The 230,686-nt window shown below is 58.4% G+C and carries 174 protein-coding genes, 6 tRNA genes and 1 riboswitch (2 of these 181 running past the window's edge); of the genes, 89 read left to right on the top strand and 91 right to left on the bottom strand.

Annotation, left to right across the window (positions count from 1 at the left end; translation table 11 throughout):
- Nucleotides 1-304, top strand: partial view of a four-helix bundle copper-binding protein gene (locus JAO77_RS13190; RefSeq protein ID WP_198990834.1) — the 3' portion only. Its footprint begins 32 nt before the window's first position; the window shows 304 of its 336 coding nt (coding positions 33-336); its start codon lies off the left edge, out of view; the stop codon is at nucleotides 302-304.
- A 70-nt stretch (nucleotides 305-374) separates the two neighbouring features.
- Here the strand turns inward: JAO77_RS13190 and JAO77_RS13195 are convergent, their stop codons facing one another.
- Together JAO77_RS13195 and JAO77_RS13200 are read right to left on the bottom strand one after the other, a co-directional pair.
- Entirely contained in the window at nucleotides 375-947 is a 573-nt protein-coding gene (locus JAO77_RS13195) for a helix-turn-helix domain-containing protein (protein ID WP_144846555.1), read from the bottom strand.
- Nucleotides 948-956: 9 nt separating this feature from the next.
- A complete protein-coding gene (locus JAO77_RS13200) occupies nucleotides 957-1,304 on the bottom strand; it encodes a hypothetical protein (RefSeq protein ID WP_198990835.1) in 348 nt (115 codons plus the stop codon).
- 193 nt (nucleotides 1,305-1,497) lie between these two features.
- Between JAO77_RS13200 and JAO77_RS13205 the strand changes: the two genes are divergently transcribed.
- Entirely contained in the window at nucleotides 1,498-1,764 is a 267-nt protein-coding gene (locus JAO77_RS13205; RefSeq protein ID WP_198990836.1) for a hypothetical protein, read from the top strand.
- A gap of 166 nt (nucleotides 1,765-1,930) precedes the next feature.
- On the opposite strand, the gene JAO77_RS13210 is transcribed toward JAO77_RS13205, so the two are convergent.
- A complete protein-coding gene (locus tag JAO77_RS13210; protein ID WP_198990837.1) occupies nucleotides 1,931-2,977 on the bottom strand; it encodes a YncE family protein in 1,047 nt (348 codons plus the stop codon).
- 50 nt (nucleotides 2,978-3,027) lie between these two features.
- Nucleotides 3,028-5,046, bottom strand: coding sequence for a TonB-dependent receptor (locus JAO77_RS13215; protein ID WP_198990838.1), 2,019 nt, complete (start codon nucleotides 5,044-5,046; stop codon nucleotides 3,028-3,030).
- 163 nt (nucleotides 5,047-5,209) lie between these two features.
- Nucleotides 5,210-5,430, bottom strand: a riboswitch (cobalamin riboswitch).
- Between the two features lie 153 nt (nucleotides 5,431-5,583).
- On the opposite strand from JAO77_RS13215, the gene JAO77_RS13220 reads away from it, so the two are divergent.
- Nucleotides 5,584-6,186 (top strand): DNA-3-methyladenine glycosylase, encoded by a 603-nt coding sequence (locus JAO77_RS13220; protein ID WP_198990839.1) that lies wholly within the window; start codon nucleotides 5,584-5,586, stop codon nucleotides 6,184-6,186.
- A 124-nt stretch (nucleotides 6,187-6,310) separates the two neighbouring features.
- On the opposite strand, the gene JAO77_RS13225 is transcribed toward JAO77_RS13220, so the two are convergent.
- Entirely contained in the window at nucleotides 6,311-7,312 is a 1,002-nt protein-coding gene (locus JAO77_RS13225) for a cation diffusion facilitator family transporter (protein WP_198990840.1), read from the bottom strand.
- A 220-nt stretch (nucleotides 7,313-7,532) separates the two neighbouring features.
- On the opposite strand from JAO77_RS13225, the gene JAO77_RS13230 reads away from it, so the two are divergent.
- The 4 genes from JAO77_RS13230 to JAO77_RS13245 all read left to right on the top strand — a co-directional run bounded on the left by JAO77_RS13230 (nucleotide 7,533) and on the right by JAO77_RS13245 (nucleotide 16,371).
- Nucleotides 7,533-8,909 (top strand): Nramp family divalent metal transporter, encoded by a 1,377-nt coding sequence (locus tag JAO77_RS13230; protein ID WP_370550199.1) that lies wholly within the window; start codon nucleotides 7,533-7,535, stop codon nucleotides 8,907-8,909.
- 152 nt (nucleotides 8,910-9,061) lie between these two features.
- Nucleotides 9,062-11,512, top strand: coding sequence for a TonB-dependent receptor (locus JAO77_RS13235; RefSeq protein ID WP_198990841.1), 2,451 nt, complete (start codon nucleotides 9,062-9,064; stop codon nucleotides 11,510-11,512).
- A 344-nt stretch (nucleotides 11,513-11,856) separates the two neighbouring features.
- Entirely contained in the window at nucleotides 11,857-15,057 is a 3,201-nt protein-coding gene (locus JAO77_RS13240) for a SusC/RagA family TonB-linked outer membrane protein (protein ID WP_198990842.1), read from the top strand.
- A 21-nt stretch (nucleotides 15,058-15,078) separates the two neighbouring features.
- Nucleotides 15,079-16,371, top strand: coding sequence for a RagB/SusD family nutrient uptake outer membrane protein (locus tag JAO77_RS13245; protein ID WP_198990843.1), 1,293 nt, complete (start codon nucleotides 15,079-15,081; stop codon nucleotides 16,369-16,371).
- Nucleotides 16,372-16,480: 109 nt separating this feature from the next.
- On the opposite strand, the gene JAO77_RS13250 is transcribed toward JAO77_RS13245, so the two are convergent.
- Nucleotides 16,481-17,185, bottom strand: coding sequence for a zinc-ribbon domain-containing protein (locus JAO77_RS13250; RefSeq protein WP_198990844.1), 705 nt, complete (start codon nucleotides 17,183-17,185; stop codon nucleotides 16,481-16,483).
- 122 nt (nucleotides 17,186-17,307) lie between these two features.
- Here JAO77_RS13250 and JAO77_RS13255 point away from each other — a divergent pair, with 122 nt between their 5' ends.
- Nucleotides 17,308-19,524 (top strand): B12-binding domain-containing radical SAM protein, encoded by a 2,217-nt coding sequence (locus tag JAO77_RS13255; protein ID WP_198990845.1) that lies wholly within the window; start codon nucleotides 17,308-17,310, stop codon nucleotides 19,522-19,524.
- Here JAO77_RS13255 and JAO77_RS13260 read toward each other — a convergent pair.
- The 3 genes from JAO77_RS13260 to JAO77_RS13270 are packed head-to-tail and all read right to left on the bottom strand — an operon-like array spanning nucleotide 19,521 to nucleotide 21,388.
- Nucleotides 19,521-20,537 (bottom strand): alpha/beta hydrolase, encoded by a 1,017-nt coding sequence (locus tag JAO77_RS13260; protein WP_198990846.1) that lies wholly within the window; start codon nucleotides 20,535-20,537, stop codon nucleotides 19,521-19,523. The genes JAO77_RS13255 and JAO77_RS13260 overlap by 4 nt on opposite strands.
- A gap of 14 nt (nucleotides 20,538-20,551) precedes the next feature.
- Nucleotides 20,552-21,100, bottom strand: a complete 549-nt coding sequence (locus tag JAO77_RS13265; RefSeq protein WP_198990847.1) for a GNAT family N-acetyltransferase — start codon at nucleotides 21,098-21,100, stop codon at nucleotides 20,552-20,554.
- Nucleotides 21,101-21,145: 45 nt separating this feature from the next.
- On the bottom strand, nucleotides 21,146-21,388 hold the full coding sequence (locus JAO77_RS13270) for a hypothetical protein (protein ID WP_198990848.1): 243 nt from the start codon (nucleotides 21,386-21,388) through the stop codon (nucleotides 21,146-21,148).
- A gap of 100 nt (nucleotides 21,389-21,488) precedes the next feature.
- Between JAO77_RS13270 and JAO77_RS13275 the strand changes: the two genes are divergently transcribed.
- Nucleotides 21,489-21,561, top strand: a tRNA-Gly gene (locus tag JAO77_RS13275).
- A gap of 105 nt (nucleotides 21,562-21,666) precedes the next feature.
- Here JAO77_RS13275 and JAO77_RS13280 read toward each other — a convergent pair.
- The 4 genes from JAO77_RS13280 to JAO77_RS13295 form a co-directional block, all read right to left on the bottom strand.
- Nucleotides 21,667-22,917: a 5-(carboxyamino)imidazole ribonucleotide synthase gene (locus JAO77_RS13280; protein WP_198990849.1), complete on the bottom strand. Its 1,251-nt coding sequence runs from the start codon at nucleotides 22,915-22,917 to the stop codon at nucleotides 21,667-21,669.
- Nucleotides 22,914-23,441 (bottom strand): 5-(carboxyamino)imidazole ribonucleotide mutase, encoded by a 528-nt coding sequence (purE, locus tag JAO77_RS13285; RefSeq protein WP_198990850.1) that lies wholly within the window; start codon nucleotides 23,439-23,441, stop codon nucleotides 22,914-22,916. Before purE ends, JAO77_RS13280 begins: the two co-directional genes overlap by 4 nt.
- Before the next feature lie 125 nt (nucleotides 23,442-23,566).
- A complete protein-coding gene (locus tag JAO77_RS13290; RefSeq protein ID WP_198990851.1) occupies nucleotides 23,567-24,844 on the bottom strand; it encodes a dihydroorotase in 1,278 nt (425 codons plus the stop codon).
- Between the two features lie 68 nt (nucleotides 24,845-24,912).
- Entirely contained in the window at nucleotides 24,913-25,893 is a 981-nt protein-coding gene (locus JAO77_RS13295) for an aspartate carbamoyltransferase catalytic subunit (protein WP_198990852.1), read from the bottom strand.
- 820 nt (nucleotides 25,894-26,713) lie between these two features.
- Here JAO77_RS13295 and JAO77_RS13300 point away from each other — a divergent pair.
- Nucleotides 26,714-27,277, top strand: a complete 564-nt coding sequence (locus JAO77_RS13300) for an STAS/SEC14 domain-containing protein (RefSeq protein WP_198990853.1) — start codon at nucleotides 26,714-26,716, stop codon at nucleotides 27,275-27,277.
- A gap of 179 nt (nucleotides 27,278-27,456) precedes the next feature.
- On the opposite strand, the gene JAO77_RS13305 is transcribed toward JAO77_RS13300, so the two are convergent.
- Both JAO77_RS13305 and JAO77_RS13310 read right to left on the bottom strand, forming a co-directional pair.
- Nucleotides 27,457-27,765, bottom strand: coding sequence for a hypothetical protein (locus JAO77_RS13305; protein ID WP_198990854.1), 309 nt, complete (start codon nucleotides 27,763-27,765; stop codon nucleotides 27,457-27,459).
- Nucleotides 27,766-28,184: 419 nt separating this feature from the next.
- Nucleotides 28,185-28,257, bottom strand: a tRNA-Lys gene (locus JAO77_RS13310).
- 288 nt (nucleotides 28,258-28,545) lie between these two features.
- On the opposite strand from JAO77_RS13310, the gene JAO77_RS13315 reads away from it, so the two are divergent.
- From JAO77_RS13315 to JAO77_RS13335, 5 genes are all read left to right on the top strand, one after another.
- Nucleotides 28,546-28,875, top strand: coding sequence for a Dabb family protein (locus tag JAO77_RS13315; RefSeq protein WP_235998405.1), 330 nt, complete (start codon nucleotides 28,546-28,548; stop codon nucleotides 28,873-28,875).
- Nucleotides 28,876-29,103: 228 nt separating this feature from the next.
- The gene (locus tag JAO77_RS13320) at nucleotides 29,104-29,928 is read left to right on the top strand and encodes an alpha/beta hydrolase (RefSeq protein WP_370550201.1); all 825 of its coding nucleotides are present in this window, start codon (nucleotides 29,104-29,106) and stop codon (nucleotides 29,926-29,928) included.
- A 186-nt stretch (nucleotides 29,929-30,114) separates the two neighbouring features.
- Entirely contained in the window at nucleotides 30,115-31,344 is a 1,230-nt protein-coding gene (locus JAO77_RS13325) for an MFS transporter (RefSeq protein WP_198990856.1), read from the top strand.
- Between the two features lie 303 nt (nucleotides 31,345-31,647).
- Complete coding sequence (locus tag JAO77_RS13330) at nucleotides 31,648-32,970, top strand: family 1 glycosylhydrolase (protein WP_198990857.1); 1,323 nt, start codon at nucleotides 31,648-31,650, stop codon at nucleotides 32,968-32,970.
- A gap of 121 nt (nucleotides 32,971-33,091) precedes the next feature.
- A complete protein-coding gene (locus JAO77_RS13335; protein ID WP_198990858.1) occupies nucleotides 33,092-35,041 on the top strand; it encodes a glycoside hydrolase family 97 protein in 1,950 nt (649 codons plus the stop codon).
- 78 nt (nucleotides 35,042-35,119) lie between these two features.
- On the opposite strand, the gene JAO77_RS13340 is transcribed toward JAO77_RS13335, so the two are convergent.
- The 15 genes from JAO77_RS13340 to JAO77_RS13410 all read right to left on the bottom strand — a co-directional run bounded on the left by JAO77_RS13340 (nucleotide 35,120) and on the right by JAO77_RS13410 (nucleotide 61,969).
- Entirely contained in the window at nucleotides 35,120-36,076 is a 957-nt protein-coding gene (locus JAO77_RS13340) for a glycoside hydrolase family 43 protein (protein WP_198990859.1), read from the bottom strand.
- Between the two features lie 60 nt (nucleotides 36,077-36,136).
- Nucleotides 36,137-38,065: an alpha/beta hydrolase-fold protein gene (locus JAO77_RS13345; protein WP_198990860.1), complete on the bottom strand. Its 1,929-nt coding sequence runs from the start codon at nucleotides 38,063-38,065 to the stop codon at nucleotides 36,137-36,139.
- Between the two features lie 87 nt (nucleotides 38,066-38,152).
- The gene (locus JAO77_RS13350; protein WP_370550202.1) at nucleotides 38,153-39,781 is read right to left on the bottom strand and encodes a glycoside hydrolase family 43 protein; all 1,629 of its coding nucleotides are present in this window, start codon (nucleotides 39,779-39,781) and stop codon (nucleotides 38,153-38,155) included.
- 56 nt (nucleotides 39,782-39,837) lie between these two features.
- Entirely contained in the window at nucleotides 39,838-41,925 is a 2,088-nt protein-coding gene (locus tag JAO77_RS13355; RefSeq protein WP_198990862.1) for an alpha-glucuronidase, read from the bottom strand.
- Nucleotides 41,926-41,935: 10 nt separating this feature from the next.
- Nucleotides 41,936-44,518, bottom strand: a complete 2,583-nt coding sequence (locus JAO77_RS13360; RefSeq protein WP_198990863.1) for a glycoside hydrolase family 31 protein — start codon at nucleotides 44,516-44,518, stop codon at nucleotides 41,936-41,938.
- 199 nt (nucleotides 44,519-44,717) lie between these two features.
- Complete coding sequence (locus JAO77_RS13365) at nucleotides 44,718-46,064, bottom strand: family 43 glycosylhydrolase (protein WP_198990864.1); 1,347 nt, start codon at nucleotides 46,062-46,064, stop codon at nucleotides 44,718-44,720.
- Nucleotides 46,065-46,148: 84 nt separating this feature from the next.
- A complete protein-coding gene (locus JAO77_RS13370; protein ID WP_198990865.1) occupies nucleotides 46,149-47,741 on the bottom strand; it encodes a glycoside hydrolase family 43 protein in 1,593 nt (530 codons plus the stop codon).
- A 26-nt stretch (nucleotides 47,742-47,767) separates the two neighbouring features.
- On the bottom strand, nucleotides 47,768-49,063 hold the full coding sequence (locus JAO77_RS13375) for a family 8 glycosyl hydrolase (RefSeq protein WP_198990866.1): 1,296 nt from the start codon (nucleotides 49,061-49,063) through the stop codon (nucleotides 47,768-47,770).
- Nucleotides 49,064-49,253: 190 nt separating this feature from the next.
- Nucleotides 49,254-50,561: a glycoside hydrolase family 43 protein gene (locus tag JAO77_RS13380; RefSeq protein WP_198990867.1), complete on the bottom strand. Its 1,308-nt coding sequence runs from the start codon at nucleotides 50,559-50,561 to the stop codon at nucleotides 49,254-49,256.
- 68 nt (nucleotides 50,562-50,629) lie between these two features.
- Nucleotides 50,630-52,558 carry a glycoside hydrolase family 97 protein gene (locus tag JAO77_RS13385; protein WP_198990868.1) on the bottom strand — a complete coding sequence of 643 codons (1,929 nt, stop codon included), beginning with the start codon at nucleotides 52,556-52,558 and terminating at the stop codon, nucleotides 50,630-50,632.
- 32 nt (nucleotides 52,559-52,590) lie between these two features.
- The gene (locus JAO77_RS13390) at nucleotides 52,591-54,225 is read right to left on the bottom strand and encodes a glycoside hydrolase family 43 protein (RefSeq protein ID WP_235998407.1); all 1,635 of its coding nucleotides are present in this window, start codon (nucleotides 54,223-54,225) and stop codon (nucleotides 52,591-52,593) included.
- 543 nt (nucleotides 54,226-54,768) lie between these two features.
- Nucleotides 54,769-56,382 (bottom strand): RagB/SusD family nutrient uptake outer membrane protein, encoded by a 1,614-nt coding sequence (locus JAO77_RS13395; RefSeq protein ID WP_198990870.1) that lies wholly within the window; start codon nucleotides 56,380-56,382, stop codon nucleotides 54,769-54,771.
- A gap of 24 nt (nucleotides 56,383-56,406) precedes the next feature.
- Nucleotides 56,407-59,841 (bottom strand): TonB-dependent receptor, encoded by a 3,435-nt coding sequence (locus JAO77_RS13400; protein ID WP_198990871.1) that lies wholly within the window; start codon nucleotides 59,839-59,841, stop codon nucleotides 56,407-56,409.
- Between the two features lie 149 nt (nucleotides 59,842-59,990).
- Nucleotides 59,991-61,085: a FecR family protein gene (locus JAO77_RS13405; RefSeq protein WP_198990872.1), complete on the bottom strand. Its 1,095-nt coding sequence runs from the start codon at nucleotides 61,083-61,085 to the stop codon at nucleotides 59,991-59,993.
- A 287-nt stretch (nucleotides 61,086-61,372) separates the two neighbouring features.
- Nucleotides 61,373-61,969, bottom strand: coding sequence for an RNA polymerase sigma factor (locus tag JAO77_RS13410; RefSeq protein ID WP_198990873.1), 597 nt, complete (start codon nucleotides 61,967-61,969; stop codon nucleotides 61,373-61,375).
- 457 nt (nucleotides 61,970-62,426) lie between these two features.
- Here JAO77_RS13410 and JAO77_RS13415 point away from each other — a divergent pair, with 457 nt between their 5' ends.
- The gene (locus JAO77_RS13415) at nucleotides 62,427-63,152 is read left to right on the top strand and encodes an NADPH-dependent F420 reductase (protein WP_198990874.1); all 726 of its coding nucleotides are present in this window, start codon (nucleotides 62,427-62,429) and stop codon (nucleotides 63,150-63,152) included.
- A gap of 191 nt (nucleotides 63,153-63,343) precedes the next feature.
- Here JAO77_RS13415 and JAO77_RS13420 read toward each other — a convergent pair whose 3' ends face one another.
- The 3 genes from JAO77_RS13420 to JAO77_RS13430 all read right to left on the bottom strand — a co-directional run bounded on the left by JAO77_RS13420 (nucleotide 63,344) and on the right by JAO77_RS13430 (nucleotide 66,094).
- Nucleotides 63,344-64,513 carry a DUF5694 domain-containing protein gene (locus tag JAO77_RS13420; RefSeq protein ID WP_198990875.1) on the bottom strand — a complete coding sequence of 390 codons (1,170 nt, stop codon included), beginning with the start codon at nucleotides 64,511-64,513 and terminating at the stop codon, nucleotides 63,344-63,346.
- Nucleotides 64,514-64,681: 168 nt separating this feature from the next.
- Nucleotides 64,682-65,584: a dihydrodipicolinate synthase family protein gene (locus tag JAO77_RS13425; RefSeq protein ID WP_198990876.1), complete on the bottom strand. Its 903-nt coding sequence runs from the start codon at nucleotides 65,582-65,584 to the stop codon at nucleotides 64,682-64,684.
- A gap of 27 nt (nucleotides 65,585-65,611) precedes the next feature.
- The gene (locus JAO77_RS13430; RefSeq protein WP_198990877.1) at nucleotides 65,612-66,094 is read right to left on the bottom strand and encodes a cupin domain-containing protein; all 483 of its coding nucleotides are present in this window, start codon (nucleotides 66,092-66,094) and stop codon (nucleotides 65,612-65,614) included.
- Nucleotides 66,095-66,250: 156 nt separating this feature from the next.
- Between JAO77_RS13430 and pdxR the strand changes: the two genes are divergently transcribed.
- From pdxR to JAO77_RS13445, 3 genes are read left to right on the top strand one after another with little or no spacing between them, the layout of a single operon-like run.
- Nucleotides 66,251-67,726 carry a MocR-like pyridoxine biosynthesis transcription factor PdxR gene (gene pdxR, locus JAO77_RS13435; RefSeq protein ID WP_198990878.1) on the top strand — a complete coding sequence of 492 codons (1,476 nt, stop codon included), beginning with the start codon at nucleotides 66,251-66,253 and terminating at the stop codon, nucleotides 67,724-67,726.
- A gap of 59 nt (nucleotides 67,727-67,785) precedes the next feature.
- On the top strand, nucleotides 67,786-68,337 hold the full coding sequence (locus JAO77_RS13440) for a TetR/AcrR family transcriptional regulator (protein WP_198990879.1): 552 nt from the start codon (nucleotides 67,786-67,788) through the stop codon (nucleotides 68,335-68,337).
- Nucleotides 68,338-68,388: 51 nt separating this feature from the next.
- Entirely contained in the window at nucleotides 68,389-69,369 is a 981-nt protein-coding gene (locus tag JAO77_RS13445; protein ID WP_198990880.1) for an alpha/beta fold hydrolase, read from the top strand.
- 94 nt (nucleotides 69,370-69,463) lie between these two features.
- Here the strand turns inward: JAO77_RS13445 and JAO77_RS13450 are convergent, their stop codons facing one another.
- The 5 genes from JAO77_RS13450 to JAO77_RS13470 all read right to left on the bottom strand — a co-directional run bounded on the left by JAO77_RS13450 (nucleotide 69,464) and on the right by JAO77_RS13470 (nucleotide 71,729).
- The gene (locus JAO77_RS13450) at nucleotides 69,464-70,090 is read right to left on the bottom strand and encodes a MarR family winged helix-turn-helix transcriptional regulator (RefSeq protein WP_198990881.1); all 627 of its coding nucleotides are present in this window, start codon (nucleotides 70,088-70,090) and stop codon (nucleotides 69,464-69,466) included.
- Nucleotides 70,080-70,367 carry a hypothetical protein gene (locus JAO77_RS13455; RefSeq protein ID WP_198990882.1) on the bottom strand — a complete coding sequence of 96 codons (288 nt, stop codon included), beginning with the start codon at nucleotides 70,365-70,367 and terminating at the stop codon, nucleotides 70,080-70,082. The genes JAO77_RS13450 and JAO77_RS13455 overlap by 11 nt, the downstream gene beginning before the upstream one ends.
- 25 nt (nucleotides 70,368-70,392) lie before the next feature.
- On the bottom strand, nucleotides 70,393-70,656 hold the full coding sequence (locus JAO77_RS13460; RefSeq protein ID WP_198990883.1) for a DUF2024 family protein: 264 nt from the start codon (nucleotides 70,654-70,656) through the stop codon (nucleotides 70,393-70,395).
- A gap of 73 nt (nucleotides 70,657-70,729) precedes the next feature.
- On the bottom strand, nucleotides 70,730-70,984 hold the full coding sequence (locus tag JAO77_RS13465; protein ID WP_198990884.1) for a hexameric tyrosine-coordinated heme protein: 255 nt from the start codon (nucleotides 70,982-70,984) through the stop codon (nucleotides 70,730-70,732).
- 10 nt (nucleotides 70,985-70,994) lie between these two features.
- Nucleotides 70,995-71,729 (bottom strand): hypothetical protein, encoded by a 735-nt coding sequence (locus JAO77_RS13470; protein ID WP_198990885.1) that lies wholly within the window; start codon nucleotides 71,727-71,729, stop codon nucleotides 70,995-70,997.
- 203 nt (nucleotides 71,730-71,932) lie between these two features.
- Between JAO77_RS13470 and JAO77_RS13475 the strand changes: the two genes are divergently transcribed.
- From JAO77_RS13475 to JAO77_RS13500, 6 genes are all read left to right on the top strand, one after another.
- Nucleotides 71,933-72,373, top strand: coding sequence for an RrF2 family transcriptional regulator (locus JAO77_RS13475; protein WP_198990886.1), 441 nt, complete (start codon nucleotides 71,933-71,935; stop codon nucleotides 72,371-72,373).
- A 51-nt stretch (nucleotides 72,374-72,424) separates the two neighbouring features.
- Complete coding sequence (gene hmpA, locus JAO77_RS13480; RefSeq protein WP_198990887.1) at nucleotides 72,425-73,627, top strand: NO-inducible flavohemoprotein; 1,203 nt, start codon at nucleotides 72,425-72,427, stop codon at nucleotides 73,625-73,627.
- A 282-nt stretch (nucleotides 73,628-73,909) separates the two neighbouring features.
- Nucleotides 73,910-74,509 (top strand): RNA polymerase sigma-70 factor, encoded by a 600-nt coding sequence (locus JAO77_RS13485; protein WP_198990888.1) that lies wholly within the window; start codon nucleotides 73,910-73,912, stop codon nucleotides 74,507-74,509.
- Nucleotides 74,510-74,632: 123 nt separating this feature from the next.
- A complete protein-coding gene (locus JAO77_RS13490) occupies nucleotides 74,633-75,655 on the top strand; it encodes a FecR family protein (RefSeq protein WP_198990889.1) in 1,023 nt (340 codons plus the stop codon).
- Between the two features lie 153 nt (nucleotides 75,656-75,808).
- Entirely contained in the window at nucleotides 75,809-79,072 is a 3,264-nt protein-coding gene (locus JAO77_RS13495; protein WP_235998409.1) for a SusC/RagA family TonB-linked outer membrane protein, read from the top strand.
- A 16-nt stretch (nucleotides 79,073-79,088) separates the two neighbouring features.
- Nucleotides 79,089-80,795, top strand: coding sequence for a RagB/SusD family nutrient uptake outer membrane protein (locus JAO77_RS13500; RefSeq protein WP_198990890.1), 1,707 nt, complete (start codon nucleotides 79,089-79,091; stop codon nucleotides 80,793-80,795).
- 469 nt (nucleotides 80,796-81,264) lie between these two features.
- On the opposite strand, the gene JAO77_RS13505 is transcribed toward JAO77_RS13500, so the two are convergent.
- The 3 genes from JAO77_RS13505 to JAO77_RS13515 all read right to left on the bottom strand — a co-directional run bounded on the left by JAO77_RS13505 (nucleotide 81,265) and on the right by JAO77_RS13515 (nucleotide 85,937).
- A complete protein-coding gene (locus tag JAO77_RS13505; RefSeq protein ID WP_198990891.1) occupies nucleotides 81,265-83,460 on the bottom strand; it encodes a GH92 family glycosyl hydrolase in 2,196 nt (731 codons plus the stop codon).
- A gap of 119 nt (nucleotides 83,461-83,579) precedes the next feature.
- A complete protein-coding gene (locus JAO77_RS13510; protein ID WP_198990892.1) occupies nucleotides 83,580-85,037 on the bottom strand; it encodes a T9SS type A sorting domain-containing protein in 1,458 nt (485 codons plus the stop codon).
- A 60-nt stretch (nucleotides 85,038-85,097) separates the two neighbouring features.
- Complete coding sequence (locus JAO77_RS13515) at nucleotides 85,098-85,937, bottom strand: N-acetylglucosamine kinase (RefSeq protein ID WP_198990893.1); 840 nt, start codon at nucleotides 85,935-85,937, stop codon at nucleotides 85,098-85,100.
- 317 nt (nucleotides 85,938-86,254) lie between these two features.
- Here JAO77_RS13515 and JAO77_RS13520 point away from each other — a divergent pair, with 317 nt between their 5' ends.
- From JAO77_RS13520 to JAO77_RS13565, 10 genes are all read left to right on the top strand, one after another.
- On the top strand, nucleotides 86,255-88,024 hold the full coding sequence (locus JAO77_RS13520; protein WP_213019387.1) for a class I mannose-6-phosphate isomerase: 1,770 nt from the start codon (nucleotides 86,255-86,257) through the stop codon (nucleotides 88,022-88,024).
- A gap of 69 nt (nucleotides 88,025-88,093) precedes the next feature.
- Nucleotides 88,094-88,894 (top strand): DeoR/GlpR family DNA-binding transcription regulator, encoded by an 801-nt coding sequence (locus JAO77_RS13525; protein ID WP_198990894.1) that lies wholly within the window; start codon nucleotides 88,094-88,096, stop codon nucleotides 88,892-88,894.
- Nucleotides 88,895-89,061: 167 nt separating this feature from the next.
- Entirely contained in the window at nucleotides 89,062-90,447 is a 1,386-nt protein-coding gene (locus JAO77_RS13530; protein ID WP_198990895.1) for a sugar porter family MFS transporter, read from the top strand.
- 112 nt (nucleotides 90,448-90,559) lie between these two features.
- Complete coding sequence (locus JAO77_RS13535) at nucleotides 90,560-91,150, top strand: RNA polymerase sigma factor (RefSeq protein ID WP_198990896.1); 591 nt, start codon at nucleotides 90,560-90,562, stop codon at nucleotides 91,148-91,150.
- 201 nt (nucleotides 91,151-91,351) lie between these two features.
- A complete protein-coding gene (locus JAO77_RS13540) occupies nucleotides 91,352-92,404 on the top strand; it encodes a FecR family protein (protein ID WP_198990897.1) in 1,053 nt (350 codons plus the stop codon).
- A 54-nt stretch (nucleotides 92,405-92,458) separates the two neighbouring features.
- Nucleotides 92,459-95,923, top strand: coding sequence for a SusC/RagA family TonB-linked outer membrane protein (locus tag JAO77_RS13545; protein WP_198990898.1), 3,465 nt, complete (start codon nucleotides 92,459-92,461; stop codon nucleotides 95,921-95,923).
- 17 nt (nucleotides 95,924-95,940) lie between these two features.
- Complete coding sequence (locus JAO77_RS13550; protein WP_198990899.1) at nucleotides 95,941-97,557, top strand: RagB/SusD family nutrient uptake outer membrane protein; 1,617 nt, start codon at nucleotides 95,941-95,943, stop codon at nucleotides 97,555-97,557.
- A 42-nt stretch (nucleotides 97,558-97,599) separates the two neighbouring features.
- Complete coding sequence (locus JAO77_RS13555; protein WP_198990900.1) at nucleotides 97,600-98,736, top strand: SusE domain-containing protein; 1,137 nt, start codon at nucleotides 97,600-97,602, stop codon at nucleotides 98,734-98,736.
- A gap of 41 nt (nucleotides 98,737-98,777) precedes the next feature.
- Complete coding sequence (locus JAO77_RS13560) at nucleotides 98,778-99,932, top strand: glycoside hydrolase family 76 protein (RefSeq protein WP_198990901.1); 1,155 nt, start codon at nucleotides 98,778-98,780, stop codon at nucleotides 99,930-99,932.
- Nucleotides 99,933-100,061: 129 nt separating this feature from the next.
- Nucleotides 100,062-102,455 (top strand): GH92 family glycosyl hydrolase, encoded by a 2,394-nt coding sequence (locus tag JAO77_RS13565; protein WP_198990902.1) that lies wholly within the window; start codon nucleotides 100,062-100,064, stop codon nucleotides 102,453-102,455.
- 115 nt (nucleotides 102,456-102,570) lie between these two features.
- Here the strand turns inward: JAO77_RS13565 and JAO77_RS13570 are convergent, their stop codons facing one another.
- From JAO77_RS13570 to JAO77_RS13590, 5 genes are all read right to left on the bottom strand, one after another.
- Nucleotides 102,571-103,206, bottom strand: a complete 636-nt coding sequence (locus tag JAO77_RS13570) for a gluconate 2-dehydrogenase subunit 3 family protein (protein WP_198990903.1) — start codon at nucleotides 103,204-103,206, stop codon at nucleotides 102,571-102,573.
- A gap of 16 nt (nucleotides 103,207-103,222) precedes the next feature.
- Nucleotides 103,223-104,968, bottom strand: a complete 1,746-nt coding sequence (locus JAO77_RS13575) for a GMC family oxidoreductase (protein WP_198990904.1) — start codon at nucleotides 104,966-104,968, stop codon at nucleotides 103,223-103,225.
- Nucleotides 104,969-104,984: 16 nt separating this feature from the next.
- Complete coding sequence (locus tag JAO77_RS13580) at nucleotides 104,985-105,671, bottom strand: 3-keto-disaccharide hydrolase (RefSeq protein WP_198990905.1); 687 nt, start codon at nucleotides 105,669-105,671, stop codon at nucleotides 104,985-104,987.
- A gap of 379 nt (nucleotides 105,672-106,050) precedes the next feature.
- Nucleotides 106,051-107,025, bottom strand: coding sequence for a PorP/SprF family type IX secretion system membrane protein (locus JAO77_RS13585; protein WP_198990906.1), 975 nt, complete (start codon nucleotides 107,023-107,025; stop codon nucleotides 106,051-106,053).
- A gap of 76 nt (nucleotides 107,026-107,101) precedes the next feature.
- Nucleotides 107,102-112,015, bottom strand: a complete 4,914-nt coding sequence (locus JAO77_RS13590; RefSeq protein WP_198990907.1) for a DUF8696 domain-containing protein — start codon at nucleotides 112,013-112,015, stop codon at nucleotides 107,102-107,104.
- A gap of 960 nt (nucleotides 112,016-112,975) precedes the next feature.
- Between JAO77_RS13590 and JAO77_RS13595 the strand changes: the two genes are divergently transcribed.
- Nucleotides 112,976-113,743: a creatininase family protein gene (locus JAO77_RS13595; RefSeq protein WP_198990908.1), complete on the top strand. Its 768-nt coding sequence runs from the start codon at nucleotides 112,976-112,978 to the stop codon at nucleotides 113,741-113,743.
- 98 nt (nucleotides 113,744-113,841) lie between these two features.
- On the opposite strand, the gene JAO77_RS13600 is transcribed toward JAO77_RS13595, so the two are convergent.
- Nucleotides 113,842-115,074, bottom strand: a complete 1,233-nt coding sequence (locus tag JAO77_RS13600; protein WP_198990909.1) for an NADP-dependent isocitrate dehydrogenase — start codon at nucleotides 115,072-115,074, stop codon at nucleotides 113,842-113,844.
- Nucleotides 115,075-115,608: 534 nt separating this feature from the next.
- Between JAO77_RS13600 and JAO77_RS13605 the strand changes: the two genes are divergently transcribed.
- From JAO77_RS13605 to JAO77_RS13620, 4 genes are all read left to right on the top strand, one after another.
- Nucleotides 115,609-118,269, top strand: coding sequence for a glycoside hydrolase family 3 C-terminal domain-containing protein (locus JAO77_RS13605; protein WP_198990910.1), 2,661 nt, complete (start codon nucleotides 115,609-115,611; stop codon nucleotides 118,267-118,269).
- A 36-nt stretch (nucleotides 118,270-118,305) separates the two neighbouring features.
- Entirely contained in the window at nucleotides 118,306-118,581 is a 276-nt protein-coding gene (locus JAO77_RS13610; RefSeq protein ID WP_198990911.1) for a hypothetical protein, read from the top strand.
- 80 nt (nucleotides 118,582-118,661) lie between these two features.
- Nucleotides 118,662-119,102 carry a hypothetical protein gene (locus tag JAO77_RS13615; RefSeq protein ID WP_198990912.1) on the top strand — a complete coding sequence of 147 codons (441 nt, stop codon included), beginning with the start codon at nucleotides 118,662-118,664 and terminating at the stop codon, nucleotides 119,100-119,102.
- Between the two features lie 160 nt (nucleotides 119,103-119,262).
- Nucleotides 119,263-121,470 (top strand): amylo-alpha-1,6-glucosidase, encoded by a 2,208-nt coding sequence (locus tag JAO77_RS13620; RefSeq protein ID WP_198990913.1) that lies wholly within the window; start codon nucleotides 119,263-119,265, stop codon nucleotides 121,468-121,470.
- Nucleotides 121,471-121,628: 158 nt separating this feature from the next.
- On the opposite strand, the gene JAO77_RS13625 is transcribed toward JAO77_RS13620, so the two are convergent.
- A complete protein-coding gene (locus tag JAO77_RS13625; RefSeq protein ID WP_198990914.1) occupies nucleotides 121,629-124,559 on the bottom strand; it encodes a glycoside hydrolase family 2 TIM barrel-domain containing protein in 2,931 nt (976 codons plus the stop codon).
- Between the two features lie 354 nt (nucleotides 124,560-124,913).
- Between JAO77_RS13625 and JAO77_RS13630 the strand changes: the two genes are divergently transcribed.
- Nucleotides 124,914-127,403 (top strand): TonB-dependent receptor, encoded by a 2,490-nt coding sequence (locus JAO77_RS13630; protein ID WP_198990915.1) that lies wholly within the window; start codon nucleotides 124,914-124,916, stop codon nucleotides 127,401-127,403.
- Nucleotides 127,404-127,454: 51 nt separating this feature from the next.
- Nucleotides 127,455-128,426: an ABC transporter ATP-binding protein gene (locus JAO77_RS13635; RefSeq protein ID WP_198990916.1), complete on the top strand. Its 972-nt coding sequence runs from the start codon at nucleotides 127,455-127,457 to the stop codon at nucleotides 128,424-128,426.
- A gap of 100 nt (nucleotides 128,427-128,526) precedes the next feature.
- On the opposite strand, the gene JAO77_RS13640 is transcribed toward JAO77_RS13635, so the two are convergent.
- From JAO77_RS13640 to JAO77_RS13665, 6 genes are all read right to left on the bottom strand, one after another.
- The gene (locus tag JAO77_RS13640; RefSeq protein WP_198990917.1) at nucleotides 128,527-128,847 is read right to left on the bottom strand and encodes a hypothetical protein; all 321 of its coding nucleotides are present in this window, start codon (nucleotides 128,845-128,847) and stop codon (nucleotides 128,527-128,529) included.
- 265 nt (nucleotides 128,848-129,112) lie between these two features.
- Nucleotides 129,113-131,158, bottom strand: coding sequence for an excinuclease ABC subunit UvrB (uvrB, locus tag JAO77_RS13645; protein WP_198990918.1), 2,046 nt, complete (start codon nucleotides 131,156-131,158; stop codon nucleotides 129,113-129,115).
- A gap of 93 nt (nucleotides 131,159-131,251) precedes the next feature.
- The gene (locus JAO77_RS13650) at nucleotides 131,252-131,662 is read right to left on the bottom strand and encodes a hypothetical protein (RefSeq protein ID WP_198990919.1); all 411 of its coding nucleotides are present in this window, start codon (nucleotides 131,660-131,662) and stop codon (nucleotides 131,252-131,254) included.
- A 49-nt stretch (nucleotides 131,663-131,711) separates the two neighbouring features.
- Entirely contained in the window at nucleotides 131,712-131,903 is a 192-nt protein-coding gene (locus tag JAO77_RS13655; RefSeq protein ID WP_198990920.1) for a hypothetical protein, read from the bottom strand.
- Nucleotides 131,904-131,966: 63 nt separating this feature from the next.
- Nucleotides 131,967-133,601, bottom strand: a complete 1,635-nt coding sequence (locus tag JAO77_RS13660) for a hypothetical protein (protein WP_198990921.1) — start codon at nucleotides 133,599-133,601, stop codon at nucleotides 131,967-131,969.
- Nucleotides 133,602-133,615: 14 nt separating this feature from the next.
- Nucleotides 133,616-134,254 carry an RNA polymerase sigma factor gene (locus JAO77_RS13665; RefSeq protein ID WP_198990922.1) on the bottom strand — a complete coding sequence of 213 codons (639 nt, stop codon included), beginning with the start codon at nucleotides 134,252-134,254 and terminating at the stop codon, nucleotides 133,616-133,618.
- A gap of 358 nt (nucleotides 134,255-134,612) precedes the next feature.
- On the opposite strand from JAO77_RS13665, the gene wrbA reads away from it, so the two are divergent.
- Nucleotides 134,613-135,227 carry an NAD(P)H:quinone oxidoreductase gene (gene wrbA, locus JAO77_RS13670; RefSeq protein ID WP_198990923.1) on the top strand — a complete coding sequence of 205 codons (615 nt, stop codon included), beginning with the start codon at nucleotides 134,613-134,615 and terminating at the stop codon, nucleotides 135,225-135,227.
- 84 nt (nucleotides 135,228-135,311) lie between these two features.
- On the opposite strand, the gene JAO77_RS13675 is transcribed toward wrbA, so the two are convergent.
- Nucleotides 135,312-136,052 (bottom strand): shikimate dehydrogenase family protein, encoded by a 741-nt coding sequence (locus JAO77_RS13675; RefSeq protein WP_198990924.1) that lies wholly within the window; start codon nucleotides 136,050-136,052, stop codon nucleotides 135,312-135,314.
- A 42-nt stretch (nucleotides 136,053-136,094) separates the two neighbouring features.
- Nucleotides 136,095-136,754, bottom strand: coding sequence for a DedA family protein (locus tag JAO77_RS13680; RefSeq protein ID WP_198990925.1), 660 nt, complete (start codon nucleotides 136,752-136,754; stop codon nucleotides 136,095-136,097).
- 1,516 nt (nucleotides 136,755-138,270) lie between these two features.
- Here JAO77_RS13680 and JAO77_RS13685 point away from each other — a divergent pair.
- Complete coding sequence (locus tag JAO77_RS13685; protein WP_198990926.1) at nucleotides 138,271-140,277, top strand: T9SS type A sorting domain-containing protein; 2,007 nt, start codon at nucleotides 138,271-138,273, stop codon at nucleotides 140,275-140,277.
- Between the two features lie 86 nt (nucleotides 140,278-140,363).
- Here the strand turns inward: JAO77_RS13685 and JAO77_RS13690 are convergent, their stop codons facing one another.
- From JAO77_RS13690 to JAO77_RS13715, 6 genes are all read right to left on the bottom strand, one after another.
- A complete protein-coding gene (locus tag JAO77_RS13690; protein WP_198990927.1) occupies nucleotides 140,364-141,194 on the bottom strand; it encodes a phosphosulfolactate synthase in 831 nt (276 codons plus the stop codon).
- A 160-nt stretch (nucleotides 141,195-141,354) separates the two neighbouring features.
- Nucleotides 141,355-142,752 (bottom strand): tetratricopeptide repeat protein, encoded by a 1,398-nt coding sequence (locus JAO77_RS13695; protein WP_198990928.1) that lies wholly within the window; start codon nucleotides 142,750-142,752, stop codon nucleotides 141,355-141,357.
- 153 nt (nucleotides 142,753-142,905) lie between these two features.
- Nucleotides 142,906-143,928 (bottom strand): NAD-dependent epimerase/dehydratase family protein, encoded by a 1,023-nt coding sequence (locus JAO77_RS13700; protein ID WP_198990929.1) that lies wholly within the window; start codon nucleotides 143,926-143,928, stop codon nucleotides 142,906-142,908.
- A 31-nt stretch (nucleotides 143,929-143,959) separates the two neighbouring features.
- Complete coding sequence (locus JAO77_RS13705) at nucleotides 143,960-144,646, bottom strand: tyrosine-protein phosphatase (RefSeq protein WP_235998410.1); 687 nt, start codon at nucleotides 144,644-144,646, stop codon at nucleotides 143,960-143,962.
- A 110-nt stretch (nucleotides 144,647-144,756) separates the two neighbouring features.
- A complete protein-coding gene (locus tag JAO77_RS13710; protein WP_198990930.1) occupies nucleotides 144,757-147,267 on the bottom strand; it encodes a polysaccharide biosynthesis tyrosine autokinase in 2,511 nt (836 codons plus the stop codon).
- Nucleotides 147,268-147,318: 51 nt separating this feature from the next.
- A complete protein-coding gene (locus JAO77_RS13715; protein WP_235998411.1) occupies nucleotides 147,319-148,254 on the bottom strand; it encodes a polysaccharide biosynthesis/export family protein in 936 nt (311 codons plus the stop codon).
- 246 nt (nucleotides 148,255-148,500) lie between these two features.
- On the opposite strand from JAO77_RS13715, the gene JAO77_RS13720 reads away from it, so the two are divergent.
- From JAO77_RS13720 to hpf, 4 genes are all read left to right on the top strand, one after another.
- Nucleotides 148,501-149,649, top strand: a complete 1,149-nt coding sequence (locus JAO77_RS13720; protein WP_198990931.1) for an acyl-CoA dehydrogenase family protein — start codon at nucleotides 148,501-148,503, stop codon at nucleotides 149,647-149,649.
- Between the two features lie 144 nt (nucleotides 149,650-149,793).
- Complete coding sequence (gene rpsU / locus JAO77_RS13725) at nucleotides 149,794-149,988, top strand: 30S ribosomal protein S21 (RefSeq protein ID WP_144846743.1); 195 nt, start codon at nucleotides 149,794-149,796, stop codon at nucleotides 149,986-149,988.
- Between the two features lie 125 nt (nucleotides 149,989-150,113).
- Nucleotides 150,114-151,001: a tyrosine-type recombinase/integrase gene (locus JAO77_RS13730; RefSeq protein WP_370550207.1), complete on the top strand. Its 888-nt coding sequence runs from the start codon at nucleotides 150,114-150,116 to the stop codon at nucleotides 150,999-151,001.
- Nucleotides 151,002-151,033: 32 nt separating this feature from the next.
- Complete coding sequence (hpf, locus tag JAO77_RS13735; protein WP_144846749.1) at nucleotides 151,034-151,336, top strand: ribosome hibernation-promoting factor, HPF/YfiA family; 303 nt, start codon at nucleotides 151,034-151,036, stop codon at nucleotides 151,334-151,336.
- A gap of 99 nt (nucleotides 151,337-151,435) precedes the next feature.
- Here the strand turns inward: hpf and metK are convergent, their stop codons facing one another.
- The 3 genes from metK to JAO77_RS13750 form a co-directional block, all read right to left on the bottom strand.
- The gene (metK, locus tag JAO77_RS13740; protein WP_198990932.1) at nucleotides 151,436-152,698 is read right to left on the bottom strand and encodes a methionine adenosyltransferase; all 1,263 of its coding nucleotides are present in this window, start codon (nucleotides 152,696-152,698) and stop codon (nucleotides 151,436-151,438) included.
- Between the two features lie 142 nt (nucleotides 152,699-152,840).
- Nucleotides 152,841-154,046: a class I SAM-dependent methyltransferase gene (locus JAO77_RS13745; RefSeq protein ID WP_198990933.1), complete on the bottom strand. Its 1,206-nt coding sequence runs from the start codon at nucleotides 154,044-154,046 to the stop codon at nucleotides 152,841-152,843.
- 48 nt (nucleotides 154,047-154,094) lie between these two features.
- Complete coding sequence (locus JAO77_RS13750; RefSeq protein ID WP_198990934.1) at nucleotides 154,095-154,700, bottom strand: hypothetical protein; 606 nt, start codon at nucleotides 154,698-154,700, stop codon at nucleotides 154,095-154,097.
- Nucleotides 154,701-154,934: 234 nt separating this feature from the next.
- Between JAO77_RS13750 and ahcY the strand changes: the two genes are divergently transcribed.
- A complete protein-coding gene (gene ahcY / locus JAO77_RS13755) occupies nucleotides 154,935-156,254 on the top strand; it encodes an adenosylhomocysteinase (protein WP_198990935.1) in 1,320 nt (439 codons plus the stop codon).
- A 165-nt stretch (nucleotides 156,255-156,419) separates the two neighbouring features.
- Here ahcY and JAO77_RS13760 read toward each other — a convergent pair whose 3' ends face one another.
- Nucleotides 156,420-157,475: an LLM class flavin-dependent oxidoreductase gene (locus JAO77_RS13760; RefSeq protein ID WP_198990936.1), complete on the bottom strand. Its 1,056-nt coding sequence runs from the start codon at nucleotides 157,473-157,475 to the stop codon at nucleotides 156,420-156,422.
- A gap of 275 nt (nucleotides 157,476-157,750) precedes the next feature.
- Between JAO77_RS13760 and JAO77_RS13765 the strand changes: the two genes are divergently transcribed.
- Nucleotides 157,751-158,053, top strand: a complete 303-nt coding sequence (locus JAO77_RS13765) for a globin family protein (protein ID WP_198990937.1) — start codon at nucleotides 157,751-157,753, stop codon at nucleotides 158,051-158,053.
- 178 nt (nucleotides 158,054-158,231) lie between these two features.
- Here the strand turns inward: JAO77_RS13765 and JAO77_RS13770 are convergent, their stop codons facing one another.
- Nucleotides 158,232-159,101, bottom strand: a complete 870-nt coding sequence (locus JAO77_RS13770) for an SDR family NAD(P)-dependent oxidoreductase (RefSeq protein ID WP_198990938.1) — start codon at nucleotides 159,099-159,101, stop codon at nucleotides 158,232-158,234.
- 123 nt (nucleotides 159,102-159,224) lie between these two features.
- Between JAO77_RS13770 and JAO77_RS13775 the strand changes: the two genes are divergently transcribed.
- From JAO77_RS13775 to nadD, 6 genes are all read left to right on the top strand, one after another.
- Nucleotides 159,225-159,992, top strand: coding sequence for a glycosyltransferase family 2 protein (locus tag JAO77_RS13775; RefSeq protein WP_198990939.1), 768 nt, complete (start codon nucleotides 159,225-159,227; stop codon nucleotides 159,990-159,992).
- Nucleotides 159,989-161,029: a glycosyltransferase family 9 protein gene (locus JAO77_RS13780; RefSeq protein ID WP_198990940.1), complete on the top strand. Its 1,041-nt coding sequence runs from the start codon at nucleotides 159,989-159,991 to the stop codon at nucleotides 161,027-161,029. Before JAO77_RS13775 ends, JAO77_RS13780 begins: the two co-directional genes overlap by 4 nt.
- Nucleotides 161,030-161,344: 315 nt before the next feature.
- Nucleotides 161,345-161,995 carry a sigma-70 family RNA polymerase sigma factor gene (locus tag JAO77_RS13785; protein ID WP_198990941.1) on the top strand — a complete coding sequence of 217 codons (651 nt, stop codon included), beginning with the start codon at nucleotides 161,345-161,347 and terminating at the stop codon, nucleotides 161,993-161,995.
- A 45-nt stretch (nucleotides 161,996-162,040) separates the two neighbouring features.
- Entirely contained in the window at nucleotides 162,041-162,337 is a 297-nt protein-coding gene (locus JAO77_RS13790) for a hypothetical protein (RefSeq protein ID WP_198990942.1), read from the top strand.
- A 12-nt stretch (nucleotides 162,338-162,349) separates the two neighbouring features.
- Nucleotides 162,350-162,940 (top strand): guanylate kinase, encoded by a 591-nt coding sequence (gene gmk, locus JAO77_RS13795; RefSeq protein ID WP_198990943.1) that lies wholly within the window; start codon nucleotides 162,350-162,352, stop codon nucleotides 162,938-162,940.
- Nucleotides 162,937-163,530 (top strand): nicotinate (nicotinamide) nucleotide adenylyltransferase, encoded by a 594-nt coding sequence (nadD, locus tag JAO77_RS13800; RefSeq protein WP_198990944.1) that lies wholly within the window; start codon nucleotides 162,937-162,939, stop codon nucleotides 163,528-163,530. Before gmk ends, nadD begins: the two co-directional genes overlap by 4 nt.
- Before the next feature lie 53 nt (nucleotides 163,531-163,583).
- Here nadD and frr read toward each other — a convergent pair whose 3' ends face one another.
- From frr to JAO77_RS13815, 3 genes are all read right to left on the bottom strand, one after another.
- The gene (gene frr / locus JAO77_RS13805) at nucleotides 163,584-164,147 is read right to left on the bottom strand and encodes a ribosome recycling factor (RefSeq protein ID WP_198990945.1); all 564 of its coding nucleotides are present in this window, start codon (nucleotides 164,145-164,147) and stop codon (nucleotides 163,584-163,586) included.
- Nucleotides 164,148-164,238: 91 nt separating this feature from the next.
- On the bottom strand, nucleotides 164,239-164,964 hold the full coding sequence (gene pyrH, locus JAO77_RS13810) for a UMP kinase (RefSeq protein WP_198990946.1): 726 nt from the start codon (nucleotides 164,962-164,964) through the stop codon (nucleotides 164,239-164,241).
- A gap of 99 nt (nucleotides 164,965-165,063) precedes the next feature.
- Complete coding sequence (locus JAO77_RS13815) at nucleotides 165,064-165,567, bottom strand: acyl-CoA carboxylase biotin carboxyl carrier protein subunit (RefSeq protein ID WP_198990947.1); 504 nt, start codon at nucleotides 165,565-165,567, stop codon at nucleotides 165,064-165,066.
- A 97-nt stretch (nucleotides 165,568-165,664) separates the two neighbouring features.
- Between JAO77_RS13815 and JAO77_RS13820 the strand changes: the two genes are divergently transcribed.
- The 33 genes from JAO77_RS13820 to rpsN all read left to right on the top strand — a co-directional run bounded on the left by JAO77_RS13820 (nucleotide 165,665) and on the right by rpsN (nucleotide 193,549).
- Nucleotides 165,665-168,247, top strand: a complete 2,583-nt coding sequence (locus tag JAO77_RS13820; protein WP_198990948.1) for a M1 family metallopeptidase — start codon at nucleotides 165,665-165,667, stop codon at nucleotides 168,245-168,247.
- Nucleotides 168,248-168,397: 150 nt separating this feature from the next.
- Nucleotides 168,398-168,477: transfer RNA gene (locus tag JAO77_RS13825), tRNA-Tyr, on the top strand.
- 24 nt (nucleotides 168,478-168,501) lie between these two features.
- Nucleotides 168,502-168,574 (top strand) — tRNA-Gly (locus JAO77_RS13830).
- A 97-nt stretch (nucleotides 168,575-168,671) separates the two neighbouring features.
- Nucleotides 168,672-168,743, top strand: a tRNA-Thr gene (locus JAO77_RS13835).
- A gap of 173 nt (nucleotides 168,744-168,916) precedes the next feature.
- On the top strand, nucleotides 168,917-170,104 hold the full coding sequence (gene tuf, locus JAO77_RS13840; RefSeq protein WP_144846808.1) for an elongation factor Tu: 1,188 nt from the start codon (nucleotides 168,917-168,919) through the stop codon (nucleotides 170,102-170,104).
- A gap of 126 nt (nucleotides 170,105-170,230) precedes the next feature.
- Nucleotides 170,231-170,304 (top strand) — tRNA-Trp (locus JAO77_RS13845).
- Nucleotides 170,305-170,359: 55 nt separating this feature from the next.
- A complete protein-coding gene (secE, locus tag JAO77_RS13850) occupies nucleotides 170,360-170,557 on the top strand; it encodes a preprotein translocase subunit SecE (protein WP_144846811.1) in 198 nt (65 codons plus the stop codon).
- 12 nt (nucleotides 170,558-170,569) lie between these two features.
- Nucleotides 170,570-171,127, top strand: coding sequence for a transcription termination/antitermination protein NusG (gene nusG, locus JAO77_RS13855; protein ID WP_198990949.1), 558 nt, complete (start codon nucleotides 170,570-170,572; stop codon nucleotides 171,125-171,127).
- 132 nt (nucleotides 171,128-171,259) lie between these two features.
- On the top strand, nucleotides 171,260-171,703 hold the full coding sequence (rplK, locus tag JAO77_RS13860) for a 50S ribosomal protein L11 (protein ID WP_169532975.1): 444 nt from the start codon (nucleotides 171,260-171,262) through the stop codon (nucleotides 171,701-171,703).
- Between the two features lie 20 nt (nucleotides 171,704-171,723).
- Nucleotides 171,724-172,422 (top strand): 50S ribosomal protein L1, encoded by a 699-nt coding sequence (gene rplA, locus JAO77_RS13865; protein WP_198990950.1) that lies wholly within the window; start codon nucleotides 171,724-171,726, stop codon nucleotides 172,420-172,422.
- 15 nt (nucleotides 172,423-172,437) lie between these two features.
- The gene (gene rplJ, locus JAO77_RS13870; RefSeq protein WP_198990951.1) at nucleotides 172,438-172,992 is read left to right on the top strand and encodes a 50S ribosomal protein L10; all 555 of its coding nucleotides are present in this window, start codon (nucleotides 172,438-172,440) and stop codon (nucleotides 172,990-172,992) included.
- Nucleotides 172,993-173,054: 62 nt separating this feature from the next.
- The gene (gene rplL, locus JAO77_RS13875; RefSeq protein WP_198990952.1) at nucleotides 173,055-173,435 is read left to right on the top strand and encodes a 50S ribosomal protein L7/L12; all 381 of its coding nucleotides are present in this window, start codon (nucleotides 173,055-173,057) and stop codon (nucleotides 173,433-173,435) included.
- 420 nt (nucleotides 173,436-173,855) lie between these two features.
- On the top strand, nucleotides 173,856-177,722 hold the full coding sequence (gene rpoB / locus JAO77_RS13880; RefSeq protein ID WP_198991098.1) for a DNA-directed RNA polymerase subunit beta: 3,867 nt from the start codon (nucleotides 173,856-173,858) through the stop codon (nucleotides 177,720-177,722).
- Between the two features lie 298 nt (nucleotides 177,723-178,020).
- On the top strand, nucleotides 178,021-182,376 hold the full coding sequence (gene rpoC / locus JAO77_RS13885) for a DNA-directed RNA polymerase subunit beta' (RefSeq protein ID WP_198990953.1): 4,356 nt from the start codon (nucleotides 178,021-178,023) through the stop codon (nucleotides 182,374-182,376).
- Between the two features lie 319 nt (nucleotides 182,377-182,695).
- Nucleotides 182,696-183,022, top strand: a complete 327-nt coding sequence (locus tag JAO77_RS13890) for a DUF3467 domain-containing protein (RefSeq protein WP_144846832.1) — start codon at nucleotides 182,696-182,698, stop codon at nucleotides 183,020-183,022.
- Nucleotides 183,023-183,153: 131 nt separating this feature from the next.
- Nucleotides 183,154-183,582, top strand: coding sequence for a 30S ribosomal protein S12 (gene rpsL, locus JAO77_RS13895; RefSeq protein WP_198990954.1), 429 nt, complete (start codon nucleotides 183,154-183,156; stop codon nucleotides 183,580-183,582).
- Between the two features lie 95 nt (nucleotides 183,583-183,677).
- Nucleotides 183,678-184,145 carry a 30S ribosomal protein S7 gene (rpsG, locus tag JAO77_RS13900; RefSeq protein WP_144846837.1) on the top strand — a complete coding sequence of 156 codons (468 nt, stop codon included), beginning with the start codon at nucleotides 183,678-183,680 and terminating at the stop codon, nucleotides 184,143-184,145.
- A 110-nt stretch (nucleotides 184,146-184,255) separates the two neighbouring features.
- A complete protein-coding gene (gene fusA, locus JAO77_RS13905) occupies nucleotides 184,256-186,397 on the top strand; it encodes an elongation factor G (RefSeq protein WP_198990955.1) in 2,142 nt (713 codons plus the stop codon).
- A 46-nt stretch (nucleotides 186,398-186,443) separates the two neighbouring features.
- Nucleotides 186,444-186,749 carry a 30S ribosomal protein S10 gene (gene rpsJ / locus JAO77_RS13910; RefSeq protein ID WP_144846844.1) on the top strand — a complete coding sequence of 102 codons (306 nt, stop codon included), beginning with the start codon at nucleotides 186,444-186,446 and terminating at the stop codon, nucleotides 186,747-186,749.
- A gap of 232 nt (nucleotides 186,750-186,981) precedes the next feature.
- Nucleotides 186,982-187,602 carry a 50S ribosomal protein L3 gene (rplC, locus tag JAO77_RS13915; protein WP_198990956.1) on the top strand — a complete coding sequence of 207 codons (621 nt, stop codon included), beginning with the start codon at nucleotides 186,982-186,984 and terminating at the stop codon, nucleotides 187,600-187,602.
- A 19-nt stretch (nucleotides 187,603-187,621) separates the two neighbouring features.
- Nucleotides 187,622-188,269 (top strand): 50S ribosomal protein L4, encoded by a 648-nt coding sequence (gene rplD, locus JAO77_RS13920; RefSeq protein ID WP_198990957.1) that lies wholly within the window; start codon nucleotides 187,622-187,624, stop codon nucleotides 188,267-188,269.
- Nucleotides 188,269-188,556, top strand: a complete 288-nt coding sequence (gene rplW / locus JAO77_RS13925) for a 50S ribosomal protein L23 (RefSeq protein WP_198990958.1) — start codon at nucleotides 188,269-188,271, stop codon at nucleotides 188,554-188,556. Before rplD ends, rplW begins: the two co-directional genes overlap by 1 nt.
- 33 nt (nucleotides 188,557-188,589) lie before the next feature.
- Nucleotides 188,590-189,417 (top strand): 50S ribosomal protein L2, encoded by an 828-nt coding sequence (rplB, locus tag JAO77_RS13930; protein WP_198990959.1) that lies wholly within the window; start codon nucleotides 188,590-188,592, stop codon nucleotides 189,415-189,417.
- A gap of 3 nt (nucleotides 189,418-189,420) precedes the next feature.
- On the top strand, nucleotides 189,421-189,699 hold the full coding sequence (gene rpsS / locus JAO77_RS13935; RefSeq protein ID WP_198990960.1) for a 30S ribosomal protein S19: 279 nt from the start codon (nucleotides 189,421-189,423) through the stop codon (nucleotides 189,697-189,699).
- A 1-nt stretch (nucleotide 189,700) separates the two neighbouring features.
- Nucleotides 189,701-190,138, top strand: a complete 438-nt coding sequence (gene rplV / locus JAO77_RS13940; RefSeq protein WP_198990961.1) for a 50S ribosomal protein L22 — start codon at nucleotides 189,701-189,703, stop codon at nucleotides 190,136-190,138.
- Nucleotides 190,139-190,144: 6 nt separating this feature from the next.
- Nucleotides 190,145-191,026: a 30S ribosomal protein S3 gene (rpsC, locus tag JAO77_RS13945; RefSeq protein ID WP_198990962.1), complete on the top strand. Its 882-nt coding sequence runs from the start codon at nucleotides 190,145-190,147 to the stop codon at nucleotides 191,024-191,026.
- A 94-nt stretch (nucleotides 191,027-191,120) separates the two neighbouring features.
- Nucleotides 191,121-191,549: a 50S ribosomal protein L16 gene (rplP, locus tag JAO77_RS13950; RefSeq protein WP_144846865.1), complete on the top strand. Its 429-nt coding sequence runs from the start codon at nucleotides 191,121-191,123 to the stop codon at nucleotides 191,547-191,549.
- A 4-nt stretch (nucleotides 191,550-191,553) separates the two neighbouring features.
- Nucleotides 191,554-191,763, top strand: coding sequence for a 50S ribosomal protein L29 (rpmC, locus tag JAO77_RS13955; RefSeq protein WP_198990963.1), 210 nt, complete (start codon nucleotides 191,554-191,556; stop codon nucleotides 191,761-191,763).
- 2 nt (nucleotides 191,764-191,765) lie between these two features.
- A complete protein-coding gene (gene rpsQ, locus JAO77_RS13960; RefSeq protein ID WP_198990964.1) occupies nucleotides 191,766-192,065 on the top strand; it encodes a 30S ribosomal protein S17 in 300 nt (99 codons plus the stop codon).
- A 9-nt stretch (nucleotides 192,066-192,074) separates the two neighbouring features.
- A complete protein-coding gene (gene rplN / locus JAO77_RS13965; RefSeq protein WP_068340463.1) occupies nucleotides 192,075-192,443 on the top strand; it encodes a 50S ribosomal protein L14 in 369 nt (122 codons plus the stop codon).
- A 3-nt stretch (nucleotides 192,444-192,446) separates the two neighbouring features.
- Nucleotides 192,447-192,710, top strand: coding sequence for a 50S ribosomal protein L24 (rplX, locus tag JAO77_RS13970; RefSeq protein WP_144846875.1), 264 nt, complete (start codon nucleotides 192,447-192,449; stop codon nucleotides 192,708-192,710).
- Nucleotides 192,711-192,722: 12 nt separating this feature from the next.
- On the top strand, nucleotides 192,723-193,280 hold the full coding sequence (gene rplE, locus JAO77_RS13975; RefSeq protein WP_198990965.1) for a 50S ribosomal protein L5: 558 nt from the start codon (nucleotides 192,723-192,725) through the stop codon (nucleotides 193,278-193,280).
- Entirely contained in the window at nucleotides 193,280-193,549 is a 270-nt protein-coding gene (rpsN, locus tag JAO77_RS13980) for a 30S ribosomal protein S14 (protein WP_144846881.1), read from the top strand. The genes rplE and rpsN overlap by 1 nt, the downstream gene beginning before the upstream one ends.
- 632 nt (nucleotides 193,550-194,181) lie before the next feature.
- Here rpsN and JAO77_RS13985 read toward each other — a convergent pair.
- The 21 genes from JAO77_RS13985 to JAO77_RS14085 all read right to left on the bottom strand — a co-directional run.
- Nucleotides 194,182-195,255 carry an MraY family glycosyltransferase gene (locus JAO77_RS13985; RefSeq protein ID WP_198990966.1) on the bottom strand — a complete coding sequence of 358 codons (1,074 nt, stop codon included), beginning with the start codon at nucleotides 195,253-195,255 and terminating at the stop codon, nucleotides 194,182-194,184.
- A 62-nt stretch (nucleotides 195,256-195,317) separates the two neighbouring features.
- The gene (locus JAO77_RS13990; protein ID WP_198990967.1) at nucleotides 195,318-200,708 is read right to left on the bottom strand and encodes a T9SS type A sorting domain-containing protein; all 5,391 of its coding nucleotides are present in this window, start codon (nucleotides 200,706-200,708) and stop codon (nucleotides 195,318-195,320) included.
- 305 nt (nucleotides 200,709-201,013) lie between these two features.
- Nucleotides 201,014-201,181: a hypothetical protein gene (locus tag JAO77_RS13995; RefSeq protein WP_198990968.1), complete on the bottom strand. Its 168-nt coding sequence runs from the start codon at nucleotides 201,179-201,181 to the stop codon at nucleotides 201,014-201,016.
- Between the two features lie 235 nt (nucleotides 201,182-201,416).
- Nucleotides 201,417-205,031 carry a PAS domain S-box protein gene (locus tag JAO77_RS14000; protein WP_198990969.1) on the bottom strand — a complete coding sequence of 1,205 codons (3,615 nt, stop codon included), beginning with the start codon at nucleotides 205,029-205,031 and terminating at the stop codon, nucleotides 201,417-201,419.
- 29 nt (nucleotides 205,032-205,060) lie between these two features.
- Nucleotides 205,061-206,407 (bottom strand): sigma-54-dependent transcriptional regulator, encoded by a 1,347-nt coding sequence (locus JAO77_RS14005; protein ID WP_198990970.1) that lies wholly within the window; start codon nucleotides 206,405-206,407, stop codon nucleotides 205,061-205,063.
- Between the two features lie 529 nt (nucleotides 206,408-206,936).
- On the bottom strand, nucleotides 206,937-208,166 hold the full coding sequence (locus tag JAO77_RS14010) for a DUF1972 domain-containing protein (RefSeq protein WP_198990971.1): 1,230 nt from the start codon (nucleotides 208,164-208,166) through the stop codon (nucleotides 206,937-206,939).
- Between the two features lie 57 nt (nucleotides 208,167-208,223).
- Nucleotides 208,224-209,390: a glycosyltransferase family 4 protein gene (locus tag JAO77_RS14015; RefSeq protein ID WP_198990972.1), complete on the bottom strand. Its 1,167-nt coding sequence runs from the start codon at nucleotides 209,388-209,390 to the stop codon at nucleotides 208,224-208,226.
- 85 nt (nucleotides 209,391-209,475) lie between these two features.
- Nucleotides 209,476-210,720: a glycosyltransferase family 4 protein gene (locus tag JAO77_RS14020; RefSeq protein WP_198990973.1), complete on the bottom strand. Its 1,245-nt coding sequence runs from the start codon at nucleotides 210,718-210,720 to the stop codon at nucleotides 209,476-209,478.
- A 2-nt stretch (nucleotides 210,721-210,722) separates the two neighbouring features.
- Complete coding sequence (locus JAO77_RS14025) at nucleotides 210,723-211,460, bottom strand: acyltransferase (RefSeq protein WP_198990974.1); 738 nt, start codon at nucleotides 211,458-211,460, stop codon at nucleotides 210,723-210,725.
- Nucleotides 211,461-211,516: 56 nt separating this feature from the next.
- Nucleotides 211,517-213,982, bottom strand: coding sequence for a nucleoside/nucleotide kinase family protein (locus tag JAO77_RS14030; RefSeq protein WP_198990975.1), 2,466 nt, complete (start codon nucleotides 213,980-213,982; stop codon nucleotides 211,517-211,519).
- A 387-nt stretch (nucleotides 213,983-214,369) separates the two neighbouring features.
- Nucleotides 214,370-215,554 (bottom strand): acyltransferase family protein, encoded by a 1,185-nt coding sequence (locus JAO77_RS14035; protein WP_198990976.1) that lies wholly within the window; start codon nucleotides 215,552-215,554, stop codon nucleotides 214,370-214,372.
- Between the two features lie 117 nt (nucleotides 215,555-215,671).
- On the bottom strand, nucleotides 215,672-216,970 hold the full coding sequence (locus tag JAO77_RS14040; RefSeq protein WP_198990977.1) for an O-antigen ligase family protein: 1,299 nt from the start codon (nucleotides 216,968-216,970) through the stop codon (nucleotides 215,672-215,674).
- A gap of 136 nt (nucleotides 216,971-217,106) precedes the next feature.
- A complete protein-coding gene (locus JAO77_RS14045; protein WP_198990978.1) occupies nucleotides 217,107-218,234 on the bottom strand; it encodes a glycosyltransferase family 4 protein in 1,128 nt (375 codons plus the stop codon).
- A gap of 31 nt (nucleotides 218,235-218,265) precedes the next feature.
- Nucleotides 218,266-219,528, bottom strand: coding sequence for an MATE family efflux transporter (locus JAO77_RS14050; protein WP_198990979.1), 1,263 nt, complete (start codon nucleotides 219,526-219,528; stop codon nucleotides 218,266-218,268).
- Nucleotides 219,525-221,675, bottom strand: coding sequence for a GumC family protein (locus tag JAO77_RS14055; RefSeq protein WP_198990980.1), 2,151 nt, complete (start codon nucleotides 221,673-221,675; stop codon nucleotides 219,525-219,527). Before JAO77_RS14055 ends, JAO77_RS14050 begins: the two co-directional genes overlap by 4 nt.
- Before the next feature lie 10 nt (nucleotides 221,676-221,685).
- Nucleotides 221,686-222,438, bottom strand: coding sequence for a polysaccharide biosynthesis/export family protein (locus JAO77_RS14060; RefSeq protein ID WP_198990981.1), 753 nt, complete (start codon nucleotides 222,436-222,438; stop codon nucleotides 221,686-221,688).
- Nucleotides 222,439-222,491: 53 nt separating this feature from the next.
- Entirely contained in the window at nucleotides 222,492-222,926 is a 435-nt protein-coding gene (locus JAO77_RS14065) for a response regulator (RefSeq protein ID WP_198990982.1), read from the bottom strand.
- Nucleotides 222,927-223,403: 477 nt separating this feature from the next.
- The gene (locus tag JAO77_RS14070; RefSeq protein ID WP_198990983.1) at nucleotides 223,404-224,516 is read right to left on the bottom strand and encodes an efflux RND transporter periplasmic adaptor subunit; all 1,113 of its coding nucleotides are present in this window, start codon (nucleotides 224,514-224,516) and stop codon (nucleotides 223,404-223,406) included.
- Nucleotides 224,517-224,564: 48 nt separating this feature from the next.
- Nucleotides 224,565-227,801: an efflux RND transporter permease subunit gene (locus JAO77_RS14075; protein ID WP_198990984.1), complete on the bottom strand. Its 3,237-nt coding sequence runs from the start codon at nucleotides 227,799-227,801 to the stop codon at nucleotides 224,565-224,567.
- A gap of 141 nt (nucleotides 227,802-227,942) precedes the next feature.
- Entirely contained in the window at nucleotides 227,943-229,340 is a 1,398-nt protein-coding gene (locus JAO77_RS14080) for a TolC family protein (protein WP_198990985.1), read from the bottom strand.
- A 58-nt stretch (nucleotides 229,341-229,398) separates the two neighbouring features.
- Nucleotides 229,399-230,686, bottom strand: the 3' portion of a protein-coding gene (locus JAO77_RS14085) for a sensor histidine kinase (RefSeq protein WP_198990986.1). The gene runs 101 nt beyond the window's last position; 1,288 of the gene's 1,389 nt are visible here — the last part of the coding sequence; the start codon falls outside the window, past its right edge; its stop codon occupies nucleotides 229,399-229,401.

Consider the following 230,686-nt stretch of genomic DNA (forward strand, 5'->3'; position numbering starts at 1 on the left):
GCTCGACGCCCTAGGTCGCTGCATTGCCGCCTGCGAATACTGCGCCGACGCCTGCCTCAGCGAAGACCACGTGCAGATGATGGTGCCCTGCATCCGCACCGACCGCGACTGCGCCGACATCTGTCGACTCACCTCGGCCTTCATTGCGCGCAATTCGCCCCACGCCCAGCACATTATCAAAGAGTGCATCGAAATTTGCCAGAAGTGCGCCGATGAGTGCGGTAAGCACCAGCACGACCACTGCCAGCAGTGCGCCCAGGCCTGCCGCGAGTGCGTAGAGGCCTGCAAAGCCTACGCTGCCTAGTATAGTATTAGCACTAAAAAAGGCCCATGCTGCGAGCAGCATGGGCCTTTTTTAGTAAGCAACCAGAGGACTACCCTAGGGCATCCAGCGAGAGGCGGTCTGGCTGCAGCATGCGGCGAAACTCGCTAACGGAGCGGCCGGTAACCTGGCGGAACTGGTTGCTGAGGTGCTGGCCCGAGCTGTAGCGCAGCTGGTCGGCTATCTGCACCAGCGTCATTTCGCCGTAGCTCAGCATTTCCTTCACGCGCTCTATCTTCATGCGAATGAGATACTTCTCGATGGTCAGGTTGGCCGTGCGCGAGAATACTTTGCTCAGGTGCGAGTAGGTCGTGGCGAAGCGGTCAGCAAGGAAGGCCGACGTGGTGAGTGGGGCCGGGGCCGTGCGCAGGTGCTCCAGGTATTCTTGCAGCACGGTTTTAATCTGCTCGGTAAGCTGCTCGGCGCGGTCGAGCAGCACATCGAAGCCGGCTTCGCGCAGCAGCGGGGCCACGGCTTTGGGGTCAACGGGCGTGCTCGGCGAGAGGCGCGCCTGGCCCAGGGTTACAGCGGTGGGCTCGTAGCCGGCCTTCACCAGCAGATTCTGAACCGCCTCGACGCAGCGCGGGCAAACCATGTTTTTGATATGCAGCAGATTGGTTTTCACGGGGTAGAATTACGTTGTTGAAGTTGAAGAGCGGCGAGCCGTGGGTTTGGGAGCGGCTGGGCGGGCCGGGCGCCGCACCGGCAGCGCGTCCTGGCCCTGCCAGCTAGGCCCAAACCAGTGCGTGGTAGCCCAGGTGATAAACGGCACCACTGCCAAAAAAGTCACGGCAAGCAGCCAGAACCATACGAAAAACGTGGAAAAAAGGCGGCCAAAGAAGTGGTCGCCGATGCCGAAAAGATACAGCACCAGCGCCAAACTCAGCGCTAAGCTGCTGCCTGCCAGCACGCCTACGCGCCGCCAGCGGTAGGCGGCCACACGCTGGCGTAGGCGCAGAAACAGAGAAGCAGAGCGAGCCATCGGCGCAAATTTACCGTATGGGCGGCAAGTGTGGCGAGTAGCCCCGCCTGGCGCTCAAAACCCGACGCGTCGTTTTTCGGTACTGCCACATAACCACAGCGCTGGGGCTGCCTGTTCTGGCGCGCCGGACTACTGCCGATACTGCTCACCTAGGCCGCGCTCGCGGGCGGCCACTTACTTTCTTCTTTCCCCCATGAACCGCACCCTACGCCTCCTGGCCCTGGCCGCCGCCCTCCCCCTCGCCCTGAGCGCCTGCAACAGCGGCGGTGACGCCGGCGACACCAACGTCGAAAAAGGCTCGGCTAAAAAAGGCCCCACCGCACCCAAAGAAGGTACCAGCAATGGCGATTCGCTGGCCGCCGGCATACCGCGTGATACTACCAACCGCCCCACCGGCAAGGAACTCTACAAAGCCGCTGACCGTGCCAAAGACCGCAACCACGACGGCCTCGCCGACTAATCGCAGCTAAGTAGCCTGAAGACTGGTTCTTGAAATAAGTTTTCTATAGTAACCGGGCTATTTTCTAAGGCTAGCTACCAAAAAAGGCCTGCCCCACGCAAGTGAGGCAGGCCTTTTTTGGTAAAGAGGAAGTTTGTTTTTTAACTCAGAAAGAACAGATTGGCTATTAATAGAAGGCAAAGCCATTGGGACCCACGCGCACCGTTACCGAGTCGAGGGCCTTGCCGCCGGCGGCGGGATAGTGCAGGAAGTAGCCATTAGTGGTAAAGCCCGTCGAAACGGCTCCGTAGATAGAGTTGTCTCGTGGGTCGATGGCAAAGCCATTGAAGTTGCGGCGCATGAAAACGGTGGTGGGCAGTGCCGTATCAGTCGTAGCCATCTTGTACTCGGCGCCGTTGTAGCTGTAGTAGAGCTGCTTTTTATCGGGGCTGATGCGCAGCTGGCGCGGGCCACTGCTGGCGAAGGGCAGCGTGAGCTGGGCGGTAGTGCTGCCGGGCGCAAAGCGCACCAGCGCGGCAGGCGGCGTGCTGGTAGTGCCGTAGGGCTGCGAGCACAGCACCCACAGGTTGTTGGCCTGGTCGGCCACTACATTTTGCGGGCCAGCCGTTACCGTCACGGTCGAGGTCACCTTGTTAGTGCTCGCGTCGATTACCGACACGGTATTATCGTAGCTGTTAGGCACGTAGATGTTGCCGTTAAGCACCGTTAGCTGCTCGGGGCAGCGACCCACCGTGATGCTGTCGATAACGGTGTTGTTCGTGAGGTCGAGCACCATCACTTTGCCGGGGGCATAATTGGTGTAGGGCCCGCGCCACGACGTGACATAGCCCCGCGTAGCCGAGGCAGCTGCAAAGTAGCGCGGCTGCCGGATGTTGCGAATAGTGGCCACCGAGCCAAAGTCGGGCACGCTCACCACCTCTACTTTATTAGAAGCGTTGACGCAGATATAACCGCGGTTGTTTACCACGCCCATGTCCTGCACCACGTCGCCGAGGCTGGCGCTTTTATTCACGCTGCCAAAGGCGTCGATAAGCGTGGTTTTGCTGGCCACGCCGTAGGCGCTCACCGTGCCGCTGCCTTGGCCAAATTGCCCTTCGCTGAGGATATACACGCCAGGGGCGCTCGGCACCAGGGGGCCAAATTCGTTGTCAGGGTTGTTGCAGCTTGCCAGCGCGGCAGCCCCCACTAAGAGGGTAGCTAAATACTTAGTCATAAAGAAAACGTAGCCGATGAAGCGGCGGGTAAAATAGATAAAGTTGAAAATCAGTGGTAAGCGAAGCGTAGGCTAACGGTGTAGGCCCTGGGTGGCGCCGGCCGGGCCGGGTAGCTGTCGTAGCGGCGGTTGAGCAGGTTGGTGCTCTGGAGCAGCAGCGTGAGACTGGTGCGGCCCGGCAGCGCCACGGTGCGGCCCAGCGTGGCACTTAGCAGCCCAACGGCCGGCAAAAAGCTGCTGGCCGAGGCATCGGTGTACACGTAGCTCATGAAGGTGTAGGTAGCGCTGCCCAGCCAGCCCCGCCACCCGTGGTCGGTAGTGAAATTAGCGCGGTGCAGCGGCACAAATGCCAGCTGCACGCCCACGGGGTCGGTATCGACGGCCACACCTTGGGTTTTCTGGGTTTGGGTGTAGCTATAGGCCAGGCGCGCCGCCGCTCGGTAGCGGCCTAGGTGCCCGCGTAGGGCAGTGCTGCCCTCAAGGCCTTGGCTACGCACCTGGCGCAGGTTGCGCGGCGAGTAGCTGCCACCCGCGCCCAAGGGCAGCCACTGCACCCAGTTATCAACCAATTGGTAGAAGGCCGTGAGCTCACTTTCGAGTACCAAGCGGGCGCCCGGCGCTAGGCGGTGGCGCAGCCCGGCCTCGTAGCCGTGGCCCGATTCGGCCAGTAAATCGGGGTTACCGCCCGGCCGCCAGTAGCGCTCATTGAGGGTGGGGGCGCGGTAAGTGCGCGCCACGCTGGCCCTAAGGGTAAGACCCGGCCGGTCGGCGGCTGCCAGCGAGTCAGGCGCCTGGGGCCGATATAGGTCCCACTCGGCACCTAGGGTGGGGGTGAGGGGCGCCAGCCCGGCGGGCAGCGCCGCCTGCCGCACATTGGCCGAGAGGCGCAGGCCGGGACGCGGGTCGTAGCGTAGCAGGCCGAAGGCCGCGGCGCGGTTTTCGGTGATGGCGTCGGGGCCGTAACCATCGACCACAGCCGCGAAGTGCTGGCCTTCGACGCCCAGGCGCAGGCTGGCGCGCTGGCCCAGCGGCGCGGTGTACTCGGCTTGGCTCTGGGTGGTGCGCACTCGCGAGTTACTGATGGCGCCTTGGTCGGAATAGTTGATAATGTCTTCAAACCACGCACCGCGCACCTGCCACTGCCCACCGCGCGGGGTAACTTGGCGGTAGCCCAGCACCAGACGGCGGCTCTGGTCGATTTCGCGGGCATTAGAGCCGGCCACACCCGTACCCTGCTGGATTTCGCGGTCGGCGTCGGTCAGCCATACCGAGGCCGTGAGCTCGCCAGCCGTGCCCACGCGCCAGGCCAAGTCGGGGCTAATGCTCCACTGGTGGCGCAGGGCGGCGTTGCGCATGGTGTAGCGCACCAAGCCGCTAGGCTCGCGCACTAGGTAGGGGTAGTCGTTTTGGGCCTGGCGGTAGCTGGCAGCCACGCGCACGGCCACGGCCGCGGTGGTGGCGCGGGCCTCTAGGCTGCCGCCGCGCAGCCCAAAGCTGCCTAGGTCGCCCTGCACGCTGCCGCGCAGGCCGGGCCGCCAATCGGGCTCGGTGCGCAGCACCAGGGCGCCGCCTACGGCCCCGCTGCCATAAAGCGCGGCGGCTGGCCCCAACTGCACCGACAGCTGGGTGTTGCCGCTAATGGGCAGCAGCGCTAGGTCATTTTGCCCTAGGGTAGGCAAGGCGATATTAAGGCCGTTCCAGAGTACGGCGGTGTGCTGCGCCGAGGTGCCGCGCAGCGACAGCGTGGCCAGCTGCCCCGGCCCGTAGTTCTTGATGTACAGCCCCAGGCGTGCGCCCAGCATATCAGCCGCCGTGCCGCCGCGGTACTGCGCCAGCGCCGCCGAATCCACTTCGAGCCGCTGGCTGCCCACCGCAAAGCGCTCGGGCCGCACGGCGCGCACCTGCGCCTCGGGCAGCCGGTGACGCCGGCCCACGAGCGTATCGGGGCGGGCTGCTCGGGCTTGGCCGTGACTAGGCAGGCTGACCAGCAGCCCTATAGCCAGGGCGCAGCCGAGCGGCCCGCGATGAGCGCGGGAAAAGGCACCTAGCAACGGATTAAAAACTAACACGAACTAAATTTTCAAGCGAAAATTCAGTTCAAAACCTCGTCGCAAACCGGCCGCTGAAATGGCCAGCTACGCTGAAGCTGAGGCCGGAAGCGACATCTTAACCAAGCCTAAGGCCCGGCGAAGACGTGCGTTTCCGTTCTCCGCCCGTCCGCCGCGAGCGCTGAACCTGGTAAGTGCCCTGGCAGGTCTCCTGGCTTGCGCTGCCGGGTGGGCGGCCTTCCCGCGGCGCTGGCTGCCTAGGTGGCAGCCAGCGCTAGCAGTGGCATGGGGTGCCCACCCCGATGTAGCGCGTACAGTTGCGGGGACAGCTCCGGCTTCGAACCGGATTCCCTTTTCAACCTCGCTCCGCAAAAGAGTCTGGTCACCATAGCACTACAAATGTACGATGCGTGAACTGTCTGCTAGCACGCGCGTAACGAAGTAAGCGCGGCAATTCTTCCTTCAAATCAGCCTTGTTGTAGTTGCTGTCCTAGCGACTAAAGAAAGATTATCGCGCTTTCCTTCGTTGCGTTCGCAACGGTAACGCCATTATTCCCTTTGAAACTTCCCGCATCCTTTTTCCAGCGCCCCGACGTGCTCGCCATTGCCCGCGAGCTGCTGGGCAAGCACGTGTTTACGCGTATCAATGGCGAGCTCACCGGCGGCCGTATCGTCGAAACCGAAGCCTACCGCCACCTAGGTGACCCCAGCATTACGCTGCACTTGCAGCGCAAGGCCAAGCAGGCGCGGGGCCTGTACCAGCCGGGTGGCACGGCCTACCTCTACACCGTGTATCGGGTGCACACACTCTTCAACATCACCACCCACGACGCCGAGCACCCCGACGCGGTGCTCATTCGGGCCATCGAGCCGCTCGAAGGCATCGACGTGATGCTGCGCCGCCGCGGCCTGGCGGCTGTGGCCCGCAACCTTACGGCCGGCCCCGGTGTGCTCAGTCAAGCCCTAGGTCTCACGCCGGCCCTCAACGGCGAGGTAGTGACCGGACCGCATATCTGGTTTGAAGACGCGGGCGAGATGGTGCAGGATGAGCAAGTAATCGCCAGCTCCCGCGTGGGCCTGGAGTACGCAGGCGCCGAAGCCGTGGCGCTCCCTTGGCGCTTTCGCCTGAAGGATAGCAAATGGACTAGCCCGGCCAAGTAAGCTATAGCTAGCGTTTGTCATTGCGAGCGCAGCGCGGCAATCTTTCCTTCACGCTCGGAGAGCATCACAACGAAGAAAGAAAGATTGCCGCGCTGCGCTCGCAATGACAGCTCATTGCTCACTGTTAATTGCTCATTGTCAAGTGGTGGCGCTCGTCTTTCACGGCGTTGTGGATGTCCCACACTACTTCGTGCTCGAAGGCGTGGCGGCGCACGGGGCAATCGGGCATATGGCACAGTGAGCAGGCCGCGTACGAGCAAGGGTCGGCGTGCACAAACATCTCGATTTCAACCGCCGCGAAGCGCGCCCGAATCAGCTCCTCTACCTCGTGGATTTCGGTGTGCACTTTTTCGAGCGAAAAGTAGTAGGGCATCTGCATGTGGCAGTCGATGTGCAAGTTGGCACCGTAGCGCTGCACGCGCAGGTTATGCACATCTATCCAGCAGGGGCGACGCAAGCGCTGCAATTCGGCGATGACCTCGGCCACGGTGGCCAGGTCGCTCTCGTCCATGAGGCCGCCCACGGCGCTACGCAGCATTTGGTAGCCATTAAACAAGATGAAGGCCCCTAGGCCGAGCGCCGCACCCGCATCGAAGCGTAGCACGCCCGTGAAATGCACTAGCACCAGCGCAGCCGACGACACCAAGCTCGTGAGCGCGTCGATGTACAGGTGCTGCCCGTCGCCCACCAGGGCCACTGACTGCACCTTGCGCCCGGCCCGCACCAGCCACAGCCCTAGGCCAAAGTTGACCACCGAGGTGCTTGCTAGCAGCGCCACGCCCCAATCGGGCCGCGCCACCGGGTGCGGGTGGATGAAGCTGAGCGTGGCGCTGTACAAGATGAAAGCGCCCGCAATGAAAATCAGCGCGCCCTCGAAGCCCACCGATAGGTACTCGATTTTGCCATGGCCATAGGGGTGGTTTTCGTCCTTGGGCAGGTCGGCGAGGTAGAGGCTATACAGTGCAAAGCCGCTCGTGAACACGTTGATAATGCTCTCCAGCGCATCCGTCAGCACCACTTGCGAGTGGGTGAGGCGATAGGCGTAGAACTTGGTGAGCACCAACCCTATGCTGACGACGAGCGAAAGCAGGCCTAGGCGGCGCTTGAGGCCAGGCGAAGCAGCCATGAAGAAAAAATTTGTGAAAAAGGCCCGCAAAGGTCGGCACGAAACGGAGCCAGCCGGTGCGGCCGTACAAGCCCCAACCACGGCGGCCCCGTGCAGGTGCCCCGGGGGGCACCTAGGCAGAAACCTTTTACGCGTTTTTATAGTATTTAGGTTAGTTTAAAATAATTTTTAGGCTAATCTAAAAATTCCATTACATTTGCTCTAATTCATTAAGTACTACGTGTTGTTACCTTCTACCTCCACCGTCGATAACCCAGCTACCCCCGGGCCCGAGCCGGGCTGGCGCCATGCCCGCCGGGGCACCTCGCTTAGCGAAGTACACGCCAGTATTCCGGTGCCGGGGGCGGGCGCTACGTTCTGGCAGCGCTTCCGGGCCTACTGGGGGCCGGGCCTGCTGGTAGCTGTGGGCTACATGGACCCCGGCAACTGGGCCACCGACCTGGCCGGCGGCGCCCGCTTTGGCTACACGCTGCTGAGCGTGGTGCTCATCTCAAATCTGTTTGCGATGCTCTTGCAGCACCTGGCAGCCAAACTCGGTATTGTGACTGGCCGCGACCTGGCTCAGGCCTGCCGTGACAATTACTCCAAGCCCGTGGCCGTCGGTCTCTGGGTGCTGTGCGAGGTGGCCATCGCGGCCTGCGACCTGGCCGAAGTTATCGGCTCGGCCATCGCGCTTAACCTGCTCTTCGGGCTGCCCCTGCCTTGGGGCGTCGCCATCACCACCCTCGACGTGCTGCTGGTGCTACTGATGCAAAACAAAGGCTTCAAGCTCATTGAAAGCCTAGTGGCAGGTCTTATCTTCTTGATATTCGCCTGTTTCCTCTACGAAATCATCGCCTCGAAGCCCGACTGGCTGGGCCTAGCCAAAGGCCTGGTGCCGCAGCCCGAAGTCGTGACCAACCCGGGCATGCTCTACGTAGCCATCGGCATCCTAGGGGCCACTGTGATGCCCCATAACCTATACCTGCACAGCAGCATCGTGCAGGTGCGCCAGATAGTGCCCACTGAGGCCGGCAAGCGCTCGGCTATCAAGTTTGCTACCATCGACTCGACAGTGGCCTTGTTCTTGGCCTTTTTTATCAACGCCGCCATTCTGGTCACGGCCGCGGCGGCTTTCCATGGCAAGGGCTACGAAGACGTGGCCGACATTGCTGATGCGCACAAGCTGCTCACGCCAGTGCTGGGGGCAGGGGCGGCCAGCGCCATTTTTGCTATCGCACTACTGGCCTCGGGCCAAAGCTCGACGCTCACCGGCACCCTAGCTGGCCAGATTGTGATGGAGGGTTTCCTCAACCTGCGCCTCAAGCCCTGGGTGCGGCGCCTTATCACGCGGTTGGTAGCTGTGGTGCCGGCGATGATAGTGGCTGTGCTCTACGGCGAAAAAGGTACTGGCCAACTCTTGGTATTCAGCCAAGTAGTGTTGTCACTGCAATTGTCATTTGCAGTGGTGCCACTGGTACTTTTCACCAATGACAAGCTCAAGATGGGCGTGTTTGTAAACCGCCCCTGGGTGCGCGTGGTGTCCTGGGTAGTAGCCAGTCTCATCATCGCGCTCAACGTGTTTTTGCTCTGGCAAACGGTGGCGGGCAACGAGTAGCACGGGGGGGTACGCCCACCTGCTCGCCCGGCCAACGAGGTGCTTTTAGTAGCCCTGTTTTCGACGACGATTCCTCCTTTTTCAAGCGGCTGAAAAGCTGGCTCAGGGCCGCGCCTTATCCCTAAGTGTGGGCTTTTACTACCGGGTATGTTATGAAGCAACTTCTCCTCTGCCTGCTACTTACACCCTTTTTGGCCCAGGCTCAAGGCCTGCGCGGTCACGTACAAGACGCCGCCGGGCAGCCTGTGCCTTTCGCCAGCGTGGCCGTGCCAGCCTTGCACCAGGGCACTACCGCCGATGCGGCGGGCGACTTTACGCTGCCAGACCTGCCGGCCGGGCCGCAGCAGCTCGAAATCAGCGCCGTGGGCTACACTCCGGCTCGTCCAGCCGTGACGCTACCGCTTGCCCAGCCGCTCTTGGTGCGGCTGGCCGCCAGCGAAAAAGCCTTGAGCGAAGTAGTGGTGACGGGCGTAGGGCGGGCCACCGAAATTCGGCGCTCGCCGGTACCCATTGCGGCGCTGAGCCAGAAGGAGATTCGCCTGAATGCCAGTACCAACGTCATTGATGCGGCCGTGCGGGGCGTACCGGGGCTAAGCGCCGTCACGACCGGACCCAATGTGAGTAAGCCTTTTATCCGGGGCCTCGGGTACAACCGGGTGCTGACCCTCTTCAATGGTCTGCGCCAGGAAGGCCAGCAGTGGGGCGACGAGCATGGCATCGAGGTCGATGCCTACGGCGTGGATAGGATAGAGGTAGTGAAGGGCCCGGCCAGCCTGCTCTATGGCTCCGACGCCGTGGCCGGCGTGGTAAACCTGCTGCCCGCGCTACCTAGTGGCCCGGCCGGCGAGCTGCACGGCGAGGCCCTCACAGAATACCAGTCGGTGAATGGCCTGTTGGGCGCGTCCTTAGGTCTGAATTATCAGAAAAACGGTTTCCAGACGAGCTTCCGCGCTAGCCAACGCCTGGCCCGCGACTACCGCAATGCCGTGGATGGGCGCGTGTACAACACCGGCTTTCGCGAGCTAACGCTAACTGGCATGGTGGGTGTGCAAAAGCGCTGGGGCGGCGCCCACCTCTGGCTAACCACCTATGACAACCACCAGGAAATACCCGATGGCAGCCGCGACTCGCTGAGCCGCGCCTTCACCCGACAGGTGTTCGAGTCGGACGCCGACGACATCCGTAACCGCCCCGTAGTGAGCGGCGACGAGCTGCGTAGCTACCGCATCGGCGACTTGCGCCAGCACATTCGGCACTACCGCGCCTTTGCCAGCGGCGAGGTGAAGCTGGGCGCCGGCGAGCTGCGCCTGCTGCTGGGCGTGCAGCAAAACCACCGCCAAGAGTTCAACCACCCCACTGCGCCCGACCAGCCGGGCCTCGACCTACGCCTGACCACCACCAGCTACGAGGCGCGCTACTTGCTGCCCACCTGGCGCGGCCTGGAGCTAACCGTGGGTGCTAATGGCATGAGTCAGGTAAACACCCACTTGCAAGCCACCGACTTTCCCATTCCGGCCTACCGCTTGTTCGATATCGGCGGCTTCGGCGTAGCCAAAAAGACCCTGGGTAAGCTGGAGCTGACCGGTGGCCTGCGCTACGATACTCGCAGCGTGCGTTGGGATGATTTTTATGTGGCACCCAACCTAGGAACGGGTTTTGAGGGTGCCGGCAGCGCAACCACGCCCGGCGCGGCCCTGCAGTTTCCAACGTTTCGCAATTCGTACCGGGGACTTTCGGCCAGCCTGGGTGGTAGCTACGCCCTAGGGAGCCACTTAGTGCTGCGCGCTAACATAGCGCGGGGCTACCGGGCGCCCAACATCCCCGAAATTGGTTCCAACGGCCTCGACCCCGGTGCGCACATCGTGTACCTGGGCAACCGTGGATTTCAGCCCGAGTTCTCGTTGCAGGAGGACCTGGGCGTGCTGTGGCAGTCGAAAAATTGGGAAGCCAGCGCCGAAGTTTTCCACAACTACGTGGATAACTTCATCTACCAGGCGCGTCTTTTTGATGCCCAGGGCCAGCCCGTGGAAGTGGTACCTGGCAACGCAACCTACCAGTATCAGCAGGCGGCCGCTCGCCTTTATGGCGGCGAAATTAGCTTCAACCTACACCCCACTGCCCTGCCCTGGCTGAGCTGGCGTACGGGTGCCGCCCTAGTAGTGGGCCTCAATGACAACCCCGCGCTGCGCGAGCGGGTAGGCGATGCCGCCCGCTACCTGCCCCTGATGCCGCCTGCCCAGGCCCGCACCGAACTGCGCCTCACCGCGCCTACCCGGCCTGGTGCCCGCCTCGCGGCCAGCTACCTGCGCCTGACCCTGGACGGCACCGCCCGCCAAAACCGCTACTATGCCGTAGATGGCGCCGAAACCGCCACCGCCGGCTACGTGCTGCTGGGCGTGGGCCTAGGTACTACCTGGCGCACCAAGGCCGGGCGCGAGGCGCTACGGCTATTTGCGCAGGTTGATAATCTATTTGATACGGCCTACCAGTCGCACTTGAGCCGACTCAAGTATTTCGAGTACTACGCGGCCTCTCCCAGCGGCCGGCTCGGCATTTTTAACCCCGGTCGCAACGTGGGCGTGAAGGTGGTGGTGCCGTTTTGAGCACATGGGTGAGGTAGCTAGGGCTTGTCAGACCGAGGCGCTGCTTCAGTAGCCTAGTACATGTACCGTCCCCTCACGTCTGTCATGCTGAGCTTGCGAAGCATCTTTTCACGTTGAAATAACTAATCCTAGCGTGAGAAGATGCTTCGCAAGCTCAGTATGACAGACGTGGACAGACGTGGTTTTGTTTGTTGGATATATGTAGGTTCATGCAAGGACTTGTAGAGTATACGAGGCATCTGGCGTAGGCTAAAGGGGCTATGAAAAGCAGCGAATTAAGGAAAAATGAAAATATTTCTTATCATTGACGCGGTAGAATATTTTCCTCTTTTTCCTTCTCTTCTATGCCCAAACTATACTCTTCTGGCCGATGCTGGCCGCAGGGGGTGTTCCTTCTGCTTTGCTTGGTATTGTTACATACGGCTGCCTGGGCGCAGTCTGCTGCGGGGCAGCGCTTTACGCTGCAAGGCCGCGTCACGGATGCCACGGGGCAAGGCCTGCCCGGCGCCACGGTGTTGCTGAAAGGTACTGGCCTAGGCGCCGCTTCGGGTGGCGATGGCGCGTACTCCATTACAGGTACCCGGCCGGCCGGTGCCTACACCCTCACGGTGTCGCTGGTGGGCTATAAGACGGAGGCGCGGCCCATTACCCTAGGTAGTGCCGAAACGGTGACCACCGACGTAACCCTGGCCGAAAGCCGCCAGGACCTCGACGAGGTAGTGGTAGTGGGCTCGACCGTGACCACCAGCCGCCGCGAGCTGGGCAACGCCATCAGCACCATTAATGGCAATGACTTGACGCAAAGTGGCTCGGGCGGCGTGCTCAACTCTTTGCAGGGCAAGGTGCCCGGTGCCCAAATCACACAGAACTCGGGCGACCCGGCGGGCTCTATTTCGGTGCGCCTGCGCGGGGTGCACTCGCTATCGGGCTCTTCCGACCCACTCTACGTTATCGACGGCGTCATTGTCAGCAATGCCAGCACCAACGTGTCGCAGCTGGCCCTCACCAATGACATCGGGCAGGCCAATGCCGGGCAGAACCGCCTGGCTGACCTCAACCCGAATGACATCGCCAGCATCAACGTCATCAATGGCGCGGCGGCCGCAGCGCAGTACGGCTCGCGGGCTTCCAATGGCGTGGTGCTCATCACGACCAAGCGCGGGCAGGCGGGGGCACCTAGGGTGTCTTTTTCGGGCAGCTTTCAGCTAAACGAGCTGCGCCACATGGTGCCGGTGAACACCTACGGTCGGCAGTTTGGCTACGCGGGGCTGCGGCTCTACACCATCGGGGTGCCAGCGGTGGCCGCCAACCCCGGCGTGACGACCACGGGTATCACTCGCGCCAACGTCACGACCCAGCTCGCTACCAACCAAGTAGACGTGACGCGCTACAACTACTTCGACCAGATTTTCCGCACAGGCTACGGCACCGATGATGCCGTGTCGGTGGCCGGCGGCTCGGAGCGCACGCAGTACTATTTCTCCCTAGGGTACCTCAAAAACCAGGGCATTATCAAAGGCACCGACTTCACGCGCTACAACCTGCGGGCGCGCATCGACCAGCGCCTCACCGACTGGGCCAAGGTGTCGGCGGGCATCAGCTACATCAATAGCTTTTCGAATGAGAAGGCCAACGGCAACGTCTTCTACAGCCCGATTAACTCCATTAACATCACCAACAACATCTACGACATCACGCAGCGCGACGCGGCCGGCAACCTGCTGGCCGTGGAGCCCACCCGCGTCAACCCGCTCTCGACCATCGAGGACATGAAATTCACGCAGGGCGTGAACCGCACCGTGAGCGACGTGCAGGTAAACCTGACGCCCGTGAAGGGCCTGAGCGTGGACTATGTGCTGGGCGTGGATGCTTTCTCGCAAGTAGGACAAGGTTATATCCGTCCCTATCCCTATCAAGCCACGGCAGGTCTGCCGGCCGCGCGCTACCCCTTGGGCTACGCTTCAAACGCCAACAATGTGTCTATTCAGCTGAACTCCGACTTGAACGTGGGCTATGAGCGTTACCTGACTGAAAAATTGAAAATCAGTTTGTTGGCTGGGTATAGTTATCAATATAGTCGGCAAGAGCTTACAACTACGCAGGGTCAGAACTTGGCGCCTTTTATCACTACTGTAAATGGAGCATCCAGTACGACAGTAACCTCTGGCTACAATGTCAACCAATTAGACCTAACTGGAATATATGCTCAGGCTACTGTTGGCTACCAAAATCTGGTTTTCCTGACCGGCGCAATTCGTCGCGACCGCTCTACCGTTTTTGCTGAATCGCAAACCAACCAGTATTATCCTAAGGTCAGTGCTTCGCTGGTAGTCTCTGACCTTGGCATTTGGAAGAACGCCAGTATATCTAAGGCATTCAGTACATTCAAACTTCGCACTAGCTATGGCGAAGCTGGTAATCTAGCTGGCAATGACCCATACTCTCGGTTTTACCAGTTTCAGCCAGTGGGTTTCTTGGGACGAAATACCATTGTACCGAGTACCCGACTAGGTAATCTAGGTCTCCGGCCTGAACGAAATAATGAATGGGAGGGAGGCGCTGACCTAGGCTTTTTCAGCGACCGGCTAGGTCTAGGTGTCACAGTCTATCATCAAAAAATCACTGACCTGCTTGTAGTACGCAACTTAGCTTCTTCGACGGGTGGAGCTACTGTACCTGCCAACGTGGGCTCGATGGAAAACCGTGGCCTCGAAGTGGTGCTGAGCGCCACGCCCGTGAAAATCACCGATTTTACCTGGGACCTGACCCTCATTTACAACCGCAACCGTAACAAGGTGCTCGACCTGCCAGGCTCGAACGGCGCCACGCAGGCTATCTCGATTGACAACGCGGCTGGCGCGCCGGTATACCTGCTCAACGGCCAGCCGGCGGGTGTGTTCTACGGCTCGACCTACGCCCGCAACCCCGATGGCTCGCTGCTGCTCACGCCCCAAGGCTTCCCGCAAGATGAGCGCACCAGCGGCCAGGCCGTGGGCTCGACCACCTTCACGCCGGCCCGCGAGGCCAACGGCCAGCCCAGCTACGCCGCCGGTACCGCCGTGGCCAACGCCGTCATCGGCAATCCTAACCCCAACTGGACGGGCTCGTTCAACACCAATTTTGCCTACAAAAAATTGTCGTTGCACCTGCTGCTCGATGCCGTGCGCGGCGTGAGCGTGTTCAACGCTGACAAGCGCACCCGGCAGGGTGTGGGCCTCGGCGACCTGGCCGAGCAAGAACTGCGCGGCGACCTGCCCCGCGGCTACATCTTCGCCATCTACAACACCCAGCAGTTTCGCGTCGATGACGGCTCCTACGTGAAGCTGCGCGAGGTGGCCCTGAACTACGCGCTGCCCACATTCAGCAAGTATATCAGCGGGTTAAGCATTGCCCTGGTGGGCCGCAACCTCTATTCGTGGGATAACTACAACGGCTTCGACCCCGAAACCAGCGCTGGCGGCTCGTCCGATTTGCTGCGTGCCATCGACTTTGGCAACGTGCCGATTCCGCGCACTTACCAACTCAAGCTTTCGGCTACGTTTTAGCGCATATAGCAGATAATCATTATGAAAAAGCTATTTTTTCTGGCTGCCCTGCTCTCGCTCGGCGCCTGCAATAAGGAATACACCAATCCCAGCTCGGCCAACCAGACGCAGGTTGTCACCTCGTCCGATGGCCTCATCACGCTCTGCAATGGCTTGCAGTACCGCTACAGCACGGGCGGTCTGTTGAGCGTGCTCTACAACGCCGCCGCCCTAGGTGGCCTCAGCACCCGCGAGCTGAACGTACTTAACGTGGGCAACATCGAGGAATACAACGTGAGCCTAGGGGCTGGCAACGTGAACAATAGCAACGGCGTGGTGCGCAACGTCTGGACCCAGTGCCAACTGGTGCGTTCCAACGCCGACCTGGTTCTGGCTAACGCTGGCAATGCGCCCGACGCCGGCACTCGCAGCGGCATCGTGGCCTACGCCAGCATCTTCCGGGCCCTGGCCCTAGGTACGCTGGCCGAGTTTTTTGAGCAAGCGCCCCTCATGACGGGCGACAACGCGCCCTTTGTGCCCCGCGCCCAGCTGTTAACTTCCGCCGTGACGCAGCTCGAAGCGGCCGCTGCGCAGCTTACTACTACGCCCGTTTCGGCCGATTTCACTAGCAAAATCGTGCCCGGCCTCGACCTGGCCAACACCTTGCAGGCGCTCATTGCGCGCTACAGCCTGGAGGCTGGCAACTACGATAAGGCCCTTACGGCGGCTGCTAAGGTCGATTTGACGAAGAAATCGGTGTTCAACTTCGATGACAACACCCGCAACCCGATTTTCGAAGTGGCCTTCGGCAACCGCAACGTGTTTGAGCCCACCGATGCCAACCTAGGGCTCACCGGTGCGCTCGCCCCGACAGCCGGCGACCAGCGGCTAGCCTTCCTAGTGCGCGCCAACCCTGCGCCAACCCAAAACCGTGGCCTGGCTTTCTATACGGCGAACAATGCGCCCATTCCGGTGTATTTGCCGGGCGAAATGTTGCTGATTCAGGCCGAAGCCTACGCCCGCAAAAACGACCTGACCAATGCCGTTAGCTTCCTCAACCGCGTGCTCACCAAAACGCCCGCCCAGGATATTTACGGCCTAGGTGCGGCCCTACCCGCCTACAGCGGCGCGCTCACCCAGGATGCCGTGCTGCTCGAAATCCTGCGCAACCGCAATATCGAGCTGGCTTTCCAGGGCTTCCGCTTGGCCAACAGCCGCCGCTTTAGCCGGCCCGGCCCCGGCACTACGGGCGCCGAGCGCAACCGCACCTTCTATCCTTACCCTCGCACCGAGCGCGAGAATAATTCTTCTACCCCTGCCGACCCAGCGATATAAGGTATTAGCTATGGTCACCTTTGGAGACTAAGGGCGGCTATTGAATAAAAAAGAGCATGCAGGGCTTAGCCCTGCATGCTCTTTTGACTTTATGAGTGCAAATGGCTAATTACTTGCGCACTACTGTCAAGAGCTTGGTCTTGTTCATTGCCGCTACATTGGCGCGGGGCATGGGTACCAAGAAGTTATTAAGCTGGCTCATCATCGAGTCTTGGTGCGCGCTAACAGCCTCTAGGCTAGTGGGCCGGTAGGTGCTGGTTTGCAGATAGAGCGTGTCAGGCGCGATGCGAGCCACGCGCATCAGGTTGTAGTGTTTGTCTGGGTTGCGCATGGCGTAGATGTCGGCCACTCTTGGCGCTGCCAGCAGCGGCTCATTGGCGGCAGGGTCGGCGGCTACTAAGGCTTCTTCCATAGCCGAGGCGGTCGGGGCCGCTCCCACTACATTGGTCAGTTGCTTGGCGGTGGGGTGCTTTTTGCCACCTAGGGCGCCTACCGCCATCAAGCCCACAAAAAGCACCCCAACTACGGCCAGCGCCAGGTAATTTGTGACCGGGATGCGGGCCTGCTGCTGTGCCTCTAGCGCTGGCTCGCGGTAGGTGGGTGGCATCTGCTTGGCTTCAAATACTTGCTGGCAATGGCCGCATTTGCTCACGCTATTTTTGCCCATCGGCAACACCGGAATCCAGAACAAGTGCAGGTAGCGCGAGTAAACGGTGATGAACACGGAGTTGCGCGTGCCGCAGTTGACGCACGAAACGCCTGCTAGCTCGAAGCTGCTGATGATGGAGGTGCCAGTGCCGAAAAAGAAAATCATGAGAATGAGGAAGTAAGAAGTGCTCCCAAAGAAACACGCAAATCGGAACTGCCCCGCGCCTGAGCGCCCTTGTCTTCGCAAAAGGGCTGAACCTCTGCGCCCGCCCGTAGGTTTGTAGTCCCGTGTCTACCGCTTCGCCCCGCCTTCTGCTGCTCACGCCGCCGCTTACCCAGCTCAATACACCCTACCCGGCCACGGCCTACATCAAAGGCTTCTTGAAGGGTAGAGGCTACGAGGTGCGGCAGGCCGACCTCAGCATTGGCTTGGTGCTCAAGCTCTTTTCGAAAGAAGGCCTAGGGCGGATGTTCGACGAAATCGAGGCCGGCGGCTACGACCTCAGCGACAATGTCAAGCGCATGCTGCGCCTGCGCCGCCGCTATGAGGCCACCATCGGCCCGGCCATTCGGTTTTTGCAGAATAAGGACCTGACGCTGGCGCCGCGCATCTGCCACGGACGGTTTTTGCCCGAAGCCAGCCGCTTCGACAATGTGGCCGACCTTGAAACAGCCTTTGGCACGATGGGCCTCACCGACCAGGCTCGCCACTTGGCCACACTATATCTGGAAGACCTAGCCGACTTGGTGAAGGAAACCGTGGGCCCGCAGTTTGGCCTGTCGCGCTACGCCGAGAGCCTGGCTATGTCGGCCACGCACTTCGACCCCCTGCACGACGCCCTGCAAAGCGCGCCTAACCTAGTCGATACCATGCTGCTAGAGCTGCTCGACGAGCTGCTGGCTGAGGTGCAGCCCGATATCGTGGGCTTCACGGTGCCCTTTCCTGGCAACCTCTACGCGGCCCTGCGCCTGGCGCAGCGCATCAAGCAAGTGCGCCCCGCCACCGCCACTGTGATGGGCGGCGGCTACCCCAATACCGAGCTGCGCGGGCTGAAAGAACCGCGTTTTTTCGATTACATCGATTACCTGACGCTGGATGACGGCGAAGGCCCCTGGCTGCGGCTCTTTGCCTATTTGCAGGGCCAACTGCCGCAAAGCGAGTTGCAGCGCACCTTCCTGCGCAATGAGGCTGGCGAGGTCGAGTACCTCAACTATCCGCACCCCGACATTCCGCACCCCGAGGTAGGCACGCCCGACTACTCCGACCTGCACCTAGGCGATTATTTATCGGTAATTGAGGTGCTGAACCCCATGCACCGCCTCTGGAGCGATGGCCGCTGGAACAAGCTCACCGTGGCCCACGGCTGCTACTGGAAGCGCTGCTCGTTCTGCGACGTCACGCTTGATTATATCGGCCGCTACGAGGCCGCGCCCGCCACGTTACTGGTTGATAGAATCGAGCAGATAGTAGCCCAGACCGGCCAAACGGGCTTTCACTTTGTAGACGAAGCCGCGCCGCCGCTGGCCCTGCGCGACTTGGCCATCGAGCTGCTCAAGCGCCGCGTCAGCATCAGTTGGTGGGGTAATATTCGGTTCGAAAAGACCTTTACGCCCGACCTGTGCCGGCTGCTGGCCGCCTCGGGCTGTATTGCCATCAGCGGCGGGCTCGAGGTAGCGTCCGACCGCCTGCTGGCGCTCATGGAGAAGGGCGTAACCATCGCCCAGGTGGCGCGCGTCACGCAAGGCTTCACGGCGGCGGGGGTGCTCGTGCACGCCTACCTCATGTACGGCTTCCCGACCCAAACCGCCCAGGAAACCGTGGATGCCTTGGAGGTTGTGCGGCAGCTTTTCGAAACGGGTATTGTGCAGAGCGGCTACTGGCACCGCTTCTCGATGACAGCCCACTCGCCCGTGGGGAAAAATCCCGCCAAGTACCAGGTGGCCGCCGTAGGCCCCGAGCCCGGCCCCTTTGCCTGGAACGACCTCTGGCACGATGACCCCCTAGGTGCCAACCACGAGCAGTTCGGCCCCGGCCTCGCCAAAAGCCTCTACAATTACATGCACGGCGTGGCCCTGCGCGAGCCGCTCAGCTTCTGGTTCGATTTCAAAACGCCGCGCCCTACGGTGCCCCGCCAGCTCATTCAGCAGGCCCTAGGTGAGCCCGATAAGCCCGACGCCGCCCAGCCCAACCGCCGCCTCTTCTGGCTCGGCAACGCGCCCGAACTGAGTTTCCGCACGAGCGGCGGCAATGGTCCTAAAGACAAAAAAACGACCCGCGCCATCCTCACCTGCTACGAGCAAGCCGAGGACTTTGAAGTGAAAACCACCGAGCTTATCGGCCCCTGGCTGCACCAGCTGCTCACGCGCCTCAGCACCGACTACGACACCAAAGTATTGCTCAAAGAAGCTGGCGCCAGCTTTCCCACCGGGGCCGGCTCTTGGGAAAACTTTCTGCAAAGCCCCGCCTGGCAGTTGCTGCGCGAAAAGGGCCTGCTATTGATTTAACGGGGTGGTTGTAGCTCCCGTAGCCAACCCACCACGGCTTCTACTAGCCCCGCGCCCTGGCCGCGCAGCACCCGGGCGCGCGGGTTGGCAAGAGCAGTGCGCAAGCCCGCTGCCGTGCGGACGGTAGAGGCATCGGTAGCTTCATAAATTCCCAGCACGCGCTCGGTGCGCGCCAGCGTGCGCCACACCGGACGCGTGGCGGCAGTAGGGGAAGGGGCCCCCTGCACCAGCACAAAAGCTGGCCTAGGGCTACCTAGGGCGGGCTCGGCCAGCATAGCCGCTAGCAGCGGGGCGCGCCTGCCGGCCGCCCAGGCGCCTACCCGCGCCGTATCGACGCCCGGCGTGCGGCGCAGGTAAGCAAGGGCGGCCGTGAGGTGCGGCGGCGCCAGAGTATCGGCGGCGGGCAGCAGCAGTACGGTATAGCCTTCGCGGGCCAGTGCATCGGCCCAGGCGGGGGCGCCAGGGGCTGTGTCGGGGGTAGGAAATACGGCCAGGGCCACGCCAGGCAGCGTTTCGTCGGCGGGGCTAAAGAGCAGCGCTTGACCGCTAGGTCCTGCTACTTCATCGCGCCGCACCCGGTACACGGCCGGCTCGGCCGGCCCTCGCCGCAGTAGCAGCACCGGGTAGCTAACCGAATCGACGGCCAGCGCCCCGCGCCAGAAGTTTCCTTGCTGCGTCAGCGTCAAGGTTTCGTCCGTCCGCCCGGGCCGCACCAGCCTAAGCGTGTTTTGCGCAAAATCCAGCGTGTCGGCTACGAAGCTGAGGCTCGGAGCGGTGGGTACTACCAGCTCGGCATCGTAGTGGCCAGGGCGCGGGTGGCGCACCTCCAGCGCAGCCCGCAGCGCGGGTTGGCCGGGCACGTCTAGCGTGCCGGCAAAGTGGCCGGTGGGTGGGTGAGCCGCTCCCGCCTGCCCGCTAGCCGCCTCAGGCTGGGCTTGGCAGCTAGCCAACCCAGCCAGCAGCCCAAGCAGGGCGCCGAAGCGAACGCGTATGGTGTAAGCAAAAACCTGCACGGCCAAATATACGCCTAGGTGCGTCCCGCCAAGCCCTTGCGCAGAATGAGGTCGCGCTGTATGTCCGTGCCCAGCTTGAAGGCTTGCTCGCCAACTTCCCGAAAGCCAAATCGCTGGTAAAAGGCCTTGGCGCGCTCATTACGCTCCCACACTCCCAAGACAATAGCCGTGCAATGCTCGGCCTGCGCTAGGTCCAATACCCGGCGCATCAGCGCGGCCCCTAGGCCGGTGCCAATCCAGTCCTCAACCACATAGAGCTGCTTCACCTCAAGGCGGCCCTGCGCTGATTCTTCGGTCCCAAGGCCTAGGGTCGAGTCGCGCCAGAGCTTGGCAAAGCCTACCAGCTCGCCCTGCATCTCGGCCTGCAAAAACGTGCACTGCGGCTGCTGAAGCTCACCAAGCTGGATATCGGGGCCGTACGCCTCGGCCAGAAAGGCGGCCATATCTTCGGGCGTATTATCGGCGGCGAAGGTTTCGCTAAACGTTTGGCGACCTAGTTCTGCTAGGCGGGTAGCCGTGGCTAGGTTGGCCTTGGCAATAGAGATGCGGAGGGGAGAAGACATACTAGGGGCAAAGGTCGGGCGCACCACCTAAACCAGCGCCACCACCTAGCCCGCCTGCCCTACGCGCCAGCCCACGTAGCTAGTAACCACCCCCGCCCCTATACCCAGCACCACGCCCAGCAGGGGCTGAAACTCTAGCAAGCCTAGGGCGCGCCAATTAAATAGCAAGACGTACAGCTTAAGTAACTGCCCGAGCACTAGCAAGATGCCCGCTGCAATAAGCAAACCGGCCACCATGCGGCGCGAAAAAGGCGTGAGAACGGTGCGGGACGGGTGACGACGAGGCATACGTGACAAAGTAAACGCCAAGGCCAGGCTCGATGTTCCGGGCTTTTTCAACTACTTGCTATTTAGCCAAACGGCCGTACCTTTGCCAGTACCAACCCCCGCGAGAGTAGCTCAGTTGGTAGAGCATCAGCTTCCCAAGCTGAGGGTCGCGAGTTCGAACCTCGTTTCTCGCTCAAAGTAAAACAGCCATTCAGACGCAAGTCTGAGTGGCTGTTTTCTTTTCGGAAAATATGTGCCTTTATGTAGTAGGCCGTTGCGCTAAGGCTAGGCGATGGGCCCTAAATAGTATCCAGCCTTGGCAAGCGGAGCAGACCGGCGGCGCGACGCGCTACGGTTTTGACACTGGTACTATCTGGGCCGGTGATGGTCAAGTGGCCCATTTTGCGGCCGGCGCGCGCTTCTGCCTTGCCGTATAGGTGCAGGTGGGTGCCCGGCAAGCTAAGTACGGCCTGCCAGTCTGGCGCCTGCGGTTGGGCATCGGCATCAAACCACACGTCGCCCAGCAGATTGAGCATGATGGCGGGCGAATGCTGGCGTGGCTGCGGCAAGGGCAGGCCCGCCATGGTATGCACCTGCAGGTCAAACTGCGACGCGTCGCAGGCGTCTATTGTGTAGTGGCCGCTGTTGTGCGGGCGCGGCGCCATCTCATTGACTACCAAGCCGCCGTGCTCGCTGCCATCGTCTACCACAAAAAACTCGACGCACAGCACGCCCACGTAGCCTAGGTGCTGCGCAATGGAAATGGCTGCCTCGCGGGCCCTTGCGGCCAGGGCCGGGGGCACTGCGCCTTCGTAGGCGTGGGTCACGGCCAGAATGCCCGCTACGTGCACGTTGCGCTGCGGGGCGAAGCTGACGACTTGGCCATCCCAGCCGCGCGCCACCAGCACCGAGCACTCGGCGGTAAGTGGCAGCATCTTTTCCAGCACGCAGGCCACGCCGCCTAGGTCGGCCCAGGCGGCGGCCAGCTCGTCGGCAGTCTTCACGCGAACCTGGCCTTTGCCGTCATAGCCTAGGCGCGCGGTTTTCAGAATGCCGGGCAGCAAATCCGTCCGCTCGGCCAGCACAACCTGTAGCTGAGCCGCCGTCTCAACCACCGCATAGGGCGCGCAGGTCACGCCCGACACGTCGGCGCAGGCCGCGAAATGAGCTTTTTCCTCGATGCGGTCTTGGGCGATGCCCACCACGGCCGCGCCGGGCGCTACGGACCGGGTCTGCGCCAGCGTCTGTAGGGCCTGGGCGGGCACGTTTTCAAACTCGGTGGTGATGGCCTGGCACAGGTGGGCCAGCTGCGCCAGGCCGGCCGGGTCATCATAATTGGTTTGGATATGGTGGTGGCTCACCAGACCGGCCGGGCTTTGCGCGTCGGGCTCCAGCACGGCCGTGAAGTACCCTAGGCGCTGGGCAGCGTGCACAAACATGCGGCCCAGCTGGCCGCCCCCCAGCACCCCTAGGGTAGCCCGCTGGCCCGCGGCGTCTACGCTGCCAGGAAAAATCGGGAGCAGGGCGGCTACGTGCGTATCGGCGCTCATACGGGCAGGGTCATGGCGCGGGCGGCCTCGGTTTGGTCGGCGCGAAACTGCTGCAGCTTGGTCGCTAGGTCTGGGTTGTGCAGGGCTAGCAGGCTAATCGCGAACAGCGCGGCGTTGGCCGCCCCAGCCGTACCGATCGCAAACGTGGCCACCGGTATTCCTTTAGGCATCTGCACGATGCTGTGCAGCGAGTCTACGCCCTGCAAATGGCGGCTGGCCACCGGCACCCCCAGTACGGGCACTGTGGTTTTGGCGGCCAGCATGCCTGGCAGGTGGGCGGCCCCGCCTGCGCCAGCAATGATGGCCTGCAAGCCACGTGGGCCGGCCTGCTCGGCGTAGGCAAATAGGTCGTCGGGCATGCGGTGGGCCGATACCACGCGCGCTTCGTGGGCCACGCCAAACTGCGTGAGAAGTTGCACGGCGTGCTGCATGGTGTCCCAGTCGCTGTTAGAGCCCATAACTACGCCAATCAGCGGCCTAGGACTGGAAGTATCGGGGGTATTGGAAGTAGGGAGGGTACTCATCAAAAATTAGTTGTGTCAGGCGGCGCTTGTTGACGCATAGCTACTGCACTGCTGAGCGGTTTGGAAGCAGCAGCGATGCGCCAACAAGCGCGGCCCGACGGTCTTATTCGGCCAGGCGTTGCTTACTAGCGCTCCAGCAAAATTTCCGTGCCCAAAATTACCAGGTCTACCCGGCCCTTCAGCGTTTGGTCGATGAAGGGCGTGTTCTGGGACTTTGATTTCATGAAATCGCGCGTGAACGTTGTTTCCGCCTCGGTATCGAACAGGACGCAGTTGGCGGGCTGGCCAACTTCGATACTGGCCACCGGCAGGTCCATCAGGCGGCGAGGCTCGGCCGAGTAGCGCTTCACCACCAGGTCCCACCCAAACTTGCCGGGCTCAACGAAGAAGTGGTGCAGCGACACAAGGGCCGTATCGAGGCCGGTGATGCCGTTGGGCGCGCTAATGAAATCCTGGGCTTTTTCGAACGGCGTGTGGGGCGCGTGGTCGGTTGCAATGAGGTCAAACACGCCTTCCTTGAGCCCTTCTAGCAGCGCATCGCAGTCGGCCTGCGTGCGCAGCGGCGGGTTCATCTTGTAGTTGGTGTCGTAGTCGCCGATGTGCTCGTCGGTGAACAGCAGATGGTGCGGGGCCACTTCGGCCGTCACCTTCACGTCGCCGCGGGCTTTCCACCCGCGAATGGTTTCCATCCCCAGCTTGCTCGACACGTGCTGAATGTGCACGTGTGCGCCCGCCGCCCGGGCCAGCCGGATGTCGCGGTCAATAATGATTTCTTCGGCGCAGGCCGGCGAGCCCTTGATGCCCAGCCGGTAGCTCATCACGCCTTCGTTGAGGGCGCGCGGGCCGGCCAGCTCCGGCACTTCGCAGTGGCTGGCAAAAAACATCCCGAACTCGGTGGCGTACTGCATGGCCCGCAGCAGCACGGCCGGGTCGTTGGTGGTGTCGCCGTCGTCGGTGAGCATTTTCACCCCTAGGCCGCGCATGCCCTCGATTTCGGCTAGTTCCTTGCCCTCGCGGTTCTTCGTAACGCAGCCCGAGGTGTACACCGGAATGCGCGAGCGGTCCTTGGCATTTTCCAGCACGGTGGCTACGGTGGTAGCCGAGTCGAGGGCCGGGCGGGTGTTGGGCATCATCACCACGCCGGTCACGCCGCCGTTGATGGCCGCCTCGCTACCGGTGGTGATTGTTTCCTTGTTTTCGAAGCCGGGAGCGCGGAAGTGCACGTGGGCATCGAACATACCGGGCATCAGCACCCGGCCGCGCGCGTCGATAACGCGGGTGCCCTCGGGCACAGCCAGCTTGGTACCAATATCCTGGATTTTTCCTTCGACAATCAGGACATCGCCCTCGCGCAGCACGGGTGAGTTTTCGGAGGCGATGCGGGCATTTTGTAGGAGGAGCATGAAGTGATAAGTTCTGTAAACCGCTAGGGTTATGGGAAATATAAGTGAAATAGTAGGGCTGCCTGGCCCTAGGACAGCGCGGCCACCGCGCTAGCTCGCGGCTGGGCGGCATACGGCTCCTGCTTCGGGAAGTCTCCGCCCGGCGTGAGCCAATCGAGCACGGCCATGCGAACGGAAATGCCGTTTTCGACCTGGTTGGTAATCAGGCTGCGCTCGTAGTCCATCACGGCGTCGCACAGCTCAACACCCCGGTTCACGGGGCCAGGGTGCATGATGTAAAGGCCTTGGTCGCGGATTTCGGCTAGCCGGGCCGTGGTGATGCCGTACACGCGGTGGTACTCGCGCACGCTGGGGAAAAACTGCACGTCCTGGCGCTCTAGCTGCACCCGGAGCAGGTACACCACATCGGGTGCCCAGGCCATAGCCGCCTCGTAGTCGGTAAAGCGGCGAATGCTTTCCGGGATATACTTGGGCACCAGCGAGCCCGGCCCTAGGTACGCCACTTCGATGCCCAGCTTTTGCAGCAAGGTGCTGGTCGAGCGCGCCACACGCGAGTGCAGAATATCGCCGATGATGAGGACTTTTTTGCCCCTAGGGTCAGGAAACTTCTCCCGGATAGTGAAGGCGTCGAGCAGCGCCTGGGTGGGGTGCTCGTGCGCCCCGTCGCCGGCGTTGATGACCGACGCTGTGGTTTGGCGGGCTATCATGCCGGGCAGGCCGGGGTGGCTGTGGCGCACCACAATGTAGTCGGTGCGCATGGCCTGAAGCGTCTCGATGGTTTCGCGCACCGACTCGCCTTTGGTGATAGACGAGTGGGCCACGTCGAAGTTCGTGACCTCGGCCGAGAGGCGCTTGGCCGCCACCTCGAAGGAGGAGTGCGTGCGCGTGCTGGCCTCGTAGAACAGCATGAGCACGGACTTGCCCTCGAGGGCGGGGATTTTTTTCACCGAGTGGGTGAACAGCTTTTTAAACGACGAGGATTGGTCGAGCAAAAACTCGATTTCCTCGCGGCGAAGGGAGGCGATGTCGAGCAGGTCTTTACGTGCCATACCGATAGATGAGGAAAGATGAGATTAACTAGCTAACGCGAATGATACAAGGTCTTATCTGCTACTACTCAGGCCAAGGAAGCCGGCTGCTGGTGGCGCTGGTGGTGCTGGCCGCCGCGCCCCAGAGATAGGCAGGTAATGCCAGGCGGCCCGCGACGACCTCGGCGGGCATAAAAAAACCGTTTCGGAATCCGAAACGGTAGCGGGGTAGCACTCAGAAGAAACAACGGAAATGCCAAAGGCAAAATCAGGAAACCCAATGCTAGCGAAGACCTTCCGGTCCACGCGCGGCTCCTTGCTGAGCAGGGTGCCACGCTTCATCGACAAGGTGTTCGGGTGAAGCATGGTGCAAAGCTACGGTATTGTTACGTATCCTTTAAGCATGCTGGGTAAGAATTTTCGTTGAGGTAAGCGCACGTATTACCGCGCGCAACGACACAAAAACGTTTGGGACTAAAGCATTAGCCAGGGGCATTTCGAGCGAGCCGAAAACCTAAATGGTGGTTGGAAGCCAGGTAGCAAAGCTCGGCCGGTGGCTTGGGGTAGCCAGATGCCTTCAGCCAGCCCGCAGGTAGGGAAGGCACCTAGGAAGCAAGTGCGAGCGAGTGGGGCGCACAGAGCACGGTAAGTGGTTGGCAGCGGTGGTGTATAAAGCGCACGGGCTTGCTCAAAATTGCGTGCTGCCAGCACTTAGCCTCCCCGTAAGCGAGCTAACCAGGGTATGTGATTTATCTAATAATTAGTTGTTTGGAGAAATAGGTAATACCTTGTACACTAGTTAATATGCCTTCTTTTTATTTTACCTCGCTATCTAATTTTTATGCAATTAGAATTGTTGCGGAGCAGTGCCTGTTTAGCCATCTATCACGACTTGTCGCGTGACTGGCTCTTGCTGGAGTGGGCCGGTGAGCTTACGCTTACGGCAGTGCAAGACGCCTGCATTGCCGTGGTAGAGTGCTACATGCGCCGCACCTATCTGCGGGTATTGATTAGCAATTCGCAGGTCACGGGCGTTGGGGAGGGGGTGGCCAGCTGGCTGGGAGTAGAGTTTATCCCCTACATGGCCGTGGTAGGGGTGACGCAAATAGCCTGGATTAGTGCACCGACGCTGCTAGGCCGCCATCTAGCCCAAACGGTGGCCAAACACATACCTAGCCTAGCGCTAACGCTGTTTAACACGCGGGAGGAAGCAACTGCCTGGCTACAGCAGCCGCTCGCTGCTTTCGCAGAGAGCATGCTCTTTTCGCCCTGGCAAACGCCGGCCCAAGTTCGGCTGGCGCAGGGCGTAGAAGTACTGCGGCAAGAAGCCCAGCTGATTCGGCAAGAAGTGCAATACCTGCATCAGAAGGTGGCAAAGAGACAAACAAAATCTGTCCAGGCTTAGGCTAATGGGCCGACCTATTGGCAGAAGGCGCGTGTGCTGCGGCTTGGCCCCCAGCCCCAGCCTAAGTTGGCTGGCAGGGTGCAAAAAAAGCCCCGCGCCAAGGAGGCGCAGGGCGTTAGAATGACTGCCGGGCTCGGCGCTTTTTACAAGCGGCCCGGCATTCGGCTGGGTTAAAAGCGCTATTTTTTGGTCTTCGGAGCTTTGCCGGTGCTCGTGTTGCCCGATTGGGTAGCGCTAACTGGCTTGCCAGTCGCATCCACCGGGTTGTTGGAAGTGCCGGTGGAGTAGCTGCCGGCGGTGCTGGACCGGTTGGGCGCCATATTGCCAGAGTTGGCCTGGCTGCTTTTGCTGGGCGAGGCGCCTGCCTTGGCAGCCGTACCGGCCATGCGGCCACCTGCGGGCGCAGTGCCGGCTGGGGTGGTTTGTGCCTGTGCTGCAGAGCCAACCACACCAGCAACGGCTAGCGCTAATAAAAGCTTAGTAATCATGATGGTTAACTGGGGAAAAATCAGAGGTAAAGGATGCAGCCCTCATACGAAGAGCGGCAGCAAGAGTTTACCCGGTTGGCGCCCGATTTCAAGGTTGGCTAGCCTAGCGGCAAGCAGCCAACGGCTTAAGCAACAGAGCTGACGAGTTAGCTACCTAGGTGGCGAGGCGCACTCGGTTGGTAGGCCGCTACAAGCCATCATTCCCCCTATGCGGGGCAGTAGTGCCCCTGTGTAGTAGCCTAGGTGCGAAAAGCCGAGACCGCATGGCCCCAGACCCAGCAGCCCCCGTGGGCGCGAGGCGCCCGAAGGACTTACTAGAACCCGCAAAGTGCAGAAAGGGGAGGGAGCCGATGCTTCCGGCGCTGGCTGCCGCAGTAAGGCAGACCGGCCAGCAGGTAAAATGGCCTAAGGCCCAAAAGTGGCTCCGCTGGGATTCGAACCCAGGACCCGTACATTAAAAGTGTACTGCTCTACCAGCTGAGCTACAGAACCGTCATTTATCTCCCAGTATGCAGGAGTAGAATGGGGGTGCAAAAGTACGGCTGCGCGCTTAAAATCCTACGCGCTATAACAGATATTTTTGCGCCACACGCGCAATCTTCTGTTTTACAGTATCTATTGTTTAGAAATGATTTTAGGTGAGCGGTAGTGAGTGCGGTATGTGCGACGCCGGCCCTAGCCAATTGCTAAGTGCCCGCGATGACAGCACCAAATAAGCTGCATCTTTACCGGGCCTTGCCGGCTGAGGCCGGGCCGATAGTACCTTCTATTCCTACGCTCATGCCCGCGTCCGCTTTCATTCATCACGTCTTGTTTTATATGCCGGCCACGGCTAGCGCCGCCGACCAGGCCACGCTGTTAGAAGGATTGCAGCAACTGCAGCGCATTTCGGCCATTAAGCTTTCGCACATTGGTACGCCGGCCGAAACCAACCGCGCCGTTATCGACCGTACCTACACCTATTCGTGGCTGTGCGTGTTCGAGAGTGCCGCCGCCGAGCAGGAATATCAGGAGCACCCAATTCACGACACGTTTCGGCAGGAATATGCCCGCTACTGGGAAAAAGTCGTGATTTATGATGCCGTGGGGCCAGTGGTGCCTGCGTTGTAAGCCCCAAGACTTAGCTCCTAGGTGGTGCGTAATTGGTAAATGCAGCTGTGCCGCCTGCAAGGGAGCCCGCGCTTGTGCAAGTCTCCATAGCTGAGGAAGGCGGGCGCATAAGCGTGCTCGTGCGCCGAGGGCAGGGCCTTTTGCGCGACCTAGGTATGCCTCTCCACCCGCCCTTCCTCTTACTTCGCCACGCTTCTTTTGCTACGTCTACCTACTTCCTTGTGCGCCGTGCTCCAGGTCATCCTACTTGGGATACTGGCTGGCTCCGCGGCCCGCGCTCAGACTGCGCCCGCGCCTCTCACCATAGGCCAAACGTTTACCTTGCCCTCCAAAATATTGAAGGAGAGCCGCCGCATCAACGTGTACATACCGCTGGGCTATGCCGACTCGGCCAAGGCCAGGCTTCCGGTCTTGTACATGCTTGATGGCGGCCTAGGGGAAGATTTTCTGCACGTGGCGGGCCTGGTGCAAGTGCTCACGGGCAATGGCACTATGCGACCCTTTATACTCGTAGGCGTCGAAAACACCGCCCGTCGGCGCGACTTGACCGGGCCTACTACCAGCGCGGAGGACAAGCAAATTGCCCCGCAGGTGGGGGGCTCCGCGGCTTTTCGCCAGTTTCTGCGCACCGAGCTTATGCCTGTAGTGCAGCAGCGCTACCACCCTAGCACCGAGAAGGCCCTTATGGGCGAGTCGCTAGCGGGCTTGTTTGTAGTAGAGACCTTGTTGCTGGAGCCCGATTTAGTTGATACGTATGTGGCATTTGACCCTAGCTTGTGGTGGAATAAGGGGTGGCTGGTAGACCAAGCCCAGGCGCGCTTGCGCACCTACGCGGGGCCAGCCAAAACCCTGTATGTAGCTTCTAGCAGCGATGACGCTAAAATTCCAGAATCGCGCCGCCTGGAGCCCGCGCTAAAGGCCGCCGCGCCTCGTAGCTTGCGCTGGTACTACACGCCCATGCCCCAGGAAACCCACGCGACCATCTACCACCCGGCAGCTTTGCAGGCGCTGCGGCTGGTGTTTGCTCCTGCGCAGGGGCGGGGCGGCAACTAGCGGGCTGCGATTTGTTAAAAGCGCAGCTATTATTTTGATAGAGCCAGCGCCTGCCATTGCAGGCAGCAGGCAGTCATTTTGCTAGTAGTAAGCCCAGCGCTAACTGCCTAGGACTTAAGCCCGACCATATCTAAGCTGCTCGGTCTGCGTTGAGCCTCACACCCCAACCAACACATGGGCCCCGCTATGGAAGCAAAAACGCGCAGTTTGAAGGGCCTCGATTGGGTGAGCCTATTAATGGCCGACGTAAAGGACGGCGTGGGAGTGTACCTATCGGTATTCTTACTCACTGTGCGGCACTGGTCGCCTGACAAGATTGGGCTCGTCATTGCCGGGCCCAGCATCATTGGCATCTTGGTGCAGGGGCCGGCGGGCGCCTTCATCGACCGCACCCGGCACAAGCGCTGGCTGCTAGTGTGGGCCTCGCTCATTATTGCGCTGTGCTGCCTGGTGGTGGTGCTGACCAGTGGCTTTTACCCGGTGCTGTTCTCGCAGCTCGGGGTGGGGTTCACGCAATCGATGTACGCGCCGTGCGTGGCGGCCATCACGCTGGGTATAGTGGGGCAGGCAGCGCTGGCGCAGCGCATCGGGCGCAACGAGAGTTTTAACCACCTAGGGAACATGGTGGCCGCCATTATTGCGGGGCTGCTGGGGCGCTACGTTTCCTACGAAGCCATCTTTTACTTCTCCATTGTGCAATGCTTGCTGCTGGTGGTGGCGGTGCTAGTGGTGCGCGAGCGCGACATCGACCACGACGTAGCTCGCGGCGCCGCGGCAGACGAGGGGCAGCCGGCCAGCGTAGCGGGAATGAAAGGGCTACTGGCCAATCGCAGCATTTTATTTTTTACTGTCGCCATTGCGCTGTTTCACTTCGTTAATGCCCCGCTGCTGCCACTACTGGGGCAAAAAATGGGCTTGGCCGACCAAAAAAACTCGTCGCTGTATTTGTCGGCCGCCATCATCATTGCGCAGGGCGTGATGGTATTTGTGGCAAAATACGCGGGCAAGGCCTCCGAAAACGGCCGCAAAAAAGTGCTGCTGGTCGCCTTTGTGCTGCTGCCAGTACGAGCGCTGCTTTTCGCCTTTATTAATAATCCCTACGCCCTGACCGCCATTCAGCTGCTCGATGGCATTGGGGCTGGCTTGCTGGGGGTGGTCACCATTCTGATGATAGCAGACCTTAGCAGTGGCACCGGCCGGTTTAACCTGCTGCAGGGCGTGGTGTACGCGGCCATTGGGCTGGCTGCGGCGCTCAGCAGCATCGGGGCGGGCTACGTGGTCAAGCAATTTGGCTACGGCGTAGGCTTTAGTGCGCTGGCCGGGGCGGGGGTGCTGGCCACCATATTCTACTGGGCGCTAGTGCCCGAAACCAAGGACATCGAGCTAGGTGAGCTAGCGGCCCCAGCAGGCACCTAGGGCAGGGGAGAGCCGCCTCTGCCGACAGTCGCAGCGCAGGCAGGCCCCTAGGTCCGCGTGCGACTGGTGTAGGGCCAAAGGCTGCCCGTACCTTCAGTGACCAAATAAATTGCGAACTGTCGAGCCGAAACGCTTAGTGTTAAGACTGGCCCAACTAGCTCGGCACACGGTGGGGCTTGTGGCCGCTAAGGAGCTTACTTAGCGTAGGTAATTGGTAACTTGAAAGTTACTAGCAGGGTATAGATGCTACATCTATAGCTAGCCTGGCGGTCCTTGCCGGCCCTAGGGTGGCAAGCAGCCGGTATGAAACAAGCAACAACAGTCGAGGTATGGGGAGGAGTGGAGTGCACGTGCCGCCGCGTAGGAGATAATTATTCTGACCAGCTGGTGCGCAATGGTCACCGCGAGCGGCTCGACGACCTCGACCGCTTTGCCGACCTGGGGCTGCGCACCCTGCGCTACCCCGTGTTGTGGGAGCACGTAGCCCCCGAAAGCCTCGACAACCCCGATTGGACTTGGCCCGATGAGCGGCTGGCGCGCCTGCAGGAGCTCGGCATCACGCCCATTGTAGGGCTGGTGCACCACGGCAGCGGCCCGCGCTACACCTCACTCGCCCAGCCCAACTTTGCCACGGGCCTGGCCCGCTACGCCCGCATGGTGGCCGAGCGCTATCCTTGGGTAATGGACTACACCCCCGTAAACGAGCCGCTCACCACGGCCCGCTTTAGTGGGCTCTATGGCTTGTGGTACCCGCACGGGCGCGAGGATACCACGTTTGTGCGCTTGCTCATCAACCAGTTGTACGCCACCTGGCTGGCCATGCGCGCCATTCGCGAAGTGAACCCGGCCGCCCGCCTCGTGCAAACCGAGGACCTAGGGCAGGCTCATGGCACTCCCGCCCTGGCCCAGCAAGTAACGTTTGAAAACCACCGACGCTGGCTGACGTTCGATATCCTGACCGGGCGGCTCACGCCTAGCCACCCGCTGTGGAGCTACCTGCGCACAAACGGCATAGCCGAGGCCGAGCTGCAAGTATTTATTGATAACCCGCTGCCGCCCGACCTGCTAGGCATCAACCACTACGCCACCAGCGAGCGCTACTTGGATGAGCGGTTAAACCTGTTTCCGGGCGAGCACGCTCTGCGGGGTCTCCACCACGCAGCTTACGCCGATTTGCAGGCCTTGCGGGTAGAAGGCGCGCCCGTGTCTGGCCCCGAAGCCCTACTACGCGCCACCTGGGACCGCTACCACCTGCCGATAGCCATTACGGAAGCCCACCTAGGCTGCACACGCGAGGAGCAAATGCGGTGGCTGTACCAACTGTGGCAGGTGGCCAACCGCGTGCGCGCCAGCGGCGTCGACTTGCGCGCCCTCACGGTGTGGTCGCTGCTCGGCGCGTTCGACTGGGACAACCTGCTCACGCAAGACGGAGCTTCGTACGAGGCCGGCGTGTATGACGTGCGTGGGGCGCAGCCCCGGCCCACTGCCCTGCACGCGTTAGTGGAAGGCCTGGCCAAGCGGGGCGACTACGCCCACCCCGTGCTCACGGACCCCGGGTGGTGGCAGCGCACCATTCGCTTTGATTGGTCAGTCAAAGCGAAAGACGACGCCTACTGCCGAGCCTAACACAACTCGCTCGGCAAGAGAATATGCGCAGGAGTGGTAATACCCTAGGGTACTGCTAGTAACGAAGCAGCGCAAACGTGCTACCTTGCTGGCCTACTGGGTATTTCACTAAGCTGGCCTCATGCACAAAAGACTCTGTTTCACGCTTTCATTTTTGTTTGTCGCGGCGCGTTTGCTAGGTGCGCCCATCACGTTGCTGTCGCCCGATAAGCGTGTCAACGTCTCCGTTAATCTGCAAGGGCGGATAAGCTACTCGGTGTCGGTGAGCGGCACGCCGGTGCTGCAAGACTCGTATGTGCAGCTCAACCTCGCGGGCCAGCATCTAGGCGAGCGCCCGCAATTGCGCAAGAAGTCTATCAAGGCAGTGAGCACTACGTCGCAGCCGGTGGTGCCCCTCGCCAATAGTACCGTCAGTAATGCCTACAATCTGCTGACACTGGATTTTAAAAATGATTTCAGCGTAGAGTTTCGGGCTTATAATGACGGGGTGGCCTACCGCTTCGTTACTAATAAAAAGGATTCGGTGGAGGTGAGCAGCGAGGACGTGCACTTGCACTTCGCCAGCCCGGTCGAGACGTCCTACTTAGAGACGGGCAGCTTCAAAACTGCCTACGAAATCCTATACAAGCGCCAGCCGCTGGAGGCTGTGAACCGGGACAAAATGAGCGTGCTGCCGATGCTGTTCGCCACTCCCAAGTACAAGGCGCTGTTTTCGGAAGCGGACCTCTACGACTACCCGGGCCTGTTTGTGAAGGCTGTGGATGGGCAGACGGTCACTGCCACGTTTCCGAAGGCCCCGCTGAAGTTTGGTCCCGACGGCGACCGCAGCGTGAAGATTGTGACCGAGGCGCCCTACCTCGTCAAAACGGCAGGCAAGCGCACGTTTCCGTGGCGCTTTCTGGTCATCACGGAGCAAGATGCGCAGCTAGCGGCCAACCAGATGGTGTACAAGCTCAGCACACCCAATCAGCTGAAAGACACCCAGTGGATTAAGCCCGGCCAGGTAACCTGGGAGTGGTGGCACAACGCCTACGTGTACGGGGTCGATTTTAAATCGGGCTACAACCAAGACACCTATAAGTACTACATCGACTTTGCTTCCAAGTCCGGCATTCCCTACATCCTTATGGATGAGGGCTGGGCCAAAACGACGCTCAACCCATTTGAGCCCAACCCGACTATCAACTTGCAGGAATTGATTGCCTACGCCAAGACCAAGAATGTCAAGATTTTGCTGTGGTTTACTTGGCTGGCTATCGAGAACAACCCCACGGTGTATGAAACCCTGGAGAAATGGGGGATAGCGGGCATGAAAATCGACTTCATGGACCGTAGCGACCAGTGGATGGTGAATTACTACACCCGCGTGGCCAAGCGGGCGGCCGAGCACCACTTGCTGGTCGATTTTCACGGCGCCTTCAAGCCCGCCGGGCTAGAAGTGGCCTACCCCAACGTGCTGTCGTACGAAGGCGTGATAGGCATGGAGCAGAACATCGGCGGCGGCCTGGCCACGCCGAAGAATAACCTGTACCTGCCGTTTTTGCGCAATGCGGTGGGTCCCATGGACTACACGCCCGGCGCCATGCGCTCGGCCCACCCCAAAGACTACCGCGGCAACTGGGTGAACACCATGAGCATCGGCACCCGCGGCCACCAGCTGGCCATGTACATCGTGTTTACCAGCGGCTTGCAGATGCTCGCCGACAACCCCTTCAACTACCTGCGCGAGCCCGAAACCACCTCCTTCATTACCTCCGTGCCCGTGACCTGGGATGAAACGCGCGTGCTGGAAGCGGCCGTGGGCGACTATATCGTGACGGCCCGGCGCAAGGGCACTACCTGGTACCTAGGCGGTATGACGGCTGAAAAAGCCCACGAGCTAACGCTGCCGACCGACTTCCTGACCAAGGGCGCCCGCTACCAGCTCACGTTGATTAAGGATGGTGTGAATGCCGACGTGCAGGCTATGGACTTCAAGCGCGTCGTTCAGCCCATGCAGCCCGGCCAACCTATTACCCTAACGATGGTGCCCGATGGCGGCTTCGCCGCTCGCATCGAGCTCTTGCCTTAACAGTTTGCCGACCTAGGCGCACGGCAAGCCCGTAAACCAAAAGAGGACGACCTAGGTCGTCCTCTTTTGGTTTGGTAGCTACTTAACTGGTGCTACGCCCTGCGTAGTCTGCACTATTTTCTGGATGGTGCCATCCTTGTTGTAGTGCAGGTCATCGACGCAGATAGAGCGGCGGTAGCTGCCGCCGGTGGGCAAGGAGCCGTTGTGGTAGAAAAAGTAGCTCTTGCCTTTGTAGTCGATGATGCCGGGGTGCGTGGTGAAGCTGTTGGGCACGTTTTCCTGAATGATGCCGCGGTAGGTCCAGGGACCGGTGGCGCTGGGGGCCGTGCAGTACTCTATCATTTCGGGCTTGGTGCCGGCACTGGCGTACACGAGGTAGTAGAGCTTTTTGCGCTTGTACACCCAGGGTCCTTCAATGTAGTTCTTGATATTCAGCACCGTGATGGGGCCAGCCAGCTCCGTCAGGTTGTCCTTGAGCTTCACCCAGCGGCAGCTTAAGTTGCCCCAGTACAGGTAGGCCTGCTTGTCATCGTCGATGAACACGGTGGGGTCGATGTCGTCCCAGGCGTGCGGCTTGTCCTTAGTCATCTCATTTACGATGAGGGCCTTGCCAATGGCGTCCTTGAACGGCCCCGTGGGGCGGTCCGACACGGCCACGCCGATGGCCGCGCCGCCTTGGCTGTTGTCGTCCTTCTTGTGAAAGGTGGACACAAACCAGTAGAACTTGCCCTTGTGGTACACGCACTGCGCTGCGTAGGCATCGCCGGTGGCCCAAGCGAAGGTGCGGGGCGAGAGGCGAGTGCCGTAGTCTTTCCAGTGCACCATGTCGGTGGTGGAATAGATGCGCCAATCGGGCATCTTATAGTTGGTTTCTTGCACCGAAGCTGTGTCGTGGCCGGTGTACAAAAACAGCGTGTCGCGGTACACCAGCGGCGCCGGGTCGGCCGTGAACACGTCTTTGATAATCGGGTTTTGCGCTCGGAGCGCGGTGCTAGCCACGCAGGCCAGCAGGAACGTGAGGAGAAGGTTTTTCATGGCATTACTAGCAGGAGAGGAAGCACCCGGCCCTAGGTTCGGCCGGGGCCTTTGAGTTGCCTAAAACAGCTTTTGGGCGAACATGTACAAATCGTGGCGCCACACGGGCCAGGTGTGGCCGCCGGGATATTCGCTGTAGGCGTACTTGATACCTAGCTCGTCCATCTTGGCGCGCATCACTTTGTTGTTGGCGTAGGCAATGTCCTCCTGCCCACCCATCGAAAGCCACAGCTGCTTGAGGTTGGTGTTGATGGTGCTGGCGTTGGCTTTCATGTAAGCATACTGCGGGTCAGACAAGGCCGCGTTATTGGCGAAGAAGCCCGAGCTAAATACCCCTAGGTAGGCAAACTGGTCGGTATTCTTCATGCCCGCATATAGCGTTTGTAGGCCGCCCATCGAGAGGCCAGCTAGGGCTCGGTTTTGGGCGCCAGGCGCTACGCGGTAGTTGCTTTCTACCGCGGGCATTACGTTTTGCTTGAGCTCGTCTTCGAAGCGCTTCAGTGTCTGCTCGCCGAAGCCGGCTATACCACCAGGGCCACCCATGTTGCCGTCCATCATCACGATGAGCATGGGCTTGGCCTTTTTGTCGGCAATTAGGTTGTCCAGAATGATGTCGGTTTTGCCTTGCTTAGCCCAGCCGGTTTCGTCTTCGCCGCCGCCGTGCAGCAGGTACAGCACGGGGTATTTGGCGGACGTGTTAGCGTCGTAGCCCGGCGGGGTGTACACAAAAAACCGCCGCCACGAATTGGTGACCTTAGAGAAGAACCGCCGCTCGCGCACTTCGCCGTGGGGCACGTCGCGCAGGGCGTAGAAGCCGGTGCCGCGGCCCGGAATCTCGATGCCGCTGGCCATGCGCCCCATGCCGTAGAAGGTGTCGCTGGCGGGGTCGGCGATGGGCAGGCCGTCGAGAATGAGCGAGTAGTAATGCAGGCCGCGGCTCAAGGTGTCGGTGGTGGTGGTCCAGGTGCCGGTGCTGTCCTTCACCATGTCGTATTTGCGACCTAGGTCGAGCTGCGCCTTCTGCACGCCGGGCGCTTTGAGGCGGAATACGGCGCGGTTATCGGGCAGAATTTGCGGGTATTTGGCGTTGCGCACGTTGGTGGCGGCCGGCGCTCCTAGCACGGTGTAGGTGGGCAACGCCGCCACATCCACGGGCTTAAATAGCTGCTGCGAGAACATGTAGAGCCCGTTTTTCCAAACCTTGAAGTCATGCCCGCCGGCCTCTAGGTAGTACACGTGCGGCACGTTGTGCTCGTAGAGGTAGTCGTGCGTGCGCTGGCTGATGGGCAGCAGTCCATCGGCGTCGCCACACGAAATCCAGAGCAGCTTGAGCAGCTTCTTGGCCTTGGCGGGGTCGGGCACCAGTTGCTCGGGCATCTTGGTATTCGGGGCCGATGAGAAGCCACCTACCCAGGCAAACTTATCGAGGTTACCTAGCCCAAAATCCAGCGACTGGCCGCCGCCCATCGACAGCCCGGCAATAGCCCGGTCCTCGCGATTCTTGAGAGCCGGGTAGTTCTTTTCGATGTAGGGAATGAGGTCGGTCAGCAGGTCCTTTTCGAAGTTGGCAAACGCAGCCACCTTATCCGGCCCGTAGATATTGCCGATGGGCCGGTCATCTTTCATGGCTCGGCCGTTAGGCATCACCACCAGCATGGGCTTGAGCTTGCCCGCCGCGTACAGATTATCCAGAATCACCTGCGGGCGCCCGCCTTTCAGCCATTCCTTCTCGTCGCCGCCGATGCCGTGCAGCAGGTACAGTACCGGGTACTTCTTCTTTTTGGAATAGCCGGGCGGCGTGTACACCAGCGCTTTGCGCACCGTGCCCACCGTTTTGGAGGTATAGCTGATGCTGTCGATGCGGCCGGTGGCAATGCCCGCGGCGGGCTGGTCGAAGCCCCTAGGGGCCTCCATGCTAGTTTTTTGGGCCAAGGCGCTACTGGCACTCAGCAGGGCGACGCTCGCCAGTAGAGGAAACAATACTCTCATAGTGGTGGGAAAAAGTGCGCCGCCCTACGGGCAGCAGAAGGTTAAAAAACAAAACACTCCTAGTAGTCAGCCATCCGGTGGCGCCTGTTATTTCGGGTTAGCTGTGGTATAAACTGCCAGGCCAAAGTCGTAGCCGGGCTTGTCGTTCAGACGCAGCGGCAATCGGTTGAAGTAAGCCCCCCCGGCCGGGTAGGCCTCCTGCCGACTCGCGCGCCAGAAAAGCGGCGCCGACTTTTCCAGGCCCTGCAGCTCGAAGGCGTAGGTGTGGCCGGCCTGCAACGCCACTTGGTTGGTCCCAGTGAAATCGAATTGCAACAGCCCCGCGGGCTGCGGCGTGTAGGCAATAGCGAGGCCCTGGCCACCCCCTAATAGATTGGTGCCGGGGGTATAGGTTGGGCTTTCCTGCGTGCCTAGGTCGTAGAGCGCCAGGGTGACGGACTGCTTGGTATCGGTGCCGAGCCCGTCGCCCCCAAACAAGTCGATGCGCGTGAGCTTGCCGTCGGCCAGCATCCGGAAGGTCTGCCCCAAGCTGGTGCCACCCTTGTCGTGGTTGAAGCTGATGTTGTCGAGGGCCGTGTTGGCCGGGTCGGCCATGGTGCTCAGCAGGGGCGCGCCGGGCCACTGCGCGGGGCGCGGCAACAGGTTTTGCACGACGCTGACGCCGGGGGCCGTAGTAGTTGGGGCGCTGGCGGGCGGCGCGGGGCGGCTGGCGCTAGGTTTGGGTGGCCCGCTCACGCCGGCCACGGTTTGGGCGATAGGCTGAATAGTGCCATCGGGGTTGTAGTATAGGTATTCGACGCACACGCTGCGCCGGCCTAGGGCCCCGCTTTCGCCGGTGGGCAGGGTCAGCGTCGCGTTGTGGTAGAAGAAGTACCACTGCTTTTTGAACTCGACAATGCCCGGGTGAATGGTGTAGCTGTTTTTGGCCTGGTCGGTAAGGATGCCGCGGTAGGTCCACGGGCCGGTGACCTTGGGGGCCGTGGCGTAGCACATCTTCTCCGACATGCCCTGGTGCGCGAAGGCGGCATAGGTGAGGTAGTACAGGTTGCCGCGCTTGTGCAGCCACGGGCCCTCGGTGTAGTTGGGCACCTCGATGCGCTGGATGGGGCCGTCGAGTTCCGTCATGTTGGGCTTGAGCTTGGCTAGGTAGCAGTTGGGGTTGCCCCAAGCCAGCCACGCCGTGCCGTCGTCATCCACGAATACGGTGGGGTCGATGTCGTCCCAGCCGTTGGGGCCGGGCGTGGTTTTGTCCGAGATGAGCGCCGAGCCGCGGGCATCCACGAAGGGGCCCGTGGGGCTATCCGACACGGCCACCCCGATGGCTTTGGCGTTGGCCGGGGCGCCCTCTTGCACCGCCGCGTAGAAGTAAAACTTGCCGTTGCGGGCCACTACCTGCGAGGCCCAGGCATCCCTCGTGGCCCACTTGAAGTCGCGCACGTTCATAATGGGGCCGTGCGCGGTCCAGTTTTTCATGTCAGTGGTGGAGTAGCACCGCCAGTCGTTCATGTTGAACATCTGGCCCTCCTTCGCCTCATCGTGGCCCACGTAGAGGTACAGCTTGTCCTTGTACACCAGTGGGGCCGGGTCGGCGGTAAATACGTCGCGGATAATCGGGTTTTCGCCCGGCTTAGCGGCCGCCTGGCCGTAGCTGCAAGGGGTGAAGGCGGCTTGCCCAAGCGCAACAAACAGGGCAGCAGACAAGAATTGCTTAGGCACAGAAATAAAGTAAAAAGTGGGGTAGACGGCTCGCCGCTGGGCAACAAGTGGAAGCATTAGGGCCGTGGCTGCGGCCTAGGTCGCACTGCATCGTTAGCAATCACTCCTTCCAGGGTGTGCATTGGCGGCTCGACGGTAGCCGGAATGGGCAGGTGGCTAAACTGCTGGAAGTAGAGCAGGCAAGCGTCTTTCCAGAGCACGGCGTTGCCGCTTTGGGCGCGCAGCTTGTTTTGCACCGCCGCAAAGCGCTCGGCATCCACGTAGGGCTGGGCTTTATCCCACACCTGCTGAAACTGGCGTACTTGCTGCACGCCGTGGTCGTAGTGCAGGGCTAGCTCGTCCCAGAGCGTGCGGCCGCTTTTCATCTTGAAGTCCCAGGGCAAGTGGTGAAACCAGAGCAGGTACTCGTCGGGGCAGGTAGCGGGGTTATTAAACCTGGCGGCCAGCGGCTCGTGGTATTGGCTCACGGCGTTGCTGCCAGTGTTGGTGCGGTTGAAGCCTACCCCCTGCGCATCGGCCTGGTGGTAGTAGGGCGGCGTCCAGTCGGCGCGCATTTTGGGCGGTGCCCACCAGGGGCCGGGGCCGTAGTGGTCGTGGGTAGCCGACATGATGTGGTGCAAACCTAGGGGCATGGAGTAGTTCACGACGGCTTCCCGGCTGTCCAGCATCAGTTGCTTTACCGGCGCCAGAAAGTTGGTATTCCAGTCTGAAGCGCTAGCCGTGGTAGCGCTGGCCGTCGAGCTGGTAGCTCCGGTAAAGGTTTGCTTGAGCCACTCGTCAGCAATCTGGGCGCTTTTCAGCTGGTTGTTCCAGGCCAGGCGGCCGAAGGCGTACCAATTGGCCTGGCCGAAGTCCTGGCCGGTCCAGTTCCGGTCTAGGCCTGTGTTGGCAACGCCGGCCATGGCCGTGTGCTTTTGTGGGTACACGCTGCCATCGGTGACGCGGGCCACGGTGCTGCCAGGGCCTGCTTGGTAGGTGTCACTGCCTAGGCATTCCTCCCACATGGTCGAGAGAAAGGCCAAGTCGACGGAGTGGCCTAGGTACTCTTGCGTAATCTGGAACTCAGGCATCACAGAAGTCTTTTTCAGCGCCCCGAAAAGCGGACTGAACGGCTCGCGGGGTTGAAAATCAACCGGCCCGTTTTTCACCTGCACGATGATGTTGTCGCGGAATTTGCCGTCCAGCGGCACAAATTCGTTGTAGGCTTGCTTGGCGCGGTCCTTATCGTTGGGGCTGTACACGAAGGCCCGCCACATCACGAGGCCACCGTAGGGTTTTACCGCATCAGCCAGCATGTTGGCGCCGTCGGCGTGGGTGCGGCCGTAGTCCTGCGGACCGGGCTGGCCCTCGCTGCTGGCTTTCACCAGGAAGCCGCCGAAATCGGGAATCTGCTGGTAAATCTCCTTTGCTTTGGTCTGCCACCACTTCTTCACGGCTGGGTCCAGCGGGTCGGCAGTTTTGAGGCCACCCAGCAGCACCGGCGACGAAAACTTCACCGCCAAAAAGGTCTTCACGCCATACGGCCGCAGCACATCGGCAATAGCTTTCGTGCGGCCTAGGTACTCAGCCGAGAGGATGAGCGGCGAGGCATTCACGTTGTTGATAACGGCCCCGTTGAGACCCACCGACGCGTTGGCGCGGGCGTATTGCTGCCACAGCGCTTTGTCCTTGGCCGTGACCACAAACGAGCTGTCTTTGCGCCAGAAAATGGAGTGCCCGGCATAGCCGCGCTCCACCGAGCCGTCGGGGTTGTCCCAGTGGTTGAGCAGGCGGTACTTGTAGGAAGGATTGAACACCTTGTCGGCCACCGGCTGGCCGGTTTGTTGGCGGCGCAGCAATTCAAAAACGCCGTAGAGCAGGCCCGCTTCGGTCGTGGCGCGCACGCTGGTCGGGCCCAGGCGAAAGCCATCGTGCTTGATGGCGTTGTCCTTCTTTAGCGTGAGCGTTACGGTAGCCCCGGCCGTGCCCTGCCAGCCGCGCTCCAGCTCTTGCTTGGCCATGGCGAGCAGGGCCGAGTTTTTGGCCGCCACTACCACCGTGACCGGCGCCGCTTGGTGCGGACGTAGCCACAGCTGGTGGCCGTCTTCGGCGCGCAGCCCTAGGGTAGTGCCTAGCAGCCAAAGACTAAAAAGAAGCTTTTTCATGATACGGAACTTATTGCTTGATGGTGAGCGGCTTACCTAGGTAGGCCACTTGCTTGCTGGGCTTGCCAAAGGCCTCTCCCAGCCCGGTGGTTTCGCTCACCCACACGATGTTGAAGACGCGCCGCTTCAGCGCGCCGGGGTAGGCGCCCAGTTGCGGGCCGATGGTCAGGGTGCGGCGCTTTTCATCCCACGCAAAAGGAATGGCAGTGTACTGGCCCTGCTCGTAGCGGTAGCTGTCGCCCTCGTCTTCGTAGAGCGTAAACCGGCCGTCGGCGCCGGCGTACACCCTGATTTCTAGCGTGTCAGCCGTTTTTTGCCCGGTGTATTGCAGGCGTTTGCCTAGGGGCACAATGGCGCCGGCTTTCACAAAAACCGGGGTCGTGGCCATAGGCGCCGGGGCCGTGATGGTTTGTCCGCCCGCGTGGCGCTGGCCGGTCCAGAAGTTGTACCACGCCCCACCCTGGGGCAGGTACACGGGCCACTCGGTGCGGCCCGGCGCCGTGACGGGCGCCACCAAAAACGCCGGCCCAAACAGGTACTCCCCGGCCTGCTTGCGGGCAGTGGTATCGGTCCGAAAATCCATGACCAAGGGCCGCATCAGCGTCGAGCCCTGCACGTGCACTTGCCAGGCCGCCGAGTAGAGGTAGGGTAGCAGGCGGTAGCGCACGTCCAGCAGCTGCCGGATATTGGCCTCCACCACGGGGCCGTTTTTCCAGGGCTCGGTCTCAGTTTGGTAGCCGTGCACCCGGAAAATGGGCGTGAAGGCACCCCATTGGTACCAACGCATCAGCAGCTCGTTGTACTGCGGGTCGTTGTACTGCCCGGCGCCCGGCCGGAAAAACCCGCCGATGTCGGTAGTCCAGTACGGCAGGCCGGTGATACTGAAGCCTAGCCCCGCCGGAATTTGGCGGCGAAACGTGTCCCAGGTGCCCCCAATATCGCCCGACCAGCTGATGGTGCCGTAGCGCTGCTGCCCCAAAAAAGCCGAGCGCGTGAGGATGCACACGCGCTTGTCCTGGGTGGCGGCGCGCTGCCCCTCGTACACGGCTTGGTTCACAAAAAGCGGGTACGTGAGCCGGTAAAAATCGCCCGGCCCCAGGGCGAGCTGCTTGCCGTGCAGGGCATCGTTTTCGGGCTCCGTGGCGTCGAGCCACCACGAATCGACCCCGTACCGGAACAGGTGCTGGTTGATAGCCGCCCAGTGCGCCTTGCGAGCGGCGGGGTTCGTGAGGTCGAGCCAGGGACTATTCGGGATGTAGAAGTTATTGGCGACGTGGCTTTTGCCGATGTCCGATTCCTTGTTCAGGTTCTCCCACACCGAAATATTGAAGCGGGTGTGCTGGGCGTGCAGGTTCTGCATCAGGGCGGCCGGGTCGGGGTAATGGGCTTCGTCGAATTGCATGACGCCCCACCCGTATTTGCCCCAGTACTGCCAATCCTGCACAATCACATCTATGGGGATATTGCGCCGCCGAAACTCTTGCACCGTTTCCTCTAGGTGCGCGCTGGAAGTGTACCGCTCGCGGCACTGCCAAAAGCCGTAGGCCCATTGCGGCAGCAGCGGCACCTGGCCCGACAAGTTGCGGTAGGTGCGAATAACTTCGTCGGCCTGCGGCCCATAAAACACCACGTAATCGAGCAGCTTGGCATTGGGCGAGCGAAACGTGGTAAGCCCATTTACCCGCTTGTAGGTGACGCGGGGGGTGTTATTGGCCTTGCAAATGACCTGCACGGTGTGCGCCCCCGCCTTCAGCGCCACTTGGGCGCTGGCCGTGGGTGGCAGCCAAAAATTACGTTGGTCGAGGCACGCTACCCCGTCGATGGCCACGTAGTGCCGGTTGCCCATCGCGCCCAGGTCGAGCATCAGCGAATAGGTACCGGTCGCGGGCAGCGTAAACGTGCCGGTGTAAGTGGCCTGGTCCTGCGCTACTTTTTGGGTGCCATTGGCGGTGGTGGCATCCACTGCGGTGCCTGTGGCGGCTGTTTCGGGCTGCTTTTCGAGGGCGATGGGCGCATCGGCTGGGTTGAAGTCGGTGAGCCCGTATTGATGCCACAGCAGGCCGTAGCCCTTGCTAGAATACAGAAAAGGCAGCGCAATCTGGGTGTTCACCTGCGTGAGCTGCCGGGTCACGCCGCGCAGGTTGAAGTGCCCATCCTGAAACTGCCCCAGGCCCAGCAGCAGCTCATCCGGGCTGGTTTGGAACTGCTGCTGCGCCACCACGTTGGCTTCGCCCAGCACGGGCTCGGCCGGTAGCAGGCGGGTAGTAGGCTGCTCGCGTAGAAACACCTGGCCGGCGTTGTTCAGGTAAGAAATTGAGCCGGTGGCCTTGTCCACGCGCACCCGCACTTGCTTGGTAGCTAGCTCCACCGCCGTGCCCGTTTCCGTGGTTTTGAAAGCGGGCGCTCGGAGCTGGCTCGTCAACACCAATTCGGGCGGCGCAGGCAGCGCTCCTTGCGCGTACTGCACCCGAATGGCGTTTTCGGCCAGCGGCCGCAACACCAGCTGCCCTTTGGCCAAGGCAATCGTGACCCGGTCGGCGCTCGGCTTGTAGCTCCGAAAGCTTTGGCCAAACCCCACAATCGGCCAGCTCACGAGCACTAGCAAGCAAGCGGGCTTTATTCGGAGCAAGGCGAAGCAGCGGTGGAGCATGTTGGCTTTTTAAGTAGAATGAGTGACCTAGGTCCGCTTTGGTGGGCAAGAACACTACTTGCTTAAATGACGGGGCTCCCAGGGCTGCCGAGCCTAGGAGCTTCGCAGCATAAGTAGAAGCTAGCTTCTAGGTCCGACTTGCTTACTCGAACTTGACCCAGTCAATCTCGACGGGCGTGTTCGTTTTAGATGAAACGACCAGCGTGTGCGTGCCGGGCTTGAAGGCGGACAAGGGCGCTTTTATTTCTCGCCACTGGCTGCCCTTGGGCACAGTGACTTGGGCCAGCACCGGGCCGGTAGCTCCGTCTGCCCGCAGCTGCACCGTAGCGCCGGCCGCCGCCATCGTGCGCAGCGTCACCGTCTTGAGAGCCTGTTTGCCAAAGGCTACGCCGTTGTATTGCACCCAGCCCTGGTTGTTGGCAAATATGGTTTTCCAGCCCTGAAACTTGTTGGCAGTATCTAGGAAGGCGATGTTCGCACCACTGCTGCTCAAGCGGCTGTAGCGGTCCAGTTGAATTTTCTGCTTGGCATCGGTTAGGCCCACACCGCGCAGAGTGGGCGTCACTTTCCGAATGGCGCCGTCGGGCTCAAAGAATAGGCTATCGATGCGAACCGAGCGGTTTTTGTCGAAAGCGGGCGACAGGTCGTTGTGGTGATAGAACAAGTACCATTGGTTCTTAAGCTCCAGCAGGGAGTGGTGATTGGTCCAGCAGCCCGTCGGCGATTCGTCCATAATCACGCCCTTCACCGTGAAAGGACCTAGGGGGCTGGTGCTGGTAGCGTATTCGAGGCGCTCAGTCTTGTTCTCGACGTGCGGATAAGTCAGGTAATAAATTCCTTTGCGCTTAAACAAGTACGGACCTTCCTTCAGTCCCTTAGTCGGCAGCTCGCCCAGCGTAACGGGCTCTGAGGCTAGCTCCAACATGTTTTCCTTCAGCTTCGCCCCGTAGATATTGCCCTGCGACCAGTACAGGTACGCCTGCCCATCCTGGTCGATAAACACGTTGGGGTCGATGCCACGCACGCCCTTGATGGGCAGCGGCTGCGGCACAAACGGCCCGGTGGGCTTGTCGGCCACGGCCACCCCCACGGTGAAGCCTTTGCTCACGGTCGTGTCCTTGGGGGTGGTTGGGAAGTAGAAATAATACTTGCCGTTGCGCGCGATGCAGTCAGGCGCCCACATGCTGTAGCTATCGGGCTTCACCCAAGGCACCTTATTCTGCGTCACAATCACGCCGTGGTCGGTCCAGTCGGTGAGGTTGGCCGACGAGAATACGTGGTAGTCCTCCATCACAAACCAGCCCGCCCGCCCGCGGCCGGGAGCAGCCCGAATGTCGTGCGAGGGGTACACGTACACCCGCCCATCGAATGCGCGCGCCGTTGGGTCGGCCGTGAATTGGTTAGTGATAATTGGGTTCTGCGCCTGGGCGGCGTTGCCTAGCAGGCAGGTCAGACTGGCTAGAATGTAGGATAGTTTGTGCCTCAGCATGGGTGGGTAGAAGTTGTGGATAGGTTTCGAAGTCAAAAAGGCTGTCATGCAGCGCATTCTGCGCTGCATAACCTAGAGAGCAGGTTACTTGGCCCCAGTACTCTTGTCCGTAATGCGGAAATAATCGAAATCAGCGTAGCCACCAGGATTCTTGGTGGCGTAGTTGAATAACCCGAACCGGTAGCCCATGAAGTGCGGCAGCGTGTAAGCCATTTTGAGCGGGCCACCAATGTCTTTCCACGTTTTGCCATCGAGGCTGTAGTAGAACGTGGCCACGTCTTTGCGGTCCGTAAAGTCACATTCGGCCTTGAAATACACGGTGTTCTGTGCCAAGGGCAGGCGCTGTAGCTCCACCGGTTTCTCCGATTCGGCACTGACCATGACGATAGATTTGGCGCCGTTGCGATTGTCTACGCCCACCAGGCCGTAGCGCTTTTGCAACAGAGCTAGGCCAGCAAAATCACCGTCTTTGAGGTGCGATACATCCAAGGCCGTAGTGCCCGCGCAGATGGGCCCGATGGTGCGCTGGGTGAGGGTATTGCGGGCCAGCAGGAAGGTAGTATCCACGCGGCCGGTTTTGAGGCGCAGATAGCCGGGGCGGTCAGTGAGCGACCACAGCGAGTTTTCCGGGTTGTGGTTCCACTGCCACACCAGCGGCAGGGCGGGCTCGCCCTTGCGCCGGGCAAATTCATCCGAGGCTACTATGCCCGGAATCAGGCCTTTGCTGGCGGGCAAGGCTAGCGTAGTGGGAACCTTGCCGGCCGGGCTACCCAGTACGGGCCAGCCATCGGTCCAGGTCACGGGCACCAAGTACGGGATGCGACCCACAGCCCCGTTGTCGCGGAAGAGGTAGGAAAACCAGCGCCCATCGGGCGTGTCGATGAGGCCGCCCTGGGCCACCCCTAGGTCTTGCAGCGCCACCCGGCCTTCATAGGGGCCCGTGAGCTTGTCGGCCCTGTGCACCACCACCGTGCGCATGCCGCCCTTAGGCCAGGTAATGTTAAAGAGGTAGTATTTGCCCTTGATTTTGAACAACTGCGAGCCTTCGGCGGGCAGGCCGAGGTTGGGGCCGGCCGGGGTGCTGGCGTTTTCTATCAGCACCTGCTCCGTGGCGCCGGGCTTCACGCCGGAGGCGTCAGCTGTCAGCTCAACTAGCCGCAGCTTGCCGGCGCCGTATATCAGGTACACGCGGCCATCGTCGTCGAAAAACAGGGAATGGTCGTGGTAACTCGGCTTAAACGATACGGCTTTCCAAGGGCCTTTCTCAATGTTCTTGGTAGAATAGACATAAGTTTTTCCGGTCGTTTGGGCGAAGGTCGAAACGTAGTAGGTGCCCTTATTGAAGCGCAGGCTACTTGCCCACGAGCCGCGGCCGTAAGTGCTTTTGCCGTTGCGCAGCGCTAGCTCGTCCTGGCCACCTAGGGTATCGGAGGCGTAGCTCACGAGGTGCCAGTTCACGAGGTCCTTCGACTTCATAATGGGCACGCCCGGCGTCATGTGCATGGTCGTGCTGCTCATGTAGTACGTGTCTCCCACCCGTAGCATCGAGAGGTCGGGCACGTCAGCGTAGATAATGGGGTTTTGCGCCTGCTTTACCTGCGCGAGTAGCGGCGAAGCAACGGCCGATGCGAGGACTATTCCGAAAAATAAAGTGCTGCGCTGTAGGAAGTGTGACATGGGTGGGAGATTGCCGAGCTGCGGTGTTAGTGATGGGTCGTGGGTTTGATAGCCTGGTATTTGCCACTCAAGTGCATCAAGCTGAACAGGTACAACAGACCGTCGTAGTAAGGGTCGAAGTAGCCATCTTCGTAGGGTGCTAGTTTGGCGTTCCAGAGCGCATGCACAAACCCTAGGTCCCGGTCTTGGTGCATGAGTGAGGCCGACGCGCTGGTAGCTACCAGCCCCAGCGAATGCCGCAGTTTCTTGACGTCGCCGGCTTGCAGAATGAAGTCGGGCCGCGAGCCGTCCACGTTGAACTGGTCTTCGAATGTATTCAGCCCTTTGCCACGCAGAAAGCCTTGGAAGCGCCGGGCGTACTGCTCCTGCCAGGCTTTGTCTTTGCCAAACCACACGTAGTCCATGGCAATATTCATGGGCACTCGCCACGAGTCGTAGCGGAAGGCCGGTGGCGCCCACTTGGTAGCGTGCGGCTTGCCGCTAAACCCGGTGTAGTCGTAGTTGAGGCCGGTAGGGGCAGCGCACGCCCGGTGTAGAAACACCCGCGACGTATCGGCGCAGGCCCGGTAAAACTGCTCGTGCCCGTCCTTGGCATAGGTGGCCCACACCTCCAGAAAAGCCGGCAGGTGGTACGACGGGTCGGTCCAGTTGTACATATCCCCGACTGGCACAAAGGTTATCTGCTTGTGCTGGGTGTTGAAGAGGTTGCGCACACCGCCCGTGCCGTCTTTTTTCCACGAGGCATCTAGGATGCGGCGGGCCTCCTTGTAGTAGTCAATGCCGGTAGCGTTGCCCCAGCGGTTGGCCGCAAACAGCAGGCTCGTAACGAAATACAGCTCCCCATCCGAAGCGGGGCCCTCCGAATTTAGCTTCATCGTGGTGGTGCTGAAACTCCAGGCGAAGTAGCCTTCCAGCGGCCCGGTTTGGTGCTGCAAGTTCTTCTTCGACCAGCGCCAGAGGCGGTCAAACACCTCCTTCTTGTTGAGCTGCACGGCCACCATCATCCCGTACGACATGCCTTCAGTGCGGGCGTCGTGGTTTTTCACGTCCGACACGTAGGCCATCGAGTCGCCTACCTCGAAGTACACCTTATTAGGTCCTTCAAATACATCGTGGTAGGCTTGCGCTACTTTCTGGTCGATGGCGGCTTGGCTGTAGCCCGCCTCCCGCAGCAAGCTAGGGTACTTGCCCGTGTAAAAGGCCCCTGACGCTGGCTGCTTAGCCGGGCGTTGAGCCACTGCCGTGGTAGCCCCTAGGCCTAGCAAGCTAACTAGGCCGAGCAGCCGGCCCGTCCGGAAAAGCGAAGTAAGGTGGGAATTCATGTGGAGAAGGATAGCTAAGAAGGAATAGAGGTTGAAGCGCAAGACACCAGCCGCGGCCAGCTAGCCGCGTTCCTGATAATGAGTTGCGCACCACTGAAAGAAGTGGGAATAGGAGCGCGAAGGCCGGATAGGTTGTTGACAGCCTTTCATGAGTGCTTGCAGTACTCGCTGGCGGCTACCTCAGCCTTATCTATTGATTAAACTGCCACCAGTCGAACAAGAGTTGGTTGTTACCGGCGGCTTTGAAGACGAAGTACACGTCGTGGATGCCACTCTTCCGGCTGACTTTGCATGACTGCACCATCCAGCTTCCTAGGTTACCAGTGTTCTTCACTTTCAGTGTTCCCAGCAAAGCACCCGTGGGGCTGTCCAGATGTAGTTCAATGGCTGAGTTGGAGGATGTACTTGCTACCGAAGCCATGAACTCTTTCGCTCCCTTTCCAAAATCAACGCCTTTGACTTTGATGTAATCGCCATTATCAATAGCGGTTACGTACATGCCGTTAGGCCCTTTGCTGGTTTTCAGACCCTGGCTCAAGGCAATGGTTTCTGCCTCGGTGCGCTTGTAGGGGTTCAAGACTGCCACGCGGTCTACGCCCTCTTCCGACCAAAACGGTAACTGCTGAATGGTGCCGTCCGGGTTGTATGTCAGCTTGGCCACGCACACGGAGCGCCGCTCGGTGTGCGTCGGCGACAGGGCTTTGGAAATAGCGTAGTTAAAGCCGAACAGGTAGGAGTTGCCCTTGTAGTCGATGATGCCCGGGTGGTTGCCGTTCGACCGACGGTCGTGGTCCATGAGCGTGCCGGTGTAGTTCCAGGGGCCCGTGGGGCTGGTACTCATGCTGTAGCCGATGCCCTCGGGGCAGCAGGTGGAAGCATACGCCACGTAGTACTTGTCTTTGCGCTTGTAAAACCACGGGCCCTCCTGGTAATCCTTTGGCTTGGTGGGCGACTTGACAATGCCGCCCGAATAGGAAATCATATCCTCGTTGAGCTTGACGTAGTACAGGTTCGGATTGCCCCAGTACAAGTAGGCCTGGCCATCGTCGTCAATGTAGACGGTGGGGTCGATATCGTCAGGACCATTCTGAATCAAGGGCTTACCCAACGGGTCGGTGAAGGGGCCGTAGGGACTATCCGACACCAGCACGCCGATACCCTTGACGTGAATGGGGCAATAGAGGTAAAACTTACCGTTGCGCGCGATGCACTGCGCCGCCCACGCTCCGTTTTGCGGCGACCAGTTAAAGCTTTTGGTGGAGGCGACCGCGCCGTGGTCGGTCCAGTTTACCATGTCGGTGGAGGTGTACAGCAGCCAATTGTACATCTTAAACCCCTTGGCATCGTCCTCATCGTGACCGGTATAAAGGAACACGGTGTCCTGGTACACCATCGGCGCCGGGTCGGCCGTGAACTTGGTTTGGATGATAGGATTCTGGGCTTGCAACGTGGTGCAGGCGGCCAAGGTCAGAAGAGCGGCCCAAAATAGGTGCTTCATAACAAGCAAGTTTTCAAGTAGGAACAAAAAGCGGACCGCTGGCCACGGGGCTAAGCCAAACAGAGGACCTAGGGCTGCACCACGAAGCCGCCCCGTGCGGGCAGCGTCACGCTGACGGTGTTGCCCGCCACGGCCCGCGTGCTGAAGCTGCGGTTGGTGTCGCCGTCGGTAATGAGCATGCCGCTTTTCAGGCCCAGCTTCCCTAGGTCTACCTGGATGGTTTTGGGCGCGTCGGTGGCATTGATGCCAGCCACGTACCACCCGCCGCTAGGCGCTTGGCGGGCCAGCACCGCGTACTCGCCGGGGAAGCCGTCGAGCAGCTTCACATCAGCCCAGCGGGGCGGCAGCTTTTTCATGAACTCCTGCACGTAGGTGGGCTGCGCGGCCATGCCCTCGGGCACCTCGGCGTAGTGCTGAATGCCCGATTGAAAGAGCACCGACAAGGCCAACTCGAAGGCATTGGACGTGCGGCGCTGTTTGCCCCGAATCTCCGAGAAGGCCACGGGCGTAAAATCCATCGGGCCCACGGCGTTGCGGGCGAAGGGCAGCGTGGCACAGTGGGTTGGCTCCTGGTCGGTGTTGCGCTGGTCGAAGGTCAAGAACTCGAAGCCCTTCACGGCTTCCATCGTCATCAGGTTGGGGTAGGTGCGGTTCCAGCCCCTAGGTAGGGTAGCGCCATGAAAATTCACCAATAGGCCGGCTTGGGTGGCATCTACCAAAATGTCCTGGTAGTAATTCATAAAAGACTGCCCATCGCCCCCGAAGAAGTCGATTTTTACACCCGCCACACCCATCTGCTTGATGCGAGCAAACTCCTTGCGCCGGCTTTCGGCTTCGAAGAGCACGTTGGTAGGCGTTTGCGGGGCCTGGTTCCAATGGCCGTTCGAGTTGTACCATACCAGCAGGCCCACGTTTTTGGAGCGCGCATACTGGGCTAGCTCCTGCGTTTTGTCGTAGCCGATTTGCTTGTCCCAGAGCGCATCGACCAAGCAGTAGCGCCAGCCCATGTTAGCGGCATAGTCGATGAAGCGGCGCTGCACGTCGTAGGTGGTGTTTTGGTCGCCCATCAGCACCCACGACCACGACGACTTGCCGGGCGCCTCAGTGAGCACGGGCGTTTTAGCAGGCGCACTCAGGTCGGTCGTCAGCGTCGATTCTACGATAGGTGCCAACGAATTGCCAACCACCACCACGCGCCAAGGTGTGCTCCACGGTAGGCGGCTTTCGGGCAGCAGGGCCGCGTCGGGTGTGGTTTTTTCGGGCGGCTGCGGGAAGGCAATGCCGTACTCGGCATCGGGCGACTCGTGGGCTAGGTGGGTGCCGGCGTAGGTGCGACCCATGCCGGCCTCAGTCAGCAGTACCCAGTGCCCATTGGTTTGAAACAAAGCCGGGAACGACCACCCTTGCCCGATGGTCGAGGGCGTGCCGGCTGCGATGCCGCGCTGGTAATTCTCCTCGTACGAGGGCTGCGTATTGGCAAAGCCAGTTTGGGCTTTAGCGTGCGGGTGCAGCCAGCCCTTGGCCCCGGCCGGCAGGTGAAACGTAGTGCCCTCCGCCGTGATGCGCTGCACCTCCTGGCTCGGGCCTTCCAGCACGTACTGAAACGCTACCCCATCATTCGACACCTGAAACACCACGCTGAGCTGCGGCGCCCCGGCCTTGCCCGCAAAGTGCAGCACGCGCCGGTTGGCCCGGTAGCGGCAGTTGGCGCGCTTGTCGGTGGCGAGTTGGTAGTCGTCGGCTACGGCGGTTTGCTTATCGGCTTTGGTGAGTTTGAGGCCCTGCGTGAGGTCAGCACTCGCGAGGCGCAGGCCTAGGTGCGAGGGCCGCAGCAGCTCGGCCTGGCGGTAGCGCACGGTGTAGGTGGGCTGGCCTTGGGCCGTGACATCTACGGTCACTAGCACGGCCCCATCGGGGCTGCTGATGCGAATGGGCTGGGCAGCCTGGGCGGCGGCCAGGGGTAGCGCCAGCAGGCAAAGAATTGGGAATAAGCGCATAAAAGGAGAGTGGATGTGTGGCAGACCGCAGATTATTTCTTGTACATGGGGTCGTGCCCTTCGTATTTCAGCCACTTAAAGGAGGCCGTGTTAGTGGTGGGCTGCCCGGCCGAGGTGCCGTACATGCCGTAGAGGCAGCCAATGAAGCCGCCCGCCACTTGCGTGCTCAGGAAGCGCGCATCTACCTTGTCTTTCAGAAGCGTGTAGTTTTTGCCATCCTCCGAGAAGCGGAAGCTGTAGGTGTCGCCGTCGGCGTTGATGCGCAGCTGCACCTTGCTGGCCGCCGCTTTCAGCGGTGCTTTTGCCAGCAGCTCGGTATTCTTGGTGTCGGCTGTGCTCTTGAGCAGCTGCACCACGGGCTTGCCATTCTCAACCGATTTGCAGAGAAAATAGAAGTGCTTCTCGTCCTGAAACACCACTAGGCCCGCCGTTTCGTTGGCCGCCTTGGCCGAGAAGGTTAGCTCGGTTTCGGCGCTGCCATACATGTGCTGCTGCCGCTTGCCGATGAAGGCCGGGTTACCAGTTTCGGCTACCGTTTCGAGCTTCAGCTTCAGGGTGAGCCCCTTGGCTTTGCTCAGCGAAAAATTAGTGCTGTCCACCGTGCGCATGAACAAAAGCGCTGGGTCGAGCTGCTTCTCGAAGGTGAGCGTGTAAGCAAAATTGCCGCTCTGTGGCAGGGCGCCGGGCTGCTTCACCTCGGGGAAGTTGGCCTTATAAGCATACTGCACGCCGTTGGGGCCCGGCACCGTTACCGGCCACTCGTCTTTCCATTCCACTGGTACGATAAACGTTTCGCGGCCCGTGTTGTAGAAATTGCCTTCGTAGGGCCGCACGGCCAGGAAAATGGCGTAGGTCTTGCCATCGGGCCCCTCCACAAACTGCGCGTGCCCCGCCGAAGTAATGGGGTCCTTGCGGTCGCGAGGCAGTTCGCGCTGCGACAGGATAGGGTTCTTCTCGTAGGGCACGAACGGGCCTAGGGGTTCCTTGCTGCGGAATACTACCTCGGTGTGATTTACCGACGTCCCGCCCTCAGCTGCGTAGAGATAGTACCAGTCGCCACGCTTCATTAGGTGCGGGCCTTCTATCCAGACGGGCTTCTTGCTGATGTCTACGCCGCCATTCACCACAATTTTGGCTTCGCCCACCGTTTGCAGCGTCTGCGGGTTCAGCTCGATAATCTTGATGGAGCGGTGGCCGTCGTAGAGCGGCGTACCGGGCGGGTCGCTGTTATAGATAACGTAGGCCTTGTCGCCCTCGAAGTACAGCGAAGGGTCAATGCCCCGCACCTGAGGCAAGAAAGTTGGGTTGCTCCAGGGCCCGGCGGGGTTTTTGGCCGTCACCACGAAGTTGCCCTTGTGGTCAATCTGCGTGCACGTGACGTAGTAGGTACCATTGTGGTACTCAATGGCCGGCGCGAATAGCCCGCGGGTCATCCGGTCGCCCATAAAGGTCATTTGAGAAGGCCGGTCTATCACGTTCCCAATCTGCTTCCAGTTTTTCAGGTCGCGGCTGTGCAGCACCGGGATGCCGGGGAAGTAGGAAAACGTGGAGTTGACCAGGTAGTAGTCTTTGCCGACTTTGGTAATGCTCGGGTCGGGGTAGAAACCCGTCATGATGGGGTTCACTAACTCAATCGATTGTGCAAGCAGTGCCGATGTTGGCAGCATACCGAGGAGGAAGGCGGCAAAAAGTTGTTTTGTGTTCATTGGGGGTGATTAAGTGCTTCTATTTCGGCGCAGAAAAGAGGCGGCTGCTTGTCCATTATCAGGTGCCACACCAGGTGCCGGGGCTAAGCTACAGTTTCTTTTTCAGCGCAACTTTACCGATAGGTATTGCCCCTGGTAGCAGTCGCCTAGGTTAAGCAGAGCGGCTCATAGGCAGACAAGCTCATTTTCTACTTGCTGGCGCCCCTAGGCGCGCGCCGCACGGCACGCGCACGGGCAATACTTACCTCATTTTTTTGCGCTCAGGCCACCTCGGCAGCCAGTTGCGGCCCGCAAGTAGCGGGTAGGGGAGGCGAGGCTGAAGTACAAACCCCCGCTGCAAAATGGCCCTAGGTAGCGTGTCCAGGGCCATTTTACAGCGGGGGCTTGCGGCAACAAGAGAACAGGAAAAGGTAATGTTTAGCGGCTGCTAAATGGCGCGGGCCATCGCAGCCTAAGTCTGCATTCGCGCCAGCTCATCAGCAGCCAGCGCGAAAAAGTCGTTGCTTAGTAGCCAGGGTTCTGCGGCAGCTTCCAGCTCTGGGCGTCGTTGAGCGAAATCGGCAGCAGCGGCATCGGGTTTACCGAGGTTTCGGTGGCTACGTGCGACGCCGCCCGGGCCCGTACATCGGCCGGCAAAACGTTTAGGTAGCGGCCCGTGCGAACCAAGTCCCAGAAGCGCAGCGACTCCTCGGCAAACTCTACCCGGCGCTCGTGCCAGATGGCGTTGAGCAGCGCAGTGCCCGATAGGCCGGGCGCGAGGTCGGGTAGGGTATTAGCCGGGGCATTGGTGGGGTCGTAAGTGAGAGTGCCCAGCTTGGTGCCGGGCGGGCGGGTCGACACGCGGGCGCGGGCGCGCACCTGATTCACCAATGCGATGGCCTCAGTGGGCCGGCTGAGCTGGGCGGCGGCTTCGGCTTTCATCAGCAAGATGTCGGCGTAGCGCAGCTTACGAATGTTTTGCGGGCCTGACTCAGGCGCGTTGGGGGCGATGATGGCCGCCTTGCGGTTGAAGTAGCCCGTGGCATTTTGCGTGATATCGACGGGATTGAGAATACCCAGCACGATGTCGTTGTTCTTGATAATCGTGACTTCCTTGCGCGGGTCGTTGGCCTCAAACTCATCCACTAGGTTCTGCGTGGGGTTGTTAAACCCGTAGCCAAACGTCTTGCGGTTGTTTTGGAAAATGTTGTTGGTCGTGCCTATCGAGATGGGGCCATAACCGTTGTTGTCCGACCCAAACTGAATCTCGAACAGCGACTCGCTGCTGTTCTCGCCAATGTCCTGGTGAATGGCCGCGTAGTTGGGGTACAGGCTGTACTGGTTGGAGCTGATGATGGTGCTTGTAATGTCATACACCTCCTGCCACGTATGGTTGTTGCCATTCACAGTGCCCAGCTGGTACAGGATGGCGCGGGCCAGGTAGCCAGTGGCGGCGCCCTTGGTGGCCCGGCCTAGGTCGGCCTGGGGGTAGGCGTTCTTCTCGGGCAGCAAGGCGGCGGCGGCCTTCAAATCTTTCTCGATGAAAGCGTAGGTCTGGGCGATGGTGGCGCGGGTCACGTTGGGCGCCTCGGTGGGCGTCACGGTTTTCTCAAACAGCGGCACGCCCCCAAAGGCCTTCACGAGGTTGAAGTAGAAATACGCCCGCAGAAACAAGGCTTCCCCCTTCAGGCGCGATTTCAGCGCCGCGTCGATGGTGCCCGCGTCGATGTTGTTAATCACCGTATTAGCCCGCGCGATACCCGTGAAGCTGTGCACCCACAGCGTGGTAACGGTCTGGTTGGAGGGCGGAATATTCCAGGTTTTGAGCTCGATGAGCGGGCCAAAGTCGCTGGCCGAGCTGCCCCCTTTTTCGGAGTCATCGGTCATGAGGTCCCCAAACATCCATTCGTAGGTCTGAGCCACGTATTGGCCGGCGGGGTCGCCCCACTTGGGGCCCTGGTCCCAGGCGGCCACGTCATAGGTGGCGTTGATGGCCTGCACGGCGTTGGTGGGGTCTTTGAACAGGTTGTCCTGGGTGGTGGTACCTAGGGGCTGCTTATCCAGAAAGTCTTTGCAGCCCGGAGTAAGGGCCGAAGTAAATAGCAGGCCGAGCAAAGCGGCGGTGCGGGTGGATTTCATATAGAGTAGGTGGGAAAGAGCGAATTAGAACTGCACGTTGAAGCCCAAGCGGTAGGTGCGGGCCTGCGGATAGTTGCCGTAGTCCACGCCGTATGACAGTGGGTTGTTGTAGTTGGCCACGGTCGAGATTTCGGGGTCGTAGCCGGTGTACTTGGTGAGGGTGAACACATTATCAACCGAGGCAAACACGCGGGCGCCTTTTACCTGCACCTTGCCGAGCAAGGCCTGGGGCAGCGTGTAGCCGATTTCCATGTTGCGGGCGCGCAGGTAGCTGGCGTTCTCCACGTAGCGGCTGCTGAAGCGGTCGTTGCCATTGGTGTCGGTCGCGGTCACGCGGGGCTGGTTGCTGTTGGGGTTGCTGGGCGTCCAGCGGTCCAAGCGGTTCGCGTAGAAGTTGCTCCATACCCCTACAAAGTCGGCTGATTTCGACAGGTTGAAGGCCCCGCCGTTGATGACTTCGGCGCCCTGCACCCCGTAGAGCAGCATGCGGAAATCGAAGCCCCCGTAGTTCAGGTTCAGCGAGGCGCCGTAGGTGAAGCTGGGCGTGCCGCTGCCTAGGTAGGTGTTGTCAGAAGCCGTAATCTGGCCATCGCCATTGGTATCCTGGTAGCGTACGTCGCCGGGCTTGGCACCGGGCTGCACCAGCGTCCGCACCCCAGCGGCATTTGTATAGGTATACGCGTCAATCTCGGCCTGATTGTGAAACACGCCCTGGGCCTGCAAGCCGTAGTAGAACGCGATTTCGCGGCCCACGTCGGTAAGGGTGGTGTTGCCAATTTGCGGCAGCACGTTGCCGGCCGCAATGGCGTTGCCGCCCCCTAGGCTGGTTACGACGTTGTTGATTTTTGTGAAGTTAATACCCACGTTGTACTGCAATTTGCCAACGGCATTTCGGTAGTTCAGGGCTAGCTCCAGGCCGCGGTTGCGCAGGGCGCCTACGTTGGCGCTGGCCGGGGCCTGGCCTACGTAGTCGGGCACCGGCAGCAGGGCAATCATGTCCTGGGTGCGGCGCTCGAAGTAGTCGGCTGTAAAGGTCAGCTTGTTATTGAAAAACTCAGCATCCACGCCCACATCGGTCGTGACGGCCGTTTCCCACTTCAAATCTGGGTTGTTAATCTGGGTGATGGCTAGGCCGGGCGCGGGCGTGCCGTTGAAGACATAAATCTGATTGTTGTTCGCCACCGAGGCGTAGCCGTAGTTCGGCGCGGCGTTTTGGTTGCCCACTTGCCCGTAGCTAGCCCGCAGCTTCAGCACCGATACGGCGGCTACATCCTTGAGGAAATTCTCGTTGGAGATGTTCCAGGCGGCGCCTACTGAGGGGAATGTGCCCGTGCGCACCGGCCCGAGAAACTTGGACGTCTGGTCGAAGCGCAGGGTACCCGTGAGGAGGTAGCGGTCGCGGAAGTTGTAGTTGGCCCGGCCGAAGTACGAGAGCAAGCCGCCGTCGTACTGCGAGCTGCGCACCACGTTACCGGTGCTGCGCGAAGCCGACGCGTATTGCAGTGAGGCATCGAGCGGCACGTTGTAGGCCGTGATAGAAATGCCGTTGCCGTAGCCGCGCTGCGCCTCCTGCCCTAGGGTAAAGGAGAGGTTGCTGTTATCGGCAAAGGTCTTGTTGTAGTTGAAGTAGTTCGACCACACCCAGCTTACGTTTTCGCTGCGCGTCTCAACAAGCGCGCTCTGCGCCCGCTGGTCGAATGGCCCGATGTAGTACTGCGGCTGATACTGTTTGGGGTGGTTGTTAAAGTAGTTGATGCCGAACGTAGAGCGGAACGACAGCCCCTTAAACAGCGATACGTCGAGGTAGCTGCTGCTGAACAGGTTATTATTCTGAATCTTGTTGTATTTCTGCTCGTCGACCAGGCGCGCCACGTTCAGCGTATTGCGCGTAATAACGTCCTCCGTATAAGCACCGTTGGGCCCGAAGGGGTTGAGGATGGGATTGATTTGCAGGGCGTATTGCAGCACGGTGTACGGCTGCGAGCCGCCTTGGCCATCGCCGCTGCCCGTCTGGTTGTTGTTGGTAAACGTGGCTGCCACGCCTGCCTTAATGTGCTTGGTGAGCACCACGTCGTCATTTACCCGAATCACGAACTTCCGAAAGCCCGAATTCTTAATAATACCGTTTTGCTGGAAGTAGCTGCCGCTCACGAGGTAGCGGTTTTGCTCGGTGCCGCCCGAGGCCGACAAGCTATAGTTGGTAATGAGTCCCTTCTGCGTCACCAAATTCTGGTAATTGGTGCCTTCGGCGTTGGTGGCGATGGCGTTTTGCAGCTGCGGGCCGTAATCGGGCAGCTGTTTGCCGTCGTTGGTGTACGCCTCCCTAACGAGCGTCGCGTACTGGGCGGCGGTGGTAAGGGGCAGCTCGCGCCGGATTTGCTGAAAGCCCGTGTAGCCAGTTAGGTTAAACTGCGTGGCGCCCGCCTTGCCGTGCTTGGTAGTGATGAGCACCACGCCGTTGGCCCCGCGCGAACCGTAAATGGCCGTGGCCGACGCGTCTTTCAGAATCTCAGTCGATTCAATATCAGCGGGTAGCAAAAAGCCGATATCGCTGGTTTGCACGCCGTCTACCACGTACAGCGGGTCGCTGTTGTTGATGGTGCCCACGCCCCGCACCCGGATGCGCGTGCCCGAGCCCGGCTGCCCGCTGTTGGAGGTTACTTCTACGCCCGACACGCGGCCTTGCAAGGCCTGCACGGGGTCGGAAGTGGCTACCTGCGTCAGCTGCGCGCTACTTACCGAGGCCACGGCGCCGGTCAGGTCGCTTTTGCGGGCCGTGCCGTAGCCAATTACGACTACGTCGTTGAGGTCCTGCGTATTCTCGGCCAGCGTCACGGTGATGTTGTTGGCCGCGCCGGTCACCGGCAACTCTTGCCGCGTGTAGCCCACGAAGCTGAACACCAGTACGCTGTTTTCGGGCGCCTGAATGCTAAAGCTGCCGTCGGGACCGGTGCTCGTGCCCGTGGTCGTGCCCTTCACGAGCACCGTCACGCCGGGCAAACCTGCACCTTTGGCATCAACTACTTTACCGGTAACGGGTACCGCCTCCGGCGCCAGGCTAGAACTACCGGAATCGTTTGCGGAAGTAGTCTTTGCCGGAAGCCGGAGTACGATGCGGTCATGGTTTATCTCGTATTCAATCTTGGAAGGCGCAAAAATCTCGTCGAGCACCGTGGCCAGCGGCTGGTTTTGCGCCCGCACCGACACCTTGCGGTCGGCCCCCACAAGCTGCTGGCTATACACGAAACGGATGTTAGCTTGCTTAGCCAATTGGCCTAGAATGGCCTTTATTGATTGACCTTCTACCTGCACCGTCACGGTGCGCTCTAGCACGGTTTGGGTAGTGGCATGTACATGGGCGAGGGCCGGGCTGGTTTGCAAGCAGGCTACTACGGCCGGCAGTAGCAGGCCTCGGAGTATAGGCCGCAAGGGTGGGGAAAACGGTACCTGGTTTTTCATGGGGTAGGGTGGGGAAATAAAGAAAAAGAGAAGCCGTTCAGCATTTTTGCAAATGCAGTTAGGTTGTTGGTGGCTAGTGGTTTTGCGTGTGGAAGAAGCTTGGTTCTTCGGCAGGGCCTAGGCGTTAGCTAGCCCCTGCTATGCGGCGCTTAGCTGCGCGGCGGCCCCGGGTCGGCTTGGCAACCCGTACTGTGAATAGTGATTTGAGTATCAGCAAGCGTGTAGTAGGCACCTAGGGACTTGCAGAGCAAGCCTAATTTTTCAAATAGTGGCTCGTCGTAGAACGTGATACTAACCGTGCAGCCCGCCAGCTTCTGCTTATCGTAGTGAATAGGCACACCGTAGGCTTTTTCTAGTGCCGCGAGCACTTCCGTCACGGGCCGCTCCTCAAACTCGAAAGCTTGGGGCACCAGCACGGCAGGCTTGTCGACCAGCTCTTTTTTCAGCTGGTGGCTAGCCATCGCATATACGGCCTGCTGGTTGGGTAGTAGTACCACGCCAGCCTTGGCCGGGTGCGTGGGGGTAGCATCGAGCTGGGCGGTTTGGCGGGGCTGCACGGCCACTTTCCCTTCGCGCACAGCCACTAGCGCCTGCGCGCTACCGGGGTAGGCTTTCACGTCGAAGCTCGTACCTAGCACCGTGGTTACGACCTGGTTAGTAAACACTAGGAAAGGTCGCGCCGGGTTCTTGTGCACCTGAAAGAAAGCTTCGCCCTCTAGGTACACCTCGCGCCGGGCGCCGGCGAGCGCCGTGGTGTAGCGCAGCGTACTGCCCGGCTGCAGCGTAACGCGGCTGTCATCGGGCAGCTGCACTACCTGCGCCTGTGAGGTAGTGTTGTGGTGGCTCGTCCAGCCGCGCGCCGAAGTGGTGGCGGTGGGCGCCTGGGTAGCCTGCCAGTGCTGGGCCGCGGGCAGCAGCCCACCCAGCCCGAGCAGGAGAAGCCCGATGCTCGCAGCCCAGCGCACTTGGGGCTGCTGCCAAATGCTGGCGGGCAAGCGGCGCACGCGGGGAGCGGGCTTCGGCGGGGCCGGGTCGAGCTGCAGCCGCTGCCAGATGGCGGCTTCAACGGCTTGCTGCTGCTGGCTAGGTAGCGGGCGGGCGTCCGCGGCCTGGCCTTGTAGCTGGTCGTACCACTGGGCTACGCGCGCCTGCTCGGCAGGCGTGCAGCGGCCATCGAGGTAGCGTTGGAGCAATACGTAAAATTCGGCTTCCGTCACGAGCGGCGAGAGAGTAGGGGGCTTCATCTAACAAGTCAGCTAACTTGCTTTTACCCCTAATGCCATGATTAACTTTTTTTGTAAAAGGTTAGCGCATTGAATTGCTAATATCAGTAAATCAAACGATTGAAGTCTTTGTGGAAATCAAAAAAATCTTGTTTGGTCATGCAGAGCGCAGCGAAGCATCTCGCGTAGTGCAGTAATCGATGACGCTAGTAGATGTCAGCACGCGAGATGCTTCGCTGCGCTCTGCATGACGGACGTACTTATTGCTGACTTCCTCAACGGCTACAATTGCCTGAATAAGCGCAGCCTCAAAAATGCCAGAGCGTGACTGCCAGCAGCACCAAGAAATCGCGCAGATAATTGCGCAGCAGCTTCAGCGACTTCGTGAGGTGGTACTCTACCGTCTTTTCCGACAGATTAACCCGACCTGAGATTTCGGCAACCGAATACTGCTCTAGCCGGCTAAGCTGAAATATTTCGCGCGTTTTGGTAGGTAGCCTGCGAATGCTGGCCAGCAGCGCCGCGCTCAGCTCGTTGTGAGCTAGCGCGTCTTCGGTAGTCGTGTCGGCCTCGGAGGCGCCCAGGCGGCAGTACAGCTCGTAGCCGGCCCGCACCTGCTGCCCCTTGATGTAGTTGATGATGCGGTAGCGCAACGCCGCAAACAGGTACTGCTCCAGCTTCTCTATCTGGTGGCTAGCGCGCCGGTTCCAAAGATTTTCGAACAGGTCTTGTACCAATTCTTCCGCGATTTCGCGGTTCTTGAGCTTGCGATAAGCCAGCTCAAATAATCGGTAGCAGTAGCGCCGATAGATTTCGGCGAAGCTTCCCTCATCATCGGCGCACAGAGCGGCCAGCAGGTCTGCATCTGATAAAGAGGCATACCTACCGAAAGAAGAGGCTAACATGAATAGGGAATATGGTGGGAATAAAAGCTAATGTACAAATCAACGTCAAATTATTGCTTAATAACTGGTCAACTTGCTGCTACCCTGTATGCAGTGAATAGCTCAAGGATGGGCGCCTGGCATACGCGTTGTGCTATTATTATGAGAATCCCACTTGGCCTAGGTTATTCTGTTGCGCTCGCCGCAGGCTAGGTAGGCCCTAGGTTGTAGGCCTTGCGTTGCATGCCGCCCGGGCCCGCCTAGGTCCATTAATTGATTGAGTTGCGCCCGGCGTGCGAAGTAGAAGGGGATGGGCACGCTGGCTGGTTGCGGGACTATTGGTGCGGCCATTTAGTAATCGGAACAATACGCCTAGGTGGTGCGGAAGAGCGAAAAACAATTTGCGGGCTAGGTGGGTCTTGAGCAACGCAGCGGCGCGAAGCTGTCGCGCCGCCATCACGCATTAATTTTCTTACCTATGAAAATTGGAATCATTGGGGCCGGCCACATCGGCAGCGCGCTGGCCGTGCGCCTCGTTAGCCTAGGCCACTCGGTGCGCATTGCTAACTCGCGCGGCCCCGAAACCCTAGGCGACGTAGCCCAGAAAACCGGCGCTACCCCCGCCACGGCGCAGGAAGCCGCCCACTTCGGCGATATCGTCGTCGTGACCATCCCGCTGATAAACGTCCCCGACCTGCCCAAAGACTTGTTCGAAGGCGTAGCTGCCGACGTACCCGTCATTGACACCAGCAACTACTACCCCTTGCTGCGCGATGGTCATCTGGCCGAGTTAGAGCACGGCGACCTCACCGAAAGCGAGTGGGTGCAGCAGCACCTAGGCCGCCCGGTGGTGAAGGTGTTCAACAACATCTTTGCCGACCACCTCGAGAAATCAGGCAAGCCTGCCGGTACGCCCGGCCGCATTGGGCTGCCCGTGGCCGGCGACGATGCCGCCGCCAAGCAAAAAGTGATGGCCTTAGTTGAAGAGTTGGGCTTTGATGCCTTAGACGGAGGCAGCCTGCACGAGTCGTGGCGCCAGCAGCCCGGCTCGCCGGTGTATTGCAACGACCTACCCGCCGCCGAAGTGCAGCAGCACCTGGCTAGCCTCGGCAGCACCCGCACCGAAGAGCAGCACGCACAGTTCTTGGCCAACCACGCCCAGCAAGAAAAGCAAATGGAAGCCCAAGGCATCAAGCTGAAATAGTAGCCAAAGGCACTTAGTTGACACAAAAAAGCCGCGGTAACTGCCGCGGCTTTTTTGTGTCAACTAAGTGCCTAGTACACTTTGGGTAGCAGAACAATAGACTGCTGCCGAGTGCCAGCCTGTAGCTTTTTGCTTACTCAGTTAGCTTACCCTAGGTCGAGAAATAGAAGGGCAGGCTATGCATGTGCTTCTTAGTTGGGGCAGCTGCTTGGCTGCGACGCCAGTAGGTCGCTTGCCGATACTAGCTCAATATCGGTGAAGGTGCGTAGGTACGCCTCTACAAACGGCTTGTGCGCGGCCCCAACAATAAAGAGCGCCCGGCCGCCGGCCAGCGGAGCCGTAGCCTCGCGAATGGCAACGGCCATGCGCAGGTTTTGCGCTTCCCAGGCGGCTACGCGCTGGCGGCCCACTGCCCCCATTTGCTTGCTGCGCAGCAGCGATAGCCATTGCGCATCGGCATCAAGCTGGCCGAAGTGGGGCGAGTTTTTCCACCTCAGCACCGGCATTACCTGGCTAGCGGCCGAGAGCTTAAACCGCTCTTCGGGCACTGCCTGAAACGCCGGCGTGTGGTGATTGAACAGCTCTTTTAGTTGCGGCTCCGCTTCGACGGCTGTCCGAAACGCCTCATCACTGGGGCCGGCTACGTCGCTGGCGTGGTCGCCGGCCCCCACCACTCGCTCTAGCCCAATATCGGCCGCCAAGCGCGCCGCCACGGACGTTAGCTCGCTGCGCAATCCGGCAAACCGGTCGAGTCGCTTGGCCAGCGCCGCCGATACGCCATTGCCGGCCACCCGCTCGGCCGGTGCCAGCCGCAGCCACTGCACGGTGGCCGAAAACGGCTCGGCGGCGGCTACAAACAGGCTGGCCAACTGCCGCCGTTGCGGGGGTGTTAGGCTGCCGTGGGAGGCTAGGGCGTTGGCCTGCACCAAGGCTTGCGCGGCCGTTAAGTGCAGCTCAGTCTGGGCGGTCTTCGCCATTTCTAGGGTCGGCCCCGCGTAGCGGCCTGCAGTGCCGTGGTAGGCGGCATAGGCGTCGAGCGCCATCACCTGCTCGCCCGGCAGAGCCTCGGTCAGAATAACATCGGGCTTGTACGTGCGCAGGCGGCACAGCAGCGGCTCCAGCCATGCCACCTGAAAGCTATCCGAAGCAGTATCCAAATGACCCATGCCTAGGACTAACACCTGCGTAGGCGCCCCAGCCAGCTGCGTTTTGGCTTGCGCTGGGTTGAAGGGCTGAGCTGCGCCCTGGGCAGACGGCCCTAGGTGCGGCTGCACCGCACAGGCCGAGAGCAACACTAGCGCCAAGCTACACAGGCTAGCAAAGCGCCCGGTGCGCCGTAATAGCCGATGGGCGACAGCCACAGGAAAAGTTGAAAGGGAGAGCATATAGTAAAGAAATACTAGGGGTAGCGAAGCGCCAGCCAAGGAGAGTATTCGCCCTGGCGCGCATTCGTTACAGCGAAACGGCCAACAAGTGCCGTGACTTTGAAAGCCACGGCACTTGTTGGCCGTTTCTGCGCCTAGGTCTGCCTAGCCCACCGTGGCGGGTAGCTGCACCCGCGCTAGCAGTCGCGCTAGCTCTTGCCGCTCCCCGGCTGCCAGGGGCTGAAGCGGGGCACGCAATTCACCAGCCACTTGGCTTCGTAGCTCTAACCCTGCCTTAATAGCGCGGGGCAGCCCTTTCGCCACAATGAATTGCAACAGCTCAAACTGCTGATAGAAAAGCTGCTGGGCTTCGGCCAGGTCCTGACGCTGTACAGCTTCATAAAGCCCTAGGTTCAATTCCGGAATGAGGTTGGGAGCGGCTGTACACCAGCCCGTGGCACCGGCGGCAAAAGCTGCTAAGGCCAGCGGATTAGAGCCGTTGTAGAAGGCAACGTCCTCGCCCAGCAACTGGCGCAGGGCCTGCATGCGCTGCACGTCGCCGGTGCTTTCCTTTATCATGGTCACGTTCGGAATTTCGAGCAAGCGCTTGAGCAGAGCGGGCGACATGTCCAGGCCACCCGTAGCGGGGTTGTTGTAGGCCATGATGGGCACCGAGATGGCGCTGGCCACCCGGTCGAAATGCTGGAAAATCTCGTCGTCGGTGAGTTTCCAATAGCTCATCGGGATGACCATGACCGCGGTCGCGCCAGCTTGCTCAGCGAAGCGGGCGTGGCGCACTACGCCGGCCGTGGTGAGGTGCGAAACGCCGACCAGCACCGGCAGGCGGCCGCCTACTTGCTGCAAGGTCGCCTCGGTTATGGCGTCGCGTTCCTCGTCGGTGAGGTAGGGGAGCACGCCGGTGCTGCCGAGCGGGGCAATGCCGTGCGCGCCGCTGGCTACGAGGCGCTCCACTAGATGGCGGTAGGTAGGCAAGTCTACCGCATTATCAGCAGTGAAGGGAGTAATGGGGTAGGCAATGATGCCGCGAAAGGGGACGCTCGGATTCATCGAAGAAATCGTTTTAAAGGCGAGGGTTTACAGGTCGCGGCCGCGCTCTTCGCGTAGGGCTACCCCTAGGTTCTGCAGCAGGGGCGCGTTTTCGCAGGCTATGTAGCGGGCACCCGTTGTTGCACTGCGGTTGCCGTGGTTGTGCCAGGCCCAAATGGGGATGTAGATAGCGTCGCCGGCTTTCCACTCCACGAGGCGGTCCTCAATCTGAGTATAGCCCTCGCCTTCGATGACGTAAATCACCGTTTCATAAGTGTGGCGGTGCTGATTGGTAATTTGGCCCGGCAGCAGCCCCCCGATGGTCATGCTCAGGGCCACGGTGGGCAGGTCCACGAAAAAGACGGGGTGCTTGCGCTCAGTCGAGAACTGGTCGTGGGCACCAGCTTGCTCTACATTGGCGTGGTGTAGCTTTTCGGGCATCCGGACTTCGGGCCGGGCGTAGGTGCGGTGAAAGTCGGCAGACTGAAACTTGTCCGTAGGCTTGGTTGGGTTGCTAATGATAGTGTCCATAAGGAGAGTTGAAAAAGGGTGAAGCCACTGTGCAGCGCTGATAAGCTCCTGTTTGTAGTCCCGGGTCAGGGTGAGTACCGGCGTGCGACTCTGCAAAAGTGTTTGTAGTTTGGTCCCGTTAATTCATCCAGTTTATCTAAACAAACGGGTCCAGTTATGCTACGTGCCTGGGATACCAATTTCCATCCAACCTTCGCGGCGGGCCGGGCCGTGTACCTGCAAATCAGCGAGCTGATTGCCACCGAAATCCGCCGCGGCCGGCTGCAACCCGGGACGGCCTTGCCCGGCACTCGGGAGCTAGCTAAGCAGCTAGGCGTGAACCGCAAAACGGCGGTGCTAGCCTACGAGGAGCTACTGGCCCAGGGCTGGCTGGAGTCGCAAACCACCCGCGGCACCTTCGTGTCAAGCCGGCTGCCCGAGAGCAGTCCGACAGCCTTTGCCCAGGCAGCGAGTGGCCCGGTAGCAGCACCTGGCTTTGCCTGGCAAGACCCATTTGATTTAGAGCAGCCGCCTTTGGCACTACCCGGCGCCTTGGTGTTCAATGACGGGACGCCCGACGCCCGGCTGGCGCCCGTGGCCACGCTGGCCAGTGCCTACCGCCGCGTAATGCAGGGCCGCGGCCGCCGCAACCAGCTGGGCTACGACAGCCCCCTAGGTAGCCTACCCCTACGCGAAGCCCTATCGCGCATGCTCAACCAAGACCGGGGGTTGAGTACCATGCCAGCCAGCATCTGCCTGACGCGCGGCACCCAAATGGCTCTGTACCTCACGGCCAGCCTGCTCATCCAGCCCGGCGATGTGGTGGCAGTGGAAAACCCTGGCTACCCGCCAGCCTGGCAAACCTTCCGGCTCCTAGGTGCCGAACTAGCCCCGGTGCCGGTGGACGAAGAAGGCTTGTGCGTAGATGAGCTGGAAGCGCTATGTCAGCGCCAGCAGGTGCGGGCCCTGTACCTGACGCCCCACCACCAATTCCCGACCACTGTGACGCTGAAAGCCGCGCGGCGGGTGCAACTGCTGGCGCTGGCCGCCCGCTATGGCGTGGCCATTATTGAAGACGACTATGACCACGACTTTCATTTCCACTACCAGCCCATGCTGCCGCTGGCCTCAGCCGACCCGCACGGCGTGGTCATCTACATCAGCTCGCTCTCCAAATTAATTGCCCCAGCCTTACGCATCGGCTATGTCACCGGGCCCGCGGCCTTCATCACGGCCCTAGGCCGGCTGCGGGCGCTGATTGACCGCCAAGGCGACACCGTGCTGGAACAAGCCGTAGCCGACCTAATTGACGAGGGCGAAATCAAGCGGCATACGCGCCGGGCTCACGCCGAGTACCACGCCCGCCGCGATGCGCTGGCCGATGCGCTACGCCAGTTGCCAGGCAACTACATGGATTTTGTGCTGCCTGCAGGTGGTATGGCCTTGTGGGTGAATTTCCGAGAAGACGTAGACTTAGAACAGGTTACTGCAGAACTGGCGCGCCGCAAAGTGGTAGTTACGCCCGGCAGCCGCTACTACCTCGAAGGACCGGCTGCCAACGCCGTGCGCATGGGTTATGCCGCGCTCACGCCTGCCGAACTGACTTATGGCGTAGAGCAGCTAGGGGCCGTACTAGGTCAGTACCAAAGCTGACTGTGCGATTAAAATGAATATGTCTCACAAGTGAGACTTTTCGCTATCTTTGTCGCCTGATGCCGCCTACCCAACAAGTCATTATCGATGCTGCTATCCGCGTGTTCAACGAGGATTACTCTGCCCCGTTGGAGCAAGTAGCGGCGCAAGCTGGCGTCACGCGGCGGACGCTGCATCGTTATTTCAAGGGCCGCGAGGAGCTGCTAGCTTGCTGTGAGCTAGACATGCAGCGTACCTGCCGGCTCGCGTTGACCCAGGCCTTGGATAGCTCGACGGACCCGCTCAAACAGCTGGAAAGTATGCTCTACGCCGTCGTCGACTGTGGGGCTAAGTACTCCTTTTTCCACAAGCTGCACACCCAGCCCCAGCACAGGGGCGTTCCGCATGCGGGCGAGGCCGACTACGATGTGCTGCACGGGCGCTACCGCCGCATCGTGGAGCAGTTGCAGGCGCAGGGCATCATCAGCCCCCACATTACGGCCGAGTGGGTCAAGATGCTCATGAGTGGTATCGTCTCCGCTACCATTAATGCCGATTCGTTTGGGGCAGTGGATGCAACGCACGTGAAGCGGTTTGCCTGGTTTTCCTTCAGCAAAGGCATCGGGCTATGACTCTTTTTATTTACTGCATACTGTCTCAAATATGAGACATGACTTCCTTCTATGAGCGCACTCTCCACCCGTACCATTCAAGCCAATGGCCTGGCTATGCAATTTACCGAGCAGGGTGAAGGTCCGTTGGTTATTCTCTGCCACGGCTTTCCAGAAACTAGTCACGCCTGGCGCCACCAGTTGCCGGCCCTCGCGGCAGCGGGCTTTCACGCCGTGGCGCCCGATATGCGCGGGTATGGCGGCACTGCTCGCCCGGAGGACAGCGACCAATACAACCTCTTGCAGCTTGTTGGGGACTTGGTTGGCTTGCTGGATGCCTTAGGCGCGGAGCAAGCCGTGGTGGTGGGCAACGATTGGGGCGCTACTGTGGCCTGGCACGCCGCCTTGCTGCGGCCTGACCGCTTCCGGGCCGTGGTGGCCCTGAGCGTGCCGATAATGGACCAGCCGCCGGTGGCCCCGACGAGCATTTTTCCCCAGACCGACGAGGCGCTGCACTATACACTTTATTTCCAGCAGCCCGGCGTGGCCGAAGCGGAGTTCGAGTTGCAGGTGCGCCAGACACTGCGCAAAATACTGTTTGCAGCATCGGGAGATGCCGGTGCCCGGCAGCTGGGCGACGGTACGCCCAACCCCTTCGGCATGGTGTCGCGGCAGCAAGGCCTGCTGGCACCGTTACCCGACCCCACCACGCTGCCCGTCTGGCTCACCGAAGCCGACCTAGACGTGTACACGGCGGATTTTGCGGCTAGCGGCTTTGCGGGTGGTCTGAATTACTACCGAAACTTAGACCGTAATAGGGAGCTACTGGCACCCTTCTGCGGGCTACGGGTAGAAGTACCGGCCCTATTTCTCATCGGTCAGCGCGACGTTGGGTTGAGCATTCCGGGGATGCGTGAGCTGATTGCCGACATGCCCCACCTGGCACCCCAGTTGCGGCCCGTAGTCGAGGTGCCGAACGCTGGTCACTGGCTCCAGCAAGAACGCCCCGACGAGGTAAATGCTGCCCTGCTAACTTTCCTAGGTGGCCTATAGCTTAGTACCACCTAGTGTGCTTCGGTAGCTCTCTAAGACCGGGTTTCGGCTGAACTACTTCACAGCACTAGCCCCGCAACGCAAAAACGCCGCGCTAAAAAAGCGCGGCGTCATGCTCCGGGCAATCAATGCGGAGCTGGGGGCCTTCGAGGGGGATGTTGAGCAGGTGGCAGAAGTGCTGGCCAGGTCGGCGCCCGTAGTGCCGGCAGGAAAAGCACATGCGCTGCACCGGAATGGTGCCGGCCTGCTGCAATTGGTGCAGCATCGTCAGCAAGCTCAAATACAGACCTAGCTTTTGCCGGGCGGGTAGGCCGGCCACGGGTGGGGTGAGTGGCGCGGCAAAGCGGCTGCTCTGGTCGGCCAACTGCTCGCCGGCGGGGGTGAGCCGGAGCGAGTGGCTCCGCAAATCGGTTAGGTCAGTGTGCCGGCTGACCAGCGCTTTTTGGGCGAGCGTTTTCACTGCGTCGCTGATGGTGGCGCGACTTACTTGGTATTCGCGGGCTAGGTTACTCACCGTGCCCTGGCCCGGCGCGTGAAAGCGCAGAAACACCACCACTTGCAACTGCAGTGGGCTCAGCCCGCTGTGGGTGGCTTCCTGCCAAAGCAAGTGACGAAACACGCCGCTCAGCCGTTCGAGCGAGGCCACAATCTTGTGGTCGAGGTCCGGCGGGTGGTTTTGCCGGTTGGGGTCGAACGGGCTGGCGGCGGAATCAGCAGTCACAGGTGAAATCGTGGTAGTGGCGAAAGGGCGGCGCAAAGGTGCCGTTCACGTTCACCACCCGGTCGAGGCGGATACGCTCGCCGGTGTCAATAACCAGGTATTCGGCGAGGCCCGCCGCGTCCCGCTCACTAACCAGGTTTTTGAGCAAGCCCGTGACGGTGGTGAACTCCCAAAGGTCCGTGAAATATTGCAGGTGCGTGTACGTGCGCAGCGTAATAGTGGCTTCCAGCAAATCGTGAAAACCACAATCAATGGGTTTATAGGCAGATGGGGCCATGATAGGGGTAGGGAAAGTGGGGCGCCTATTGGCACCCCTGCATTTCAATAATGTAATACCCTTGGGCATTGATAACGTCCACCACCTCCTGGGTAGGTTCCTCGATGTGGCAAAACCGGCATTCCTTAGCCGCTAGGGGCTGGCCCTCCTGGCCTTTCGTGGCGAGGTACTGGCGGCCAAACTGGTAGACCTGCTCCTTGCTGGCCGCCTCATCCGACACTAGAATGTCAAAGTGCATAACCGAACCGTCTTTCTTCGAGACGTAGGTGTCATAAACGGCAACTTCCATGATTGTAAAGAGTTAAAAGCGAGAAAATAATTAGGCCGGAAAGCTGGCTAAAGTTTGTTTGAAAAAGGAGAGGTTAGCGGGTTTCGGGCCGGTCGCGCCAGTAGTTGTTGGCGGCAGCAATGGTTGCAAATTCGGCGGCCACCGTCTGGCCGATGCTAATGAGCATCATTGGGTTATCGGCGTAGATAGCGCGTTGCTGACGGCGCTTTTCGTCGTCGGGCTGCGTGAGCTTGATGATAAGGCGGGCAAGCTTGACGGCGAGCTGGCGGCCTTCTTCCGGGGTAGCCGTGAGCAGGCTGTTGCCGGGGACGAGTTGCAAGTCGGACATGGCGTGAAGGTTAGTTGGTGGTGGCCACCGAGTAGGGTAGCGAGAGATTACCAGATAGCACCCCGTACACCTGGTACACGCCGAGCATAGGGCGCTTTTTGTCGGAGACGTTGACTTCCATGTAGCAAGTCACGAGGTCAAATTTGAAGTCGCGTCGGTGGTTGATGCGGTCGAGCGGCACCACCACGCGGCCGGTGTTGCCCTGCATTGTGACGGTGAAGCCGGGCGAATCCATGTACATATGCATGCCAGGCGCGCTGGTGGGCGGCAGTTTGGGCGCGGCGCCCATGTGGTCAAATTCCTTGACCGAGAAACCGCCCGCCACGCGGCTGTCCTTGATGAGCACCACCCAGTGGGCGTGCCACACCAGGCCGTCGTTGGTGTAGTTGCCGTCGCCGTTCTCATCCCACAGCGGGGTGTCCTCAAAGTCGGGGTGCGAGGTCAGGGCCATGGCCACGATGCCGTCGGTGGCACCCATGCCAATGTCGGTGGACTTGAGCGTGGTCGGGAAGACGTAGCCGAGCACTGGCGCGCCATCCGTTTTACCAGCGGGCTTGGGCTGGGTTTTGCCGGCGCTGCCCGCCACCTGAAACTCGAAGACCAGCGTTTCCAGCTCGTGCAAATACTTGATGGCGGCCTTCTTCGGCGTGTAGTCAGCATTCTGGTAAGCCGCGCCCAAGGACTGCGCGAAACTGCTGTCCATCAAGGCGATAAGCAGTGCTAGGGTAAGCAAGGGCTTTTTCATAGGAAGCATAAGTTGTGGTTGGAGTACGAGGCAAAAGTAGTTGGCACTCCTAACCATTTATGCACGTTTTGGCAGTGGACCAGGCAGCATATAAATACTGGTCCAGGAGGTAACAGCCAGCCGTAAGGCGCCAGAAAAATTATACAGGATAAATTTGTCCGGTATTAATTCATGCCCTAGCTTTGCCAGCAAAACCACCAAGTATGTTCTCCAAGGCGTGTGAGTATGGGATTCGGGCCTCGATTTATATCGGGCAGCAATCGGCCAGCGGCCGCCGCGTGGGCCTGAAGGACATTGCGGCCGAAATAGGCTCGCCAGAAGCATTCACCGCCAAGGTATTGCAACAACTGGTGCGCGCGCAGCTGGTCACCTCTGTGAAAGGCCCCGCCGGTGGCTTCGAGCTCACGCCCGAGCAGCTGCGCACCGTCACGCTCCGCGAGATAGTGGTGGCTATCGACGGCGGTGCCATGCTGCAAGGCTGCGCCCTAGGGCTGCCGCAGTGCTCGGCCAAGCAGCCCTGCCCTATGCACTACCAGTTTCTGCCCATTCGCGACCAACTCAATGAGCTGCTGCGCACCCACACCATCGGGGAACTGGCCAGCAAGGTGCACGAGGGCCTCGGTTTTTTAAAGCAATTCAGTTGACCCCTTTTTTTACTTGCATACCGGACAAATTTGTCCTTTAATTTTCATCCTATGACTCCCGAGCAAAAAGCCCTCGTCACGGCCACCGTCGGCACCCTCCGTGCGCACGGCGTGGCGCTGACCACCCACTTTTACCGCCGCATGTTCGAGCACAACCCCGAGTTGAAGAACGTCTTTAACATGGGCAACCAGCAAACCGGCAAGCAGCAAACCGCGCTGGCCATGGCCGTGCTGGCCTACGCCGAAAACATCGAAGACCCCTCGGTGCTGGTACACGCGGTAACCAAAATAGGCCACAAGCACGTCAGCCTCGACATCCGGCCCGAGCACTACGCCATCGTGGGCCGGCACCTGATAGCCTCTATCGGCGAAGTGCTGGGCGAGGCTGCCACGCCCGAGTTGCTCGATGCCTGGACTGTGGCATACGACCAGTTGGCCGCCCTGATGAGTGGCCTAGAAAGCGGCTTGTACCAAAAAGCCGTAAGCCAGGAGGGCGGCTGGACGAGCTGGCGGCCTTTCACCGTGCGGCAGAAGGTGGTCGAGTCCACGGAAATTACCTCCTTCTACCTGTACCCCGCCGATGGGGGTAGGGTCGCTGACTTCCTGCCTGGTCAGTACGTGAGCGTGCGCCTGTTCCTGCCTGAGCTGAACCTGTTCCAGCCTCGCCAGTACAGTCTCTCCAGCGCCCCGAATGGCGAGTATTACCGCATCTCGGTGAAGAAGGAAGTCGGTAGCCAACACCCCAATGGCATGATTAGTAACCGCCTCCACGACTTCGTGCACGAGGGCGATATCATCGAGCTAGCCGCTCCGGCCGGCGACTTCACCCTGGCAACAACCAAGCAAACTCCTGTAGTGCTGGTGAGCGGCGGCGTAGGCCAAACGCCGCTGCTGAGCATGCTCGACTATCTTATCCTGACCAATAGCCCCCGCCAGGTGGTGTGGGTACACGGCAGCCGCAATGCTGAAGTACACGCCTTTCGAGGGGCAGTAGCCGACCTAGCAACAGGCTGTAAGAACGTCGAGCAGCACATTTTCTACGACACCTTAGCTCTTGACCTGGAAGCTACCAACTACTACGCCGGCATTGTGGACCTGCAGAAGCTAGGTGGCATACTGTTGCCTGAGGCTGACTACTACGTGTGTGGCCCGGCACCTTTCATTCGCAAGCAGGTGCAGGATTTGGCGGCCCTAGGTGTGCTGCGCGCGGCCATTCACTTCGAAGAGTTTGGGCCGGCTACGCTGAGCGTGTAAGCAGTAGGATAGGGTGAGGGGGGAGTGATGCACCTGAAGCTTTCATGAAGCCCCTAGGTAGCTGGCCGGGCCGCAGGTGCACCGAGGCAAGACTAACGCTTTGCAAGTAACTTGATGGTAACTACAGCTGGTTTGAAGATTTGTGAATGAATGACATAGCATAAGGTAGTTGGCCTGTTCTGCTTTACTTACCGTGCTGTTTTTTTGGTATTACTATTTCATTGCAAAACAGTATATTTACTGTGCTCTTCCTTGGTGTTTCCACTTGTATTACTTACCCTTGTGAGTTCTTCGTCTCCGCGGTCGTATACCTCCTGGACCGATGCTGCTTTACTAGACGCAGTGGCCCAAGACGATTGGAGGGCTTTTGCCGAGCTGTATGAGCGGTATTGGTACCGGGTGTTTGCGCTGGCTTATCGCAAACTAAAATCGCGGGAGATAGCCGAAGAGCTGGTTCAGGAACTGTTTGCCACACTCTGGCACAAGCGGGGCCAGCAGGCAATTGCGCAGCCAGCAGAATACTTGCTGGTAGCTATCAACCACCGCGTGCTTACCTACATTCGGGCGCACCGCGTGCGGGAGCACTACGCCGACTATTGCCGCAACCTCGTAACCGAAGCCACGCACGAAACCGAAGACAACCTGGCGGTGGCCGACCTATCGGCCGCTTTGCTGCGGGGGGTAGAGCTGCTGCCCGAGAAGTCGCGGGAGGTATTTCGGATGAGCCGTCTAGAGCACCAATCGGTAGAGGAGATTGCGGCCCGCCTCGACGTAACGCCCAAAGCCGTGGAGTATCACTTGACCAAGTCGCTGAAGCGGATGCGGGCGTACTTGCGCGAGTTCTTGGTCGCCTTGCTGCCACTACTATTTTTTGTGCGGTAAACTATAGTGCGACAGTAGTATACGGTTGTAGAATGACTGTCGACAAAAAAAGTTTGACTATTTTTTTAGGGGTGCGTCAGGGGTAGGAGTCTTTCCTTTTACACTCCCACCCCTGCCACTGTCATGACCGAATCTGAATTTGAGGCGATGCACCAGCGCTACCTCGACGGCACCAGTCGGCCGGGCGAGCGCGAGCTGATGGAGCAGTGGAGCCGGCAGCTCGGGGCGTCAGAAAACCTGACCCTGCCCGAGTCCGAGCGTGAGCAGGTGCGGGTGGCAATGTGGCGCCGCATTGAGGTGCTGGCGCACGGTGATGGTGGCGCTACCGGCCGCGTGCTTCGGCACCCGGCCTCCTTTTGGCGCACACCCATCATGCGCTGGGCCGCCGCGGTGTTGCTGTTTCTGGGTGCGGCACTCGCCGTGCTACTGCCGCGCCGCCAGGTGCCCATTGCCGCGCCAAGCTGGGTGCAGCAGCACAACACTGGTAAGCAGCCTGAAATACTTACCCTGGCCGACAACAGCCGCGTCACGTTGTACCCGGGCAGCAGCCTGCAGTACCGGCCCGGCCTAGCCGGCGCGCGTCGTGAGATTAAGCTTCGGGGTGAGGCGTTTTTTCAAGTGACAAAGAATCCGGCCCGGCCATTCTTGGTGTATACCGAGCAGCTCGTGACAACGGTTCTTGGCACCAGCTTTCGGGTAAAAGCCTACCTAGGGCGCCCCAACGAGGTGGCCGTGCAGGAAGGCCGCGTGGCCGTGCAACTGCGCCGCGGTGCTGACCTAGGCGCTACGCCGGCGCAGCCGGCTGCCGGGGGCATATTGCTGCTACCCAACCAGCAGGTGGCTTATTCGGCCCTGGCGCCGCGCTCGCTGCAGAAGAAACTCGTTGCCAACCCCATTGTACTGGCTCCGCAGGCTTTTACCTTCGAAAAGCAGCCCGTTATCAGTGTGTTGCAGGCGTTGGAAAAAGCCTACGGGGTCACTATCCTCTACGATAAAAACAAGCTAGCGGGCTGCACCATCACGGTCACGTTCTACCAAGAGTCGCTCTACGAAAAGCTCGATGTGCTGAGCCAGGCCCTCGGGGCCAGCTACGCTACTATCGACGATGCCCAAATTCGATTTCGCAGCAACGGCTGCGCTTTGTAAACCCTGCGGGTAGTGCGAGGCGGTGCGCTGCAAGGCCCGCTCCTGCGGCCACCGGGCTATCCTCAATACCCTTGGCAAGTTGCCTAATCCTTTTAGCAAGCAGTAGTCTAAACAATTAGTTTCTTTATTTCCCACCCCAATCGTTTGCAGTGCATGAAAAGTAGCTTACCTATTTCGAGGCGCTTTGGCTACCCCCTGCGGGTATTAGCGCTTCAGTCTGTTTTGGCCCTGCCGCTGACTGCTACCGCCATTGCGCGGCCAGCCATGGCCCAACAAGCGGTGCTAGAGCGGCGCGTCACGCTTCAGGCCGAATCTCAAACCATTGAGTCGGTGCTGAACCAACTCGGCAAGCAGCTGCGTGTGCATTTCGTGTACAGCCCGCAGCTCATTGGCTCCGACCGGCGCGTGACGCTGCGCGTCACGGACGAGCCGCTGCAGCAGGTGCTAGACGAGCTGCTAGCGCCGCGCAAGTCGCACTTTGAAGTGCGCAAAGACCGCGTAATCCTTAGCCAGCCGCAGCTCGGCAGCAGCGCCGCCAACATCCCCGTGTCGGGCCGCGTGACGCAGGGCAAAGGCGAGGGGCTGCCCGGAGTTACCATCATCGTGAAGGGCACCACGCAGGGCGCCACTACCGATGGCGACGGCCGGTTTTCAATAAGCGTGCCCGAAGGCAGCGTGCTGCAGTTCAGCTCCGTTGGCTTTAGCCCGCAGGAAGTAACGGTGCGCGAGGCTACTACTACCCTGGCCATCACCCTGCAGGAAAACAGCCAATCGCTCGACAACGTGGTGGTAGTAGGCTACGGCACGCTCGACAAGAAAGAGGTGACCAGCGCCATCACCCACATCGACAGCCGCGACCTGCTCACGGTGGGTGCCATCAACCCCCTTACAGCACTGCAAGGCAAAGTGGCCGGCCTGACTATTGCCAATGGCTCGGCCGCCGACCCCAACTCGCAGCCTAGCATTCAGTTGCGGGGGGTGTCGTCGCGCAGCGCCGGCCTAGGGCCGCTCATCGTAATCAACGGCGTGCCGGGCGGTAACCTAGAGAACATCAACCAGAACGACATCGAGTCGATTGACGTGCTGAAGGGCGGGGCTGCCTCCGCTATCTACGGCACGCGCGGCAGCAACGGCGTAATCGTAGTAACCACCAAGAAGGGCACAAAAGACAATCGGGTAGACTACAACACCTACGCCACGTTTGACTACGCCACACTGCAGCCCAAGGTGCTTTCGGCTGACGAGTTTCTGACTCAGAAGCGCGGCACGGACTTCGGTGCTAAAACGAATTGGCTAAACGAAATCTCGCGTAGCTACGCCTTTGCACAAAAGCATACCCTCACGGCTTCGGGCGGGTCGGAAAACAGCAACTATCGGGCTACGTTTGACTACCGCGATGCCAAAGGCATTGACGTGCGCTCGGGCCGGCAGGAGTATGGCGCGCGTATCTCGCTGAACCACAATTCGGCCAACAAGCTCTACTCCATCGGGCTCAACTTTGCGCCGCGCTACATCAACGCCCGCAACGCTGACTACGCCAGCTTTGAGCAAGCGCTCACGCTGAACCCTACTATTCCGGTGCTGAACACCACCAACCCGAACCTTTACTACGATATTCGGTCGGGCTTTGATGGGCCGTTTAACCCCGCCGAGCGCCTACGCACGGAGCTAAATGGCACCGAAGGTAAAATCCTGAACTTCGATGCCACCTTCAAGCTCAACCTGCTGCCCAACCTGAACACGCAGGTTACCTACGGGCAGTTTACTAGCGACTACTTCGACTTCGCGTTCCGGCCGTCGACCTCCACGTTTGCCGCTAAGAACGAGGGGAGTATGAACTCGGCCAGCCGCAACTACAACCGCAGCGACCAGCGCAGTCTGGAGTGGATAGGCAACTACTCGCTCACTAAGAACGACCATGCTTTGCAGGTCCTAGGGGGGTATTCGTACCAGTATTTCGTGTCAGAAGGCAACGGTATTTATAACCGTAATTTTCCGTCCGACGCCTTTACGTACAACAACATCGGCACCGGCCTCTACGGGCAAGTGGCCGGGCGCACCGATGGCAGCAGCTACAAAAACGATTCGAGGCTGATTGCCTTCTTTGGGCGCGTCAACTATTCCTTTAAGGACCGCTACTTGCTGTCGGCCAGCTTGCGCCACGAGGGCTCTTCAAAATTTGGTACCGATAACAAGTGGGGCGATTTCCCGGCCGTGTCGGTGGGCTGGCGCATCAGCCAGGAGGCTTTCCTAACCAATCAGAAGTGGATAAACGACCTGAAGCTGCGGGCTGACTATGGTGTAACCGGTAACCAGGACTTCGGCAACTACTTGTCGCAGAACCTCTATGGGGGCTTCGGCTACTACCTGCTAGGTGGCACATACTACCAGGTGTACGGGCCCACCCAAAACCTCAACGCCGACCTACGCTGGGAGCAAGCTCAGAGCTTCAACGTGGGGGTAGACTTTGCCCTGTTTAATAACAAGCTGACTGGTAGCGTTAACTACTACGCTCGCCGCAACAAAAACCTGCTCGGCAGCTACGCCGTGCCCATTCCGCCCAACACGCAAGGCAGCACGTTTGCCAACGTTGGCACCCTGGATAATACGGGTGTGGAGGTGCAGTTGAATGCGCCCATCGTTAGCCGGCCTGACTTTCAGTGGTCGGTGTCCTTCGCTGGCGCTACCAACGGTAACAAGTTCGTTTCGTTCTCCAACGACACTTACCAGGGTCAAACGTTTATCGACGTAGTGGGCCTGCCCTCGCCGGGCTCGCCGGGCAATGCCCAGCGCCTGCAGGAAGGCCAGCGTATCGGTACGTTCTACATGTTGAAATCAGCGGGGGTTGATGACCAGGGCCGCCTGCTGGTGTACGCCCAAGACGGCAGCGTTATTGTGGGCAACAAGGCTACCCTAGCCGACCGGCAGGTGGTGGGCAATGGCCTGCCCAAGTACACGCTCAGCCTAGGTAACACCTTTACCTATAAAAACTTCGATGCGGCCATCTTCATCCGGAGCGTGCTCGGCTTTGATGCCTATAATACCCGTGCCTTCTACCTAGGCACGCCAGCTACGCAGTCTAATGCCAACGTGCTGACTTCGGCCTATGGTGATAGCAAGTATGCTAGGCTCACTGACCCCACGACTACCAACGTGCTCTCGGACTACTTCTTGGAGAAGGGCGACTTCGTGAAGCTCGACAACGTGAGCCTAGGGTACACTTTCCAGTTCACGTCGAAGTATGCGCGCTCGCTACGCCTGTATGCCGCGGCTAAGAACATCGTGACCATCACGAGCTACACCGGCGGCGACCCCGACATCCTGCCCATCAACGGGCTGTACCCGGGCATCAATAGCAACCGCCAATACTATCCTTCTACCACGCAGGTCCTGTTTGGCCTTCAGCTAGGCCTGTAATCCCACCCCCGCAGCCATGACTTTTTCTAAAACATACGCCCGCCTGTCGGCGGCTCTGGTGCTGGCCGGGTTGAGCAGCTGCACCGACCTAAACGAAACGCTCTACGACCGCATTACGCCCGACAACTTCCTGCGCACCAAGGACGACGTGTACCGGGACTTCCTGCGCACCTTCGAGCACGGCTACAATACCATACAGGATAACCCCTATCAGCTACAGGAGCTGAGCGCCGACCAGCTGATGACCCCCAACCGCGAGGGTGACTGGTTTGACGGTGGGCAGTATGCCCGGGCGCACTACCACACCTGGACGGTGCAGGAGGGCTACATCAACGGCACGTGGAACTTGCTTTACCAGGGCATTACGTTGGATACCAACTCGCTGGAAGATATTCAGGCGCTTGACCCAACCCGGTTTAACATGACCGTGGCCGAGCAAAACCAGCTCATTGGCGAGCTGCGTGTGATGCGCGCCTGGTACTACTTGCGCCTGCTCGACTTGTTTCGCAACGTGCAGATTATCACCAAGGTGAAGGGGGAAGTAAAGGGGCCCAACCAGTCGACGCCCCAGGAAACATATGCCTTCATTGAAAAGGAGCTGAAAGAGTCGCTGCCGACGCTGCTGGCCAAGGGCGACCAGGGCACGGCGCAGTTTCAGGGGCGCTGGACCAAGGCGGGCGCTGCCGCGCTGCTGGCCCGCCTCTACCTGAACGCCAACGTTTACATCGGGCAAGACCACTACAACGACTGCGCCGCGGTGTGCCAGGATATTGTAGACGGTAAGTACGGCACCTACGCCGTCGAAAGTCGCTGGGACGCGCCCTTCGACTGGAACAATGACCAGTCGTCAGAGACCATTTTTGCGTTCCCGGGTTCGTTTGGCCGTTCGCACTGGCAGTATGAGGGCGGGATGTACTTCTGGGGGCTGCCTTACAACGTGCCCGTCAACTACTTCGGGTTCACCGATTTTGGCAGCGGTAACCCACGCTATGCCTTGCAGCCGGGCCGCGACGTAGACAACAGGGTCTACACCTTTGCGCAGGGCAAGCCGCTTATCAATTTTCAGAAGTACGCCGACGACGTGCGCTTGAAAAACTATAAAAACCTAGGCAACAGCACCCGCGAGGGCATGTTTTTGCAGGGCTACCTAAAGGATATCAACGGCCGCGATACCATTAAGAGCACCCGTGGCTATACGCTGTATCTGCGCGACCAAGTGGGCCTGTTTAAAGGTACTAAGCCCACGCAGGTGCTAGCCAACAAGACGTCGGACATGAATAATGCCGACCAGAACTCGGGTATTCCACTGGTGAAGTATCCCTTCTATCCATCATCTGACCCGAATAAGATTGAGGCAGACTACGCCGAAATCCGCTTTGCGGAAATAGTGTATATGCTGGCTGAGTGCAAGTTCCGGGCCGGCGACCGCGCCACGGCTGCGCAGCTGCTCAACACGGTGCGGAAGCGCAACTACCCCACGGGCTCAACCAGCTTGTATGCCGCTGGCGGCGCTACCCTCACCGAGCAAGAGCTGCTTGACGAGTGGGGCCGCGAGTTCATCGGCGAAGGCCGCCGCCGCATCGACCTCATCCGCTTCGGTAAATTCAACACGGCCATTTGGTGGGATAAAACGGCAGATGCCGACGACCACACCAAGATTTACCCTATTCCGCTGAATGCGATGAACACCTCGCCACAGCTCAAGCAAAATCCTGGCTATTAAAATATAGTAGCTAGTACACGGCTAAGAAAGCAAGCTTATAACAGTAGTGCCGGACGTGGCCCTCATTACCTGCATGGGTAGTGAGGGTTACGTCCGGCACTACTGTTTAGGCCTGGTCAGCGGAAAACGTATTTGCTAGTACCTAGGTGGCTGTGAGTGCTACGAAAGTGTGTAGGTGGCACCTAGGGCCCTATGCGCAACTCTTGCTTTGTAAGTAAGCTGCTTAAGAAAAGAGGAGGTCTTCCAAACCGTCATGTTGAACGTAGTAAAGCCTCTCTATCACTTCATCGCTAGCGCATCCATTGCTGCACCAGCAAGATGCTTCCTTCGTCAGCATGACATTGTAGAAGGCTCGATGGCGCGCAACTGTGTTCTATGCCATCGGTACTGCGATGATAACTCAAGCGCTAAACAAGACGAAGCCGCAGCCCACCTAGGTGGGCTGCGGCTTCGTCTTGTTCTAGGTTGCTTACTTTGCTACAACCTCTACTTGACCGCCGGTATTGAATAGCTGGTGGGGTACGAAGTATCCCGGATTTGAAGTCCCGTTTACCCGGATATTACTCAGATTGCGGCTGGCGCCAGATTTTTTTACAGTTAGCACTTTGCCGTTGGGCATGGTCCAGCGCACCTCATCGAAGAGGGGCAGCGTGACGATGTAGCGCGCATCGGCCGCCGATAAGGGGTAGAGGCCGGTAGCGCCGAAAACGTACCAGGCCGACATTTCGCCTGCATCGTCCATGCCCGAGAAGGCGAGGCCTTTTTCGCCGGTGTTGTAAAACTTGGCCATGATTTCATCGAGACGCTGCTGCGACTTTTCGGGCTTGCCCACGAAGTAGTAGGAGAACGGCGTTTCGTGGTCGGGCTGGTTGCCGTGGCAGTACTGGCCGATAAATCCTGATACGTTGCGGGCAATGTAGCTCGGGTTCCAGGGCACCGTGAACAAGGAATCTAGCTTGGCCTCGAAGGGCCGCGGGCCGCCGTAGAGGTCTACCAAGCCCGGCATGTCGTGGGGCGCGAAGAAGGAAACCTGCCAGGCGTTGGCTTCGCGGTACATGTACTCGTAGTAAGGGTACTGGGGGTTGAAGTGCTGCACCCACTGGCCATCGGCCCGGCGGCCACGCATAAACTTGGTGCCGGGGTCAAACACGTTGCGATAGTTTTTGGAGCGCGCCATCAGCGTCCGGTACTGCGCGGTGTCCTTCAAGATTTTGGCGAGCTGGGCCACGGCGTAGTCGTCGAAGGCATATTCCAGCGTCTTCGACACGCCAGCGCTACCCTTGGTTTCTACATTCGGGGTAGCGACCTCATCGGTGGCGATGTAGCCTTTCTGAATGTATTCCTTGATGTGGGGCCGGGTGCCGCCTTCCACGTTGGCATTACGCAGTAGCAAGCGGTACACGTCTTTTACATCGAAGTTGGTGACGCCGCGCTGGTACGCCCCCGCCACGAACGACGCCGCGTGGTCGCCGTGAAAGAAGGTCGGGATGAAGCCAGTCTTATTGCCAATGTCCTGCATCGACTTGATGATGTCGGCGGTCACGCCCGGCGCGAGCATGCTCATCAGCACGTCTTTGTTGCGGTAGGTGTCCCAGAGCGATGGGGTGGTGTAGTACTGGAAGTCGGCCTTAACCACCTTGCCCTTCACGTCGGTGTACTCGCCGTTGACGTCGCTGCGCAGAGCGGGCCACAAAAACGAGCGGTAGAGGCAGGTGTAGAACATGGTTTGCTGCTGCGCCGTGCCGCCCTTCACGCTCACGCGGGTGAGCAGCTGGTTCCAGGTGTTGGTGGCCGCGCGCCGCACTTCGTCAAACGAACGGGTGCCCAGTTCCTGCGCCAGGTTTTGCTGCGCGTTTTGGATGCTCACAAACGAAACACCAATGCGCAGCTCCACGGGCTTGCGGTCGCCGTTGGCCAGGCGCAGCACGGCCAGGCCTTCTTTGTTGCCCTTGTTCTTGATGCTTACTTCTTGAATATCCGAGTTGAGCTGGGCGTAGAAATAAGCGGTTTGCTCACCGGTTTTCTGGAAGCCCTGCACGGCCCTAGGTCCTACTTTCTCGAGGTTCCAGTCGTTTACGTTCTCGTTCGAGCGGCCCAGCTTGAACACGAGGCTGCGGTCTTGCGGCTGGTCGTAGTAGTACTGGTGCAAGCCGCAACGCAAAGTCGAGGTCAGCTGCACTCGCACTTTGTAGTCCCGTAGCGTGACGCCGTAGTAGCCCGGCGCCGCCGTTTCGGTAGCGTGCGAGAAGTGAGAAGAATAGCGGCCGTTGGCATCAGGCGCGCCTACTACGGGCAGTACGGGCAGGTGGCACAGGTTCCAGTGCCCCTTGTTAGTATGGGCAAAGGCCTGCATCACCGAGTCTTCGTACTGGTAGCCCGAGCCGGTGTTAAACTCCGTGATGGGGCTCAGCTGCACTAGGGCATTGGGCAGGGAACTGCCCGGAAACGCCAGCCCGGCCCACACGCCGTGCCAGTCGGGCGGGGCCACGTAACCCACCAGCTTAGGGTCGGTGAAGGCCGCCGTGCCGATGAGGGGATTCACGTACTGGGCAGGTCCCTTACTCGCAGTACCCACGCCACCGCCCGACGATGGCACCGTTTTGGCGCAGGAAGCGAGGCCTAGGGCCGCAGACAGAAACAAATAGCGTAGGCTGGTAAACGTCATGTTACGCAAGAGATAAGCGTGGAAAAGGAGTGCCGCGCGGCTTCACGGCGTTAGAGTCGGCTGCTGTTAGCGCTGGGTTGCAGGGGAAAGGAAGCGAGCTGCACGTTGCCAGAGCAGCCCTAATCGGCCTGCTTCACAAAGCGCTTGGTTAGGCGTTGCCCGTCGGCCAGCCAAGACACGGTATAGACGCCGGGCACCAGCGCCGACACATCGAGCGTGGCGGCCGGCGCGTGGGTCGTGAGCACCGTTTGCCCTAGGGCGTTCAAGACCGTGACGTTGCTCGCTATAGGTTTGCGGTTGGCTTGCAGCGTGAGGCGGCCCTTTACCGGGTTAGGAAACAAGTCAGTGGCTTTGGCGGCTGCGGGGCCGGTAGTGGCCAGCGGGGTACTGGTGGCCTGCGCCACGCGCAGAATAGCCGCCGCCGCGCAGGCTTGGCCCATCATCTGCACATTGGCCGGGAAGATGTAGCGGCGGTCGAGGTTCCAGGTGCCGTCGGTGTCGCTGTACGTGCCGGGGTAGTAACCAAGCTGGTCGCGGCCGTAGTCGATGAGGTAGTCTACGATGCTGCGAGCCGCATCGAGCCACTTGGCGTTGCGGTCTACTTCATAAAAGTCAACCAGCATCTCGACCATGTCGCTGCCACCCCAAAACGAGATTTCGCTCACGCCCTTACCCGGCGTGTACCACTGCCGGAGGCAGGCGTTGGCCATAAGGGTGGCGTCGTCGAGGTAGCGGCTGTCGCCGGTGCGCTGGTAGAGGCGCAGGGCCAGCTGAATGTCGGGCGTGGTTTGATAGGCCCGGTAGCCCGCGCCATTCTCGCCGTTGCCGCTCAGGCTCCAGACGCCGTTGTTATTGAAGCTGTACTGATTAATCAGGTTGGTGCCAGCGTCGCGCAGCCGGTGGCTTGGGTCGTTGATGAGTTCGTAGTAGTGCTTGGCGATGTCGAGGTATTTGGGGTCGGAGTTGTTTTTTGCCAGCAAGGCGCAGTGCAGCGCGGGCAAGATGGTGGCCTGCGAGTAAAACTTACCCCGGCCCAGCTCCGCTTCTTTTTGCGGCACGCCCCAACTGGCATCGCGGGCGCTGAGGCAGTAGTTGAGGCCGATGAGTGAGCGGTCGTAGATGCCAGTTTCGGTTGGCAGCACCTGCTGGTAAGCGTCTATCAGGGCCAGCCCCACGATGGCGTTGTCGTCGTAGAGCGGGTCGGCGCCGCGCACGATGTCGGAGGCATACTTGCCGTTTTGCAAGTATTGGTCGAGGGCGTAGGCATACGACTTAAGCCGCTCGGTGTACTTGGCCGGGTTGGCTAGGGCGCCGTAGCGTAGGGCCCGCAACATGTGCGAGGCCGGCCACACGTAGCTCACGCCGCCGCGCTCCACAACAACGTTTTCGTTACCGTCTAGCTGCTCCACGTAAAGCTGCTTGCTGGCGTTGTAGAACTTGGTATTGAGCTTGTCGAGAATGGCCTCACCGGCTACTTGGTACTTATTCTGGCCAAAGGCGGCCGAGGCCGTCAATAAGCAGCTAGCTACCAGTAAGGCGAGCCGCGGCCCCCTAGCTATGAGTGTAGAAAAGCGCATCGCAACTTGCCAGATAGGGGGTGGGAAAAAGTAGGGGAGGAGCGCCGTAAAGGCCAGTGCCTAGGCCAGGTGATAGGATACTAAGTCATCGATAGGAGCACTGATGATTTTGCCCACCGCCATGCCGTGCGCAGCAGCCACCTGGGTTAGTGTCTCACGGAAGTTATAGCCCACTGACCCCACGCAATTGAAGGTATGCGACTGGTAGGTAGGGTATTTCTTGATGATATTCCGGAAAAAAGCATCGAATGCCTCAGTCACCAGGTGCTGGCAATAGCTCGCTTGGTTATGGTCGTTGGCAAACTTGGCGAAGCTGGCAATGAAGCGGTTCGGAAACGGCTGGTTATACAGCCGGTCCAAAATATCGTCGCGCTCTAGGCCGTAGGTAGTGCGAAACTCGGCCGCCAAGTCGGCGGGCATATCGCCACGCAGGTAGTCGCGCAGCAGCGCCTTGCCGATGAAGGCCCCGCTGCCCTCGTCGCCCAAAAAGTACCCTAGGGAGTCCACGTTGTGCGTTACGCGCTCGCCATCATATACGCACGAATTGGTGCCCGTGCCCAGGATGGCCGCAAACCCTGGCTGCCGGCCCAGCAGCGCCCGCGCCGCCGCCAGCAGGTCGTGGCCCACAAATACGCGTGCCTGCCCAAACACTGCCTGCATGGCATCGGCCACCGTGGCCACCTGCTGCGCCGATACCACGCTGGCCCCGTAGTAATACACCTCCGTGATAGCTGCTGCATCTAGCGTGGCTGGTAGGCTTTGGTGCAGCGAGGCAGTGATACCCGCCGTGCTGATAAACTCCGGGTTGTAGCCCTCCGTGTGGAAAAAGGAGCGGGCACCGTGGGTATCAACCAGGCACCAAGTAGTCTTGGTAGAGCCGCCGTCTGCTATCAGTATCATGGGTGGGGTAGGAAAGAGGCTGGCGCCGAGTAGTTTGGAATAGCTCGGCTGTTTCAGGACTTGTAGCTAAAAGCTTTTGGCAAATTAAACAAAGAATCTTGCTACAATAAAAATTATTTTGCTCGTTTTGGTATCAAACGAACATTTTTGTTGTCAATATTTGCAGTAGAAAGCGCGGCCTTGCTGCGACGGGCATGTGAAATCACTCTTCTCAACCTTATCCAAGACAGGCTTTCTGGCCTAGGTCGGCTTACAGGCCGCCAGTTGGATTACGGTACCGTCCCGCGCCTTTTTATACATTTTCACCTATCAGTACCATGCGTTCATCCAACTACGACAAGTTTCCCTTCGTGCCGGTAGCGGCGCAAGCCGACGCTTGCCAAGTGGGGTGGGCCGCTATCGTGGGAGTGTTGCAAGCGGCGCTGGCCGCCCGGCCCGCTGCGCCTGGCCAGCCGACGGTGCTGGCCGTAGAGTGCTACCCCGGCACCGACCTAGGGCAGCTGCGGCAAGCGCTAACGCAGGCCCTGCAGCCGGCCCGGTGCCTAGTAGCCGACAACCTCTACCGCGCCCCCGCCGACATCGACGCCATGGTAGCCGGCCCGCTCACCGACGACCCGGTTTTTGGCCGACTCAATGGGCTGACGATTGATGATTTTTTCGACATAGAAAAGCTGCAGGCCGCGCAAGCCGAGCTGGCTGCGGCGGCCGGCGAGCTAGTGCTGGTGCTAGGCACCGGGGCCACCTTGGTGTGCCCCGATGCCACAGTAGTAGTCTACGCCGACCTAGCCCGCTGGGAAATTCAACTTCGGCAGCGGCGCGACGAAATCGGTAACCTAGGCAGCAATAACATAGCCGAAAAGGCTAGCCTCAAGTATAAGCGGGCCTTCTTTGTAGACTGGCGGGCGGCCGACCGCCTGAAGAAACAGGTGTTGCCCCGCACCGATTTTCTGCTCGATACCAACGACCCCACCGCACCCAAGCTCATCAGCGGGGCCGACCTGCGGGCCGGGTTGGCAGCTGCCGTGCAGCGGCCGTTCCGGGTAGTGCCGTTTTTTGACCCCGGCGTGTGGGGCGGGCAGTGGATGCGCGAAAAGTTTGACCTGCCCGACGGCCCGGCCAACTACGCCTGGGGCTTCGACTGCGTGCCCGAAGAAAACTCGCTGCTGCTGGGCTTTGGCGAAGCGCGGGTAGAAATCCCGAGCATCAATCTCGTTTTCCTGCACCCACGCGAGCTGCTGGGCGAGGCTGTGCACGGGCGCTTCGGCACCGAGTTTCCCATTCGCTTCGACTTTCTCGATACCGTGGGTGGCGGCAACCTTTCGCTGCAAGTGCACCCGCTCACGGAGTACGCTTTCGACAAGTTTGGCCTGGCCTACACCCAGGATGAAAGCTACTACATGCTCGATGCTGAGCCCGGCGCGAGCGTGTACCTAGGGCTGAAGGAAAACGTGGATTTCCCAGCGATGGTGTCCGACTTGCAGCGCGCCCAAGCCGACAGTACGGCGCCCTTCCCCGCAGCCAAGTATGTAAATGATTTTCCGGCCCGCAAGCACGACCACTTTCTGATTCCGGCGGGTACTATTCACTGCTCGGGGGCCCAGGCAATGGTACTGGAAATTTCGGCCACGCCCTACATCTTCACCTTCAAACTCTGGGACTGGGACCGCCTCGGCCTCGACGGCCGGCCTAGGCCTATTCACCTTGCCCACGGCGCGGCCAACATTCAACCTGACCGCACCACGGCCTGGGTAGAGCAGCACCTGGTAAACCAAGTGCAGCCCGTAGCCAGCGGTGACGGCTGGCGCGAAGAGCGCACCGGCCTGCACGAGCGCGAGTTCATTGAAACGCGCCGCCACTGGTTTACGGGGCTGGTGCCGCACCACACCAACGGGGGCGTGCAGGTGCTCAATTTGGTGCAGGGCGCTGAGGCCATCGTCGAGAGCCCCAGCGGGGCCTTCGAGCCCTACGTGGTGCACTACGCTGAGACGTTTATCGTGCCCGCGGGGGTAGGGGCCTACACCATTCGGCCACACGGCCCGGCCCTAGGTACCGAGTGTGCTACCATGAAAGCCTACGTGCGGACCTAGGCACAGCGGAAGGCCATTACATAATGGCCAACTTTGCTTTTTCAATCACTTAGCAAAACGTTACTCCCTGTGTCTGACTTATTGATTCCTGATAACGCTGCAGCTGTCCGCGCCCAAACCATCGTTGAAAAGCTGCTACACACCGGCACTGTGGCCGTGGATGAGCTAGCCGCGCAGTTTGGCGTGTCGGTGGCTACCGTGCGGCGCGACCTGATGGAGCTGGAGCAGCGCGGCCGCCTGCGGCGCACGCACGGCGGCGCCGTGCCCCGCGAGCCCCTGCTCTACGAGCCCTTCCGCTACGACTCCAGCTTTCACGAGCAGATAGACCGCAACCTGGCCGAGAAGCGCCGCATTGGGCTGGCCGCGGCGGCGCTCATTCAGCCGGGCGAAATCATTTCGCTCACGGCGGGCACCACCACCACGCAAGTCACGCGCAGCCTGCGGCCGGGTGCAAATGTTACGGTCGTGACCAACACCGTGAACGTGGCCATGGAGCTGAGCCACCGCGACGACGTGCGCGTGTTCGTGACCGGCGGCTTCCTCACGGGCGGCTGGTTTTCGCTGGTGGGTCCCGCTACTACGCAGGCCCTGAGCCAGTTCTTTGTCGATAAAGTCTTTCTGGGTGTCAATGGCATCGATGCCCAAAAGGGCCTGACGTCGCTGCACCCAGAAGAAGCCGCCGTGATACAAGTGATGGTGCGCCAGGCCAAGCAGCGCATCGTGGTGGCCGACCACACCAAGCTCGGCACGGTCGCTTCGTCGCTCATCTGCCCCATTGCCGAGGTGCATCAGCTCATCACCGACACCGGCGCAATGGAGGAGCAAGTAGCTCCTTTCCGCGCGCTGGGCATCGAGGTGCTGCTTGTCTGAGACCCGCAACCTAGGGCGGTTCAAGTAGCCCTAGGCAACGGCGAATAGTAGTTGCGCAGGCTTGGTAGGCCGCAATGCCGCACACCCCGCCGCGGATTACCAAGTCCGCGCAACTGTCATTCCTGCAACACCCTTTTCCTGACTCTCCACTCTTTTCCCACCCTGCTATGCACACACAAGCTGTCCCCAACTTCCCTCTTCGCGAAGCGGCTACCGGGCCACCGGCCCCAGGCGGCAGTGCCGCCTACGTGTACCTGATTGCGGCCGTAGCAGCGCTGGGTGGGCTGCTGTTTGGCTTCGACACGGCCATTATTAACGGCGCCTTGGTCTTTTTGAAAAAAGACTTTGGCCTGACCGACTCGCAAACCGAGCTAGCAGCCAGCAGTATCTTGTTTGGGGCGGTAGCGGGCGCGGCCATTGCCGGCTGGCTGACTGACCGCTACGGGCGGCGGCGCCTACTGTTTGGGGCGGCAGCACTCTTTACGGTGTCGGCGCTGGCGGCAGCGGTGCCGCGCACGCTCACCGAGTTTGTGCTGGCGCGGCTGGCGGGTGGCTTGGCCATTGGAGTAGCCTCGCTGCTGGTGCCGCTTTACATCGCCGAGATTGCCCCGGCCCGCATGCGGGGGAGTTTGGTGACCCTCAATCAGCTGGCTATTGTGTCGGGTATTTTGCTGGCTTACGTGGCCAGCTACTACCTAGCCGACCTAGGGCTAGCGTCGTGGCGTTGGATGTTTGCGGCCGCCGCCGTGCCCTCGCTGCTGTTCATGGTCACGCTGCTATTGGTGCCAGAAAGCCCCCGCTGGCTGCTGGGCCAGGGCCGCGATGCCGAGGCCCTAGGTACCCTCACGCGCCTCAACGGCGCCGCGGCGGCCACTACCGAGGCCGAAGAAATTCAGGCTGCCCTGGCCGCCGAGCAAGGCGAAGAAGCTAGTCTGAGCCAGCCGCGCCTGCGCAAGCCCTTGCGCATTGCGGTAGTCCTGGCGGTGTTGCAGCAAGTCACGGGCATCAACACCATTCTCTACTACGGCTCCATCATTTTCACCGAGCACAGCGGGCAGAGCGCCTCGTCGGCCATCGGGGCCAATGCCCTTATAGGAGGTATCAACTTCGCGGGCACCATCGTGGCGCTGTTCATCATTGACCGGGTGGGGCGCAAGCCATTGCTACTTTTTGCGTCGGGCGGCATGGCGCTGGCGCTGGGTGCGCTGGTAGTGGGGCTGCAGCTGCATGCGCCGGCCACGTGGCTGCTGGGGCTCATTATGCTCTACGTGGCCTGCTTTGCGGTGGGGCTGGGGCCGGGCGTGTGGGTTGTGATTACCGAGATTTTCCCCAATGCCGTGCGGGGGCGGGCGGCCTCGCTGGCCACGGTGGCTCTGTGGGCAGCCTGCACCCTTATTTCCTTTACCTTCTTGTCATTGGTGAAAGCCGCAGGTCTGGCGGGTGCGTTCGGGCTCTACGCGGTACTTTCGGCGTTCACCTTCGTCTTTGTCTGGCGCGGCGTGCCCGAAACCAAAGGCCGGACGCTGGAAGAGATTGAACGAGGATGGCAGTAGATGGGTTGGGGCCCAGTAAACGGCTCGGCTGCTTAACTTGCTAATACGTTTAAGCGATGGCTGAATTCTTCGCTCTCCGGCCACCTGTATCCTTCTTAACCCACTCACTTATATGCTATTGCTTGATGCTTCGCTGTGGAATGAATTTCTGGCGGGCAGTAAGCAAGCGTTCGAGCGCATTTTCCTGACGCATTACGACGAGCTGTTCCGCTACGGCGTGCGCCTAACTGGTGAAGAAGAAGTTGTTAAAGACTGCATCCAAAACCTGTTTCAGCGGCTGTGGCAGCGCCGCAAGGTGCTGGGGCCCGTCGAAGAAATCAGGCCCTATTTATTCACGGCGCTGCGCCACCATGTCACCGACGAGGCACGCGCCCAGAAGCGCCGCACCGCCCTGCAAAGCGGCTACCTAGGGGAAGCCCCGGTGCAACACTCACCCGAAGAGTTTTTGATAGCCCAGCAGCTTACTACCGAGCAGCAGACCCAGTTGCTGGGGGCGCTGCAGCAGCTCAGCAACCGGCACCGCGAGGCCTTGTCCCTCAAGTTTTTTGAAGGCTTCAGCTACGACCGCATTGCCGAGATTATGGACCTTAACCAGCAGTCGGTACGCAATCTGGTGCACCAAGCCATCAAGCGGATGCGCCAAGTACTGCCGCACCCCTTGCTCCTGCTTTTGCACGGGCTGCTGCTGAATTGCTGGCTTTGAGGCTGAAGTCAGCACACCACATCTGTCATGCTGCGCGCTGTATGACGAAAAAGAGATTTTTTGAAACCTTTTTACGCATGATAAAACACTGTAAAATAGGGTATTGAAAAATATTTTAAAAAAATTTCACGTTTACTAGAGTACAAAATCGGCCTTCGTTCGTGGTCAGGAAAAATCAGGTCACTTTTGCCCTGCTCGCCTATGGATTTTACGACTTACTTGGTTAATGATTTCGTAGCAGACGAGTCGTTTCAGGCATTTGTGGCTGATGCTGATTCGGACGCCGGGCGCACGTGGCAGGCGTGGCTGGCTGCGCACCCCGGCCACCAAGCCGATGCCGACCACGCCCGTGCCCTGGTACAAGCCCTAGGTCCCGGCTCGCTCTACCCAGTGCCAGCCGAGCTTAAGCACCAAGAGTTGCTGCGTTTGCGGCAGTCGCTCTACGCGCCCCGCACGCAGCCCTGGCTGAGCTGGCAGCGGCGCACCCGGCTGTTGGTTGGCACTTCGGCGGCCGCCATTTTGCTGGCAGTGGCTGGCTGGTGGCAGTGGTCGGGCACTACCGGCCCCACCACGCAGTACGTGGCCGCCCCCAACCAGCAGCGTACCCTTACCTTGCCCGATGGCTCGGTGGTGGTGCTGAATGGCAACGCCAAGCTGACCACTGCCGCCCAGTGGACCGCCACCACGCCCCGCGAAGTGTGGCTGACGGGCGAAGCCTACTTCCAAGTGACGCACCTGGCCGCCCCGGCGGTGCACGACATTGCCAGCGCCCCGGCCAAGGCCAAGTTTGTGGTGCACGCGGGTGGGCTCGATATCGCTGTCCTAGGTACCCAGTTTAACGTGAATAGCCAGCCCACCGGCACCAAGGTGGTGCTGAATTCGGGCAAAGTAGCCGTAGACCGCCACGCCTGGTTTACCCGCGAAAACCTGCTGATGCAGCCCGGCGACCTCGTTGAAACTTCTACTGCTGCGCCGAGCCTGGCTAAGCGCCGCGTGCAGCCTGCCCTGTACTCGGCTTGGACGCAAGGCCACCTGCAGCTGCAGCAAACCTCGGTGCGTGACATCGTGCAGCTGCTGCGCGACGACTACGGCTGGCAAGTGCAGGTGGCTGACTCAGCCCTGCTCAACCAGACGCTGACGGGCCTGCTGCCCGCCAACAACCCCGACCTGCTCTTGCCGGCGCTCGCTAAGACGCTGGGCGTCGATGTGACGCGCACCGGCAATGTGGTGCGTTTTCAGCCCCTGGCCCAGTAGGGCTAGAGGCTACTCTCTTCTGCTTGCTTTATCTCCATTTTTCCCACCCATCACATGGCAAACTTTACCCGCTACGTGCGTTTGGCCCTGTTGCTAGGCGCCGTGCCCGGCGCCAGCCGGGCGCAAGGGTCGTTGGCTTTCGCCAGCCAAAATCCGCGCTCGCCGGTAGCTTCGGCTCGCGCTTCGGCCTCGGCCCAAGTATCGCTGGAAGCCTTTATCCAGGAGCTGCAAAGCACTTACAAAGTCAATTTTCTTTACCGCAACCAGCTCATAACTGGCCGGTACCTGGCCAAGGCCCACCCAGCTTTTAAATCGCTGCCCGAAGCCCTGCGCTACGTGACCCAGCAGAGCGGCCTGGAGTTTGAGCGCCTCAAGGACGGTCTGTACGTTATCGTGCCAAAGCCTACCGCCCAGAATACTACGCAGCCAGAGGTGCCGCAGGAGGTACCCCCGCTGCTGGCTTCAACTGGGTCGGCCATCACTAGTACCCTGGCCGACGTGCCCGTGGCTGGCCGCGTTACCGACAGCAAAGGGGTGGGACTGCCGGGCGTGACGGTGGTGGTGAAGGGCACCACCCAGGGCGCCAGCACCGACACCGAGGGCAGGTTTAGCCTGCAAGCGCCGGAAAACAGCGTGCTGGTATTCAGCTTTGTGGGCTATACCCGCCAGGAAGTACCCATCACCGGCGCCACCAGCAACCTGGCCGTGTCGTTGGCCGACGAGGCGCAGGCGCTGACGGACGTGGTAGTAGTGGGCTACGGCACCCAGCAGCGCGCCAACGTGACGGGCGCCATCAATACCGTGAGCGGTGCCACGCTCGAAAACCGCCCCGTTACCAACGTGGCGCAGGCGCTGCAAGGCTCGTCGCCTAACCTCACCATTCAGCAGAACAGCGCCGAGCCGGGTGCGGGCCTCAACATCAACATCCGGGGTGTAGGCACCCTAGGCAATGCCTCGCCGCTGATTATCGTGGACGGCATTGCGGGCTCGCTCAACGCCATCAATCCCAATGACATCGAGAGCGTGACAGTGCTGAAGGATGCGGCTTCGGCCGCCATCTACGGCTCGCGCGCTGCCAACGGCGTACTGCTGGTAACCACCAAGCAGGGCGCGCTCAACCAGAAGCCGGTTATCAGCTACAACACGGTGCTGGGTTTCCAAGCGCCTAACTTCCAGCGCCGGCCGGTTACGGGCCTCCAGTTCATGGAGCTCAAGAACGAGGCGCTCGTGAATTCGGGGCAGGCGCCGCAGTTCTCGCCCCAGCAGATGCGCGACTTCGCCGCGCACGGCGACTACGACTGGCAGCTCAACCAAGTGTTGAAGGAGCAGGCCTTCCAGCAAAACCACAACCTGAGCGTGAGCGGCAGTTCGGGCAAAACCCGCTACCTCGTTTCCCTAGGGTACGTAGACCAGAATAGTCTGTTCTACGGTGATAACTACGGGTTTAAGCGCCTAAACGGCCGCCTCAACCTGACGACGCAAGTCACGGACCGGCTCAAGCTGGGCGCCATCGTGTCGTATGCCCATGTGGGTACCCGCGAGCACGCTTTCGGTACCGAGTGGATTATCAGTGGTGCGGCCCGCATCCCGGTTATCTACCCCGTGCAGGATGAGCAGGGCAACTACGTAACAGCGGCCACGGCCAGCGACAACTCGGTGAACCGCCTGCTCAACGGCGGCCTGCGCACCAACTCCAACGACAACGTATTCGGCAACCTCAACGCCGAGTTTGAAATTATCAAGGGCCTGAAGCTGCGCGGCTTGGTGGGCGGCGACCTATGGAGCTACCAGAACGACGAGTTTCGGCGCAGCCTGATGTACGTGACGCCCGACGGCTCGCCCACGGCGGGCGGCGATGGCAACAACGCGGTGCAAAACCGCAACCAGCGCACGCTACTCACCAACTACCAAGCCACCCTCAACTACGACCGCACCTTTGCGGAGAAGCACAGCGTGCAGGCGCTAGTGGGCTACTCGACTGAGCACTTCACCGATGACCGCCGCGGCATCCTAGTCACCAACATACCGGGCAACCAGTTTGGGGTCATTAATAATGGTACTACTTACGGCGGCATTACCGACCCTAGCGGCGGCTACCACGCCAACGGCACCTACGGCAACCAAGAGCAGTGGGCGCTAAACTCGGTATTCGGACGCTTGAACTACTCGTTTGCCGGCAAGTACTTGGTAGAGGGCAGCTTCCGCTACGACGGCTCGTCGCGCTTTGCCAGCAACCAGCGCTGGGGCTTCTTCCCGTCGGGCTCGGTGGGCTGGCGCCCGCTGGAAGAGAACTTCCTAGAGTTCCTCAAATCGACGCTTAGTGACCTGAAGGTGCGCGGCTCCCTAGGTCAGCTGGGCAACCAGAACATTGGCCTATACCGCTACCTGAGCACTGTAAGCCTGGCGCCGGGTACGTACTCGTTCGGCGGTACGCCGGTGTCGGGGTCGTATTTCAGCACCTCTAACTCGGCCATCACCTGGGAAACGGCCACCATGGGTAACGTGGGCCTCGACGTAGGCTTCTTCCAGAATGCGCTGTCGTTCAGCGTTGATTACTTCGATAAGCGCACCAGCAACATCCTCATCGACCTGCCGGTGGCGGGGGCCTTCGGTGCTGGCGCACCTACCCAGAATGCCGCCAAAGTGCGCAACCGGGGCTGGGAAGTAACGGCCACGTACCGCATGCGCACCGAGCGCGGCTTCAACCAGAGCCTGAGCCTGAACGCAGCGGACAGCCGCAACACCGTCCTTGACACCAGGGGCGTCGAAACCATTCGGGGTGGCGATGCGACCAACATCATCCGCGAGGGCTGGCCTATTAACTCGTACTTCGGCTACCGCACGGCCGGCCTCTACCAAACTCTGGAAGAAGCAAACGCTGGCCCCCAGCCCGCCTTCATAGCGCCCGGTACGCTGCGGCCCGGCGACATCCGCTACGTAGACCGCAATGGCGATGGCATTATCAACCAGGACGACCGCTTTATCCTGGGCAACCCGTTTCCTAGGTACACCTTCGGGGCCACGTACACGGCCGACTACAAGGGCTTCGACCTGCTGGTGTTTGTGCAGGGCGTGGGCAAGCGCAGCCTCTACATCCGGGGCGAGGGCGTGGAAGCTTTCCACAACAACTGGGAAAACGTGTACCAGCAGCACCTTGACCGCTGGACGCCCACCAACCCTAATGCTGACTACCCGCGCCTGACCATCGGCACGGCCTCGACCAACAACAACCAGGGCTCGGACTACTGGCTGCAAAACGGCGCCTACGCCCGCCTCAAAAACGTGCAGTTTGGCTATACCCTGCCGGCCGCACTCACCAAGAAAGCCTACATCCAGCGGTTGCGCATTTTCGCGTCGGGCCAGGATTTGTTCACCATCAGCCACTTGAAGAAAATCGGGTTTGACCCCGAAATCTCGGAGTTCAGCGAGAGCGTGGGCACTGGCGGAGGTGTGGGCAGCAGCGGCCGCGTGTACCCAGCAGTGCGCGTCATGACCCTAGGCGTTGATATTTCCTTCTAATCTCTATCCCACCCATCATGCTGATTAATCGCCACCTCCGCCACACGCTACTGCTTGGGCTAGGGCTAGGCTTGGGGCTCGCGTCGTGCCAAAAGCTCGACCTGCCGCCCACCGACCGCCCCACCGATGCCACGTTTTGGCAGCAGCCGTCTGACGCGGCCAACGTGCTGACCACGGCCTACGAAAACCTCTACAATTCGGAGTATTTCTTCTTCAACGAAACGCTCTCCGACAACGCTTATAACAAGAGCGACGTCAACGGCTCGAACTCGCGCAACATTGCGGAGGGCGCCTACGGCACCAACCAAGCGCGCGTTACCAACGAGTGGGGCTACCACTACGCGGGCATCCGTAAGTGCAACCAGCTGCTGGCCAACATCGACAAGATTTCGGACCTTGATGCCGGCCTCAAGGCCCGCTACATTGCCGAGGCCCGCGCCCTGCGCGCCTATCAGTACTTCCAACTGCTGACTTGGTACGGCGACGTGCCCCTCATAACCACCGAAATCAACGTGAGCGACGCGGCGGGCTTGGCCCGTACGTCGCGCGCCGAGGTGCTCGATTTTGTACTGAAAGAGCTGGACGCTGCGGCAGCCGACCTGCCCATCAACACCGCCTACGCCGCCACCGACCGCGGCCGCTTTACCAAGGGCGGGGCGCTGGCCGTGAAGGCGCGAGTACTGCTCTATGAAGGCCGCTGGGCCGACGTAACGGCCGTAACCGAGCAGCTCCTAGGTGGCCAAGTAGGCAGCTACAGCCTGTTTTCGAGCTACGCCGGCGTGTTTTCGCCCAACAACGAGGGCAACAGCGAGGTGATGCTCGACTTGCAGTACCTGTTTCCGTCGCGCACCTACTCCGAGCAGCGCTTCTTTATTCCGCGCACCGAGGGCAAGCTCATCTGTGCCATTGCGCCTACGCAGGAGCTGGTGGATAGCTACGTGATGGCCAACGGCAAAGCCATCGGCGAAGCCGGCTCGGGCTACAACGAGGCCACGCCTTACGTGGGCCGCGACCCGCGCTTTGCCGCTACGCTGGTATACGATGGCTACCGCTGGCAGCGCCCCGATGGGTCGAGCATCCTCATCCGCACGGTGCCGGGCACCGGCGACAACTCGGTGGACCGCGCCGACGCTAGCCCCACCGGCTACTACTCGGCCAAGTACTTTGACCCCACCGCCGACGCCAACCTCAACTCGGGCCTGAACCTGATACTGGTGCGCTACGCCGACGTGCTGCTCATGCACGCCGAAGCTAAGAATGAGCTAGGCCTGCTCACGGCCTCGGAATGGGACCGCACCATTGGAGCGCTGCGCCGCCGGGCCGGCTTTACTGACCCCGCCGCGCTCACCTTCCCTGGGGGCGATAAGGCTAGCCTGCAAACGGTGGTGCGCCGCGAGCGCCGCACCGAGCTGGCCATGGAAGGCACGCGCATCTTCGACCTGCGCCGCTGGAAAACTGCCCAAACCGCCCTCACGGGCTATGCCCACGGCATCAAGGCCGGCGACCCCAACGTGGACAACGGCTACCTGCGCGTAGACCAGCGCACGTTTGACCCCGCCAAGCACTACCTCTGGCCCGTGCCCCAGCGCGAGCGCGACATCAACCCCAACCTCACGCAAAACCCCGGCTGGTAGTCCTGGCCCTCCCACTCAGCATATCTCCTCGCCTCTCTTACCATGAAAAAGTTTTCCCACCCACTGCTACTGTTCGTAGCTCTCCTAGGTCTGCTTGCTGGTTGCAAGAAAGACGAAAAGGCCCTGGACGACACCATCACGCCGGTGTCGAACTACATTTCGCCCGCCGATAACAGCTTCTTCCGCCTCGACCCGCCTTCCAACGCGGCCGTGACCTTTGAGTGGAGCCAGGCCCGCGCCGCCGATGGCACGCTGGTGCTCTACGAAGTGCTGTTTGACAAAGATGGCGGCGACTTCTCGAAGCCGGTTTATAGCACTGTATCGGGCACCAATGGCCTCGAAAATAAGCTGACTCTCAGCCACGGCGACCTGAACAGAATCGCCAACCTGGCCGGTATTGCCTCGCAAAGCCAAGGCAAAATGAAGTGGATGGTGAACGCCTCGAAGGGCCTGAACGTGATGCCCGCCTCGGCAGCGCGCACCTTCACGGTCGAGCGCCCCGCTGGCTTCTCGGTTATCCCCGGCAACCTGTACCTCACGGGCTCGGGCACCGAGGGCGGCGCCACGCTCAGCCAGGCCTTGCCATTCAAGCGCTTGTCGTCGGGGGTGTTTGAGCTTTACACCAAGCTTGGCCCCGGCGACGTGAAGATGGTAGACCAAACCACCGGCACGCCCACCGAATACTACATCAATGGCACCAAGCTGCTGCAAGGCGCCAACGCCACCAGCCCCGCCACCACGGCGGCCGTGTACCGCGTAACCCTCGACTTCAACAACGGCTCGTCGGTGCTCACCGAGATTCAGTCGGTGGGCCTGTGGGTAGCGGCGCAGAATAAAGTGACGGTGACCTTGCCCTACGTAGGCAAAGGCCTGTGGGAAATCGACAACACCCCGATTGAGTTCTTCCAGTTTGACTGGGGCCGCGACGAGCGTTACAAGTTTGTCTTCACCGAAAAGAACGCCGCGGGTACCGTAGCGGCGCGCCAGTACGGCAGCACTAACACCGACAACCAACCGCCTACGGCCAACACGGCCGCGGCCTACTTCAACATTGTGCCGGTGGGTACCGACCAGTGGAACAACTCCTATAAGTTTCCGGGCACCGCCGACCGCAAGAGTGTAGACATCCTGGTGATGATGCAGCCCGCTGCCTATACCCACCAGGTGAAAGTGCGCTAGGTAGCAACGTCTTTGTATAACAAGGTTTAACCCTCGTGCTTATGCCCTCTTTTCGGATAAATGCCGGCGCGTTACTAGGCTTAGCCTTCCTGGCTGGCTGCAACGAACCGGTTGATGATATGATAACGCCACCGGCCCCCAAGCCGGTGGCCGTAGTGGCCAACTGGTCTGCCCGCGCCGACTCGGCGCAGGCGGCACTCGACCAGTCCTTCTGGTCGCCTACCGAATACTATTATTTGCAGAACAGCGCTAAGAAGCCCGACTTCAACTACTGGTGGCAGGGCCACGGCCTCGACGTGCTGCTCGATGGCTACCAGCGCACCAAAGTGCTCGACTACATCACCAAGATGCAGCAGCTGCAGCAGGGCGCCAAGAAGAAGAACGGCAACACTTACCTCAACAATTTTTACGACGACATGGCCTGGCAGGCCCTGGCTAACCTGCGGGCGTTTCAGATAACGCAGGACCAGTCATATAAAGCCACGGCCCAACTGCTGTGGGCCGACCTCAAAAATGGCTGGAACACCGAGCAGGGCGGTGGCATAGCCTGGAAGAAAGACCAGCGCGACTACAAAAACACGCCAGCCAACGCGCCGGTAGCCATCCTAGGTGCCCGCCTCTACCAGCTCGACCGCAACCCCGACGACCTAGCCTGGGCCACCAAGATTTATGACTGGCAGAAAAAGACCCTCGTGGACCCTACCACCGGGGTGGTGTGGGACGGCATCAACCGCCAGGGCAACGGCCAGATTGACAAGGACTGGCGCTTTACCTACAACCAGGGCGTGTATATAGGGGCCGGCCTGGAGCTGTACCGCGCTACCCAGCAGAGCACCTACCTCGACGACGCCAACCGCACGGCCGGCTACGTGCTCAACGACAGCCAGCTCGCGCCCGGCGGCGTGCTCAAGGATGAAGGCGGCGGCGATGGGGGCTTGTTCAAAGGCATTTTGGTGCGCTACCTAGCGCAGCTCGCCACTGACCCCGCCGTGGCGGCCGCTACCCGCGCCCGTTATGTGTCCTTCCTCAAGTTCAACGGCGAGAGCCTGTACAACAAAGGCACGAGCCGGCCACAGTTTCTATTCAATACCAACTGGACTTCGCGGCCGGGCGGCACTGTCGATGGCTCGACGCAGCTGAGCGGCGTGATGATGTTTGAAATAATGGCCGATTTACAGGCCCGCAAGCTCCTCTAGGTTGCCACAACTACCTAGTTGACGATAAGGACCGGGCTGCGCGGTGGGGTGCGGTCTGGTCCGCCCGCGTCTGGCTGGTGGAGCCGGGCGCGGGCATTTTTTTGCACTTGCTATTCTTAAAACTCCTGTATGAAATTGATTGTCAAGGCTAGCGCGGGGGCGCTGGGACTGCTGCTGGCGGCGGGCGAGGTTAACGCGCAAAGCGCGGCCAAAGCGTCTAACGTGCTGAAGTACGTAAACCCCAACATCGGCACGGCGCACAGCCGCTGGTTTTTCTACACGCCCGCGGCCGTGCCCTACGGTATGGCCAAGCTGGCGCCCTCTACCAACGGCCACTACGGCAATGCCTCGGGCTGGGAAGCGGTGGGCTACGACACCCGGCAGAACTCTATCGAGGGCTTCGTGCACTTTCACGAGTGGCAGGTGGGCGGCGTGAGCTTTATGCCCACCACCGGCGAGCTGCGCACCCAGCCCGGCGACCTCGACAAGCCGGACAGCGGCTACCGCTCGCGCTTCGACCGCAAAAACCAGGTGGCCGAGCCCGGCTATTATAAAGTACTGCTCGACGACTACGGTATCACGGCTGAGCTGACGGCCACCAAGCGGGTAGGCTTTCACCGCTATACCTTCCCCAAGAGCGAACAGGCGCACATTATTCTCGACATCGGCAACAAGCAGGGCGAAAGCAGCGACGTGACCGACGCCAGCATCCGGATGGTGGACGCCACGCACGTGGAGGGCTTCGTGAACACCTACCCCAAGTACGTGAAAACCTATGACCCTAGCGGCAAGGTAAACATGTACTTCTACGGTGAAATCAGCAAGGCACCGGCCAACGTGGGCGCCTTCACAGCTGCCGGCACCCAGCCCAATACTAAGTCGGCCACCGGCAAGGGCGCGGGCCTAGTGCTGAACTATCAAACTGCCGCGCAAGAGAAGGTGGAGCTGAAAATCGGCCTCTCGTACACTTCCATTGCTAACGCCAAGGCCAACCTGCTGGCCGAAGCCAAGAGCCTGACCTTTGACCAGGCCCGCACCGCGGCGCAAGCCACCTGGCAGCGCGAGCTGGGCAAAATCGCAGTAGAAGGTACCGATGAGCAAAGCAAGACCAAGTTCTACACCGGTCTGTTTCACGCCCTCCTAGGTCGCGGCATTGCCAGCGACGTGAGCGGTGCCTACCCCAAGCACGCCGGCCAGGTGGGGCAGCTAGTGGCTAGCGGCCCCGGCCCCAAGCCCGAGTTCATCAACACCGACGCCATTTGGGGCGGCTACTGGAACCTGACGCAGCTGTGGGCGCTGAGTTACCCTGAGTGGTATGGCAACTACGTGAACACCGAGCTACAAGTGTACCGCGATAAAGGTTGGTTTGGCGACGGCCTGGCTAATAGCGAGTTTGTGTCGGGCGTAGGTACCAACTTCGTGGGGCTAGCCGTGGCCGGTGCCTACCAGGTGGGCATCCGCAACTACGACGTAAACCTGGCCTACCAGGCTGTGCGTGCCAACGAACTGAACTACCGTAATCGCGCTTTTGGCTCGGGCAAGATGGACGTGAAGGCCTTCACGCAGTACGGCTACGTGCCTTTCCGCGACGACTATAAAGAGTACAAGGGCGAGTGGTACAAGACCGACTCGACGGGCGCCTACTTCGCCAATTCGCATACCCTAGAGTACAGCTACAGCGCTTTCGCGGCCGCCCAGATGGCGAAGGCCCTAGGTAAGAAAGCCGACTACGAGCAGCTCATTAAGCTTTCCAACGGCTGGCAAAAGATTCTAAATCCGCAGAGCAAGCTGATGCAGCCCAAGCTGGCCGACGGCACGTTCGCGGCCAACTTCAAACCCTTTGAGCCATGGCGCGGCTTCCAGGAGGGCAATGCGATGCAGTACAGCTTCTACGTGCCGCAGAACCCTGCCGGCCTTATTGCAGCGATGGGGCGCGACAAGTTCAACAACCGCCTCGACAGCATCTTTACGGCTTCGGCCAAAACGGGCTTTGGCGGTGGCAAGGAAATTGATGCCTTCGCCGGCGTCAACGCCATCTACAACCAAGGCAACCAGCCCTGCCTGCACATCAGCTGGTTGTTCAACTTCTCGGGCCAGCCCTGGCTGACGCAGAAGTGGACCCGCCAGATTTGCGATGAGTTCTACGGCACCGAGCCCATCCACGGCTACGGCTACGGCCAAGACGAGGACCAGGGCCAGCTCGGCTCGTGGTACGTTATCACGGCCCTAGGGCTGTTCGACGTGAAAGGCTTCACCGATGCCCGGCCCATCATCGAGCTGGGTAGCCCCATCTTCAGCAAGTCTACCATCCAGCTGGGCAACCAGAAGAAGCTGGTTATTGAAGCCAAAAACACGTCCAAGACCAACCTATACGTACAGTCGGCTGAGCTGAACGGCAAGCCGCTGAACAACTGCTGGCTCTACCGCGACGAGTTGATGAAAGGCGGCAAGCTGGTGTTCACGATGGGCGCGCAACCCAATAAAGCCTGGGGCAGCAAGACCCCGCCGCCCTCGGCGCAGTAGACGCGCGTGAGTTGGTAAAACGAGTTTGGCCCCACCTAAGGCGGACTACCATTGGTAGCGCCGCCCTAGGTGGGGCCAAACTCGTTTTGCTAACTGCTAAGGCAGGATAGGGGCCCTAGACGTGCTCCATGCCGTATTGCTTCAGCACATCGGCGGGTACGCCGGTCCAGCGGTTGGGCGAGTTGCCCACGTAGCCAACGTCGGCCATGCCCATCTTGCTGCTGAAGAAGCCGCTGGCCGTAAGGTCGCGCATCCGGTTGAAGAAAGCCACGCCGGCCCGCATGTCGGGCGTGGCGCGCTTATGGTAGGCTATTTTGGTTACCAGCTCTAGCTGCTGCGGCGAAGTACACTTCACAAACGGCTGGCCGAAGCGGTTGGCGCACTGCACATCGAGCCAGCGCAGGCCGCCGCGCAGGGGTACCTGGTGCTCGGGGATATCCTTAACAATGAACTCGATAAACTCGGGCACCTTGGCATCCGAGGCGCTGCCCGACTTTTCATCTTTGGGAATGATGATGTCCACCAAGACGGTTATCGTGGCCATCTCGTGCGGGGTGAAGAACGTTTCGGCGTGCAGCTTCTGGTCGCGCTCTAGCTCGTAGGGCTGCCGGCCGGCAACTTTGGCGGGCGTATCGGCGGTCTTGGAGGCCTCGGCGGGTGCCTTAGCCGTATCGGGGCGGCAGCCATCGAGCAGCAGCCCGGTGCTGAGGGCGCCTAGGCCGATGGCCTTTAATGACTCACGTCTTTTCATGGATACCTAGGGCTAATTAAGACAAGATTAAGCGCTTGCGCTGGTCAAGGATGTACTCGCTGGTGCGCATCGACAAAGCCAGAATGGTCCAAGTGGCGTTTTTATCGCCTTGCTGCACAAACGGCGCCGCGTCAACCACAAACAGGTTGCGGCAGTCGTGGGCCTGACACCACTTATTGAGCGCCGACTTCTTGGGGTCGTCGCCCATGCGCACCGTGCCCACTTCGTGGATGATGCGGCCGGGCGCCTCCAGGCCATAGTTAGTGTCAGCGCCGGGTATTTTGGAGGTGATAACAGCCCCCATGCCGTGCATGATTTCCTGGAAGGTTTCCTGCATGTGCTTAGCCTGCTTGACTTCGGCGTCGGTCCACTTGTAGTGGAAGCGCAGCACCGGAATGCCGTACTTGTCCACCACGTCGGGGTCAATTTCGCAGTAGTTGCTTTCGCGCGCGATGGCCGTGCCGCGGCCGGCCATGCCCACTTGCGTGCCGTAGAAGCGCCGGTAATCGTCTTTGAGCGAAGCCCCGAAGCCACCAGCTTCTTTCATCTTGCCATCGCGGCCGGGCACCAAGCCATTCAGGTTTTGGATGCCTTTGCCAAAGCCGTAGGCCGGCATATGCATGCCGCCGCCGTACTCGATGTGGTAGCCGCGCGGAAAATCCAGCTTCTTGTTATCGAGCCACCACGGGCTGTAGATGTGCACGCTGCCCACGCCATCTTCGTTATAGCGCTTACGGTCCATGAGCTGGGGCAGGAAGCCGCTCAGGCTGGCACCCGTCGAGTCGTGGATGTACTTGCCTACCACGCCGCTGCTATTGGCCAGGCCGTTGGGGTGGCTCGGCGACTTGGAGTTGAGCAGCAGGCGCGCCGACTCGCCGGCGCTGGCTCCCAGAATTACGATTTTGGCCTTCACCTCGTACTCCTGCAAGTCGTTCTTGTCCACGTAGGACACGCCAGTAGCCAGGCCATTGGCACCGGTCAGCACCTCGCGCACCATGGCGTTGGAAATGACTTTCAAATTGCCGGTTTTGAGCGCCGGAATCACGAGGCAAGAAGAGGCCGAAAAGTCGGCGTATACCTTGCAGCTGCGCCCGCACTGCCCGCAGAAAAAGCAAGTGCCGCGGTCCTTATTGCCTGGCAGGGCCTCGGTAAGCACCGAGCCGCGGCCGGGTATCACGGTCACGCCGGCTTTGGCGGCGCCCTGCTTGATAAACAGCTCGTTAAGGCGAGGCTTGGGCGGCGGCAAGAAGATGCCATCGGGCTCGTTTTCCAGGCCTTCCACCGTGCCGTATACCCCGATGAGGCGGTCTACCTTGTCGTAGAAGGGCTTGACCTCGTCGTAAGTGATAGGCCAGTCGTCGGTGAGGCCGTCGATGTGGTGGCTCTTAAAGTCATTGGGGCCCATGCGCAGCGAGATGCGGCCCCAGTGATTGGTGCGGCCGCCCAGCATGCGGGCCCGAAACCAGTTGAATTCGGTTTTGTCCTTGGTAGTATAGGGCTCGCCTTCAATCTCCCAGCCGCCGTAAGCCGCGTCGAAGTCGCCAAAGGGCCGGGTGGTGGAGGCGCCGCGGCGCGGCGACTCGTACGAGAATTTCAGCTGCTGCGCATCTTCCCTAGGGTCAAAAAATGCCCCGGCTTCCAGCATCAGCACCTTTAGGCCGGCGTGCGCCAGTACGTAGCCGGCCATGCCGCCCCCGGCCCCCGAGCCTACTACAATAGCGTCGTATACCGTCGCCGACTTCTTGATTTCAAAATTATCCATTCTCCTAGGTCAGAAATTACAACTGCTCGATGGTGATGGCGCGGAAGGCTACCTGGTGGCCGTGGTCTTGCAGGGCAATGTGGCCTTTGGGGTATGCCGCGAAGTTTTTCCAGGTCTTGAACTTGCTGTTCTCTATTAGAGCTTGCCACTCGGGGCTACCCATCTGCACGTCCACGATTTTGGTCTTATTCAGCCAGAAGGTGAGGTGGCCGTTTTGCTTGCGCAGCTTCACTAGGTTCCACTCGCCGGCGGGCTTGGCCACGTCCTTGGCCGGGGCCTGCATGTCGTAGAGCGAGCCGGCTAGGTGATTGGCTTTCTTGTTGTCGTCGGCGTCCTTGTTATCGAGCACCTGCATTTCGATGCCCGTTTCGTAGGTAGCGTGGAAAGCCGGGTCCTCGTGCACTCCGAAAATGACGCCGCTGTTGCCGCCGGGCGAAATCTTCCACTCCAGATTCAGCTCGTAGTTTTCGTATTCTCCGTCAGTGACCAAGTCGCCCCGGCCGGTTGCTTTCGGGTCGAGCTGCAGGGCCCCATCGACTACCTGCCAGGCCGGCTCGGCCGTGGGCTTGAGATAGGTGTGCCAGCCTTTGGTGGTCTTGCCATCAAACAAAGCTTGCGGCTTGGCTTTGGCGGGCTGCTTGGCAGAAAAAACTGGCTGCGCCAAGCTTGCAACGACCACGAGGCTGCTAAGGAGAATGTTCATGCTTTTTCGGGTGGGATTTAATTACTGAATAAGCTATTCGCCTCTAAAGATATACCTCCCGGTGTTGGCTCGGCAATGCTAAAAGGACTACTTTTTTTTAGCTACTGCGCTTTTCGGTGAATGCTTTGCTATAGAGTGTTTTAACTGTCCTGCTTAATCGTTTAAATTTTCTGGTTAGCACTACCCAGGGCGAAGCCAAGCACACGCTTTATGCATTGCCAAGGCCCTAGGTGGCACCTAGGGCGAGCTTCCTAGGTAGGGGACGGGCAGCATTGGGTGGCCATGCGCCAAGTAGCCAGTGCCTTAGTGATAAAAGAAAAAGGCGCTTTGCATTGGCTCGTGCCAGTGCAAAGCGCCCACCCGTGGCCAGCGGCCAACCTTACCAGAAGCGGTTGTCAGGGCAAACCACTTGCGCTCTTTTCTTGAGGCGCAGCCCCAGTAGTATTTCGTGACTGCCGGCGTTGTAGTTGGCCAGCTGCGAGGTGCCAGCATCGTAGGAATAACCCAGCGTGAACTGCTCGTAGCTGAGACCCACCAGCGCTACTACCGAGTCGAAGGCCCGCCACGATACGCCGGCCCACAGCAGGTCCTGGTACTTAATCTTGGCGTTGATATCGACCGAGAGCGGAGCCGGGTTTACGGCCTTCACTAGCACCGACGGCACCAGCGACCACTCGGGGCTGAGCGGCACCCGCACCCCGGCCGTGGCGAAATAGTGGCGCCGCAGCGAGTTGCCGGGCGCGCCCGCGCCCACTTGGCCAGGGCCGTAGGAGAAATTGAGCCGGTTGCCCAGCAGCTGCGCCCCCGACACCCCTACGTAGAAGTTGGGGCTGTATACCCAGAGGCCGGCCGAGGCATCAAACACGCGCGAAGCCGCGCTGGCGCCGCGCGTGGTGGGGTCATAAAATTGAAGCTGCTGCCCATCTACTGCGAATTGCTGCATGCCAGCCGACACCCCTAGGGCGGCCCGGATTTCGCGCGTCAGCACCACGTTGTAGGCGTAGGAGCCGTAGGCGCCTAGCCGGCTCGTGGGCCCAGTCACGTCGTTGTACACGATGCCGCCGATGGCGTGAAACGGGCGCAGCCGGTCGCGCATGGTGCGCTTGTCTGTGGTGCGCCACTTGCCCAGCGAGGAGGTGATGCTGGCATAGTAGGTTTTGGGGGCTCCTTCGAGGCCCGTCCACTGGGTGCGGTAGCTGAACTTCACATCAATGTAATCCTCCACGCCCGTGGCGCCGGGGTTCAGAATGTAGTTATTGTTCATGTACTGGCTGTACTGCGCCTGCTGCTGGGCCAGCACGGGCACAGTAGTCAGCAGCAACCAAAACAGGAGTAGCGATAGCGCTCTTTTCATAGTAGTAGTGGCCTCAGTAGCTACCTAGGAAGAAAATAGCGTTGGGCGCCACGGCGGCGCCCAACGCCCGATGTGATTAATAGAGAATGGTAATCGACCCTGCGTAGGACTTACCCAGCGGGCCCTTCGTGACCACGACGTAGTAGTAGGTGCCCACCGGAGCGGGCTGGCCATTGATGTCGCCACGCCACTCGTTGGCCCGGCTGTAGTTTTCGGCCGAGAAAATCTTGTTGCCCCAGCGATTAAACACAGTCACGGTGTTGTCGGGATATTGCTCGATAAACTCAATCTGCCAGGTGTCGTCGCGCCCGTCGCCATTAGGTGTAAAGGCGTTAGGAATACGAATGGCCGGGCGCACGGTCACGGTGACTTGGTCAGAGCTGGCGCAGCCACCGGTGCCGGCCGAGAGGGTATAAGTAGTAGTGACGAGCGGCGCGGCAATGGGGCGCAGCGGGTCGCTGGGCGGAATAGTCAGCCCTAGGGCCGGCGTCCAGGTCACGGGGTAGGTGCCATCGGCAGTGCCCTCCAGCGTCACAGACGTGCCGGCCAGAATCTCCTTGTCGGGGCCGGCATTCACCACCACTGGCGGCTGAATCTGTACCACTACGCCGTTGGAAACGGCCGTTACGGGCTGCCCGCACTCGTTGGTGGTGCTTAGGCGCAGCGTCACGGTTTGGCCGCTGCGCAGCGTAGTGCTGGTAAAAACCGGGTTGGTAGCGCCCGCTACGTCGGTGCCGTTTATCTGCCACTGGTAGCTGGGGGTAGGGCCCACCCCCGTCACGCTCGTGAGGCTGAACGCGATGGGCTCGCCAGGACAAACCGGCCCGCTCGGCTGCGCGCCGATGGCGAGCGCGGGCGTCGTAGTAGGCGTGCGCGTCACGGTAACCGAAGCCGTGGCGGGGCCCGTGCTGCACAGCCCCGCGGTGGGCGTTACGTCCACGCGCACCTGGTCGCCAGTGACCAAGGTGCTGCTGGTGAAGGTGGGGCCACTAGCCGCCGCTACGTTGTTGACAAACCAATTGATGGTAGGTGCGGCGCCCGCATCCGTAACCACTGCCGTGAAGGTGAGGGCCGTGCCGGGGCATTGCACCGGCGGCGTAGCCAGGCTTACCCTAGGCGTTACGACGGGCTGCACTTGTACAGTCACTACGTTAGATAGGGCTGTCGAACAAGTACCAGTGCCTGAAGTAACCCGGCGGCGGTAATAGGTAGTAGCCGTAAGTGCACCCGGCGCGAAAGTAGGATTAATGGCACCGGTAATAGAGCTCCAGTTAGCGTTATCGGCAGATGACTCCCACTGGTAGGTAAAAGTGCCAGTGCCACCGCTAGCCCCCGAGGCGCTGGTGAACGGTGCGGCAGTAGCGCCCGCACATATAGTTTGGTCGGCTGCAATGGTGCCCGCAGTCAGCGTTGGCAGCACTGTGAGCGTGACCGAAGCCGAAATCGCGGAGCCGCACAGCCCGGAGGTGACCCGGCGCCGGAAGTAGGTGGTGGCCGCAAGTGAGCCCGGTCTGTATTCGGGGCCAATGGCCCCAACTATCGGGACCCAGTTGGCATTATTGTCGGAGGAATCCCACTGGTAAGTGTAAGAGCCCGTGCCACCCGTAGGGGCAGTAAGGTTATTAATAGTTGCCGGTATGACGCCGGCACACAGCGTTTGGTCGGGGCCGATAGTACCAGCCGTCAGCGCTGGCGCGATGCTGATGGTAATGACATTAGAGAATACTGGTCCGCACGTGCCTGAAGTAACTCGACGCCGGAAGTAAGTAGTAGCCGTGAGGGCGCCGGGAGCGTAGTCCGGATTAGAATCTGGTAGGGTGGTCCAGGTAGCGTTATCGGCAGATGACTCCCACTGGTAGGCAAATGTGCCCGTTCCCCCACTGGCCCCTAGGGTGCTGGTGAGCGGGGCTGGCGCGGTGCCCGCGCAAATAGTCTGGTTGGCCGCGATAGTGCCAGCCACCAAGGCCGGCAGCACCGTTACCGCAACGGGAGGCGAGTATGCCACGCCGCAGTTACCCGAGCTTACCCGGCGGCGGAAATAAGTAGTAGCCGTGAGAGCGCCCGGCGCGTACTCCGGATTGTTTGCCCCACTGATAGCAGTCCAGTTAGAATTATCAACTGATGACTCCCACTGGTAGCTAAACTGCCCGGTGCCCCCGCTGGGGCCGGCCGTACTGGTAAGCGGGGCGGGCGTACCCCCGGCGCATATCGTTTGGTCGGCCGCAATGGTGCCGGCCGTTAGGGCGGGTAGCACCGTCAGCGTAACCACGGGTGAGTAAACTGGCCCGCACGGGCCTGAAGTAACCTGGCGCCGGAAGTACGTAGTAGCCGTAAGAGCGCCGGGCGCATAGTTGGGGCTCGTAGCCCCGGCAATGGCAGTCCAGTTGGTGTTATCAACCGACGACTCCCACTGGTAGCTGAACGTGCCCGTGCCGCCGGTGGGGGCCGTGGCCTGGTTCAGGGCATCGGGGGTGGCGCCTAGGCACAGCGTCTGGTCGGTGCCAGCAGTACCGGCCGTCAATACCGGGCCTACGGTGATGGTAACAACGTTAGATGTGGCCGGCCCGCAGGTGCCAGCGGCACTTGCCTGGCGGCGGAAGTATGTAGTAGCCGTAAGGGCACCCGGCGCGAAGGTTTCGGCCGTGGCCCCCGCAATGGCGGTCCAGGTAGCATTATCAGCCGACGATTCCCATTGATAAGCAATGGCGCCCGTGCCCCCGCTGGCCCCTAGGGTGCTGGTGAGTGGTGCTGGGGTGCCGCCCGCGCACAGCGCTTGGCTAGCCGCAATAGTGCCGGCCACCACGGCGGGCTGCACAGTCACCGCAACGGTATTAGACAGGGCCACGCACGGACCTGAGGTAACTTGGCGACGGAAGTACGTGGTAGCCGTAAGGGCGCCCGGCGCGAAGGTTTCGGCCGTGGCCCCCGCAATGGTGGTCCAGGTCGTGTTATCGGGCGAGGCTTGCCACTGGTAGGTGAGGGTACCGCTGCCGCCCGTAGCTGCTGCTGTGCTGGTGAGGGGGGCTGCATCGGTGCCCGCACACAGCGTTTGGTCGGCCGCAATGCTACCACCAGCCAAGGCTGGCAGCACCGTAATGGCTACCGAAGCAGTAAAAGTGGGAGTGCAGTAAGGACCTGACTGATTCGGCAGGAGTAGCAGGGCGCGCCGCTTATAGTAAGTCGTGCCAACGGGCAGAGTGCTCGGTGGCGTGTAGCCGGCAGCCGTAGCCCCGCCAATATCGGTGAAGTTGACATTATCCGACGACGACTGCCACTGGTAAAGGAGCGGCAGGCCAGCATCGCTCGAAGCACTAGCCGTGCTGGTAAGCGCGGCCGGGGCCGTGCCAGCGCACAAGGTCTGAGGGCCAGCAATACTACCGGGCTCAGGCAGGTTTGGCACCCGAATCCGCCCCGAGCTTTCGCGACAAAAGCAGTTGGTGGTGATGCGTAGCTTTATATCATAGTCACCGGGTGTGGCATACACGTGCACCGGGTTTTCCTCGGTGGAGGTTGCCCCATCGCCAAAATCCCACGCGTAGGTTTTATTGTCGAAGTCAATGGGCGGCGCTGTGAAAGAGATTTGCCGGCAGCCAGTTATTTCGGCGCTAGGGCCCACTCGCAGCAGCGAGCTTTGGTTGAAGTTAACCAAGCCTAGGCCGCTACGGCGGCCGCTCAGCCGCAGGGTCAGGCTATCGTCAGCGTAGCGGACCTTATCACCCACCGAGTCGGGATAAGTAATGAAACCTAGCGCCGGCTGGTTTTCGCGGGCCACGTAGATTTTGCCATCCGGCGCTAATTGCAGCGACCCTAGGTTAACCGGCGTGGTTTGCCTGAGCGAAATGCTTTGCTTGTTGCGCGGTGCCGTGCCGCTGATGTCAAATTGCAGCAGCTTGGGCGGGTTCATCACCGTGGCGTAGAGTTTGCCGCCGGCCGAAAAATCGACCCCGTAGTACTTGCCCTCGCCGCTATCCACAACGTATGGCTGCTGCGGATTGGCGCTCACCCGGCCCGTACTAGTGTCAAAGCTAAATAGCTCGACGGTGCTACTGCTGTCACCGACCACTTCGCTATAGCGCGCTACGGCTAGCCGCTGGCCATCGGGCGTTATTTTCATCTGCCCGCGGTAGCCCATTGGCGATACGCTGGGCGCGTGCAACGAGCCCACGGGCGAAATAATAGGCGCGTCGATGAGGACCGGGCCTAAGCCAGCACCGGCAACCTGCCGCACGCGGTAAGCTAAAAAGGCATCGCCGCGGTTGGCAGTGCCCGTTTTGGCATCGCCCCAGCCGTGCACGATAATCCAGATGTCACAGCCATTTTTGTGAAACACCCCCGTCATCTTTTCGGTGGTGCCTTGGGTGAGAGGCGTGTTCTTGGTGGCCGCCGTCACCGTGCCAGGCCCACCGCCCGCCGGAATTATAATTTCCGACCAGCTCAAGCCCTTGGGGCCGCCCGCCGCATCTTGTGTAAAGATGAGGTAGCGTGTTTCGCTATTTGGCATCCCGGGGGGAGGGCTGCCGGGTAGCCGGATAGGTAGGGGGCCGTCGGTGACAAGCCGGTTACCGCCCATACCTGTGCCATTAGTCATAATGCTACCATTGGCATTCCAAATAGTGTCGCCGTTGCTATAAAAGAGAATCTTACCGGTGCCGTCTGACATTACCCCGGCGCCGGCGGGCGCTACCATTTGGCCATCGGTCAGCACTTTCGGCGGAATAGAGTCGGTGGCCTGGTTAAAATCCAGCCCGGCCTTATAGCCGAAATACCAGGTATTGGCAAACTTCTCATCCTGGCTGCACTCGGGCGGCGCGCTCGGTGTAGCCTGACCTAGGGCCGTGTGGATGGCGCTACCCAACAGCCAAAACAGCAGTGTAAGCAGCCAGCTGGCCGGGCTGCGGCGCCTGGCACGCAGTAGTGGGCTAGGTCTATCGGTAATGGGGGTGGGGCGGCTAGGAGCAGATAGGGCAGGAGACGGTAGCGCTGCGGGCATAGTAGAGCGAGTAAGGAAACAGGCAAAGCGGCAGCTACTCAGAAGGCAACGTGCCGTTTGCCACCTTTAAAGAACGAAGCCTGATGACTAATTCTTGTGAGAAAAAGCGCAGCCAGCCAGTCTCAGTAAAGCTACGCACCGTTGGCTACGTTTGTACAAGCCAATGCCCGAATAGTGCTGAATGCTACAGACCCCTCGCGTTTTATGACTGGCTCATGCTACTCAAGAGTTTGCAAGCGACCTAGGGACATATGTGAGAGCAAAAAAGGCTAAGCTTTGTGCTGCAGGACATAACGGGTTCTAGTTAAGGATTTGTCCTTTATCTATAGACGTTTGTCAGAGAGTGACAAAAGGTCTTTGTGTTCTTTGTCGAGGTATATAATATGGCTCAGAGCTGTGGAGTAAAGCCTAGTTCTCATTCGCATACCTTCAGTAAAATAGGATGCTGCTAAGCAAGTTTATATTGTAAGCGGAACCCTATAAAATATAAATAACTGTTAAGCAGATGGAAATAAATATCATTGATAAAAAAGTGCAATTATTTTTGCATTTTTACAATCAGTGCAATTAGTTTTGTAACGGATTCAGCGCCGCAGGTTTTTGGATTATTTGGTAAATAAAGGTTATGTGAAGCAGATGTGGGGACATCTAATAAGGACAAAGGCGAGATTTTCTCGCTTCTGTTTGATAACTAAATAAGTTATTATTATCTAAGAAAATTACAATTAGTATTAGAGTGAAGTTGCCGGGACGTGCAACGCAACAAGTGAAACAGGTGCTGAGTAAACCGGCCGCTAGCCTCGCTAGCGGCCTTTTTATTGGCACAAGGGCCGATGCGCAGTTGATTATGCCGTCTAGCTTCCTCTGAAATAGCCTTAAGTCAGAGCAACGCCCCGGGGCGGGGTCTAAGTGGACTGGGTGGCTATTTTTACCGCTAGCTGCTCCTAGGCAGCTAACACTATGTCGCCTCGCCCCTACATCCTGGCCGAAACCACGTGGCAGCACGTTAAGAGCGCCGCTTATGAAGTAGTTGTGCTGCCCTGGGGAGCTACGGAAGCCCACAACTACCACCTGCCCTACGCCACCGACAACATGCAGTGCGACTACGTGGCCGCCGAGGCGGCCCGGCTGGCCTGGGAGGCGGGCACCAAGGTGGTAGTGCTGCCCACTATTCCGTTTGGGGTGAACACAGGGCAGCTCGATATTACGCTGGACATCAACCTGAACCCGAGCACGCAGCTGGCTATCTTACGCGATATTGTGCAGGTGCTAGCGCGCCAAGGCATTCCGAAGCTGGTGCTGCTGAATGGGCACGGCGGCAACGATTTTCGCCAGCACCTGCGCCAGCTGCAAGCCGAGTTTCCGACGGTTTTTCTCTGCACGCTCAACTGGTTTAAGGCCGTAGACCGGAGTAAGTTTTTCACGGCGCCCGGCGACCATGCCGATGCCCTCGAAACCAGTGCCATGCTGCACATTGCCTCCGAGCTGGTGCGCCCGCTGTCCGAAGCAGGCTCGGGCCATGCCAAGCAATTTCGTGTCGAGGCCTTGCGGCAGGGCTGGGCCTGGGCGCAACGCGAGTGGAGCAAGGTGAGTGCCGATACCGGCGTGGGCGACCCTGCCGAGGCCACCGCTGAAAAAGGAGCTGCCGTGCTGGCTGCTGCCAGCCAAGCTATCGGCCATTTTCTTATCGAGCTAGCTGCCGCCGACCCACATGACATGTACGAGTAGCATAGCCTAGGCTATATAGCCTGAGCTACTAAGCGCTACATATAAAAAAGGCCCATCCGTGTGCGGATGGGCCTTTTGGTTTAAAACTAACCTAGGGCTTATTTGCCCAGCTTAGCTTTCAGGTTTTCGTCGAGCGCTTCCAGGAACTCCTCGGTGTAGAGGTAGTCGCGGCCGTGCTCCACCTTGTTGCCGTGGATGCAGACGGCCAGGTCTTTGGTCATTTTGCCGCTTTCTACGGTTTCAATGCACACTTGCTCAAGCGCGTGGCAGAAGTCGATGAGCTCTTGGTTGCCATCGAGCTTGCCGCGGAACTCTAGACCGCGCGTCCAGGCGAAGATACTGGCGATGGGGTTGGTGCTGGTGGGCTTGCCCTTCTGGTGGTCGCGGTAGTGACGCGTCACGGTGCCGTGGGCGGCTTCGGCCTCCATGGTTTTGCCGTCGGGCGTCACGAGCGTCGAAGTCATCAGGCCCAGCGAGCCGAAGCCTTGGGCTACAGTGTCGCTCTGCACGTCGCCGTCGTAGTTTTTGCAGGCCCACACAAAGTTGCCGTTCCACTTCAGCGCCGAGGCCACCATGTCGTCAATCAGACGGTGCTCGTAGGTGATGCCAGCGGCCTTAAACTTCTCCGTGTAGTCAGCTTCGTAAATCTCCTGGAAGATGTCCTTGAAGCGGCCATCGTACTTCTTCAGGATAGTGTTCTTGGTGCTCAGGTACAGCGGCCAGCCCTTCATCAGAGCTTGGTTGAAGCAGGCGTGCGCGAAGCCGCGAATCGACTCGTCGGTGTTGTACATGGCCAGGGCTACGCCATCGCCTTTGAAGTTGAATACCTCAAACGACTGTGTCTCGCCGCCATCTTCGGGCTGGAAGGTGATGGTGAGCTTGCCTTTGCCCTTCGTTACGAAGTCGGTAGCGCGGTACTGGTCGCCGAAGGCGTGACGGCCAATGCAGATGGGGGCCGTCCAGTTGGGCACTAGGCGGGGCACGTTGCTCGTCACGATAGGCTCGCGGAATACGGTGCCGTCCAGTATGTTGCGGATGGTGCCGTTGGGCGATTTCCACATTTGCTTCAGGCCAAACTCCGTTACGCGCTCCTCATCGGGGGTGATGGTGGCGCACTTGATGCCCACGCCGTGCTGCTTGATAGCGTTGGCCGCGTCGATGGTCACCTGGTCGTTGGTTTCATCGCGATACTCAATCCCTAGGTCGTAGTACTTAATGTCAAGGTCCAGGTACGGGGTAATGAGCTTGTCTTTGATAAATTTCCAGATGATGCGCGTCATCTCGTCGCCATCGAGCTCCACTACGGGGTTGGCTACTTTGATTTTGGTCATTTCCTCTCGGTATAATAGGTGGGTAAGGGATGCAGAAACTGGCGCCCCTAAGCGGGGCCGCCGGCTCATTAGCCGCGTCAATATTAAGTAACTTTTGGCGCCTGGCAGCAAGAGGGGCCTCTAGCGCACCCTAGGTAGTAGTTGGCTGGCCTTATGCTGAGTGGCTTAGCGCCGCACAACCCGGCCCGCCACAGCTAGGCCAGCACTTCATGCAGCCAAGTATACTGGTGTAGTGCCGAGCCGGCGAAGTGAGGCGTAGCCACGAGCTCAAGCTTGAGCCGCTGCGAACACCCACGCAAAATAGTTTTTAGGCAGCGGCCTATCAGAAACGTTTGCGAAGACGATACCGATAGTTTTCGTCAGATATTTTGCTTGCTGTTCAGCTTTTTGGCTTCGCTAGGGCCTGCGAGCTGCCTGTACATTTGAGGGGCTTGCGCTGGCCGCCAAAGTAGGCTTTCGCGCAGCAAGCTGCTGGTAACGGCCTCCAAAGTACCCTAGGAGCCTAGCAGCAGCGCTCTCTATTCCCACCCATCCATGAAACTACCCAAACTCCTCCTGGGCCTGCTGGTATTCGCAGCTACCAGCGCCCAGCGCCCGGCTGCCATTCCTGCGGCGGCCTATCCCTTCCAAAACCCGGACTTGCCCATCGACCAGCGCGTTGATGACCTGGTGGGCCGCCTCACGCTGCCCGAAAAGGTGTCGCAGATGCTGAACGCCTCGCCGGCCATCGACCGCCTAGGTATCCCAGCCTACAACTGGTGGAACGAAGCGCTGCACGGCGTGGCCCGCACCAGCATGAAAACCACGGTGTTTCCGCAGGCTATTGGCATGGCGGCGACCTTCGACAAAGACGCCATGCTGCAAATGGCGACCATCACCTCCGACGAGGCCCGGGCAGTGCACCAGGAGTACGTGCGGCGCGGCGAGCGCGGTATTTACCAAGGTCTTACGTTTTGGACGCCCAACATCAACATCTTCCGCGACCCTAGGTGGGGCCGGGGGCAGGAAACCTACGGCGAAGACCCTTACCTGACCGGGCAGCTGGGCTCAGCATTGGTGAAGGGCTTTCAGGGCGACGACCCGAAGTATTTGAAAATCACGGCGTGCGCCAAGCACTTTGCCGTGCACAGCGGCCCCGAGCAGCTGCGCCACGAGTTCGACGCCAAAATCAGCGACTACGACCTGTGGGATACGTACCTGCCCGCCTTCCGCGACCTCATCGTGGATGCCAAGGTGGCCGGCGTGATGTGTGCCTACAACGCCTACGCCAGCCAGCCCTGCTGCGGCAGCGATGTCTTGATGACCAACATCTTGTATAACAAGTGGAAGTTCAAGGGCTACGTCACCTCCGACTGCGATGGGCTCAACGACTTTTGGCAGCATCATAAAACCGACCCCGACGCGGCTACCGCCGCCGCCAATGCCGTGCTGCACGGCACCGACATCGAGTGCGCCACCGGTAAGCTCTTTACTTACAACTCGCTGCTAGAGTCGGTGCAGAAGAAGCTCATCACGGAGCAGCAGCTCGATGTGTCGGTGAAGCGGCTCTACAAAATTCGGTTTCAGTTGGGCATGTTCGACCCAGTAGAGCGCGTGAAGTACGCCCAGATTCCGCTGAGTGTGGTGGAGAGCGCTCCGCACCAGGCCCACGCCCTCAAGATGGCCCGCGAGTCGGTGGTGCTGCTCAAGAACGAGAAGAACACGTTGCCGCTGCGCAAGGACCTGAAGAAAATCGTGGTCCTAGGTCCCAACGCCAACAACGAAGCCGTGCAGCTCGGCAACTACAATGGCTTTCCGACCGACATCGTGACGCCGCTCGAAGGCATCCGGGCCAAGGTGGGCAAGAACACCGAAGTGACTTTTGTGCAAGGCGTAGACTACGCCAGCAACACCGTATACGAGCCGCTGGATATCAACAAGCGCCTGGCCTTCAGCGGTCAGCCGGGCTTTCAGGCCGAATACTTTAAAGGCACCAACCTAGAGGGCGCCCCCGTAGCCACGCGCCAGGAGGCGGGGCTAGACCGCTACCTAGCCAACGTGAAAATGGAGGTAGCACCTGGCCTGCCTGCCGAAAACTTCTCGGCCCGCTACCGCGCCACCTTCACGCCCGAGAAGACGGAGGAGCTGGCTTTGCAAATCACGGGCGACGACGGCTACCGCTTATTTCTAGACGACAAGCTGGTGCTCGACAATTGGGCCGGCCGCGGCGTTTCGACCAAGCAATACGTGCTGCCCGTGACGGCCGGTAAGCCCCTAGGTCTGCGCCTGGAGTATTTGCAGACCGACCGCCGCACCATTCTCAAATTCACCGGCGCGAAGGTGGTGACCATGAACGCGGCCAACATTCTGGCTCAGGTAAAGGACGCCGATGCTATTGTGATGGTAGGTGGCATTTCACCCCGGCTTGAAGGTGAAGAAATGAAAGTGGACGTGCCCGGCTTTAGCGGTGGCGACCGCACCACCATCGGCCTGCCCCAGGTGCAAACCGACTTGCTGAAGGTGCTGCATAGCTCCGGTAAGCCCGTAGTATTTGCCATGATGACGGGCAGTGCCATTGCCACGCCTTGGGAAGCCGCCAACTTGCCGGCCATCCTCAACACCTGGTACGGTGGGCAAGCGGCCGGCACCGCACTAGCCGACGTGCTGTTTGGCGACTACAACCCCGCCGGCCGCCTGCCGGTCACCTTCTACAAGTCGGAAATCCAATTGCCGGCCTTCGACAACTACAGCATGGAAGGCCGCACTTACCGCTATTTCACCGGCGAGCCGCTGTGGCCCTTTGGCCATGGCCTGAGCTACACTACGTTTAAGTACAGCAATTTGAAAGTGCTGTCGAAGACTACCACTGACCAGCCCATTCGGGTAAGTGTAGAGGTGCAGAACACCGGCCAGCGCGCTGGCGACGAGGTAGTGCAGCTCTACGTGCGGCACCCTGGTGCCACGGGCCGCGTAGCGCGGCACGCGCTCGAAGGCTTCCACCGCATCAACCTAGGGCCGGGCGCCAAGCAGACAGTGCAGTTCACCCTGACACCGCGCCAGCTGGCGCGCCTCACAGCCCAGGCTCAACGCGTAGAGCTAGCTGAAAAGGTGCAGGTGTTTGTGGGCGGCGGGCAGCCGCTGGCCGCCGCAGTGTCGGCCGGCCGGGTGCTGAAAACCGATGTCAACCTGACCGGCGCGAAGGTGGTCATCGATTAATAAAAACGAACGGCACCCTGCTTAAAAGGCGAGGCTATGTGGCTTGTAAAGGGCCCCGTAGTCTCGCCTTTTAAGCAGGGTGCCGCAGGCGGTTGGGTCCAGACCACTCCTGCGGCTTCAGCCTCGGCCGGTACGCCGGCCGTATCGGGCACTAAAAACGTGGGCCGCAACCGCACCGATGCGCCCAAGGCCCCGGGCATGAGCCCAACTGGCCCTTCGCGCGAAACCCCCGCCCGCGCTCGCCGGGCCATTACCCGTCGCGGTCCGGCTGCGTCAGCCAAGGCGCCCGCGGCACTAGCTTCGGCGCAGTAAGGCGCGCCTGGCGCATTGGGGGCAATGGCTAGGCAAGGTGTTTGCTACTTTAGCCTACGTACCTTCAACCCGGGCGCCCTATGGATGCTACTTCTTCTCACACACCCAACTACGCTACCTCGGAGGCCGCGCTTGCTGGCGTAGCGATACCGCCCGCAGTGGCCCCCGGCCGCCGCCAGCGCCTAGGTGGGGCTGTGGTAGCCACGGCCACTAAGCTGCTGCCCTTGGTGGCGCTGCTCGATGCCATTCAGCCACAGGTGGCCAACGAGTCGGTTTTTCGCACCAAGCGTAAAAAGATTCGGGCGCACTTCGACGAGGTGTATGCAGAGCTGCAAGCCGAGCGGCCTCGGCACAAAGCGCTGGCCCACACGTTTCAGGTCCTCACTGAGCTAGTGCGCGAAGAAACGCGCGATATCAGCAAAGATGAATTGAAGCAAGCGGCCAAAGAGGTAGTCTTAGCTACGCTCAAGAACGCGCCCGCGCTCCTCAATGCGGCGCACCAAGCGCGGCTATTGGCGTAGCGATTGCTGCTTAAAAGCCGCTGTGCGCGGCTCGCAGTTTTGGCCTGCGTGCTGCCTTGAGCTGCTCGCTTAGGTACCTGCTTGATGCTACCCGGGGCCTAGGTACGCCGTAGTTGCTCGGCGTGGGCCGCCCGTGCCCCGCTCCCTATGCCCGGAAGCCATGCCCGACCAACGCGATATACTGGACGCAATGCAAATGACGGTGCCGCACTCGGCCAACCGCATTGCCTCCTTCACTAATAAAGCCGCCGCCTACTATTGCGCCCAAACCCACGCCGTCACGCACCCTGAGTACTCGTGGTTTGAGGGGCTTAATGTAGCCAAAAACCGCGTGTTTGGCGGCTATGCCCTGTACCACGGCGACTACCTTCTAGACAACAAAACGACCACTGCTACGGTGTATCCGCATAAGCTGGTGCGCCAGCACGGCCCGGCGCTGCAAGAAGAGCTATGGCTGTTTGATGGCCGCAACCTGCTCGAAATAGACCTAGGCGGCGCCACGCAGCCCATTAGCTTGCAGCTGAAAGGCGAGGGCGTGCGCTTGTTGCAGCAGCAGGGCGACATTGCGTTTTTCTCGCCGCAAGAGGGAGACTTTGTACTAGCCGTAGCGCCTAGGTTGCCGGCGGCTCTCACTCGGCAAGGCGAGCGAGTAATAGCGTCGGGGGCTGGCTTCTTCATTGCCTGCGGCCAAGACGAGGCAGATGCTACCGCACTGGTGCGTGAAGGCCAGCAGCACGGCCCAGCCCTGAAGCTGGCTCGCCAGCAGCGCCTGCGCCACTTCTTACAAACCAATGCCTCCCTAACGGCGAGCGACGACGCGCTGACGCTGGCCCTGCGCTGGCTAGCCATTACCACCGACCAGCTCGTGGCCCAGCAGCAGGGCGATGGCATCTACGCTGGCCTGCCGTGGTTTAACGAATACTGGGGGCGCGACGAGTTTATCGCCCTGCCCGGCGCGGTGTTGGTGACCGGGCAGTTTGCCACGGCGCGGCGCATGCTGCTGGCATTCGCGGAGTTTCAGCAAACCGACCCCGCGTCGAAATACTACGGGCGGGTACCCAACATAGTAAACCCCAGCACCATCGACTATCACACCACCGACGGCACGCCGCGCTTTGTGATTGCCTTGCGCGACTACGTGCAGTACTCGGGCGACCTAGACCTAGGGCGGCTACTCTACCCAGCTGTGCAAGCCAGCATCGAGGGCGCCCTCAAGAATTGGGTTGATGCCAAAAGCTACCTGCTGCACGACGACAACGAAACCTGGATGGACGCCCGTGATGCCAACCACGTGGCCTACACCCCCAGGGGCACCCGCGCCAACGATATTCAGGCACTGTGGTACCAGCAGTTGCAAGCTGGCGCCTACTTCGCCGCCTGCGTGCACGACGACACCAGCCAAGCGAAATGGGCGCAGCTGGCCGAGCAGGTAAAGCAGCATTTTGAGCAAGACTATCGCCAGTCTACCCACGACTACCTCGCCGACCGCCTCGACCAGCAGGGCAAGCCCGATTTTACGCTGCGCCCCAACCAGCTCTTCGCCCTCGACCTAGTGGACGACGCTGCCTTCGCGCGCCGCGTGCTGCGCCGCACCTGGCAAGAGTTGGTGTATCCTTGGGGCGTGGCCACCCTGGCCCAGCACGACCCGCAATTCCATCCGTACCACCTCGCGCCCGAGTATCATAAAGATGCGGCCTACCACCGCGGCACCGTCTGGCCCTGGCTCAATGGCATTGCGATGCAGCGCATGCTGGAAGCGGGCCAAGTCGAAACGGCCTACCAGCTCTTTGCCAACGCCAACCGCCAGGCGCTGACCCTAGGCGTGGTGGGCGGCCTCAGCGAAAACCTGGATGCTTACCCGCACCCCGGCCAAGCGTGGCCCAAGCTCACGGGTGCTTACCTGCAGGCTTGGTCTAATGCCGAGCAGTTGCGCGTGTGGTACCAGTATTTTCTCGGTATTCGCCCCGACGTGCCCAATCAGCGACTCACGCTGGCGCCCCGCCTGCCCGCCTCCATTCAGCACCTCGACTACCGCTTCTGCCTAGGTGACGGCTCGGTGGCGGCGCAGTACCAAGCCGGTTCGCAGCGCGTGTACAGCTACACTTTTCAGGAAATAGCTACCAACGTGCACGTCGCTGTTTTTCCGTTTGAGCCCACTACGGTAGCCGTGCAGCCAGGTAATACGCTTAAAGTGACGACCAGCGTGCAACAGATGATAGTGGAAGTATTTGAGCAGTCGCGGCTGGTGAGCACAGTTATTGTTGCGCCCTCGGCCGCTCGCCTGGCTCAGCAAGCACAAAACGATGCAGTGCTGGCGGGCGTGGCGTTTGCACAGCCACTACCGCTGAGCAGTCGCTTGCTAGGATAATGAAAAAATAGCTTGAGGTGTATTGCTCGTTAATTGTGGAACCCCACCCACACCCCCGCCCCCTCCCCTCCGGGAGAGGGGAGCCTGACGAATTACAATGTCCGCCTACGGTCGGCTCCCCTCTCCCGGAGGGGAGGGGCCGGGGGTGGGGTCCTACGTTAGAATAAGTCGTTCTTAGCCGGCACCACGTAGGGCTGAGGTTTACCCGTAGTCTTGGGCAGGCCGAAGAAGAAATAGAGCGTGCGCTTGGTCGGGCCGCCCAGGTGGTTGGCTTCGCTGAGGGGCCCTAGGTTCTTAGTATTGTTATCGAGGTTGAGGGCAAGTTTGGTACCGATGGGCGGAATGGCATCCAGAAACGAGAAATTGCCGGGCGGCAGCGCGGGCGCGGGCACTGGGCCCGATAAGCCGTAGAAATCAAATAGCCGCACGAACAAGCCTTTATCGGGGCTGGCGACCAGGAATTTGCCTTCTACCGTATTCATCTCCAGCCACACCACATCGGCAAAATAGCCCTTAAACTCGGGGTAGAGCCAGGGTGCGGCACCGGTCTGGGTGTTGTTATAAGGGTTTTCCCACACGTTGGTGGTGGGGCCGGCCATCCGGTTTTTCCAAACGCGGTAGGGGCCCTTGCCCAGCCACTTGGCGCCGAGCACGTAGTTTTCGGGGTAAGTAAATGTGAGCCCCGCGGCCGGGTAGTCGCCCGCAGGCAGGTCGTAGGTATAGTCGAGGCGCAGCCAGCCATCGGGGCGCAGGGTCCAGCGCACGGTGTTAAGGGCCCCTAGGTAGCGCACTTCTACCACCTCGGCGCCCGCCTCGGTGCGGTGCGCTAGGCTCTGGAAAGTGGCTGCGCCGCCCACCAGCACCGGCCCGTTGGCAAAGCTGAGCTTGTCGCCGTTGTTGCCTTTCACCTGTCCGATGTAGCCAGTGCGCTTGCTAAAGCTGATGCTGATGCCGCTGGCTTGCAGCGTGAGTAGGCTGTCGTTTTCGGTTACGGCTACGGCGGCTGGTAGGGCAGGGGCTGTTGCGGCCGGCTGCTGTGCGGCGGCGGGCGTAGTCGCAGCGGGCAGCATGTCGCGCAGTAGGTTGGCATTTGGGCCGGTCTTCCAGGTCCATTGGTACACTAGGTTTTTCTGCGGGTCAAAAGCCGAGAGCAGAATGGCGTCGTAGCTCTGCCAGTCCTTAGGTAGCTTTAGGTCGAGCTGGCCGGTGGCGAGCGGCGCTATGTTGGGGCTGGCAATGCGGCTTTTCTTGAGCGTACTGTAGCCCGTAAAAACCTCGCCGGGCTGGCGATACTTCACCAGTTCCCACTGAAAAAAGCACTGGTTGAGGTTGGTAAAATGGTAGCGGTTCTCGACTGCCACACGGCCGTTGAACTTGGCGGGCAATTCCTTCAGCTCAATGCGCACGGGCGAAAAAATCTCCCGGATGGCGAAGAAGCTGCCTTCTTTCTCGCGGTGCGGGCCCAGTACGCCGTCGGGCGCGTTCACGCCGTTCACGTCGATGATGCCGCGCTGGTCGGTGCGCACGATGCCCTCATCAACCAACGCCCACAAGAAGCCGCCGCCCGAGCGCTGGGCCTTCCAGTGCAGGTCCCAGAAGTCGGCCAGGGCCGCACCGCCCCCGCCATCGTCCTGTGAGTGCAAAAACTCGGTGGGCATGTAAATGAGCGAGTCGGCGAGTATCTGCTTGGTGCTGTAGTAGTTCTCGTAGTGGTTGCAGTCGATGCCGCTGGCCGCATTGCCTGGCCGGTGGTGCGGGTGAATGACGGGCCGGTTCGACAGGTCGTACTTGCCAAACTCTGCGTCTAGCTCCTTATTAGTGCCGCCCTCGTTGCCATTGTCCCAGAAAATGATGCTGGGGTGGTTCACGTCCTTGCGCACCATTTCGCGCACCAGCGGGCGGCCAGCCTTGGTGCTATAGGCTTTTTGCCAGCCCGCTAGCTCGTCGAGCACGTACAGCCCTAGGGAATCGCAAAGGTGCAGAAACTCGGCATCGGGCGGGTAGTGCGACATGCGCACGGCGTTCATATTCATCTCCTTGATGAGCTTCACGTCCAGCAGATGTATCGAGTCGTTGAGGGTGCGCCCGGTTTCGGGCCACCAGCTGTGGCGGTTGGTGCCCTTCATTTTTACCTGCGTGCCATTCACGAAAATGCCCTTGCCGCGCCGCACCTCGATGGTGCGAAAACCGAAGGTTTCGGTAGTTTGGTAGAGCGGCTGGCCGGCCGCTTGCAGCGTGAAGCGGGCGCGGTAGAGGCGCGGTGTTTCGGCGGTCCAGGTCAGGGGTTTGGCTACTTGGGTGCGCAGCTGCACCACCGTGTCGGTGGCCGTGGCCCGACCTAGGGCCGTGCCTACTACCCGGCCGCTGGTGTCGATGATGTCGGCCTTTACCTCGGCGGCTTGGGTGAGGCCGCGCAGCCCTACGTTGGCGGCGAAAAAGCCATCGGCGCGGGCGTTGATGGCGGTATGCGGGATAAATTGCCTAGGCGTGGCCTCGAGGTACACGGGCCGGAAAATGCCGCCAAATACCCAGTAGTCAGCCAGTCGCTCAGCATTATTTACTGAGGCATCGGCTGACATTTTACTCACCATCACTTCGAGCAAGTTAGCCTGGCCAAACTTCAGCAGCGGGCTAATGTCATACTTAAACCGGTAGAACGCGCCCTGGTGAATGGGTCCGGCCAACTGGCCATTTACGCGCACTTCGGCGTCGGTCATGGCCCCTTCAAAGACGATGTAAACCGCCTGATTTTGCCATGCGGCCGGTACCGAGAAGGTGTGCCGGTACTTGCCCTGCTCATCGGCAAAGCGAAAGTTTTTGCCGTAGGTCTTGTAGTCGCGCCCATAGTTGTAGGCGCCAAACCCCTGCTGCTCCCAGCACGAAGGCACCTGAATAGTAGTCCAGTAGCCGCTTTTGCGCCCGCTGGTGCAGTAAAAGTCCCAGGTGGCCGTGCGCGTGTTGTCACGCCCCGATAGGTACTGCACCTGCTTTTGCAGTGCGCCGCTCGCTGGGCCAGGCTGCGCATTACCAAGGGTAGTTAGTAGTAAAAAGGCTAGAAACAGGGCAGCTAGTGACAAGGGGCGAGGCATGGTGGCGCGGGGGGTGAGCAAGTAAGGCAGGCGGCAAGCTAAGGCAGCGCCCTAGGTCTGATTGCCCTGTGCTCTCCTGCCCCAGTGGGCTGGCGGCGTAGGCGGGGCTGGTCAGGCTGGCGTGCTACTCGGGCATGGCCCTGCGCAGCAGTATGAAGAAAGTATTGCTAACACTATTGGAATATTAGGTCGGATACCGCAATTTTACATATTGGCTAGGTAGCTAAAATGGTCAGTTAGGCCTAAATAGTCTGATTGTTGCACACCGGCATTCGGGGTGGCAGCCAGCACTGCAGGCGGCTCGCTGAAACATTTTATCTCTTCCGATACCTCGCTGCCGCTCACATTTTACCTATGCCTTTTTTTACCCTGGTTTATACAAATTCCACTTTCTGTCGTGCGGCGTGGTATCTGTTGGTTGGTGGGGGAGTGCTGGCGCCGCTGGCTATGCGGGCGCAGGAGCGAGCAGCCCTCACGGGCACCGTCGGCAACGCCACGGGCGCTGGGCTGGAGCTGGTGACCATGACGCTGCACCGGGCGACAGATTCGGTGGCGGTCAAAACGGAATTTACTAACGCCACTGGCGCTTTTCGGCTGGAGGCTCTAGCGGGGGAGCGCTACCTGGTATCGGCGCAAAAGGTAGGCTACCAGCGCTATTGGGGCCCCGCCCTGGTGCTGCCGCCTACAGGGGCGGTGTTGCCGACTATCGCCCTAGTACCTGGCGCGGCCACTGTTTTAAAGGAAGTAATTGTGGCCGGCCGCAAGCCGCTGTATGAGAGCCTGGCCGACCGCACCGTGGTGAACGTGGCCGATAGCCCGCTGGCGGCCGGAGCAACGACCTTCGATGTCCTAGGGCGTGCGCCCAATGTTACTATTAGCGGTACGAATGAACTGGCTCTGCGTGGTCGGCAGGGTCTGCTGGTAGTGCTTGATGGCAAGCGCGTGCCCCTTACCGGCAGCGACTTGGCCGACTACCTGCAGTCGCTGCCTGCCGAGCAGGTTCAAAGTATTGAGCTGCTAACAAACCCGCCGGCCAGCTACGACGCCCAGGGTGGAGCTGGGGTTATTGCCATCAACCTCAAGAAAGACCAGCGCCTAGGTGCCAATGGTAGCCTGAACGCCAGCTATGGCCGCGGCCGCTACGGCAAGGCCGTAGCCGGTGGCTCGCTCAACTACCGCCGCAAGAGCTTTAACCTGTACGGCACCTATGCCTTCAACGACCGCCAGTACTACACGCAGTATACCTTTCAGCGGCAGTTCGCTGCCACGCCCACGCTGCCCGCTGCCCGCAGCGAGCAGGATACTTACCAATACGTGAAGCAGCTGACACACAGCGCAAAGGTAGGGCTCGACCTGAACCTTTCGAAGCGCACGCTGCTCGGGGTGTCGGCCACGGCGCTGGCCAGCAAAACCGCCATCGAAACCACCGGCGACGCGTTTTTTTACGGTGATAGGGGCGCCCGCCTCGACCGTATCTACTCGCGGGTCGAGCAAGACGTGAGCCGGCCCAACGGGTCGGTGAATCTGAACCTGCGCCATGCCTTTGCCGACTCGGCCAACGCTAGCGTCATTAATGCCGATGTTGACTACGCCCGCTACCGCAATTCGCGCCAGCTTAAGTTGGTGACTCAGCAGGAAGACCCGGCACCGACGCCTGACGAGCTTACCGGCGACCAGCGCAGCACGCTCGCTATCGGCACGGCTAAGGTCGACTATAGCCAGCCGCTGCCGCACCGCACCCGCCTCGAGGCGGGCGCCAAAGTGACGCAGATAGCCTCGGACAATGCGGCCACGTTCATCAACCGCGCGGGCGTTAATCCCACAGATTATACCTACACGCTGCTCGAAGCTATTTCGCAGCCCTTCGCCTACCGCGAAAACGTGAACGCGGCCTACGTAAGCCTGCGGGGCACGGTAGCTAAAACCACGGTGCAGGCTGGCTTGCGGGGCGAGCAAACCAATATCCGGGCCGACCTAGGCGATGCTAGGGTGCGCGACCAGCACTATTTTCAGCTATTCCCGAGCCTGCTGGTGCAGCGCACGCTCAATAAAAACAACACGCTGACTTTGAGCGTAGCCCGGCGCATCGACCGCCCCAGCTACTTGCAGCTGAATCCGCTGCGCGTGTACCTGGATGCTACATCGTACAGCTCGGGCAACTATAGTCTGCTGCCCCAAACCAGCTACAACTTCGAGGTGTCGCACACTTACAAAGGGAAGTTTACGACGGCCCTTGCGTATGCGCGCACCAACCAGCCGTTTGTTATTGCGCAGCTGCCCGCGCCCGATGGCGGCTGGATGGTAGTAAACCAGTATGTGAACCTGAGCACCCAGAATTTCTACACGCTAAACCTAATTGCGCCCTTCGAGCTGACCAAAACCTGGACGCTGTATGCCAACGCGCTGGTGTACTACAACAGGTACCAGGGCGTGCTCAATGGTACCGTGCTCGACCGGGGCCGCTTGGCGTGCAACCTCACGGCCAACAACAGCTTTGCGCTGCCGCACGGCTGGACGGCCGAACTCAATGGTTTTTACGAATCGCGCGAGGTAGGCGGCTTTCAGGTGCTGCAGCACCGGGGCCAGGTGGGCGCGGCCGTGCAGAAAATCTTCTGGCGCAAGCAGGCCACGTTCCGCCTGAATGCGACCGATATCTTCTATACCACGCCGCTGCGTGTGACCTCGACCTACGATAATTTTATGGAGACCTTCTACCGGCGCCAGGACCAGCGCGTGTTCACGGCAGCCTTTACCTATCGCTTTGGCAACAACAAGGTAGCCGCCGCCCGCAAGCGCGCCGCCGGGGCCGATGAGGAGCTGCGCCGTGCCGCCGACAGCCAGTAAGCGCAAGCCTACTCTTAAATCATTCCCTGGCTCTGCCGGTTACTAGCGCCTATGGAATTGCTTCGGGTATCGGATATCAGCCTGGTGGAGCGCGAGGCTACAGTGGTAGCGCCCATCAGCTTCAGCCAGCGCGCCCACCACAAGCTGGCCCTGGCCGGCGAAAGCGGCGCGGGCAAAAGCACGCTGCTGCAAATGGTAGCGGGCCTGATACAGCCCAGCACCGGCGAAATACGCGTGGCGGGCGACCGGGTGCGGGGGCCGCATGATGTGCTGGTGCCGGGCCACCCCGGCGTGGCGTACCTGTCGCAGAAATCTGAGCTGCCCCATTCCTTGCGCGTAGAGCAGGTATTGCGCTACGCCAGCAAGCGCCCCGCCGCTGAGGCCCAGGCGCTCTATGAGCTTTGTCGCATTGACCACCTACTGGCCCGCCGCACCGACCAGCTTTCGGGCGGCGAGCAGCAGCGCGTGGCGTTGGCGCGGCTGCTGCTGGGCTCGCCTAGATTGCTGCTGCTCGATGAGCCGTACTCAAACCTCGACCGCGTGCATAAGCGCCAGCTCCAAGCCATTATCGAGGAGGTTGGCACACGCCTAGGCATCACGTGCCTACTAGTTTCGCACGATGCCACCGATGTGCTGCCCTGGGCCGACGAAATACTGGTATTGCGCCGCGGCCAGCTAGTGCAGCGCGGTACGCCGCAGCAGCTATATGCCCAGCCCACCGACGAGTACACCGCCGCGCTGTTTGGCGACTACAACCTGGTGCGCGGCGCCGACCAGCTGGCCCTAGGTCAGGCTGGGGCTAGCGCCACTCCCAAAGCGCCGCTGCTGGTGCGCCCCGAGCAACTGGTGCTGTCGGCTAGTGGCGCCGGCCTGCCCGGTACCGTGCGGGCCGTGCGGTTTATGGGCAGCTACTATGAGGTAGAGGTACAGCTGCCAGAGAGCCTTGTGCGGGCGCGAGCCACAACGGCAGCCTTCGCGCCGGGCAATGCAGTAGTGGTATCGGTAGCAGCGGCTGCTAAGTAGCAGCTAACAGCCTCGCAGGTGGGCGTAAACTAAAAAAGGCTCCGCAGTTAATGCGGAGCCTTTTTTCATCTAAGCCGGCTTAGCGCCGGTCTGGAAATACCTAGGGGGTGGTAGTACCAGTGGTCGTGCCCGTGGTGCTACCAGTAGTAGTGCCGGTAGTGGTACCTGTGGTAGTAGCGCCCGTGGTGGTAGTACCAGCAGTGGTGCCAGCGGTAGAGCCTGCCGTGGTGCCAGTAGTGCTAGCCCCCGTGGTGGTGGTGCTGGCCGTAGTGCCCGTAGTAGAGCCTGAGGTAGTGCCGTCAGTAGTAGTGGTGCCGGTGGTGGTGCCCGACGTGCCTTCGGTGGTAGCGCAAGCGCTCATGAAGGTTAGCGAGGCGCACAGCGCAGCGCCCATTAGCAATGAAAACTGGTTGCGTTTCATAAGCTGACTAAGGGAAAAATGAAAATGAAGTCCCCTAACGACTATGAAAGTAAGGAAGTTGCACAGTGGCTACTTTTTTTTGTTATAAATGAAGTTTTGATATCTTCCTCGTGCTGCGCAGTAATAAGTATAACCTCCTTATTCCGGGTAGCCTAAAAGCACGAAAAGCTCAGGTTATTACGAGCAGTAAAAAAAGCTTGCCAGTAGCAGCGCAGGTAGGGTGGGCGGCTTGCCTCCCATGCCCTACCTGCGAGCACCTAGGGGCTTAGTCGCGCTTGTTTTTGAGCATCTGTTTGAGGGCGCCAAGTTCGTCGCGGAGCTTGGCGGCTTGCAAAAAGTCTAGCTCTTTGGCGGCGGCCTCCATCTGCTTTTCGGTGGTTTTGATAAGCTTTTCTAGCTCGACGCGGTTCATCATGGCTACCACGGGCTCGGCGGCCATGGCTAAGGTCGTGTCGCCGGTAGCGTAAGCCGTGGCGGGTGCCTGCGCCTCCACAATGCGGTAGTCGGCCAGGTCGGTTTGGCCCATAATCTGGGCGTGGCTCTTGCGCACTGTTCTGGGCGTGATGCCGTGCTCCTCGTTGTAGGCCATCTGGGTGGCGCGGCGGCGGTTGGTTTCGTCCATGGCTCGCTGCATCGAGCCTGTGATGCGGTCGGCATATAAGATGACCTTGCCGTTTTCGTTACGCGCCGCGCGGCCCATAGTCTGGATGAGCGAGCGCTGGTCGCGCAAGAAGCCTTCTTTATCGGCATCCAGAATGGCCACCAAGCTCACTTCGGGCAAGTCAAGACCTTCGCGCAGCAGGTTTACCCCGATGAGCACATCGACCTCACCCAGGCGCAGGCGCCGCAAAATTTCGACCCGGTCCAGGGTCTTCACATCCGAGTGAATGTACTCGACCTTGATACCTAGGCGCTCCATGTACTTGCTCAGCTCCTCGGCCATGCGCTTGGTAAGGGTGGTCACGAGCACGCGGTCGCCGGCTTTCACGCGGTTGTCTACCTCATCGAGTAGGTCGTCTATCTGGTTGATGCTCGGGCGCAAGTCAATTTCGGGGTCAAGCAAGCCCGTGGGGCGGATAACCTGCTCTACCACCACACCATTGGCCTGAGTCAGCTCGTAGTCGGCGGGCGTGGCGCTCACGAATACCGCCTGCCGGTACATGCTCTCAAACTCGTTGAAGGTCAATGGGCGGTTGTCAAACGCCGACGGCAGGCGGAAGCCGTACTCAATAAGGGCCGTTTTGCGCGAGCGGTCGCCGCCCCACATGGCCCTGATTTGCGGAATGGTGGCGTGGCTCTCGTCTACTACCAGCAGGTAGTCGTCGGGGAAGTAGTCGAGCAGGCAGAACGGCCGCGAGCCCGGCTCGCGCCGGTCGAAGTAGCGCGAGTAGTTCTCAATGCCTGAGCAGTACCCTAGCTCGCGTATCATCTCCAGGTCAAACTCGGTGCGTTCCTGAATGCGCTTGGCTTCTACATCACGGCCTTCTTTCTCGAAGTACTTGTGCTGCAATACCATGTCATCCTGGATTTCCTTAATGGCGGTGTTCAGCGTTTCCTTGCCCGTCACGAAGAGGTTGGCGGGGTAAAGGGTCATATTCTTCTCGTCGCTCAGCTTGCGGCCGCTGGCGGGGTCGATTTTCTGAATCGCCTCAATCTCGTCGCCAAAGAAGAAAATGCGGTACGCAAAGTCGGCGTAAGCCGGAAATACGTCTACCGTATCGCCCTTCACCCGGAAGCTGCCGCGCGTAAACTCGACCTCGGTGCGCGAGTACAGAATCTGCACGAACTGGTAGAGCAGGTTATTGCGCGAGTAGCGGTGGCCCGGTGCCAGAAAAATGACATTTTTGCTGAACTCCTCGGGGTTGCCAATGCCGTAGATGCACGACACCGAAGCCACCACCACTACATCGCGCCGCCCACTCAGCAGCGTGCTGGTGCAGTGCAGTCGCAGCTTCTCGATTTCTTCGTTGATAGCTAAGTCCTTCTCGATGAAGACATCGGAACTGGCGATATAGGCCTCCGGCTGGTAGTAGTCGTAGTAGCTGATGTAGTACTCAACGGCGTTCTGCGGGAAAAACGCCTTGAACTCGCCATAGAGCTGGGCGGCCAGCGTTTTGTTGTGGCACAGCACCAGGGCCGGCTTGCCGGTTTCGGCAATCACGTTGGCCATCGTGAAGGTTTTGCCCGTGCCCGTGGCACCTAGGAGCACCTGGGCCGGCTCACCAGTATTCACGCCCTGCACAAGCTGGGCAATGGCTTGAGGCTGGTCGCCGGTAGGTTTAAATTCGGAAGTAAGCTGGTACGTCGACATACAGGGGCAGGAACGGCCGGAAAAAGGCCAGCTAGCTTAACCCCAAATACCAGCCTTGGGTTTCTAGGTTGCTCGAAACTCGGCAGCCCGCCGCTAGGCCGGCCGCAACCTGAGCGTAGCCGCGCGTAGCTGCCCCATGTTTTTGGTTGATGGGTAAGGCGTTGCATCCAGCAGCCGCACCCAATATTTCTGTCGGTTCAAAGTCACATTGACTGAATCAGCGGCATAGCTCTTTTGGTACCCTAGGCGCACTGTTTGGGCGGTGCCATCGTCGGTGAGCACTACCGTGGCCATTAGAGTACCAGCCCAAATGCACACAGCGTCGCTGGGGCAGCGTGAATCGCTGAGTTCGGTAAGAGTGGCTTCTACATGGCCAGGGCTACCTAGGGCCAGCGTAACGGGCTGCTTGGGCACCAAGGCAACATCTTGGCCTAGTTGGGGAGTGGTTTTGCCGCAGCTGCAAGCCAGCAGTCCACCCAGCAGCCCTACCAAAGTGCGTTTCATGAGGAAGAAAAAGAAAAGGCCGTCGGGAAAGGCGAGTCGTTCCCCAGCTCTAATGCGGCTGGGGAACGACTATGCGCCCATGGTGCCCGCTGCCAAAGTGCCCAGCCATCGGAGCAGAGGCCGGTGCTAGTGGCTGTGTGCGCATGGCGCTTGCCTGCAGCTGGTGCCGGTACAAGTGCCGCGCTGCCAGCAGCGCGAGCAGCGCCAGCAGGGCTACGAGCAGACGTAGCTGAAAAGGCATAAGTTTGTTTGTGGAGAGAGCGAGAAGAACGAAAAACTACGCGGCCCAGCTGGACCGCGTAGCCTATTGCACGGGCACTACGCCAGTGTTAAACTCAAAGCCAGCCTCTAGCCCGAAGCTGTAGGGGCGGCTTTGCTGCAAGAAGCTTTTGTCGGTATCAGAGTTGAGCGATTGCACGCCCGCTTCGGCCGTGGGGCCTACGCTTACGCCCCAGCTTTTGTTGGCCGGGCGGTAGCGTACGCCTGCTCCGCCGCGCAGCAGCGTAGTGAGGCGGCGGTAGGGCGTGCTGCCCGCAAAAGGCGAGTAGGAGCGAGCCGTTTCGGGGTTGCTGGCTACCTCGGTGTGCACATTAAGCAGGGCACTCACGATGGCCCCTAGGCGCCCGTAAAACGAAACACCTGATTTAGTGGGAGTGTCATAGCGGAGCTCGACCGGCACACCCACCGAGCGGTAGCGGTAGGAAGAAGTCTGCAGTGCGCGAGGTGCCGAGTTAGATAAGTTAGGGTTGAAAAAGCTGGCGGCATCTAGGTGCACACCATCGAAGCCCATAGATGTAGCTGAGGTGGCGTGCTGCTGTGCGGCCTCTAGGCCCGTGCTGAGCGACCAGTGCCCGCCCAGCCAGCGCGTAGCCCGCAGGCTGAGGCGTTGCCCCAGGCCCCCGCGTTGGTTGGCCCGGTACTCGGCAGCGGCCGACTGGCTGCCACCCAAGCCAACCGAATAGCTGGGAGGAGTGATGGCGCTAGCCAATGGGTAACGTGAGCTACTAGCGGCAAAATCAACGTTGGGATTGAATGCAGTGGCCGCATAAGCCGCCTCAAACCGCCACTGCCGCAGCTTGGTATGGGCAGGCAGCTTGGTTTCGACGGGCGTGAGCGCAGCTGGCAGCCCAGTACTGGGACCTGGGGCTAGCTGAGCCAGCTTGCCGTCGAGCAATGCTTCGCCATGTCGGCTCAGTGCTAGCGCCGCTGTAGCCGTGCCAGCCTCGGTAGCATTAGCCACATCGGCAGCAGTAGCCACCGGCTGGCCTAGGGTAGTAGCGGTGCTAGAAAACGTAGTAAGCGATGAGGTAGCAGTAGACTCGATAGATTGGCTGATAGAAGGCGAAAAAGGAGCTGCTGCGAACACACTTGCGGCCCTTGCACCGCTCCGCGAGGCCATCGTGGCACGGTAGGCGTAGGTGGCCAGGGTAGGGGTGGCCGAGTGGCCTAGGGTAGCGGCTGGGCTAGTGCTTACCCGTGGAGCATCGGTAGCGCCTACGGCGGCGTAGTCGGCCGGGGTAGTTGCCGCGCTAACTAGAGCGGGCAGGGCACCTGCTGGCTGCGTAGTAGCCGTAGCGGCTTGCGTAGCCCGGCCTGCAGGGCTGGTCAGCTCTGCAGTAGTTCGAGTAGGGCGGGCCGCAGTGGTTGTCATCTCTACGCGCGCCATATTGCCAGTAGCGCTGGCCAGGTTGGGTGCTGCCTGTTGTTGGCTGTGCCACCAGCCGCCGCCCGCTAGTGCCGCCAGCAGCAGACTGGCCGCCATGCCCCAGCGGTGTACGAGTAGGCGGCGGCGGTATTTCTCGTTCTCAGCTAGTAGCAGGCTATTGTCAATTTGGTCCCAAACCAGAGGACGCGGCGGCACGGCGGCCGCCTCGCTCTCTAGCAAGTGGTGGCGAAATAACTCTTCGAGGCTGCCCTTGGGAGGCGATTGCGAATCCATACTGCTAGAAGTAATTAAGATAGAGGCCGCGCCGGTGAAGACAGACGCGCTAATTTAGTTTGAAGGACAACCCGGGCCCGGGAATACTGCGACTTGCTGGTGCCCTCCGATATATTGAGCAGTTCTCCAATTTCTTTATGCGTGTAGCCCTCTATGGCGTAGAGGTTAAATACCAGCCGGTAGCGGGGGGCCAACTCCTGCACTACGGCCAGCAGCTCGCCGTAGGCGTAGTTGCTAAACGTAAATTCTTCGCTGGCGAGGGTCTCCGGGTAGTCGCCGTCGCTCACGGCCACCAGCGGGGCGTTGCGGCGGTGCTGGCGTAGGGCGGCGTTTATCATTACGCGCCGTATCCAAAACTCGAGCGGGCACTCGCGCCGGAAGCTGCCTAGGGTGCGAAACACTGTCAGGAAGCCTTCCTGTAGCACGTCCTCCGCCTCAAAGGTGGTCTGGGCGTAGCGCAGGCACACGGCCATCATGCGGGCAGCGTACTTGTCATAGAGCTGCTTTTGGGCCAACTGTCGGCCTTGCAGGCAGCCGTCTATCAGCTCGGCTTCGGTGGGCGCGGCGTAAGCCACCGGGCGGCTGGCCGTGAGCCCGGTGGGCCGGGCTGGCGGGTCTTGGCCAAACGTAGCGGGCCAGGCGGCACTGCTCATGCTTTGGTCCGGGCGGGGCCGGCTGGTAATCCGTGCAACATAGACAACGCGAGGTATGAAAACTTTCCTAGGTCGAAAGCCAGCTGGTTTCACCGCTTCACTATGGCAAGAGGCGCAACAGCCACCTAGCGTTGCATCACCAAAAATAAAAGTGTCTATCTAAAATTAAGATGCAGTATTCCAATCATATATAAAAGCATTAAGTGGCATAACATAGCGATGTGGGCACATAAGATGTACATACATGAATAACCATTTATATTTGAGCCGAAGCAACGCCAGCGGCGGTTAGCCGTTTTAGCGTTCCGGTTACTTGTTGTTCCCTCTTTTCTCCTCTCAACCCCCTTTTCTTCTTTGTATGAAGACGCTTGTGTTGTTTTATTCCACCTATGGCCACGTGTGGAAACTGGCCGAAGCCATTGCCGAAGGTGCTCGCGAAGTAGCTGGCAACGAAGTATTAGTAAAGCGCGTGCCCGAAACCCTACCTAAGGAAGTGTTGGATAAGACCGGCGCCACCGGGGCCCAGCAGGCTTTCGCTCACGTACCCGTTGTTACCCCCGACGAGCTGAAGGACTACGACGCCATTCTCTTCGGCACGCCCACCCGCTACGGCAACCTCTGCGGCCAGATGCAGTCGTTTATGGATAGCACGGGCGGCCTGTGGGCCACCGGCGCCCTAGTGGGCAAGGTAGGCGGTGCTTTCGTGAGCACTGCTACCCAGCACGGCGGCCAGGAAGAAACCCTGCGCAACTTCCATACTGAGCTGCTGCACCATGGCTTTGTTATCGTAGGCCTGCCTTACGCTTGGCAAGGCCAAATGGGCCACGAGGTAGTGACCGGGGGCACGCCCTATGGCGCCAGCACCGTGGCCGGTGGCCAGGGCGAGCGCCAGCCCAGCGCGAATGAGCTTGAAGGTGCCCGCTTCCAGGGCCGCCACACTGCCGAGATTGCCAAAAAGGTATCAGGTAAGTAGTGCCTAGTTGTTAGTGCTTGGCGCTTAGCTAATAGCGCGATATCAATTACTGCTAACTAAGCGCCAAGCATTAACAACTAGGCACTACTTATTCCAAATGTCCCAAGCAGCTTCGGCCTGCCGCTCCAGCATATCGAAGCCATTTTTAGTTTGGGCCCCAGCCTCGCGGCCCTTCTGCAAAAACAGCGTTTCGCGAGGATTATACACTAGGTCGTAGAGGTAGTGCTGTGGCGTGAGAGCCGCGTAGGGTAGAGGCGGGCAGCTATCTACGTTGGGGTAAGTGCCCAGCGGCGTAGTGTTAATGATAAGTGGGTGAGCGTCCACTACTGCCGGCGTAAGCTCGGCGTAGGTGAGGTGTGGCCCTAAGGCATCGCGCGATACCAGCCAGTAGGGGATATCTAGCTCGCGCAGGGCCACGCCCACAGCTTTGGCTGCACCACCCGTGCCCAGCACCAGCGCCCGGGCCTCAGAACCCCGCGTGGGGTAAAAGGGGCGTAGCGATTCCCGAAACCCTACATAGTCAGTATTGTGCCCAATGAGGGTACCATCGGCCCGCAGCTCGATGACATTGACGGCCCCCACCAGCGCGGCCGAAGAGGCTACATCAGTGAGGTACGGCCAAATCTGCTCCTTATACGGGATGGTGACATTGAGCCCTGCTAGGTCGGGGTGCTGAGCTAGCAAGCCGGGTAGCTCGTGGGGCGAGGCCAGCTCAAACAACTCATAGCGACAGTCCTCCAGCCCCAGCCGGTAGAACTTCTGGGTAAAGTAGGTCTGCGAAAAAGAGTGCGAAAGCGACCGGCCAATAAGCCCAAACGTGCGCATAGCTTCGACGAGTAAAGGTGCAAAATACCGCAGCCCGGTAGCCTAGGCCCGGGCTAGCTTGCTGCGCAAAAACTGCCACAGCGGCGGCAGCACCGAGAAAAGCACGATGCCGTAAATAACAAACGTAAAGTTGTTTTTAACCCACGGAATAGACCCTAGGAAGTAGCCCGCCAGCGTGAGCGACACTACCCAGAGCACCGCCCCCGCAATGCTGTACGAGGCAAAGTGCCGGTACGTCATGGTGCCCACGCCTGCCACAAATGGCGCAAACGTGCGCACAATCGGCACGAAGCGCGCCATGATAATCGTCTGCCCGCCGTGCTTGGCATAGAAAGCCTGGGTTTGCTCTAGGTACTTACGCTTCAAAAATTTGAAGTCCTCGCGAAACACCCGCGGCCCTAGGTAGTCACCAATAAAGTAGTTGAGGTTATCGCCTAGGAAAGCAGCTGCCAGCAGCAGCGGGATGAGATAGAAGATATTCAGCAGCGGGTGGCCGGTGCTGGGGTTGGGCTGCGCGGCCAGTGCTCCCGCTACAAACAGCAGCGAATCGCCGGGTAGAAAGGGGAATATGACAACTCCTGTTTCCGTGAAGATGATAAGAAACAGAATCAGGTAGGTGAGGTTACCATAGTCATGCACTACATTGACGAGCGTCTTATCGAGGTGCAGAATAAGGTCTAGGAAGTGCTTGATGAGCTCCATGCGCGAGGAATGTTGACCTTGCAAAGTAACGCCGCTAATGAAGCAGTGCCAGCATCGGCGCGGCTACCGCAGCCAAAGCCACTACAGTAAGAGCTGCGGGAGTTATGCAGATGCCAGCTTATGTAGCATGCTGACCAACAATTCCATGGTCTTTAGCGAAGGCCCGCCTACTCCTGAGCAGCCGTACTATTTGGTTTATTGCTCCGCCGGCCAACGTTAAGAACTAATTTTTAGATATTTCTGAAAATTTATTTCTTTTTTACCTATAGTATTATGCCAAGCTAGGCGATAGCCACGAATCCACGCAGTATATTACTTAAATACCAACCTTAGGCCACAGCATTCTATTGGATGCTAGCACTTACGCATGCCCCGGTAGGGAACTAAACTGCAATCGGTACATTCAGGACCTTCGAAGGGCTTTGGCATTTTAGCTAAGGCCTTGATTTTTTGCGTAGCGCGTCCGTCACTGAGCATGTAAACAAGAGCCGGGCGTACTAAGTAAAAATGGCTCATTTGGCGCTTTTTTTGTAAAAAAATCACACATAGTTGCCTTTAGTTTACCTTTCTCTTAAAAAGTTAAGCAGGACAATAACACCCATAAAAAAAACTTAAAAAAAGCGTCACCTTTCTTTTCTGACCCGTATAAGGCCCCGATTTGCCCGTCCGGGAAAAATTTCCTTGTATTAGGTAAACGAACTTACCCTCACTCAATATGACAACTACTACTCTGCAAAAAAAGCGACAGCTTAGCTATCGCGTGAATTTTATGAAAGCGGTGGTACCACTGCTGACATTCATAGCTAGCTTAGTTTCTTGGCAGGCAAATGCGCAAAATACCTACTTCTACGACGATGCCATCACCATTACTAGGCAGCCAGTAGGCGCGTCTAGTTCTACAGTTGGTTATAGAGGTACATACACTGATGGTGACACACCATATGACAGTTATATTGACCTAGGTAACACAAGCACTAACACCAGCAATCCAGACCTAGGAGCCTATGACTATACTAGTAGTGCGCTATCAATTGGTAGCGGCTCTCTAGTGGCTTACATGCCTCCTCCCCCTCCCCGAGCCCCAACTGTTACCATTACCGGAGCAGAGATACGGTATCGGGTGTACCTGAAGTCTACTACCACTGCACTGCCAGCTTATACTACAATTCCTTTGTCAAGCGCAGGTAGCTATGTCAATGGCGGAGAGCTGTACCAAAATAATGCGGTAGCTAACGCCAACTTGCTAAACGGACTGAATGTCTCAGGCCGTTATGTACTGGAAGTAGTGTTTCGGACGCTAACCCGTAATTCTCGCGGCGTAACTGGGGTAGATGCAGACCCTAGTGGCTCGTCTTACCAAGCTGAATTCGATTATACTGCTCCGCCTGCACCTACCCTCAAAGGCACTGCGGTTTATGTAACGCCTTACTCGGCAAGCGGCAATGCTCAGCCACGAATCACATACACTCTGAATTCAACGGCTACACCAGCGTTTGAAGGAGCCAACTTGGGAAACATGACGTACGACCTCAACACCGGCGTACTACTACTCAATGGCGGTGTAGCAGTGACTACGGAGTCTGGTGCTCGCACAATTACTAGCGTGAGCATGTACTACCGGGTGCGCCAGCAAAACCAAGGTGGTGGTTCGTATACTGCTATCAACCTGACGCAGAATGGTAATGTGAGCAATGATGGTACTCGTATTTTCTCGCTTGCCAATCGCACAATCAATTTGATAAGCAGCGCTAGTATCGCAGGTAGTTACAGCGTAGATATCTATTTCCAGGCGGGAGGTACGGATAATGCTAATCCCAATGCTCCGGTTGCTATTACCCTTTCTGACCGCAATGGAGACAATCCTTACACGGCGGGCTTCAATGTAACTGGCGACCCTTTTCCAACTACAGTGTGGACAGGTGGCCTAAATGATAACTGGTTTGACGGTAGTAACTGGACAAATGGCGTCCCAACCGCTGGTACCAACGTGGTAATTGCTAACCTGGGTACTAATGCTCCCTACCCGCGTATCCTGTGCGATACTAAGTATACCTTTATTGACCCTGTTACGCAAGCATCATCCCTAGTAGATAACACTGGCAGGATGTTAGCGGTGGCTCGTAACCTAACGATGGCTGGTACTAGCCAGGCTGACCGTTCGACCCTAAGCTTGGTTATCGGTACCCTAAATGTTAGTGGGGACTTCGATAACACTTTCGCCAGCTTCGTATCGAGTGCTGGTACTACCATTGCTTTCAACGGCACCAACCAGAGCATTTCGGGTGGTGCGTTCGCTAACGTATTCATCAGTGGAGGCGGTGTTAAAACCTCGCAAGGTATTATGAATGTGGCTGGCGACATCACCTTTGGAAGTGGTTTGCTAGTAACGGACATTACGCGGCCTACGACCTCTGTTGTTAACCTAGGAGACCGTGGTAATAGTAACAATAACGTAGGTGGCCGCCTGCTGAACGAGCGAGACGGGTCTTATCTACAGGGCTTCGTGACCATTTCGCATAGCACTGCTACTCCCGGCACGGAAGACCTGTTTGGCAACATTGGCCTAGGTTTGAACTTCTACACCAACCCCGGGGCGATTCTGGTAACTCGCAACACGGCTCAAGCCTACAGCCCTGGTAATGGCGCTGCTAGCGGGGTGCGCCGCATCTTCGAGGTAACGCAGTCTAGCGCTAATACAGCTGGTGCTATCAAAGCTGACATGCGTTTTTTCTACCTCGACAGCGAAACCAAGAATCTAGGTCCGACTGGTAACATCAACATCAACGAAGATAATTTGGTGATATTCGCCTCTGTTAATGAGGGCAACACGTTCGTCAACCTAGGTGGCAATGTAGATGCAACCAGCAATATTGTAACGCTTATGGGTACAGCCAGCTTTGCAGTGCCCACTACCCGTTTCACCCTTGGCGATAAAACCAATCCACTACCAGTAGAGCTAGTAGCTTTCGACGCCAAGCGTTCGGGTACTAATACCTTAGTTACGTGGCAAACGGCTACAGAAAAGAACAGCGCTGGCTTTGATGTAGAAGTAGCTACCGACGGATTAAGTTTCCGCAAGCTAGCGTTTGTGGCCAGCAAATCGGCCAACAATAGCTCGGCTTCTAATTACAGCTATTCTGACACTGAAGCAGCTAAATCGGGTGTGCGCTACTACCGCTTGCGCCAAGTAGACCTCGATGGCAAGTATGCTTACTCGCCCATCCGCGCCGTAAGCTTCGCGGGTGCTAATGACGCCGCCGTAGCTTCGCTCAGCAGCTACCCCAGCCCCTTCACTAGCAGTGACCAAGCTGCCTTGGTATTGCAGGCGCCTACTGCCGGCACGGCCCAACTGCAGTTGACCGACTTAACCGGCCGCACTATTGCAAGCCGCGCCGTAATCACGGTGGCAGGTATCTCGGAAGTAGCAATACCCAATGCTAGCGAGCTGGCTGGAGGAACGTACCTCGTGAAAGTGACCTTCGCAACGGGCGAAGTAAAGACGATTCGCATCCAGAAGCGCTAGTCGCTTTTTCCGAATCCCAGCAAAAAGCCTGGCTCGTATGAGCCAGGCTTTTTTCGTGTACACTATTGATTAACTATAACTTTTTGCTAGCCGCGGGGCATTGAAGTGCCCGGTTTACCTGTCTTAACTTCGGGGCGAAACATAGGGTCTACCGCTTCCATATCCAGGAAGTGGGAGAACGTGTCGCCCCGCAGCCCCAAGCGAATAGTTTCGAGGCTCACCACCTCATTAGGCGCAATGTTACCGAGGTTTACGTTGGCGCCTAGCAGCTTGATAAACCATACCTGCTGCGCCTTTTGGGGGGCTTCCCAAATAATGCGCTCCGAAGGAATCTTGGTGAGAATCTCTTCTACCAGTCCCGAGCGCACTTCGCCTGTGCTTCGAAACAAGCCCACATTGCCACCCTCGCGGGCCTCCCCAATAACCTTAACAGCGCCAGCTTCGAGCTCGGCCTGCATCTGCGAAATCCACTTGTAAGGAGGAATAATCTTTTCGGCATCTTTCGACCCTACCTCGCTCAGTACTTTCACCGACTTGCTCAGTTCTCTAATAAACTCGCATTTGCGGTCGTGCGGCAGGTCTAGGCTACCGTCCGATACCTCGGCATACTCAAGCCCAAACGAATCGAGTAGGCGGCGATAATCGTCAAACTGATTGCGAATGATAAAGGCTTCGAACAGGGTGCCGCCTAAGTACACTGGCAAGCCCGCTGCCCGGTATGCATCTATTTTGCGCTGCAGATTGGGCACAACGTAGGAGGTAGCCCAGCCCAGCTTCACGATGTCGGTGTAGGGGGCTCCTACCTCCAGAAAGTCTTCCACTTCCCGAATGCTCAGGCCTTTGTCCATCATCATGGTAAAGCCTTGCTCGCGGGGTTTCTGCGTGCGCTCGGGCAGTTGCGAAAGGGAATAGTTCATTAAGTAAGCGGGTGAAAAGTAGGGGTATATAACGTAAAAACTGGGCCGCTGAGCCAGCAGCCAGTTGCTACACGTTAGAAAGCAAAAAGCCGCCTGCTTGTTGGGCAGGCGGCTACAAAAGTAAGTTACCTAAAAACTTTAGGACGCACGGACCATCTTATCACTTCCGAAATTGGTCAATGAGCCGCCGCAAAGCAGGCTGCTGTTCGAGCTCCGGAAAATAGTCAAATAGTAGGGTGTGCTGCTCATAATTGAGCGAGAGCGCTGTTTCTAATTCTTGATAGGCTTCTCGCAGCCGGCCCGACGCCAGCAAATAAGCGCAGAACATATAGTGAAAATGCGCCTCGTGCGGGTGTAGCTCTACGGCATGGCTCAGTAGGTCGATGGCTTCGTCATAATGCCCTTGCTCGTACAGAATGGCGCTCCAGCTTACCCAGCCCGTTGCATCATCTGGCGCTACTTCGGTGGCCCGCTCGTAGGCCTCCAGGGCGCTCACCACATTGCCTACCTGGTTTTCGGCGGCACCTAGGGCTGACCAATATTCGCCGCTTTCGCCATAAAGCTCCACTGCCTTACGGAAGAAATGAATGGCTTCAAAGGGCCGCTCCTGCTCTTGTAGCAGTACGCCTTGGCCAAACCAAGCCTCGTCCATATTTGGATTAATATCCAGCGCCTTGCGATAATACTGGCGGGCCTGCTCCCAATCGCGCAGCTTTTCATAGCACTCCCCAATGTTGCACAGCGCTTCGTCGGTGGGCTCATTGGGCGGGTAGCTGAGTTCAAACTCCGCAATGGCCCGCTGGTACTGCTGCTGGCATACGTAGGTGTCAGCTAGCCAGTGGTGTGCATCATAAAAGTCAGCATCAATAACAATGGCGTAGTCGAAGGCTGCAATGGCCTGCTCGTATTTCTCTAGCCGATAGTAGTACTGCCCTAGGTTATACCAGGCAATGGCCGAGTAGGGGTCGTCGTCGGTAAAGCGCTGAAAGAACTCCTCGTGCTCGGGCAGTCTATTGCTGGCCTCTAGGCAGTTGAGTAGTTCCTGCACCGTTGTTTCATTGTCGGGGTGCAGCCGCAGGCTGTGCTTGTAGTGCCGCGCGGCGCTCTTGTACTTCTGCCAGCTCTGGTACGCCAGCCCTAGGTTAAAGTGAATGTCTTCGCGGTCGGGGTTTTGCGACAGTGCCGCCTGGAAGAAACGAACGGCCTCTTCAAAGTCGCCCCGCTGCGTGGCAATAATACCGCGGGTTACGGCCACGTCAGCATTATCGGGGTCGAGGCTGGCTACGCTCGAAATCTGCCGCTCAGCCTCGGTATAGTCACCGCGCATGGCCGAAATCTGGGCACGGTCGATGAGCAGCTCGGTGGAGAAAGGATATTGGCTCAGTGCTACCTCGCAGGCTTGCTGCGCTTTGTCGAAAGCCGCCGAGGTCACATAGTAATCAATGATAATTTCAAATTCCTCTAAGTCAAAAAAAGCGGCTTCATCGTGAGCCACCATGCGCTCGTAGCGGCGCACAGTGTTCTGAGCTGCCCGGGGGTCTTCAAATGATTCGTTCATGCGCATAAAATCACGAATTAGTACAGTACGAACTGAACAGCTACTAAGGCACCTTCAGCTAATCAGCGGGAACGGACAATAACTAGGCCTGATTTAATTAAGGACCTTCCGTCATATTCCCTAGGTGTGAAAGCGTAGCGTTGTCGCGATTCGCTAAGATACAACCGTCTGGGGGCTAGTCCGGTTCGTTTTGAGGCCTTGCGTGGCCCAGGCAATAGTTTCGTTCAGCGGTCGAAAACCTAAGCCTGTGGTTTGCTGCACCTTGACAGCATCGTAATAGATGTGTCGGCGCCCGGCTCGCGCCGTGTCGCGGGTAATTAGGGGGCGGGCGCCCGTCAAAACAGCCCGCCCATGTTCGAAGCGCCAGATAAGCTCGGCGGCCCAGTCGGGCACGGCCACCGTGGGCGGGCGGCGGCCCAGGGCAGTAGCTGCGTCTCGCAAAAAGTCCCCTAATGGGTAAATGCCTCCATTCAGGATGTAGCGCTCGGTGGTCCCTAATGGCAGGTCTAACATCAGTCGCACTAGCTGAGCTGCTACATCGCGCACATCTACAAAATTGAGCAGACCTTTTGTGTAAAAGTGATGCTCATCGTAGGCATAGCGCAACAAGCGCGTGCTGCTACGCTGCCAGTCGCCGGGGCCTATAACTACCGAGGGGTTGACAATAACGGCTGCCAGGCCCTCAGCGGCTCCGCGCCATACCTCCAGCTCGCCTAGGTACTTGCTAGTAGCATAGGCCGGGTGGCTAGCGCCTAGGTCCCACGTCGCCTTCTCCGTTACTACCTGCGGTATGGCAGCCGGTTGCTCATCCGTTGCTTCGGCCGGCGAACCCAGGGCTGCTACCGAAGATACGTAGCCTAGGCGGATGCCCGGCCGGGCTAGGCACGCATCTACAACGGCCGCTGTGCCCTCTACATTGGTTTCTAAGAGGGAATCCTCATCTTGCGGCGCGTAGGACACTAGTCCGGCGCAGTGAAACACATGCGTTACATCCGGTGCGATAGCTGATGCCAGCAGAGTAGCATCTAATAGGTTACCCTGTACCCACTCTACGCCAGGAAAAGTATCAATGGGGGCGGCGCCCCGGTGCAGTGCCCGCACGGCAAGCCCCCGCGCTTGCAACTCGCGCAGCAAAAACGAGCCGATAAGACCAGTTGCTCCGGTAACGAAAACCATCGGCTAATAGAGAGAGCGGTAATTAATTAATTTATAACGTGTTGTTGAGTAGAGGCAGGTGCAAAAGCTTTCGGAAATAAGCCGAGTTGACCGTTTTCTTAGCCAGAGCGGCAGTATGGCGTAGGTGATGGGTATCAGTGCCTACAAAATCAACCAGCCCTTCATCTATCAGTTGCTCGGCCACGTGGCGAGCGGTGGGCGAGTAGTAGCCCGCTAGCGAGTTGAGGTTTAGCTGTAAAAGCACCCCATATTCCTGCCGCAGCTTTCGAATTTCAGCAAATCGTCCGTAATAATAAGTATAGCGTTCAGGGTGAGCTAGTACGGGCTGATAGCCAGCTGCTTTCAACTCAAAAATAGTAGCTTGCAGGTTGAAGGGCTCATTCATGTACGATGTCTCGAAGAGTACATAGCGCTTCTCGCCGCCGAAGCTCAATAGCTCAGAGCCTTCGGCTAAGCGCTGGCCCAGCCATTCGTCTAGGTAGTATTCGGCGGCGCACTCCAGGGCCACGTCGCCGAGGCCCGCTGCTAAAGCTGCAGCCTGCAATTCTGCCAGGGACGCCCGGATACCTTCGGGCGTATTTTTATAAAAATCTCCCATCACGTGGGGAGTCATAATCAGCTTGCGAAAACCTAGTGTGCGGAGCTCGCTCAGAAGTCCTAAGCTGTCAGCCACCGTTTCGGCCCCATCATCCAGACCTGGTAGCAGATGCGAATGCATATCAACGCGTAAGCTAGCTAGAGGACTATCTACATGAGTATAATTGGTAGCAGACCCGCTGCCAAACAAGCGCTGCCAAAAACTGGCCATTATATAATGCTCATTATTGATTAGCTAAAGAAACTCTTGATTTTCTGGCTGAGTGTTGGAGCTTGGACGGACTCTTCGTAGTAGCCCATGCCATAGCCAGTGCTGCTGCTACCATAGCCGTAGCCGTAGCCATAACCATAGCCGTAGCCATAGGCGCCTTGAGCTTTAGCATCATTAAGTACGGTGCACATCTTGGAGAACTGATTATTACTCATTAGGCGATTCAGATTTTTCAGAAATGCCTTTCGGGAATAATTAGCCCGTACTATATAGATAGGTACATCGGCTTTACGCATAATAAGAATTCCATCGGTAACCAATCCTACTGGCGGCGTATCGATAAGAATAACATCGTAGCTCCGGTGCAATTCGGCCAGTAGCTGGTCGAATCGTGGGTTCAAAATAAGCTCAGATGGGTTGGGTGGGGTAGGACCAGCCGAGATAAAGTCAAGTGACTCAATAGCAGTATGCTGGATGCATTCTGCCAAGGTATGGCGTTCAATAAGAATTGTGCTGATACCTCGCACGTTATCGGCATCAAACGCTAAATTGACCTTTGGCTTGCGCATGTCTAGGTCCAGGATAATGACTCGCTGACCAGATAGCGCAATAATGCCGCCAAGATTTACGGCAACGAAGGTTTTGCCTTCGCCCGAAATAGTGGAGGTAATGGAAATGATACGTTTTTTATTAGATGGACTAATGAAATCCAGATTGGTTCGGATAGAACGAATAGCCTCAGAGACGGAAGCCTTAGGATTTTTGTCTACTACCAGCCGCGATACTTCCAGCTTTTCTTTGTCGTAGGTAGGAATGACGCCTAGTACAGACGCTCTGGTACCACGTTCCAACTCACCAATGCCAGTTATGGTATTGTGCATCAGATAGCGAGTGGCTATAAGTCCTAAGCCGAGTACCAAACCGCCTGCTAGTCCAATAGCATAGACCAGTAAGCGCACGGGTGAAATGGGCTCACCTGGAGGCGAGGCTGGTGATAAAATTTGGAATTCAGGAGTAGTACCAGCCTGCTGGATGTTAAAATCCATTTTCCGGTCTATTAACCGCTCGTAAGTAGATTCATATAGACTGAGAGGCCGCTGTAAGCGTTGTTGCTCAGTCACCTTTTCCGGCATTGCCAGCAGCTGATTGTTCAGTAGCGCATCCTTCTCGTCGAGGCGAGCGAGCTGCTTCTGAAGTAATTGTAGGTCTTGCTGCAACTGCCGCTGCAGTAGTTCGCGTGTGTCATTTATAATAGCTTGGTTGCGCTGTACTGCAAATGTCTTCTCAGTCTGCGATTTCAATGTGAGCCGCAGGTTGCGTTGCTGCGCGTCTAGCTGGTCTAGTAAGTTTGTCAGTGCTGGGTCCTCTAATTGTGATAGGCCCGGTAGATTATCTGCCACTGTTTCCTCATCAGTGCGCGTAAGCTGGTCACGGCTCATAAGGCGGCTAATATCACTTAAGAGGCGAAGCTTATCCTGAATCTTCTGTCGGTCCTCCTGTTGTTTCACCAGGGTTTCCTTAATTGTCATCATATCGCCTTTGACATCGTAAGTTCTATTACGACGTACAAACTCCTTCTGTGCTTCCTCGGCAGCCCGCCACCGCTTATCATTGTCCGCAATTACTTGGTCAATAAACTCTAAGGATAAAGCACTGCTTTGCTTTTTGCGGTCGAGCTTTTCCTTCAAATAAACGGTATCAATATTATTGATGATGTGCGCCGCCTTCTCAGGATTATTATCAGTAAATGAAATCTGGATGGTATTGGCGCTAGGGTTTAGTACGGTTACAGCCAAGTTTTTGTCTAAGTAGCCGCTTACTGCACCATCATCAAGAATAACGAAATGGTACTGTGGGTCATCGCCTACTGGCAGTGTCCGTCCAGGCGCTGCCTCTAGCCACAGTTGCATACCTGGGAAAGTACCCCATTGGCCTACTTGGTAGGTGCCAGTCAGTGTTTGGTTATGAGCCTTGACACTTACTTGATACTTAGTGGGAGTTAGAAAATTGACTAAAAACTTCTGATTATATAGCGCCGGGTCCGTGATTTTATACTTCACCCGAAATGGTGAATTAGTATATAGTTCAGCCTCCAGCACAGTTCCCTGCACGTAATAGTTGACATCTAATGCTACACGTTCACGCAGGTTTTTATAAGTCAAGTTAGACTTGATAAGCTCAACTTCACCAGCTAGCTGATTAACAGGAGCCTCTTCATTTTTAACAGCGCCAAACCCTAGTTTATTAGCTTCCGAACGCTCATCGAGCTTTATGATAGAAGCTGCTTTATAAATAGGCTTTGTATAACGCAAAAACAGCCAAGAGGCTGTAAAACCCAAGGCGAGTAACAATAGAACCCATGCTAAGCTTCGGCGAGCTACTAATACTAGTGTAGTTAGGTCTAACCCACCGCCAATGTCATCCTGCTCGGTAGTTGGCGTTGGGCCTGTGGTAGGAGGCAATTGTCCTGCCGTTTCGCCAGTGGCTTTGCGAATAAGCTCCTCCAATTCCGCATTTTCACTTACTGCCATGAGTTATATTTTAAAGATATTATAAGTAGAGGTAGGTTATTAAGTAAGTTATCAATTTTGACGCGAAATAGTAATAATTGTAAATATTATACTTACTGTACTAAGCAAGGTAGCCGTTGCAGTGAATACAGGGACTGCATCAGCTAAGCCATCTAATAGAGGGCGGCGTACAGGTTCAATGTATATAATATCATTAGGCTCCATTTGAAGATTAGCTCGCCGCATACCAGCGATAGTGCTTAAATCTATTTGTTCAATCTTGGGATTCTTCAGGTCGCCTCGAATAATTCGAATATTTGATGTTTTGCCACCGTATCTATACACCCCACCGCTACCGCCGCCACCATTACCATCAATTCCACCTGCTAACGCCAAAACTTCTAAAAGATTCATGTTGTCATTAGCCAAAGGAACCACAACTCCCCCAGGTGAGCCTAAAATAATAACTCGGTTATTGGTAACGCGAGTTTGGACGAACGTGTCGCGGTAGTAAGGTGTAAATAGCACTTGTAGAGTGCTGTCAGCTTGGTGCAGTGTAAGGCCACTCAAACGTGTAAGCCCAATAATTGGTACCGCTACCATCCCATTGGCTTGCACGAGTAGTTCTAGGCCAGCGCCGCTACCATTAGCACCAGTACGTGATATTGAGCGACCCTGAGAAGCGGCGGTGCGCGGTGCTAGACTGGGCACTTGTCCAGGTGCCGAACCTAATTGTAATTCCCCATTAGGGTCAATGATGCGCTCGCCCTTATTGGTGTACACGCGAATATCCAGAAAGTCATTAGGCTGAATGCGGTAGTTGCGGTCAGTGCGATTGACCGCAACCCGTAGCTTTGCCGTGTCTATGCGGTTGCCCTTCTCATCTGTAAGGCGGAACAGTACTCGCTGACTGTAGTAACGGTTAGATGCGCAGGAGGCAACTAAAAAAAGTATTGGCAAGCTCAAGAGCAAGCGGCGAATAGCAGCGTAGGCGGAGGAAGAAGCCAAAGGGTGTAAGCCGGGTAGAAAGTGAAGCCCAGAAACTCTGCACGGAGGGTGAGCGCTGGCTAAAAGGTCTCAAAAGTAACTTATCCTTTGTAGGGTTTCCAATTTTGGGCCCTTTAACTGAGGACCTAGGGCCTTGGTTCGGGCAATAAGCTAGTAATTTTGGCAAACTGGCGTTGTTGGAAACCACTATGGGTTTTACAGCGTCCTATTCTCACTCTTTCCCCACCCACCCACACTCTCAATATTATGGAAGCTACCGTAGCGACCGAAAATCAGGCGATGATTGCGCAGATGGTGCGCGATTTTGGCCAGCAGCACATTAAGCCCCACTTCATGCGCTGGGACGAAACCCAGGAATTTCCTCGTGATACCTTTCGCCAGCTTGGCGAGCTAGGGCTGATGGGAGTACTCGTGCCGCAGGAATATGGGGGCACTGGTTTTGGCTATCAAGAATACGTGACGGCTATTGCTGAGCTGGCAAAAATTGACGGAAGCATTGGCCTGAGTATGGCGGCGCACAATTCGCTGTGCACCGGGCATATTCTACAACACGCCTCAGAAGAACAAAAGCACAAATATTTGCCGCGCCTAGCATCGGGCGAGTGGCTGGGAGCCTGGGGCCTCACGGAGCCCAATACCGGGTCCGATGCTGGTAACATGCGCACTACCGCCGTACTCGACGCTAGTGGCGAGTACTACATCCTGAACGGCGCTAAGAACTTCATCACCCACGGCCAGAGCGGCGACGTGGCCGTGGTAATCGCTCGCACCGGCGAGGTAGGCGATTCGCACGGCATGACTGCCTTTATCATCGAGCGTGGTACCCCTGGCTTTGCCGGTGGGCGCAAGGAAGACAAGCTCGGCATGCGGGCATCTGAAACTACCGAACTTATTTTTACCGACTGCCGGGTGCCCGTCGCCAACGTTATCGGCAAGGTAGGGGAGGGGTTTGTGCAGTCGCTGAAGGTGCTCGATGGCGGACGCATCAGCATTGCGGCGCTCAGCTTGGGTATTGCGCAGGGGGCTTACGAAGCAGCCTTACAGTATTCAAAAGAGCGACAGCAGTTCAACCAGCCCATCAGTAACTTTCAAGGAATCGCTTTTAAGCTGGCTGATATGGCTACCGAGATAGAAGCCGCTAGCCTGCTTACTTACCAAGCGGCCGAACTCAAAGACAGGGGCGAAAACGTGAACCGCGAGTCGGCGATGGCCAAGCTGTACGCGTCTGAAGTAGCTGTACGGGTGGCCAACGAGGGAGTACAGATATTCGGTGGCTATGGCTATACTAAAGATTACCCGGCCGAGAAGTACTACCGCGATGCCAAACTTTGCACTATTGGCGAAGGCACCAGCGAAATTCAAAAATTGGTTATTGCTCGGGCGCTGCTCAAATAGCCACCTAGGCGGCACCATAGACCCCTGCGGGGGCGGGTATGTAAACCGCTAAAATTCAAAAGACTTACTATAAACTGGCTAATCTGAAAATCTGTGATTATCTTTGCGGCCCGTTTGCCCTGAAAAGACTCCTCATCCCTCGATATGATTATCGTTCAAATCAAAGACAACGAAACCGTTGACCGTGCGCTGAAGCGCTTTAAGAAGAAATTCGAACGCACTGGTGTGCTGAAAGAACTGCGTCGCCGTACGTTCTTCCAAAAGCCTAGCATTACCAAGCGTAAGCTGAAGCAGAAAGCTGTTTATAAGCTGGCTACCTACGGCACCGAAAACGAATAGCCAATAGGTGTTCGTTTTGGTGGCTTTGAAAAGCCCCTACTCTTGCTACCTGGCAAGAGTAGGGGCTTTTCGCGTTGCGTTGTACCTTGCCACTACCACCAGGTAGGATTTGGCTAAGTAGGAGCATGATGGACGATTTTCTAGATTTTCTGCGCTATGAGAAGCGCTTCAGTCCGCACACCGTTATAGCCTACCAAACTGATTTAATGCAGTTTGCCGACTATGTGCGGAAAGAATACGAGCTAGAGGAGCCGGCCCATGCCACGCACCCCCTTATTCGCGACTGGGTAGTGAATTTGATGGGGCAAGACCTCGACCCACGCACAGTGAATAGGAAAGTAGCGTGCCTGCGCTCTTACTATAAGTTTTTGCTACGCATCCATCGCATCGAGGCCAACCCCATGCTGCGTATCAAAGCGCCCAAAATGGCGAAGAAGCTGCCCGAGTTTGTACCCGAAGAATCGCTTAATCGTTTGCTCAATTCATTTGAGTTTGAGGCCACGTTTGCAGGCGCTCGCGACCAACTCGTGCTGGAGATGCTGTACGGAACAGGCATTCGTCTTTCCGAGCTCCTAGGTATCGCTGCGGCCGATGTAGATGCCGAAGCCCGCACGGTACGCGTGACGGGTAAGGGCAATAAGCAACGGCTGGTGCCTCTAAACCCGTCGCTGCTGCTCGTCTTGGCCAGGTATGATACCGCCCGCATGGCTGAATTTGGCTCTGGCCCCGCCAGCAGCCCGCTGCTACGCACCGACAAGGGCGAGCCACTTTATGAGAAGCTGGTGTACCGCACCGTCAAAAAATACTTGAGCCAAGTATCGACCTCGACCGCGCACCAGCATCCGCACGCGCTGCGGCACGCCTTTGCTACTCACCTACTTGGCAAAGGGGCCGACCTCAATGCCATCAAAGAACTACTGGGGCATGCTAGCTTGGCGGCCACGCAAGTGTACACGCACTTGTCCGTCGACCGCTTAAAATCCGTATTTGAACAGGCTCACCCCCGAGCATAGGTTTTCTGTTTCCCACTCTATTCCTTTTGCCCATGAAAGTGCAAGTGCAATCGGTGCATTTCGATGCCGACCAAAAACTGCTCGACTTTATTCAGCAACGCCTCAATAAACTCGACCATTTCTACGACCGTATTACCGACGGGGAAGTGATTCTTCGCCTTAACAACAAAGACGGTGTAGCTAATAAAACTGTAGAAATTAAGCTGATGGTGCCGGGCAGCACCCTTTTCAGCCAAGAAGATGCCGCCTCCTTCGAAGCCGCCGCCGACGCTGCAGTAGAAGCTCTGAAGCGCCAGATTTCAAAGTATAAGGAAAAGCACTTGAACCTCCACTAAGCGCAGCAAGCTACCTAGGTGGCACTAGCTAATACCCAAGCAAAAGCCCCAGCAACTACGCTAGTTGCCGGGGCTTTTGTTCTTGGTTATGATGACCTCTTAGAGTGCAAACGCTGCCTTGATTTTGTCTACGTAGTCCAGCTTTTCCCACGTAAACGTTTCAAATGTCTTCTCCTCGCCGTCCTTCATCTTAACCGTTACGGTGCCGGGTTGGCGGCCCATGTGGCCGTAAGCCGCCGTCTGGCCAAATATAGGGTTGCGCAGGCCGAAGCGCTCGACAATGGCATAGGGCCGCAAGTCGAAGAGTTCATTTACTTTTTCCGCAATCTCACCATCGGTGAGCGTCTGGCCGGCTGCGTTTTTGGCTTTGGTCGTGTTATAGGTCGTTACGTAGAGGCCTACGGGCTTAGCCACGCCGATGGCGTAGGCCACCTGCACTAGCACTTGGTCGGCTACGCCAGCAGCCACCAGGTTTTTAGCAATATGGCGCGCAGCATAGGCAGCCGAGCGGTCTACCTTGCTTGAGTCTTTGCCCGAGAAAGCGCCTCCGCCGTGGGCACCCTTGCCGCCGTAAGTATCTACAATAATCTTGCGGCCAGTAAGGCCTGAGTCGCCGTGCGGGCCACCAATAACGAACTTACCCGTCGGGTTGATGTGGTGCGTAATGCTGTCCGTGAACAGCGCCTGAATGTCGGCGCCTAGGCTAGCTTTCACCCGTGGAATGAGGATAGACTTGATATCTTCTGAAATCTTCACCAACATGGCCGCCTCCGAATCGTCGAAGTCGTCGTGCTGCGTGCTCACCACGATGGTGTCAATGGCCTCAGGGCGGTGGTCGTCAGAGTAGCGAATTGTTACCTGGCTTTTTGCATCGGGGCGCAGATACGTCATCTCCTTGCCTTCCTTGCGAATATCGGCCAGCACCTGCAGCAGGCGGTGCGATATGTCTAGGGCCAACGGCATGTAGTTGTCGGTTTCGCTAGTAGCGTAGCCGAACATCATGCCTTGGTCGCCAGCGCCCTGCTCCTCGGGGGCCTGGCGCACTACGCCCTGGTTGATGTCGGGCGACTGCTCGTGTAGGGCCGATAGAATGCCGCAGCTTTCTGCCTCAAACTTATACTCGGCCTTGGTATAGCCAATACGGCGGATGACGTCGCGGGCTACCGTCTGTACGTCAACGTAGGCCGACGACTTTACTTCGCCAGCTACTACTACCAAGCCGGTAGTTACCAGCGTTTCGCACGCTACTTTGGCCGCTGGGTCCTGACGCAGAAAGTCATCGAGGATGGCATCAGAAATCTGGTCGGCAACTTTATCGGGGTGGCCTTCCGAAACCGATTCGGAAGTGAACAGATAGGGCATAGGAGAGGATTATTCAAACACAAAGACCGCCCGCCCAGCCAGACGTAGGCGCGGGCGGGCGGGCGACAAAGCTACTCAAGAATTGCAACCAAATACTGAGGCACCTAGAAAATGCCTCGGCGCTTGTGCCTGATTGGCTGCTTTATGGGGTTGATAAAACCACTTTCTCGCACACTAGCACCACCAGCCGACCCCGCAAATCGGTAGTGGCAAAAAGGTACAGGTCGCCCCCCTCGCGGATACCTGTGCGGCGCCGAAAATCAGCTACCGACTCCGGGAAATTGCGTGTAGTGACGTGGGCGCGGGCTTCGGGCCCTAGGTGGCTCTTCAACGTGTTGCCATCGGCTTTCTCAGTAGCTAGTACCCGAAAAATGCGGCCCGGAAAATCGGCGCGCAGCTCGCCGCCAGTATACAGGTGGCTGTGCTGGTGCAGCTTGATGAGCTCGAAGGCCGAGCCGATACTCTTGAAAGCCCCTGCTTTCAGAATAGCGGCATTAGGTTCATACAGATACTCTTGGGCCTCGGCGTAGCGGGGCACGGCACGCGCCTCGCGGGCACGGTTGAGGCGAAATTCCTGCTGGCTGCCATCGCGGCGTAGGTTGACGGCAAGGCGCTCGGGGTCTACGGCCGGCTCCTCGCCCAGCTCATATAATACCTCCTTCACTTCGTTATCTAGGGCTAGCACCCACAGGCGGCGCACGTGCTTTAGCTCCTGGATGGCTAGCTCAATGTCTAGCATCGGTGAGGTCTTAAGCAGAATGCGTGGCGCGTGCCGAAGCAACAATGGCATCAGCTTAGGTACGTCGGGCTCGCAGTCTGCTAGGCGAAACGTTTTGCCTCCGCGCTGGTCGCGTCGGGCTGGGTCTAGGTAGAGCCAGTCGAATGTGGCACCGCTGCTTTTGAGAAAGGAAACTGCATCGGCCGCATGCACGGTCGCATTCGCAATCTGAAGCTGCGCAAAATTGTAGGCTACTACCTGTGCCAAGCGCGGGTCGCGCTCCACGTAGTCAACCTGGTCGACTACAGTAGCAAAATGTGCAGAATCGGCTCCGAAGCCACCCGTAAGGTCGGCTAAGCGGGCGGCGCCCGCTACAATAGCTGCCTTAAAAGCCGCCGTGCGCTCAGAAGATGCCTGCTCGACCGAGAGCGCAGGCGGAAAAATAAGGTCTTGGTTATCGGCCCAGGCCGGCAACTTCACGCGTGCCTTCTGGCGAGCCTGAATCTGGCGCACCAACTCGGGCACTGGCAGGTGGGGGTGGCGACGCGCCTGTAAAGCCAGGTGAGCGGGGTCGTCGTGCAGGTGGGCGGCCACGTAGCGCCGGGCCGCCTCAGGTAAAGGAAACTCCATTATGCGCTAGTTAACGCAAAAAACGCTGAACTGGTGCACTACCCGGCTCTACAATTGCCAACGAAGCGCCAATATGGGCGCCCCTTGCCTAGTAGTAGCTACTCCTAGGCCTGCTGGCCGGAGGCGCGGCCATACAGAGCCTTGGCGGCCAGTAGGCAAGTCGCTATTGTAATTGTCTACCGCCTGTTTCAAGTATTCGTTGGTGTGGCGATTGATGAAGAGGGTGGCTACCAAGCTTACCACGGCTGCGCCTGCTGCTACCTGCTGCGTGGTTGAAAGATATTGAGCTTCATCTTTTCTGAATACCTGAGAGCCATAAACAAGGATGGAGCTTACCAGCACGCCCTTATCAATGAGGTAGAGCGTTTTCTGGCGGCGGTAATTATCTAGCTCGGCTACGGCTGTTGGGCTGCTACTAATATAAGGGCGCAGTTTTTGGCCGAAGAAGCCAGCACTTAGGTAGTTGTCTTCGCCCGTTTTACCAGGCGGCAAAAAGAAAAAATTGCGTTGCGGGCCATACTGCCCACGCTCTTGGTCTTCGGGCGAGAGGCGAATAGTAGTCGGCTTGCTCTGCGCTAAGCTAATTGAAACGCTACCCGCAACTGATAAGCTCAATAGGAGGAAAAAGCGATAAACCCGAGAAAATTCAAACATAACTTGTTAAATAGTAATAAAATTCTAAGAGATACCCTAAGTTAAGCATACCTACTTATTCTTGCATCTCGGCTCGGCCAAGAGCCTTTTAGTTTGTGAAATTCGGCCTAGGTCTTCATGTAAGCGCATGTTGGTAAAAGGCCACTTTGACACTCGGTAGCCTGCTGGCGTTAAACCTTATTCGCACCAGTATCTTTGTACTCTTTCTCCTCATATAACCAACTAAAGAGCGTCATGGTAGAAACCAAGCCCACGACTTACGTGCCTTTCAAAGTGAAAGACATGAGCCTGGCCGAGTGGGGCCGCAAAGAAATTCGCCTAGCCGAAGCCGAAATGCCCGGCCTGATGTCGCTGCGCACTGAGTTCGGCCCAAGCAAGCCGCTGAAAGGCGCTCGCATTGCTGGCTGCTTGCATATGACGATTCAAACGGCGGTGCTTATCGAAACCCTCATTGAGCTGGGTGCCGATGTAACGTGGTCGTCGTGCAACATCTTCTCGACCCAGGACCACGCCGCAGCTGCTATTGCCGCTGCTGGCATCCCGGTTTATGCCTGGAAAGGCATGAATGAAGAAGAATTCAACTGGTGCATCGAGCAAACGCTGTTCTTTGGTGAAGAGCGCCAGCCCCTGAACATGATTCTCGACGACGGTGGCGACCTTACCAATATGGTGCTCGACCAGTTCCCAGAGCTGGCCGGTGGCATCAAAGGAGTATCGGAAGAAACCACGACCGGCGTGCTGCGTCTCATCGAGCGTGTGAAAGTGGGTACGCTGCCCTTCCCGGCTTTCAACATCAACGACTCGGTAACCAAGTCGAAGTTTGATAACAAGTACGGCTGCAAGGAGTCGGCTGTAGACGCTATTCGCCGCGCTACCGACGTGATGATGGCTGGCAAAGTGGCTGTAGTAGCTGGCTACGGCGACGTAGGAAAAGGTACCGCTGCCTCGCTGCGTGGTGCTGGTGCCCGCGTTATCGTGACCGAAATAGACCCCATCTGCGCCCTGCAAGCAGCTATGGACAGCTACGAGGTAAAGAAGATGGAGAACGCCATTCCGCGCGCCGACATCGTCATCACCACTACCGGTAACTGCGACATTATCCGCGAGGAGCATTTCCGGGCCCTCAAGGACAAAGCCATCGTCTGCAACATCGGCCACTTCGACGATGAAATCGACATGGCGTGGCTCAACAAAAACTATGGCCACACCAAAGACACGGTGAAGCCGCAGGTTGACCTCTACAACATCGATGGCAAAGAGATTATCATCTTGGCTGAAGGCCGTTTGGTGAACCTAGGCTGCGCAACCGGCCACCCATCGTTCGTGATGTCGAACTCGTTTACCAACCAGACGCTAGCGCAGCTGGAGCTGTGGGCACACGCCGATAAGTACGAAAACCAAGTATACACGCTGCCCAAGCACCTCGATGAGAAGGTAGCCCGCCTGCACCTCGCCAAAATCGGCGTGGAGCTAGACGAGTTGACGCCCAAGCAGGCTGACTATATCAAAGTGCCAGTGGAAGGTCCGTTTAAGTCGGATTTGTACCGCTACTAATCAAACCTAAACCGCGGAGTCGTCGGATTATCCAGATTTATTGGACTTTGTGGACAATACCAAAAAGAGAGGCCGCTCATTGAGCGGCCTCTCTTTTTGATTATATAATAGTTAATAGGTATCTATAGAGTTTGATAAAGTCGGATAATCTGACGATTCCGTGGTTCAGACAGTAGCCTTTAAACCTGAGTTAGCTAGCGCGGTCCGCACGGCTGGTGCCACTTCACTGCCAAACAGTTCTACTGAACGCATAACGCTAGCATGAGAAATGCCTTCGATAACTAGCTGAGCCAGGAAGCGGGTATTGTTGAATAATTCTTTTTGGTAGAGTAGCTTATCAATAATTTGCGGCACACTGCCCACTAAGAGTGGCCCCTCGGGCCCGCACAGGTAGTCGAACTGCTGGCGCGACATTGGGCGCCAGCCGCGCTCGCGTCCGATGCGGTTCATAAGCTGCGAGTAGGGCGGAAAGAATTCGTCGGCAGCTTGTTTAGCCGTTTCTGCCACGTGAAAATGGCAATTGATGGCAATTTGCTGTGCAACTTCAGCGTGCCCGGCTTCGCGGTAGGCTTGGCGATAAAGGTCGGTGAAGGCTACGTATTGCGCTGGCGCGCCTCCTAGGATGGCGATTGTGAGGGGCAGGCCCAGTTGCCCGGCCCGCGCCACCGAGGCGGGTGTACCGCCCACTCCAATCCACACAGGTAGTTGCGGCTGCACCGGGCGGGGGTATACGCCCTTGCCTGCAATGGCGGCCCGGTGCTGCCCCTGCCAGCTTATAATTTCTTTTTTATTGATTTCGAGCAGCAGCTGTAGCTTCTCGATAAACAGCGCATCGTAGTCTTTCAAGTCGTGCCCGAAGAGGGGAAACGACTCAATAAATGAACCACGCCCAGCTAGAATCTCGGCCCGCCCACCCGAAATCAAGTCCACAGTGGCGAAATTTTGGAAAGTGCGCACTGGGTCCACGGAGCTGAGCACCGTAACCGCGCTCGACAGGCGAATGCGCTTGGTTTGGGCAGCTACTGCGGCCAAAATGACCTCGGGTGCCGAGATAATAAAGTCGGGGCGGTGGTGCTCGCCGAGGGCCAGCACATCCAGGCCTACTTCATCGGCTAGGCGACCCATCGCCAGCAGCTCTTGCATGCGTAGTGCGGCTGCTTGGTCGCCCCCGGCTACATGCGCGGGCGCTACTTCCCCAAAGGAGCTGATACCAAATTCCATAGAGTAAAGGCAAAAGGAGTAGAATTACGAAACAAGCCCAGCGCGTCGCAGAATGTTTAGCTGCCCACAGAACTGCTCCTAACCCGCTTTAAAAATGGCAAGCAGTGAATCCAGCTAGATAGCCTCATCTGTAGGTGAGACTACTTCAAAATAAACTAAACATTAAGCGTGAGAATCACTGATTTTGTAAAACCCGTAAGTTTTCGCTGGCGCTACCGCTGGCTACGTCGCTGCTAGGTACCCTAGGGCCTTGTAAAAAGAATGCCAAAGCGCTCGTGGCTACTACGTCACTTTACGAACGGCTGAGCGACCTGCCTACTGTTTCGACGGTGGTTGACCAGTTTATTACCAACGTGGTAACCGAAACGATGATGTCAAATTCGAAGCTCGAGCGCACGTTCGACCTGCTGATGCAGTCCGATAATTCGTACCACGTGGCTTCGTTGCGCAATCAGCTTATCGACCAAATTGAGCAGGCTACTGGTGGTCTGCTGGTCTACGAAGGCCTGTCGATGCCAGCCGCACACAGGGGCATGAATGTCAGAGAGGTAGAATTTAACGCGTTGGTGTCGAGCTAGGAAAAGCTATGACGAGTAAAGGCGTGCCCGCCAGCCAGTAACAGAAGGGATGAATACTCTGGCGTCTCTAAAATCGAGCATCGTGGCTCAATAGCTACACAGCTGGTCTGCATGAAGTAAAAAGCCCCGCTTCTGCCGACATAGGCAGAAACGGGGCTTTATGCGAAAGGGCTTTCGATTAATCAAGAAACCGCGTTTCTGTTAGCTGTTCACTAAGCTCCCAGAGCTTACGGTTATTGGCAGGGGTATTGAAGCTGCTTTTGACGGGCTCAGGTTTTTTCTTGCTAAAAAAGCCGCCGCTAACAGCGCCAACCTTGGCGTCGGTAGCCAAGAAAATACTGGTTTGAGCACCTTTCTCAGGCGAAATCATGAATGGCCGCGCCAGGCTGAGTGCTGCCCCCACAATACCGCCCGTCTGCTTGCCGTAGCCGGTGGCTACCGCGCCCGGGTGCAGGCAGTTGGTCGTGACGTTGGTGATGCCGTGGGCGCGTAGGCGCTCGGCCAGCTCCTGTGTGAACATGATGTTCCAGAGCTTAGTATTGCCATACTCCCACACGGCGCTGTAGTCGCGTTCCGATTGTAGGTCGTCGAGCGTGGGCTTGGAAAACCGATAGGCCATTGATGCCACATTGACGATGCGAGCGGCTGAGCTCTTCTGCAATAAGTCGAAGAGCAGGCTGGTGAGCAAGAACGGTCCTAGGTGGTTGGTCGCCAAGGTCATTTCATAGCCATCGGCCGACAGTTCCCGCTCGGCCCCAAACATCAGCCCCGCGTTATTTACCAGCACGTCGAGGCGCGGGTACTTGGCATGAAGCTCGGCGGCTACGTCGCGCACCTGCTGCAGCACCGAAAGGTCGGCTAGCACGGTATCAATGCGCTCATTGCCAGTAGCCGCAATGATGGCGCGGCGCGTGCGGTCGGCCTTCTCCGCATTGCGCGCCAAGATGATAACGTGCGCGCCCTGCCGGGCCAACTCGCGGGCCGTTACCTCACCAATACCGGAGGTGGCCCCAGTCACGAGCATGATTTTATCTTGTAAGTCAGGCATTAGAATAGCAGTAAGGAGAAGAGTTTTACCCAGGTACGCAAACCGACGAACCAACGGCCAACATACCATGCGTGCTAGCAGCGCGACGCGCTCTAGGGTCGGCCACCTAGCTTTGCAGTTGTTATGCCCGCGCTCTCTGTCGTCATCATCACGTTTAATGAGGAAGCCAACATCGCTCGCTGCCTAGCCGCACTGGGCGATGTGGCCGATGAGGTGCTGGTAGTCGATTCTTTCTCTACCGATAACACGGTTAAAATCTGCCAGCAGCACGGGGCACGCGTGGTGCAAAACGCCTTTGCAGGCTACGTCGAGCAAAAAAACTTTGCCACCGACCAAGCACGCTTTGATTATGTGCTCCAGCTCGACGCCGACGAAGTTCTTACCGAAGAGTTGCGCCAGAGCATCCGCGGGGCTAAACAGCACTGGCAGCACGCTGCCTATTCGCTGGCTCGCCTCACCAACTACTGCGGCAGCTGGGTGCGCCACGGCGGCTGGTATCCCGACCGCAAGCTGCGCCTCTACGACCGGCGCCTAGGTCGCTGGCAGGGCTTGCTGCTGCACGAGCGCTACGAGGTGCAGCCTGGCCAAACTACCGGCGAGCTACGCGGCGATGCCCTGCACTACTCGTACCACTCCATTGCCCAGCACGTCAACCAGCTCAACAAATTCACGAGCATCACGGCACAAGAGCTAGCGCTCCGCGGTAAAACCCGCGTCACGTGGTTTCACTTGGTGCTAAAGCCGTTTTGGAAGTTTATGCACGGCTACGTGTTTCGGCTAGGCTTTCTAGACGGCTTTGCGGGGCTCAGCATTGCCATTATTTCGGCCGCCGGCGTATTTCTAAAATTTGCTAAGCTGAAAACCCGCACCCAAGACGCACCCACCGCATGAGCCCGACCTTCCTCGTCTCGCGCCCCGATGCTATCGGCGATGTGGTGCTAACCCTGCCAGTTTGTGGTATGCTCAAGCAGCTGCATCCGGGCTGCCGGGTAGTGCTTATTGGGCGCAGCTACACGGCGGCCGTAGCCGCTGCCTGCCCCTGGGTCGATGATTTTATAGAACTGACGGCAAACGCCGTGGTGGCCGACCTAGCGGCTCAGCTACGCAGCTACGCAGCCACCGCCATCCTTCACGTTTTCCCAAATAAAGTAGTGGCCAGCGCGGCCAAGCAGGCTGGCATCCCGGTGCGCATAGGCACTCGCAACCGGCTATTTCATTGGCTTACCTGCAACCGGCTGGTAGCGCTTAGTCGGCGCCACTCGCCGCTGCACGAGGCCCAGCTCAATCTGCAGCTGTTGCAGCCACTCGGCTACGCAGAGGTGCCGCCGCTGTCCGCCGTGGCCGAGCTAGTGCGCTTGGTGCCCACTGTGCCATTATCGCCCCGTGCCCGCCAGCTGCTGGCGGCGCGGCAGCCAGGCCAGCTCAATGTGGTGTTGCACCCGCGTAGCCGCGGTAGTGCCCGCGAGTGGGGCTTAGCTCACTTTGGGCAGCTGGCGCGTCTACTTCACGCGGCGAGTCACCGTGTTTTCGTTACAGGCACGGCCGAGGAGGGCGCCGAGCTAGCCGCCGCTGGCTGGCTACAAGAGTACAAACCATACCTAGCGGCCGACCTCACTGGGCAGTTTGCACTACCTGAGTTCATTGCTTTTATTGCGGCGGCTGACGGGCTGGTAGCTGGCAGCACGGGCCCACTGCACCTAGCTGCCGCACTGGGCCGCCACGCGCTGGGGCTGTACCCACCTATCCGGCCCATGCATCCCGGGCGCTGGGGACCCTTGGGACCTAGGGCCGAGTACTTGGTCTTTGACCGGCCCAGCTGCCAGGACTGCCGCACGCAGCCAGCACAGTGCACTTGCATCAAAGCCATCGCGGCAGATGCAGTAGTGGCTCGCGTAGCAGGATGGCTGCCACTGTTGACACTTCAGTAGCAAGGCGTGCCCAATCTTCACCTAGGGTCAGAACTTAGCCTTTGGTGGGCAGCGACGCAACCCGTATAGCGTTGAAATCCGTACCTACGGCAGTTTGGGCTTCGTTCGGACCTTATCCTACTCGTTGATTTGCCGCTGCAGCTACCGATTGGCCACAAGCTAACAAGAGCTCATGCAACTTGATAGAGAAGAACAGGGCACGCCGAGCCCAAGCTATTTACCGATATGGCTCTGGCTGCTGGCGTTACTTTTGCCCGGTACCCGAACAGCCTTCCGCGCCAATCGGCTTCCATCATTCTGCCCAAAACACCTATCATGAGCGACTCTCCCGAACGGGTTAAGCTGAGCAAAGAGGAAAAAGACCGGCGCTTTCAGGCCGAGCTGATGCCGGTGCTCGACCCGCTCTACAACTTCGCCTACCGCCTCACCCTCGATGAGGACGATGCTAACGACCTCGTGCAGGAGACCTACCTCAAGGCCTACCGCTTCTTCGAGTACTTCGAGCCGGGCACCAACGCCAAGGCGTGGCTCTTTCGCATTCTGAAAAACTCGTTTATCAACGATTTTCGGAAAAAAAGTAAACAGCCCGCCAAGGTCGACTACAGCGAAGTTGAGGGCTATTACAACCCCGATGAAGTAGAAGGCGATGCTGAAACTGGAGCATCTTCTTCCGATTTGCGTCAGCAGTCAACCCGCGACCTTATTGGTGATGAGGTGGCCAGCGCACTGAATTCGCTACCCGTTGATTTTCGGACAGTTATCATTCTGTGCGACCTCGAAGGTTTTACTTACGAGGAAATGGCAAAAGTGCTGGATATTCCTATTGGTACAGTGCGCTCGCGCTTGCACCGAGCGCGTAATTTCCTAAAAGAGAAGCTTGAAAAATATGCATCCTCGATGGGCTACGGGAACGATGATGTTAATTCGGCCGTTGATGCCGCCGACAAGGACGAAGACGCTGAATAAGTCTGCGGCCGTATTTTTCACCTTCTAACCCCCTTTTTGACCCTCATGGAAGCTACCGCTACTACAACCAATCTGTTGGCCCCCCTTGCCGCCACCCTCGACAACGGCGCCGACTGCGAACGCGTGAACATTGTATTGGACCAGCTTTTGGAGGGCCGGGTGCTCGCCGAAGAAGATGAGGATTACCTCATCGACCACGCCGAAGATTGCTCGCCGTGCTTCGAGGATATCTCGAAACAGCGAGTATTCGTAAGCTTTCTAAAGCAGAAAGTGAACAGCAAAGCTGCTCCTTCGGCACTGCCGCACGCCATCATGGCGCGCTTGCACGCCGAAATGGTGTAGCTTTGCAGGCCTATGCAGGGCAAAATCATTGTATTCTCGGCTCCCTCGGGCGCTGGCAAAACGACTATCGTGCACCGACTCATGGAGTCGCTGCCACAACTGAGCTTCTCTATCTCTGCCTGCACCCGCGACCGCCGGGGGCGCGCAGAGGTAAACGGCAAGGACTACCATTTTATTTCGGTAGACGAGTTTCAGGAAAAAATCCGCCACGACGAGTTTGTCGAGTGGGAGGAGGTGTACGAAGGTGCGTTTTACGGCACGCTCAAGTCAGAAATCGAGCGTATCTGGTCCCTAGGTAAGCATGCCATTCTCGACGTTGATGTGAAAGGCGGGCTTAGCATTAAGGATTTCTATAAAGACCGGGCGCTGGCCATTTTTGTGCGGCCCCCTTCTATCGAAGCCTTAGCGCAGCGCCTCACGGCACGGGCTACCGACTCTACCTCTAGCATTTCTTCGCGGGTGTATAAAGCTACCTTCGAGTTGGCTTTCGAAGACAAGTTCGACGAAGTGGTGGTCAACGATAACCTAGAAGAAGCCGTGGCGCATGCCGAGCACTTGGTACGCAACTTCATCACGCCCGCCGCTGCTGACGAAGCTATATGAGCCAGTTAGGTGCATTGAAGCGAGTAGGCTTACTATTCGGCTCGTTTAATCCAGTGCACACCGGGCATCTTATCCTGGCCGAGTTTTTTGCCACTCGTACCGACCTGTCGGAGGTGTGGCTAGTAGTATCGCCGCAGAGCCCATTCAAGGTAGGGGAGGAGCTTCTAGCCGATACTGCTCGCTTGGCACTACTACAGCTTGCGGTAGCCGACAATCCGCGTCTGCGTGCTGAGGCTATAGAGCTTAGCTTACCACGCCCTAGCTATACCATTGCCACCCTCGATGCACTGCGTGCCCAGCATCCCACGTACGAGTTTGTGCTGCTGATGGGTGCCGACAACCTCGCGGGCTTGCCTCGCTGGCGTGCTGCCGACCGCTTGACGCGGGAGTTAGACTTATATGTGTATCCGCGGCCCGGGGCAGTTTTACCAGACCTAGGGACTTTGCCACGTGCACAGGTTATGGAGGCTCCTTTGCTCGATGTGTCAGCTACATTTATCCGAGCTAGTGTGCGGGCAGGCCAGAGTATCCGCTACCTAGTGCCTAGGGCGGTCGAAGAAGAAATCTTGACTCAACAGTATTATCACTAAAAAAGGGCGGCTCCGCACGGAGCCGCCCTTTTTTAGTGACCTAGGTGGCCAACTCAGATGGTCATAATCTCCGACTCCTTCTTAGTCAGAAGTTTCTCAACTTCTACAATGTGAGCGTCGGTATATTTCTGAACTTTAGCTTCGGCGTCTTTTACAGCGTCTTCGGCAGCGCCGTCTTTCTGCAACTTGCGCAAGGCTTCATTCACGTCTTTGCGAATGCCGCGCACCCGCACCTTGCCGGCTTCGGCTTCGTTTTTGGCCTGCTTTACTAGGTCGCGGCGGCGCTCCTCGGTCATGGGCGGGATATTGAGCCGTACCCCGTCGGCATCCGACATCGGGTTTAGCCCTAGGTCGCTGTTTTTAATGGCTTTCACAATCTCAGCCACCATGTTCTTTTCCCAGGGTTTGATGTGCAGCGAGCGGGCATCGGGCGCCGACACGTTGGCTACCTGCGACACCGGCGTAGGAGTGCCATAGTAATCTACTTTCAGGCTGTCAAGCATTGCCGGCGAGGCTTTGCCGGCCCGGATGCGGGCCATTTCTACCCCCACATGGGCTACTGCTTTGCCCATCGACTCTTCGGCATCGCTCAGGTAAAATTGAATTTCTTCGTCCATTTGCTGGAAAGTTGAATTTTATAAATCGGCTTATGAATGCTCATCAAGTGGCAGGAAAACGTAAAATTCGCTCCTGCCTAGGTATCCAAACCTAGCGGTCCTTGTTACCGCTTCTGTTCACGAGTGTGCCCAGTGGCTCGCCACCCAAGAGGCGTTCGAGGTTGCCTTCGGTGTTCATATCGAACACAATGATGGGCAGGTTATTCTCCTTGCAAAGCGTGAAGGCCGTCATGTCCATTACATTCAGGTTCTTCTCGATTACTTCGTCAAACGAGATTTCGTTAAATTTAACGGCATTAGGGTCCTTTTCGGGGTCGGCAGTATAAATGCCATCTACGCGGGTTCCTTTCAGCACTACATCGGCTTCAATCTCGATAGCGCGCAGTGAAGCTGCTGAGTCGGTAGTGAAATAGGGCGAGCCAATACCGGCGCCAAAAATTACTACCCGGCCTTTCTCTAGGTGCCGCACAGCACGCCGACGGATGTAAGGCTCGCACACCTGCTGGATGGTAAGGCCCGATAGCAAGCGGGTGCTTACATCTATCTTTTCGAGCGCACTTTGCAGCGCCATCGAGTTGATAACAGTGGCCAGCATGCCCATGTAGTCGCCCTGCACGCGGTCGAGGCCGAAAGCAGCGGCCTGCACCCCACGGAAGATATTGCCTCCGCCAATCACGACTGCTACCTGCACTCCTTTCGCGGCGACGGCTTTAATCTCGGTGGCGTATTGCATGAGGCGCTCTGCGTCGATGCCGTACTGCTGCTGGCCCATCAGGGCCTCGCCGCTGAGCTTAAGTAAAATTCGTTGGTAAGTCAAAGCGAAAGAAGTTGTTATGTCTTTTTGTTAATAATTCTGACGAGTAGGTATAAGCTTTAGCTATCAGGGATGGTCGCTAGTACCTTAGTGCGCTGGCACCTAGGCAAACTGCACTAGCACTTGGCCTTTTGTGACATTGGCGCGCAAGTCCACTCGGATGCTGCTTACTGTGCCCTCAGCCGGAGCTTTTAGAATGTTCTCCATCTTCATGGCTTCTAGTACCAGCAGCGGGTCGCCTTTTTGCACCGTTTGGCCAGGCTGTACCCGTATATCCACGATGAGGCCGGGCATCGGAGCTTTCAGCTCATTCACCTTGGTAGCAGCAGCGTTGCTTAATCCCATGCGTTCCAGCAACTGGTCGAAGCGGTCCTTGGCCTGCAACTCCACCCGCTGCCCATTAAGGCGCAGCACAAAAGTCTTGGCTTCGTAGTCGGCAGCCAGCAGCTCCGCATTATACGATTTGCCTTGATGCACTACGTGATAGCGGCCGTTTCCTAGGGCTGCGATATCCCAGGCAAAGGGCTGGCCGTTGAGTGTAATAGAGTCGGTGGCGCGAAAGTCCACCTCCCAGCCGTGGGCCGGGCCAATGCTTATCTGGAGCATACAGGAACCGGCCAAGTGAGCCGAAGCGGGGTTAAAGGTAAGTTAAATCGCTGTTTCATGCAGAACTTGCTACTGCGTTTCCGCTCTAGGTACTTATATGAAACATACGTTTAGTGTTAATCTTCTGTGGCTTTGCTTACTAAGTTTCGTGGCAGCTGGCCAGTCAGCTGGTGGCAAAAGCAAAGCATCCGATAAGGCTGATAGAAAGAATACAACCGCTAACTCAGAAGCGGCCCTGGCGCCGGCAAGCATCACAGTGCCGTCGTGGTTGCCGCCCGAAACTCCACTGCACCTAGCTACACCGCTGCTCAGCGACGTAGTTCATACAAAACTTGATGTGCGTTTCGATTGGGCCAAGCAGTACCTCCTAGGTACAGCCGTGCTAACGCTGCGCTCGCACTTCTACCCCCAAAGCAATGTGCTGCTCGACGCCCGTGGGTTCGATATCAAGACAGTACAGCTGGTAGGGGAGAAGGGCGATAAAAACCTCACGTACAAATACGACAAGGCACAGCTGAGTATTACACTTGACCGGCCCTATACCCGCGACCAGACTTACCAGGTGCGCATCGTGTACGTCGCCAAGCCCAATGAGCTGCCCCAGGGTGGCGGCAGTGCAGCTATCACTTCCGATAAGGGCTTGTACTTTATCAACCCCCTAGGGCAAGACCCGAAGAAGCCCCGTCAAATATGGACGCAGGGCGAGACACAAGCCAATTCTTGCTGGTTTCCGACCATCGACCATCCCAATCAGCGGATGACGCAGGAAATCTCGATGACGGTCGATAACCAATACAAAACCTTATCGAATGGTCTGCTCGTTGCCTCGCGCAAAAACGCCGATGGCACCCGCACCGATACGTGGCGCCAGAGCTTAGCCGCGGCCCCCTACCTCACTATGATGGCCGTAGGTGATTTTGCGGTAGTATCCGACACATGGCGGGGCAAGGCAGTAGACTACTATGTGGAGCCACGCTATAAAAACACCGCCAAGGCAATATTTGGCCATACTCCCGAGATGCTGGAGTATTACTCCAAGCGCCTAGGTATTGATTTTCCGTGGGAGAAATATGCTCAGATAGCCGTGCGCGACTATGTAAGCGGCGCTATGGAGAATACTACCGCTACTGTGCATGGCAGCACCATCCAAGCTACCAGTCGCGAGCTGCTCGATGCCCAATACGAAGGCGCTGAGTCTACCATTACGCATGAGCTGTTTCACCATTGGTTTGGTGACCTAGTAACCTGCGAATCGTGGAGCAACCTTCCACTGAACGAGAGCTTCGCCAACTATGCTCAGTATCTATGGGCCGAGCACAAGTATGGCGCAGACCAAGCAGGCTTGGTGCAGCAGCACGACCTAGCAGCCTACTTAGAGGAGGCAAATGACAAGCGCGAGCCCCTCATTCGCTATCACTATGCCAGCCAAGAAGATATGTTCGACCGCCACTCATATGAGAAGGGCGGACGGGTGCTGCATATGCTTCGTAAATATGTGGGTGACGACGCTTTCTTCACTGCCCTTAATCAGTATCTAACAAAGAATAAGTTTACGGCTGTTGAAATCAGTAAGCTGCGCACGGCCTTCGAGGAAACGACTGGCGAAGACCTTACTTGGTTCTTCGACCAGTGGTTTATGCAACGCGGACACCCCGAGCTAAAAATTACGCACTCATATACCAACGGCCAGGTGCTGCTGCGTGTGCAGCAAGTGCAGGACACGTTGTTTCAACCAATTTATCGGTTGCCAGTTACAGTCACCATCTGGCAAAAGGAAAAAGCCATCGACCATCGCATTACAGTCACCAAGACTGACCAGACCTTTTCATTCTTGGCAGCTGACCGTCCTAGCTTGGTAAAGTTTGATAGCGAGTCTCAACTGCTTGCTCAGTTCGACGAGGACCGCACCACAGAAGAACTAGTATTTCAGTTTTACCACGCGCGTAATTACTTGCAGCGCTATGAGCCCCTAGAGCTCTTGCACAATAAGGCCGCTGAGATAAGTGTGAGCGGCATGTATCGCAATGCCCTACAAGATAATTTTTACGCCATTCGACGCACAGCGCTCGACCACTTGCGTGCCTATCGTGGCTCCTCGCCGACAGCAGTGCGTGGCGAAATACAGCATTTTGCTACTTCCGACCCCAATAGCTCGGTGCGTGCTCAAGCCATTACTACATTAGCTTCTTTCGCCGGCGAAAACTATGGTAGCGTCTTCCAAGCCGGCCTGCGTGATAGCTCTTATCTAGTAGAGGCTGCCGCCGTTGCTGCAATTGCCAAATCACCTACTCCAGCGTCTTACCAACAAATTGCAGCCCTAGAGAATACTAATAGTTCGTCACTTGTGGTTGCCATTGCCGACTTCTATGCTAAAGGGGGCACTATCGAGCAATATGGCTGGTTTCTACGCCGCCTGCCCGATGTTAGCGATATTGACCTTTACACGTATCTACAGTCTTTCGGTACCTTCATGGTGAGGATGCCCGTGATTGAACGTGAGAAAGGAGTAAAGATGCTGGAAGCCTTAGCACGTACTCACCCCCAATACTACGTGCGCCTCGGAGCTTACAAAGGGCTGTTAACCCTAGTGCCGAGCACGCCCGCGCTGAAAGAAATTTTACACGATATTCGGGATAAAGAGAAGGACGAGCGCCTCAAGGCATATTACGGTTTGATTTAACTATCAAAATTTTAGTGGTGTAGTACGCTCCACAAATATCGGAAATGATAGAAAGGCGAAATATTTTTTATTTCGCAATCCTTGCATCTTTCAAAAAAAGCAGTACTTTTGCGTCTCAATTCCGGCAAGCGGCTGGAAAAGACCAAAAATGGGGGTATCGCATAGCGGCAATTGCGGGTGACTGTAACTCACCTCCTTCGGGTTCATAGGTTCGAGTCCTGTTACCCCCACATTTTTTAACATGAGTACCATCTGCGGGAGTAGCTCAGTTGGTAGAGCGGCAGCCTTCCAAGCTGCAGGTCGCGGGTTCGAACCTCGTCTCCCGCTCTTCTTTTGATAGCTGTTGGCTTTTAGCTGCTAGCTATTAGCTCTTCTCGCAGAAAGCTGACGGTTAATAGCTAGCAGCCTAATGCTCAAAGAATAAGCCGTTTTAGCTCAGTGGTAGAGCACTTCCTTGGTAAGGAAGAGGTCATGGGTTCAAATCCCATAAATGGCTCAGCAAATACGGTGTTGCTTATCTTTGTGATAAGATAGCGCCGGGTCAGCAATCAAAAGCGATACGCAGCACTCAAGCCTGAATTGGCCCAAGCTGGGTTTCGCTTTTCTTGTGATAGGCCTATCCTAGTTGCTTTTTAGTTTTAATTCCCTCTTTTTTCTCAACTCTTTACAATGGCTAAAGAAAATTTCGACCGGTCGAAGCCGCACGTAAACATCGGCACCATCGGCCACGTTGACCACGGCAAGACTACCCTGACCGCGGCTATCACCACGGTTCTGGCTAACCAAGGTCTGGCCGAAAAGCGCGACTTCTCCTCGATTGACAACGCGCCCGAGGAAAAAGAGCGTGGTATCACCATCAACACCGCTCACGTAGAGTACGCTACCGCTAACCGTCACTACGCTCACGTTGACTGCCCCGGTCACGCTGACTATGTGAAGAACATGGTAACGGGTGCTGCCCAAATGGACGGCGCTATCCTCGTAGTAGCTGCTACCGACGGCCCGATGCCTCAGACTCGTGAGCACATCCTGCTCGCTCGTCAGGTAGGTGTTCCTCAGCTAGTTGTGTTCATGAACAAAGTGGACATGGTGGATGACCCCGAGCTGCTCGAGCTCGTGGAAATGGAAATCCGTGAACTACTGTCGTTCTACAACTTCGACGGTGACAACATCCCCGTTATCCAGGGTTCGGCTCTCGGCGGCCTGAACGGCGACGCTAACTGGGTTCCCAAAATCAACGAGCTGATGGACGCGGTTGACTCGTTCATTCCAATTCCTGCTCGTCTGACCGACCTGCCCTTCCTGATGCCGGTAGAGGACGTGTTCTCGATTACTGGCCGTGGCACTGTAGCCACCGGTCGTATCGAGCGCGGTATCATCAACTCGGGTGAGCAAGTTGACATCCTCGGCATGGGTGCCGAAGGCCTGAAGTCGACGGTAACGGGTGTGGAAATGTTCCGCAAAATCCTGGACCGTGGCGAGGCTGGTGATAACGTAGGTCTGCTGCTCCGTGGTATTGAAAAAGAAGCCATCCGTCGCGGCATGGTTATCTGCAAGCCTGGCTCGGTTAAGCCCCACCAGAAGTTCAAGGCTGAGGTGTACGTACTCTCGAAAGAGGAAGGCGGCCGCCACACTCCTTTCTTCAACAACTACCGTCCGCAGTTCTACCTACGTACCACCGACGTTACCGGTATCATTACCCTCCCAGAGGGCGTTGAAATGGTAATGCCCGGCGACAACATCACCATCACGGTTGAGCTCATCAACAAGGTGGCAATGGAAAAAGGCCTCCGCTTCGCTATCCGTGAGGGTGGCCGTACGGTAGGTGCCGGTCAGGTAACCGAAATCCTCGACTAGTTTTAGCCTAATCGCTAAAAATTAAGATAATCCGCCTCCGATTTTTCGGGGGCGGATTTGTTTTGTCTAAATTGTTTTGTACCTTTGCACTCCCATTGACAAACAACGTCAATTAGGAACGCATACACGAGTGTAGTTCAAGGGTAGAATAGAGGTCTCCAAAACCTTTGATGGGAGTTCGAATCTCTCCACTCGTGCCACCTAGGGCCGCCGCTTGGCGGCTCTTTTTTACGCCGGTACCGGCTTGATTGCGACATGGCTAAGCTGAACAACTATTTCCGCGATACCATCGAGGAAATGCGTTACAATGTAACGTGGCCCTCGACCACCGAGCTGCAAAAGAGCGCCGGTCTGGTACTGATTGGTTCTCTAGTATTTGCTGCCGTAGTAGGGTTGATGGATGTGAGCTTCAACTCCGCCCTCAATGCTTTCTATCAGTCTTTTGCTCGCTAGGTTTTACGAAGAATGGCAGAGCTAAAATGGTACGTGGTGCGCTCGGTGAGCGGCCAAGAGAAAAAGGCTAAGACCTATATGGAGACCGAAATCGGTCGCCACAACTTGCAGGATTTGTTGCCGCAAGTACTGATTCCCGTTGAGAAGGTATTCGAGATGCGCAATGGGAAGAAGCGCGTACGCGAGCGCAACCTGTATCCGGGCTATATTATCATTCACTCGGATGTGACCCATGGCGAGGTATTGAATATTATTACTTCCACGCCGGGCGTAATCGGTTTTCTAGGTGATAAAGAAGGTAAGAATACCAACGCTAAACCGGTTCCTCTTTCGCTGAACGAAGTGAATCGCTTGCTAGGTGTGGTAGACGAAGCGGAAGAGAAGACAGCCGAACTCGAAACTCCCTTCACAGTGGGCGAGCTTGTAAAAGTTATCGATGGTCCTTTCAACGGCTTTAGTGGCAACGTTAATGAGGTATTCGAAGAGCGTAAGAAGCTCAACGTTATCGTGAAAATTTTCGGTCGTGCTCAGCCAGTAGAATTGAGTTATACGCAAGTAGAGAAAGAATAAGGCTTAGCTAATAAGCAGTAATTATATACGTCGCCTGATATCCACTCCGGTTAGGCGGGGCTTCCACTAGGAGTATTTTTTACTGAGGTGCTGACGAGTTACGACGGACAGTGCCACAGCTTTACAAACCAAATGGCCAAAGAAATTAGAGGTTACCTGAAACTTCAGGTAAAGGGAGGTGCCGCAAATCCCGCGCCGCCGATTGGACCTGCGCTTGGTAGTAAGGGCTTGAACATCATGGAGTTTTGCAAGCAGTTCAATGCGCGCACCCAAGATAAAGCCGGCCAAGTTTGCCCCGTCCTGATTACGATGTACACTGACAAGTCGTTTGACTTCGTCATCAAAACCCCCCCGGTGCCGGTGCTCCTTATGGACGCTGCTAAGTTGCAGGGCGGCTCGAAAGAGCCTAACCGTAACAAAGTAGGCTCGGTAACTTGGGACCAGGTTCGTACTATCGCCGAAACCAAAATGCCCGACCTGAACGCTTTCAAAGTGGAGTCGGCCATGAAGCAAGTAGCCGGTACGGCTCGCAGCATGGGTATCACCGTGAAGGGCGACTCGCCTTTTGCTGAATAACTAACCGGAGGACATACACAATGGCAGCAATCAGCAAAAAGCGCAAGGAAGCCCTTGCCAAACACGACCTGACGCAGGTACGCAGCCTGCTCGAAGCCGCACAGGTAGTGAAGGACATCACCTTCACCAAGTTCGACGCTTCGGTTGACATCGACGTGCGCCTCGGCGTAGACCCACGCAAAGCCGACCAAATGGTGCGCGGCGTAGCCACCCTGCCTCACGGCACTGGCAAAACCGTTCGCGTATTGGCTCTGGTAACTCCCGACAAGGAAGCCGAAGCTACTGCCGCTGGCGCTGACTTCGTGGGTCTGGACGACTATATCTCGAAAATCGAGAAGGGTTGGACCGATATCGACGTTATCATCACCATGCCTTCGGTAATGGCAAAAGTTGGCCGTCTAGGTCGCGTACTGGGTCCTCGTGGCCTGATGCCGAACCCGAAGTCGGGCACCGTAACCACCGACGTAGCCAAGGCTGTGCAAGAAGTGAAAGCTGGTAAAATCGACTTCAAAGTTGACAAAACTGGTATCATTCACTGCTCAGTAGGTAAAGTATCGTTCGAGCCCAGCAAGCTGGCTGAGAACGCGTTGGAAGTAATTCAGACGCTGGGTCGCCTGAAGCCTTCTTCGTCGAAAGGTACCTACATCAAGAGCATTACCTTGAGCAGCACCATGTCGCCCGGCGTACCGGTTGACAGCACGGTTTCTTCCGCTAACTAATTAAACCAACCAGCCATGATTCGGGAAGATAAACAAGCCCTCGTGGATGAGTTGAGCGAGAAGTTCCAGTCGCACAACGCATTCTATATCGCCGATGCCTCAGGCATGTCGGTAGCCAAAATCAACGAATTCCGTCGCCTCTGCTTCAACCGTGGCATGGAGTTCAAAGTGTACAAAAATTCGTTCATCCGCAAGGCTCTCGACACCCTAGGTGGCGACACCAGCGAAATGGACGCGGCGCTGAAAGGCCAGTCGGGCGTACTGTTCTCAAAGGAGAGCGGCAACGCTCCCGCCAAGCTGCTGAAGGACTTCTATAAGTCGCAGGCTTACCCCCGCGGCGTAGAGCCCAAGCCTGCGCTTAAAGGTGCCTTCATCGACGCTAGCATCTTCATCGGTGCTAATCAGCTCGAAGGCCTCACTACCATCAAAGGCAAGCAGGAACTGCTCGGCGAACTCGTCGGCCTGCTGCAATCGCCTGCCAAGAATGTTATCTCTGCTCTGTCGAGCGGCGGCAACAAACTGGCTGGTATCCTCAAAACGCTTTCCGAAAAAGAAGAAGCTGCAGGCTAACCGCTGCTCATCCTTTTCAACTTTCAATTTTCAATACAACCTTTTTTTAATAATCTACAGAAATGGCAGATTTGAAAGCCTTCGCTGAGCAGCTTGTTAGCCTCACCGTTAAAGAAGTAAACGAACTCGCAGGTATCCTAAAGGATGAGTATGGCATCGAGCCCGCTGCTGCTGCTCCCGTAATGGTAGCTGGTGGTGGTGCTGGCGCTGCTGCTGACGCTCCCGAGGAGAAGACCTCGTTCGACGTAATCCTGAAGGCTGCTGGTGGCCAGAAGCTGGCAGTAGTTAAGTTGGTGAAAGACCTGACCGGCCTGGGCCTGAAAGAGGCTAAAGAACTGGTTGACGGCGCTCCCAAGCCCCTGAAAGAAGGCATCGCTAAAGACGAAGCCGAAGCACTGAAGAAGCAGCTTGAAGAAGCTGGTGCTGAAGTAGAAGTTAAGTAGGTTCGCCTACGGGCTTGCTCCCGCAACGGATTAGGCCTGGCACTTAGCCAGGTCTTTTCCTGTTTCTAGAGAATAAGTTACCTTTTGCAACTCAAAGCCTTCGGCTTTGGTTGTCTTACGCTAGCAGTTTTCTTCTGTCATCCTGCATTGGAGCAACGCAAAATGAAGGACCTTATCACGTTAGAAGTCGCCAGAGTTTCGGACTCAGTTGACAAACAACGTGGTAAGGTCCTTTGCTGCGCTCATAGTGTCTGAGTTTGTCTGAAGGCTTTTTACCGTAGGTGCAGGTGTAAAGAGCAAACTTCCAAACTCAGCTTGACCTAGAGCTAACTCGCGTAACTGTAATAGCTTACGTGTACATTTTTAACAACTTTTCAATTGGCTACACCGCAAGCAACTGAGGCCGCCGAAGTCAAACACCTGACTGGGGCCAGTGAGCGAATCAATTTCGCCAAGATTAAGAAAGTTATCGAGTATCCGGACTTTCTGGACGTGCAAGTGCAGTCGTTCCAGGAGTTCTTTCAGCTCGAAACAGCCGCCGCAAGCCGCACCAATGAGGGTTTGTTCAAGGTATTTGCCGAGAACTTCCCAATTTCTGATTCGCGCGAAAACTTCGTGCTGAACTTTATCGACTATCACGTTGACCCGCCGAAGTACACGGTGGATGAGTGCATCGACCGCGGCCTGACTTACGCCGTGCCGCTGAAGGCGAAGCTGCAACTCATTTGTAACGATAAGGATAACGAGGACTTCCAGACCATTGAGCAAGAAGTTTTCTTGGGCAACATTCCGTACATGACGGAAAAGGGCTCGTTTGTTATTAACGGCGCTGAGCGCGTTATCGTATCGCAGCTGCACCGTTCGCCGGGCGTGTTCTTTGCTCAGAGCAAGCACACCAACGGTACGAAGCTGTATTCGGCCCGCATTATCCCGTTCAAAGGCTCGTGGATTGAGTTTGCCACGGACGTGAACAATGTGATGTACGCCTACATCGACCGGAAGAAGAAGTTTCCGGTTACTACCCTGCTACGCGCCATCGGCTACGGTACTGACAAGGACATTCTGGACTTGTTTGGCCTGAGTGAAGAAGTTAAGGCAGACAAGAAAACCCTTAAGAAGGCCGTTGGCCGCAAGCTGGCCGCTCGCGTGCTCCGCACTTGGACGGAAGACTTCGTGGACGAGGACACTGGCGAGGTAGTGTCGATTGACCGAAATGAGGTGCTCTTGGAGCGCGATTCTACCATCAATGAGGAAGACATTGACACCATCGTTGACGCGGGTGCCAAGTCGGTAATTCTGCACAAAGAGAATGTGAATATTGCGGATTTTGCAATCATTTACAACACTCTGCAGAAAGACAACTCGAACTCGGAGAAAGAAGCTGTAGAGCAGATTTACCGTCAGCTCCGTAACACGGAAGCTCCTGACGAAGAGACTGCCCGCGATATCATCCAGAAGCTGTTCTTCTCGGACAAGCGCTACGACCTAGGGGAAGTGGGCCGCTACCGGATTAACAAGAAGCTGCAAATCGACATGAGCCAAGAGGCTCGGGTATTGACCAATGAGGACATCGTGCTCATCGTGAAGTACCTGATTGGTCTCATCAACTCGAAGGCTATTGTCGATGATATTGACCATTTGAGCAACCGCCGCGTGCGCACGGTAGGGGAGCAGCTCTACGCCCAGTTTGGCGTGGGTCTAGCCCGTATGGCGCGTACCATCAAGGAGCGCATGAACGTGCGCGACAACGAGGACTTCAAGCCGGTTGACCTAATTAACGCCCGCACGCTCTCGAGTGTGATTAACTCGTTCTTCGGCACCAACCAGTTGTCGCAGTTCATGGACCAAACCAACCCGCTGGCCGAGGTGACGCACAAGCGTCGCGTATCGGCGCTCGGGCCGGGAGGTCTGTCGCGCGAGCGCGCTGGCTTCGAGGTACGTGACGTACACTATACGCACTACGGTCGTCTTTGCACGATTGAGACGCCGGAAGGTCCGAACATCGGGCTGATTTCGTCGCTGTGCGTACACGCCCGCGTGAACTCGATGGGCTTCATCGAGACGCCTTACCGCACGGTAAGCGCTGGCACGGTGGACATGACCGAAAACGTGAAATTCCTGACCGCTGAGGAAGAGGACACGCACCACATCGCACAGGCAAACTCGCTGCTAAGCAATGAGGGCAAGCTGACGCAAGAACTGGTGAAAGGTCGCTTCGAAGGTGACTTCCCGGTAGTAGGCCCAGAGGAATACTCCTACATGGACGTGGCTCCGAACCAGATTGTATCGGTAGCTGCTTCGCTGATTCCGTTCTTGGAGCACGATGACGCCAACCGTGCGCTCATGGGCTCGAACATGCAACGCCAAGCAGTGCCGCTGCTCCGCCCGCAGGCCCCAATTGTGGGCACGGGTCTGGAAGGCCGCACGGCTATCGACTCGCGTGCACTAATCATCGCTGAAGGCGATGGTGTAGTGGATTCGGTAGATGCTAACCGCATCATCATCAAGTACGACCTGAGCGATGACGAGCTATCGGTAAGCTTCGACGCGGACCGTAAGACGTACAGCCTCATCAAGTTCCGCCGTACCAACCAGGATACTTGCCTCAACCTCACGCCGCTGGTGAAAAATGGCGAGCGTGTGACCAAAGGCCAGGTGCTTTGCGAAGGCTACGGTACCAATCGTGGCGAGCTGGCCCTAGGTCGCAACATGCAGGTAGCGTTCATGCCGTGGCAGGGCTACAACTTCGAGGACGCCATCGTTATCTCAGAGCGCGTAGTGCGCGACGACATCTTTACCTCGATTCACATCGAGGAGTTTGAGCTGGAAGTGCGCGAGACCAAGCGTGGCGAAGAAGAGCTGACCTCGGAGATTCCGAACGTGAGCGAAGAAGCCGTGCGCAACCTCGACGACAACGGTATCATCCGCCTAGGTGCCGAGGTTCGCGAAGGCGACATCCTCATCGGTAAGATTACGCCGAAGGGCGAAACCGACCCGACCCCGGAAGAGAAATTGCTTCGTGCCATCTTCGGTGACAAAGCCGGCGATGTGAAGGATGCCTCGCTTAAAGCGCCACCCTCTCTGAACGGGGTAGTTATCGGCACCAAGCTGTTCTCGCGCCCCAAAAAGGACAAGAACCTACGTGCCAAGTCGAAGAAAGAGGTAGAAGACCTGAAAGAAGGCTACGCTCGCGAGCTGCGCGGTGTGAAGGCTATCATGATTGATAAGCTGGTAGCCCTGCTGGAAGGCAAAACCTCGCAAGGCATCAAGCACCGTTTTGGCGATGAAGTACTCGCCAAGGGCGTGAAGTTTGGCCGGAAGAATATTAGCGAAGCGCTGTTCCCCGACAAAAACGCCTACCGTGACGAAAGCAATTATGCCGTGCCGGAAGAGGTGAACCTCTTCAAGGACTTGCAGCTTGAAGGCTGGACAGCCGACGCCCGCGTGAATGAGATGCTTCAGCACCTCATCAAAAATTATGCGAAGCGCCGTAATACCATCACCGCGCGTTTCAAGCGCGACCGCTTCACGCTGGAAGTTGGTGATGAACTGCCTGCCGGCATTGTGCAGCTCGCCAAAGTATACATCGCCAAAAAGCGCAAGCTAAAGGTGGGTGACAAGATGGCCGGCCGCCACGGTAACAAAGGGGTAGTAGCCCGCATCGTGCGTGATGAGGACATGCCCTTCCTGCCCGACGGTACGCCGATGGACATCGTCTTGAACCCCCTAGGTGTACCAAGCCGCATGAACATCGGTCAGATTTACGAGACGGTACTTGGCTGGGCTGGCCTGAAGCTGGGCCGCACCTACGCTACGCCCATCTTCGATGGCGCTACGGAGGATGAGGTGTCGCGTGAACTGACCGAAGCTGGCCTGCCCGACTGGGGCCGTGCCTACCTGCACGATGGTCTGACGGGTGACCGCTTCGACCAGCCGGTAACCGTGGGTGTGATTTACATGCTCAAGCTCGGTCACTTGGTTGACGACAAGATGCACGCTCGTTCTATTGGGCCATACTCGCTCATCACGCAGCAGCCATTGGGTGGTAAGGCGCAGTTCGGTGGCCAGCGCTTCGGCGAGATGGAAGTATGGGCACTGGAGGCCTTCGGTGCTTCCAACGTGCTGCAGGAAATCCTGACTATCAAGTCTGATGACGTGGTAGGCCGTGCCAAGGCATACGAAGCCATCGTAAAAGGTGACATTCTGCCCAAGCCCAATATCCCAGAATCGTTCAACGTACTGATTCACGAACTCCGTGGTCTGGCGTTGGAGATTTCGCTGGACTAGGTTAATTGAATAGGTTGGTTGTCGGTACGCAAGTGCTGGCAACCAACTTTCAATCATTTCGCCCACAATAGAAATAAATGATAGATAGTCCCGCTGCAAAGCGCCCCGCTCACGATACTACTGCCCCGAGACAGGTCAGGGTAGCACAAGGTGGGAAGCGCGGCTGCCGAGGGGCAAAAACAAGACCTAGCGAAAACCTACTGCGTGGCGTACCTGTCCGACCCGCAGAGCACTTTTCGTAGCGTCGCACTGTTATGGCTCGCTATAACAGCAGAAATCAACCGCTAAAACCATTAGAATGGCTTTTGCAAAAAACAAGAAGTTAGTACAAGACTTCTCGAAGGTTACTATCTCGCTGGCCTCTCCCGAAGGTATTCTGGAGCGGAGCACGGGCGAAGTAGTAAAGCCGGAAACGATTAACTACCGTACCTACAAGCCCGAGATGGGTGGCCTGTTCTGCGAGCGCATTTTCGGTCCGGTGAAGGACTGGGAGTGCCATTGCGGCAAATACAAGCGCATCCGCTATAAGGGCATCATCTGCGACCGTTGCGGCGTGGAGGTGACCGAGAAAAAGGTACGCCGTGAGCGCATGGGCCACATCGAACTGGTGGTACCCGTAGCCCACATCTGGTACTTCAAGAGCCTGCCGAACAAAATAGGCTATCTGCTGGGCCTGCCTACTAAGAAGCTCGACCAGATTATCTACTACGAGCGCTACGTGGTGGTGCAGCCAGGCGTGCAAGCCGAAGAAGGTGTGCAGCAACTCGACTTCCTCACCGAGGACGAGTATCTGGACATCATCGACAAGCTGCCCCGCGAAAACCAGATGCTGCCCAACGATGACCCGCAAAAGTTCATCGCCAAAATGGGTGCCGACGCGCTGCAAATGCTGCTCGAGCGCATCAACCTCGACGAGCTGAGCTACTCGCTCCGCGACTCGGCTGCGCACGAGACTTCGCAGCAGCGTAAGGCTGAGGCCCTGAAGCGCCTGCGTGTAGTAGAAGCTTTCCGTGATGCCGCTACCCGTGTGGAGAACAAGCCCGAATGGATGGTTATCCGCATGGTGCCAGTTATTCCGCCGGAACTGCGCCCGCTGGTGCCGCTGGATGGTGGTCGCTTCGCGACTTCTGACTTGAACGACCTCTACCGTCGCGTTATAATTCGCAATAACCGCCTCAAGCGCCTGATTGAAATCAAGGCTCCTGAAGTGATTCTGCGTAACGAAAAGCGCATGCTGCAAGAAGCAGTTGACTCGCTCTTCGACAACTCGCGTAAGGTGAACGCCGTGCGCGCCGAAGGTAACCGTGCACTGAAGTCGCTGTCCGACATGCTGAAAGGTAAGCAGGGCCGCTTCCGCCAGAACCTACTTGGTAAGCGTGTTGACTACTCGGGTCGTTCGGTAATCGTAGTAGGTCCTGAACTGAAGCTGCACGAATGCGGTCTGCCCAAGAACATGGCCGCCGAGCTGTTCAAGCCGTTCATCATCCGCAAGCTCATCGAGCGCGGTATCGTGAAAACGGTGAAGTCGGCTAAGAAAATCGTAGACCGCAAGGACGCCGTGGTTTGGGACATCTTGGAGAATGTGCTGAAAGGCCACCCAGTACTTCTTAACCGTGCTCCTACGCTGCACCGCTTGGGTATCCAAGCATTCCAGCCGCGTCTCATTGAGGGCAAGGCTATTCAGCTGCACCCACTCGTGTGTACGGCCTTCAACGCTGACTTTGACGGTGACCAGATGGCTGTGCACGTGCCCCTAGGGCCGGCCGCTATCCTAGAAGCCTCGATGCTGATGCTGGCGTCGCACAACATCCTGAACCCTGCCAACGGCGCGCCCATCGCGGTACCGTCGCAGGACATGGTTCTAGGCTTGTACTACGTAACCAAAGGCAAGCGCTCGACGCCTGAAGAGACTATTCAGGGCGAAGGCCGCACGTTCTACTCCGACGAGGAGGTAGTGATTGCGCTCAACGAGAAGCAACTGTCGAAGCACGCGTATATCAAGGTGAAAACCATGGTGCGTGACGAGAACGATGACCTCGTGCCAAAAATTATCGAAACTGTAGCTGGCCGCGTGCTCTTCAACCAACTCGTGCCACAGGCAGTAGGCTTCGTAGACGAGTTGTTGACTAAGAAGAAGCTCCAGCAGATTATCTCGCTGGTGTTTAAGCGCACGGGCATGGCCCGCACCGCGCAGTTCTTGGATGACATCAAGACCCTAGGTTTCCAGTCGGCCTATAAAGGCGGCTTGAGCATGGGTCTGGGTGACATCAACATCCCGGCCGAGAAAGATAAGCTCATTGCCCAAGCCCAAGCTGACGTAGCTGCCGTAACGCAGAACTACCAGATGGGTTTGATTACAAACAACGAGCGCTACAATCAAGTAATTGACATCTGGACGCGTATCAACTCGCAGATTACGGAGACGCTGATGGGTCGCCTCGAAAAGGAGAACCAAGGCTTCAACTCCATCTACATGATGATGCACTCGGGCGCTCGTGGCTCGCGCGAGCAGATTCGCCAGCTTGGTGGTATGCGTGGTCTGATGGCTAAGCCTCAGAAGTCGCTACAAGGCTCGGTTGGTGAGATTATCGAAAACCCGATTTTGTCGAACTTCAAAGAAGGCCTCGACGTAATCGAGTACTTCATCTCGACGCACGGTGCTCGTAAGGGTCTGGCTGACACGGCTATGAAGACGGCTGACGCCGGCTATCTGACCCGTCGTCTGGTAGACGTGTCGCAGGATGTTATCGTGAACGAGCCCGATTGTGGCACGCTGCGCGGTACTGAAACATTTGCCCTTAAGGACAATGAGGACATCGTAGAGCCTTTGGCCGAGCGTATCCTGGGTCGCACCGCGGTTCATGATATCATCGACCCGTTGACCGATGAGCTGATTCTAGCTGCAGGTGAGCAAATCACGGAGGAAACTACCCGCCGTATCGATGCTACCAGCATCGAGTCGGTTGAGATTCGCTCGGTGCTGACTTGCGAAAGCAAGCGGGGCATTTGCGCCAAGTGCTACGGCCGTAACCTGGCTACTGGTCGCATGGTGCAGAAGGGCGAAGCTGTCGGTGTTATCGCCGCACAGTCGATTGGTGAGCCCGGTACGCAGCTAACACTCCGCACTTTCCACGTAGGTGGTACGGCTTCTAACATCACGGTAGAGCCGAACATCCGCGCCAAGTTCAACGGGGTGATTGAGTTCGAAGATATCCGCACCGTTGCTGGTGTCAACGCTGAAGGCGCTGAAACTAACGTGGTGATGGGTCGCTCGGGTGAAATCCGCATCGTAGAAAAAGGCACCGGCAAAGTGTTCATCGCCAACCACGTGCCTTACGGCTCGTTCTTGCTGGTGAAGGAAGGCCAAGAAGTAGAAAAGGGCCAAGAGCTGGTAAACTGGGACCCGTACAACGCCGTTATTTTGGCCGAGTTCGACGGTACCATCCAGTACGATGCTATCACCGAAGGAATCACCTACCGCGAGGAGGCTGACGAACAGACGGGCTTCCGCGAGAAGGTAATTACCGAATCGAAGGATAAGGCGCAAAACCCGTCTATAATCTTGATTCCGGCTAAAGGCGCAGATGCTGACGCTAATAAGTCGTACTCGATGCCGGTAGGCGCTCACTTGAACGTCGAAAACGGCACGAAGGTGAAAGCTGGTCACATCTTGGCTAAGATTCCCCGCGCAGTGGGCAAAACCCGTGACATCACGGGTGGTCTGCCCCGCGTAGTGGAGCTTTTCGAAGCCCGCAACCCGTCGAACCCGGCGGTAGTATCGGAAATCGACGGCGTTATTACCTACGGCTCGGTGAAGCGTGGTAACCGCGAAATCTTCGTAGAGTCGAAAGACGGTGTGAAGCGGAAATACATGGTGCCGCTGTCGAAGTTTATCCTCGTGCAGGACAACGACTTCGTGCGGGCCGGTGCACCGCTCTCCGACGGTGCCATCACTCCGAACGACATCCTGAACATTCAGGGTCCGGGCGCGGTGCAGGAATACCTCGTGAATGAGATTCAGGAAGTATACCGTTTGCAGGGTGTGAAAATCAACGATAAGCACATTGAAGTTATCGTCCGCCAGATGATGCAGAAGGTGCTTGTGATGGACGCTGGCGACACGAGCTTCCTCGAAAACCAACTCGTGGATAAGGTATCGCTGATGGAAGAGAATGACATCATCATCGACATGAAAGTCGTGACTGATGCTGGTGATTCGACCGAGCTTCGTCCCGGTCAGATTATATCTTCCCGCAAGCTGCGCGACGAAAATTCGTCGCTCCGCCGCCGCGACCTCAAGCTTGCTGAAGTGCGCGATGCTCAACCCGCCGTGTCGAAACCCACGCTGCAAGGTATCACGCAGGCTTCGCTAGGTACTGCTTCGTTTATCTCGGCCGCTTCGTTCCAAGAAACGACCAAGGTGCTAAGCGAAGCCGCTATCCGTGGCAAGGCTGACGAACTCCTAGGTCTGAAGGAGAACGTAATTGTAGGTCACCTCATTCCCGCTGGTACTGGCCTCCGCGAGTACCAAGGCATTGAGGTTACTTCGAAAGAAGACCTCGCTGCTCGTCAAAACGCCGCTGCTGCAGAGCCGGCCGCTCCCACCAAGCGTGCTTCGCGCGCCAAACGTGAGACGACGACCGCGCAGGACTAATGAGTGATGTAGGTTTGTAAGAGAAACCCCGGCTAGCGTCAGCTAGTCGGGGTTTTTTGTTTCTTTGTCAGCACGAAGCAAGTTGGCTATTTCATTATCACTGCTAGTGGAGTCTGGTTGATAATATATCAAATTATTGCCTAGATTCTTTATACAGCCAACAAATGTGTTTCTCAAGAGAACTTAGGCCCTGCTGAACCGGAATACCTAAATTACTCGGTCTGTCTTCTAATCATTATAATAGCACTGTTCACTGTTTTTGCGAGTATAAAGCAACTGAAGCTTTCAAGCAGCCTTGCAAAAGCAAAATAGTTAGACCATGCAACCATCCCAACCCCAGAATCCCGACCCAAACGCGCTCAACATTGAGCTAAGCGAAGAAATAGCCGAAGGCGAGTACGCCAACTTAGCCCTGATTGCTCATAGTACCAGCGAGTTTGTGGTAGACTTCATCCGCATGATGCCCGGCGTACCTAAGGCCAAGGTTAAAGCCCGCATCGTGCTCACGCCCGAACATGCTAAGCGGCTACTGTCGGCGCTAGAAGAGAATATTCAGCGTTTTGAGCAGAGCTATGGCCCTATCAAGCTGCACCAAGAAACGCCTAGCTACCCAATGAACTTTGGTGGGGCAGTAGGGGAAGCCTAGGGCATTGTAGCCAGCGGCTACGCAAGCGGAAGATTAACTTTTTCAGCAAGTTTGCTATTGCCAAACTATTTTCTTACCTTTGCAGGCCTGAAAATTTGGGAGCAAACGGCTCCTGTTCAACCAATCGCTAAATGCCAACCATTAACCAACTCGTACGGAAAGGCCGTGAGGCTTTGACTACCAAGTCGAAGTCGCCCGCCCTTGATTCGTGCCCGCAGCGTCGGGGCGTGTGCACCCGTGTGTACACCACCACGCCTAAGAAGCCGAACTCGGCTATGCGCAAAGTGGCCCGTGTGCGCCTTACCAACGGTAAGGAAGTAAACGCATACATCCCCGGTGAAGGCCACAACCTCCAAGAGCACAGCATCGTGCTCATTCGTGGAGGCCGGGTAAAAGACCTGCCAGGCGTTCGCTACCACATCATCCGTGGTGCGCTCGACACGGCTGGCGTTAATGGTCGCCTCCAGCGCCGCTCGAAGTACGGCGCCAAGCGTCCGAAGCCGGGCCAAGTTGCCGCAGCCGGCAAAGGTGGCAAACCAGCACCCGGTAAGAAAAAGTAATTTAGTAGTTGTCAGTTGCTAGTTGTCAGTTGTTCGTGATTGTTCACGCAAGCAACTGACAACTAACAACTAACAACTGACAACTCTATACAACTATGCGTAAGTCAAAACCGAAAAAGCGCATCCTCCTGCCGGACCCCAAGTTCAAGGAGACGCTCGTAACCCGCTTCGTCAATTACATGATGTATGACGGGAAAAAGAACCTGGCCTACACCATTTTCTACGATGCCGTAGAGCAGGTGGAGACCCGTACCAAAGAGAACGGCCTCGAAATGTGGCGCAAAGCGTTGAACAACGTAATGCCGACTGTAGAGGTAAAGAGCCGCCGCGTAGGTGGTGCTACGTTCCAAGTGCCGATTGAAGTGCGTGCTGACCGCCGCATTGCTGTTGGCTCGAAGTGGCTGATTCAGTACGCTCGTCGTCGTGGTGAGAAAACCATGAAAGACAAGCTGGCTGGTGAAATCATTGCTGCTGCCAAAGGTGAAGGTGCTGCCGTTAAGAAAAAAGACGACACCCACCGGATGGCCGAAGCCAACAAGGCCTTCTCGCACTTCCGTTTCTAATATATCGGGCGTTTAGCGGGTTGTTGAGTTTAGATTGAATGTTTAGCCACTTTTGGTTGTCTTCCTCTCTGAACTCAACAATCCGCTAACGCGCTATTTAACCTACCGTAATGGCAGTCAACAAAGACCTTCAGTACCTGCGCAACATTGGTATCATGGCCCACATCGATGCGGGCAAGACTACCACTTCGGAGCGCATTCTTTACTACACGGGTAAAACTCACAAAATCGGGGAGGTACACGACGGTGCCGCCACGATGGACTGGATGGAGCAGGAGCAGGAGCGTGGCATTACCATCACCTCGGCTGCTACTACTACCTTCTGGAATTACCCCACTGACGCGAAGGGCAACCAAACCGGCGAAACCAAGCAGTACAAGATTAACCTTATTGACACCCCCGGTCACGTTGACTTTACGGTGGAAGTAGAGCGTTCGTTGCGTGTGCTTGACGGTGCCGTAGCTCTTTTCTGCGCCGTATCGGGCGTAGAGCCGCAGTCGGAAACCGTATGGCGTCAGGCTGACAAATATCACGTGCCGCGTATCTGCTTCGTCAACAAGATGGACCGTGCTGGCGCTGACTTCTTCAAGGCCGTTAATGAAATCAAGGATAAACTCGGCGCTAATCCTGTGCCGCTGCAAATCCCAATTGGTGCTGAGGACACTTTTAAAGGCGTAGTTGACCTGCTGACTGGCAAAGCCATCGTGTGGGACGACAAAACCGAAGGCAAATCGTACGACGAGATTCCCGTTCCCGAGGACCTCGTTGACACGGTTGCCGAGTGGCGCGAGAAGCTCATCGAGAGCGTTGCCGAGTACGACGACACTCTGATGGAAAAATTCTTCGAGGACCCGGACAGCATCACCCGCGAAGAAATGATGGACGTTATCCGCAAAGCGGTTATCGACATGAAGTTCTCGCCTGTACTGTGCGGTTCGGCCTTCAAGAACAAGGGTGTGCAGACCATGCTAGATGCCGTAATGGCCTACCTGCCGTCGCCGCTCGACATGCCTGCTATCGAGGGTACCAACCCCGAAACCGGCGAGCCCATTGAGCGTCACCCCGATAACTCGGAGCCTTTCACCGCCCTCGCATTCAAAATTGCTACCGACCCTTATGTAGGTCGTCTGTGCTTCTTCCGCTGCTACAGCGGTCAGCTCGACGGTGGTTCGTATGTGTTGAACAACCGCACCGGCAAGAAAGAGCGTATCTCGCGCCTCATGCAGATGCACTCCAATAAGCAAAACCCGATTGAGAAAATCCAAGCGGGTGACATTGCAGCTGGTGTTGGCTTCAAAGACATTAAAACCGGTGACACGCTAACCGACGAAAAGAATCCGCTGGTTCTGGAGTCGATGAGCTTCCCCGAGCCGGTAATCGGCTACGCTATCGAGCCTAAGACGCAAGCTGACGTGGACAAAATGGGTATGGCTATCGCCAAGCTCATCGAGGAAGACCCCACACTACGCGTTAATACCGACGAGGAAACCGGCCAGACCATCCTACGTGGTATGGGTGAATTGCACCTTGAAATCATCATCGACCGTATGCGTCGTGAGTTCAAAGTGGAAATCAACCAAGGTGCTCCCCAGGTTGCTTACAAGGAGATGCTCACCAAGAAAGTTGAGCACCGCGAAACCTACAAGAAGCAAACCGGTGGCCGTGGTAAGTTCGGCGACATCGTGTTTGAACTTGGCCCGAAAGAAACTGAGCCCGAAAAGGCTGGTCTAGAGTTCGACAATGCTATCGTAGGTGGTGTTATCCCCCGCGAATTCATTGCCCCCATTCAGAAAGGTTTTGAAGAAGCCATGAAGCGCGGGCCGTTGGCTGGCTTCCCCATCGAAACGATGAAGGTGCGCCTGTTCCACGGTTCGTACCACGACGTTGACTCGGACGCCCTGTCGTTCGAACTCGCTGCTCGTGACGGCTTCCGTGAGGCTGCTCGCAAAGCCGGTCCAAAACTGCTTGAGCCCATCATGGCCGTTGAAGTAGTTTGCCCCGACGAGTACACAGGTCCCGTAACCGGTGACTTGAACCGTCGTCGTGGTCTGATGAAAGGTATGGACACCAAAGGCGGTGCTCAGGTTATTAAGGCTGACGTTCCGCTGTCGGAACTGTTCGGCTACGTGACCGACCTGCGCACGCTGTCTTCGGGCCGTGCTTCGGCATCGCTAACCTTCTCGCACTACGAGCAGGTGCCCACTAACATGGCTGAAGCCATTGTGGCCAAAACCAAAGGCACTCGCGCCTAGTATTATCTCAGCTTGTCAACCCTAGGGCAATCGGCCCTAACCAACCATGAACCAAAAAATCAGAATCAAGCTGAAAAGCTACGACCACAACTTGGTCGATAAGTCTTCCGAGAAAATCGTGAAGGCTGTAAAAGCTACCGGTGCCATCGTAAGCGGCCCAATTCCGTTGCCCACGGAAAAGGAGAAGTACACGGTGCTGCGTTCGCCCCACGTAAACAAGAAGAGCCGGGAGCAATTCCAGCTCTGCACCTACAAGCGTTTGGTTGACATCTTCTCGACCAGCAGCAAGACGGTAGATGCGCTGATGAAGCTGGAACTGCCCAGCGGCGTTGACGTTGAAATCAAAGTCTGAGCCTAACTCTTGAATTAACGAAAAGCCCCGTTGGTCATTGGCCGGCGGGGCTTTTTGTTGCTGTAGACCCAAAAGGTCTATCTAGGGTTGGTAGCAGGAGCTAAATGCCTCACTGCTAAATTTATTTCTCATCTACCCTGGTAATTACCAGATATTCTCCTTACCTTTGCACTCCCTTAGCGAAAAGGCCACTCGGGCCTTTTCTTTTTGTGTCATTTAATATCCACACAGAATGCCTGGCATCATCGGTAAAAAAATCGGTATGACAAGCCTCTTCACTCCGGACGGGAAGAACATTCCTTGCACGCTCATCGAAGCGGGTCCGTGCGTAGTGACGCAGGTTAAGACTGTCGAAAGCGACGGTTACAACGCAGTTCAAATTGCCTACGGCGAGAAGAAAGCGAAGAATACCACTAAGGCACTGGCTGGCCACTTCGCCAAAGCCGGCACCACCCCCAAGAAGCGTTTGGTAGAGTTCCGCACTGAGGACGTAGCCACCTATTCGCTCGGCAGCACGGTTGAAACCTCGCTGTTCGAAGAAGGTGAGTTCGTTGACGTAGTTGGTACCTCGAAAGGTAAAGGCTTCCAAGGTGTTGTAAAGCGTTACAACTTCCAAGGTGTGGGTGGCCAAACCCACGGTCAGCACAACCGTCTGCGTCACCCCGGTTCTATCGGTGCGTGCTCGTGGCCTTCCCGCGTATTCAAAGGAATGCGTATGGGTGGCCGCATGGGTACCGACCGCGTCAAGATTCAGAACCTGAAAGTGATGCGTATTGTGGCTGATAAGAACCTGATTTTGGTGAGCGGCTCGGTGCCCGGTGCCAAGAACGGCTACGTGGTTCTGGAGAAATAACCTGCTAAGCTTACTAGAGATGGAACTGTCCGTATTCAATAGCAAAGGCGAAGACACCGGCCGTAAGGTTACGCTGTCAGACGCCGTGTTCGGCCACGAGCCGAACGAGCACGTCATGTACCTTGACGTGAAGCAGTACTTGGCCAATCAGCGCCAGGGTACGCACAAATCGAAGCAGCGCGCCGAAGTGGCTCGCACCACCAAGAAACTGAAGAAGCAGAAAGGCACCGGTGGTGCTCGTGCTGGTTCGATGAAATCGGGTGTATTCGTAGGTGGTGGCCGTATGTTCGGCCCGCAGCCTCGCGATTATGGCTTCAAGCTGAACAAAAAGACTAAGCGCGTTGCGCGTCTGTCCGCTCTGTCGGTGCTGGCTCGCGAAGGCAAAGTAGCTCTGGTTGAAAACCTAACGCTGAGCGCTCCTAAGACTAAAGAGTTTGTTGCCATTCTCGACGGTCTGAAGCTCAACAATGGCCGCAAGACCTTGTACGTAGCTGCTGAGGCTGACAAGAACTTGCTGCTAAGCGCCCGCAACGTGCAAAAGGTGAAAATTGCTACCCCTGTAGCTCTTAACACCCACGATTTGCTGAACACCGACACCCTGCTATTGAGTGAGGATGGTCTGCGTTCGCTGGAGCAATTGTACACCGCTAACAACTCTGCCGAATAATGAGCACGCTAAAACGCCCCATTATCACTGAGAAGGCTACCAGCCTCACCGAAAAAGGCCGCTATGTGTTCGAAGTAGAGCGCACAGCCAACAAGGTGCAGATTAAAAAGGACATCGAGCAACTTTACGGCGTAACCGTGCTAGACATCAACACGATGCGCACGATTGGCAAAGTGAAGTCGAAGTTCACTAAAGGTGGCCAAGTTTCAGGTCGTCGCGCCCACGGCAAAAAGGCCGTCGTGACCCTGAAAGATGGTGACATCATTGATTTCTACGGCAACCTGTAGTTGCCTTCGCCGCAAAAGCCCAACTAGCTAGTAATGGCACTTAAAAAACTCAGACCAACTACGCCCGGCCAGCGTTTCCGCGTGGCCCCGGCCTTCGACGAGCTAACCACGTCGACGCCGGAGAAGTCGTTGCTGACCTCGCTCAAAAAGAGCGGCGGTCGTAACTCTTCGGGTAAGATGTCGAACCGCTACATCGGCGGTGGACACAAAACCCAATATCGTATCGTTGACTTCAAGCGTGATAAGAACGGTGTTCCGGCCACGGTGAAGACTATCGAATACGACCCTAACCGCACTGCTCGTATTGCCCTGCTGCACTACGCCGACGGCGAGAAGCGCTACATTATCGCCCCCGCTGGCCTGAATGTAGATACCGTTATCGTATCGGGCCCTGGTGTAGCTCCCGAAGTTGGCAACGCTCTGCCGCTCCGCGAGATGCCCCTAGGTACCATCGTGCACAACATCGAGCTGCAGCCTGGTCAAGGCGCCGCTATCGCTCGTTCGGCTGGTACTTACGCGCAGCTAGTAGCTCGCGAAGACCGTTACGCCACGCTGAAATTGCCTTCGGGTGAGATGCGCATGGTGCTGGTTACCTGCACCGCTACGGTGGGTACCGTGTCGAACGGCGACCACATGAACGTGGTAATGGGCAAGGCTGGCCGCAATCGTTGGGCTGGTCGTCGTCCCCGCGTTCGTGGTGTGGCTATGAACCCTGTTGACCACCCCATGGGTGGTGGTGAAGGTAAGTCGTCGGGTGGTCACCCGCGCAGCCGTAACGGCATCTTCGCTAAGGGTCAGAAAACCCGCAACAAGAACAAGTACTCTGAAAACCTGATTGTCAGCCGCAAAGGCAAGAAGTAATATATGGCACGTTCACTCAAAAAAGGGCCGTACATTGACTTCCGGCTCGAGAAAAAGGTAGAGGCGCTCGATAGCGCTGGTAAGAAGTCGGTGGTTAAAACTTGGTCGCGGCGCTCGATGATTTCGCCTGACTTCGTAGGCCACACCTTCGCTGTGCACAACGGGAATAAGTTCATCCCGGTCTATGTAACTGAAAACATGGTCGGCCACAAGCTCGGCGAGTTCGCGCCCACGCGCAACTTCCGCGGTCACGTCGCCAAAAAAGATAAAGGCAAGCGCTAAGATGGAAGCAGTAGCCAAACTCCGTAACGTGCCTACCTCGCCGCGCAAAATGCGCTTGGTAGCCAATCTGGTACGCGGCAAGCGCGTAACCCAGGCCCTCGGTCTGCTCCGCTTCGAAGCCAACTCGGGTGCCGAGCGCGTTGAGAAGCTTCTCCTGTCGGCCCTAGCCAACTGGCAGCAGCAAAACCAGGACGAACGCATCGAAGATGCCAACCTCTATGTCACCGAAATTTTCGTGGACGAAGGCCGGCAACTGAAGCGTCTGCGCCCCGCCCCCCAGGGCCGTGGTCACCGCATCCGCAAGCGTTCGAACCACATCACACTGACGGTTGGTCCGCAGCGTGAGTCGCAAATGTCGAAGAAAGAGCTGAACGCACTGAACCGCGCCATCTCGACTATCGACGCGGCAACTTCTACCGAAACCCCCGCTAACGCCTAATCTACCATGGGACAAAAAGTAAATCCGGTTGGCTTTCGACTCGGCGTTATCAAAGGCTGGGACTCCAACTGGTACGGCGGCAAAGACTTCGCCGACAAACTAGTTGAAGACGAGAAGATTCGTAAGTACATCAACGCCCGTATTCAAAAGGGTGGTATTTCGCGCATCGTTATCGAGCGTACACTGAAGCGCATCACCATTACCATCAACACGGCTCGTCCGGGTGTGGTAATTGGTAAAGGCGGCCAGGAGGTTGATAAGATTAAGGACGAACTCAAGGAAATTACCAAGAAGGACGTTCAAATCAATATCTTCGAGATTAAGCGCCCCGAGCTGGATGCTCGCCTAGTAGGCGAGAGCATCGCCCAGCAGCTGGCCGCTCGTATCTCGTTCCGTCGCGCAATGAAAATGTCAATTCAGGCCGCGCTCCGCGCTGGTGCTGAAGGCATCAAGATTCAGTGCGGTGGTCGTCTGGGTGGCGCTGAAATTGCCCGCTCGGAGCAGTACAAAGAAGGTCGTACCCCGCTGCACACATTGCGCGCTGATATCGACTATGCCCTGTCGGAAGCCCAAACGGTGTACGGCAAAATCGGCATCAAAGTGTGGGTAATGCGCGGTGAGGTGTTCGGCAAGCCAGACTTGTCGCCTAACCAAGCTCCCGCTGGCGGCCAGGGTGGTGATGAGCGCGGCGGTCGCAACGACCGCGGCCCGCGCAACGACCGTGGTGGTGACCGCGGCCCGCGTCGCGATGGCGACCGTGGCGGTGACCGTGGCCCGCGCCGTGACGGTCAGGGCGGCGGCAACCGTGGCGGCCAAGGTGGTGGTAACCGTGGTGGTCAGGGTGGCGGTGCCAACCGTGGCGGCCAAGGTGGCGGTCCCCGTCGCTAAGCTTTAGTTGAAAGTCTAAACCGTATCCTGAATTATTTTTTTCAGGGTACGGTTTAACGCTAATAATTTTTCAAGTTTTCTTTTTTTACTCAAGATGTTACAACCGAAAAGGACCAAGTATCGCAAGATGCAAAAGGGTCGCGTAACAGGCCTAGCCTACCGCGGCAGCTCCATAGACTTCGGTTCGTTCGCGCTTAAGTCACTGGAAATCTCTTGGATTACGGCTCGCCAGATTGAGGCGGCTCGTATTGCCATGACCCGTGCCATGAAACGCGAAGGGCAAGTATGGATTCGCATTTTCCCCGACAAGCCAATTACCAAGAAGCCTGCTGAAGTGCGGATGGGTAAGGGTAAAGGTTCGCCCGAGTATTGGGTGGCCTGCGTGAAGCCCGGCCAAATCATGTTTGAATCGGATGGCGTGAGCCTCGAAGTTGCTAAGGAGTCGCTGCGTTTGGCGGCCCAGAAGCTGCCGGTTCGTACCTCATTTGTAGTTCGTCGCGACTACGTAGAAGCCGCTGCTTAATTCGATGAAAAACGAAGAAATCCGCGCCCTGTCCATCGAGGACCTGCGCACCCAGATTAAAACCGAGCAAACTAACGGCCAGCAGTTGCGCTTCGCGCACGCTATCAGCCCGCTCGAAAACCCCGGCCGTTTGAAGGCCAACCGCAAAACCGTTGCTCGCCTGCAAACGGAGCTTTCGCGTCGGAACAATGAGCAGGCTTCTAACCAAGCTTAGTAATGGAACCGACTCAAGAAAACCTGCTGCCGGCTCACGATGCTGCTTCGGACCGCAACATGCGGAAAGAAATCGTGGGCAAGGTGACTAGCAACAAGATGGATAAGTCCATTACGGTTGCCGTAGTCGCCAAATACCAGCACCCGATTTACGGTAAGTTCGTGAGCAAGACCACCAAGTTCCACGCCCACGACGAGAAAAACGAGTGCGGCGAAGGTGACCTGGTGCGCATCATGAGCACCCGCCCCCTGAGCAAGACTAAGCGCTGGCGCTTAGTTGAAATTGTTGAACGTGCTAAGTAATCCTGAACGATGATACAGCAAGAATCCCGCCTCACGGTAGCCGACAACAGCGGCGCCAAGGAAGTGCTCTGCATCCGCGTACTGGGTGGCACGGGCAAGAAATACGCTACGGTTGGCGATAAAATCGTGGTAGCCATCAAATCGGCTATTCCTTCGGGCAACGCCAAGAAGGGTACGGTTAGCAAAGCCGTTATCGTGCGCGTGAAAAAAGAAATCCGTCGCAAGGACGGTTCTTACATCCGCTTCGACGATAACGCTGCCGTACTGCTCAACAACAACGACGAGCCCCGCGGCACGCGCATTTTCGGGCCAGTGGCCCGTGAACTGCGCGAGAAGCAGTTTATGAAAATCGTATCGCTAGCCCCCGAAGTAATCTAAGCTATGGCGACGAAACAGAAAGCAGCCCCCGTTCAGCTGCACGTGAAAACGGGCGACAACGTACTCGTAATTGCCGGCGACGAGAAGGGCAAGCGTGGCGTTATTAAGTCGGTGAACCGCTCGACCCAGCGCGTCATCGTGGAAGGCCTCAACCTGGTGACTAAGCACAACAAGCCTAGCGCGAAAAACCCCCAGGGCGGCATCACTAAAATCGAAGCCCCTATTCACGTTTCTAACGTGAAGAAGGTTGATTCGGCCAACGCTTAATCCGCTACGACAATGGCCCGACTGAAAGATAAATACGAGAAAGAAGTAGTACCCGCGCTCCAGGAGAAATTCCAGTACAAGAGCGTAATGCAGGTACCGCGCATCACTAAAATCTGCATCAACCGTGGCATCGGTGCCGCTGTTGCTGACAAGAAGCTGGTGGACAACGGGGTTGAAGAGCTGACGACCATCACCGGTCAGAAAGCCGTTCCCACCATCGCCAAGCGTTCGGTGTCGAACTTCAAACTCCGTGAAGGTATGCCAATTGGCGCGCGCGTAACGCTACGCGGCGAGCGCATGTACGAGTTCATGGACCGCCTACTGACGGTGGCCCTGCCCCGCGTACGTGACTTCAAAGGCATCAACGATAAAGGCTTTGATGGCCGGGGTAACTACACCCTAGGTGTGAAAGAGCAGATTATCTTCCCCGAGATTTCGATTGACAAAATCAAAGGCATCGCGGGTATGGATATCACCTTCGTGACCACCGCCGAAAACGACGAGCAGAGCTACGAGCTGCTCCGCGCCTTCGGAATGCCCTTCGCTAACGCTAAAAAGGACGCTCAATAATGGCTAAAGAATCCATCAAAGCCCGGGCCCGCAAGCGCGTTGCCCTGGTAGCCCGCTACGCTGAGAAGCGCAAGGCTCTGAAAGCTGCCGGTGACTACGCTGGTCTCGACAAGCTGCCCCGCAACGCGTCGCCTGTGCGCCTGCACAACCGCGACATGATTGACGGCCGCCCTCGTGGCTACATGCGCAAGTTTGGTATCAGCCGCGTTCGCTTCCGCGAAATGGCGCTGGCTGGTAAGATTCCCGGCGTAACGAAGTCGAGCTGGTAAGACAGCCGCTTATATATAAAAAGCCCCATGTAATTTAATTGCATGGGGCTTTTTATATGTGCAATAATTACTGTCACGGCATCTTATATATGTTATCTTAATTTGACCAGTTTCTCAAGCATGCAAATAGTACATGTGTTTAGTAAGTGTTTTCTAGTATTTGCTATCATCTGCGTGTCTTGTAAAAAGCAAAATCCTGCTGATTTAAAAAAGAAACTAGTTGGTGAATGGATAATGGCTACTTCTTCGAGCAATGAGCCCAATTTATTGATTTATCCAACGAGCGATAATGGACTATTTGTCTATGATAATTTAGCGGGTAAATGGTGCAGCTATAGTGCTTGGCTATCTATTAGCAATGACACTCTTTTGGGGAGGCAAGGATGCTTAAGGCATTATCACTTTAAGCTAATGTATTTGCCTAATCGAGATGAGTTGGTAGTAGATGATACACTTTTATTAAGGCATAGTGAATCGATACCTAGGCAGCTTATAAACTAGCGCTCATAATAAAGCTCCCAACTTTAAATGCCATTTAAAGTTGGGAGCTTTGTTCCTTCAAGATAGAAACGTTTCGCGTCATTTCTTGAAGAATCAGTTCCTGTGTATTGAAAGAGAAATTATTATAGGGACTAGCTCACGGCTAGCTTGCGAAGCGATTCACGGTGTTGCCCTATCTCCAGTACGATACTTAGGGCTACCCCCAAGGCTACTAAGCCTCCGATGAGTGGTAGGTTACCTAGGGAGGAGAGATTGACTACGCATAGAATGACGGCCACATTGAGTAGGCCTAAAAAGAGCACGGTAGTAATCTGGGAGAAGCCTAGCGCTAGGATGCGGTGGTGCACATGATTTTTATCGGGTGCGAAAGGTGACTTGCCAGCTAGTATCCGTACTAGGAACACGCGGCTGGTATCGAATAGGGGCACGAATAAGATGCCTAGTGCTACGGCCGGCGACGCTCCACCTAAGGGCTGCCCAGGTGTGTTACCCATCTCGATAAACTGGATGGCCAGTACCGAAACGATGAAGCCACATACCAGTGACCCTGTATCACCCATGAATATCTTGGCCTTGTGAAAGTTGTAGCGCAAGAAGCCTAGGACGCCGCCCAGTAGGCATACTGCTACGAAAGCATAGTTGCTAAATGCTTGGCCGCCATAGTAATAAAAATAATACCCTAGGGTGCTGCTGATAATAAGCAGAATAGTGCCCGCTAAACCGTCGAGGCCATCGATAAGGTTGATGGCATTGGTAATGCCCACGATGGCTAGGAAGGTGAGGCAATAGCTGATACCAATAGGCAGCGTATCAATGCCGAAAATGCCCTGTAAGCTGGTGATACGCACATCGGCCATCAGCATCACTACCCCAGTAGCTAGCAACTGGCCGACAAACTTCTTGGCAACCGAAACCGTCACAAGGTCATCTTTGAGGCCTACGAAGAAAAGCAATAGGCAACCTGCCAGTAAGTACTGTACTCCATTGGCAAGCGGGGCGAAGATGGTAAGCGCCGATAGAAACCCCGCTAGCACCGCCACACCACCTAGGCGCGGAGTAGGCATCTTGTGCACCGAGCGATTATTAGGGGCGTCGAATAAGTTCTTGAGGTGCGCTACGTAGATGATAGATGGTACTGCGAATAGGGCTATGAGCAACGCCCATAGTGCTGCTAGAGCTAGTTGAATGCTAAACGTGGAATTCATAAAAGATAAGATTGACTGCTTATTAAGTAAGATGATGTATAACGGACGTTGATAGGCAACGACTAGTGGTGAACTAGGCGCTCTTGGTAGCGGTGAGTGGCCGTGGTTACGCGCAGCAGATATAAGCCAGCCGCTAGTCCTTGGCCATTGAGTGTGAGCAGGCGGCTACCTGCCGGCAACTGTTGTGCGAGTACTACGCGCCCTTGGGTATCGAGCAGCTCTACGCGCTGCATGTCTTCGCCCAGGTTAGTGCCATCTAGATGCAACTCTGAGGAGAAGACAGTGGGCCATACCATGAGCGTTGCTGCAGCAAGGTTTTGGACAACTACGGTGGGGCTGTAAGTGGCGGGTTTGGTAGATTCCAGCACGCGCAGCCGGTAGTACACGGGTTGCCCGCCTAGGGGCTGTCCCAGCGAGGCGTCGAGGTAGCTGTACGTAGCGGTAGCTACTTCTTTGGCGGCTACCTGCCCCACCCGCTGAAAGGCGAGCCCATCGAGGCTGCGCTCTACTTCATAGGTGCTAATGCCTACTTCCTGAGCTACTACCCAACTCAGCAAAGTGCCCGCTTTTTGTGCTACGGCACGCAGCGAGACCAGTGTAACCGGCAGCGGCGCTACCTGCTCGGCGCGAGCAAGGGCAAATTGACTGAAGCTGCTGAGCCCGCTGCGCAAGGCGTAGCCATCGGCCACGCGGCGGCCGTCGCCATCCGTAGGGCTAAGGGTGCCACCGCCGACGCTCCAATCGGCAGCAGTGGTGCTGGTTTCGGGGCGCTTGAGCAAGCCAAAGTAGTTATCGACCAAGTTATTGAACGGCCCTAGGTAGGCGCGGGCAGTATAAGTGCCGCCCGTGGGTTGGGCATCAGGCAGCAATAGCCAGCGGCCGGTCGTGTACAGCTCTACGTAGCGTAGTTGGCTAGGAGCAGTCTCGTTGCAACTCAGCTCGGTCGTTGGCTCGGGGCTAGAGCTAAAGCTGGCATCGAGGTAGCGGGTGCCGACTAGGTTGTTGCTCACTAGGTCGAAGCGCGCGTACTGCGTGCTGGTACCAACCGGGAACGCATAGGTATCGGTGCTGCCCGGTGCTACGTAGCGGCGTAACGTTCCGGCCACGTAGCTGCTGCCACTGGTGCTCAGGCTGGACCCAGCCGAGCTGAAGTGCACCCATTTAAAGCTGCCGGTATTAATGATACCTACTGTTAGGGTAAGGCTAGTGGCCGAGGTAGCATCGCTCTGCAGCGTGAGGCCAGCGCCGTTGTTTATCACTACCCGCCCAAACTCCCCGTTAGCCACCACTTGGGGGCTGTTGCCTACAAACGCTACCTGGCTGCTAGCCGCTACGGTGGCGGTGCCGCCCGTGTTCAGCCAGTCGCCACTCACGGCCAGTTCAGCAGCACTACCTAGGGTGAGCTGGCCGCCCGGCACGAGGTGCAGCGTGCCTACGGTAGCCCCGGGCGCATCGATTATGGGGGCCACCGTTGCCGGGCCCACCGTTACGTCGGTTGTTGGGGTGGGCACGGTGCCACTTGCCCAGTTCTGGCAGTCGAGCCAGCTGGCCGTGGTGCCGTGGCCGGTCCATTGCCCGGCGGGGCCGTCGAGAGGCGCATCGGTCACGACCGGGAAGGGCCCCATGTTCGCGAGTGGAGTGCAGCTAGTGCTGTTCGTAGCCACACTCAGCACTTGGTACTGCGTAGTGGCGGTGCTATTGGGCACTAAATAGTCGTAGGTAGCGCTCGGGATGGTGAGCGTTTCGGTGGTGCCGGCGGTGAGGTTACGAAGCACTACCGTAAGTGGAAACTGCGCTGCGGCTAGGGTAGTGGGCTGCTGGCTGAGCCGGTCGAGGCCCGCAAAGGTGAAGCGGAGCGGGTGCGCGCCTAGCTGCGGGCACACCTGCTGGCTAGCATAGGCAGCCTGCGGCAGCGAGGCAAAGCTCCAGCCGCTAGTATTACCTTGGTTGTTGGCATTTTGGCCGGCCTCGAAGTAAGCCCCACCCTGGGCTTGGCTATCGCGCAGGTAGATGTAGCTGGCGCACACCGTGCCCGAAGGCTTGCTCCAGCTAAACGGCTGGCCATTGACCGTGCTTTGCAGGGTAATGACCTTGGCCCCTGTGCCATTGGCCTGTACTGTAGCATCCGCGGTAAAAGTGGTGGTGGTGCCCGCCCCAAATTGGTAAGTGGAGCCCGGCGCCAGGGATAATTGCTGCGTAATCGTATTGCTGCCCGTCACGTAGTTTACCCCCGCCAGCTGCAGGCTGGCGATGGTGCTGCCGCTGCCACCCACGGTATGAGTAGCGCCCGCGCCCGTTTGCACAATATTATAGGCGAAGCCATTGCCGTTGAAAGCCGCGCCAGTGCTTAGCAAAATGGTTGAGGTGCCAGCGTCAAACGTCAGCGAAGATGGCTGGCTGAGTGCCCACGCCCCGGACGTGATTTCGACCGTGGAGGAACCTAGCAGCAGCGTACGGCTAGGTGGCGTGGTAGCTCCGTCGAGCGGAGCGCTGGCCAAGCTGCGCAGTTGCAGCGGTTGGTTGTTGGTGAGCAGGGTGCCAGCCGTGAGCGTGAGGCCATTGCCCCCAGTGCGGGGCTGAAGCAATGCATCTGCCAGGTTAATGGTTGCGTCGGGCGCATTAATGGTGAGGGCGCCGCCGAAGGACTGGCCAGCGCTAGTGAGCGTGCCATTGCCTAGGAGCATGGTTTCCCCTTGCCACTGCTGGTTCATTGTGGGGCTCCAGGTAAGTGAGCCATAAATAGCCAGCCGGTTGGCCGCCGCGCCGCCGAAGGTGGGGGCGTTGGTCACCGCGGCCCAGCTTAGGCTGCGGCAGGAGGCCAGCACTGCATCCTGCGTCACGGTTTGATTAGCTAGGGTAAACGACTTGCTGTCGAATACCACGTAGTCGAGCTGATTGGGCACGCAAATGCCGGCCGCCCCGCCGCTGCTCAGGGCCCAGTGGGCAGGGTCGCTCCAGTTGCCGCCGTTGCCAACCCAGTAGAGGGTGCGCGGCACGGGTGGGTTGGTAAAGCTGATGCCGGAGTTGCCACCGTTGTCGAAGCATTGATTGGCCGTCCACTGGCTACCGCCCGTGAAGGTTACATTGCGCAATGCTGCGTAGGCCACCGGCTGGTTGGCCGTGCCACCAGCTGGTTTGCTAAACGTTACGCGGGCCGTGCCCGTGCCGCCGTTGATGGTTACGTAGCCCGAGCAGTCGCCCCCGGCTACCAGCTGCGCATTAGCATCAAAAAGCTGGCTAGAATTATAAAAGTTGTATATCCGGCCAGCTGCCATGCTGAGCTGCTGCCTGAAGGTATTGCTGGCGCTCACGTTGGCCGAGCCCGCAAAGCGAAGCTGGTTGAACGTAGCTATTGCGCCGCCGCCCGACACAACCGTGGGCAGCGAGCCCGACGCAGGGTCCGTAAACGCGACTATGTTGTACACCAGCCCAAGTCCGGCTCGGAAGAAGGCCGGCTGGTTGCGAGTAGAGTTAGAGCTAATGCTGATGGTGCTGGTGCCTGCATCGAGGGTTACGCCCGGCGCTACGTCCCAGGTGTAGGTGGTGCGCACTCCCACGTCGCTCGTGCCCGAGGCGGGTGTCAGGGTTAGTAGGCTGCTGCCCAGCTTCACGCTCACGGGGGCGGCGCTCACCGGCCCACCGGCACTGCTACCCGTGGTAAAGACCGAGCCCGTGGCGGCATAGCCACTGGTGAAGCCCTGCGCTTTGATGGCTTGATTACTGGTGTTGAACGCGCCTGCTTCTACGTACAGGCGGCCATTGGGCGAGGTAGCGCCGGGGGCCAGCGTCAGGGCATCGAGCAGGGTATACGTGCTGCCAGGAGCCCGGAAGTACACGTTGCCCAGCAATGTTCGCTCGGCCGTAGCTACGGTAGAGGGCAAGCTGCTGACCTCATGGCCGTAAAAAACTAGGTCAGCCTTGGTGCTGATAGTCATGGTGGCTGCTAGGGTTAGCGAGCCGCCAATGCCGAGTTGCTTTTGCCCTAGGTCGGTAGCGGCCTGGCTAAAAACGGGTGCGTTGGCCCCCGTCCAGTCCATGTCGCGGCAAAAGGCATTGGAGCCGTCCAGGGTTACTACCTGTCCGGCCGCCGTAAAGGAGTTGGCATCGAAGCGCACGTTGGTAGCCAGCGTGGGCAGGCAGCCGCTGCCGGTGGGCGCGCCCCCGCTGGTACTGGCCCAGTGGGTGGCATCGTGCCAACTGCCACTGCCGCCTACCCAGTACAGGTCGCTCGTGGGCAGGGCCGTAAAAGTTATGTTTTGAGTATTACCGCGGTTAAGCGAGCTAGTGGCGCGCACGCTGCCGCCGCCGCTAAATGTAATGTCTTGTACTGCCGCGTAGGCAATGGTTGTGCTGCTCCAGCTACCTGCCCGCTGCAGCACCGCAGCCTGCCCGGGCACGCTCGATTGCAGATGCGCTAGGCCGGCGCAACTGCCACCTAGGGCCAATACGGCGCGCGAACCCAGCATCAGCGTTTGGCCACCCGCGGCGCGCAGCACAGCTTCGGCGCCTACGCCCAGCGTGCCCGTGATGGTAGCCGCGCTAGTCAGCGCAGCATTGCCCTTAATGGTAAGCGTATTGAAGGTAGACCCCGCTACACTGAATGTGGCGCTCGCGCCGGCCGCTACTTCTACCGTATTATACGTTTGCGCTGTGCTAATGAAAGTGTACGCGTTGGCTGTGCTGCGGGGCGTGGTGCCCATGCGCAAAGTGCTCGTGCCTGCTTCTAGGGTCAGGTTAGAGCCTGCTACCTCCCAGGTATTTACTGGCGCCAGTAGGTTGAAGGTGCTCGCGTTCAAATAAATATCGCGCACGCGGTTGCCCGTGCTGCGCACTCCGAAACACGAAACCGTGGCATTGCCAAAATCGACGCTACCCGCCATCAGCAGCAGGCTGGGGGTGCCAGCGTACTGCACCAGGTTTACATCGCTGCTGAAGGCCCAGGCGCCGGCCTCGCTCTCAAAGCTCAGCCAGCCATTGATAGGCACGGCGCGCAAGTCTAGTTCGTGCCCGCCTGAAGTGGCTAGCAGGCGAAAGTTGGCGTCTTGCCGACCTAGGCCGGTGGCTAGGCGTAGGTCGCCATTTACTTCTACCGTGCCGTTGCCCAGCAGGCGCATGCCCGTCACGGCAGCGCCGCCAGCTGGCGTGTACACGGCCCCCGTCCAGTCCATATCGTGGCAGGTTACGGTGGCCCCGATGCTCACTGTCTGGTTGCTGGCAGTGAAAGAATGAGCATCAAAGTGCACGTCGTCGGTGCTTTGGGGCACCTGGGTATGGGTTCTGCTGCCGCCGCTGGTGGTGGCCCAGTGCGTAAGGTCATCCCACTGGCCGTTGCCGCCTACCCAGTAGTAGTCGGCAGCATGGGCAGCCGGCCCGGCCGCCAGGAAGGCTAGTACTAGCCCCCAGCGGCCAGCGCTAGCCCGCCGCCAAATAGCATAAATAGAAGCAATTATCATTACGAATAAGCGTACATAAATGAAATAGACTAGGCGGGCTGGTCGCTGGCAAGGCGCTTGCGGGCACTTGCCAACGCTGTTGCAGCGCGCGGCTGTGCTAGGGCCCCTCAGCAATACCTAGGTGCCTTAGGCAGTGCCACCAGTGCCATTAGCCGCACTGATAGCGTGCGGTAATGTTTCGCCGCGCGCCTCACAGCCTATAAGCACGCTATGAGAGCAGAACGCAGGCCCTAGGCTCTCACGAATCCGTGAGGAAGGAATAGGCACGGGTTGCCCTAGCCCCCGGCCGCGTAGCTGGCTTGTAGCTACTTTAGTAGGGTCGCGTTGGCGACGAGGGAGACTACGGGCTTGGCTTGCGCAGCTGCGCTACGCAGTACTACTCGCTGGGGCGCGGCACCCTGGCGGCTAGCCAGCGCAGGCGTATTGCGAGCTGGCTGCATCTGCTGGTTAAGCACCAGCAGTGTAGTGAGCAAGCCAAGGAGAAAAAGCCAAGCCTTTGTAGAAGGTACTTTGAGCACAGAAATAGAAGGCGGTACAGTTGGTAGCATAAGACAGGTTTTTTATGCCCTGTGCCAGATGCGTACCAAACGAGCCTAACCCGCATAAATACCTATTAAATAGCTATTCATGCGGGTTAGGGTCGTGGCGAACGTCCGTTTTTCAGAATGTGACTCTGAAAACTGGAGACCGGGGCGGACGAGGCGCAGGCTACTGCGCCCGGCTGTCGCGCAGCGTCTGCAGCTCGGCACTCATGTCGGCCAGCACCTGACGTAGTAGGCGGTCGGCCGCTTCTACCAGCGGCTGCAAGTCGTCGTAGCTGTAAGGCCCTTCCCAGTTTTCGAGGCGGTCCATCAGAGCTACGGCCGGCTGAATCTGGAGGTGCACCAAGCTGGGACGCAGCTTGTGCGCTGTGTTTTGCAGGCCTTGTATGTTGCCTACTTCAAGCGCCCGCCCTAGGTCCCGAAGCGCATTATAAGTGCCTTCGATAAACGTCTTAAGCATCGACTCCACAAACTTCTGATTGCCGCGGGCCGTGTCCAGCAGCATATCCAGCTTGTACAAGGTGCCATCTGAAGGGACGTCGGGCATAGGAGCCGCGGGCGGTGTCGGCTCGGCTGAGGTTTCTGCCTCGGAGGGGCTGCCATGCGGACGCAATACCCAGTCGTGCACCAGCTGCATGAGCTCGTCTTCGTAGAACGGCTTGGTGAGGTAGTCGTTCATGCCGGCCGCTAGGCAGCGCTGTTTTTCACCATTGATGGCCGAGGCCGTGAGGGCGATGATGGGCGTGGTAATGCCTAGCTGCTGCCGTAGGTGCTGGGTTGCGACAAAGCCATCCATCACGGGCATCTGCACATCCATCAAAATGAGGTCAAACTCCTGGGTTTGCGCCCGCTCAATGGCCTCCTCCCCGTTTTCGGCTTCTGTTACCTTGAGGTGTGCGCTTCGCAAAAAGCTCTTGGCCAGCAGGCGATTATATTCATTGTCTTCGACCAGTAGAATGCGCTTGCCACGTAGGTCTTGCGGATTGGCAATAGCTGCCGACTTGCGCTGTGGCAGGTCATTGACAGTGCCAATGGGCAAAAACAGGCAGAAATGACTGCTAGTGCCCTTGCCCTTCTCGCTTTCAATGTCAATTTCGCCGCCCATTAGCCGCGCCAGGCTACGGCTGATGCTAAGCCCTAGGCCCGTGCCCCCAAACTTGCGTGTGATGGAGGAGTCCTCCTGGCTAAACTCTTGGAAAATAGACTGCAAGTAATCGGGGTCAATGCCCACGCCGGTGTCGCATACCGAGAACGCAACAATAATTTGCCCATTGAAATAGCCCGCTACTTCGCATTCCACAGTTATTTCGCCTTTGTCTGTGAATTTTACGGAGTTACTAACCAGGTTTAGCAAAATCTGGGTAATACGGTAGGGGTCACCAAGTACTACGTTGGGGATGAGTGGACTCACTTTCGTAACGAAACGCAGTCCCTTCTCCTCAGCTTTGTAGAGCATGGTCTTTTCGACCTGCTCGCAGAGGCGCGCCACGTTGAAGCCCACCCGCTCGATGGTCATCTTGCCCGCGTCGAGCTTCGAGATATCCAGAATATCGTTGATAATGACGAGCAGGTTCTGGGCCGATGTGGTAATGGCGTGCAGGTAGTTGCTCTGGCGCGGGGCCAGCGTGGTCTTGGCCAGCAGCTGGCTCATGCCCAGAATAGCGTTCATGGGCGTGCGGATTTCGTGGCTCATGTTGGCCAGGAAAAGCTCTTTGGCTCGGGCCGAGTCTTCGGCTTGCTGCTTGGCTTCGCGCAGGTTTTTCTCTAGGTGCTTCTGGTGCGTGATGTCTAGGTTAATGCCAATGGTGCCCGTCGGCTGCTTATCCTGGTCGTAGAGTGGGGCCGCCCCTACAAAGAGCCACTTGCGCTCGCCCTGCTTGGTAGTGACTTCCAACTCATAAGAACCCGAAATGCCCTTGCGGCGGTCGGCGAGGCGGTCGCGCAGCGAGTCGACTGCGCCTGACGACATGATGAGAGGGTGCAGCGGCTGGCCCAGCAGCTCGTCGGCGGTGTAGCCCATCATCTGGCAGTAGCTGCGGTTGGCGTAGAGCACCCGGTACTCTAGGTCTATCTCTACCAGCCCGAGCTGCATGTTGTCGATGATGTTGCGGTACTTCTCTTCCTGCCGCTTCAAGGTTTGCTCGGCGTGGTAGCGTTCGGTAATGTCCTCAAACTTCCAGAGGTGACCGATGCTTTTCTCCTCTTGCCACACGGGCACAAACGAGCACTGCAGTACGCGGCCATCGTGCAGCACAATGATGTGGTCGAAAAAAGCTTCTCGGCGGGCTACCGTTTCGGTTACCTTGTCCAGGAAGTCGTGTTCGCTAGGAAACAAATGCCCTACATGCTGCACAATTTCCCGCTCGTGCAGGCCCACCAGCCGCTCAGGCGGTGTATCAAACCCAAAAATTCGGCAGAAAGCCGGGTTCGTTTGCACAATGCAGTGCCTTTCATCAACTAGCAGGATGCCCCGCTTCAGGCTGTCGATGGTGGCCGATAGGCGCAGCGCCGCCACCATCAGCTCGCTGTTGGCCTTTTTATTGGCCGAAATATTAATGGAGAGGCCCGTTATCAACCGGGGTTCGCCATCGTCGTCGTACTGCGTAATGAGGCCGCGGCTGAGCACCCACAGATAAGAGCCATCGTAGCAGCGCATACGGTGCTCGCTGCTGAAAATGGGGGTGTTGCCGGCTTGGTAGTTGTCTAGGCGCCAGATAAGCTGCGGCATATCGTCGGGGTGCGTGGCTTCGCTCAGGCCGCGGTACTTATCCGTTTGCTCGGCGGGTGGGTAGCCAAGCAATGCCTGCAGCTCGGGCGAAAAGCGCGTTGCGTGTTTGCGGCAGTCATACTCCCAGGTACCATCACCTAGGCCGTCCATTGCCAGTTTGCGGCGCAGCTCGCGGCGGCGGTCGGTTTCCTCCGCTTTTTTCAGCAGGGTAATATCCTCGATAAAGCCGCTGTATACTGTTCCCTGCGCATCGCGGTACGACAGCGTGGCGTTGCCGCGCCACCAAATGATGGGCTGCCCCGGCCGCACCAGCCGCCCTTCAAAGTGCCAAGGGTCGGCGTTATCGTCGGCAGTAGCGGCGGCCACCGATGCGATATAGCGCGCCCGGTCATCAGGGTGAATGAGTGGCAGCAGGCTGCCAGCGTCGCCCGGCGTCACTCCAAACAGCTCGCGCATTTTGGGGCTGGCGTAGAGCGAGGTGAAGCTGCCATCGGGGTTTTTGCGCCAGCGAAACAGCACCCCCGGCACCTGCTCGGCTAGCTCGCGGTAGCGCGCCTCGCTCTCGGCCAGGGCTAGCTGGGAGCGCTTTTCCTCCGAAATGTCTTCTAGCATGCCCACAAACAGGGGCTCGGCGAGGGCGGGCAGGCACAAGGGGCGCATGCGCATCCGGAGCCAGCCGCCCTCGTAGCCAGGGCACAGGTCGGGTAAGTCAAACTGAAACGCTGCATTACTAGCCAAGCCCATTGCAATCAGCGTTTGGGTGGCCTCGGGTAGGGGCCAGCCCCCTAGGTGCTTTATGGGCTGCCCCACCAGCTGAGACAGCGAAGTATGGCACCGGGCCAAGAAGCGCGAGTTGGCCCAAGTCAGGTGGCCTTGCGCGTCGGTGGTGAGCACCCCCACAAACAAGTCCTGCATCTGAGCCACGAAGTTGGGCAAGTCGCCTAGGTAGGGGCTAGTGGCGGCTAGCTGCATAGCCGCCAGCTGGCTACGCAGCATAGCTATTTCGGCATCGCGCGCGGCCAGTTGGGCCTCACAAGAGGTATCAGAAAGCATAGTACTCCAGAAAATAAAGCGACCGACAACTAAATTTCGCCGTCCTGTATCATCTTATAAATCGTGGACTTACCTACGTCCAGCTTCTGGGCCACCAGCGGCACGTTGTCCTGGTACTTGGTCAGGTAGTGCCGCACGATGGTGCGCGTGTACTCGCGCAGAGTTTTCTCCGAATCCAGGAAACCCGCCTCGCGCCCAGCGGGCGCAAACACAATGTCAGCGGGCTCTATCTCGTGGCCATTGCTGAGCACGGCCGCCAGCTCAATGATGGTTTTGAGCTCGCGTACGTTGCCGGGGTAGTTGTAGGCCTGCAGCTTGTCCTGCGCCGCTTTGGAGAGGCTAATGGGCGGCTTCTGGTACTCGCGGCAAAACTCATCTACGAAGTGCTTGGCCAGAAACAGCACGTCGGAGCCGCGCTCGCGCAGTGGCGGCAGCACCAGCGGCAGCCCGATGATGCGGTAGTACAAGTCTTCGCGGAAGTTGTTGTTGCGCACCTCTTCCGACAGGCTTTTGTGGGTGGCCGTGATGAGGCGCACATCAAGCTTGATGCGCTCGTTGCCGCCCACCCGCTGCAGCTCGCGTTCTTGCAGCACGCGCAGCAGCTTGCTCTGAATGGCGGGGTTCAGGTCGCCGATTTCATCCAAGAACAGCGTGCCGCCGTTGGCTTCTTCGAACTTGCCAATCTTGCGGGCCACGGCGCTGGTAAAGGCGCCTTTCTCGTGCCCAAACAGCTCACTCTCCAGTAGCTCGGCTGGAATAGCAGCCATGTTCACGGCCACGAACGGCTTTTTGTGTCGGCCCGATTTCATGTGAATGGCCTTGGCCACCAGTTCCTTTCCTGTGCCCGTTTCGCCAGTGATGGACACGTTGACTGGCGTTTGAGCGGCTTTTTCCATCAGCCCAAAGAGCCCCTCGATGGCCGGGCTGTGGCCCTTCAGGATTTTGCTGAAATCGTACTTGTTTTGCAGCTGGTCTTCGAGGCGCTTCACTTGCTCGCGTAGCGAACTGGTTTCGCGCAGCTTCTGAATCGCGTTCCAGAGCAAGTCCTTGGTGTTGTCGTCCTTCACCAAGTACTCGGCCGCGCCCGCCTTGAGCAGCTGCACGGCCGTCGCAATCTTGCTTTGCGCGCTGATAACGATAACCGGTATTTCGGGCCAGCGCTGGCGAAGGCGCGTCAGCAGCTTGTCGCCACTGATGTCGGGCAGCGAAAAATCTATCGTGACCACATCGGGCCGCAAATGCATGTTGTCCAAGCACTCTTGGCCTGAGGTCCACAGTTGGACCGTGTCCTCGGGATTGAGCGAAAGGTGATAGTGTAACAGCTGACCATACCACGGGTCATCTTCTACAATGAAGATAGTAAAGGGGGCTTCCATGCTAAGCCTAATTTCTTGTAAATCAAAGGACACGCGTAGGCGCAGCCCCCCCATAGGGTTAGGTGCGTCTACTCAACACCAAACAATTGCTCCGGAACTGATAGGAGTCTAGTAAGTGGTGTGGAAATCGATTGTGGAAAGCAAGAAAGACGGGAGTTCGCGGGGCTGCCGAGTTACGGCCGATAGGCAATCAAGCCGAACGGGTAACAGAGTGGAGGAAATAGATAAGAAGAACTTAGACATCAGGAACGGCTATTAACTAAATAAGGTCAGGCGCTTAGTAGCGCCTGACTTTTATCAAGGTACGGAAGGCAATTGGTAACGGCTGAAAATAGAACTTCACTATGAAGTGTATTTATCGGTAATCAGCTGCGTTAAATAATGCAATAATTTGATTGTTAAATTATTATAGAGTATAGTTGAGGCTTAATAATAGATGGTATTTTTTAGAGAGTTTTACCTCGTCGGCTAGCCAGCCGATATACTTGCTGCATAAGGACCTGCTAGCCGAACCCAAATTACGTTATTCCTAGGCCTTCGTTTCCTCGTAAAACATATTAAGGGCGCCATACTGGCCGAGCTGGTGCTGTACCAGTTCGGTGGCGGGCAAGTAGCTAAGCTGGGGGCGCAAGCCGGCTTTCGCTTCTTGGCTTTTAGTAGAATATACCTTATTAATGAGATAATTATACTTCTTGGCGATAACGGCCCAGTTGTAGCGGCGGTCGGCGATGGCCTGCATTTCCTGGCCCAGCGCCTTCCAGGTGCGAATGCGGGTTTCGGCGATGTGCTTTTTGAGCTCGGCTTTGTCAGAGAAGTACACGGCCTTGTGCTCGGTAGTGGCTTTGTTAAACGACACGTCGAAGGCCAGTACCGGCAGGCCCAGGCACATGGCCTCTACCAGCGAAGGGTTGGTACCGCCCGCACTGTGGCCGTGCACATACACGTGGCAGTTGCTGCGCAAAATGTCGAGTTGCGTCTGGTCGTAGATGGGGTCGAGCAGGTGCAGGTTGGGGCACTGGCCAAACTCCTGGCGTAGCTGGCGGCCGTAGGCGCTGTTGTTCCAGTTGCCCACCAGTACGAAGGGGTAGCTCGGCAGTTCGGCAAAGGCCCCGAGCACGAGATGCACGTTATTTTCAGGCTCGATGCGGCACACCTTGAAGGCGTAGGGCTGGGCCAGAAAAGGGTACTTTTCGCGGGCGGCGTCGGTGATGGACTGCTTGCGGGCGTGGTCGCCGCCGTACTCAATTACGCGGCTGCGGGTGCTGTAGGCGCGGGCCGTGTAGTTCTGAATGGCGTCGTTGTCCGAGATATCAGCGTGCGAAAACCGTACGGCCAGGCTTTCCGACCAGCGCAAAAACCACTTGGCGTAGCGGTTCCACTTGTCGCGGCGCCACTCTATGCCGTCGATAGAGATGATGATTTTCTTGTTGGTAAACCACTTCACGAAGGGCAGCAAAATGCCGCCCGGCACCCCTAGGATGAGCAGCACGTCGGCAAACAGCACCGCGTGCAAAATAGAAAGACAGTCGTAGATAATGCTTTGCGCACCATTGGCCTCGAAGGGCAGGTACACCAGCTTAGCGCTTTCGTAGTGCGAGCGGCGCTCGGCCTTAGAGTACTTTTTGCCGCTGCAATACACCGTGAGGTCGTGTTCCTGGTGCAGGTGCTTCACGAGGTAGGCCGTCAGGGTTTCGAAGCCACCGTAGCAGGCGGGCAGACCCACGGTACCGATAATAGCAACTTTCTTCTTGGTAGACATGTGATATAACTGGGCAGAATTCTAGGTTAAATCTTATTGTAATTACTTGGCCTTAAGCTATGCTAGCGCGGGTCTTGGCGTGTAAACTGGCTGCGTTACAGCCGCGGCGGGCTCAGAAACCATTTTAGGTGCCAGCGGCAGCAGTAGGCCAAACGTGCGCAGCACTTGCTCGGCAAAGCGCTCGGGGCCGAAGGTGGCGGCCCGCTTGCGAGCAGCGGCAGCCATGCGGGCATACACCGGGCCATTGCGGTGCAGCAGGCGCAGGGCGTGCTGCAAGGCCCCTAGGTCGCGCCCATTGATGGCGAAGCCGGTGTGCGTGTGCACGTTGACTTCGGCCACGCCGCCCACCGGCGGCACTATCACGGGCCGCCCGTAGGCCAGGCCTTCCAGAATGGTCATGCCGAAGGTTTCGACCCACTCGTCGGGCCGCGAGAGGTTGACAACCACGGCGGCGCGGTGGTAGTGCGGGTGCATATCGGCCGTGGCCGGAAACAGCTTAAGGTTATTAGGTACCGAGTGGCGGGCGGTGTAGTCGGCCAGGGCGGCGGGTGAGGCATTGAGCACCAGCTCGAAACTCATTTCGGGCAGGCTGCGGGCCAGGGCAAAAAACTCGGGCACACCCTTGTAGTCACGTAGCGAGCAAGCCATCAGCACCACAAAGGGGCGGGGGCTGGCGTAGGGCAGCGAGGCCGTATTAGCCTCAGCGATAAAGCTTGGCGCCAACGAGTTGTACACTACTTCTTGTTCGGCCACGGGCAGTGCTAGTGTCGTGCGCACGTGCTCCGACACGCACAGCAGCTGGTGGGCCGTGCGCTGAGCTACCGCGCACAACAAGCGCCGCAATGGGGCCGGCCGCAGCGATACCTCGTGCAGGTGGTACACCACCCGGGCGCCTCGGCAGCGAGCCGCCAAGGCCGCACCAGCCGGCAGCAGCGAATTGACATATACCACGTAGCCAGGGCGGGCCAGCAGGAGCACCTTCCAAAACACGGCCAGCTGCACCAGCGCAAAATTGAGCAGCGTGCGCCACTGGCTCGCCGACCAGCGGTAGGCCAGCGGATGCAACGTCACGCCTGGCAGGTCGCTCAGGAAGCCTGGCTCGCCGGGCGTAGCCGTGAGCAGGTCGATGCCGTAGCCGGCCTCGGCCAGCACAGCCAGCGACTGCCGCAGCACCAGCGGGCTGCCGCTGCGGTCGTTTAGTAAGTGTACGGCGATAATGCGCATTTGATAAGGTATTAGCTATCAGCTAGTGGCTGCTAGCTTTTAATTTATAAGTCGAGAAGTATTGATAGAGACTAATAGCTAGGATTTAAGCGGCCAATGCTTCTTGGTAAATGCGCTGAAGCTGCTGGCCCCGGCGCTCCCAGGTGTGGTGCTGGGCCACGTGGCGGCGGCTAAGGGCGGCCTCGGCGGCCAGCATGCGCGGCGAGTCGTGGAGCCAGCGCAGGCGCTCGGCAAAGTCCTTAACGTTTTGGTTGAACGCCTTGTAAGGTACTTTCAGGCTGGAGGCGGCGGGCGTCAATTCGCCGGGGCCTTCATTTTCGTAGCACAGTACTGGCACGCTGTAGCTCATGGCCTCGGCCACTACCATGCCTGCTCCTTCATGCGAGGGGAAGAAGAACACTGATGCCTCGCGGTAGATATCGAGCAATTCGTGGCGGGCCAGCCAGGGGCGGTGCACTGCGCAGTCGGTCAGCTTATTATCTTTCAAGAGCTGCTGCAAGCGGCCTTCTTCGGGGCCACTGCCGATGAGCAGCAGGCGAGCTTTGGCTTGCTCGGCGGCGGGCAGGGCATGGTAGAATTTGGCGAAGGCCAGAATCACCATATCAAAGCCCTTTAGCGGTACCATGCGGGCGGCAATCATTACCGTAAAGTCGGCTTTGGGCGCAGGCCCGGCACCTAGGGCTACAGTGGGCAAGTCTACGGCCACCGAGGGCACTATTTCGTAGCGGCTGGCGGGTAGACCTAGGCGCGGAGCTACGGCCGAATTCATGCACAGCACCCGCTCCGAGGCCCGGCGCGTCACGCGCAGGAAGGGGTCGAGGGCCCAAAAAATGTGCTTTAGGCTGCCAATCGCCCGGTCTTTCACGAAGGCGGCCTTGCCATACTGCGCCAGGTGACTGGCCGGAATGGGCGGGTGGTGCCCAATAGGTCCCCACACCATAGGCCGGCCCAGCAGCCACAAAAACGAGGGCGTCCAGTCGTTGTGAAAGTTGAGATTGTGTACCAGGTCCACAGCCAGCTTCTGGCGGCGCAGCCATACGGCCAAGCTCACTTGCCACATGTAAAAGTAGATAAGCGACAAAAGCGGGCCTTTTTTCCACCAGCGCGTCCAGGCCGGCAGGTCGAAGTAACGGAAGTCTACGTTGGCAGCCAGGGCAGCAGCTTCGGGGTTTTCGGCGAGGTAGCGCTCGATGTGCGGGCCATTGTTCTCGCGAGTCACGGCCACTACTTTTTGGAAACGAGCGGCTTGCAAAATGAAGTTCCAGCCCATGCCATCTTCCGAGCCTTTGTAAGGATTCACGGCGTAGGCGGTGATGAGTACCGTATTCATAATCAGGCAGCGGCGAGAATGTTGTTGATAGCCTCAGCCGTAACCGGCTGAGGGGCACGGCTCGAAATGATGCGCGCCGGCACCCCGGCCACCACGCTGCCGGCCGGTACCGAGCGCGTCACGACCGCGCCCGCTGCTACCACGCAGCCCGCTCCGATAATGACGCCATCGAGCACGGTAACCTTGCTGCCAATCCAGCAATTGGGACCGATGCTGATGCCCTGGCGCGTGACGCCTTGCAGGCGGATAAGCTCGTTGTAGTTGCCGTGCAGGTGGTTTTCGGGGTGGCAGCTAAAGTATTGACCGATAATGCAGTCGTCGCCGATGCTAAGGCCACCACCGCCCCCTAGGTAGGCAAATTCGCCGATGCCCACGCGGTTGCCCAGCTTGATGTACTGGCCAGGTTCGGCCAGCGACGTCGACACGATGACTTGGCTAAAGGCCCCGATGCTCACGCTGTCGCCCATTACGAGGCCGCCCTGGCCCAAGCCGCTAAAGCGGGCGTAGTCGCCCACTTTTAGCCACTTGCCAAACCGGATGCGCCCTAGGTGCTGAAACCGCACACCCGCCCCCAGCATAGCCCCACCCGAAGCCCGGCCCCGCAGCCACAGGCGGCAGCCGCGCAGCAGGCTCCCAGCCGTCTGGGTCCCGAAGCTGAGCAAAATGCCAGTGCTCACAGCCTGGTGCAGCGCGAAGTGCGGATTGCGGCGGCGTACGAAGCGTTCGAGTAAAGATTTCATATAAAGCGACAGAATATCAGTTATTTAATTCTAATAAGACTTTAGGCACTAAGCTATTATATCTCCTGCTGGATGTAGCGCCCAATCAGGTTCAGCGTGGTGTCTAGGTCTTGGTTTTCAATGGGCACGTAGCGCGAGCGGCGATAGCGGGCTCCGAGCGCCCCAAATAGCGACTTGTATTGCTGCGTGAGCTGGGTAATGGTACTGGCCGAGAGTTCCTGCTTGCGGCGCAAAATCTCCTGCGGGTCGGCGTAGAGGAAGAAGTTGAGCTTGGGCTTGTTGACGAGCGCGTAGAGCGCCTGGGTAAAGCCCGTGGGCAGGCTGATGTTGCTGCGGCGGCCGTCGTTGATGAAGTCGAAGTAGTAGCGGTCGTAGAGCACCACATGGCCGCGCCGGGTGTGCCGGAGCCAGATAACCGCCTGGCCCACTACATAATCCAGGTAGTAGTAGCTAAAGCGCACCAGCGACGAACCTAAGCCGAAGTTTTGGCCTTGGCGAGGCAGGCTTTGCACGCTGCGGGCTTCGGCGCCCTCCTTGCCATACTTCCAGGCGCTGAGGATGGGCAGTACCGAGGGCCGGTGGCGGATAACTACCACCCGCTTGCGCCATTTCTTTTCGAGGCGCTCTTTCACGTGGTTGATAACTGTGGACTTGCCCGCGCCATCTACCCCGCTGAAGGTGATGATGAGCCCACCGGGCCGCACAAAATCGGCGGCGGTGCTGAGCAGGTAGCGCAGGCCGCGGCGCTTGCGGGCCACGCGGCCGTTGGCGGGCTGCTGGCGCAGGGCGTGATGCAGCAGGGCCGCTTTGGCCGGTTGCCATACACTAGCGCAAGCCAAGCTGCTGAAGGTGATACCGTAAGTTTCGGCTAGGTGAGCCAGCATAGCCTCCTGGCGCTCGGGGCCTTGCTGCTGAAAGTGCCGCAGGTGCGTGAGTGGCAAGTCGCTCTGATTGAGCCAGTAAAATAACCAGGTGTACGCAAAATCATGGAGCAGCGCCGGTACGGGCACGCCGGCCACCGCCCGCTCGGCCTGCGCCAGCACGGCCGGAGCATCGAGCAGTTGCAAGGCTTTGCGGTGCATGGCGTGCAGCAGGTCTACCGACAGCAGCGAGCCATCCTGAAACAGGCAATCGACCGATACCATGTGCGCAGCCTTGCGCACCGTAGCCGACTGCACCAGCGCGAAGCTTTGCATAAATTGCACGCCCCCTAGGGTATCGGGCTGGGTCAGTAGCAGGTCGAGGTCCGAAGTCGGAGCTGGGTAGTAGGCATTGGCGGCGCGAGGCTTGAGCACCACGCCGGGCTGGGGCAGCAGCTGCACGTAGTCGAGCAGGTCGTAGATGGCCAGCTGGCGGTGCTCGATGGTGGTGGCGAGCTCGCGGGTGAGCAGCGCGTTCCAGCCATTCAGCAACCAGCTAATTTGGGCGTGCCAGTCAGGCTGTGCGTGGTAGAGCAGCGCGCCGGTCGATACCTGGTGCAGTAGGTAGAGCTGCCAGGCCAGGGCCATTTCGGCCATCGGCACGCTCGGGAAATACTTGCTCGCCACACCTAGCGCCCGCTCGCGGATGCCGGCGGCCGGCTCGCGCGTCACGAGCAGCGCCTGCTGGGTAATGAAGTGGAATAAGTCGTAGAGCAGCGACGCCTCGGGCTGGGCCATTTCGAGGTCGTAGATGGCGAGTTTATCGCCACCCAGCCAGCAGTTCCAAGGCGTGAAGTCACCGTGGGCGAAGGCAAACGTGGCCTGGCTCAGCGGGTCAATGGTTTCGCGCAGGTGGCGCAGTTTGGTGCGCAAGCCGAAAGGAATGCGGGTTTCGGGTAGCTCTTCGAGCGCCGTAATCTGCTCGCCAATGGTTTGCCAGCAAGCACTAGCCACCAGCGGCTGGCGCACCTGGGTTGCATCGAGCATTTCGGTGAGGCAGCGGGTGTGGGCCGCGCCAAAGCGGGCAGCGCGCTGGGCTTCGGTGGGCTTCACGCTGCTTTGTAGCAAGTGATTGCCCTCGGCATAGCCCGCAATGCGCGGCAACTCAAACGATGTGAAGCCGCACTCGGCCAGGTGGTCGAGGTAACGAGCCTCGGCGGCTACCTTTTCGGTGGCGGCCGCACCTAGGGGCAACTTGGCAAATACGCGCTGGCCGGGGGCCGCGTCGTAGCAGCACACGGCCTTGCGGTTGGGGCCAGGCGTGCCGGTGAAGAGAGCAAAGTTGCTCGTGGGCCACGCCTGCTGCCCGGTGGCGGCAAAGCGTCCCGGCAGTTTCTTGAAAAACAGCCCTTGGAGTCGGCACGCAAACACTACCCGCACCAGCGAGCTAAACAACCGGGCCTTGAGCGAAGCCGCGTTGTAAAACTCCAGAAACAGCGGCTGGCGCAGCGTGGTGGGCCACACCCAACGCAGACTGCCATCGGGGTTGCGGCAGCCCCGCAGCTGCACGCCACCCGTGGCAGCAGGCGCGTAGCCCAGCCGGCCTAACAAGGTGGGTAGGTCGATAGTAGCGGTAGTAGCGGATAGTAGCGTTGATGTCATGCCAGCCCTAAGGCCAACCGAGTGCCAAAGGGTTTTGGTGATATAAGTACTTGTTAATCAGTAGTAAAAATATTGGACAGACATCGATGGTTCCAGCTACTGGAACGGGTTTCCAGCATCTGGAATGTATTCTGCCAAGGCTGGACGAGGAGTAGCTGCACTCAGGTGCTGCGTAATTGACTTTTTCACTGATTAAAATGCTCTTGAATAAACGTCATCGGAGAACGCCTGTCATGCAGCGCGCAGCGAAGCATCTCGCGTGGCGCAGTACTCTCAAACGTATGGAATACTGCGCCACACGAGATGCTTCGCTGCGCGCTGCATGACTGTACTTACCTCTGCCCTAGGCGGAAGCAAGGCTGTTTAATAAGGGACAGCCGCATCTGCTTACTGCTGAGTGGCTGCTAGCTCGGGAGCTGAGGCCGCCGCCTTAGGCTTCTCAAATACTTCGCGCAGCTTCATAAACGGTACCTCTACGTAGGTATAAAGCAGCAGCGCGCCTATCAGCAACAGCACCCAATAGAGCGCATAGGCTACCAGCCAGCCACCTGAGCCCAGGTACGGCGTGAATACCGATTTTTCTAAAGGCTCCAATACTAGCTTGATGAGTACTGACTTATTCAGCAAATACATCGAGTACGAAATGAGGCTGAGCAGCGTAAGGCCGCGCATGCTTGGCGTGTAGTGCTGGCGCCGCAGCTGCGAAAAGAAAGGCAGCACCAACAGTACCGTGGCGCCTTCGAGTAGCGGGCGCAGCCATACGTTGTAAAACAGCACGTTGGGGCCCAGCTTCGGATACAGGAACGTAACCACCAGCAGTGCTGCCGCCAGCCCTAGGCCAGGCCGGCGCAGCCGGTGCCACAGCCCGGTATGGTAGTGCTGGAGGTAGCAAGCCAGCACGCCCAGCGCGATGGCGTCGAGGCGGGCAGCCACCACGCGGCGGTAGTAGCCATCCCACAGTGCCGCATCGAGGCCCTTTCCCTGCTGGTATTGGTAGTACTTGAACACAAGGGGCAAAACCAGAAACAGCGCGACAGTACCCGCCATAGCTGCCCGGCGACTGCGTGTGAGGCCCGCCAACACTAGTACCACCATGGGAAAAAGCAGATAAAACCACTCTTCCACGGCCAGGCTCCAGCCTTCAGGGAAGAAAGCGGGGTGCGGCGTCATCAGGTTTTGGCTAAAGCAGAAGTAGCGCCACACTTCGGCCGGAAGCTTGCCTTGCCAGGCACCTAGGGCAACCGCGCTACCCAGCACCACCAGGTAGGCGGGCAGCGTGCGCAGCCAGCGCCGCATCCAGAAGTGACCTAGGGCAAAGGGCTTGCGCGTATCGAGCAGGGCCTTGAGCAGAATGCCGCCAATGAGATAGCCGCTGAGCACAAAGAAGATATTGACCCCATCAATGGCCGACACCGGTAGGTTGTGCCACGACCGGTAGGCGGGCGGCACCAGCATCACGGCGTGGCCGTACACGGTGATGAAAATAGCCACCGCCCGCAGTAGGTCGAGCCCAAAAATGCGGTGGTGCGGGCTGCCCAGCGCGCGGTTAGCCAGGGCGTTAAGAGTAGGCATACTAATCAACTTATCGCTACCGTATAGCGTGCGCCAAACTGGCCGCGCCGGCACTGCCAAAGCCCACCCCGCCTGGGGCGAGGTGAGCGCAAAACAGGAAGCAAATACTGGTTCAGCCTAGGCTACCGCCAGGGCTAGCTCGGGGCGGCGGCGTGCCAGCCACAACTGCTCGCGGTCGGTGAGCAGGGCGTGGAAGCGCAAGCTCACGAAGCATATGAGGAACTGGTAGAACAGGATGCCGTAGTTGGTCATGCCGAAGATGCCGAACTCAGTGAAGGAGTTAATAAGAATCGGGATGAGCAAGCCCACGCCCGTGAGCCGCAATTGCGGGCTGCTGGTGCGGATGAAGCCCCGGATAGTGGCCCCTAGCTGTATCATGACAATGGTGAAGCCCACCAGCCCTAGGTTCATCAATACCTGAATGAAAGTGTTATGCGCCATTTGGGCGGCGTAGGTGTGCACGCTTTGGAAGTACTCGCCGTAGGCAATGCGCATGAAGCCGTAGCCGAGCAGCGGCTCGCGGGGTAGCCCTTCGGTGAGCAGGGCGTGCCAGAAGGGCAGGCGGCCGGTCATGCTCAGCACCTCGTCCAGGCCGCCCTGCTTGATGAACACCAGCGGCACCAGCGCCGGCACCGCCAGCAGCACCGACAGGTTGGCTGCGATTTTCAGACGCTTATTGCCGGCTTGCTGGATGTGGAAAAATACAATCAGCAGGAAGCCCACTAGCGACGAACGCGAGCCGGTGAGCACGAGCGCTAGCAGTAGCGCTGCGATTTTGACGAGCGTCCAGGCCAGGCGGTGGTGGCGGTAAAAATTGAACATCAGGCAGGCAATGCCGACCGCGCAGAGCATACCGAGCTCATTGGGGTTCATGATGAAGCCGCCTAGGCGGGCCTCCTCGCCATCGTGGGTGAGGCGGTAAAACGTGTCGGGCGAGATGAGCATTCCCACCAGAAATACGCTCAAAATCAAGAATGTGGCATTGCCTAGCACATGGTAGAAGCGCACCGGGCTGTCGGGAAAAAACTCATCGAGCAGCAGAAAGCACTTCACGAAGTAGAAGGCAAATACCAGCGTTTCCACATCCATAAGCCACTGTAAGAGCGAGTAGCCCGGGTTGCGCGACCACAGCAACGACACTAGCCCCAGCCCTAGGTAGGCCCCGTACAGCAGCGGCGACCAGCTATTGTGCCAGCGAAAAGAGTCCACGGCCCCGCGCTTGATAATGAGCCGGTAGGTGCCGTAGGCCGCCGCTGTCATGGCCAGGCGGCTCACCAACTTCAGCACGCGCGTCACGCCCACATCCTCATTCCAAGTGAAAAACCCGGCCAGCTTGATGAGCACGATGATAGTGAGTAGCACGCTCATCGTGCGCAGAAAGCCTTGGTGCGATTTAGGGGTAGTGGATATAGACATAATTATAATCTCTTGTCATGCAGAGCGCAGCGAAGCATCTCGCGTGGCGTAGTAATTTCTAATGTCAGCAACGAAGTGAGCGAGATGCTTCACTGCGTTCCGCATGACGAAATAATAGCTTGATTAGTAACCTGCTTTAAGCTGCCAGCGCCTGCTGATACATCTGCTCGTAGGCAGGCAGCAGGGTGGGCCAGTGAAAGGCGGTGCCCACCATCTGGCGGCACTGCGGGGCCAGCTCGCGGGCGCCGGCCGTGGCCTGCCAGCGGGCGTGCAGCCGGTGCAGCGCCTCGGCAAACAGCGCGGGGTCGGCGGTGGGCAGCACCTCGCCGCAGCCGAACTCACGCACATAGCTGCCAAGGTTCGTGGCTTCGGTTACCACGCAGGGCACCCCTAGGGCCACAGTTTCGAGCACGGCGGTGGGTAGGCCCTCGTAGTGCGAAGTGTGGGCGAACACGTCGAGCTGGCCCAGCAGGCTGATTTTCTCGTCCCCGTAGCGGCTGCCGAGCAGCTGCACCGCGCCGGCCGGGGCGGCAGCGGCCCACTGCGCCACGCGGTCGCGGTCGGGGCCATCACCAATCACCCACAGCTCAGCTTCAGGCACTAGGCTAGCAAATTGGGCGAAGCCCAGCAATAGGCATTCCAGCCCTTTGTGGTGGTCGTCGAGCCGGCCGCAGAAGCCTACCCGGAAGCGACCTGGCGCGGCTGGCGTAGCAGCGGCCACCGGTAGCGGCGGCTCGAAGCCGTAGGGCAGTAGCGCGGTAGGTAGCTCAGCGTTGAGGCGATGCACGCCGGTTATCTCGCTCTGGCCTAGGCAATGCACTCGTGCTGCTCGGCGCAGCAAGTAGCTTTCAAACACCCGCCCGTAAACCTGCTTCGTGAAGCCGCTCTTGCGCATGGCGGCCGGGCTATAGCTGCCGTGCGGCGTGAGCACATACGGAATACCCAGCGCGCTAAGCAGCCGCGCCGCCGAGAAGTAAACCGGAATAAATGCCCCGTGCAAATGCACCACCGTGGGCGTGCCCGCCTGCTCGCGCAGCGCCTGCCGCAGCTCAGTAGCTAGGCTAAACGGGTTGCGCTGAGCCAGAAACAGCCGGGTGGCAAATTCGCGGGCCGGGTAGTTGTCGCTCAGGTCGCCCGTGATGCCCCACACTGCCACGTCGGCCCCAGCCCGGTGCTGCTGAGTGGCTAGCGCGTGCACCACTTTGTTCACGCCGTTCATGCGGTCAGGGTTAGCCTTGCCGAGGATTAGGTGGATAATTTTCACTGGGATAATAGTTATAGTGTTGTATAGAGAGTTACGCCGCGTGCGCTCGCCGCACGGCCCACAGCCAGTAGCCGCCTAGCACTAACTGCGCTAGCAGCCAGCCTAGTACCACGCCGCTAGCCTGGTAATGCGCCGTAAGCCAGCGCACGCTCGCCAGCGAGGCCCCGATGCTGAGCACGTAGCCCCCAAAGTAATGCCGCGAATCGGCCAGTAGGCGCACAGTCAGGCGCAGCGGGTACACGAGTAATATCACCACGTAGAGCACGCAGCACCAGCGTAGTAGGTCGGCGTATTGCGCTCCGCCAGCGGGACCGAAGCGCGCCACCAGCGGCCCAGCCGCCAGGGCCAGCAGGGCCAGCAGCGGGCCGGCTGCGAACAGCATTTTTTTGGTGAGGGCCGCGCGCTGGGCGGCGAACTGCGCCGGGGCGTTGTGGAAGCTCTGGCTGAGGCGCGGCAGGGCGTAGTTTTCCACAGCTTGCAGGCCCAGGTTAAATACGCCCATCGCCGTTTGGGCTAGGCGCAGTACGCCCAGCATAGCCGGCGAACCTACCCATCCCGCAAACACCAGCAGCACGTTGGCCGAGCCCCACTGGAGCAGGGCGGTGGGTACCAGCCAGCGGGCTTGCCGCCAGTGCCGCCGCCCAAAGCGCCGCAAGCTATTCAGACTAAGCATAGGCCACTGACCCAGGGCCTTGCCTCCTACCAGCAGTGCCGGCACGGTGGTGAGGCCCACGGCCCACACTACTTCGGCCAGCGTGGCCGGCTCGGGGCGCAAGGCCAGCAGTACCAGCACCAGTAGCTGCCCACCTGCCGAGAGCACGTCGCTCGCCAGGGCGGCTTGCACCTTTCCCTCGGCCAGTAGCAGTTTGCGCAGCGTGTCTTGCCCACCAGCAGCGGCCAGCAGCACCATAAAGGCTGGTAACACCGTAGCCGCCTGCGGCAACAAACCGGCACCTAGGGCCGTGGCCGCCACCGCTAGCCCACTAAATGCCACTTGCAAGCCCAGCACCAACTGCCCGTAGGCTACCCGATGCCGTGCCGCCAGCGTGCCCAGCACCACTTGCATGGGCTGCGTAATCACGGCACCCTGCAAGGCCAGCGCCAACAGCAGCACCAGTTGCCAGGCGCTGTATTCGCCGAAGGTGGCCAGCCCGCACAGCTTGGCGATGAAGATATTGGTGAGAAAATTAGTGGCGCTCACTGTGGCCTGGCCCGCCACCACCCAGTAGCGGGGGGCCACCGAAAGCCGCCCCAAGCGTAGCGCCCAGGGCGGTAAGGCTAGTGCTTGGCTCACGACTGCAAGTCGAGGTCGAGGCCACCTAGGGGCATAGCTACTGGCTCGGTGGCTGGGCGGGTAGCGCGACGCGTCGAGAATAAGCGGCCCAGGCGCATGGCCAGCACGCGCAGCGGGCCAGGGGCGTAGCCATCACGGTTGAGGCAGAGCTGCACGTTGGGAAGGGCAAACTCCTGAATGAGCAAATCGAGCTCGGCTAGGCGGCTGGTAGGCGTGGCGCGGCCGTCGATTACGACCAGGTTCACGGTGGCTCCGCTCATCACGGCCAGCGCGTGGCTGTCTTGGTTCAGGGGCAGGTTTTGCACCAGCAAAATCTCGTCGGGCTGGGCTTCAGGGTTGGGCGAAGAGGCGTCGCGCAGGGTGATGGCGCGCAGCTTCAGACCCTTGGCTACCAACGCCTGGCGCAGGTGCTCAAAGAAGAATGCTTGGCCTTCTTTCTCCGTGAAAGCATTCACTACCAACTTAGTGCCAGGCGCTAACATTCCTTTGAGGGCCAATCGGGTAGCTAGCTGCGTGAAGAAGGCCAACCGGCCGGCCAGCCCGCGCCCTAGGTGCGGAATGATGGCCGCCAGCGGGGTGCGCGTTTCTTTCTGCACGCCGTCGGCATCGCCGGGCGTCGAGCGCACAATGGACAGCAGATATACCAGCAGCGTGCCCACCAGCATACCTAGGAAGCCCGACAGCACCAATACAAACGTGCGGTGCGGCGAGGTGGGCTCGGTCGGCACTAGGCCGGCCGCGATGATGCGGTGGTACGAGGTAGGTGTAGCCTTAGCAATTTCAGCCTCAGTGGCCTTCTCCCGCAGGAACGTGTACAGCTTCTCGTTGAGCTGGAAGTCGCGCTGCAGGATGGTCAGGTTTTTCTCGCGGGTGGGCAGTCCCACAAACGCACCCTGCGCCTGCGCAATAGCGCGGTCGAGCTCGTGGCTCTTGATGGTGAGGTTGGTGCGCGTGTTGCGAATGCTTTCGAGCAGGTAGCCGTTGAGGTCGGCCAGCTTCATGTCCACGGTCTTTACCTTCTCATCTTCGGGCGTGAAGCGCAGCAGCAGGTCGTGCTTCTCGGCTTGCAGGTCCTTGATTTTCTTAACAATGTCCGTCGAGAGCATGTCGTTGAACGCCTCGAAGTTGGGGGCTAGCTCGAGAGCGCTCTTCTTGCCATCGGTCATGTAGCGGTAGAGGTCGTTGGCGGCGGCCAGGCTCATTTGCAGGTTAGCACGCTGCATCTTCAGCTCCGATACCTTGTGCAGGTCGGTGTCGGTTTCCTGCTTGATGTTGACGATGCGCTTCATGTCGCGGTACTGCTCCACCGTGTCTTCGGAGTGGGCCAGCGTGCGGCGCACGTCCTTTATCTGCGCACCAATGGTTTCGGCGGCGGAGTTCACCACCTTGTACTTTATTGCCAAGTAATCATCTAGGTACACTTCCGAGAGCGCATTCACCAGGTCCGACGCCTTTTGCGGCACCGCACTCTGGTAGCTAATGCGCAGCACCGGCACATTGCGGTCGGTGCTGATTACGTCGAGGTGGCTGGCAATGTCTTCGAGCAGCCGGGCGCGGTTGTGCTGCACCAGCTGGTAGTGGTCGGCCAGCGAAATATCGGGGCGCGCTTTCAGCAGCGAGTCATTGCGGCCAATGCGCAGTTCGGCCCCGCTCAGGCGCAGCACCTGGCCTATCTGGCCTTGGGTCATCTCGCCCGAAGGTGCGGTTACTTGCACGGTGCCGGCTGCGTCGATGCGCAAATCAAAGGGCTGCTCGGTCCACTTAGGGTTGGCCACTTTCATTTCGGCCGTGAAGGGGCTGGCGCGGTACATTTCGGTAGTGCGCACCTTGCCCACGCGGTAGGCGCTGAGGTCAAAATCGAGGCGGTCGAGGGCGCGGCCCATCAGCAGCGATGAGCGCACCAGTTCTACTTCAGCGCTAGTGCGGTTATCACCCGAAAACGCGTCTAGGTTCTTGAGCAGCGTCGTGTTGAGCACGCCCTCGTTCACGTCGGCTAGCTTGATTTTGGCCGTGCTTTCATACATCGGCGTGGCGTAGCGCAGGTATTGCCATGCGGCCGTCAGACCCAGGCCCGTGCATACCGCAATGATGGGTAGGCCGGTCCATAGTGGGCGCAGGGCACGCATATTTTGCTTAAACTCACTCATGACTAGCTACTTATTGAAGGAAGCGGAATACGATAAAGAACGTGCTGATAATGGACGAGATGCCCAAGATGGTTGGCGACTTGCGGTCGAACTGCTTGCCATTTTTGCTGGGCACGTACACCACGTCGCCGGGCAGTATTACTAGGTTGTCGCGCTCGAAGCCTGTCATCTGGGTGAGGTTCACTTCGGTGGCCTGGGTGCCTTTGGCGTCCTGGCGCAACACCTTCACGTGGCGCTTGTCGGCATACACACCAAAGTCGCCGGCTTTGCCCAGTACCTCTACCAGCGTGTTGCGCTCCTTTTCGAGGCGCTGCTTACCGGGGGCGTTCACTTCGCCGAGCACAGTGGTTTCCATGTTCAGCACCTTGATGACCATCTGCGGATTTACTATCCACTTACCTAGGACTTTTTCCAGCTGCTCTTCGGCTTCTGCAATGGTGAGGCCCTCCACGTGGTAGCTGCCTACTTTGGGTACATTTAGGTTACCGAAGCCATCGACTAGCTCCCACTTGCCCTCGTTTTCGCTCACGGGGTAGTGCCCGTAGATGGAGCCAATACTTAGCTCCTCGTGGTCGAAAACGCTGATAGTTAATTTATCATCCTTGCGCAGGCGGTACTGATAATCGGGCCCTACCGACAAGGTAGCCGCCGGTGGCAGCTGCTTCTTCGTCACAAACAGGTTCTGCGTGCAGCTACTCAGCAAGCCCAGCACCAGCAAGGTGGCCAAGCGCAGCAGTACCGGCGATAATAGTAATTTTTTCATGTACATAAATAAATGGCAACGGCACGCCCAACAGCATCAATTAACTAGTATCTCTAAAAAGAGAATAGGGATAAAAAGCGGGGTTTAACTTTCTGGCGACTAGCGAGTAGCTCCTGTACCTGCTCTACCTTGGCGAGCACAGTGGCCAGGCGGCCGGTAAGCTGCTCGTCTTTCACCACATAGTCGAAAGCACCAAACTTGAGCGAATCGACGGCGACTTGCACTTGCTGCTGGCCACTCACGAGCACCACGTAGATGTCGGGATTGAAGCGCTTAATGGCTTTCAGCGCATCGGTGCCCGATACGCTACCCATCATTTGGTCAAGGAAAATGATATCTGGCTCCTCGATAAGCGCATCGAGGCACGAGGCGCCGTTGTCGAAGGAGTGGATATTTTGAAAGCCTAGTCCCCGAATGGAGTGCTCCATCAGTTGGCGGCAAAAGGGGTCATCATCGACCAAGAAAATTTTAGAAGGTTTATCGAGCATGGCGTAATACGTTTGGCCCGGCAAAGGCCAACTCGGTGCCAAAGCAATTATTTTTTATAAGCAATTTATAATGAGTATTTTGAGAGTGCTGGAGGAAGATGGGTATTCTATTTTCCAGAATTGCGTCTGAAAAGTGGAGTCATTTATAAGCCGTCTTCGCTGATGGCTTTTCTAATTTTCTAATGGATTTGTACCGCGCCTGTAGCTGTGGCAGCGCTTATGGTATGTGGCTTTATCTACCAGAACCTAGGGCCTGATAGGAATCCGATAAGGAGCTTTACGGCCTTGGTATGCACCAAAAAAAGCTGCCAAGCCGAGTGATAAGTCACTGGGCTTGGCAGCTGAATGATTTCTGCTGGGAGGCAGGTAGCTTTATAGTAGCACTACTGATAAAGCTGTTTAGATTGAACTCGCATCCTCATTGGTCAGTCATCTGTTCTGGCTAAGAGGTGGCTTTAGGTATGCTCAGCTGTGGGCTTAGCGCACGGCCACCTGCACCGCCTGCTGCTCGGCTACATCTTCGGTGCCGGCGCGCAGCACCACGTCGCCAGCCTTGAGTTTGCCAAATACCTGCACTTGGCCGTTGTTTTCGTCGCCTTGCTGGATATCAACAAAGCTGGCGTGGCCTTGCGCCACGCGGATGACATAGGTGCGCTCGGCCGTGGTGACAATGGCTGACTTGGGCACGAAGATGCTGCTCTGAGGGCGGGTAATGGGGAGGCTAGCCGAAGCAAACATGCCTGGCTTCAGTTCCTCCTTAGAATTAGGAATATCTATCTCGACTTGCTCGGAGCGAGTGGCGGCTTGCACACTGCCCGCAATGCGCGTGATGCGGCCCACGAAGGTGCGGCCGGGGAAAGACTTGACCGAAAATTCGACGGGGCTGCCTTGGTGCATCTCGGCTACGTAGGCCTCGGGCACGGCCACGCGCAAGCGCAGGCGACTCAGCTGGCGCAACTTAAATAGAGGGAGGGCACCAGGCCCACCCGTACCCACAGCCGCCCCCGGCGAGAGATTACGCTCGGTAATAACGCCGGCGAAGGGTGCAGTGAGATGCAGGTAGTTGGTCATTTGCTTGGCCGCGTTGTAGTGTGACCGCGCGGCAGCCACATTTAGGCTGTCGGTGACGACCTGCGTGCGGGCTTGCGCAAGCTGCAAAGGGGCGATGGCCCCGGCAGTGCGGGCAGTTTGGCGGAGGCGATGGTAGGTGCCACGGCTGGACTGAAATACTGCTTCGGCCGCTTTCTGCTTAGATAAAGCCTCGTTGAGGGCGGCGGCGAGCTCTGGCGCTTCTAGGTCGGCTAGCACCTGACCCTGGCGCACGTGGTCGCCGATGTCGGCGTGCAGGCGCTGCACGTAGGCACTCACGCGGGGCGAGATGTCAGTTTGGAAATAGCTTTCTAACTCGCCGGGCAAGCTCAGCGACTGGGCGGGTTGGGTAGCCGTAACGTGCACGGCATCAAGCTGCGACTCAGCGGGAACTTCACTTTCGGGCTTGTCAGAATTGGCGTCGGAAGAGCCTGCTGACGAACAGCTAGCCAGTAGTCCGGCCGCACTAATAATCAGGTATAAAAAAGAACGAGCACGCATAAAGCAGGTGGCAGAGAAGCGAATAAGAAGGATAAGGGCAGCCCTAGGTTAGTGCGCCACTAGCTCGGGCTCTTCGGCCGGAACTTGCTGGCCATCATACACGGGGCTGTGCTGGTCGTCGGGGTCGAGCGAAACCGAGTCGAAACCGGTTTTGCGCTGCACGGCAGCAAATGCGATGGGCAGAATGAAGAGCGCTGCCACCGTGGAGGCCAACAGGCCGCCGATGACGGCGCGCCCTAGGGGGGCAGTTTGCTCGCCGCTTTCGCCCAGGCCCGAGGCCATCGGCAGCATGCCGGCAATCATGGCGATGCTGGTCATGAGGATGGGGCGTAGGCGGGCCGCGCCGGCAGTGCGGGCGGCGGCCACGGCATCGCGGTAGCGCAGGCGCAAGTTTTCGGCATTGGTGACGACCAGCACGGCATTGGCCACCGACACCCCCACCGACATAATGAGGCCCATGTACGATTGTAGGTTAAGTGTCTGACCGGTGGCTAGCAGTAGGGCCAGCGAACCTGCCAGCACGGCGGGTACCGTCACAAGTACCACACCGGCTACTTTGAACGACTGGTAATTGGCCGCAAGCAATAGAAAAATAACGACCACGGCCAGCCCTAGGCCGGTTTGCAGGCTACCTAGGGTTTCTTGCAGCAGCTGGGCCAAGCCGCGCAGCTCGACCGACGAGCCCTTGGGCGGCGTGCCGGCTTCTTTGATAGCCTGCTGCACAGCTTGGGTAGCAGTACCTAGGTCTTGCCCCGCGATGTTAGCCGACACTGTGATGATGCGGCGCGGCCCGATGCGGTCGTACTCGCCGGGGATGGTGGTGGAGTGTAGCGTGGCTACGTCGCCGAGGGTGGGGCGCAGCTGGCCCGGTATCATGGGCACGCTCAGCATGTCGGCCTTGGAGGTCATGTCGCGGGCCGAAAGCTGCACCTGCACTTGGTAAGAGAAGCCCTTACTTTGGTCGAGCCACAGGTTTTTGGCCGTAAAACGGCTGCTCGACGTAGCCGCCACCAACGAGCGCGAAATCTGGTCGGGCGTGAGGCCAAACTGGGCGGCGCGCTCGCGGTCTACTTCTACCTGCACGGTGGGGTAGCGCAACGGCTGGTTGAGGCGCACGTCGCGCAGGTACGGAATCTTGCGCAGGCGGTCGGCCAGCCGGTCGGCGTAGGCCTGGCCCTCGGTGAGGTCTTTGCCGCCCACGAGCACTTCGATGGGTGTTTGGGCACCCTGGCTCATGATTTTATCAGTTAGCTCGATAGGCTCGAAGCTGATTTGAACGTCGGGTACCTGCTTAGCCACGGCCTTGCGAATCTGGTCTTTGAGGGCGTCAAGGTTTTTGACCTCGTAGTCTTCGGCCAGGTTGACTTGCAAATCGGCTTCGTGTGGACCGGCGTTGAACACGTAAAGCGCGCTAGTGCCGTAGCTGCTGGGCGTCATGCCCACAAAGGCTGAGGTAATGGCGACGTTCTGCGGACCTACTAGTTGCCCGATGATATTGATGACCTGCTTAGTGCGAGCCTCGGTGCGCTCGATACGCAGGCCCTGCGGCGCAATGATGCGCAGCTGAAACTGCCGCCCGTGCGTGATTTTGGGCATCATATCCTGCCCAATAAGGTAAAAGCAACCGCCAATTAGGACCGCGCACACCACACCGTAGGCGGTGAGTACGAGTGCCCGGTGCGCCAGCAAGCGGTCGAGCAAGCGCAAGTAGCCCAGCTTTACGCGCTCGAAACCGGTGGCTTTTTGGTCGGGGGTAGGGGCGGGCTCTTCGTCGTTGAGGTCGTCGGTGTCGACCCTAGGAGCGGCGTGGTGCGGCTCGTCTTTCAGCCACCAGTTGGCCAGCACCGGTACGAAGCTTTGCGAGAGCAAATACGAGACGATAATCGAAAAGCCTACCGACAGCGACAGCGGGATAAACATGCCCCTAGGTACCCCCGTCATCAGAAACGAGGGCGCAAACACCGCCAGAATACTAAGCGTGATTAGCAGTAGTGGAAACGACACCTCCTGGCTGGCATCCAAAATGGCGCGGGCCTTGGTTTTGCCCAGCTCCAAGTGCTGGTGAATATTCTCAATTACCACCGTGGCTTGGTCGACCAAGATGCCGATAGCCAGCGATAGCCCCGACAGCGTCATCAGGTTGATGGTTTGCCCAGTGAGCTGAAGCAGCAAAATAGCTGCTAAAATGGACGCCGGAATGGTCAGGATAACAATAAGTGACGAACGCAAATCGCGCAGAAACAGCAGCACCACCAAGCCTGTGAGCAGCGCTCCTATGCCACCTTCGAAGGCCAAGCTGTGCACGGCCTGCGTCACATACACCGATTGGTCAAATTCGTAGCTCAGGTGAATATTGTCGGGTAGCAGGGCCTGCATCTCGGGCAACTTATCCCGTAGGGCCTTCACCACGCTCATAGTAGAGGCGTCGGCCGACTTCGTAACCGGGATGTACACCGAGCGCTTGCCGTTGATGAGGGCGTAGCCCACCGGCGTATCGGTGGCGTCTTCTACGCGGGCCACATCGCGCACAAATACCGTCGGCCCCACGCCTTGGCGCAGCGGAATGTTTAAGAAATCGGGAATGCGACTGATAGTGGCATTGCTGGGTGTGAGCACTGTGTAGTCGCCCATGCTCACGGCCCCAGCCGGCGACACCTGGTTGTTGCGGATGATGGCCGCCACGATTTCGTCAGGCGTGAGCTGGTAGCTCTTCATGCGCTCGGGGTCTACGCGCACCACCACCGTGCGCTCGTTGCCGCCGAATGGCGATGGCGCCGACGCCCCCGGAATCTGCGAAAACAACGGCCGCACCCGCGTCGAGGCTAGGTCTTGCATCTGCCCTAGGGTAGCCGTGCGGCTACTAAATACCAACTGCCCCACTGGCAGCGACGAAGCATCGAAACGCACCACAATGGGCGGCACTGTGCCGGGCGGGAAGTAATTGAGCACCCGGCTCACCTGCGAGGCTACCTCGCCGGCTGCTTGTGCCATATTGGTATCTTCGTAAAACACGCATTTCACCAGGCACAGCCCTTGGATATTCTTCACCTCCACGTTCTTAATGCCCGACACATAAAGCATCTGGTTTTGGTAGCGCGTGGCAATGAAACCTTCCATCTGGGCCGGCGTCATGCCGCCGTACGGCTGCGCGATGTAGATGGTAGGCAGATTCAGCCGCGGGAAAATATCGACCGGAATGCGCCCTAGGGCCAGCCCCGCAAACACGAGGATGCCTACCAGGGCCACCAGCACGGCAATGGGTTTGGCAAGAGCGGCTTTTAGCATGAGGTATAAATTATTTTCTAGTAAAAAATAGGACGCGTCATGGCGAGCGCTAGCGAATCAATCGCCCCTGTTTAGCGTGGTCGTCTGAGCGCGATTGCTTCGTCAGGCATCCTTGCAATGACAACGGCGTAATCCGGTACCCTAGGGCAGCTGCCCAGTGAAGTCAGTAAGCGAGCCGCTAGTAGCGGCGCGTAGTAGCAGTGCTCGCCACACGTTATTGATGGCAATAGCCTGGTCGGTTTCAGCGCGGTTAAGCACCAGCGTAGCCTGCGTGAGCACCACTAGGTTGTCGAGGCCGGCGTTGTAGCGCGCCTGGGCCTGAGTGTAGGCCCGCTGCGCCGCGTCGAGTTGGGCGGGCGCGGCCAGCGCGCTCTGGCGAGCTAGGTCAAGCTGGCTGCGGGCGTTCTGCTGCTCGGTGCGGAGCTGTAGTTCTTGCTGGCTGTACTCGGCGCGGGCCTGTTCGGAGCGAGCCAATTGTGCCGTGGCCGCCCGCCGGCTGTGTAGCAGCTCAGTCATGCGCCAAGTCAGCGCTGCGCCCACCGCATAGTTGTATACCTTAAAAGGCAAGCCCGCTCCCAGCGATGGGTCGATGTTGAACGAGCCATCGGTGCTAGCCGCCGAGGCCGCGCCTGAGCCCCGGCCCCAGGTAGCACCCACCAGCGATAGCGTAGGCCGCTTGTTGGTAGCTAAGTACTTAGCCGCCGCGTCGCTCGCTGACACCCGTTGCTTATAGGCCAGTAGGGTAGGGTGGTGCAGTAAACTGCCGCTATCGGTTACAGTGGGCAAGGCCGGCAGACGAGTGAAGAACAAGGCCGAATCGGCTGGCGCCAACTGCTGAGTAGGTACGCCCAGCAAGCCCGCTAGCCGCACGCGCTGCTGCTCGGCCTGCTGGCGGCTCACCAGCAGCTGAAGCTGCGCCCGCGCATTTTCGGCGTTGGCCGTCGAGCTATCAATGCCAGCCTGAACACCTGCTTGCGTGGCCGCCAGAATTACCCGCCGTAAACTTTGCGTGCGGCGCAAGTTGGCGGCTTGTAGCGCCACGGACTTTTGCGCCGCTAGAGCCAGCAAGTAAGCATCAGCTACTTGCACCTGGCGCTGAAATAACTCTTGGGTGTAGTCGGCCTGAGCCTGGTTTACGCCAGCCTCGGCGCGCTGCACGTCGGCCCTATAGCGGCCAAAGGTCACGGCTGGCCAATCAATAAATAACATTCCTTGGCTGGCCCACGATGCCTGGCTGCTGGTGTAGTCGCGCACCCCCGACACATTGGGGCCAATGCCACCCAGCAGCGCGCCCCGCGCTTGGTTCGATGTGCCATTGAGGGCCTGCGCCTGCACCGTGAGCTGCGGCAGATAAGTAGCGCGTAGGGTGCGCACGTCGGCCGTAGCCGCGGCAATACCTGCCTGGCGGGCACGGAGCGACGGATAATTGGTGCGGGCCAACTCTAGTGCCTGCGGTAGTGTGAGCGGCGTGGTTGCCTGCCCCCAGCCAGCCAGCGGCAGCCCAATAAATAATAACCAGAGAAAACGAAATGCGGACATGATGCCACAAACCTCCCCCTGGCTTATTAGACTGATATTAATGTCAGATTAGAAGTTATTAGAGGTCCGTCGAGCCGGCCTCTCGCACCAGCGGTAGCCCTACTTCAGCCACTGTGCCGCCACCCGACCTAGGCCGTAGCCACAGCTGCCCTCTATGCAGCTGCACTATTTGCCGAGCCAGCGTGAGCCCAATACCAAAGCCGCTGACCTGCTGGCTGTTGCTGCCCCGCGTGAGCGGCTGAAAAATGCGTTCCGCATCGGCCGGCGCAATGCCAATGCCCCGGTCCTCGATAGTAAGCCGAATAGCTAGGTCGGTGTGCATTTCAAGGCGTAGTGCTACGGGCTGGCCGTCGGAATATTTACACGCGTTATCGACTAGGTTAGTAATAGCGGTGCGCAATAAATGATTATTGCCCAGCACTACGGGCGCGCTAGTCTGCTGCTGCACGCCCTCCCCCACGGTTAGGGCCAGCCGCTGGGCGGGGCGTTGGTGCTGTACTGTATCGATAACATCGAGCAGCAAATCCATTAGCTCCAGCGGTTGGCGCTCTAGGTGCGTATCTAGGCCCTCAAGGTGGGCTAGGTGCAACAGACCGTTAGCTAAGGCTGTGAGCTTGTCAAGTTCCTGCGCCGCCTGCCGTATTCCCTCGCGCAGGCTACTGACGTCGGCATCATAGGCTAATGAGGTTTCTAACCACCCCTTAATAGTGGTGAGCGGCGTGCGCAACTCGTGCGAAGCCTGCGCAATGAACGCCTGCTGGCTCTGAGCCAAAGCCTCTTGTCGGGCCAGCAAACCATTAAAAGCGGCTGCTAGCTCACCCGCCTCGTCGTGCTGGTGCAGGGGCTGCAAGCGAAAGGGTTGCGTCACCCCCGGCCGCCGCAGTTGGCTAATGAGGCGATTGAATGGCAATAGCGCCCACCGCGCAAATACCAGCCCTAGCCCCGCTACCAGCACCACCGCCCCTAGGTAGCCATACAGTAGCGTGCGGAGTAAGGTATGCTCGCGGGTAAGGCCAGCATTATCGTAGGCAGTCACAATGGCTAGGTAGCGTCCTGGCTCGGACGGCCGCCGAAAGGTGAGCGCTACACCTTCCTTTGAATAGATGTGGTCAGGGCTGGTAAAATCGAATGCTACCCGTCCCTGCTGCCGCACTTCGGCCAGAAAGGCTGCTGAAGGGTGGTAGTCGCCCGCATTGGGGCTAGCATAAACTAATTGGTCGGTTGGGCTATAGATATACCCTGCCTGCTCGGGCAGCGTCGCCAGCGCCTCATTCACCCGCGCATCGTCGAGTACTTGGTACAGTAGTTCGGCCTTGCGCACTAGCCTCTGCGCAAAGCCCTGCGTT

The organism is Hymenobacter sp. BT559, assembly GCF_016427535.1.
Classification (GTDB): domain Bacteria; phylum Bacteroidota; class Bacteroidia; order Cytophagales; family Hymenobacteraceae; genus Hymenobacter.

Bases quoted from the DNA above. Each gene is read 5' to 3' on its own strand.
- JAO77_RS13200 (WP_198990835.1), bottom strand. From the start codon at position 1,304: ATGGCTCGCTCTGCTTCTCTGTTTCTGCGCCTACGCCAGCGTGTGGCC.
- JAO77_RS13205 (WP_198990836.1), top strand. From the start codon at position 1,498: ATGAACCGCACCCTACGCCTCCTGGCCCTGGCCGCCGCCCTCCCCCTC.
- JAO77_RS13210 (WP_198990837.1), bottom strand. From the start codon at position 2,977: ATGACTAAGTATTTAGCTACCCTCTTAGTGGGGGCTGCCGCGCTGGCA.
- JAO77_RS13225 (WP_198990840.1), bottom strand. From the start codon at position 7,312: ATGGCTGCTTCGCCTGGCCTCAAGCGCCGCCTAGGCCTGCTTTCGCTC.
- JAO77_RS13235 (WP_198990841.1), top strand. From the start codon at position 9,062: ATGAAGCAACTTCTCCTCTGCCTGCTACTTACACCCTTTTTGGCCCAG.
- JAO77_RS13240 (WP_198990842.1), top strand. From the start codon at position 11,857: ATGCCCAAACTATACTCTTCTGGCCGATGCTGGCCGCAGGGGGTGTTC.
- JAO77_RS13245 (WP_198990843.1), top strand. From the start codon at position 15,079: ATGAAAAAGCTATTTTTTCTGGCTGCCCTGCTCTCGCTCGGCGCCTGC.
- JAO77_RS13250 (WP_198990844.1), bottom strand. From the start codon at position 17,185: ATGATTTTCTTTTTCGGCACTGGCACCTCCATCATCAGCAGCTTCGAG.
- JAO77_RS13265 (WP_198990847.1), bottom strand. From the start codon at position 21,100: ATGTCTTCTCCCCTCCGCATCTCTATTGCCAAGGCCAACCTAGCCACG.
- JAO77_RS13270 (WP_198990848.1), bottom strand. From the start codon at position 21,388: ATGCCTCGTCGTCACCCGTCCCGCACCGTTCTCACGCCTTTTTCGCGC.
- JAO77_RS13280 (WP_198990849.1), bottom strand. From the start codon at position 22,917: ATGAGCGCCGATACGCACGTAGCCGCCCTGCTCCCGATTTTTCCTGGC.
- purE (WP_198990850.1), bottom strand. From the start codon at position 23,441: ATGAGTACCCTCCCTACTTCCAATACCCCCGATACTTCCAGTCCTAGG.
- JAO77_RS13290 (WP_198990851.1), bottom strand. From the start codon at position 24,844: ATGCTCCTCCTACAAAATGCCCGCATCGCCTCCGAAAACTCACCCGTG.
- JAO77_RS13295 (WP_198990852.1), bottom strand. From the start codon at position 25,893: ATGGCACGTAAAGACCTGCTCGACATCGCCTCCCTTCGCCGCGAGGAA.
- JAO77_RS13300 (WP_198990853.1), top strand. From the start codon at position 26,714: ATGCAATTAGAATTGTTGCGGAGCAGTGCCTGTTTAGCCATCTATCAC.
- JAO77_RS13305 (WP_198990854.1), bottom strand. From the start codon at position 27,765: ATGATTACTAAGCTTTTATTAGCGCTAGCCGTTGCTGGTGTGGTTGGC.
- JAO77_RS13315 (WP_235998405.1), top strand. From the start codon at position 28,546: ATGCCCGCGTCCGCTTTCATTCATCACGTCTTGTTTTATATGCCGGCC.
- JAO77_RS13325 (WP_198990856.1), top strand. From the start codon at position 30,115: ATGGAAGCAAAAACGCGCAGTTTGAAGGGCCTCGATTGGGTGAGCCTA.
- JAO77_RS13330 (WP_198990857.1), top strand. From the start codon at position 31,648: ATGAAACAAGCAACAACAGTCGAGGTATGGGGAGGAGTGGAGTGCACG.
- JAO77_RS13335 (WP_198990858.1), top strand. From the start codon at position 33,092: ATGCACAAAAGACTCTGTTTCACGCTTTCATTTTTGTTTGTCGCGGCG.
- JAO77_RS13340 (WP_198990859.1), bottom strand. From the start codon at position 36,076: ATGAAAAACCTTCTCCTCACGTTCCTGCTGGCCTGCGTGGCTAGCACC.
- JAO77_RS13345 (WP_198990860.1), bottom strand. From the start codon at position 38,065: ATGAGAGTATTGTTTCCTCTACTGGCGAGCGTCGCCCTGCTGAGTGCC.
- JAO77_RS13355 (WP_198990862.1), bottom strand. From the start codon at position 41,925: ATGAAAAAGCTTCTTTTTAGTCTTTGGCTGCTAGGCACTACCCTAGGG.
- JAO77_RS13365 (WP_198990864.1), bottom strand. From the start codon at position 46,064: ATGCTGAGGCACAAACTATCCTACATTCTAGCCAGTCTGACCTGCCTG.
- JAO77_RS13370 (WP_198990865.1), bottom strand. From the start codon at position 47,741: ATGTCACACTTCCTACAGCGCAGCACTTTATTTTTCGGAATAGTCCTC.
- JAO77_RS13375 (WP_198990866.1), bottom strand. From the start codon at position 49,063: ATGAATTCCCACCTTACTTCGCTTTTCCGGACGGGCCGGCTGCTCGGC.
- JAO77_RS13380 (WP_198990867.1), bottom strand. From the start codon at position 50,561: ATGAAGCACCTATTTTGGGCCGCTCTTCTGACCTTGGCCGCCTGCACC.
- JAO77_RS13385 (WP_198990868.1), bottom strand. From the start codon at position 52,558: ATGCGCTTATTCCCAATTCTTTGCCTGCTGGCGCTACCCCTGGCCGCC.
- JAO77_RS13390 (WP_235998407.1), bottom strand. From the start codon at position 54,225: ATGCTGCCAACATCGGCACTGCTTGCACAATCGATTGAGTTAGTGAAC.
- JAO77_RS13395 (WP_198990870.1), bottom strand. From the start codon at position 56,382: ATGAAATCCACCCGCACCGCCGCTTTGCTCGGCCTGCTATTTACTTCG.
- JAO77_RS13400 (WP_198990871.1), bottom strand. From the start codon at position 59,841: ATGAAAAACCAGGTACCGTTTTCCCCACCCTTGCGGCCTATACTCCGA.
- JAO77_RS13405 (WP_198990872.1), bottom strand. From the start codon at position 61,085: ATGAAGCCCCCTACTCTCTCGCCGCTCGTGACGGAAGCCGAATTTTAC.
- JAO77_RS13410 (WP_198990873.1), bottom strand. From the start codon at position 61,969: ATGTTAGCCTCTTCTTTCGGTAGGTATGCCTCTTTATCAGATGCAGAC.
- JAO77_RS13415 (WP_198990874.1), top strand. From the start codon at position 62,427: ATGAAAATTGGAATCATTGGGGCCGGCCACATCGGCAGCGCGCTGGCC.
- JAO77_RS13425 (WP_198990876.1), bottom strand. From the start codon at position 65,584: ATGAATCCGAGCGTCCCCTTTCGCGGCATCATTGCCTACCCCATTACT.
- JAO77_RS13430 (WP_198990877.1), bottom strand. From the start codon at position 66,094: ATGGACACTATCATTAGCAACCCAACCAAGCCTACGGACAAGTTTCAG.
- pdxR (WP_198990878.1), top strand. From the start codon at position 66,251: ATGCTACGTGCCTGGGATACCAATTTCCATCCAACCTTCGCGGCGGGC.
- JAO77_RS13440 (WP_198990879.1), top strand. From the start codon at position 67,786: ATGCCGCCTACCCAACAAGTCATTATCGATGCTGCTATCCGCGTGTTC.
- JAO77_RS13445 (WP_198990880.1), top strand. From the start codon at position 68,389: ATGAGCGCACTCTCCACCCGTACCATTCAAGCCAATGGCCTGGCTATG.
- JAO77_RS13455 (WP_198990882.1), bottom strand. From the start codon at position 70,367: ATGGCCCCATCTGCCTATAAACCCATTGATTGTGGTTTTCACGATTTG.
- JAO77_RS13460 (WP_198990883.1), bottom strand. From the start codon at position 70,656: ATGGAAGTTGCCGTTTATGACACCTACGTCTCGAAGAAAGACGGTTCG.
- JAO77_RS13465 (WP_198990884.1), bottom strand. From the start codon at position 70,984: ATGTCCGACTTGCAACTCGTCCCCGGCAACAGCCTGCTCACGGCTACC.
- JAO77_RS13470 (WP_198990885.1), bottom strand. From the start codon at position 71,729: ATGAAAAAGCCCTTGCTTACCCTAGCACTGCTTATCGCCTTGATGGAC.
- JAO77_RS13475 (WP_198990886.1), top strand. From the start codon at position 71,933: ATGTTCTCCAAGGCGTGTGAGTATGGGATTCGGGCCTCGATTTATATC.
- hmpA (WP_198990887.1), top strand. From the start codon at position 72,425: ATGACTCCCGAGCAAAAAGCCCTCGTCACGGCCACCGTCGGCACCCTC.
- JAO77_RS13490 (WP_198990889.1), top strand. From the start codon at position 74,633: ATGACCGAATCTGAATTTGAGGCGATGCACCAGCGCTACCTCGACGGC.
- JAO77_RS13495 (WP_235998409.1), top strand. From the start codon at position 75,809: ATGAAAAGTAGCTTACCTATTTCGAGGCGCTTTGGCTACCCCCTGCGG.
- JAO77_RS13500 (WP_198990890.1), top strand. From the start codon at position 79,089: ATGACTTTTTCTAAAACATACGCCCGCCTGTCGGCGGCTCTGGTGCTG.
- JAO77_RS13505 (WP_198990891.1), bottom strand. From the start codon at position 83,460: ATGACGTTTACCAGCCTACGCTATTTGTTTCTGTCTGCGGCCCTAGGC.
- JAO77_RS13510 (WP_198990892.1), bottom strand. From the start codon at position 85,037: ATGCGCTTTTCTACACTCATAGCTAGGGGGCCGCGGCTCGCCTTACTG.
- JAO77_RS13515 (WP_198990893.1), bottom strand. From the start codon at position 85,937: ATGATACTGATAGCAGACGGCGGCTCTACCAAGACTACTTGGTGCCTG.
- JAO77_RS13520 (WP_213019387.1), top strand. From the start codon at position 86,255: ATGCGTTCATCCAACTACGACAAGTTTCCCTTCGTGCCGGTAGCGGCG.
- JAO77_RS13530 (WP_198990895.1), top strand. From the start codon at position 89,062: ATGCACACACAAGCTGTCCCCAACTTCCCTCTTCGCGAAGCGGCTACC.
- JAO77_RS13535 (WP_198990896.1), top strand. From the start codon at position 90,560: ATGCTATTGCTTGATGCTTCGCTGTGGAATGAATTTCTGGCGGGCAGT.
- JAO77_RS13540 (WP_198990897.1), top strand. From the start codon at position 91,352: ATGGATTTTACGACTTACTTGGTTAATGATTTCGTAGCAGACGAGTCG.
- JAO77_RS13545 (WP_198990898.1), top strand. From the start codon at position 92,459: ATGGCAAACTTTACCCGCTACGTGCGTTTGGCCCTGTTGCTAGGCGCC.
- JAO77_RS13550 (WP_198990899.1), top strand. From the start codon at position 95,941: ATGCTGATTAATCGCCACCTCCGCCACACGCTACTGCTTGGGCTAGGG.
- JAO77_RS13555 (WP_198990900.1), top strand. From the start codon at position 97,600: ATGAAAAAGTTTTCCCACCCACTGCTACTGTTCGTAGCTCTCCTAGGT.
- JAO77_RS13560 (WP_198990901.1), top strand. From the start codon at position 98,778: ATGCCCTCTTTTCGGATAAATGCCGGCGCGTTACTAGGCTTAGCCTTC.
- JAO77_RS13565 (WP_198990902.1), top strand. From the start codon at position 100,062: ATGAAATTGATTGTCAAGGCTAGCGCGGGGGCGCTGGGACTGCTGCTG.
- JAO77_RS13570 (WP_198990903.1), bottom strand. From the start codon at position 103,206: ATGAAAAGACGTGAGTCATTAAAGGCCATCGGCCTAGGCGCCCTCAGC.
- JAO77_RS13575 (WP_198990904.1), bottom strand. From the start codon at position 104,968: ATGGATAATTTTGAAATCAAGAAGTCGGCGACGGTATACGACGCTATT.
- JAO77_RS13580 (WP_198990905.1), bottom strand. From the start codon at position 105,671: ATGAACATTCTCCTTAGCAGCCTCGTGGTCGTTGCAAGCTTGGCGCAG.
- JAO77_RS13585 (WP_198990906.1), bottom strand. From the start codon at position 107,025: ATGAAAAGAGCGCTATCGCTACTCCTGTTTTGGTTGCTGCTGACTACT.
- JAO77_RS13590 (WP_198990907.1), bottom strand. From the start codon at position 112,015: ATGCCCGCAGCGCTACCGTCTCCTGCCCTATCTGCTCCTAGCCGCCCC.
- JAO77_RS13595 (WP_198990908.1), top strand. From the start codon at position 112,976: ATGTCGCCTCGCCCCTACATCCTGGCCGAAACCACGTGGCAGCACGTT.
- JAO77_RS13600 (WP_198990909.1), bottom strand. From the start codon at position 115,074: ATGACCAAAATCAAAGTAGCCAACCCCGTAGTGGAGCTCGATGGCGAC.
- JAO77_RS13605 (WP_198990910.1), top strand. From the start codon at position 115,609: ATGAAACTACCCAAACTCCTCCTGGGCCTGCTGGTATTCGCAGCTACC.
- JAO77_RS13610 (WP_198990911.1), top strand. From the start codon at position 118,306: ATGTGGCTTGTAAAGGGCCCCGTAGTCTCGCCTTTTAAGCAGGGTGCC.
- JAO77_RS13615 (WP_198990912.1), top strand. From the start codon at position 118,662: ATGGATGCTACTTCTTCTCACACACCCAACTACGCTACCTCGGAGGCC.
- JAO77_RS13620 (WP_198990913.1), top strand. From the start codon at position 119,263: ATGCCCGACCAACGCGATATACTGGACGCAATGCAAATGACGGTGCCG.
- JAO77_RS13625 (WP_198990914.1), bottom strand. From the start codon at position 124,559: ATGCCTCGCCCCTTGTCACTAGCTGCCCTGTTTCTAGCCTTTTTACTA.
- JAO77_RS13630 (WP_198990915.1), top strand. From the start codon at position 124,914: ATGCCTTTTTTTACCCTGGTTTATACAAATTCCACTTTCTGTCGTGCG.
- JAO77_RS13635 (WP_198990916.1), top strand. From the start codon at position 127,455: ATGGAATTGCTTCGGGTATCGGATATCAGCCTGGTGGAGCGCGAGGCT.
- JAO77_RS13640 (WP_198990917.1), bottom strand. From the start codon at position 128,847: ATGAAACGCAACCAGTTTTCATTGCTAATGGGCGCTGCGCTGTGCGCC.
- uvrB (WP_198990918.1), bottom strand. From the start codon at position 131,158: ATGTCGACGTACCAGCTTACTTCCGAATTTAAACCTACCGGCGACCAG.
- JAO77_RS13650 (WP_198990919.1), bottom strand. From the start codon at position 131,662: ATGAAACGCACTTTGGTAGGGCTGCTGGGTGGACTGCTGGCTTGCAGC.
- JAO77_RS13655 (WP_198990920.1), bottom strand. From the start codon at position 131,903: ATGCCTTTTCAGCTACGTCTGCTCGTAGCCCTGCTGGCGCTGCTCGCG.
- JAO77_RS13660 (WP_198990921.1), bottom strand. From the start codon at position 133,601: ATGGATTCGCAATCGCCTCCCAAGGGCAGCCTCGAAGAGTTATTTCGC.
- JAO77_RS13665 (WP_198990922.1), bottom strand. From the start codon at position 134,254: ATGAGCAGTGCCGCCTGGCCCGCTACGTTTGGCCAAGACCCGCCAGCC.
- wrbA (WP_198990923.1), top strand. From the start codon at position 134,613: ATGAAGACGCTTGTGTTGTTTTATTCCACCTATGGCCACGTGTGGAAA.
- JAO77_RS13675 (WP_198990924.1), bottom strand. From the start codon at position 136,052: ATGCGCACGTTTGGGCTTATTGGCCGGTCGCTTTCGCACTCTTTTTCG.
- JAO77_RS13680 (WP_198990925.1), bottom strand. From the start codon at position 136,754: ATGGAGCTCATCAAGCACTTCCTAGACCTTATTCTGCACCTCGATAAG.
- JAO77_RS13685 (WP_198990926.1), top strand. From the start codon at position 138,271: ATGACGTACGACCTCAACACCGGCGTACTACTACTCAATGGCGGTGTA.
- JAO77_RS13690 (WP_198990927.1), bottom strand. From the start codon at position 141,194: ATGAACTATTCCCTTTCGCAACTGCCCGAGCGCACGCAGAAACCCCGC.
- JAO77_RS13695 (WP_198990928.1), bottom strand. From the start codon at position 142,752: ATGAACGAATCATTTGAAGACCCCCGGGCAGCTCAGAACACTGTGCGC.
- JAO77_RS13700 (WP_198990929.1), bottom strand. From the start codon at position 143,928: ATGGTTTTCGTTACCGGAGCAACTGGTCTTATCGGCTCGTTTTTGCTG.
- JAO77_RS13705 (WP_235998410.1), bottom strand. From the start codon at position 144,646: ATGCATTCGCATCTGCTACCAGGTCTGGATGATGGGGCCGAAACGGTG.
- JAO77_RS13710 (WP_198990930.1), bottom strand. From the start codon at position 147,267: ATGGCAGTAAGTGAAAATGCGGAATTGGAGGAGCTTATTCGCAAAGCC.
- JAO77_RS13720 (WP_198990931.1), top strand. From the start codon at position 148,501: ATGGAAGCTACCGTAGCGACCGAAAATCAGGCGATGATTGCGCAGATG.
- rpsU (WP_144846743.1), top strand. From the start codon at position 149,794: ATGATTATCGTTCAAATCAAAGACAACGAAACCGTTGACCGTGCGCTG.
- JAO77_RS13730 (WP_370550207.1), top strand. From the start codon at position 150,114: ATGATGGACGATTTTCTAGATTTTCTGCGCTATGAGAAGCGCTTCAGT.
- hpf (WP_144846749.1), top strand. From the start codon at position 151,034: ATGAAAGTGCAAGTGCAATCGGTGCATTTCGATGCCGACCAAAAACTG.
- metK (WP_198990932.1), bottom strand. From the start codon at position 152,698: ATGCCCTATCTGTTCACTTCCGAATCGGTTTCGGAAGGCCACCCCGAT.
- JAO77_RS13745 (WP_198990933.1), bottom strand. From the start codon at position 154,046: ATGGAGTTTCCTTTACCTGAGGCGGCCCGGCGCTACGTGGCCGCCCAC.
- JAO77_RS13750 (WP_198990934.1), bottom strand. From the start codon at position 154,700: ATGTTTGAATTTTCTCGGGTTTATCGCTTTTTCCTCCTATTGAGCTTA.
- ahcY (WP_198990935.1), top strand. From the start codon at position 154,935: ATGGTAGAAACCAAGCCCACGACTTACGTGCCTTTCAAAGTGAAAGAC.
- JAO77_RS13760 (WP_198990936.1), bottom strand. From the start codon at position 157,475: ATGGAATTTGGTATCAGCTCCTTTGGGGAAGTAGCGCCCGCGCATGTA.
- JAO77_RS13770 (WP_198990938.1), bottom strand. From the start codon at position 159,101: ATGCCTGACTTACAAGATAAAATCATGCTCGTGACTGGGGCCACCTCC.
- JAO77_RS13775 (WP_198990939.1), top strand. From the start codon at position 159,225: ATGCCCGCGCTCTCTGTCGTCATCATCACGTTTAATGAGGAAGCCAAC.
- JAO77_RS13780 (WP_198990940.1), top strand. From the start codon at position 159,989: ATGAGCCCGACCTTCCTCGTCTCGCGCCCCGATGCTATCGGCGATGTG.
- JAO77_RS13785 (WP_198990941.1), top strand. From the start codon at position 161,345: ATGAGCGACTCTCCCGAACGGGTTAAGCTGAGCAAAGAGGAAAAAGAC.
- JAO77_RS13790 (WP_198990942.1), top strand. From the start codon at position 162,041: ATGGAAGCTACCGCTACTACAACCAATCTGTTGGCCCCCCTTGCCGCC.
- gmk (WP_198990943.1), top strand. From the start codon at position 162,350: ATGCAGGGCAAAATCATTGTATTCTCGGCTCCCTCGGGCGCTGGCAAA.
- nadD (WP_198990944.1), top strand. From the start codon at position 162,937: ATGAGCCAGTTAGGTGCATTGAAGCGAGTAGGCTTACTATTCGGCTCG.
- frr (WP_198990945.1), bottom strand. From the start codon at position 164,147: ATGGACGAAGAAATTCAATTTTACCTGAGCGATGCCGAAGAGTCGATG.
- JAO77_RS13815 (WP_198990947.1), bottom strand. From the start codon at position 165,567: ATGCTCCAGATAAGCATTGGCCCGGCCCACGGCTGGGAGGTGGACTTT.
- JAO77_RS13820 (WP_198990948.1), top strand. From the start codon at position 165,665: ATGAAACATACGTTTAGTGTTAATCTTCTGTGGCTTTGCTTACTAAGT.
- tuf (WP_144846808.1), top strand. From the start codon at position 168,917: ATGGCTAAAGAAAATTTCGACCGGTCGAAGCCGCACGTAAACATCGGC.
- secE (WP_144846811.1), top strand. From the start codon at position 170,360: ATGGCTAAGCTGAACAACTATTTCCGCGATACCATCGAGGAAATGCGT.
- nusG (WP_198990949.1), top strand. From the start codon at position 170,570: ATGGCAGAGCTAAAATGGTACGTGGTGCGCTCGGTGAGCGGCCAAGAG.
- rplK (WP_169532975.1), top strand. From the start codon at position 171,260: ATGGCCAAAGAAATTAGAGGTTACCTGAAACTTCAGGTAAAGGGAGGT.
- rplA (WP_198990950.1), top strand. From the start codon at position 171,724: ATGGCAGCAATCAGCAAAAAGCGCAAGGAAGCCCTTGCCAAACACGAC.
- rplJ (WP_198990951.1), top strand. From the start codon at position 172,438: ATGATTCGGGAAGATAAACAAGCCCTCGTGGATGAGTTGAGCGAGAAG.
- rplL (WP_198990952.1), top strand. From the start codon at position 173,055: ATGGCAGATTTGAAAGCCTTCGCTGAGCAGCTTGTTAGCCTCACCGTT.
- rpoC (WP_198990953.1), top strand. From the start codon at position 178,021: ATGGCTTTTGCAAAAAACAAGAAGTTAGTACAAGACTTCTCGAAGGTT.
- JAO77_RS13890 (WP_144846832.1), top strand. From the start codon at position 182,696: ATGCAACCATCCCAACCCCAGAATCCCGACCCAAACGCGCTCAACATT.
- rpsL (WP_198990954.1), top strand. From the start codon at position 183,154: ATGCCAACCATTAACCAACTCGTACGGAAAGGCCGTGAGGCTTTGACT.
- rpsG (WP_144846837.1), top strand. From the start codon at position 183,678: ATGCGTAAGTCAAAACCGAAAAAGCGCATCCTCCTGCCGGACCCCAAG.
- fusA (WP_198990955.1), top strand. From the start codon at position 184,256: ATGGCAGTCAACAAAGACCTTCAGTACCTGCGCAACATTGGTATCATG.
- rpsJ (WP_144846844.1), top strand. From the start codon at position 186,444: ATGAACCAAAAAATCAGAATCAAGCTGAAAAGCTACGACCACAACTTG.
- rplC (WP_198990956.1), top strand. From the start codon at position 186,982: ATGCCTGGCATCATCGGTAAAAAAATCGGTATGACAAGCCTCTTCACT.
- rplD (WP_198990957.1), top strand. From the start codon at position 187,622: ATGGAACTGTCCGTATTCAATAGCAAAGGCGAAGACACCGGCCGTAAG.
- rplW (WP_198990958.1), top strand. From the start codon at position 188,269: ATGAGCACGCTAAAACGCCCCATTATCACTGAGAAGGCTACCAGCCTC.
- rplB (WP_198990959.1), top strand. From the start codon at position 188,590: ATGGCACTTAAAAAACTCAGACCAACTACGCCCGGCCAGCGTTTCCGC.
- rpsS (WP_198990960.1), top strand. From the start codon at position 189,421: ATGGCACGTTCACTCAAAAAAGGGCCGTACATTGACTTCCGGCTCGAG.
- rplV (WP_198990961.1), top strand. From the start codon at position 189,701: ATGGAAGCAGTAGCCAAACTCCGTAACGTGCCTACCTCGCCGCGCAAA.
- rpsC (WP_198990962.1), top strand. From the start codon at position 190,145: ATGGGACAAAAAGTAAATCCGGTTGGCTTTCGACTCGGCGTTATCAAA.
- rplP (WP_144846865.1), top strand. From the start codon at position 191,121: ATGTTACAACCGAAAAGGACCAAGTATCGCAAGATGCAAAAGGGTCGC.
- rpmC (WP_198990963.1), top strand. From the start codon at position 191,554: ATGAAAAACGAAGAAATCCGCGCCCTGTCCATCGAGGACCTGCGCACC.
- rpsQ (WP_198990964.1), top strand. From the start codon at position 191,766: ATGGAACCGACTCAAGAAAACCTGCTGCCGGCTCACGATGCTGCTTCG.
- rplN (WP_068340463.1), top strand. From the start codon at position 192,075: ATGATACAGCAAGAATCCCGCCTCACGGTAGCCGACAACAGCGGCGCC.
- rplX (WP_144846875.1), top strand. From the start codon at position 192,447: ATGGCGACGAAACAGAAAGCAGCCCCCGTTCAGCTGCACGTGAAAACG.
- rplE (WP_198990965.1), top strand. From the start codon at position 192,723: ATGGCCCGACTGAAAGATAAATACGAGAAAGAAGTAGTACCCGCGCTC.
- rpsN (WP_144846881.1), top strand. From the start codon at position 193,280: ATGGCTAAAGAATCCATCAAAGCCCGGGCCCGCAAGCGCGTTGCCCTG.
- JAO77_RS13985 (WP_198990966.1), bottom strand. From the start codon at position 195,255: ATGAATTCCACGTTTAGCATTCAACTAGCTCTAGCAGCACTATGGGCG.
- JAO77_RS13990 (WP_198990967.1), bottom strand. From the start codon at position 200,708: ATGATAATTGCTTCTATTTATGCTATTTGGCGGCGGGCTAGCGCTGGC.
- JAO77_RS14000 (WP_198990969.1), bottom strand. From the start codon at position 205,031: ATGCTTTCTGATACCTCTTGTGAGGCCCAACTGGCCGCGCGCGATGCC.
- JAO77_RS14005 (WP_198990970.1), bottom strand. From the start codon at position 206,407: ATGGAAGCCCCCTTTACTATCTTCATTGTAGAAGATGACCCGTGGTAT.
- JAO77_RS14010 (WP_198990971.1), bottom strand. From the start codon at position 208,166: ATGTCTACCAAGAAGAAAGTTGCTATTATCGGTACCGTGGGTCTGCCC.
- JAO77_RS14015 (WP_198990972.1), bottom strand. From the start codon at position 209,390: ATGCGCATTATCGCCGTACACTTACTAAACGACCGCAGCGGCAGCCCG.
- JAO77_RS14020 (WP_198990973.1), bottom strand. From the start codon at position 210,720: ATGAATACGGTACTCATCACCGCCTACGCCGTGAATCCTTACAAAGGC.
- JAO77_RS14025 (WP_198990974.1), bottom strand. From the start codon at position 211,460: ATGAAATCTTTACTCGAACGCTTCGTACGCCGCCGCAATCCGCACTTC.
- JAO77_RS14030 (WP_198990975.1), bottom strand. From the start codon at position 213,982: ATGACATCAACGCTACTATCCGCTACTACCGCTACTATCGACCTACCC.
- JAO77_RS14035 (WP_198990976.1), bottom strand. From the start codon at position 215,554: ATGCCTACTCTTAACGCCCTGGCTAACCGCGCGCTGGGCAGCCCGCAC.
- JAO77_RS14040 (WP_198990977.1), bottom strand. From the start codon at position 216,970: ATGTCTATATCCACTACCCCTAAATCGCACCAAGGCTTTCTGCGCACG.
- JAO77_RS14055 (WP_198990980.1), bottom strand. From the start codon at position 221,675: ATGAGTGAGTTTAAGCAAAATATGCGTGCCCTGCGCCCACTATGGACC.
- JAO77_RS14060 (WP_198990981.1), bottom strand. From the start codon at position 222,438: ATGAAAAAATTACTATTATCGCCGGTACTGCTGCGCTTGGCCACCTTG.
- JAO77_RS14065 (WP_198990982.1), bottom strand. From the start codon at position 222,926: ATGCTCGATAAACCTTCTAAAATTTTCTTGGTCGATGATGACCCCTTT.
- JAO77_RS14070 (WP_198990983.1), bottom strand. From the start codon at position 224,516: ATGCGTGCTCGTTCTTTTTTATACCTGATTATTAGTGCGGCCGGACTA.
- JAO77_RS14075 (WP_198990984.1), bottom strand. From the start codon at position 227,801: ATGCTAAAAGCCGCTCTTGCCAAACCCATTGCCGTGCTGGTGGCCCTG.
- JAO77_RS14080 (WP_198990985.1), bottom strand. From the start codon at position 229,340: ATGTCCGCATTTCGTTTTCTCTGGTTATTATTTATTGGGCTGCCGCTG.